The sequence below is a fragment of the Streptomyces sp. NPDC107538 genome (genome assembly GCF_055657445.1).
In genome coordinates, this window is the sequence record NZ_JBVKAY010000001.1 from 285,522 (window position 1) to 510,456 (window position 224,935).

General features: G+C 71.1%; 205 protein-coding genes and 9 pseudogenes (2 of these 214 only partly in view). 108 read left to right on the top strand and 106 right to left on the bottom strand.

The features are described 5' to 3' along the window. The 16 genes and pseudogenes from ACZ7MG_RS01200 to ACZ7MG_RS01275 all read left to right on the top strand — a co-directional run. Window positions 1-326 carry the 3' portion of a DUF4913 domain-containing protein gene (locus ACZ7MG_RS01200; RefSeq protein ID WP_471386482.1) on the top strand. Its footprint begins 232 nt before the window's first position, so the window shows 326 of its 558 coding nt (coding positions 233-558); the start codon falls outside the window, past its left edge; it ends in the stop codon at window positions 324-326. Then, the gene (locus tag ACZ7MG_RS01205; protein ID WP_471386163.1) at window positions 323-802 is read left to right on the top strand and encodes a hypothetical protein; all 480 of its coding nucleotides are present in this window, start codon (window positions 323-325) and stop codon (window positions 800-802) included. Before ACZ7MG_RS01200 ends, ACZ7MG_RS01205 begins: the two co-directional genes overlap by 4 nt. 20 nt (window positions 803-822) lie before the next feature. Further along, window positions 823-1,521, top strand: a complete 699-nt coding sequence (locus tag ACZ7MG_RS01210) for a hypothetical protein (protein ID WP_471386160.1) — start codon at window positions 823-825, stop codon at window positions 1,519-1,521. A gap of 26 nt (window positions 1,522-1,547) precedes the next feature. Beyond that, window positions 1,548-2,303, top strand: coding sequence for a hypothetical protein (locus ACZ7MG_RS01215; RefSeq protein ID WP_471386159.1), 756 nt, complete (start codon window positions 1,548-1,550; stop codon window positions 2,301-2,303). 299 nt (window positions 2,304-2,602) lie between these two features. Further along, complete coding sequence (locus ACZ7MG_RS01220; protein ID WP_471386157.1) at window positions 2,603-3,067, top strand: hypothetical protein; 465 nt, start codon at window positions 2,603-2,605, stop codon at window positions 3,065-3,067. Then, complete coding sequence (locus tag ACZ7MG_RS01225) at window positions 3,064-3,513, top strand: hypothetical protein (RefSeq protein WP_471386155.1); 450 nt, start codon at window positions 3,064-3,066, stop codon at window positions 3,511-3,513. Before ACZ7MG_RS01220 ends, ACZ7MG_RS01225 begins: the two co-directional genes overlap by 4 nt. A 13-nt stretch (window positions 3,514-3,526) precedes the next feature. After that, on the top strand, window positions 3,527-3,937 hold the full coding sequence (locus tag ACZ7MG_RS01230) for a hypothetical protein (protein WP_471386152.1): 411 nt from the start codon (window positions 3,527-3,529) through the stop codon (window positions 3,935-3,937). Window positions 3,938-3,980: 43 nt separating this feature from the next. Next, complete coding sequence (locus ACZ7MG_RS01235) at window positions 3,981-4,838, top strand: winged helix-turn-helix transcriptional regulator (protein WP_471386149.1); 858 nt, start codon at window positions 3,981-3,983, stop codon at window positions 4,836-4,838. Then, window positions 4,835-5,314: a hypothetical protein gene (locus tag ACZ7MG_RS01240; protein ID WP_471386147.1), complete on the top strand. Its 480-nt coding sequence runs from the start codon at window positions 4,835-4,837 to the stop codon at window positions 5,312-5,314. The genes ACZ7MG_RS01235 and ACZ7MG_RS01240 overlap by 4 nt, the downstream gene beginning before the upstream one ends. Before the next feature lie 83 nt (window positions 5,315-5,397). After that, window positions 5,398-6,537: an MFS transporter gene (locus tag ACZ7MG_RS01245; RefSeq protein ID WP_471386479.1), complete on the top strand. Its 1,140-nt coding sequence runs from the start codon at window positions 5,398-5,400 to the stop codon at window positions 6,535-6,537. 129 nt (window positions 6,538-6,666) lie between these two features. Beyond that, window positions 6,667-7,749, top strand: coding sequence for an MFS transporter (locus tag ACZ7MG_RS01250; RefSeq protein WP_471386476.1), 1,083 nt, complete (start codon window positions 6,667-6,669; stop codon window positions 7,747-7,749). Beyond that, window positions 7,746-8,381 carry an HAD family hydrolase gene (locus ACZ7MG_RS01255; protein ID WP_471386144.1) on the top strand — a complete coding sequence of 212 codons (636 nt, stop codon included), beginning with the start codon at window positions 7,746-7,748 and terminating at the stop codon, window positions 8,379-8,381. Before ACZ7MG_RS01250 ends, ACZ7MG_RS01255 begins: the two co-directional genes overlap by 4 nt. A gap of 37 nt (window positions 8,382-8,418) precedes the next feature. Continuing rightward, window positions 8,419-9,264 carry an SPDY domain-containing protein gene (locus ACZ7MG_RS01260; protein ID WP_471386142.1) on the top strand — a complete coding sequence of 282 codons (846 nt, stop codon included), beginning with the start codon at window positions 8,419-8,421 and terminating at the stop codon, window positions 9,262-9,264. Between the two features lie 165 nt (window positions 9,265-9,429). Then, complete coding sequence (locus ACZ7MG_RS01265; protein WP_471386139.1) at window positions 9,430-10,164, top strand: hypothetical protein; 735 nt, start codon at window positions 9,430-9,432, stop codon at window positions 10,162-10,164. A 186-nt stretch (window positions 10,165-10,350) separates the two neighbouring features. After that, window positions 10,351-10,542: pseudogene (locus ACZ7MG_RS01270) on the top strand (hypothetical protein); the annotation flags it as partial. 92 nt (window positions 10,543-10,634) lie between these two features. Next, complete coding sequence (locus tag ACZ7MG_RS01275; RefSeq protein WP_471386137.1) at window positions 10,635-11,675, top strand: SpaA isopeptide-forming pilin-related protein; 1,041 nt, start codon at window positions 10,635-10,637, stop codon at window positions 11,673-11,675. A gap of 167 nt (window positions 11,676-11,842) precedes the next feature. On the opposite strand, the gene ACZ7MG_RS01280 is transcribed toward ACZ7MG_RS01275, so the two are convergent. Further along, window positions 11,843-12,064, bottom strand: coding sequence for a hypothetical protein (locus ACZ7MG_RS01280; RefSeq protein ID WP_471386473.1), 222 nt, complete (start codon window positions 12,062-12,064; stop codon window positions 11,843-11,845). 137 nt (window positions 12,065-12,201) lie between these two features. Between ACZ7MG_RS01280 and ACZ7MG_RS01285 the strand changes: the two genes are divergently transcribed. From ACZ7MG_RS01285 to ACZ7MG_RS01300, 4 genes are all read left to right on the top strand, one after another. Further along, window positions 12,202-12,771 carry an ATP-dependent DNA ligase gene (locus ACZ7MG_RS01285; RefSeq protein WP_471386135.1) on the top strand — a complete coding sequence of 190 codons (570 nt, stop codon included), beginning with the start codon at window positions 12,202-12,204 and terminating at the stop codon, window positions 12,769-12,771. A gap of 625 nt (window positions 12,772-13,396) precedes the next feature. Continuing rightward, window positions 13,397-13,885 carry a hypothetical protein gene (locus ACZ7MG_RS01290; RefSeq protein ID WP_471386133.1) on the top strand — a complete coding sequence of 163 codons (489 nt, stop codon included), beginning with the start codon at window positions 13,397-13,399 and terminating at the stop codon, window positions 13,883-13,885. After that, window positions 13,882-14,970 carry an AAA family ATPase gene (locus ACZ7MG_RS01295; protein WP_471386131.1) on the top strand — a complete coding sequence of 363 codons (1,089 nt, stop codon included), beginning with the start codon at window positions 13,882-13,884 and terminating at the stop codon, window positions 14,968-14,970. Before ACZ7MG_RS01290 ends, ACZ7MG_RS01295 begins: the two co-directional genes overlap by 4 nt. Then, a complete protein-coding gene (locus ACZ7MG_RS01300; protein WP_471386130.1) occupies window positions 14,967-16,301 on the top strand; it encodes a tetratricopeptide repeat protein in 1,335 nt (444 codons plus the stop codon). The genes ACZ7MG_RS01295 and ACZ7MG_RS01300 overlap by 4 nt, the downstream gene beginning before the upstream one ends. A gap of 176 nt (window positions 16,302-16,477) precedes the next feature. On the opposite strand, the pseudogene ACZ7MG_RS01305 reads toward ACZ7MG_RS01300, so the two are convergent. The 5 genes and pseudogenes from ACZ7MG_RS01305 to ACZ7MG_RS01325 form a co-directional block, all read right to left on the bottom strand. Continuing rightward, window positions 16,478-16,846 (bottom strand): annotated as a pseudogene (locus ACZ7MG_RS01305) (IS110 family transposase); the annotation flags it as partial. Window positions 16,847-17,082: 236 nt separating this feature from the next. Beyond that, on the bottom strand, window positions 17,083-17,715 hold the full coding sequence (locus tag ACZ7MG_RS01310; RefSeq protein WP_471386128.1) for a DUF2461 family protein: 633 nt from the start codon (window positions 17,713-17,715) through the stop codon (window positions 17,083-17,085). A gap of 14 nt (window positions 17,716-17,729) precedes the next feature. Next, a complete protein-coding gene (locus ACZ7MG_RS01315) occupies window positions 17,730-17,882 on the bottom strand; it encodes a hypothetical protein (RefSeq protein ID WP_471386126.1) in 153 nt (50 codons plus the stop codon). Window positions 17,883-18,163: 281 nt separating this feature from the next. Beyond that, on the bottom strand, window positions 18,164-19,792 hold the full coding sequence (locus tag ACZ7MG_RS01320; protein ID WP_471386125.1) for a hypothetical protein: 1,629 nt from the start codon (window positions 19,790-19,792) through the stop codon (window positions 18,164-18,166). Window positions 19,793-19,921: 129 nt separating this feature from the next. Next, window positions 19,922-20,431 (bottom strand): hypothetical protein, encoded by a 510-nt coding sequence (locus tag ACZ7MG_RS01325; RefSeq protein WP_471386123.1) that lies wholly within the window; start codon window positions 20,429-20,431, stop codon window positions 19,922-19,924. 170 nt (window positions 20,432-20,601) lie between these two features. On the opposite strand from ACZ7MG_RS01325, the gene ACZ7MG_RS01330 reads away from it, so the two are divergent. Together ACZ7MG_RS01330 and ACZ7MG_RS01335 are read left to right on the top strand one after the other, a co-directional pair. Beyond that, entirely contained in the window at window positions 20,602-21,126 is a 525-nt protein-coding gene (locus tag ACZ7MG_RS01330; protein ID WP_471386121.1) for a hypothetical protein, read from the top strand. A 72-nt stretch (window positions 21,127-21,198) separates the two neighbouring features. Continuing rightward, window positions 21,199-22,737 (top strand): ISKra4 family transposase, encoded by a 1,539-nt coding sequence (locus ACZ7MG_RS01335; RefSeq protein WP_471386120.1) that lies wholly within the window; start codon window positions 21,199-21,201, stop codon window positions 22,735-22,737. A 9-nt stretch (window positions 22,738-22,746) separates the two neighbouring features. On the opposite strand, the gene ACZ7MG_RS01340 is transcribed toward ACZ7MG_RS01335, so the two are convergent. Next, window positions 22,747-23,154 (bottom strand): hypothetical protein, encoded by a 408-nt coding sequence (locus ACZ7MG_RS01340; protein ID WP_471386118.1) that lies wholly within the window; start codon window positions 23,152-23,154, stop codon window positions 22,747-22,749. A 1,158-nt stretch (window positions 23,155-24,312) separates the two neighbouring features. On the opposite strand from ACZ7MG_RS01340, the gene ACZ7MG_RS01345 reads away from it, so the two are divergent. Beyond that, window positions 24,313-24,603: a hypothetical protein gene (locus tag ACZ7MG_RS01345; protein ID WP_471386117.1), complete on the top strand. Its 291-nt coding sequence runs from the start codon at window positions 24,313-24,315 to the stop codon at window positions 24,601-24,603. A gap of 17 nt (window positions 24,604-24,620) precedes the next feature. Then, window positions 24,621-25,439, top strand: coding sequence for an SPDY domain-containing protein (locus ACZ7MG_RS01350; RefSeq protein ID WP_471386115.1), 819 nt, complete (start codon window positions 24,621-24,623; stop codon window positions 25,437-25,439). A 614-nt stretch (window positions 25,440-26,053) separates the two neighbouring features. Here ACZ7MG_RS01350 and ACZ7MG_RS01355 read toward each other — a convergent pair. The 10 genes from ACZ7MG_RS01355 to ACZ7MG_RS01400 form a co-directional block, all read right to left on the bottom strand. Then, on the bottom strand, window positions 26,054-26,734 hold the full coding sequence (locus ACZ7MG_RS01355) for a hypothetical protein (RefSeq protein ID WP_471386113.1): 681 nt from the start codon (window positions 26,732-26,734) through the stop codon (window positions 26,054-26,056). Between the two features lie 77 nt (window positions 26,735-26,811). Continuing rightward, a complete protein-coding gene (locus ACZ7MG_RS01360; protein WP_471386111.1) occupies window positions 26,812-27,255 on the bottom strand; it encodes a hypothetical protein in 444 nt (147 codons plus the stop codon). A 177-nt stretch (window positions 27,256-27,432) separates the two neighbouring features. Beyond that, on the bottom strand, window positions 27,433-29,169 hold the full coding sequence (locus ACZ7MG_RS01365) for a relaxase/mobilization nuclease domain-containing protein (RefSeq protein ID WP_471386109.1): 1,737 nt from the start codon (window positions 29,167-29,169) through the stop codon (window positions 27,433-27,435). Further along, the gene (locus ACZ7MG_RS01370) at window positions 29,166-29,474 is read right to left on the bottom strand and encodes a mobilization protein (protein WP_471386107.1); all 309 of its coding nucleotides are present in this window, start codon (window positions 29,472-29,474) and stop codon (window positions 29,166-29,168) included. Before ACZ7MG_RS01370 ends, ACZ7MG_RS01365 begins: the two co-directional genes overlap by 4 nt. Window positions 29,475-29,788: 314 nt before the next feature. Then, a complete protein-coding gene (locus ACZ7MG_RS01375; protein ID WP_471386105.1) occupies window positions 29,789-30,025 on the bottom strand; it encodes a hypothetical protein in 237 nt (78 codons plus the stop codon). Between the two features lie 84 nt (window positions 30,026-30,109). Further along, window positions 30,110-30,301, bottom strand: a complete 192-nt coding sequence (locus ACZ7MG_RS01380; RefSeq protein WP_471386104.1) for a hypothetical protein — start codon at window positions 30,299-30,301, stop codon at window positions 30,110-30,112. Then, on the bottom strand, window positions 30,298-31,938 hold the full coding sequence (locus tag ACZ7MG_RS01385; RefSeq protein WP_471386102.1) for a hypothetical protein: 1,641 nt from the start codon (window positions 31,936-31,938) through the stop codon (window positions 30,298-30,300). Before ACZ7MG_RS01385 ends, ACZ7MG_RS01380 begins: the two co-directional genes overlap by 4 nt. After that, window positions 31,935-32,576: a WhiB family transcriptional regulator gene (locus ACZ7MG_RS01390; RefSeq protein ID WP_471386100.1), complete on the bottom strand. Its 642-nt coding sequence runs from the start codon at window positions 32,574-32,576 to the stop codon at window positions 31,935-31,937. The genes ACZ7MG_RS01385 and ACZ7MG_RS01390 overlap by 4 nt, the downstream gene beginning before the upstream one ends. A gap of 175 nt (window positions 32,577-32,751) precedes the next feature. Next, window positions 32,752-33,468 (bottom strand): zinc finger domain-containing protein, encoded by a 717-nt coding sequence (locus tag ACZ7MG_RS01395; RefSeq protein WP_471386098.1) that lies wholly within the window; start codon window positions 33,466-33,468, stop codon window positions 32,752-32,754. A 2-nt stretch (window positions 33,469-33,470) separates the two neighbouring features. After that, the gene (locus tag ACZ7MG_RS01400) at window positions 33,471-34,352 is read right to left on the bottom strand and encodes a helix-turn-helix domain-containing protein (protein ID WP_471386096.1); all 882 of its coding nucleotides are present in this window, start codon (window positions 34,350-34,352) and stop codon (window positions 33,471-33,473) included. A gap of 938 nt (window positions 34,353-35,290) precedes the next feature. Here ACZ7MG_RS01400 and ACZ7MG_RS01405 point away from each other — a divergent pair. The 4 genes from ACZ7MG_RS01405 to ACZ7MG_RS01420 all read left to right on the top strand — a co-directional run bounded on the left by ACZ7MG_RS01405 (window position 35,291) and on the right by ACZ7MG_RS01420 (window position 38,893). Then, window positions 35,291-35,728: a helix-turn-helix domain-containing protein gene (locus tag ACZ7MG_RS01405; protein ID WP_471386094.1), complete on the top strand. Its 438-nt coding sequence runs from the start codon at window positions 35,291-35,293 to the stop codon at window positions 35,726-35,728. A 131-nt stretch (window positions 35,729-35,859) separates the two neighbouring features. Next, window positions 35,860-36,288 carry a secondary metabolite protein gene (locus tag ACZ7MG_RS01410; protein WP_471386092.1) on the top strand — a complete coding sequence of 143 codons (429 nt, stop codon included), beginning with the start codon at window positions 35,860-35,862 and terminating at the stop codon, window positions 36,286-36,288. After that, complete coding sequence (locus ACZ7MG_RS01415; RefSeq protein WP_471386090.1) at window positions 36,285-37,484, top strand: MAB_1171c family putative transporter; 1,200 nt, start codon at window positions 36,285-36,287, stop codon at window positions 37,482-37,484. Before ACZ7MG_RS01410 ends, ACZ7MG_RS01415 begins: the two co-directional genes overlap by 4 nt. Next, entirely contained in the window at window positions 37,481-38,893 is a 1,413-nt protein-coding gene (locus ACZ7MG_RS01420) for an amidase family protein (protein ID WP_471386089.1), read from the top strand. Before ACZ7MG_RS01415 ends, ACZ7MG_RS01420 begins: the two co-directional genes overlap by 4 nt. Here ACZ7MG_RS01420 and ACZ7MG_RS01425 read toward each other — a convergent pair. Then, window positions 38,890-39,363: a hypothetical protein gene (locus ACZ7MG_RS01425; protein WP_471386087.1), complete on the bottom strand. Its 474-nt coding sequence runs from the start codon at window positions 39,361-39,363 to the stop codon at window positions 38,890-38,892. The genes ACZ7MG_RS01420 and ACZ7MG_RS01425 overlap by 4 nt on opposite strands. A 117-nt stretch (window positions 39,364-39,480) precedes the next feature. On the opposite strand from ACZ7MG_RS01425, the gene ACZ7MG_RS01430 reads away from it, so the two are divergent. Continuing rightward, window positions 39,481-40,437, top strand: a complete 957-nt coding sequence (locus tag ACZ7MG_RS01430) for an IS481 family transposase (RefSeq protein ID WP_471386085.1) — start codon at window positions 39,481-39,483, stop codon at window positions 40,435-40,437. Here the strand turns inward: ACZ7MG_RS01430 and ACZ7MG_RS01435 are convergent. Both ACZ7MG_RS01435 and ACZ7MG_RS01440 read right to left on the bottom strand, forming a co-directional pair. Then, complete coding sequence (locus ACZ7MG_RS01435) at window positions 40,398-40,712, bottom strand: hypothetical protein (protein ID WP_471386084.1); 315 nt, start codon at window positions 40,710-40,712, stop codon at window positions 40,398-40,400. The genes ACZ7MG_RS01430 and ACZ7MG_RS01435 overlap by 40 nt on opposite strands. Before the next feature lie 441 nt (window positions 40,713-41,153). Beyond that, a complete protein-coding gene (locus tag ACZ7MG_RS01440; RefSeq protein ID WP_471386083.1) occupies window positions 41,154-42,443 on the bottom strand; it encodes a helix-turn-helix domain-containing protein in 1,290 nt (429 codons plus the stop codon). Between the two features lie 365 nt (window positions 42,444-42,808). Here ACZ7MG_RS01440 and ACZ7MG_RS01445 point away from each other — a divergent pair, with 365 nt between their 5' ends. The 3 genes from ACZ7MG_RS01445 to ACZ7MG_RS01455 all read left to right on the top strand — a co-directional run bounded on the left by ACZ7MG_RS01445 (window position 42,809) and on the right by ACZ7MG_RS01455 (window position 44,801). Continuing rightward, on the top strand, window positions 42,809-43,672 hold the full coding sequence (locus ACZ7MG_RS01445; protein WP_471386082.1) for a hypothetical protein: 864 nt from the start codon (window positions 42,809-42,811) through the stop codon (window positions 43,670-43,672). Window positions 43,673-43,769: 97 nt separating this feature from the next. Beyond that, window positions 43,770-44,177: a beta/gamma crystallin domain-containing protein gene (locus ACZ7MG_RS01450; protein ID WP_471386081.1), complete on the top strand. Its 408-nt coding sequence runs from the start codon at window positions 43,770-43,772 to the stop codon at window positions 44,175-44,177. Window positions 44,178-44,417: 240 nt separating this feature from the next. After that, window positions 44,418-44,801 (top strand): beta/gamma crystallin domain-containing protein, encoded by a 384-nt coding sequence (locus ACZ7MG_RS01455; protein WP_471386080.1) that lies wholly within the window; start codon window positions 44,418-44,420, stop codon window positions 44,799-44,801. Between the two features lie 213 nt (window positions 44,802-45,014). Here the strand turns inward: ACZ7MG_RS01455 and ACZ7MG_RS01460 are convergent, their stop codons facing one another. The 3 genes and pseudogenes from ACZ7MG_RS01460 to ACZ7MG_RS01470 form a co-directional block, all read right to left on the bottom strand. Continuing rightward, window positions 45,015-45,695, bottom strand: coding sequence for an endonuclease/exonuclease/phosphatase family protein (locus ACZ7MG_RS01460; protein WP_471386079.1), 681 nt, complete (start codon window positions 45,693-45,695; stop codon window positions 45,015-45,017). Between the two features lie 45 nt (window positions 45,696-45,740). After that, on the bottom strand, window positions 45,741-46,493 hold the full coding sequence (locus ACZ7MG_RS01465; protein WP_471386077.1) for a class I SAM-dependent methyltransferase: 753 nt from the start codon (window positions 46,491-46,493) through the stop codon (window positions 45,741-45,743). A 167-nt stretch (window positions 46,494-46,660) separates the two neighbouring features. Further along, window positions 46,661-48,410, bottom strand: a pseudogene (locus ACZ7MG_RS01470) (ATP-binding cassette domain-containing protein). Window positions 48,411-49,279: 869 nt separating this feature from the next. Here ACZ7MG_RS01470 and ACZ7MG_RS01475 point away from each other — a divergent pair. Continuing rightward, entirely contained in the window at window positions 49,280-50,302 is a 1,023-nt protein-coding gene (locus tag ACZ7MG_RS01475; RefSeq protein ID WP_471386076.1) for a S66 peptidase family protein, read from the top strand. Between the two features lie 153 nt (window positions 50,303-50,455). Continuing rightward, on the top strand, window positions 50,456-50,755 hold the full coding sequence (locus tag ACZ7MG_RS01480) for a hypothetical protein (RefSeq protein WP_471386074.1): 300 nt from the start codon (window positions 50,456-50,458) through the stop codon (window positions 50,753-50,755). A 295-nt stretch (window positions 50,756-51,050) separates the two neighbouring features. Here the strand turns inward: ACZ7MG_RS01480 and ACZ7MG_RS01485 are convergent, their stop codons facing one another. The 20 genes and pseudogenes from ACZ7MG_RS01485 to ACZ7MG_RS01580 all read right to left on the bottom strand — a co-directional run bounded on the left by ACZ7MG_RS01485 (window position 51,051) and on the right by ACZ7MG_RS01580 (window position 72,430). Next, window positions 51,051-52,061, bottom strand: a complete 1,011-nt coding sequence (locus ACZ7MG_RS01485; protein WP_471386073.1) for a hypothetical protein — start codon at window positions 52,059-52,061, stop codon at window positions 51,051-51,053. Window positions 52,062-52,357: 296 nt separating this feature from the next. Beyond that, window positions 52,358-52,819 (bottom strand): LexA family protein, encoded by a 462-nt coding sequence (locus ACZ7MG_RS01490; RefSeq protein WP_471386071.1) that lies wholly within the window; start codon window positions 52,817-52,819, stop codon window positions 52,358-52,360. Window positions 52,820-52,953: 134 nt separating this feature from the next. Continuing rightward, entirely contained in the window at window positions 52,954-53,892 is a 939-nt protein-coding gene (locus tag ACZ7MG_RS01495; protein WP_471386070.1) for a hypothetical protein, read from the bottom strand. A 348-nt stretch (window positions 53,893-54,240) separates the two neighbouring features. Next, window positions 54,241-55,221, bottom strand: coding sequence for a hypothetical protein (locus ACZ7MG_RS01500; protein ID WP_471386068.1), 981 nt, complete (start codon window positions 55,219-55,221; stop codon window positions 54,241-54,243). 128 nt (window positions 55,222-55,349) lie between these two features. Beyond that, window positions 55,350-56,413: pseudogene (locus ACZ7MG_RS01505) on the bottom strand (SAM-dependent methyltransferase). Window positions 56,414-56,435: 22 nt separating this feature from the next. Continuing rightward, a complete protein-coding gene (locus ACZ7MG_RS01510; protein WP_471386066.1) occupies window positions 56,436-56,885 on the bottom strand; it encodes a hypothetical protein in 450 nt (149 codons plus the stop codon). Between the two features lie 68 nt (window positions 56,886-56,953). Further along, a complete protein-coding gene (locus tag ACZ7MG_RS01515; RefSeq protein WP_471386064.1) occupies window positions 56,954-58,219 on the bottom strand; it encodes a cytochrome P450 family protein in 1,266 nt (421 codons plus the stop codon). Next, window positions 58,120-59,436: a cytochrome P450 gene (locus ACZ7MG_RS01520; protein ID WP_471386062.1), complete on the bottom strand. Its 1,317-nt coding sequence runs from the start codon at window positions 59,434-59,436 to the stop codon at window positions 58,120-58,122. The genes ACZ7MG_RS01515 and ACZ7MG_RS01520 overlap by 100 nt, the downstream gene beginning before the upstream one ends. Then, window positions 59,433-60,059 carry a GTP-binding protein gene (locus ACZ7MG_RS01525; RefSeq protein WP_471386061.1) on the bottom strand — a complete coding sequence of 209 codons (627 nt, stop codon included), beginning with the start codon at window positions 60,057-60,059 and terminating at the stop codon, window positions 59,433-59,435. Before ACZ7MG_RS01525 ends, ACZ7MG_RS01520 begins: the two co-directional genes overlap by 4 nt. Next, entirely contained in the window at window positions 60,031-60,330 is a 300-nt protein-coding gene (locus ACZ7MG_RS01530) for a DUF742 domain-containing protein (RefSeq protein ID WP_471386059.1), read from the bottom strand. The genes ACZ7MG_RS01525 and ACZ7MG_RS01530 overlap by 29 nt, the downstream gene beginning before the upstream one ends. Window positions 60,331-60,389: 59 nt before the next feature. Beyond that, window positions 60,390-60,806, bottom strand: coding sequence for a roadblock/LC7 domain-containing protein (locus tag ACZ7MG_RS01535; RefSeq protein WP_471386057.1), 417 nt, complete (start codon window positions 60,804-60,806; stop codon window positions 60,390-60,392). Beyond that, the gene (locus ACZ7MG_RS01540) at window positions 60,803-62,128 is read right to left on the bottom strand and encodes a histidine kinase (protein WP_471386055.1); all 1,326 of its coding nucleotides are present in this window, start codon (window positions 62,126-62,128) and stop codon (window positions 60,803-60,805) included. The genes ACZ7MG_RS01535 and ACZ7MG_RS01540 overlap by 4 nt, the downstream gene beginning before the upstream one ends. A gap of 510 nt (window positions 62,129-62,638) precedes the next feature. After that, entirely contained in the window at window positions 62,639-63,811 is a 1,173-nt protein-coding gene (locus ACZ7MG_RS01545; protein ID WP_471386054.1) for a hypothetical protein, read from the bottom strand. After that, a complete protein-coding gene (locus ACZ7MG_RS01550; protein WP_471386052.1) occupies window positions 63,795-64,628 on the bottom strand; it encodes a thiopeptide-type bacteriocin biosynthesis protein in 834 nt (277 codons plus the stop codon). The genes ACZ7MG_RS01545 and ACZ7MG_RS01550 overlap by 17 nt, the downstream gene beginning before the upstream one ends. Window positions 64,629-64,644: 16 nt before the next feature. Then, window positions 64,645-65,889 (bottom strand): lanthionine synthetase C family protein, encoded by a 1,245-nt coding sequence (locus ACZ7MG_RS01555; protein WP_471386050.1) that lies wholly within the window; start codon window positions 65,887-65,889, stop codon window positions 64,645-64,647. Further along, entirely contained in the window at window positions 65,886-68,789 is a 2,904-nt protein-coding gene (locus ACZ7MG_RS01560; RefSeq protein ID WP_471386048.1) for a lantibiotic dehydratase, read from the bottom strand. The genes ACZ7MG_RS01555 and ACZ7MG_RS01560 overlap by 4 nt, the downstream gene beginning before the upstream one ends. Before the next feature lie 84 nt (window positions 68,790-68,873). Beyond that, on the bottom strand, window positions 68,874-69,056 hold the full coding sequence (locus ACZ7MG_RS01565) for an FxLD family lanthipeptide (protein WP_471386047.1): 183 nt from the start codon (window positions 69,054-69,056) through the stop codon (window positions 68,874-68,876). 61 nt (window positions 69,057-69,117) lie between these two features. Continuing rightward, the gene (gene fxlM, locus ACZ7MG_RS01570; protein WP_471386045.1) at window positions 69,118-70,326 is read right to left on the bottom strand and encodes a methyltransferase, FxLD system; all 1,209 of its coding nucleotides are present in this window, start codon (window positions 70,324-70,326) and stop codon (window positions 69,118-69,120) included. Between the two features lie 224 nt (window positions 70,327-70,550). Continuing rightward, window positions 70,551-71,807 carry a protein-L-isoaspartate O-methyltransferase family protein gene (locus tag ACZ7MG_RS01575; RefSeq protein WP_471386043.1) on the bottom strand — a complete coding sequence of 419 codons (1,257 nt, stop codon included), beginning with the start codon at window positions 71,805-71,807 and terminating at the stop codon, window positions 70,551-70,553. A 125-nt stretch (window positions 71,808-71,932) separates the two neighbouring features. Next, window positions 71,933-72,430, bottom strand: coding sequence for an ATP-binding protein (locus ACZ7MG_RS01580; protein WP_471386042.1), 498 nt, complete (start codon window positions 72,428-72,430; stop codon window positions 71,933-71,935). 161 nt (window positions 72,431-72,591) lie between these two features. On the opposite strand from ACZ7MG_RS01580, the gene ACZ7MG_RS01585 reads away from it, so the two are divergent. The 5 genes and pseudogenes from ACZ7MG_RS01585 (at window position 72,592) to ACZ7MG_RS01605 (ending at window position 77,792) form a co-directional block, all read left to right on the top strand. Further along, on the top strand, window positions 72,592-73,992 hold the full coding sequence (locus ACZ7MG_RS01585; protein ID WP_471386040.1) for a helix-turn-helix domain-containing protein: 1,401 nt from the start codon (window positions 72,592-72,594) through the stop codon (window positions 73,990-73,992). Then, window positions 73,989-74,870 carry an aminoglycoside phosphotransferase family protein gene (locus ACZ7MG_RS01590; protein ID WP_471386038.1) on the top strand — a complete coding sequence of 294 codons (882 nt, stop codon included), beginning with the start codon at window positions 73,989-73,991 and terminating at the stop codon, window positions 74,868-74,870. Before ACZ7MG_RS01585 ends, ACZ7MG_RS01590 begins: the two co-directional genes overlap by 4 nt. 100 nt (window positions 74,871-74,970) lie before the next feature. Next, window positions 74,971-75,279 carry a DUF7677 family protein gene (locus ACZ7MG_RS01595; protein ID WP_471386036.1) on the top strand — a complete coding sequence of 103 codons (309 nt, stop codon included), beginning with the start codon at window positions 74,971-74,973 and terminating at the stop codon, window positions 75,277-75,279. A gap of 457 nt (window positions 75,280-75,736) precedes the next feature. Further along, window positions 75,737-76,387, top strand: a complete 651-nt coding sequence (locus ACZ7MG_RS01600) for a peptidase (protein ID WP_471386035.1) — start codon at window positions 75,737-75,739, stop codon at window positions 76,385-76,387. Between the two features lie 14 nt (window positions 76,388-76,401). Continuing rightward, window positions 76,402-77,792: pseudogene (locus ACZ7MG_RS01605) on the top strand (UDP-N-acetylmuramoyl-tripeptide--D-alanyl-D-alanine ligase). Here the strand turns inward: ACZ7MG_RS01605 and ACZ7MG_RS01610 are convergent. Beyond that, entirely contained in the window at window positions 77,789-77,974 is a 186-nt protein-coding gene (locus ACZ7MG_RS01610) for a hypothetical protein (RefSeq protein ID WP_471386033.1), read from the bottom strand. The pseudogene ACZ7MG_RS01605 and the gene ACZ7MG_RS01610 sit on opposite strands and share 4 nt — an antisense overlap. Window positions 77,975-78,698: 724 nt before the next feature. Here ACZ7MG_RS01610 and ACZ7MG_RS01615 point away from each other — a divergent pair. From ACZ7MG_RS01615 to ACZ7MG_RS01635, 5 genes are all read left to right on the top strand, one after another. Next, window positions 78,699-79,019 carry a helix-turn-helix transcriptional regulator gene (locus ACZ7MG_RS01615; RefSeq protein WP_471386031.1) on the top strand — a complete coding sequence of 107 codons (321 nt, stop codon included), beginning with the start codon at window positions 78,699-78,701 and terminating at the stop codon, window positions 79,017-79,019. A 244-nt stretch (window positions 79,020-79,263) separates the two neighbouring features. Then, window positions 79,264-80,289, top strand: a complete 1,026-nt coding sequence (locus ACZ7MG_RS01620) for a tyrosine-type recombinase/integrase (protein ID WP_471386029.1) — start codon at window positions 79,264-79,266, stop codon at window positions 80,287-80,289. 246 nt (window positions 80,290-80,535) lie between these two features. Beyond that, window positions 80,536-82,227, top strand: a complete 1,692-nt coding sequence (locus ACZ7MG_RS01625; protein WP_471386028.1) for an MFS transporter — start codon at window positions 80,536-80,538, stop codon at window positions 82,225-82,227. A gap of 23 nt (window positions 82,228-82,250) precedes the next feature. After that, a complete protein-coding gene (locus ACZ7MG_RS01630) occupies window positions 82,251-82,775 on the top strand; it encodes a hypothetical protein (RefSeq protein WP_471386471.1) in 525 nt (174 codons plus the stop codon). A gap of 142 nt (window positions 82,776-82,917) precedes the next feature. Further along, entirely contained in the window at window positions 82,918-83,115 is a 198-nt protein-coding gene (locus ACZ7MG_RS01635; RefSeq protein WP_471386026.1) for a hypothetical protein, read from the top strand. A 42-nt stretch (window positions 83,116-83,157) separates the two neighbouring features. On the opposite strand, the gene ACZ7MG_RS01640 is transcribed toward ACZ7MG_RS01635, so the two are convergent. Then, the gene (locus ACZ7MG_RS01640) at window positions 83,158-84,573 is read right to left on the bottom strand and encodes a DUF2252 domain-containing protein (protein WP_471386024.1); all 1,416 of its coding nucleotides are present in this window, start codon (window positions 84,571-84,573) and stop codon (window positions 83,158-83,160) included. 218 nt (window positions 84,574-84,791) lie between these two features. Between ACZ7MG_RS01640 and ACZ7MG_RS01645 the strand changes: the two genes are divergently transcribed. From ACZ7MG_RS01645 to ACZ7MG_RS01660, 4 genes are all read left to right on the top strand, one after another. Continuing rightward, window positions 84,792-85,520 (top strand): HdeD family acid-resistance protein, encoded by a 729-nt coding sequence (locus ACZ7MG_RS01645; RefSeq protein ID WP_471386022.1) that lies wholly within the window; start codon window positions 84,792-84,794, stop codon window positions 85,518-85,520. A 669-nt stretch (window positions 85,521-86,189) separates the two neighbouring features. Beyond that, the gene (locus tag ACZ7MG_RS01650; protein WP_471946113.1) at window positions 86,190-87,446 is read left to right on the top strand and encodes a hypothetical protein; all 1,257 of its coding nucleotides are present in this window, start codon (window positions 86,190-86,192) and stop codon (window positions 87,444-87,446) included. 112 nt (window positions 87,447-87,558) lie between these two features. Further along, a complete protein-coding gene (locus tag ACZ7MG_RS01655) occupies window positions 87,559-88,008 on the top strand; it encodes an SHOCT domain-containing protein (protein WP_471386019.1) in 450 nt (149 codons plus the stop codon). Window positions 88,009-88,012: 4 nt separating this feature from the next. Continuing rightward, window positions 88,013-88,447, top strand: coding sequence for a DUF7144 family membrane protein (locus ACZ7MG_RS01660; protein WP_471386017.1), 435 nt, complete (start codon window positions 88,013-88,015; stop codon window positions 88,445-88,447). Here ACZ7MG_RS01660 and ACZ7MG_RS01665 read toward each other — a convergent pair. Both ACZ7MG_RS01665 and ACZ7MG_RS01670 read right to left on the bottom strand, forming a co-directional pair. Then, a complete protein-coding gene (locus ACZ7MG_RS01665) occupies window positions 88,413-89,090 on the bottom strand; it encodes a hypothetical protein (RefSeq protein WP_471386015.1) in 678 nt (225 codons plus the stop codon). The two genes, ACZ7MG_RS01660 and ACZ7MG_RS01665, sit on opposite strands and share 35 nt — an antisense overlap. Window positions 89,091-89,099: 9 nt before the next feature. Continuing rightward, entirely contained in the window at window positions 89,100-89,675 is a 576-nt protein-coding gene (locus tag ACZ7MG_RS01670; RefSeq protein ID WP_471386014.1) for a TerD family protein, read from the bottom strand. 164 nt (window positions 89,676-89,839) lie between these two features. Here ACZ7MG_RS01670 and ACZ7MG_RS01675 point away from each other — a divergent pair, with 164 nt between their 5' ends. The 3 genes from ACZ7MG_RS01675 to ACZ7MG_RS01685 all read left to right on the top strand — a co-directional run bounded on the left by ACZ7MG_RS01675 (window position 89,840) and on the right by ACZ7MG_RS01685 (window position 92,738). Further along, on the top strand, window positions 89,840-90,226 hold the full coding sequence (locus tag ACZ7MG_RS01675; RefSeq protein WP_471386012.1) for a BlaI/MecI/CopY family transcriptional regulator: 387 nt from the start codon (window positions 89,840-89,842) through the stop codon (window positions 90,224-90,226). Between the two features lie 6 nt (window positions 90,227-90,232). Next, on the top strand, window positions 90,233-91,177 hold the full coding sequence (locus ACZ7MG_RS01680) for a M56 family metallopeptidase (protein ID WP_471386010.1): 945 nt from the start codon (window positions 90,233-90,235) through the stop codon (window positions 91,175-91,177). 175 nt (window positions 91,178-91,352) lie between these two features. Beyond that, complete coding sequence (locus ACZ7MG_RS01685) at window positions 91,353-92,738, top strand: LCP family protein (RefSeq protein WP_471386008.1); 1,386 nt, start codon at window positions 91,353-91,355, stop codon at window positions 92,736-92,738. 64 nt (window positions 92,739-92,802) lie between these two features. On the opposite strand, the gene ACZ7MG_RS01690 is transcribed toward ACZ7MG_RS01685, so the two are convergent. Then, window positions 92,803-93,801, bottom strand: coding sequence for a sporulation protein (locus ACZ7MG_RS01690; protein WP_471386006.1), 999 nt, complete (start codon window positions 93,799-93,801; stop codon window positions 92,803-92,805). A gap of 157 nt (window positions 93,802-93,958) precedes the next feature. Further along, window positions 93,959-94,822, bottom strand: a complete 864-nt coding sequence (locus ACZ7MG_RS01695; protein WP_471386004.1) for a DUF4394 domain-containing protein — start codon at window positions 94,820-94,822, stop codon at window positions 93,959-93,961. Between the two features lie 324 nt (window positions 94,823-95,146). Between ACZ7MG_RS01695 and ACZ7MG_RS01700 the strand changes: the two genes are divergently transcribed. The 3 genes from ACZ7MG_RS01700 to ACZ7MG_RS01710 all read left to right on the top strand — a co-directional run bounded on the left by ACZ7MG_RS01700 (window position 95,147) and on the right by ACZ7MG_RS01710 (window position 98,696). Further along, window positions 95,147-96,421: a PucR family transcriptional regulator gene (locus ACZ7MG_RS01700; RefSeq protein WP_471386003.1), complete on the top strand. Its 1,275-nt coding sequence runs from the start codon at window positions 95,147-95,149 to the stop codon at window positions 96,419-96,421. A 49-nt stretch (window positions 96,422-96,470) separates the two neighbouring features. Continuing rightward, window positions 96,471-97,109, top strand: a complete 639-nt coding sequence (locus ACZ7MG_RS01705; protein ID WP_471386468.1) for a phosphoribosylanthranilate isomerase — start codon at window positions 96,471-96,473, stop codon at window positions 97,107-97,109. 162 nt (window positions 97,110-97,271) lie between these two features. Beyond that, entirely contained in the window at window positions 97,272-98,696 is a 1,425-nt protein-coding gene (locus tag ACZ7MG_RS01710; protein ID WP_471386001.1) for a cytochrome P450 family protein, read from the top strand. 14 nt (window positions 98,697-98,710) lie between these two features. On the opposite strand, the gene ACZ7MG_RS01715 is transcribed toward ACZ7MG_RS01710, so the two are convergent. Next, window positions 98,711-99,616 (bottom strand): amidohydrolase family protein, encoded by a 906-nt coding sequence (locus ACZ7MG_RS01715; protein WP_471385999.1) that lies wholly within the window; start codon window positions 99,614-99,616, stop codon window positions 98,711-98,713. Continuing rightward, window positions 99,613-101,160 carry an aromatic amino acid lyase gene (locus tag ACZ7MG_RS01720; RefSeq protein WP_471385997.1) on the bottom strand — a complete coding sequence of 516 codons (1,548 nt, stop codon included), beginning with the start codon at window positions 101,158-101,160 and terminating at the stop codon, window positions 99,613-99,615. The genes ACZ7MG_RS01715 and ACZ7MG_RS01720 overlap by 4 nt, the downstream gene beginning before the upstream one ends. A gap of 197 nt (window positions 101,161-101,357) precedes the next feature. Here ACZ7MG_RS01720 and ACZ7MG_RS01725 point away from each other — a divergent pair, with 197 nt between their 5' ends. The 5 genes from ACZ7MG_RS01725 to ACZ7MG_RS01745 all read left to right on the top strand — a co-directional run bounded on the left by ACZ7MG_RS01725 (window position 101,358) and on the right by ACZ7MG_RS01745 (window position 105,769). Next, window positions 101,358-102,479: an ABC transporter ATP-binding protein gene (locus tag ACZ7MG_RS01725; RefSeq protein WP_471385995.1), complete on the top strand. Its 1,122-nt coding sequence runs from the start codon at window positions 101,358-101,360 to the stop codon at window positions 102,477-102,479. Further along, entirely contained in the window at window positions 102,476-103,141 is a 666-nt protein-coding gene (locus tag ACZ7MG_RS01730) for an ABC transporter permease (protein ID WP_471385993.1), read from the top strand. The genes ACZ7MG_RS01725 and ACZ7MG_RS01730 overlap by 4 nt, the downstream gene beginning before the upstream one ends. Continuing rightward, a complete protein-coding gene (locus tag ACZ7MG_RS01735) occupies window positions 103,138-103,827 on the top strand; it encodes an ABC transporter permease (RefSeq protein ID WP_471385991.1) in 690 nt (229 codons plus the stop codon). The genes ACZ7MG_RS01730 and ACZ7MG_RS01735 overlap by 4 nt, the downstream gene beginning before the upstream one ends. A 29-nt stretch (window positions 103,828-103,856) precedes the next feature. Continuing rightward, window positions 103,857-104,780 (top strand): ABC transporter substrate-binding protein, encoded by a 924-nt coding sequence (locus tag ACZ7MG_RS01740; RefSeq protein WP_471386466.1) that lies wholly within the window; start codon window positions 103,857-103,859, stop codon window positions 104,778-104,780. A gap of 140 nt (window positions 104,781-104,920) precedes the next feature. Further along, on the top strand, window positions 104,921-105,769 hold the full coding sequence (locus tag ACZ7MG_RS01745; RefSeq protein WP_471385989.1) for a MurR/RpiR family transcriptional regulator: 849 nt from the start codon (window positions 104,921-104,923) through the stop codon (window positions 105,767-105,769). Window positions 105,770-105,807: 38 nt separating this feature from the next. Here the strand turns inward: ACZ7MG_RS01745 and ACZ7MG_RS01750 are convergent, their stop codons facing one another. Further along, the gene (locus tag ACZ7MG_RS01750) at window positions 105,808-107,601 is read right to left on the bottom strand and encodes a protein kinase domain-containing protein (protein WP_471385988.1); all 1,794 of its coding nucleotides are present in this window, start codon (window positions 107,599-107,601) and stop codon (window positions 105,808-105,810) included. A gap of 131 nt (window positions 107,602-107,732) precedes the next feature. Then, window positions 107,733-110,945 (bottom strand): family 78 glycoside hydrolase catalytic domain, encoded by a 3,213-nt coding sequence (locus tag ACZ7MG_RS01755; RefSeq protein WP_471385986.1) that lies wholly within the window; start codon window positions 110,943-110,945, stop codon window positions 107,733-107,735. A gap of 257 nt (window positions 110,946-111,202) precedes the next feature. Here ACZ7MG_RS01755 and ACZ7MG_RS01760 point away from each other — a divergent pair. The 3 genes and pseudogenes from ACZ7MG_RS01760 to ACZ7MG_RS01770 form a co-directional block, all read left to right on the top strand. Then, window positions 111,203-111,481 (top strand): annotated as a pseudogene (locus tag ACZ7MG_RS01760) (protein kinase domain-containing protein); the annotation flags it as partial. Between the two features lie 271 nt (window positions 111,482-111,752). After that, window positions 111,753-113,189 carry a serine/threonine-protein kinase gene (locus ACZ7MG_RS01765; RefSeq protein ID WP_471385984.1) on the top strand — a complete coding sequence of 479 codons (1,437 nt, stop codon included), beginning with the start codon at window positions 111,753-111,755 and terminating at the stop codon, window positions 113,187-113,189. 249 nt (window positions 113,190-113,438) lie between these two features. Beyond that, on the top strand, window positions 113,439-116,813 hold the full coding sequence (locus ACZ7MG_RS01770) for a pyruvate carboxylase (protein ID WP_471385982.1): 3,375 nt from the start codon (window positions 113,439-113,441) through the stop codon (window positions 116,811-116,813). A gap of 12 nt (window positions 116,814-116,825) precedes the next feature. Here the strand turns inward: ACZ7MG_RS01770 and ACZ7MG_RS01775 are convergent, their stop codons facing one another. The 15 genes from ACZ7MG_RS01775 to ACZ7MG_RS01845 form a co-directional block, all read right to left on the bottom strand. Continuing rightward, entirely contained in the window at window positions 116,826-118,016 is a 1,191-nt protein-coding gene (locus ACZ7MG_RS01775) for a C45 family autoproteolytic acyltransferase/hydolase (RefSeq protein WP_471385980.1), read from the bottom strand. 35 nt (window positions 118,017-118,051) lie between these two features. Next, a complete protein-coding gene (locus ACZ7MG_RS01780) occupies window positions 118,052-118,606 on the bottom strand; it encodes a hypothetical protein (protein WP_471385978.1) in 555 nt (184 codons plus the stop codon). Window positions 118,607-118,681: 75 nt separating this feature from the next. Beyond that, the gene (locus ACZ7MG_RS01785; RefSeq protein WP_471385977.1) at window positions 118,682-120,718 is read right to left on the bottom strand and encodes an ABC transporter ATP-binding protein; all 2,037 of its coding nucleotides are present in this window, start codon (window positions 120,716-120,718) and stop codon (window positions 118,682-118,684) included. After that, window positions 120,715-121,641, bottom strand: a complete 927-nt coding sequence (locus tag ACZ7MG_RS01790) for an ABC transporter permease (RefSeq protein WP_471385975.1) — start codon at window positions 121,639-121,641, stop codon at window positions 120,715-120,717. The genes ACZ7MG_RS01785 and ACZ7MG_RS01790 overlap by 4 nt, the downstream gene beginning before the upstream one ends. Next, window positions 121,638-122,597: an ABC transporter permease gene (locus ACZ7MG_RS01795; RefSeq protein ID WP_471385973.1), complete on the bottom strand. Its 960-nt coding sequence runs from the start codon at window positions 122,595-122,597 to the stop codon at window positions 121,638-121,640. Before ACZ7MG_RS01795 ends, ACZ7MG_RS01790 begins: the two co-directional genes overlap by 4 nt. Next, window positions 122,594-124,186, bottom strand: a complete 1,593-nt coding sequence (locus ACZ7MG_RS01800) for an ABC transporter substrate-binding protein (protein WP_471385971.1) — start codon at window positions 124,184-124,186, stop codon at window positions 122,594-122,596. The genes ACZ7MG_RS01795 and ACZ7MG_RS01800 overlap by 4 nt, the downstream gene beginning before the upstream one ends. 35 nt (window positions 124,187-124,221) lie before the next feature. Continuing rightward, on the bottom strand, window positions 124,222-125,013 hold the full coding sequence (locus ACZ7MG_RS01805) for a class I SAM-dependent DNA methyltransferase (protein ID WP_471385969.1): 792 nt from the start codon (window positions 125,011-125,013) through the stop codon (window positions 124,222-124,224). Continuing rightward, a complete protein-coding gene (locus ACZ7MG_RS01810) occupies window positions 125,010-126,281 on the bottom strand; it encodes an MFS transporter (protein WP_471385968.1) in 1,272 nt (423 codons plus the stop codon). The genes ACZ7MG_RS01805 and ACZ7MG_RS01810 overlap by 4 nt, the downstream gene beginning before the upstream one ends. Continuing rightward, window positions 126,265-127,395, bottom strand: coding sequence for a mandelate racemase/muconate lactonizing enzyme family protein (locus ACZ7MG_RS01815; protein WP_471385966.1), 1,131 nt, complete (start codon window positions 127,393-127,395; stop codon window positions 126,265-126,267). Before ACZ7MG_RS01815 ends, ACZ7MG_RS01810 begins: the two co-directional genes overlap by 17 nt. Beyond that, on the bottom strand, window positions 127,392-128,504 hold the full coding sequence (locus tag ACZ7MG_RS01820) for a PLP-dependent cysteine synthase family protein (protein ID WP_471385964.1): 1,113 nt from the start codon (window positions 128,502-128,504) through the stop codon (window positions 127,392-127,394). Before ACZ7MG_RS01820 ends, ACZ7MG_RS01815 begins: the two co-directional genes overlap by 4 nt. Further along, window positions 128,501-129,376, bottom strand: a complete 876-nt coding sequence (locus ACZ7MG_RS01825; protein WP_471385962.1) for a Rossmann-like domain-containing protein — start codon at window positions 129,374-129,376, stop codon at window positions 128,501-128,503. The genes ACZ7MG_RS01820 and ACZ7MG_RS01825 overlap by 4 nt, the downstream gene beginning before the upstream one ends. Further along, window positions 129,373-130,629, bottom strand: a complete 1,257-nt coding sequence (locus ACZ7MG_RS01830; protein WP_471385961.1) for an ATP-grasp domain-containing protein — start codon at window positions 130,627-130,629, stop codon at window positions 129,373-129,375. Before ACZ7MG_RS01830 ends, ACZ7MG_RS01825 begins: the two co-directional genes overlap by 4 nt. A gap of 182 nt (window positions 130,630-130,811) precedes the next feature. Then, the gene (locus ACZ7MG_RS01835; RefSeq protein ID WP_471385959.1) at window positions 130,812-132,209 is read right to left on the bottom strand and encodes a vWA domain-containing protein; all 1,398 of its coding nucleotides are present in this window, start codon (window positions 132,207-132,209) and stop codon (window positions 130,812-130,814) included. Continuing rightward, window positions 132,206-133,495: an AAA family ATPase gene (locus ACZ7MG_RS01840; protein ID WP_471385957.1), complete on the bottom strand. Its 1,290-nt coding sequence runs from the start codon at window positions 133,493-133,495 to the stop codon at window positions 132,206-132,208. Before ACZ7MG_RS01840 ends, ACZ7MG_RS01835 begins: the two co-directional genes overlap by 4 nt. Window positions 133,496-133,550: 55 nt before the next feature. Then, window positions 133,551-135,152: a hypothetical protein gene (locus ACZ7MG_RS01845; RefSeq protein WP_471385956.1), complete on the bottom strand. Its 1,602-nt coding sequence runs from the start codon at window positions 135,150-135,152 to the stop codon at window positions 133,551-133,553. A gap of 188 nt (window positions 135,153-135,340) precedes the next feature. On the opposite strand from ACZ7MG_RS01845, the gene ACZ7MG_RS01850 reads away from it, so the two are divergent. The 3 genes from ACZ7MG_RS01850 (at window position 135,341) to ACZ7MG_RS01860 (ending at window position 139,464) form a co-directional block, all read left to right on the top strand. Then, a complete protein-coding gene (locus ACZ7MG_RS01850) occupies window positions 135,341-136,126 on the top strand; it encodes a cyclase family protein (protein ID WP_471385954.1) in 786 nt (261 codons plus the stop codon). Beyond that, window positions 136,123-137,781: a thiamine pyrophosphate-binding protein gene (locus ACZ7MG_RS01855; RefSeq protein ID WP_471385952.1), complete on the top strand. Its 1,659-nt coding sequence runs from the start codon at window positions 136,123-136,125 to the stop codon at window positions 137,779-137,781. Before ACZ7MG_RS01850 ends, ACZ7MG_RS01855 begins: the two co-directional genes overlap by 4 nt. Before the next feature lie 198 nt (window positions 137,782-137,979). Continuing rightward, on the top strand, window positions 137,980-139,464 hold the full coding sequence (locus tag ACZ7MG_RS01860) for an MFS transporter (RefSeq protein ID WP_471385950.1): 1,485 nt from the start codon (window positions 137,980-137,982) through the stop codon (window positions 139,462-139,464). 19 nt (window positions 139,465-139,483) lie between these two features. Here the strand turns inward: ACZ7MG_RS01860 and ACZ7MG_RS01865 are convergent, their stop codons facing one another. Further along, complete coding sequence (locus ACZ7MG_RS01865; protein WP_471385948.1) at window positions 139,484-140,065, bottom strand: TetR/AcrR family transcriptional regulator; 582 nt, start codon at window positions 140,063-140,065, stop codon at window positions 139,484-139,486. Between the two features lie 210 nt (window positions 140,066-140,275). Here ACZ7MG_RS01865 and ACZ7MG_RS01870 point away from each other — a divergent pair, with 210 nt between their 5' ends. The 5 genes from ACZ7MG_RS01870 to ACZ7MG_RS01890 all read left to right on the top strand — a co-directional run bounded on the left by ACZ7MG_RS01870 (window position 140,276) and on the right by ACZ7MG_RS01890 (window position 145,636). Further along, entirely contained in the window at window positions 140,276-140,842 is a 567-nt protein-coding gene (locus ACZ7MG_RS01870) for a (2Fe-2S)-binding protein (protein ID WP_471385946.1), read from the top strand. Continuing rightward, window positions 140,839-141,885 (top strand): FAD binding domain-containing protein, encoded by a 1,047-nt coding sequence (locus ACZ7MG_RS01875; RefSeq protein WP_471385944.1) that lies wholly within the window; start codon window positions 140,839-140,841, stop codon window positions 141,883-141,885. Before ACZ7MG_RS01870 ends, ACZ7MG_RS01875 begins: the two co-directional genes overlap by 4 nt. After that, window positions 141,882-144,002: a xanthine dehydrogenase family protein molybdopterin-binding subunit gene (locus ACZ7MG_RS01880; protein ID WP_471385942.1), complete on the top strand. Its 2,121-nt coding sequence runs from the start codon at window positions 141,882-141,884 to the stop codon at window positions 144,000-144,002. The genes ACZ7MG_RS01875 and ACZ7MG_RS01880 overlap by 4 nt, the downstream gene beginning before the upstream one ends. Further along, window positions 143,995-145,212, top strand: coding sequence for an XdhC family protein (locus ACZ7MG_RS01885; RefSeq protein WP_471385940.1), 1,218 nt, complete (start codon window positions 143,995-143,997; stop codon window positions 145,210-145,212). Before ACZ7MG_RS01880 ends, ACZ7MG_RS01885 begins: the two co-directional genes overlap by 8 nt. A 70-nt stretch (window positions 145,213-145,282) precedes the next feature. Further along, a complete protein-coding gene (locus ACZ7MG_RS01890) occupies window positions 145,283-145,636 on the top strand; it encodes a hypothetical protein (RefSeq protein ID WP_471385938.1) in 354 nt (117 codons plus the stop codon). On the opposite strand, the gene ACZ7MG_RS01895 is transcribed toward ACZ7MG_RS01890, so the two are convergent. After that, window positions 145,580-146,965: an RICIN domain-containing protein gene (locus tag ACZ7MG_RS01895; protein WP_471385936.1), complete on the bottom strand. Its 1,386-nt coding sequence runs from the start codon at window positions 146,963-146,965 to the stop codon at window positions 145,580-145,582. The genes ACZ7MG_RS01890 and ACZ7MG_RS01895 overlap by 57 nt on opposite strands. A 231-nt stretch (window positions 146,966-147,196) precedes the next feature. On the opposite strand from ACZ7MG_RS01895, the gene ACZ7MG_RS01900 reads away from it, so the two are divergent. After that, a complete protein-coding gene (locus tag ACZ7MG_RS01900) occupies window positions 147,197-148,135 on the top strand; it encodes a peptidoglycan-binding domain-containing protein (RefSeq protein WP_471385934.1) in 939 nt (312 codons plus the stop codon). A 13-nt stretch (window positions 148,136-148,148) separates the two neighbouring features. Here the strand turns inward: ACZ7MG_RS01900 and ACZ7MG_RS01905 are convergent, their stop codons facing one another. The 7 genes from ACZ7MG_RS01905 to ACZ7MG_RS01935 form a co-directional block, all read right to left on the bottom strand. Continuing rightward, complete coding sequence (locus ACZ7MG_RS01905) at window positions 148,149-149,213, bottom strand: family 2 encapsulin nanocompartment cargo protein terpene cyclase (protein ID WP_471385933.1); 1,065 nt, start codon at window positions 149,211-149,213, stop codon at window positions 148,149-148,151. Further along, window positions 149,210-150,637 carry a family 2B encapsulin nanocompartment shell protein gene (locus ACZ7MG_RS01910; RefSeq protein WP_471385931.1) on the bottom strand — a complete coding sequence of 476 codons (1,428 nt, stop codon included), beginning with the start codon at window positions 150,635-150,637 and terminating at the stop codon, window positions 149,210-149,212. The genes ACZ7MG_RS01905 and ACZ7MG_RS01910 overlap by 4 nt, the downstream gene beginning before the upstream one ends. Before the next feature lie 444 nt (window positions 150,638-151,081). After that, window positions 151,082-152,362, bottom strand: a complete 1,281-nt coding sequence (locus ACZ7MG_RS01915) for a glucarate dehydratase family protein (protein WP_471385929.1) — start codon at window positions 152,360-152,362, stop codon at window positions 151,082-151,084. Continuing rightward, on the bottom strand, window positions 152,359-153,267 hold the full coding sequence (locus tag ACZ7MG_RS01920; RefSeq protein WP_471385927.1) for a 5-dehydro-4-deoxyglucarate dehydratase: 909 nt from the start codon (window positions 153,265-153,267) through the stop codon (window positions 152,359-152,361). Before ACZ7MG_RS01920 ends, ACZ7MG_RS01915 begins: the two co-directional genes overlap by 4 nt. 29 nt (window positions 153,268-153,296) lie before the next feature. Beyond that, window positions 153,297-154,262: a carbohydrate ABC transporter permease gene (locus ACZ7MG_RS01925; RefSeq protein WP_471385926.1), complete on the bottom strand. Its 966-nt coding sequence runs from the start codon at window positions 154,260-154,262 to the stop codon at window positions 153,297-153,299. Next, a complete protein-coding gene (locus tag ACZ7MG_RS01930) occupies window positions 154,259-155,197 on the bottom strand; it encodes a carbohydrate ABC transporter permease (RefSeq protein WP_471385924.1) in 939 nt (312 codons plus the stop codon). Before ACZ7MG_RS01930 ends, ACZ7MG_RS01925 begins: the two co-directional genes overlap by 4 nt. Beyond that, window positions 155,194-156,519, bottom strand: a complete 1,326-nt coding sequence (locus ACZ7MG_RS01935; RefSeq protein WP_471385922.1) for an ABC transporter substrate-binding protein — start codon at window positions 156,517-156,519, stop codon at window positions 155,194-155,196. The genes ACZ7MG_RS01930 and ACZ7MG_RS01935 overlap by 4 nt, the downstream gene beginning before the upstream one ends. A 226-nt stretch (window positions 156,520-156,745) precedes the next feature. On the opposite strand from ACZ7MG_RS01935, the gene ACZ7MG_RS01940 reads away from it, so the two are divergent. Beyond that, entirely contained in the window at window positions 156,746-157,609 is an 864-nt protein-coding gene (locus tag ACZ7MG_RS01940; RefSeq protein WP_471385920.1) for a fructosamine kinase family protein, read from the top strand. A 115-nt stretch (window positions 157,610-157,724) separates the two neighbouring features. On the opposite strand, the gene ACZ7MG_RS01945 is transcribed toward ACZ7MG_RS01940, so the two are convergent. Then, entirely contained in the window at window positions 157,725-159,896 is a 2,172-nt protein-coding gene (locus ACZ7MG_RS01945) for a TerD family protein (protein WP_471385918.1), read from the bottom strand. 60 nt (window positions 159,897-159,956) lie between these two features. Then, window positions 159,957-160,574 (bottom strand): TetR/AcrR family transcriptional regulator C-terminal domain-containing protein, encoded by a 618-nt coding sequence (locus ACZ7MG_RS01950; RefSeq protein WP_471385916.1) that lies wholly within the window; start codon window positions 160,572-160,574, stop codon window positions 159,957-159,959. 144 nt (window positions 160,575-160,718) lie between these two features. Here ACZ7MG_RS01950 and ACZ7MG_RS01955 point away from each other — a divergent pair, with 144 nt between their 5' ends. Both ACZ7MG_RS01955 and ACZ7MG_RS01960 read left to right on the top strand, forming a co-directional pair. Continuing rightward, entirely contained in the window at window positions 160,719-162,200 is a 1,482-nt protein-coding gene (locus ACZ7MG_RS01955) for an APC family permease (protein ID WP_471385913.1), read from the top strand. Between the two features lie 95 nt (window positions 162,201-162,295). After that, a complete protein-coding gene (locus tag ACZ7MG_RS01960; RefSeq protein WP_471385911.1) occupies window positions 162,296-163,867 on the top strand; it encodes an amidohydrolase in 1,572 nt (523 codons plus the stop codon). Between the two features lie 122 nt (window positions 163,868-163,989). Here ACZ7MG_RS01960 and paaK read toward each other — a convergent pair whose 3' ends face one another. Continuing rightward, window positions 163,990-165,309, bottom strand: coding sequence for a phenylacetate--CoA ligase PaaK (gene paaK / locus ACZ7MG_RS01965; RefSeq protein ID WP_471385910.1), 1,320 nt, complete (start codon window positions 165,307-165,309; stop codon window positions 163,990-163,992). Between the two features lie 213 nt (window positions 165,310-165,522). Between paaK and paaA the strand changes: the two genes are divergently transcribed. Genes paaA through paaE form a run of 5 tightly spaced genes read left to right on the top strand, consistent with a single transcriptional unit; the run spans window position 165,523 to window position 169,498 of the window. Then, window positions 165,523-166,527, top strand: coding sequence for a 1,2-phenylacetyl-CoA epoxidase subunit PaaA (paaA, locus tag ACZ7MG_RS01970; RefSeq protein ID WP_471385908.1), 1,005 nt, complete (start codon window positions 165,523-165,525; stop codon window positions 166,525-166,527). Beyond that, window positions 166,524-166,820 (top strand): 1,2-phenylacetyl-CoA epoxidase subunit PaaB, encoded by a 297-nt coding sequence (gene paaB, locus ACZ7MG_RS01975; RefSeq protein WP_086785833.1) that lies wholly within the window; start codon window positions 166,524-166,526, stop codon window positions 166,818-166,820. The genes paaA and paaB overlap by 4 nt, the downstream gene beginning before the upstream one ends. 55 nt (window positions 166,821-166,875) lie before the next feature. After that, entirely contained in the window at window positions 166,876-167,703 is an 828-nt protein-coding gene (gene paaC, locus ACZ7MG_RS01980; protein WP_471385906.1) for a 1,2-phenylacetyl-CoA epoxidase subunit PaaC, read from the top strand. Continuing rightward, window positions 167,697-168,212 carry a 1,2-phenylacetyl-CoA epoxidase subunit PaaD gene (gene paaD / locus ACZ7MG_RS01985; RefSeq protein WP_471385904.1) on the top strand — a complete coding sequence of 172 codons (516 nt, stop codon included), beginning with the start codon at window positions 167,697-167,699 and terminating at the stop codon, window positions 168,210-168,212. The genes paaC and paaD overlap by 7 nt, the downstream gene beginning before the upstream one ends. After that, window positions 168,212-169,498: a 1,2-phenylacetyl-CoA epoxidase subunit PaaE gene (gene paaE, locus ACZ7MG_RS01990; RefSeq protein ID WP_471385902.1), complete on the top strand. Its 1,287-nt coding sequence runs from the start codon at window positions 168,212-168,214 to the stop codon at window positions 169,496-169,498. The genes paaD and paaE overlap by 1 nt, the downstream gene beginning before the upstream one ends. Before the next feature lie 194 nt (window positions 169,499-169,692). On the opposite strand, the gene ACZ7MG_RS01995 is transcribed toward paaE, so the two are convergent. Next, complete coding sequence (locus tag ACZ7MG_RS01995; RefSeq protein ID WP_471385900.1) at window positions 169,693-170,751, bottom strand: heme/hemin ABC transporter substrate-binding protein; 1,059 nt, start codon at window positions 170,749-170,751, stop codon at window positions 169,693-169,695. A 93-nt stretch (window positions 170,752-170,844) separates the two neighbouring features. Here ACZ7MG_RS01995 and ACZ7MG_RS02000 point away from each other — a divergent pair, with 93 nt between their 5' ends. The 4 genes from ACZ7MG_RS02000 to ACZ7MG_RS02015 all read left to right on the top strand — a co-directional run bounded on the left by ACZ7MG_RS02000 (window position 170,845) and on the right by ACZ7MG_RS02015 (window position 176,161). Then, entirely contained in the window at window positions 170,845-171,642 is a 798-nt protein-coding gene (locus ACZ7MG_RS02000; RefSeq protein ID WP_471385898.1) for an LPXTG cell wall anchor domain-containing protein, read from the top strand. A 106-nt stretch (window positions 171,643-171,748) separates the two neighbouring features. After that, window positions 171,749-172,741 (top strand): HtaA domain-containing protein, encoded by a 993-nt coding sequence (locus ACZ7MG_RS02005; RefSeq protein ID WP_471385896.1) that lies wholly within the window; start codon window positions 171,749-171,751, stop codon window positions 172,739-172,741. Window positions 172,742-172,865: 124 nt separating this feature from the next. After that, the gene (locus tag ACZ7MG_RS02010) at window positions 172,866-173,405 is read left to right on the top strand and encodes a hypothetical protein (RefSeq protein WP_471385895.1); all 540 of its coding nucleotides are present in this window, start codon (window positions 172,866-172,868) and stop codon (window positions 173,403-173,405) included. A gap of 89 nt (window positions 173,406-173,494) precedes the next feature. Then, window positions 173,495-176,161: an immunoglobulin I-set domain protein gene (locus ACZ7MG_RS02015; RefSeq protein WP_471385894.1), complete on the top strand. Its 2,667-nt coding sequence runs from the start codon at window positions 173,495-173,497 to the stop codon at window positions 176,159-176,161. 79 nt (window positions 176,162-176,240) lie between these two features. Here ACZ7MG_RS02015 and ACZ7MG_RS02020 read toward each other — a convergent pair whose 3' ends face one another. Further along, window positions 176,241-176,927 (bottom strand): HAD family hydrolase, encoded by a 687-nt coding sequence (locus ACZ7MG_RS02020; RefSeq protein WP_471385893.1) that lies wholly within the window; start codon window positions 176,925-176,927, stop codon window positions 176,241-176,243. Between the two features lie 88 nt (window positions 176,928-177,015). Next, a complete protein-coding gene (locus ACZ7MG_RS02025) occupies window positions 177,016-177,504 on the bottom strand; it encodes an Lrp/AsnC family transcriptional regulator (protein ID WP_471385892.1) in 489 nt (162 codons plus the stop codon). A 284-nt stretch (window positions 177,505-177,788) separates the two neighbouring features. Here ACZ7MG_RS02025 and ACZ7MG_RS02030 point away from each other — a divergent pair, with 284 nt between their 5' ends. Both ACZ7MG_RS02030 and ACZ7MG_RS02035 read left to right on the top strand, forming a co-directional pair. Then, a complete protein-coding gene (locus ACZ7MG_RS02030) occupies window positions 177,789-179,756 on the top strand; it encodes an FUSC family protein (protein ID WP_471385890.1) in 1,968 nt (655 codons plus the stop codon). A 168-nt stretch (window positions 179,757-179,924) separates the two neighbouring features. Further along, window positions 179,925-181,031, top strand: coding sequence for a lactonase family protein (locus ACZ7MG_RS02035; protein WP_471385888.1), 1,107 nt, complete (start codon window positions 179,925-179,927; stop codon window positions 181,029-181,031). A 118-nt stretch (window positions 181,032-181,149) separates the two neighbouring features. Here ACZ7MG_RS02035 and ACZ7MG_RS02040 read toward each other — a convergent pair whose 3' ends face one another. The 3 genes and pseudogenes from ACZ7MG_RS02040 to ACZ7MG_RS02050 form a co-directional block, all read right to left on the bottom strand. Further along, window positions 181,150-182,073, bottom strand: a complete 924-nt coding sequence (locus ACZ7MG_RS02040) for a sirohydrochlorin chelatase (RefSeq protein WP_471385886.1) — start codon at window positions 182,071-182,073, stop codon at window positions 181,150-181,152. 207 nt (window positions 182,074-182,280) lie between these two features. Further along, window positions 182,281-183,261, bottom strand: a complete 981-nt coding sequence (locus ACZ7MG_RS02045) for an N-acetylglucosamine kinase (RefSeq protein WP_471385884.1) — start codon at window positions 183,259-183,261, stop codon at window positions 182,281-182,283. Further along, window positions 183,258-183,662 (bottom strand): annotated as a pseudogene (locus tag ACZ7MG_RS02050) (uracil-DNA glycosylase); the annotation flags it as partial. The gene ACZ7MG_RS02045 and the pseudogene ACZ7MG_RS02050, both read right to left, overlap by 4 nt. A gap of 231 nt (window positions 183,663-183,893) precedes the next feature. Here ACZ7MG_RS02050 and ACZ7MG_RS02055 point away from each other — a divergent pair. Continuing rightward, on the top strand, window positions 183,894-184,571 hold the full coding sequence (locus ACZ7MG_RS02055; protein WP_471385882.1) for a uracil-DNA glycosylase: 678 nt from the start codon (window positions 183,894-183,896) through the stop codon (window positions 184,569-184,571). A 693-nt stretch (window positions 184,572-185,264) separates the two neighbouring features. On the opposite strand, the gene ACZ7MG_RS02060 is transcribed toward ACZ7MG_RS02055, so the two are convergent. Continuing rightward, window positions 185,265-188,096 (bottom strand): FtsX-like permease family protein, encoded by a 2,832-nt coding sequence (locus ACZ7MG_RS02060; RefSeq protein WP_471386465.1) that lies wholly within the window; start codon window positions 188,094-188,096, stop codon window positions 185,265-185,267. Further along, complete coding sequence (locus tag ACZ7MG_RS02065; protein ID WP_037672308.1) at window positions 188,096-188,800, bottom strand: ABC transporter ATP-binding protein; 705 nt, start codon at window positions 188,798-188,800, stop codon at window positions 188,096-188,098. Before ACZ7MG_RS02065 ends, ACZ7MG_RS02060 begins: the two co-directional genes overlap by 1 nt. Window positions 188,801-188,896: 96 nt before the next feature. Here ACZ7MG_RS02065 and ACZ7MG_RS02070 point away from each other — a divergent pair, with 96 nt between their 5' ends. From ACZ7MG_RS02070 to ACZ7MG_RS02085, 4 genes are all read left to right on the top strand, one after another. Beyond that, the gene (locus ACZ7MG_RS02070; RefSeq protein WP_471385880.1) at window positions 188,897-189,502 is read left to right on the top strand and encodes a helix-turn-helix transcriptional regulator; all 606 of its coding nucleotides are present in this window, start codon (window positions 188,897-188,899) and stop codon (window positions 189,500-189,502) included. A 37-nt stretch (window positions 189,503-189,539) separates the two neighbouring features. Then, window positions 189,540-189,836 carry a hypothetical protein gene (locus tag ACZ7MG_RS02075; protein ID WP_471385878.1) on the top strand — a complete coding sequence of 99 codons (297 nt, stop codon included), beginning with the start codon at window positions 189,540-189,542 and terminating at the stop codon, window positions 189,834-189,836. Further along, window positions 189,833-190,174, top strand: coding sequence for a DUF6262 family protein (locus tag ACZ7MG_RS02080; protein WP_471385876.1), 342 nt, complete (start codon window positions 189,833-189,835; stop codon window positions 190,172-190,174). The genes ACZ7MG_RS02075 and ACZ7MG_RS02080 overlap by 4 nt, the downstream gene beginning before the upstream one ends. 248 nt (window positions 190,175-190,422) lie before the next feature. Next, the gene (locus tag ACZ7MG_RS02085; protein WP_471385874.1) at window positions 190,423-191,370 is read left to right on the top strand and encodes an SMI1/KNR4 family protein; all 948 of its coding nucleotides are present in this window, start codon (window positions 190,423-190,425) and stop codon (window positions 191,368-191,370) included. Between the two features lie 63 nt (window positions 191,371-191,433). On the opposite strand, the gene ACZ7MG_RS02090 is transcribed toward ACZ7MG_RS02085, so the two are convergent. The 3 genes and pseudogenes from ACZ7MG_RS02090 to ACZ7MG_RS02100 form a co-directional block, all read right to left on the bottom strand. Beyond that, on the bottom strand, window positions 191,434-191,718 hold the full coding sequence (locus ACZ7MG_RS02090; RefSeq protein WP_471386515.1) for a hypothetical protein: 285 nt from the start codon (window positions 191,716-191,718) through the stop codon (window positions 191,434-191,436). Window positions 191,719-191,879: 161 nt separating this feature from the next. After that, a pseudogene (locus ACZ7MG_RS02095) lies at window positions 191,880-192,092 on the bottom strand (uracil-DNA glycosylase); the annotation flags it as partial. A 188-nt stretch (window positions 192,093-192,280) separates the two neighbouring features. Continuing rightward, a complete protein-coding gene (locus tag ACZ7MG_RS02100) occupies window positions 192,281-193,366 on the bottom strand; it encodes a WD40/YVTN/BNR-like repeat-containing protein (protein ID WP_471385872.1) in 1,086 nt (361 codons plus the stop codon). A gap of 239 nt (window positions 193,367-193,605) precedes the next feature. Here ACZ7MG_RS02100 and ACZ7MG_RS02105 point away from each other — a divergent pair, with 239 nt between their 5' ends. Then, a complete protein-coding gene (locus ACZ7MG_RS02105; RefSeq protein ID WP_471385870.1) occupies window positions 193,606-194,187 on the top strand; it encodes an Rv1733c family protein in 582 nt (193 codons plus the stop codon). A 120-nt stretch (window positions 194,188-194,307) separates the two neighbouring features. Here ACZ7MG_RS02105 and ACZ7MG_RS02110 read toward each other — a convergent pair whose 3' ends face one another. Next, window positions 194,308-195,090 (bottom strand): pectate lyase, encoded by a 783-nt coding sequence (locus tag ACZ7MG_RS02110; protein WP_471385868.1) that lies wholly within the window; start codon window positions 195,088-195,090, stop codon window positions 194,308-194,310. Between the two features lie 55 nt (window positions 195,091-195,145). Then, a complete protein-coding gene (locus ACZ7MG_RS02115; RefSeq protein WP_471385866.1) occupies window positions 195,146-196,123 on the bottom strand; it encodes a pectate lyase family protein in 978 nt (325 codons plus the stop codon). A gap of 353 nt (window positions 196,124-196,476) precedes the next feature. Here ACZ7MG_RS02115 and ACZ7MG_RS02120 point away from each other — a divergent pair, with 353 nt between their 5' ends. Continuing rightward, complete coding sequence (locus ACZ7MG_RS02120; RefSeq protein WP_471385864.1) at window positions 196,477-197,802, top strand: extracellular catalytic domain type 1 short-chain-length polyhydroxyalkanoate depolymerase; 1,326 nt, start codon at window positions 196,477-196,479, stop codon at window positions 197,800-197,802. A 324-nt stretch (window positions 197,803-198,126) separates the two neighbouring features. Continuing rightward, on the top strand, window positions 198,127-199,434 hold the full coding sequence (locus ACZ7MG_RS02125) for an SGNH/GDSL hydrolase family protein (protein ID WP_471386463.1): 1,308 nt from the start codon (window positions 198,127-198,129) through the stop codon (window positions 199,432-199,434). 101 nt (window positions 199,435-199,535) lie between these two features. Here ACZ7MG_RS02125 and ACZ7MG_RS02130 read toward each other — a convergent pair. Further along, a pseudogene (locus ACZ7MG_RS02130) lies at window positions 199,536-199,669 on the bottom strand (NADP oxidoreductase); the annotation flags it as partial. 280 nt (window positions 199,670-199,949) lie between these two features. Between ACZ7MG_RS02130 and ACZ7MG_RS02135 the strand changes: the two are divergent. Continuing rightward, a complete protein-coding gene (locus tag ACZ7MG_RS02135; protein WP_471386460.1) occupies window positions 199,950-200,426 on the top strand; it encodes a DUF6214 family protein in 477 nt (158 codons plus the stop codon). Between the two features lie 7 nt (window positions 200,427-200,433). Here the strand turns inward: ACZ7MG_RS02135 and ACZ7MG_RS02140 are convergent, their stop codons facing one another. Further along, entirely contained in the window at window positions 200,434-201,099 is a 666-nt protein-coding gene (locus ACZ7MG_RS02140; RefSeq protein ID WP_471385862.1) for a DUF305 domain-containing protein, read from the bottom strand. Between the two features lie 194 nt (window positions 201,100-201,293). Between ACZ7MG_RS02140 and ACZ7MG_RS02145 the strand changes: the two genes are divergently transcribed. Then, the gene (locus tag ACZ7MG_RS02145) at window positions 201,294-202,799 is read left to right on the top strand and encodes an LVIVD repeat-containing protein (protein ID WP_471385860.1); all 1,506 of its coding nucleotides are present in this window, start codon (window positions 201,294-201,296) and stop codon (window positions 202,797-202,799) included. A gap of 369 nt (window positions 202,800-203,168) precedes the next feature. On the opposite strand, the gene ACZ7MG_RS02150 is transcribed toward ACZ7MG_RS02145, so the two are convergent. From ACZ7MG_RS02150 to ACZ7MG_RS02165, 4 genes are all read right to left on the bottom strand, one after another. Next, window positions 203,169-203,867, bottom strand: coding sequence for an HAD family hydrolase (locus ACZ7MG_RS02150; RefSeq protein ID WP_471385858.1), 699 nt, complete (start codon window positions 203,865-203,867; stop codon window positions 203,169-203,171). 32 nt (window positions 203,868-203,899) lie between these two features. Further along, entirely contained in the window at window positions 203,900-204,583 is a 684-nt protein-coding gene (locus ACZ7MG_RS02155) for a phosphatase PAP2 family protein (protein ID WP_471385856.1), read from the bottom strand. A gap of 134 nt (window positions 204,584-204,717) precedes the next feature. Next, a complete protein-coding gene (locus ACZ7MG_RS02160) occupies window positions 204,718-205,659 on the bottom strand; it encodes a M56 family metallopeptidase (protein WP_471385854.1) in 942 nt (313 codons plus the stop codon). Between the two features lie 174 nt (window positions 205,660-205,833). Then, window positions 205,834-206,388, bottom strand: a complete 555-nt coding sequence (locus ACZ7MG_RS02165; protein ID WP_471385852.1) for a DUF5134 domain-containing protein — start codon at window positions 206,386-206,388, stop codon at window positions 205,834-205,836. 200 nt (window positions 206,389-206,588) lie between these two features. Between ACZ7MG_RS02165 and ACZ7MG_RS02170 the strand changes: the two genes are divergently transcribed. Continuing rightward, window positions 206,589-208,268, top strand: coding sequence for an FUSC family protein (locus ACZ7MG_RS02170; RefSeq protein ID WP_471385850.1), 1,680 nt, complete (start codon window positions 206,589-206,591; stop codon window positions 208,266-208,268). After that, a complete protein-coding gene (locus ACZ7MG_RS02175; RefSeq protein WP_471385848.1) occupies window positions 208,265-208,810 on the top strand; it encodes a MarR family winged helix-turn-helix transcriptional regulator in 546 nt (181 codons plus the stop codon). Before ACZ7MG_RS02170 ends, ACZ7MG_RS02175 begins: the two co-directional genes overlap by 4 nt. On the opposite strand, the gene ACZ7MG_RS02180 is transcribed toward ACZ7MG_RS02175, so the two are convergent. From ACZ7MG_RS02180 to ACZ7MG_RS02190, 3 genes are all read right to left on the bottom strand, one after another. Next, window positions 208,807-209,874 (bottom strand): aldo/keto reductase, encoded by a 1,068-nt coding sequence (locus tag ACZ7MG_RS02180; RefSeq protein ID WP_471385846.1) that lies wholly within the window; start codon window positions 209,872-209,874, stop codon window positions 208,807-208,809. The genes ACZ7MG_RS02175 and ACZ7MG_RS02180 overlap by 4 nt on opposite strands. Window positions 209,875-209,963: 89 nt before the next feature. Then, the gene (locus ACZ7MG_RS02185) at window positions 209,964-210,728 is read right to left on the bottom strand and encodes a VOC family protein (RefSeq protein WP_471385844.1); all 765 of its coding nucleotides are present in this window, start codon (window positions 210,726-210,728) and stop codon (window positions 209,964-209,966) included. 116 nt (window positions 210,729-210,844) lie between these two features. Continuing rightward, window positions 210,845-211,237 (bottom strand): VOC family protein, encoded by a 393-nt coding sequence (locus tag ACZ7MG_RS02190; protein WP_471385842.1) that lies wholly within the window; start codon window positions 211,235-211,237, stop codon window positions 210,845-210,847. Window positions 211,238-211,316: 79 nt separating this feature from the next. Between ACZ7MG_RS02190 and ACZ7MG_RS02195 the strand changes: the two genes are divergently transcribed. Then, entirely contained in the window at window positions 211,317-211,853 is a 537-nt protein-coding gene (locus tag ACZ7MG_RS02195; protein WP_471385840.1) for a GNAT family N-acetyltransferase, read from the top strand. A 3-nt stretch (window positions 211,854-211,856) separates the two neighbouring features. On the opposite strand, the gene ACZ7MG_RS02200 is transcribed toward ACZ7MG_RS02195, so the two are convergent. After that, the gene (locus ACZ7MG_RS02200; protein ID WP_471385838.1) at window positions 211,857-212,540 is read right to left on the bottom strand and encodes a glycerophosphodiester phosphodiesterase; all 684 of its coding nucleotides are present in this window, start codon (window positions 212,538-212,540) and stop codon (window positions 211,857-211,859) included. A gap of 424 nt (window positions 212,541-212,964) precedes the next feature. Between ACZ7MG_RS02200 and ACZ7MG_RS02205 the strand changes: the two genes are divergently transcribed. The 4 genes from ACZ7MG_RS02205 (at window position 212,965) to ACZ7MG_RS02220 (ending at window position 216,918) form a co-directional block, all read left to right on the top strand. Beyond that, complete coding sequence (locus ACZ7MG_RS02205) at window positions 212,965-214,362, top strand: DUF6421 family protein (protein ID WP_471385836.1); 1,398 nt, start codon at window positions 212,965-212,967, stop codon at window positions 214,360-214,362. Between the two features lie 47 nt (window positions 214,363-214,409). Beyond that, window positions 214,410-215,162, top strand: coding sequence for an SDR family NAD(P)-dependent oxidoreductase (locus ACZ7MG_RS02210; RefSeq protein WP_471385834.1), 753 nt, complete (start codon window positions 214,410-214,412; stop codon window positions 215,160-215,162). Further along, window positions 215,159-216,229, top strand: coding sequence for a threonine aldolase family protein (locus ACZ7MG_RS02215; RefSeq protein WP_471385832.1), 1,071 nt, complete (start codon window positions 215,159-215,161; stop codon window positions 216,227-216,229). The genes ACZ7MG_RS02210 and ACZ7MG_RS02215 overlap by 4 nt, the downstream gene beginning before the upstream one ends. 95 nt (window positions 216,230-216,324) lie before the next feature. Continuing rightward, window positions 216,325-216,918 (top strand): transglutaminase-like domain-containing protein, encoded by a 594-nt coding sequence (locus ACZ7MG_RS02220; protein ID WP_471385830.1) that lies wholly within the window; start codon window positions 216,325-216,327, stop codon window positions 216,916-216,918. A gap of 145 nt (window positions 216,919-217,063) precedes the next feature. Here ACZ7MG_RS02220 and ACZ7MG_RS02225 read toward each other — a convergent pair whose 3' ends face one another. After that, entirely contained in the window at window positions 217,064-217,792 is a 729-nt protein-coding gene (locus tag ACZ7MG_RS02225) for a lysophospholipid acyltransferase family protein (RefSeq protein ID WP_471385828.1), read from the bottom strand. Window positions 217,793-217,981: 189 nt separating this feature from the next. After that, entirely contained in the window at window positions 217,982-218,395 is a 414-nt protein-coding gene (locus ACZ7MG_RS02230) for a DUF4395 domain-containing protein (RefSeq protein WP_471385827.1), read from the bottom strand. Between the two features lie 76 nt (window positions 218,396-218,471). On the opposite strand from ACZ7MG_RS02230, the gene ACZ7MG_RS02235 reads away from it, so the two are divergent. From ACZ7MG_RS02235 to ACZ7MG_RS02250, 4 genes are all read left to right on the top strand, one after another. After that, entirely contained in the window at window positions 218,472-218,885 is a 414-nt protein-coding gene (locus ACZ7MG_RS02235; RefSeq protein ID WP_471385825.1) for a TlpA family protein disulfide reductase, read from the top strand. Between the two features lie 182 nt (window positions 218,886-219,067). Continuing rightward, window positions 219,068-219,577, top strand: a complete 510-nt coding sequence (locus tag ACZ7MG_RS02240; RefSeq protein ID WP_471385823.1) for a flavin reductase family protein — start codon at window positions 219,068-219,070, stop codon at window positions 219,575-219,577. A gap of 204 nt (window positions 219,578-219,781) precedes the next feature. Beyond that, window positions 219,782-220,567 carry an electron transfer flavoprotein subunit beta/FixA family protein gene (locus ACZ7MG_RS02245; RefSeq protein ID WP_471385821.1) on the top strand — a complete coding sequence of 262 codons (786 nt, stop codon included), beginning with the start codon at window positions 219,782-219,784 and terminating at the stop codon, window positions 220,565-220,567. 90 nt (window positions 220,568-220,657) lie between these two features. Continuing rightward, window positions 220,658-221,620 (top strand): electron transfer flavoprotein subunit alpha/FixB family protein, encoded by a 963-nt coding sequence (locus ACZ7MG_RS02250; protein ID WP_471385819.1) that lies wholly within the window; start codon window positions 220,658-220,660, stop codon window positions 221,618-221,620. Window positions 221,621-221,679: 59 nt separating this feature from the next. Here the strand turns inward: ACZ7MG_RS02250 and ACZ7MG_RS02255 are convergent, their stop codons facing one another. Then, window positions 221,680-222,585, bottom strand: a complete 906-nt coding sequence (locus ACZ7MG_RS02255; RefSeq protein ID WP_471385817.1) for an endonuclease/exonuclease/phosphatase family protein — start codon at window positions 222,583-222,585, stop codon at window positions 221,680-221,682. Window positions 222,586-222,777: 192 nt separating this feature from the next. On the opposite strand from ACZ7MG_RS02255, the gene ACZ7MG_RS02260 reads away from it, so the two are divergent. Both ACZ7MG_RS02260 and ACZ7MG_RS02265 read left to right on the top strand, forming a co-directional pair. Then, window positions 222,778-224,082 carry a DUF6986 family protein gene (locus ACZ7MG_RS02260; protein WP_471385815.1) on the top strand — a complete coding sequence of 435 codons (1,305 nt, stop codon included), beginning with the start codon at window positions 222,778-222,780 and terminating at the stop codon, window positions 224,080-224,082. A 133-nt stretch (window positions 224,083-224,215) separates the two neighbouring features. Beyond that, window positions 224,216-224,935, top strand: the beginning of a protein-coding gene (locus tag ACZ7MG_RS02265) for a serine/threonine-protein kinase (RefSeq protein WP_471385813.1). It continues 1,182 nt past the right edge of the window; 720 of the gene's 1,902 nt are visible here — the first part of the coding sequence; its start codon is at window positions 224,216-224,218; its stop codon lies beyond the right edge, outside the window.

The following is a 224,935-nucleotide window of genomic DNA, read 5'->3' on the forward strand; positions in this document are numbered from 1 at the left end:
TCACCACGGCGGCCCCCTGGTGTCTGCGCTGGCAGGAACACGACGACGTCGTGGCCTGGCTGCATGCGCTGTGGCTCTCCTACCAGCAGCACAAGGATCCCGAAGCCGGCCTGAGCGGTCTGCTCGTCTGGCACCGGGACTTCCTCACCCACGCGATCACCGCGATCCGGGCTCCCGGTGGTCCGCTGTCGGCGTGCATGAACTCCCCGGAACGGCCCGCGCACCGGCTCCTGCCCGGCCCGCCGCCCTCGGCCCGTACCGACAGGACGGTCACTGCCGACACCGGGACGTCGGGTTCCGGTGAGCCGGGCGAGCCGACGCCGTGAGCGCGGGGCAGCCGGCCTTCGGCCTCAGCTTCGATCCCCGGGCCCTGACCGACCTTCTCCAGGCGCCCGGTGACATCCGCGACCTGGCGCTCGGGTACCTGCAGGACGTGGTGAACGCGGAGCGGTTCGGGACCAGGCTGACCGGTGACCTGGAGGGTTACCGCAAGCTGGTCGTGGACTCCCGCAAGGAATGGCGCGTCGTCTATGCCACGCGTCCGGCACCACCAGCGTCGGCGTACCGCAGCGAGATCCACGTCGTGGCCGTCCGGCCCCGCGCCCGCAACGACGTGTACGACACCGTGGGGCAACGCCTGGGGCTGACCCGCCGGCCCCTGAGCGCCCGCACTCATGCCGCCCGCGCCCGGTCCCCGCAGCTCACGGCCCGCGAGCCCGTGCCGAAGCCGGGGCCGCTGCCCTCCACACGGCCGGGCCCGCGCCGCCCGGCCCACGCTTCCCCGCAGCACCGCACCCGCTGACACGAGGGAGCACCCCGTCCATGCCCCCCGATCCCACGCCGGGAACAGACCGTGTTCTGTCCCCGCTCGACCGTCGCGTCGAAACCGTAACCGGCCACGATCTCGGCACCCTCCGCGCCTACCGCGATCGCGGCGTCCTCGGTGAGCCGCACGCACGGTTGGTGGACCGGCACCGCGAGCTGGCCAAGGCCGAGGCCGGCGTGAGCTTCCACCGAACCCTCCTCAACCGGCTCACCGGCGGCGAGTACCCCGTCGACTCCGCCCTGCTCACGCGGATCGAACGCACGCTGCGCGAGCTGAAGTCGGCTGCCGCTGAACACGCTGCTGCCGCGGCCCGCGTGATCGCCGCCCTGGAACCCATCGAGTCGGCAGCCCGCCGGGCGCCGGGGGACGGTCGCGCACCTCTTGAGGCAGCCGACCACGCAGCACTCCTGGCCATCGCCGGCGGCGCCAAGCTCCACGAACACCTCATGACACGTCGCCTGTCCGTGGTCACCGCCTCCGGTACCCGGATCCCCCACACCCATCTGCAGCGGCTCGAATCGGCCGGACTGATCTGCCGGGACACAAGCCACCCGCTCCACGCCGGGCAGCCGGTCGCACTGACCGCTGCCGGCCGGGCCGCCCTGGCCGGCAGCCGACGTCCGGACCCGATGGCAGGCCCAGCCAGTGCCGCCCCCGGTGCCTGGCCGGGCACCTCCTCCAGAAACCGCCGCTGACCCCCGCCCACCTACCGAAAGGCCCTATGCCCCCCGACCCGGACTCGCCCGAGCTGGACTCCCCGGAAGTGGACTTTCGGCTGGACGGCTTCGAGGCCGTCGACGAGTGGACCGAGGAAGCGTTCCGATATGCGATCGCCGAAGAGCAGGGCACGCTCACCGTGCTCGCCGAGCACCACACCCCAGACGGGGCCGAGAGTCACTACGTTCTGCACAACGGCGCCGTCACCTGGGGCATCCCCGGCGAAGCGCAACTCCTCGCCCTCCACCTGCAGCGGGACATGACGCAACGCACCTTCCGCTTCGACCATGCCGCACTGCCCCTGCCCGCGATGGCGCAGTCCTGGCTCATCCACCGAGGCTGCCCGCCAGATGCCATCGGCCTGCCGCCCGGCACCGGGACCGTACCGGCGGACGAGACGACCCGCGCACTGGAGCAGCGGCTCATGGGCGACGGGGACCCGCGCCGTTTCGCCCTGCTGCACAGCTACACCCGCGACGACCCGGACGACGTGACCACCGTCGTGGTCCTGCGCGCCCTCGACGAGCACAGCCCCGCGCCGTTTCGTGTACTGCACGAGGAGGTGGACACCGACACCTGGACCCACACCCTGCGCGAGGGCGGCTTTCCCACCGCCGCCGATGCCGTCCAGTGGTGCACAGACCGTCTGGACGGAGAAACCGCGCGCTTGCCGCCCGTCCGGCTCACCGCCCGTTCCAACGGGCTCCCGGGCACGGTGCCGGCAGCCCTCGGACAGCGCCCACCGGGCCGAAAGCGCTGACCCGCACAATTCGCGTCGGCGGGCCGGAACATAGCCGACGATCGCCGGTTGGCCAAACCGGCGAATCCGTGGACTCTTGTCCAGCTGCCCGTGAAGAAATTCCCGGGCCTCCTCACCCGGTATCCCCATTTCCCTGCACGGAGGTTCCTTCCGCATGCCCTCGAACCGAACGCGCCTGTACGTGTCTCGCTGAAACAGCGCCCGCAACAGCACCAGTCAATGGGCGAGTTGACCATTCCTCTCGCACTCACCCCTATGAATGCCGGAACTTTCCGGTGCCTTTCTGAAAGGAGTTGTCTGTGTCCGATGACATAGAGGATGTCGTCAGCGTGCTCACCGAAAAGATCGAGCACCGCTTCGCAATGAGCATGGCGGAACTGACCGCCGCAGTTGCCGCGGCGCCGGCGGCGAACCCCGAAGCCACCGACATCGTCAAGTGGCACGGACTGCTCACCGAGGCCCAGACGGCACTCTCCCGTGCTGAGGACGATCTCCTGGCTGCGCTGGAGACACAGCCCAGCGAAGTCGACGGCCCGACGCTGGACCTTGCCTACCGCGTCAACGCGGCCGTGACCGCCCGTGACGGGCGGGCCCTGGTCGTGCGCTGGTTCCTCGACCCCGATGCACCGGGGAAGAAGGACCTCGCCGCCGAACATCTGGCCCGCTTCAACCGCGGACTCAGACACGGTCCGGCCGTGCCCACCAGCGCGCCGGCTGCCCGGCCCGCTACAGCGCCCCCGGCCGGTCGGGGAGTACTGCGGTGAACGTCCGAGGCAAGCCCTGCACTCAAGACGCCCGGCTCCGGGAGGTCTTCGGCGCCCCGGTCGCCGACCTGTACGGGAGGGCCTCCGGTCCGGATGCCTCCGCGGCGCTGACCCGTGCGCTGGAGGTGCGCTCGTTCCTGGCCCTGGCCGAGGAACAGGTCACCCGGATCCGCGACCCTGTGCATGAGGCGATGGAGCCGGGGCGCGACATGGACGAACTGTCCGCGGACCAGCTGCGGATAGACGCGCAGTGGCTGGAGGCGGCACTCGGTGCCCGCGACGGCTACCGCACCGCCCTGGACAACCTGCTGCGCACCATGCCGCCTCCCGGAGTATCAAGCCGCCCGGTCCGCACGGCCCAGCAGACGATCACGACCACCCTGCCCCCGGGCAGCGCCGCCCCGGCACCCCGGTCTGCCGGGGCGGCCCGACAGCGCCGACCGTGAAAGCCCTAGCCGCTTGCCCCACCCCACCTCCGTTCAGATCGCCGCACGGATCGAGGAGTTGTACAGCGCTTCGCTGAACGATCTCCGATCCCGCGCCCGGGGCCGGCCGCCGGGCATGCTCGCCGCCCTCCTCGCCGGCCACCACACCCTCGCCCTGGCCGAGCAGAGCATCACCGTCCACCGCGAACGCCTTGGACAACTCGTCCTCCCCGAGCGGCAGATCGGCACCTGCGAGGTGCCGCACATCCTCGACTGCGCGCGCCGTCTCGCCGAAGCCGTCGCCGTCCGCGACACCCAGGCCGCCACCACCCAGGCAGTCCTGGACAGCCTCGGCCGCACCGACGCCCCCCAGCCGCCTGCCATCACCGCGAGCGCCGCTGTTCCCGCTGCGCCCCGCCGGGCCGCCGACGCCCCGAGCCGCTGACCCATCGGGCACCTGCCCCTTTTGCACCCAGGAGTTCCCCCCTTTGGCCACCACCGGTCTGCCGCCCGCCGCCGATGCCGACATCGCCCGGGTCACCGAAGCACTCCACATGATCACCCCGCGCTGGAACGTGCGGATCCTGCTCGCGCTGAACGAGCCGCCGCAGCGCTACACGCAGATCGCGGCCAAACTGCCGTATCTCCACAGCGGCCAACTGCACCCCAAGATCCGCTCGCTGTGCGACGTCGGCCTGGCCGAGCGCACCGAGCACTCCGCCCACCACGTCACCTACGGCCTCACCCGGCGCGGCCGACAGCTCCTGCCGGTGCTGGCGGCGATCGCCGCCTGGGCCAAGGAACATCTGGAGCAGCCGACGGAGCCGTTGTCCGCGGTCGAGCAGATCGAGGACTGCCTCACCCTCCTGTCCGGCCGACGAGCCCCGGCGATCCTGTGGGTGCTCAAGGCCCGCCAGGAGGCCAGCGCCCGGGCCCTGGCGCGCCTGGTCATCCCCGACGGTTACTGGACCGGCATCTACCCGCCGCTGCGCCAGCTCATCGACGACGGCCTGGTGGTGACCGAGGGCAACGGCCGGCCCTACCGCCTCGCCCCGTCCGGCGAGGGGCTCGGCCACGTCTTCGGCGCGCTGTCGATGTGGGCCTGCGGGCGACCGGTGGACCACGCGCCGGGGCACCCGCTCTGGGGCAGGGCCGCTCCCGGTTCCGCCGCTCCAGGGGTGTGGGTCAGCCATCCATCCCGGCCCGCGGCCCCATCCGCCCGGCCGGCACACGCGCTGCAGACCCAGCCCGCGCGCCGCCCGGCCTGGCACAACGGCGATCTGTTCTCCCACCCCGCACCGTCCCGCCCGACTCCCGCCGCGCCGGCCGCAGGAGTCCGCCGATGATGCCCGTCTTCTCCCACCAGCAGTTCCAGGCCGTGTGCGCGGAGCTGTCTTCGGCCGGCCTGATTCGTCTGGTCAGCGAGATCGACGACCACGGGGTCATACCGTCCCGCGCGCTGGCCTGCACCCTCACGGACCTCGACCGGGACCGGATCCGGCAGGCCGTCAAGCACGCAGACGCTCTCGGACTCCTCGACCGCACGGGCTGCGGCCTCGGCCTCACCCCTGCCGGAGGCGACCTCGCCGACGTCTACGACGCTGCTGCCCGCTGGGCCCGGCGTCACCACCACCCCGAGCCGATCTGCACGTTCACCAAACGGATCCAGCACGTCTTCGCCCTGCTGAGCGCAAGCAAAGCCCTGGAGGCCGGGGGAGGGGAGGCTGAGACCGAACTCGGGCGTGTCCACCGGCTACTGGCCGAGTTCATCCACACCCACCTGTCCCCGCCGATCCGCAGGACCGACGGCGTCGCCGCGTGAGCCCCCACGCGGCGGCGTACTCCACGGCGGGCTTGAAGCGCACGGTCTATCTGCCGCGCGGGGCGGACGCCGCCGCGTTCGCGATGACCACCTACGGCATCCCCTTGCTCGTCCTGGCCACCACGGGCTCGGCTGCCCTGACGGGGCTGGCCTTCGCGCTGGAGTGGATCCCCAGGATCGGTGCGTTCACCGTTGCCGGCACCCTCGTCGACCGCTACGGCCCCCCGCGCGTCTTCCGTGCCGCCTGTCTCGCGCGGGCCCTGGTCGCGGTCGCCGCCGCCGTGGTTCTCACTGTCCTCGAAGCCGGCGCTCCGGCTGCGACGGTCACGGTGATGCTGCTGGCCGCCTCGACGGGCGTGCTCACCGAGTTCAGCTTCGTCGCGGCCGAAACGGTCGGCAGCCAGGCGAGCCGGAAGGCCGGCCTCCGGGCGCACCGGGTGCAGTCCGTCCTGCTGGGGATCGACCAGACAGCCACCCTGGCCGGTCCCGCGGTCTGCGGCCTCCTCCTGGAGCGCGGCGGCCCCGCCCTCATGCTCGGTGCCCTCGCCGGCGTGTCCCTTCTCGCCGCCGTCCTCGGCCCCCGCGGGCGTACGACGCCGAGCGATGCGGATTTGGCGAAGCGCGGGCTGCGGGCGGGCTGGGCAACACTGTGTTCGCTGCCCGCCCTCGCCTGGCTCGTGGGCGGCCTGGTCCTCTCCAACGTCGCACTCTCCGTCCTACAGGCCGCCGTCCCCGTCGTCATCGTCACCGAACTGGACCGCTCCAGCACGGACGCCGGACTCATCTGGTCCGCCGCGGCCGTCGCCTCCCTCCTCGCCATCACCGCGTCCCGCGCCGCGATCGACCGCTGGGGCCTGTGGCCGGTGGGCGCCGTGGCCGCCACCGTCGCGGCGGCAGCGACGTTCGCCGTCGCCCAGGCCGACACCTACCGCGGCTACCTCCTGCTGATCGCCGTGGTGATGGCCGGCGAAGGCAGCCTCACGGTCGTCCTGCGCACTCTGCGCTCCCGCCTGATCCCGCCCGACGTGTTCGGCAGCACCCTCGCCGTGACCGTCCTGCTGCTCCTGCTGCCCTTCCCCGCCGCCGGTCTGCTCGTCGCAGCCGTGCCACCCGCCCAGCTCGGCCACGCCATCACCGCCGCCGCCGTCCTGCAGGCCATCGGCTTCACGGCCGCCTTCACCCGCCTGCGCACCCTGCCCACCCCGCGAACAACGCCGTCCTGAGGCGCGGTTCGACACTCTTCGAGGAGCATCTCCTTGTCCGACCGTCCTGCTGCCCTGGTCGTGACCGCGGCAGACGTCCGCCGCAGCCGTGGCCTGCTGACCGGCTACTTCGCCGGTCTCGGCGTGGTGATGGCCATCTGGGGCGCCCGCATGCCGGCCGTACAGCAGGCCGCCCAACTGAGCACCGCGCAACTGGCATTGGTGCTGCTGGCCGCCGCCCTCGGCATGGTCGCAGGACTGCAGGCCGCGGGACGCCTCGTCCGCCCGGCACGCCTTCCCGCCCTGCTCACCTCCGGCGCCGTCGGCCTCGGCCTCTGTCTCGCCCTGATCGGGCAGAGCCACAGCCTGCCGGCCCTGCTCGTGGCCGCCGTGGTGTTCGGTATCACGCACGGTGTGATGGACGTCGCCGCCAACTCCGCGGCCGTGCGCTGCCAGAACGCCGCCGGCAGACCCATCATGTCGTCCCTGCACGCCGCGTACTCCATCGGCGCCCTCGCGGGAGCCGCCCTGGCTGCCGTCACCGCCCACACCGAGCACAGCGTCCTCTTCTTCACCGCCGGCCTGACCCTCACCACAGCGGCACTCGCGGCCCTGCCCGCAACCCGTACCCTGACTGGTACTGATCAACTGCCCGCATCCGCAGGCGCCGGACACGGCGCGCACCGGCCAGCCCTGCCGTCCGCGAAGCTGTGGCTGCTGGGCGCACTCGCCGCTTCCTGCCTGCTGGGGGAGGGAGCGGCAGCCGACTGGGCCGCTGTCCACCTGCACAGCCTCCACGCCCCGGCCGCCGTGAGCGCCGCCGCGTTCGCCCTCTACAGCGCGGCCATGGCCGCCGGCCGGCTCACCGGAGACCGGCTCACCTCCGCCTTCGGCGCCGCACGCGTCGTACGGGCCGGCGCGATCCTCGCCGCCACCGGACTCGCCACCGGTGCCATCGCCTCCAGTACGCCGCTGGCCCTCGCAGGCTGGGCGATCTTCGGGCTCGGCCTGTCCACCACCGTTCCCTGCCTGATCACCGCTGCCGGAGCCGGGGGACCACGGGCCGTGGCCACGGTCTCCGTCACCGGCTACCTCGGCCTGCTCGCCGGCCCCGCCCTCATCGGCGCGATCGCCTCACTCACCACCGTCGGCACCGCTCTGTTGCTGCCCGCCCTGCTCGCAGCCGCCGTCGCCGTCCTCGCCCACCGAGCCCTGGAGAAAACCACCCCTTGACCACCACCCACACGACCACCGGCCTTGACGCCGTGATCCTCGACTACAACGGCGTCCTCGGCCTCCAGCCCGGCACCGCCATGTGGACCCGCCTCGCCGACCTCGCCGAATGGCCCGACCGGCACCTCCCCTCCTTCCAGACCGCGTTCTGGGCTCCCCGCAACGCCTACGACGCCGGGGAGCTGAGCGACCTCGCCTACTGGGCGAAGGTCCTCGGCCACCACCCCAGCCCACGCTGGCTGCGCACCCTGCGCGCCGCCGACACCGCCATGTGGACCCGCACCGATCCACACGTCCTCGACACCCTCTACCGCACCCGGGCCACAGGGCTGCCCATGGTGCTGCTCTCCAATGCCCCCGCCCACCTCAGCAACGTCCTGGATGCCACCGACTGGCGGCGCGACCTGATGACCCACGCCCTGTACTCGGCCCGTCTGGGCCTGTGCAAACCTGATCCGGCCGCCTACGAACACGCGCTGGTGGCCACCGGCGTCGCCGATCCGGGGCGGGTGCTGTTCGTCGACGACCGCGCCGACAACTGCCGGGCCGCAGCCGAGCTGGGCCTGCGCACCCTCCACTTCACCGGCCAGATCACCGACCTCGAAGCCGCCCTCGCGGCCACCGCCGCCTGACCAGCCCTTTCGAACTCCCTCACTCTTCAGGACTTTTGTGCCCTCGAACGACGATTCCTTCGGCGGCGGGGACGTCTACGTCTCGCCCCGCTACCTTGCCGGGCTGCCCGGACACGCCGACCCCAGCTTCGCCCCGGTGGCCCACTGGCCCCACCACCACCTCGATGTCGGGCCGTGCCAGCTGGTCATCACTTCGCCGGACCACCGCATCCGCATCGGCTGGTTCGGCGACGACTACGACACATGGCTGATCAGCGCGGCCGGGGACTCCGTCTCCGCCCCGCGATGGACGGCGCGCATCAACCACAACACCCCACCCGAGATCGTCGAAGGACTCACCCGAGCCCTCGCCGCCGAGTGGGACGAAGACAGTGACTCCTTCCTCACCTCCCGGTCGATGTACTGGACGGATTCGGTGCAGCCACTGCTCGACGCGGGCTGGGAGCGCAAGCCCCCGGCACGCGGCATGGTGGAGATCGTGTCCCCGGACGGGCTGGCCGGAGCGAACATCGACATCGTCAGTACCAGCATTTACGCCGAGACCGTGACGTTGTGGGCCGGACCACCGGGCTGGCGAACCCGCGCTAAGGCGACCTTCACCGCACGCACTCCCAACCATCTGATCGCTGCCACCGCCGCCGCCCTCGCCGATCCCACCCCCGTCCTGCGCTACAAGGACGCCCTGGATCCGCGGCTCGCTCGCCTGGCCCGGCTCACCCCCGTCTCCCCGCCCCGGCCGACCACACCGACGCCGCTGGATCTCCGACGCACCGCCGCAGCCCGACAGCCTGCCGCCCTGCCGGCCCGCAGTGTGCGCCGATGGACCACCAGCACACCCCCGCCCGAACCGGCGGTCGGCTCCCGCCCCGCACTGCGCCGCTGACCCACCCGACCGTCCCCCGAAAGAAGTTGCGTCATCCCACTGCACGCCGAGCAGTTCTTCACCCACCAGCTCGCCCTCACCGACGGCACCGTCATCGGCGACACCTACTACGCCACCCCGCAGCCGGGCTCCCCGCTACGCCTGCGGATTGACTTCTCCCGCACGATGCGCGTCGGCGAGTACGACGGACTGCGGCTGCAGATCCTCCACACCGCCCAGGGCGGCGTCCTGGACACCGTGATCCTCACATTCGCCGACCACGACACCTTCCACAGTCGCGACGTAGCCATCGGTCGCGCCCCGGGTCGCGACGGCTACGCAAAAATGCGTGACTGGCGCCAGCGCGACGAGCCGCCGTGGCAGGGAGCCGCGACCACGAAGCTCCGTAGCGCGATCGAGGAGTTCACCCGGCTGTGGTTCCCCCAGCCGACGACGAGAGCCCGGACAAGCACGCCACCGGGACAACGAACCCTGTCCGGCCGTCCACCGGCACCGGAACCGAACGGATTCTGGCTGACCGATCCCGACTTCCGCAGCCGACTGCAGTCGGCCACACACCTGCTGCTCGACATCCTCGCCGACTGCCTCGGCGATGGCATCAGCCTCCTGCCAGCCCTCGACGGCGCCCGCCACCACGCCAGTGAACTCCTCGGGATTCCAGCCGAGTTCGGCGTACTGGTCGAAGCCGAGACCGCGGCCAAGATCGTCGGACTCGGGTCCGGATCTCCCCACGACCCGGCCGTCGCCCGGGGCCTGGTCCTGCTGGACCAGCGCCCGATCGAGGAACAGCAACGCGCCGTCCAGGCCGCCCTGCGCCGCTGCGCCGGCACCACACCCTCCCACCAAGGGCCCGTCCCCGCACCGGTGCCGCCGTCCCCAGCAGCCCACCGCACCCGCTGACCCCAGCTCACGCCCATCCTCCCGCCCGGCCCGTCGATCCCGACGTCCCTCGTTGTCCGGCGCATTGCCTCTCGCCGCCCGGCCGCGCTCCCCGCCGCCCGGGTCCCGCGCTGGAGCACCACTAGCCGGCCAGTGCTGCCCGCCCCTCGCCGTCAACACCAGCTCGATCTCGACCGGAGCTCCTTCTTGTCGCTGCAGGCCCCCGAATTCTTCGCCGACCTGTGCCTCCCCTTCCACGACCACGCCGTCGTGGGCAACACCTACTTCGCCGCCCCCGTCCCGGGTGCACCGCCGCGACTGCGGATCGACTTCACCGAAACCATCCACGCGGACACCTACGACGGGCTGCGCCTCGCCCTCGTCCACCCGGACCACGGACCCCCGCCAGCTGCCCCGCCCCCTGCGAGCCGCGGCCGAAGCCGCTGACCTTGCCTCTCCTCCACCACCTGATCAAGGAGCCCACCTTTCCCGTGCACGCCCGTACCGTCCGCAGACTCCTCCTGCCGGCCGCCCTCGCCGGCGCCGTGACCGGCACTCTCGCCGGTGCCCCGGCCGCCTCCGCCCAGCCGGCCGAGCCGACCCCTGCCACGAAGACCACCTCGACCGCCGACGCGGTGGGCAGCGTCGCGATCACCAAGAAGGACCTGGCGGGCGACGTCATGCGCGGCGCCTCGTTCCTGCTGCTCGACGCCACCGGTCAGGAGGCCGGACGCGGGAAGACCGACGCACAGGGGAAGGTGACCTTCCCCGACCTTGCTCCCGGCGTCTACCGGCTTAAGGAGACAGCCTCCGGTAGCCCCCTGCACGACATCGCGGCCGATCAGGACGTCATCGTCACCCCCGGCGCCATCGCCCGGGTGACGATCGTCGACCCGTTCAAGCCCGCCCACGTCACCCTCAGGGCCAGGGACAACAAGACCGGCAGGCTGCTGCCCGGCTCCACGGTGAACATCGGCAGCGGCGACACGACCCTGCTCACCCTCACCACCGGCCCCAAGGGAACCGCGACCGGCGACCTCCCCGTGCCCAGCCGCTGGGCCGAATTCTGGGTCAAGCAGGTCACGGCTCCCGCGGGCTACGACCTCTACACACCGGCCAAGACCTTCACCGCCGGGCCCGGGTCTCCGGTCACCGTCACGGTCACCAACGCCAAAACCGCCACCAAGCCGCAGCCCACCGAGACCGAGCAGCCCACCGGCGACGACCCGACGGACACCTCCTCCACGCCCACGGACACGCCGGACCAGGACACCTCCGGCGGGCCGAAGCCCAAGACGACCGCCACCGGCACGCCGGACAGCGCGTCCTCGCCCACCCGGTTCACGGACGGGGCGCAGTCAGCGTCGCCGTCGGCCCCGGTCGGCTCCCTCGCCCGGACGGGAGCCGACGCCACACCGTGGCTGATCGGTGGCGCCAGCCTCCTGCTCGTCGCCGGCATCGCCGCAGTGGTCGCCACATGCCGCCGCACAGACTCTCAGCCCCAGCGGGACGAGAGCACCGACACCAACTGACCAGCCCTTCCACCCCCTTCGCCAGGCCCCCGAGACACGCCAGTCTCGGGGGTCTGGCACTTATCCGGGCACCGGATCCTGCTCACAACGGGGACTGGCGAACGTCGCCTTCGCAGCATGGGTATGCGCAGGTGAAGACGCGCAAGGCGGGGGTAGCGCTGCAGTGTTCAGCCAGCCCATCCCAGTTCGTACACGTCGATTCCGTCGCTGTACGCGGTGAACGCCACCCACGACCGGGCTGCGAACCGCACGTCCCATCCGCCGACCGCGGGCCAGGACTCCCTCCGGACCAGGACCGCGGCGATCATCTCCAACACCTCGCGCCGGCCTTCCTCGGGAAGCTCGGCCAGCGCATCCTCCACCCGGACCGCCAGATCCACCCTGTACATCATCGGCTGCCCCGTCCTCATGATCGGCTGGAGCAACACGGTAGAGACCGCCGCCGGTCCTCGCTGACGCCTGTGGATAACTCCTGACCGGGCCAGCTCAAGTCGCGCCTCCGGCGGCGGGACCGTAGACCGGACGTATGGTGCTGCGACCGCCGGTGGAACCGATGCTGGCCCGCGCCTACGCCCGCGACCAGCTGCCCACGCCAGGCAATCAGCCCGCTGACCTGGTCATTCAGCCGAAGTTCGACGGCTACCGGGCGCTGGTCTTCACCCCGTTCCCGGGGCCCGGACCCGTGCTGATCCAGTCCCGCCGAGGCAGCCTCATCCAGTCCCGTTTCCCCGACCTGGCCCGAGCCGCCGATCAGCTGCCTGACGGTCTGGTCCTCGATGGCGAGTTGGTCGTATGGTCCGGCGACCAGCTGTCGTTCGAGGCGCTGCAACGCCGGGCCGCCTCCAGCGGACGGACAGCCCAGCGGCTGGCCGAGGAGCTGCCCGCACACTTCATCGCCTTCGACGTCTTCCAGATCGACGGCACCGAGCTGCTCCGCGAACCGTACGCCCTCCGGCGCACGGCTCTGGAGGAGCTCTTCACCCAACACCGGCTGACCGCGCCGTGGACGCTCTGCCCCCAGACCAGCAAGGTGGAAACCGCTCAGGAGTGGCTGACATCATGGACCGAGGTGTCCGGCCTGGAAGGGATCTTGTAGCTATGGTTTCGGGCTGACCGGTTGACCGTGCGTACCGACGGGCGAGCGGCTTGACGGCCAAACCCTTGCGGATGCCCTCCGAGATCACCAGGACTCGACATCGGCCGAACCGCGCCTACTTGGCCCTGTGCTCCCGAAGCTGCCGCGAAGTGACAAGTAGCTTTTAGTGGTCGATATGACGACCTTTTGTACCGGTTTTCAACGTTCTGACCCTGCCTCTGTTGTGCTCGCATCACCTTGGTCGCGTTGTGGTGATCGAGGAGAGGAGCCGGGTGTGCGTCGGGAGTGGCAACCGGAGGACCTGATCGAGGTCTGGACGCTGCTGGAAGAGGACCAGGACCGGCTCCGGAACAAGTCGGGAGCGAACCGGCTGTGACCTTGCCGCCGCCGGCCGGGACGGTGCCGGTCCCCGCCTGCCCCGGTCGGCCGCAACGCCCCACCGGCACCCGCCGGTGGCGCGGAACGGTGCCGCGCTCCCGGGGAGCCGGTCGCGGTCGACTCCGGCCGCGGGACGGTTCCGTTGCGCCCGGCCAACGGGTGTGCGGGCGCGCGAATCGTTCGCTGTACGAGCGCTCATGCACTGTGCCAGCATGGTGCGCGCAGGCGAGCAACAGGGGTGGTCTCGTTGGGTCGGGGAACGCGTTGGCTGCTGGCGTGCGGGGTCACGATCGTGGCGTTCGCCGTGCCGACGGTGGTGTGCGGGACGTGGGTGTTCGTGCCGCTCGTGGAGGACGTGGGCGCCCGGTGGGGCGCCGCCTCGGCGTCGGGCGCCGCCGTGGCCGCTCTTGCGGTGCTCTGGGGCCAGGGTTTCGCCACCTCGGACGGCACCGCGGGCGACGCGACGCCACGCCCGCCCCGCGTCGAGGCGTCGGGGGAGCGGGCGGTCGCGGTCGCCGGACCGGTGAAGGGAAACATCTTCACCGGGGACAGCGGTTCGCCCCGTGCCGCCCCACCGCCCACGGCTCCGCGTCCGGCGCCCGGACCGCGGCCCGCCGACGAGCCGCCCGCGCCCGGCTCCGTGACGGCCTCCGGGGAGAGGTCGGTCGCCGTGAACGGCGGGGTTGAGGGCCACATCACCACCGGCGACCGGCCCGAGGAGGTGCCACGGGCGTGAGGTGGCCGTTCACTCGCAGGACCCGCGCCGCCCGGCCGGGCGATCCCCCCGTCACCGCCGACGCCACGGCATCCGGTGAACGGGCGATCGCGATCAGCACCCAGGGCGGCGCCTTCCTGGGCGTGGCGAGCACCGGCGACCACACCACGATCGTGCATGTACCGCCGGAGGAACTGCGCCCGCCCGCCCACGTCGGCGCCCCGCCGGGGTTGCTCAGCCTGCCCGCACGGCGCGCGGCGTTTGTCGGGAGGGACCGCGAACTGGCCCTGCTGGACGGCACGTCAGAACGGACGGACCCGCTCGTGGTGCAGGCGCTGCACGGACTGGGCGGGGTCGGCAAGAGCGCCCTCGCGGCCCACTGGGCCGCCACCCGCGCCGACGCCGACAACCCGGTCTGGTGGATCACCGCCGACACCCCGACCGCCCTCTCCGCAGGACTCGCGGCGCTGGCCGCTGCTCTGCAACCCGCCCTCGCCCAGCTCCCGCCGGACCAGCTGACCGAGCGGGCCGCGCAGTGGCTGACCACCCATCAGGGCTGGCTGCTGGTCCTGGACAACGTCACCGACCCGGCCCACGTCCAGCCCCTCCTCGCCCGTGTCCGTTCCGGCCGGATCCTGATCACCAGCCGCCGCGCGTCCGGCTGGCACGACGTCGCCGTCCCCGTGCCCCTGGACACCCTGACCGCCGAGGAGTCGCACGCCCTCCTGACCCGTGTCCTGGTCCAGGGCGCCGGTCACTCCACGGCACCTCTCGACGGCGCGGCCGAACTCTGCGCCGAACTGGGCCACCTGCCCCTGGCGATCGAGCAGGCGGCCGGTTACGTTGCCGAGACCGGCATCAGCCCCCGCACCTACCTGGGCCTGCTCGCAGCCCACCCCGCCGACATGTACCACCAGGGCGGCGAGGGGCAACACGGCGAGCGCACCATGTCCCGGATCTGGAACGTCACCCTGGACCGCCTCTCCGACACGCCGCTGGCGGGCCGGATCCTGCGCGTCCTCGCCTGGTACGCCCCGGACGCGATCCCCCGGTACCTGCTGGACGGTCTCACAAGGCCCTGGGACGTCTGGCCGCCTACAGCATGATCACCCTCGACGGCGACACCGTGAAGGTCCACCGTCTGGTCCAGGCCCTCGCCCGGACACCTGATCCCAGGGCCCCCCACCACCGGCCCCAGGACATCGCCGCCGCGTTCCGGCAGGCTGGCGCGCTTCTGTACGAAGCCCTGCCGGCGGGTGCGAACGACCGCCGCGATTGGCCCGCCTGGCGCGCCCTGCTGCCCCACCTCGACGCCCTCACCGAGCAGGCTCCTTCCGACACTGACACCGACACCCGCGCCACCTCCACCGCGCTGAACCTGGCCGGGGTCTTCGCCTACAGCCAGGGCCAGCCCCGTCGAGCCGTCGCCTATCTCGACCGGGCCGCCAGCGGCTCGGCGCTGGTGCTGGGCGAGCATCATCCGGACACACTCAAGGCCCGCAGCAACCTCGCCAGCGCCTTGCAGGCGGTGGGGGATCCCGCACGGTCCGTCCCCCTGCACGCGGAGGTCCTGCACACCATGACGCGGGTCCTGGGCCAGGACCATCCGGACACCCTCAACGCCATGAACAACCTGGCCGTCGCCCACCGCGAGGCCGGTGACGCAGGCCGGGCCGTCGCACTGCACGAGGAGAGCCTCGACCCCACGCGGCGGGTGATGGGCGAGGACCACCCGCGCACGCTGGCCGCCTGGAACAACCTCGCTCTCGCTCATCAGGAGACGGGGGACCTGGCCCGTGCCATCCCATTGTTCTCGCGGAGCCTGGACGCCATGATGCGGGTGATGGGCGAGTACCACCCGCAGACCCTCAGCGCCCTGCACAGCCTCGCCATGGCCCACCACGCGGCGGGAGATCCCGACCGCGCCATACCGCTGCACGAACGGGCGCTGGCCGGCCGGGCGGAGGTGCTGGGCGAGCACCATCCGCACACGCTCCAGGCTCGCAGCAACCTCGCCCACGCCTGTCAGGCGACTGGGGACCTGAGCCGGGCCGTCCCGCTGTTCGCGGAGAGCCTGGAGGCGATGGAGCGGGTCCTGGGCGAGGACCACACCTACACGCGCGCTGCCCGCAACAACCTCGCCAGTACCTACCAGCAGGCGGGCGAGCTCGACCGGGCCGTCCCCCTGCACGAGGAGGCCGTGAGGGCCACGGTCCGGGTCCAAGGCGAACACCACCCGGACACGCTCCTCTACCGTCATAACCTTGCTCACGCCTATCAGGCGGCGGGGCAACTCAACCTGGCCGTCGACCAGTTCCAGCAGGTCCTCGCGGGCCGCTCACGCGTGCTGGGCGAGGACCATCCCGGCACCCGGGCCGCCGCGACCGCTCTGGCCGCGGCCCTCAAGGCACGGCGTGCCGCGGGCGGGAACTTCTAGCGTCGCGACCCGGAGATCATCTGGGAGACGGCCCTGTCCTCCCGAAGCTGCCGCGAAGTGACAAACAGCTCTCCGGTCAAGGTGCTGGACGGCATCGCCGCCGGCGAGCACACCGAACGCTCGCTCATCCTCGACCTGGCCCTCGCCCTTGCCGAGGACCGGCGCCGCGACATCGTGACCGGCCGCAGCTGGTCGCGGTCGATGCGGACCATGTCGGCGAGCGCGTGCGCGTCGCCCTTGTCGCTCTTGGCGCCGGAGGTGGCGTACCGCTCCTTGAAGCGGGCGGCCTGCCTGGGGTTGATCGCGTAGACCTGGTAGCCGGAGGCGATCAGGGCTTGCACCCACGAGCCCCGGTCGGTCTCGATCCCCACCACCACCCCGGCCGGATCCAGGTCCTCGCCGCCGTGTTTCGCGAGGAGCTCATGCAGCTTCGCGATCCCCTGCACGCCCTCGGACAGTCTCGCCACAGCGAGTTTCCGGCCCGCCTCGTCCTGGACCTCGACATCATGATGGTCTTCGGCCCAGTCATCGCCGATCAGCAGCAACTTTCCCTCCTTGCAAGGCACTTCGCTTCCTGCAGCCCGCGGAAGGCGGCGCGCGGCCTAATGGATCCAGTGCTCACGCCCCACTGCCCGGCGGGCACGCCACCCCATCAGCGGTCTGGCCTCCCGGCCGACCAGCAGGGGCACGGTCTGACACCAGAACTCAACTGCTTCCGGCGGCGAAAGTGCTCACCTACTGGCGGCTACGGCACCGAGTCTCTCCGACCCAGCTGGCCCCATTAGGCGGCGCGCTTCACGTGGCGGACCAGCCACATCAGCAGGGCGTCCAGGTCGGCGGCGGCCGAGAGGACCCGGTCGACCGCCTCGGGTGTGTGCAGCCACTCCTCGCAGCCGAGGGGACGGGCGGCAATCAGCGAACGGTGGCGCAGCAGGTTCGTACGGGAGTGGTCCGTCGGATAGCCGCGCGGGAGGCGTTTCATCACGTCCCCGGAGATGTCGTAGCCCTTCTTCCGCAGGTCCTCGACGATGGCGGACAGTTCGCGGCCGCTCCCCTCGGAGGCCACGGCTTTGCGGAACATGTCCACCTGGCCGGGATCGGGGTACCACCAGGCGCCCTGGATCCGCAGGCCGTCCAGGTCGAACCGGAGATTGATCTCGATCTTGCGGCCGAGTCGGATCACCGCGCCCTGGTGCTGCCACCACCAGGAGTCGGTGCGGTAGTGCCAGACGGAGAAGTCCTCGTACCGGGGGTCGGTGTCCGCGACCTCGTTGAGCAGGGCGATCATCGGCTGCCGGACCAGGCGTTCGCGGTCCGCGCGGTAGCGCTCGCGGGTCGCGTGGGTCGGTTCGCCCTGGAGCTGCCACAACACGTCCATGGCCTGCTCCGGCCAGCCGGTGAACTGTCCGCGCATGCGCGCAGGGTAGCTCACCGATGATCCGCGCGCGCCGAGAGTGAGACGGGCAGGGAGGCGTAACCCCAGACAAGGCGGGAGGTGCCGCGGCGGGGCTCGCCGGTCAGTTCGATGTGCCGTGCGCGGTGGGCGAGTTCGTCGAGAAGCACGGAGAGTGCAGTCGACATGCAGCGGGCGGTGAGAGTATGCAGCCGAACTTGAGATCCCACAGCTGTTGTAGGTTCTCGCCGCTCGCGACACACGGCGACGCTGTGACCTGTCACTTCTCGTGGCGTCTCACACCGTTTCCAGCCACTCAGTCTCACGACCATGTCCGAATCCTTCGGGCATGTACATCGTCGGGCAGGTTCGACGGCTGCGGGGTGTCAGGCGTGGCCGTCTGGTGACCATCTATTTCGTTGGATACGGTATTTCAGGCACTGCAGGAGGGCTTTTTCGCGCACCGGGCCTAGTTTCTCGGGGATGGTGAATAGGTGCTCCGATGCCGAGCGTGCGGCAGCAGAGGCAGTCCGGCGAGGTGGTTCTGGAGGCGGGCGTGCCTGAATTGGTACGCAGGTCCGGCCTGGCGCAGGATGCCGAGACGGTGAGCTTCTTCGAGGAAGCTCTGGAGCCGCCACGGCAGTCGGCCGCGGAGAGCGAGTAGGAGGCGTGCGGCTGAGTAGTGGGGCCAGGCGTAGGCCACGCAGGCGAGCATCATGCTGCTGATGCCGACGATGGGCAGCTCGGCTGCTGAGGACGAGATCGGCTCGTAGATACGGTGGGCGGGACTGGGCATGATGATGCGGTCGATCACGTCCATAGCGAAGTCAGCCAAGACGATGAGAAACCCAGCAACTGCACCGCTGACCAGTGCGACCAGCCGGTCGCTGCGTACGGAATCCCGGACGGTGGTGGGGGCGTGCGCGCCATTGGTGCCTTTCACCCATTGCAACGCGGCTGGTCCTGTACCGAGCAGTGCTCCTAGGAGAGGGCCGTAGGTCCAGGCGATGGCGGAGAAGGAGAGCTGCTGTGTGTGAACGATGACGTAGACGTTCAAGCCCCCAGTGGCGAGCGCGGCAGTGCCAACGATGGTGGTCATCGCCCGAAGCAGGAGGCGGCGCCAGTGCCGTGGGATGAGGCTGCCACGGCGTGGCCCGGCGGCAGGCACCGGCAGTCCCGCACTGTGGACTACGATGAGGAACATGAATGTGACGGTGCTTGCGTAGACGAGGAAGCGGGCAACAGCGGTAGCACCGGTTCCAACGGCCACTGCTCCCGTCAGTACCGCCAGCGTGGCGAAGGCCAGTGCTCCGCCGGCTGCAGTCAGGACGCGCGCACCGCCCGGACGGCGCCGCAGTCGAGGTCTGCCTCTCGCCCAAGTGCCGATTTGCTGCATGGAGAACGTCGCCGCAGCCATCAAGCCGGTGAGGGTCAGTGCGTCCTGTGCACTCCATGCGAGGTCTTGGATGAATACGCGCTGCACCCCGTCAGCCACCAGTCCCAGAGCAGCGGTCGCGAGGCTCCAAAGCGCGGCGCGTGGTGCCGATCGGTCCAAAACCGGCAACCAGTGCGGCAGTTGCCACCAGACAAGATCGTAGGAGGCATGGTGGTGAAGTCTGTTAGCCAAGTAGGTGAGGTAGCCATGGGCACGTCGCGGGTCCCAGTTCCGCCGGACAGACGACCGGCGCCCTTGCGCGCGGCTATAGAGGGCTGGGATGAGAGCGTCGAGTAGGTGGTGCTCGATGACGGCCTGGGTCGGAAAGCGGCCTTGGTCGGTCAGTTCGGAGGGATCACCGGGCGCGTCGGCGTATACCGACCGGGTCAGGGCGACCATCAGCGGGTTGGCCAGTACCTGGGCTGCAGGACCATTCGGGTACTGGGCCACATGTTGTGTCAGCGTTCGCCACGCCTCCTGGCGCGAGCCAGGAGGCGTGGCCAAGCGCAGCACTGTCAGGGAATCCTCAGGTCGAAGAGGGGAGGGCTCGATCGCAACGCTGCCGGCGAGAATGCCGCAGGTCGCTGCCGCACGGCGGTAATTAGCGGTCCGGCAAGTCAAGATGAGCGGGACTCGTGGGTCGAGGCTGTCGTTGAGCGCCATGAGTACAGCGGTGGCCGCAGATGGGGACAGCTCATCCAGGCCATCCAAGACTGGCAGGACCCTACCCTCGGCCACCAGGTCCTCGATCGCGCTTGGGTGCGGATCCTTTGAAGGGATGCTCGACTCGGGTCAGTGACCGCCTTCGTGCTGTGGTCGTTTGCTCAGCAGCTGGCGGGCAGCCTCGACCGCTTCTCGGTTGAGCTGTTCACGTGAGACGCCCCAGTTCTCTTCCCAGCCGTCCAGATTGTGTGCGCAGTGGACGAGTGGCTCCAAGTCGCCTGGATAACCGAGGTCGTAGGCGATGTCTGCCCAGATGAGGTGTGTGCCGGTGGCGGGATCGAGAGACCCGTCCGCGATCTGGCCGGCGATCCAATAGGCCATCGCCCACTTCGCAGCCCGGGGGTTGGCAGGCGGGTGAAAGGCCAGCCCCAGCTCCTCCAGCACCTGGTCGAAGAGAGCAGGTGCTTCGGGTTCCTCGCTACGCAGAAGCCCCGCGAGCATGGCGAGGGACGGGGCCTCGACTCCGGCGATCAGGGCGTCCACCCCGGCCTGAATGAGGCGGTCAGATCCGACGTGCCTTCCGAATGCCCTCTCACGCGCAATGTGGCTGAACCGCCTGAGTGCCTCGTCGGGCGTCATCTGGGCCTTTTCTATCGGAGTCTGGAGACGGCAGCCTCGCATCTGGGGCGCATCAGCGCGAACGGGTTCCGGTGTACTTCCTACTCGGGGCGGTTGGCCTGGGAAGACGCTGATTGGCGTGTGGTCGGCGCCGTCATACTTCTACCGTGGCGGGGTGGAGGTGGGGCGCCATGGTGTCTTTGCCGGAAGAACTTCAGGTGCGGGAGGCCGCCGCTCGACAGCGAGTGGAGGAACTCCAGGCCGAGGCTGCGGAGTTGGTCGTTCGGCTGGAGAAGGCGCGGGAGAATCTTTCGCGGCTGGAGATCACGCGGGAGACCGTCGCGCAGGTGTTGGCGGAGCTCTCGGCTGCAGAGGCCGAACCAGAGGTTCCGGCCAGGGATGCACCAGAACCGAACGAGACAACGGCACCTCACGGCGTCGGGGTGATGATGGTGCCGCCATGGCGGGAGGGCCTGGTCGTGGCGGTGCTGCCGGATGTGTACCGGGACATCGTGGAGATCATCGCTGACGCGCCGGGACCATTGCAGGCCAAGCAGATCGTGCCGCGGATCGGGCTGCCGACGACGACCGGGAAGATCGAAGGGACCCGAGGCAAGCTGAAGCGGCTGGTGGAGCGGGGCTGGCTGGACGAGGACGTGCCGGGACAGTTCACCCTCGCCCGCCGAGGCCCGGGGCGGGACCGGGCCAACTCCTAGTGACCAAGGGGCTCTTCTCCGTAGATTCGAAGGTGCCAACCAGAACGAATCACTGCCGAAGAAGAGCCCTCGATGGAACCGTACGACGCCTTATCCCAGCCTGACCCGTACTCCACCTCCCGTGATGCCTTCGAACACCTCATTTCGACGCTGGCCGGCGCCCCGGCGGCGGAAATGCCCCACGACGAACTGGAAGCTCAGCTCGAACAGCTGGGACGCGAGCTGCTCCGGCAGCTGATGCAGGACCACCTTGATCTGCGAGCCAGGAAGGAGGAAGACGCCGTGCGTGCGGACGGAGGGCAGCCCGTGGTTCTCGGGCCGGAAGGACTGCCGCGGGCCTGGCGGGAGAGGGGGCACCGTCGCTGGCTGACCTGCGTGTTCGGGCCGGTGCGAGTGACCCGGATCGCCTACCGCGGCCGAGGCGTGCCCAACGTGCACCCGGCGGACGCAGCATTGTCGTTGCCCGCGGGCCGGCACTCACGGGGTCTGGTCCGGCTCGCGGTCCTGGAAGCGGTGCGCGGCTCGTTCGACCAAGCCACCGCCGCGATCGAGCGACGGTGCGGGAAGGTCCTGGGCAAGCGCCGCCTCAAAGAACTGGTGGTCGCCGCTGCCGTCGACACCGCCGCCTACTACGCGGTGAAGATCCCCACCCCGTGCACCCGCGAGATGCCGCTGGTCATCCAGATCGACGGGAAGGGCGTGGTGATGCGGCCCGAAGCCCTGCGCGAAGCCACCCGCCAGGCCGCGGCCAAGACCGCGGCGGCCGGGCGGCGCGGACGCCTGGCCCCGGGAGAGAAACCCAACCGCAAACGCATGGCGACGGTGGCCTGCGTCTTCGATACCGCTCCCGCCCCGCGTCGGCCGCACGACATCATCCACCCGCCCGGCGGCCGCAGCGAGATACGGCCGCCGCGGCCGGGCCCGAAAGCACAGCAGAAATGGTGCACCGCCTCGGTGATCCGTCCTCCGGAACAGGTCGTCGCCGACGCCTTCGCCCAGGCCGAGGCCCGCGACCCGCAGCATCTGCGCGACTGGATCGTGCTCGTCGACGGCGCCCGCCACCAACTCGACCTGATCCACACCGAAGCCGCCCGCCGCGACATCCGCCCCCACGTCCTGCTCGACTTCGTTCACGTCGCCGAGTACTGCTGGACGGCCGCGCACGCCTTCCACCCGCCCGGCAGCCGCGAGGCCGAAACCTGGGCCGCGGACAAACTCACCGCAATCCTCGCAGGACACGCTGACCGCGCCGCCACCGAGATGACCGCCCAGGCCGCAGCCGAACAGCTTCCCGCCGCCCGCCGCGAGGCAGTGATCACCTGCCACCGCTACCTCACCGGCCATCTCGACCAACTGCGCTACGACACCGCCCTCGCGGCCGGCTGGCCGATTGCCACCGGCGCCGTCGAAGGCGCCTGCCGCCACCTGATCGCTGACCGCCTCGACATCACCGGGGCCCGCTGGGGCCTCGACGGCGCCGAAGCCGTCCTCCAACTCCGCGCGCTGATCACGAATGGAGACTTCGAGAACTACTGGATCTTCCATGCGGCTCGCGAGCATCAACGCCTCTACCCCAGCCCTGACCAGCAGGACTACAGCCTCACGGCTTGATCCCGACCGTCACTTCAGAGGATCCGCACCCATCGCGCTTTGCCCGAAGGTCTGGGTGTCAGTCAGTGTCGGGTAACCAGTGGCGATCTGCCGAACCAGCCACCGCTGCAGGTTCTCCCTGGCGGGATCGAAAGAGGTAACCGAGCACAGCACTGGGATCGCATCTTCGGTGCGGCGGTCGCGCAGTAGGGCGAGCGTGAGTAATACAACGAATGTGGTCTTGCCAGACCCCGCAGAGCCCAGCACCACGAGGCGATGGCGCGGCAGACCCCGGAAGGCAGTCGCCAACTCGTGTGAGTCATCCACTCGACAGGCGAAAGGCCCACCAGTCAGCTCCTGGTGATCGGATAAATCCGGCAGCGAGCAGTTGATCCATGCCACGGGAAGGGGAGCTGGGTCGAACAACTGTCGCAGCATGGCCTCCTCCTCCCATTCCTTCCGGACCAGCCGAGCCAACACTTCCAGGGCATCAGTGAGTTGCCCGCAGCTGGAGCTTCCGCGTGGCTGACGTCCCGTCCACACAGCCAGTACCCCTAGCAGCCCCACTGACGTGGCCAAGATCGAACTGACTCTTTCGGCGTATTGGCCATCCTGCATCTTCCACAGCAGAAGCAGCCCGCCCATCAGTGCGGCGCAAGCTGCCCACATTGCGATCCACCGCGACCGCATTCCGCCCCCCGTCCCACTGCACAAGCCGTCATCACGGTGTTCAACGAGGCGCCGGGCTCACCGGTCACCAGACGCGCACAGGTCGACGTCAGCGTGTTGTCGAGAAATGTCTGACGACCACCAGTGGCGAGCTCGGCCGTCCCGTTCTCGGAAAGCCCATCTCCTCCTCGGGCGGCCCGGATAGGACCCGGCCATGAGGGGTCCGCGTCACGTCCGACTCACCCCAAAGAGTGAACAGGCTGACCAGTCAGTCTCAGATTCGTGGCCACTCGGCCGCCGAGTGGCCATCAGTCGTGAGATTTGGCCACGTCGTCTGAGATCCCACAGCTGTCAACGGACACAAGTTCGCCGGGGGCAGACAGGAAAGAGTGCGGAAAGACTGGCCAGCGCGGGCGAGGGCATGTCAACGTAGACGACCTTGCAAGAAACGCCAGGTCAGAGAGGTGATTGCCGGTGACTGTAGCTCCCGTGAGCCCCTACGGTTTCAGCACCGTAGGGCCCTCGACTCTGTGAGTGGCAGCTTGGGCCCTGTGGCTGGCCACGCTCGTCACGGACCAGTTGTCTGCGGAGGACTCCACCTCATCGTGGGCGACCGAGCCTGCCGTGACGTTGCTCGAAGGACGGCCGCTTCTGCATCGGCTGGTTTCCGAGGTGCTGCCCCGGTATCGACGGCGAGGGTTGGACGATCGCCGTCACCGGTATGGCGAAGGCGCCCAGCACTCACCTGTCGTTTGGCACCGAGGAGATGCTGGCCGACATCCTTGCTTCCGTTTTGGCGTGTGTACCAGACCCCCGCGCCGCGCATGACTGTGCAGATCTCCATTCCTATTACTCGGCGGTCTGGCCCACGGCCGACCCCGGCCCGTTTCTCTGCTCCCGTTGTCCCCTCACGCCAGGAGGCTGTTCGTGACGTCCCCGGAGATGACCGTCGGCGATCTCATCGATCTGTTGTCCGTCTGCGACCGGAGCGCTCCGGTTCGCCAGGCCATGAACCCCTTCTTCCCGATGGCGCACCGCCTCGCGCAGGTCGTGCAGTCCGTGGACGAGACCGGCCGGACCGTCGTCTACCTCGCGGAAGGACGGGATCCGGACGCACAGCTCGGACACCTGCCGCCCGAGGTCGCCATCGCCTTGACCTGGCAGGGCCCCGTTCAGGCGCCCCCGCGCCGCCCCCGCCGCGCTGCCAGCGGCAACTAGAGACCCGCACCGAGCCCTTGGAGGCGCCCCTGTACCCCGACTTCCCGCTCGATGCGTCCACTCCGGACGGCGGACAGCCCGCGTTCTGGGTCGGTCCCCGTCATCTGGCCGGTGACGATGGGCGCCTCTACGACGCCGTCGCCGATGCACTTACTGGCCTGGGCTGGACGAGCCTGACGACCGTCCGCGGACGGCACGAGCCGGACGAGGCACCGGAGGACCGTCAGGTCCTGCGCAGCACCGTCTTGCACATCAGCCCCGAGGCCCTGCGCTGGGCGCAGTGGGGTCTGGCGGACGAGCCGTTCCACTTGGGCGGCCTGCCGATCGCCTGGCAGATCTCGGCCCGGGCGGACACGAGCAGTCCGCTCGCGTCGTGGTCGTCGTACTTCACGACCGACGTCCCCGGCGAGGCGGTGACTGACTTCCTCGTCGCGCTCGATGCTCGGGACGAGCCGGCCGTGCCGCTCGCCGACCCCGAGGTGGTTCTCGACGCCGTTGCCGCACATGGCTGGCTCCGCGACATCGACCAGCCGCAGGTGGCAGCGGCGGACCCGACCTTCACTTCGCACATCAGCCTCGGGGAGGCGCTGCCTCTCATCCAGGACGCCGATCCGCGTGCCCTGACGACCGAGGCCGATGAGGAGGGGCCGGCCGGATGGCAGGCATGGGCGGAGCCCGCGCTCGGCTCACCCTGTCTGTGGGCGGCCTCGTTCGGTTCCAGCGTGCCGCACGACCTCGTGGCCGCGTTCGCCGCCTCCGTCAGCTCGACGGCTCCGGTCCTGCGCAGGGTGCTTCCTGTGGCTACACGGGAGCGCCTGCTGCGGGCGCCGGCCTAGCGGTCGACAGCACCCCTCAGCCCGATAGAAGAAGCCCGGTACTCCCGAACGGAGGCCGGGCTTCTGTCATCTCGTCTCTGTTCGGGGCAGTAGCCGAGCCGGAGGAAGACAGCTGGGGTGCGGGGCCGACGACGCGTCGGAGCTGCCTGGCTCAGCGGCCTGGAAGTGGGGTGAAGTGGGGGGCGGCTCGGGGTAGCGGTCAGGATTTCGCACGTGGTATCGCCAGCGCACAAAGTGGGGGAAAGTGGCAGTGCTTTGGCGTAGTGGTGCCCCTCAACTTGTGGTAATCACAGGCCGGTTGAAGTGGGGTGAAGTGGCAGACGAATGGCGTAGCGATGCCACGTTCCTGTGCGGCTGAATAGCCGTATGTCTCGAAGCGAAGAGAAGCAGCAGCCCGCCCTTGAGCTCCGTCTCGGTGGAGTGCACGTCGTCGTTCAACGTATCTCGCCCTGGCTGGTGGCGGCCGTCGTCACAACCCTCGTCATGACCGCGGGGAGTTCACTCGCCGCATGGGTCACATCCCCTTGAGAGCCTGCCGAGCCGTGCAGCGGAACGGGCTGTACAGCACTGCTGCCCCGACCAAGACGGTCGGGGCAGCAGTGCGTCGGGGTCGGTCAGCCGGCTGTCGTGGCCTTGGTGAGGGCCTTGTCGAGGTGGCGGTCGACGAGGGCCGGGGAGCCGGAGAGGATCAGCAGCAGGCTGTCGTCACGGACCGCCGTCTGCTTCACCACGGTGCTCCGTCCTCCGGTGGAGAACGTCAGGAGCTGGCTCCACTGCTCGTCACCGGCACCGTGGGGCGCGGGCAGCTTCTGCGGGGCCACGTCGATCGGGGTCCCGCCCGTGACGACTTGATAGGTCGGGCAGCTGGACATGGCGTCGAAGATCTGCCCGATGCCTGTGGACAGCCTGTCCGCGCTGTCGCTGTACAGCTCCTCGGCGATCTCGGAGTTGCTGCCGCTGTAGGTGAAGGCCGCTTTCGCCTTGTGCGGGAAGGCGAGCGTGGCGCCGGTCACGGGGGCGTCGCCCAGCTCGCTCAGGGCCGGGCAGCCGATGACGGCGACGTCGTCGTGGTGGGCGGGACGCTGCTGTTTGCGCAGGTAGCCGGTGCCGAGGTCACTCTCGTCGAGCAGGCGGGTCTCCAGCGCGGCCGACGAGAGCACGGGGCCCCTTTGGTCTGTGTTGGCCGGCTTCCCGCTGCGGGTGGCGGTGTCGGGTTTGATGCCGGTGGAGCAGGCGGGTGCGGTGAGGAGGATGCCGGTGAGGCCGAGGGCGGTGGTGGCGACGCGAACGCGCATGACGGAACTGACCCCTTGATTAGGCGACGGGTGGTCAGTGCGGGCCCGCGGGCCCGGTGGGGTCGTAGTGGTGGTGGTCAGTGCCCGAGGTGGCGCAGGCAGCCCTCGAAGGTGGCGTAGGTCGCGTCCGCAGGCCCGGAGTTCCGGTTGTACCAGGCGGTGTCGAGGCGGGGCTCCAGCCACTGGTGGCCTGCCCGGCACCGCAGCCAGACCTGGCTGCGGGTGGAGAGGATCAGCCAGTCCCGGTACGTTCCGCACTCGGCGCAGACGGCCATCTCACCGTCGAGAACCAGCGGCTGTGTCCACGGCATCATCCTGCCGTCGAGCTGGTCGTGGCCGGGTACCCGCAGCTCTGGCGGAAGGAAGTCGTCCACCATCGCGGTCGGCTCGGCGTGCTCCGGCTCGACCTGTGCCACCCCGAAACCGGGCGGCACCTGGTCCTGCAGCCGCGCATGCAACGCGGCGAACTCGCGCTGAGCCTCGCTGGGCTGCTTGGCCCGGCGGCGTATTCGATGAAACACCGTGGCTTCCTCCTCTGCCTCGTCCTGATCGCCTCAAGATCGTCTCCTACGCCCCTGGCGGTTGCAATTCACAAAGTCCACAGTCCCTTCGCGCAGGTCACAAGGTCGGGGCCGGGCGACACGTCACTCCCTCCGGTCGTTCGCTGCGGCGGTAAGCCCGCCCGCACTCGGCCGGATTCACCGGGTCTTGGCCGGGGCCTCGTCCCCGCCGCGGCGCCGGTCGGGTGCGTTGGGACGAGTCGCCGTTGTGCGGGTAGCGGGCGTGCGCCCTGTGGTGCCGCTCACGGTGTGCAGCGAGGCATCGGCCGGCAGATCGGCCGTCCGCCGCAGCCGCCACACCAGCACATCGCTCACGGACTCGGCGGTGTCGAGTTCGCGATGCTCTGCCGCGTCGGACAGAAGGGCGCCCGGGGCGTGGCCGGCGGCTTCGGCTTCCGCGATGGTCGCCGCGAGGGCGTACCAGCCGGGCTCGGCGAGGATCTGCTCGGCCAGCTGCGGCAGCGCCTCGCGCAGCAGCACGGTCTGTCGCTGGAGCATGGGGCGGCTCAGCCGTCGGCCGCGTTGATAGAGCACGCCGAGGGGCTGGGCGGAGGCGGTCTGGTATGCGGTGCGCAGGTGCTCGGCGGCCCGGGCGGCGGCTTCGGCCTGCTGGGCGTGGCCCTTTCTCGCGTGCCAGTGGGCGGCGGTGGTGATGAGGAAGAACAGCATGTCGATCGCCATCGCGGTGGTGGCACCGTCCTCTCCGCGGCCGAGGGCGGGCCCTGCGTGGACGAGGTCGCGGGCGGCCTGCCGCAGCGCGCGGTCGTGCCCGCGTACGGCGCGTACGTGGGAGCGGGAGGCGCGTTCGAACGCTGTTGCGGCGTCTTGCAGTTCGCGGCGGGTGTGGGCGGCGGAGGTCTTCGCGAGCGCGTCCAGGACCTCGCCGGCGGCGGCGATGTGGGCGGCGGCGACCGCGTCGTCGCCGTGCTCGACGATGAGCATGGCCTGCCACGCGGCCGATGCCGTCCCGCGGCGGGCGGATGCCGGCATGCCGGGCCCCGTACGGACCGTGTCCTGCTGCCGGGGAGTCGGATCGGTCCCGGTGCCGGCGGACCAGCGCTCCCGGATGCGGGGCAGCGACAGGTCGGGGGCCAGGCGCGCGCCGGGGTAGAACACCGGCTCGCCGTCCTTGTTCAGGTCGCCGGGCAGGGCGACCTTGTATCCGAGGAGGTCTCCGGAGGGAGCGGCGCGCTTTCGGATCAGGAGGCCGGCGGCGGCGAGCCGGTCGAAGAACTCCTCGTCACTCCCCGCACCGGCCACCGCCCGCCGTACGGTTTCGCGCAGTTCCTCGCGGGCGGTGCGCTCGCGACCCTGCCGCTCGGCTTTGTGGCGTTCGGCGCTGGTGGGCCGCTGGGCGGCGGTGCCGTCGCCGGGGGCGACCTGATAGAGGCCAAGTTCCTTCTCGATGAGCCGGGCTTCGGCCTGGGCGCGGGCGCCGGAGCGGAAGTCGTCGGGACGGTGGCCGTCCTCGGTGACGAGGGTGGCGACGATATGGATGTGGTCATCGGCGTGGCGTACGGCTGCCCAGCGGCAGCCGGGCTGTCCGTCGCCGGGGTCGATGCCAGTGGCGGCGACGATACGGCGGGCGATCTCACCCCATTCCTCGTCGGACAGGATCCGGTCGCCGGGGTCGGCGCGTACGGAGGTGTGCCACACGTGCTTGGCCGGGCGGGCGTGCTTCGGCAGGGCCATCATGGGCTGGTCGAGGAGCTGCTGGAGGTCTGTGAGGGTTGCGTCGCGGCCGGGGTCGGGGGACATGCCGTCGAAGGAGGCCACGAGATGGGGGTCGGTGTGATCCTCGTACTTGCCGGTGTCGTAGAGGTAGTAGAGGAGACCTCTGGTGTCCGACCCGGACGGGTTGACGCTGGGGATCATGAGCCGTGGTGCTCGATCAGCCGTGTGGCGGCTTCGTGGGCGGTGTCGGCGGCACGCCGTACGGCGGCGACGGCCGCGTCGAGATGAGGAACGTCTGCACCGGAGTTGAGCGCCTTGACTGCCTGATTGAGGTTGCTGCCGGCCCAGCCGAGCCGACGCCGGCTGTCGAACAGGGCCGTGATGACTTCGCGTTCGTCTGCGATCTGGGCGCTGGTGCGGTCGAGGTCGCGGGCGGCGGCGAGCGCGGAGCGGGCGAGGAACCCGGCGACGGACAGACTGCACTGCGCGGCGGCGGACTTGATCACAGCGAACTCATCGTCATTGAAACGTGTGTTGGGCTGGTGCAGGCGCTTGTTCTCGGGCGACTGGCGCGGACGCTGGCGGGCGCGAGGAACGCGCTGTCGGCGTACACGCGGCTCAGTCTGCTTCTCCGCCTGTCCTGGCTTCGATCCGCCCTCGGTCGAAGCCTGACGGACCTGCGCCCCCCGGTGCAGGTCCTCCCCGTCCCCCTTGGGGGCGGGGTTGGCGGAAGCTACGCTTCCGCCCCAACTTGCTCGCCCCGAGACCGAGTTGGAGTCGGGATCACGTTCCGGGGTGGTGCCGTTCGAGGGTGCGTTCGTCATCGGGATTCGGGCCTCGCGGAGCGGGTGTGGTGCTGGAGCATCGCGGCCAGCGCGAGGACATGGGCCGGGCCCGCGAGGACGCGCACGGGCCCGTCAGGGTGGTCCTGGACGAGCCACTGCCCGGTCGGCGTAGGGACGACGGCGTGGAGGAGTTGCCGACGGACCAGAACGTCCGCCCAGGCATCAGCCTCGGCGACGGTGGGCTCGGACGAGCGCGGTGGACGAGGGATCACGACATACCTCCTGAGCGGGACGGGGCCCGGCGCGGATCCGGGCCCCAACTGCGGATATGGGGTTTGAGCTGGGGTTTTACCTGTTCAGCCGCACTCGGGGCAGCGCCCGACGTGGCTGCTGAGCGCGCGGGCCATCCGCTGCTTCGCCGAGGCCGCCTGCTTCGCGCTGGACTTCGCCGCCGGCCTGCCCGCGTGCCGTTCGGAGTGGGCGAGCATGAAACGGATCTCTCGCTCGTACTGCGTGCGGAAGGTGTCGAACCGGCGGCATGTCTTCATCGGGCGGTGCTCCTTGTCTTTGTGGTGTCGTCGCTCCGCAGTTCCTGGAGGACGAGGCTCAGCCGGTCGTTCCGGCCGCCTTTCAGGCCCTCGCGGCGGAGGATCTCCCGCAGCTGGACCCGGGTGACGGACTCGTTGCCGTCCCGTTCGAGCAGGGCGGGGACGTGGGGGCGGACCTGCTGGACGAGCTGCTCCACCGACTGCTCCAACTCGCGTGGCGGGCGCTGTGTCTGCGGGGTGCGGGGCCGACCGCGCTTCCCCTTGTTCTTCGTCCTGGCCCTCGTGGTCGTCTTCCGCCGGAGGGGGACCTTGTGTCCCCGGTCCCCGGTGGGTTCGGTCCCCGTGTCGGTGTCGGTCGGTCCCCGGTCCCCGGTGGGTTCGGTCCCCGTGTCGGTGTCGGTCGGTCCCCGGTCCCCGGTGGGTTCGGTCCCCGACTCGGCGGCGTTCGGTCCCCGCCGCGAATCATGGCCCTGAGCAGGCGCTTCTCGCGTTAGACGTTCGGCCCCCACGCCTCCAGCGTCCCCCTTTGACGCTTCCGGATTGACGGGACCGGTCCCCGGGACCGCGCCTGCTTCCGGGACCTCGGTCCCCACCCCGGTCCCCGCGTTCTGGCCTTCGGTCCCCATGCCTGCCGACGCCTTCGAGTCCGCGGTCTTGGGGACCGGTCCCCTCGGGGTACTCGGTCCCGGGTCCCCGTCCGACTCGGCGGGAGTGTGGGGACCGGCTACGGGGACCGGCGCCTTCGAGGCCGACCGTGAGGGGACCGTTGCTGCCGTTGCGGTGCTCTGCACCGGGGACCAGGGCGAGGGCAGCGGGACCGTGGCGAGCGCGAGTGCGTGCCGGCGGGCGGCGAGCTGGTCGAGCAGCTGCGCGCGCTGAAGGGGATCGGTGCCGACCGAGGCTCTGCCGACCGCCTTCGACAGGCGCCGCGTGAGCCGCCGGCCCCGACGGTTTCGTTGCTGGTCGGGTGTGCGCTCGGCGAGGCGGGCGGCGAGGGTGACCGCGCGAGCGGTGGCCCGGTCCCGGGTGATCTGCGCGGCGTCGCGGTCTCGCGCGGCGATGCCCAGGCGTGACAGGAGACGCTCGCGAGCCTCTCGGCCCAGGACGGCGATCAGCCCGTGGGAGGCGGCGCCCGGGGTGCGCAGGCGCAACTCGATCCCCATCGCGAGGTGCCACAGCATCGCCGCCATGACCGGCCCGACGAAGGCCCTGACCGTGCCGCCGACGGGGCCGCTCTCGGCGTAGGCGGGGATCACCTGCACCGTGGTGATCACCCAGACCAGCGTGCCCGGCAGCCCGGGGGCGCCCTGGACGGCCAGGTTCTGCCGTGCCATCAGAGCGGTCGCGAACAGGGCGAGTTCAGCGGCAGCGAACATCGCGGCGCGCTCGGCGGTGCCGGCCATGTCGAGATAGTCGGCGGCGAACCGCCAGCTCGTGTCCGCGCTGTACGCCGTGCAGCCCAGGGCGGCGACGGCGGCGACCTTGACCGCCGGTCCGCCGGGACGTTTCTGCGTTCGGGTTCCCCGGCGCCGGATGGCCCAGGCGGTCAGTACGAGCGCGAGGGCGGCGGGCACGACGGCGGCCAGGAGGAGGGAGAGGTCCGAAGTGGCACCGAAGGCGAGTACGGGGTGGGTCATGCTGCCTTTCCGAGAAGGGCGGGCGCCGGGTCCGACGCTGCCGGGCGGCCTGCCGGCTGCTGAGTGCCGGGAGCCGCGGTCGCGGGGGTGCCCTTGGTCCTGGGGGCCTTCTTCCGCTTCTTCTTGGGCCGCGGCACGCCGTACATGCGGTCGCGGTCGAAGACCTTGTTGGCGGCCTGCCGGAGCAGGTCCCGGGCGTGCTTGTGGCTGATCTGCAGGGCGCCGGCGAGCCGGTCGGGCCGCCAGCCCCGGACGTAGGCGTGGTCGATGACGACCTGCCGCTCGGCCTCTGTCAGGTGCACGTTGCGTCCCTGGAAGAAGGCGGTCACGCGCCGGTAGTCGAGGCGCTTGTGCAGTCCGTCGTGCAAGGGGCGCCGCTCGGCTTCGGTGAGGCCGCCCCAGACGCCCTCCTTGAGGACGTTCTCCAGGGCGAAGTCCAGGCACGCGCGGCGGACGGGGCACCAGCCGCACAGCTCCTTCGCCTCCGCGATCTCTTCGTGGTCCCGGGGCCCGGGGAAGAACACGGCGTCGGCGTCCTCGACGTCCATGCCGTGGCACGTCCCGCGGGTGTGCCAGCTGGTGTCTGCGATGCCGCGCAGGCCGGTGGCCGGTGCGTCGTGGGTGGTGATGTGGCGCAAGGCGGGTCTCCGATGTGCTGCCGCGTCGGCCGGGGCGGGGCGGGGCGGGGCGGGGCGGTGCCGGGCGGGCGCGGCGTCGGGTGCCGGCTGCGGCGCGCGGGCGTGCGCCGCAGCCGGGGCGGTGATGGGGGGAGGAGGTGGTGCACCGCCGGGGTGCACGCGCTGGATGCGCCGGTCAGGCCATCGCGGGTTGTTGGGCCTGGTCGGTGGGGTGGGCCTGCTGGGCGGCGGCGAGGTCCTCGCGGCCGGGGTGCGGGGTGGCGCGCGGGGCGGTTGCGCGTACTCCGTCGTCGGGGCCGATCCGTCGGCGGCGACAGGGCTCGCCGGGCTGGGCCTTGCACCACTCGCAGCGCACGCTCAGAGCGTCAGGGCCTCCCCGGGCGACGGCCATTTCGCGGGCTGCCCGCGCGGGCCGGTAGGGCGCGAGGGCAGCTCGGGCAGCGGGCGGGATGCAGGAGCCGACCTGTTCCAGCATCGCCTCCAGCCTCGGGTCGCTCCCGTCGCGGCCACTGGTGATCGCCCGGGCCTGTGCGGGCTCCGCGATCCCGGCGGCGACGGCGCGGCGGGTGCCGACCAGCTCGGCGGTCCAGGCGGCCTGGTCGTCCGGATCGGCGGACGGCGTCGGGTCGGAGTGCCGGGCCAGGCGGTCGCGCCGGTAGCTCTCCCAGGGCCGGACCACGTCCGCCGGCAGGATCTGGTACGGCGAGGTGCGGATGTGCTCGCGCGCGGTGACGCGGGCGTCCCAGCCGTGCGGGGTGGCCATCGGCACGTCGCCGAGCAGATCGTGCCACTGGGCGAGCTGGTCACGCGCCTCGCCGGTGTCCGTGCGGATGGTGCGGGGGTCGAGTCGGCCGATGTAGGCCAGCAGCGCGGCGGTTTCGCGGCGGTCCACGGTCAGCCCTCCGATCCGGTCGGCTCGTCGAGAGCGGCGAGAAGCGCGGCGGTGTGGGCCTCCGTCCGCGTCATGCCCCCCGGTGCGGTGGAGTTCTTGCCGGGCCCGGCGTAGAGGTTCGGGCGGCTGGGAGCGTGCTCCCGGACGATCCAGGAGCGCCAGTCGGCAGCCCAGGCTTCCGCCGGCCTCGGTGTGTGGCCCGCCCGGTGGGCACGCCACTTCGCGTCCGCAGCCTGCAGGCCCTGCTCGCCGAGGCGGTCGAGGTGTCCCTGCTGGCGGGCCCAGGTGTGGGTGGCTGGGTCGACCTGCCACTCGGCAGCCGGGAGGACGGCGGCACCACTGCTGTACCTACGGTTCAAATCCGGTTCACTACGGTTCTGTGTGCCGGTTTCCGGTACACCACTGTGCCGGTTTCCGGCACGTCGGGGTGCCGGTTTCCGCCTCGACCTGCCGGATTCCGGTACTGCCGGTTTCCGGACCCTCGCGGCGGATTCCGGCACCTCACGCGGCCGGATTCCGCACCGCCGCAGGGCAGAGATCTTGAGCGCCGGGGCACCCTCGGGCCCCTCCGCCGACGTCTGGTCGGCGTCCTCCTCTGCCGTCCGTGCCACGGCCCGGGCGGCGAGGGGGAGACGGTAGACGGTGCTGCGCTGCGGACCGGTGAGGTCGTCGAGCGGCTCCAGCTCGCCGGCGTGGACCAGGCGCTCGATGGCCTCGCGCACGGTGGAGACGGAGGCGCCGGTGCGCTTGGCCAGGCTGGAGAGCGAGGCCCAGGAGACACACTGCTCGTCGGACACCCGGTCGGCGATCGACAGCAGGACCAGACGCGCGGTTCCCCGGCTGGAACTGTGCTCCCACACCCACTCACGGGCTTCGCTGCTCATCGGCCGCTCCCGATGAGCAGGCGGGATCCCCGGCCCGTGGGGGCAGGGATGGTGGGGTCCGGCTCGGGGCACTGAGGCGCCGAGGCGGAGGTGGCTGCCGCGCAGGCCAGGCGGAAGGGCCTTTTGCGCAGGGCAGGAGGCATGCGAGACTCCCTCTTGCAGTGTTGCCACGCTGGCGCGCCCCTTGGAAGGACTCAGCGTGGTGATGGTGGGCAATCTCCGCCCTTGCCGGGGCGGGTATGCCGCTTAGCGTTCGGCGTCCGTGAGTTACCGCTCTCGGGCGCCGTCGCTGTATTACGGGACCTTCCTGGTCCCATCCCGTCCGTGCTTGCTGGCTCCGTCCGTCACCGCGGGCGGGCTGCCCGGGGACGACGAACATACGCACGGCTCCGCGTCAAGATCCAGAGTTGGTTCTCAAACTCTGTACTAGTTGCAGAGCGTGACGCTTGACGGGGTCCTGTGATCTCCGCCGAGCGCGGCCGTCGCCGCGCCGATCCGAACGGCAGCAGTTGCAGCCGCAGTCGCCCGGAGCGCTTGGAATGCGGTAAAGCACCAGGCTCTCGGCAGACTTGCGCAAGCGTTGCTGTGCAGCGGATCCGGCACCTCCGTCTTCCGTCGGTCCCCTCGGAAACGGAGCCTGCTCTCGTTGCCGTGCCGAAAATCGTTCCTGGAACGAATCGGGCTTGAGCATCGCCAGAGGTTTCGAGGGGGAAAGCTCGTGTATGAAGAGGGCGTGCAATGTGCTGCGAGTGCGTCGAGCGTCGCGCCATTGAGCCGATTGCGCATGTGAATACATGACCCATGAGAAAGCTTCCTGAACCAACCGAGGGGGTGCTGGTGGTGGAGAACTTGTCATATCCAGGCCGTGCCAGTCAACACCAGTCAAGAGTGGCGTACTGTGGTGGAGTCGCAAGGATCAGATATAGGGGAAGTTGATCATGGGTGACTCGTTGGGAACCGCCTCCGTCGATGACGGAGCCATGTTCCGTGAGCAGCTGAACTGGCTGTTCAAGCACGTTCACCCCCCGCGCCGGGGGGCCTACAGCAACAAGGAAGTGGCTGCGCGAATTGCCGGATTCGGAGGCTCGATCTCCGACTCCTATATCTCGCTGCTGCGCGCCGGGAAGCGCGTCAACCCGTCAGCTGAGACCAAGGAGTTGCTGGCTCAAGCCTTCGGGTTCCCGCTCCGCTTCTTCGATGATGAGGAACTGGCTGCTGAAGCGGTCCGTCAGTTTGCTGAGGTCAAGTCAAAACAAGCGGGCGTCGAGAGTGTCTTCTACCGGATGATCGGTCTGTCCGCAGACGGATTTGCCGCTGTACTCAAGGAAGTTGACCGAGTGAGGGAACTCGAAGGGCTCCCTCCGGCGCCTGAATGACGCCATGTCATATACGAGCAGAAGAACGGGAAACTGAGAGAACTATGTGGTCGTCTCCGCGCCAACAGCCCAGTCTGCTGGCGGAATTGAAAATCCCTCAGGTCGCCAGTATTCGCGACCTTCGCCATGAGGTGACCCGCCGTACGGGGCGCACGGTGCACATCAAGGCGGCGGAGACGACTCCGGAACGGCGCTGTGGGGTCACCTATGTCACCGTGAGTGCCTTCCACATCTTCTACGACCCGCTGACCAGCCGTGCCCACCAGGACCATGTCATCGGTCACGAGATAGCCCATCTGCTGCTGGGCCACCATGAACGCCGCCGGCCCTCCGAGGTGTCCCCGCAGGAGCTTGCGCCGCTCCTCGACCCGGACATGGTGGAGATGATGCTCGCACGCAGCAGCTACGAGGAGACCGAGGAGCACGACGCCGAGCTCCTCGCCTCCTATCTGTCCGGGCGGGTCATCGAGCACCGACTGCACAGCGGGCCCTCGACAGGAGACGACATCCAAGAGCGGATCGCGCACACCCTGCTCAGCCGCAGAGGAGCCGGCCGGTGAAGGACATCCTGCATCCGATCAGCCTGACCGTGGCGCTCATCGGCCTCGCCTGCCTGCTGAGAGATCTTCCCGTCCGGCGGCGGGACACCGCCTGGGCGGCACTGACCGCGGTCTACCTGCTCTCGGCGCTCAGCTTCCTGTTCTCGATCAGCTCGGTGTGGCGGGCCGTCGACGATGCTCTCGGTACGAGGAATCTGGCCGTCCCGCTCTCCATGAGTTGCGTGGTGGCGCTGCTGGCCGGCCAGCAGATCGTCCTGAGCCACTGGAGCTCATCCGCCGAGCGAGCCCGGCGGATGTCCCGGTTCTGGCTCGCCTCCGGCGCCGCCGTCATCAGTACCTTGTTCGTGCTGTTCTTCCTGCTGACGCCCGCCGTCCAGCGGCCGACCGACTTCACCCTCTACTACGCGCACGACAACATCTATGCCGCCTACCTGACCGTCTACATCAGCGCCTACACCCTTGCCGAGGGGTACCTGGCGGTTGCCTCCTGGCGCCTGGCCGGGCGCAGTGCGCGCATGGCCGTACGCGTCGGTCTGCGCACCGTCGCGGTCGGCGCGACCGTGACCCTCGGATACAGCGCCGTGCGTATCGGGAACGTGATCGCTGCGGCCCTGGGCACGACCTTGACCGGTTGGGAGGACTTCGCCTGGATCTGCGGCGACCTTGGAACGATTCTCACCCTGGTCGGCTGGCTCATCCCCACCCTCACCGCCCAAACACGGCGCACCACCTACCGGTGGGGCCTCCACTGCGCTCACCGCCAGCTCCATCCGCTGTGGCTCGCCTTCCACCGAGCCGTCCCCGAGATCGCCCTCACCCCCAACGACTCCACACCGGACGACCGGTCACACACGCGCGGCATCCCCTTCAAGGTGTACCGCCGCGTCGTGGAAATCCGCGACGGCCAGATCGCGGTCCGCCCCTACCTCGACCTCCACGTCCGGCAGGCCAGCGAACAACGGCACCAAGCCGCTGGCCTCACCGGAGACGAACTCCACGCAGCGGTCACCGCCGACCAGATCCACGCCGCCCTCACCGCCCACACCCAGCGCATACTGCCTGCCCAGCCCACCGACTTCGCCGACCAGAACATCGTCTCCCGGCACCCCATCGAGGACCTCCCCGCCCTGCGCGCCACCGCACGGCACTTCGCCCGGCACGATCACCGAGCAGCCCCTGAGGCCGTCAGCACATGAGCACCGACTACCCCGACCTCCCGGCCCACGCCCAGCTCGACGCGCTCCGGCAAGGTGCCGTCTCCAGCCGGACCCTGCTCGATCTCTACCTCGAACGAATCCAGGCCAGTACCCTCAACGCCGTCATCACCCTCGACATCGAAGCCGCCCAACGGGCTGCCGACGCCTCCGACGCACGCCGGGCCCGCGGCGCATCCGTCGGCGTGCTCGACGGACTGCCACTCACGGTCAAGGACTCCTTCGAAACCGCTGGCCTGCGCACCACCTGCGGAGCCGAAGACCTCCGCGACCACATCCCCGAGCGCGACGCCGACGCCGTCGCACGGCTCCGCCACGCCGGCGCCGTGATCATGGGCAAGACCAACGTCCCCGCCTACTGTCAGGACCTCCACACCAGCAACACCCTCTTCGGGACCACCCACAACCCCCACGACCACACCCGCACCGCGGGCGGCTCCTCCGGCGGATCCGCGGCAGCCGTCGCCGCCGGGCTGACCCCCCTCGAACTCGGCAGTGACCTCGCCGGATCCCTCCGCCTGCCAGCCCACTACTGCGGCGTATACGCCCTGCGCCCCACCCACGGCCTCGTCCCCGCCCGAGGACACATCCCACGGCCACCGGGATGGCTCACCACCAGTGACATGATCACCCCGGGCCCCCTGGCCCGCCACCCCCGAGACCTCGACCTGCTGCTCAGCGCGCTGACCACCCCGGCATCAGCCGAGAGCACTCCGTGGCGCGTGGATCTGCCGACGGCCAGCCCGAGCGTGGAACAGCTGCGCATCGCGATCTGGGCCGAGGACCTGAACTGCCCCGTCGACCAGGAAACCGCCCAGGCCCTCAACACCTTTGAGGAAGCACTGACCGCAACCGGAGCCCAGGTCCGCCACACCCCCGGACCTGTTCGCTTCGCCGACTCCACCCGACTCTTCGAACAGCTCCTGCACGCCACCGCCACGGCCACCGCCAGCGACGAAGCCGCTGCCGCTGAACTCACTGCCGCGCGACGAGTGCAGGACGACGACTCCAGCCCCCGCGCGACCTTCCTCCGCCACCGGACCCAGACCCACCGCTCCTGGCTGCGCGCGAACGAAGAACGTGCCCGGCTCCGGTCCGATTGGCAACGGTTCTTCACGCAACACGACATCCTCGTCACACCAGCCGCACCCACCGCCGCCATCCCGGCAGGCAGTCGCACTCTCACAGCTGACGGCCAGGAGCGGAACTTCTTCGACCAGACCGGCTGGGCCAACCTCACCAGCCACATCGGCCTGCCCAGTCTTGTCGTACCAGTGACCACGACCGCCCAGGGACTGCCCATCGGCGTCCAGATCATCGGCTGGCCGTACGCAGACCGCGTTCTGCTCGATGTAGCGGAGCGGCTCGCGACGCTGCGTCGTGCGGCTTAGGAGTTGTGATTCGAGTCTTCCGCGGCGTACCAGAACGGATCGATGCGTCCGGAGTCCTGGTGGTCATAACCGAGATCGACCAGACGGAACAGGGCCCCACGGGTCTGGTAGGTGTCGTACGAGAGCCATGTGTGCTGACGCCGGATGTGGAAGGAGGCGACGTGGAGCGCGCCGGTGCACCAGCGGTCCCACTCCTCGGCAGTACAGTTCTCCAGCCGTGCGACATCGGTCAGCCGCAGTCGCCCGCCCCGGACTTTGGCGCCGGCCGGGCGAAGGGATCGCAACAGCTCCCGCTCGTTCACGCTCTGAGCCGGGTTCTCGCCCCGCCCGAGCAGGTCCAGGACGTCGGGCAGAGGCACGTCATCGATCGAGCGGACTTGGTTGCGCCAGACGGCCTCATGCAGGGCCAGTCCCAATGCCACGCTGATCATGTGGGTGTCGAGGGCGGACTCGTTACGTGGGCTGAACACCGCGTCGAAGAGTCAGCCTTCATGCATCAGCGCCCGGATCAGCAGATTGCGGGAGTTGTGGTCTAAAACTGACGATCATCGTTGACACCTGGGTCTCCGATCACTACGGAGATCCACATGCCGAAGCCCAACGTCACCCCGCCGCTTGACCGTGAGGCCAAGCGGCGCCTGGCCGTCATACGCCACGTCGAAGAGGTCACCGGGAACGTCGCTATGTCCTGCCGGTACTTCGGGATCAGCCGGCAGGCGTACTACACCTGGTACCGCCGCTACCAGGCCGACGGCGTCGAGGGCCTGCGCACCCGCTCCAAGGCCCCGAAGACGTCGCCGAACGCGACGCACGTCGAGGTGGTCGGGAAGATCATCTATCTCCGGCAGAACTACCACTTCGGCCCGGAGAAGATCGCTATGTACCTCAAGCGGTACCACGACGTCACCATCAGCAAGTCCGGCGTCTGGCGCATCCTCAACCGCCTGGACATGGGCCGCCTGCCGGCCTCCCAGCGCTACAAGCGCCACGACCGCAGATGGAAGCGGTACGAGAAGCAACTGCCCGGCCACCGGGTGCAGATCGACGTCAAGTTCATCGAATCCCTCGCCTCGATGCCCCAGGGCCGCCGCGGCGGACGCAACAAGTACTTCCAGTTCACCGCGATCGACGACTGCACCCGCCTGCGCGTCCTACGCATCTACCCGACGCTGAACCAGGCCACCGCCATCCAGTTCCTGGACTACGTCATCCAACGCCTGCCGTTCCAGGTCGAGGTCATCCAGACCGACAACGGCGCCGAGTTCCAGTCCGCCTTCCACTGGCACGTCCTCGACAAGGGCATCGCTCACACCTACATCAAGCCCCGCACCCCGCGGCTGAACGGCAAGGTCGAACGCTCCCACCGCATCGACGCCGAGGAGTTCTACCGGCTCCTCGACGGCGTCATCATCGACGACGCCGAGGTCTTCAACGACAAGCTGCGCGAGTGGGAGGACTACTACAACTACCATCGCCCCCACGGCGGCCTCGGCGGCCAGACCCCCTACGAACGCCTCAAGCAGAAGACCACGACCCAGGCGTAATCGTTGATCATCAGTCGCACATCACACCAGTCCATCGCCATGTCGAACGGCGCCAGCGAGCTCATCGTGTGCCCGATCGACCAGCAGACCTGTTCCCTGGCCTCGTCGTCAGTATCGGCGGAGTGCTCGACGATGCTGCGGTCCTCGTCGAACGGAAGCGGGGCGATCGGGCCCAACTGCCCCACGCGCAGGGGATCGAGATCCAGGGGGCCGTCTGTCGGCGGCCACTTCCCGATGGCCGCTGTCAGCCGTGCCGCGCGAGCGGCCCTCGCCATCGCGGCGAGACAGTACGAGACCCCGGGCATCTGAGGCCCGGGGGTCTCTCTGTGCTCTGGGATGTCCGGCCGGTTCAACGACCCGCCGAGGGAGCGTCACGCCCACTCCACGCCCAGCTCCCGCAGGGCGGCCAGCTGGGCCTGGGCGAGCGCTTCACAGTCACCGGCTCCGCCTCGCCGTCGACCGCGATCTCTTTGTTGTGGGCCCTTGGCACCGGCCGGTCCGCGCCTTCCCGTTCCACCCAGTGCGCGAGCGCCGCCAGGTCCCGCTGGAACACTGCGACGCTTTGTCGCAACCTTGGCGGCCGGTGCGGGAGACGGCGTCTCAGCGGCCGTGACGCCCAGTTGGGACAGCAGCTCCTGCTGCTCGGACAGGAGACGCGTCCAGATGGCAGGGCTGAGTCTGCTGCTGGAGCCACTTGCCGATGTCGTCGCCGTCCATCAGTTCCAGCTGTCGGTCACGTCGGTCCAGTCGGTGTCGCCATTCAGGTACTCGTAGACGGGGCGGCCTTTGCTGCCGCTGGTGCGGAAGGGTTTTCCGTGGTCGTCGATCCGTATCGTTCCCTGGCGGCCGCCGCTGGACCACTGCAGTTCCACGTACCAGGTCACATCGTGGGCGCTGGCTCGTGCGGTGATGTACAGCACCTCGGGATCGGACCGGCTGACCTTGTAGGGGATACCGCGCTGGCCGTTCTTCGGCACGAGGAAGGGGCGGGCTGCGTCGAGGTCCGTGTCGAAGGATCTCGTTTCCACGTTTCCGCCGCAGCCCGATGACCCCCGGTATGTGTTCCAGGCCGGGGGCGCGCTCAAGTTGGCGACACGGACGTGCAGGGAATCGATGACGACGGCTGCGTCCCCGGTGCCCTGGACGGTCAGGGCAACGCGCTGCCGGTTGGCGGCGATGGCGCGGTGCGCCTTCACCCAGCCCAGCACGTCTTGGCCCATCAAGGGCTGCGAGACGTCTGTGGGAGGCCGGTTGATCAGGTAGTTCGCCTCGCACTGCGGGTCTTCCCAGGCATGGGTGCGGGTGGTCACCGTCAGTGGGACCTTGTGGCTGTCCTGGGTGCTGACTGGGGCAGCGGTCTGCGGCGGCTTCTTGGCGTCGGGCGCCGTTGGGGAGGCCAGGGCGCCGGTCGGCCGGCCGCTCGGTGCCGTGTCATTCTCCTTTGGCTTCGGGGTAGCCGTGATCGCGGTAAACAGCACGGCGACCACGGCGGCGGTGCCCGCCCCGATCAGGCCCCACCGCTTGCGTGCGCTCCAGATACGCGCAGGCGTGCCGTTCGCGACGGCGACCGTCTTTGGCGACGGTTCGGCGAGCACCGCAGGATCCTCGGGCGCGAGCGGAGGCGGGGCGTCCGGCGCCGCCTCCGGCTGGGTTTCTTCTCCGGTGCGCGCCCATGGCTCCGCCGCAGAGCCGGATATGGACGTGCCGGCCCCGTCCACGGCGGTTGCGGCCGTGTCCGCCGTCCGCCGCGCACGTTCCCGTGCGGCGTCCGCCAGGGCCCAGCGCCGGTGTAACTCCTTCACTTCCTCGTCAGTTGCCTTGCACACCCGGGCGAAGCGGGCGACGGCAGCGTTGTCAGCCGGCACCCCTTCCCCTTTGCAGTACCGGTGCAGTGTCGAGGTGCTCATGCGCGCCCGCTTCGCCAGGGACTCGTAACTCAGCCCGGAGCGCTGCTTCAACTCGCGTAACAGCGCGGCGAAATCAGCTGTCTCTTCAGGTGCTTCCATCAGTTCCTCATCCCATTCGGCGTCCCACGATGGCCGCGTTTCTCCAGGCCAGTGCCAGTTCGATCATCCCAGCATGCCGAAAACTTCCGATGGAATGGCGGATGGGACGCAGCACGGCACAGGCTTGGGCCATCCAAGCACGGCGCTTTTCCGGACACGGTGACAGACCCCTCTCACGCTTTCAGGGGCCCGCACTTCCGTGCCACGTGCACACCGTGCACACCACAAGCACGCCGCGCCCAGATGATGTTCGGGTCGGCTCCCTCCCGGGGCCAGGACCTCAACCACCTGTTCCCGGGAAGGTAAAACCCAGCATGGCAGCAGCCCGACGCACACCCGCCGTCAGCCACGGCAGGCGCCCCGGCATGAGCAAGACATGTGTCGCGGTGCTCGCCGCTGGCCTGCTCGCAACCGGCTGTTCCACGGGCCTCACCCCTAGCCCCTCGGTCGTGAAGACCACCTCGCCGGCCATCGCGGCCACACCGACAGCACCCCTCACGGGGTACGACGGGCTGATAGGGCTGCCGCTGTCCGCCTATGGCACGTCCGAGCAGGATGACGTCCTGCTGCACGACACGAACGAGGCGCTGGTTGCCCGCTGCATGAAAAGCCGGGGGTACGCGAGCTATGCAGACAAGAAGAAGCCCCAGAGAGCCCCGAAGACGCAGGCGGAGAAAGAAGCCATTCGCCCGGCAGGCGCCTGGGGCTACATCGGCGGTGGCACCGCGAAGCGCGTCGGTTTCCATGTCGCGATCACTCCTCCGGTCTCCAAAGGCCCGGCCGGCCGGGAACTGAAGGACTACAACGTTTGCTGGGACAAGGCGGACAAGCAGGTGCCGTCTCTCGCCGGCAGCAAGGGCTGGAAGCTGACCCAGGATCTGTTCGGCCAGTCGTTCCAGCAGGCGGCCTCGGACAGCCGGGTTCTCGCCGCGCGCAAAAACTGGTCGGCCTGCATGAGCGAGGCGGGACACCCGGCCGACGATCCCGAGAAGCTGGCCCAGGGCTTCCTGAGCGCCAAGAAGACAACCGCTAAGGAGATCGCCACGGCCACCGCCGACGAGTCCTGCACACGGTCGTCGAACCTGGCCGGCGTCTACTTCGCGGTCCTCACCGGATACCAGCAGCAGCTCATAGCCGCAAACACCAAAGTCCTGACCAGCTACAAGAAGCAGGTCGAAGCACAAGTCGACCGGGCAGCGCACCTCCTGACCGTGTCTGACACGGCCTGAACCACACCCTCACCCCTCGACTCCGGACGCCACGGTGCCAGACCGCACCGCCGTCCGGTCCTCCGAACACGCCTAGAAAAAGGGAGATGGAACCTTCATGAATCGACGAGCCAAGCGGGTAGTCCTGTCCGCGCTGACTTCCGTCATGGCGGCGGCCTCACTCACCGTCGTCGCCGCGCCGCAGGCGTCCGCGATCAACCGAGTCAACTGCGACAGGACCGACTACCTCACCGTATGGGGCCATGAGGGGTACGTCCCCGGCAGCGCCACCGCGTCCTGGCAGTTCTGCTTTGCCAACGCCGGGACAGACGAGCAAGGGGTAGGAGTTTCCAGCTGGGCGTTTGGAACGTACCACTGGGTCGACAAGATCAGCACCGGCAACAACCGGGTCCAGTGGCAGGGCGACGGAAGGTGGCAGCCGGGCACCGCGATCAACAAGTGGACCGTTTTCACCTGGCCGAACCACCCCAACGGGGTCCGCATCACCGGAATCAGGATCCACTGACCCACCGTGATGGCGCGAGGACGGCGGTCCAGCCCGATCGCCGTCCTCGATTCGCGGGGCCACTCGCCAAGACGACTCAAGGATCTGTGCACCGCAGTGCCGCCGACTTGCTCGGCGAAGAACCGCACCGCGCCTGACCCGACCTGAGCCGAACCCTCACCCCTCACCTCCGGACGGCGGCACGGTGCCAGACCGCACCGCCGTCCGGCCTTCCAGCACGAGAAAAAGAGGAGAAGTTCAATGAATCAACGAGCCAAGCGATTGGTCCTGTCCGCGCTGGCAAGCGTCGTGGCGGCCGCCTCGCTCACCGTCGGCACCGCGTCGCAGGCATCCGCGATCAATCAAGTCTCCTGCGACAGGCCTGATTTTCTCGCGGTAAAGGGGCACAGCGGGCACAGCCCCTCGGACAACCAATGGTTTGTGTGCTGGGCCAACGCCGGAGAAACGGTTGTTGACATCTATGGAGGGGAGGAGTGGGTCCAGCGAATCGATACCGGCAATAATCGGGCCCAGTGGCACGGGGACGGACAGTGGCAGCCGGGTACCGCGATCAACAAGTGGACCACCTTCACCTGGCCGAACCACCCCAACGGGGTCCGCATAGACAGGATCAGGATCCTCTGAACCCGGATCCACCGGCCTGATGCCTGTGGATAGTTCATCCGGAAACGAAGAAGTGCCTCGTGACCTGCGGTGATGGGGTTTCTCCAGCCTCGATCGTTCATGAGTCCTCGTCGGTTTGCTGACGGGGACTCTGCGTTTGTGTGGTGCGGTCCCTTCGGTACTGGGGCAGCGCGAGGGCCCGGCTCTCGCGTGGGATGGGCGCCGGGTTCCACTTCACCGGTGTGCTGTACGCCAGGGCCATCGGCGCGGTCTCGCTGTCCAGAACGCCGGGTCGTGGTCCTGCTCGGCGTACGGCTCGCCGTCGTAGTAGACAGGCGACCCGTCCGGGCCGGGCACTTGGGCAGCAGACAGGCCGTTGAAGTCGCCGACGACCAGGGCGGGTGCCACCCCTCCGGTGCGACGCAGAAGACCCTTAATGCGCAGGGCCTCCTCCGCGCGCCAATCCGGGCGGAAAGGGTCCCCATGGTAGGGGACGACGGTGAGGAACTTCCCGCCGCCGATGTCGAAGGTAGCGGTGGTCAGCCCGTGCCAGAAGTCGGGTGCGCCCAGGGGTCGGTAGCTGCCCGGGATGAAGGACACCGTGTCGGGGTTCCACAGGATGGCGGTGTACCAGGCGCGGTGTGTGTTGGCGGCCATCACCGCCCCTTGAGGCCGTCCGGGGGTGGCGGAGATCGTGGTGGTCAGACCGCAGTCCGCGGCGAACGCGGTGATCGTTTCGGCGGCCTGGACATCCCACTGGTCATGAGGCGTAGCTGACTCGTCGACCACGACTTCCTGAAAGCCGAGCAAGTCGGGTGCCAGCTCGCGGACCGCAGCGACGCGTGCGTTCCAGGCGGCGGTGCCGCGGGCGTCGAGGCGGAGTTTGCAGGCGTTGTAGTTGCCTATCGTCAGCAACGTGAATGTCCTTTCCCAGAGGGAGCGTTGACCTGGGCAGGGGAGTCAAGAAGCAGGTGGTCGCGGCGGGATCGGAAAGCCGTCGTTCAGCACCACCGCGCCGTCGGCGGCGCGTACGGGGCGGCGGACCTGGAAGAGCCGGTAGGAGGCGTGGTTGCCCGCTTCCGGGGCGTCGAGGACGGTGATGCTCTCCACTCGGAGCCCGTAATGGACCAGCAGGTCCTCCCACAGTTCGGGCGTGAGGACCCACATCTGGACGGTCAGTTCCGGGCCGTCGGCCAGCCGCAGGGTCTCCGGCCGCGGGACGAGCGAGGTGGAGGGTCCCTCGCCGTGGGAGTTGGTGTGCAGGACGGTGAAGCACAACTTGCCGCCGGGCTTGAGCGCCGCGCTCAGGGCGGGCAGCAGCCGGTGGGGGTCGATGTAGGGGACGGAGTGGACGGAATAGATCACGTCGTACGGGGCGGCGGCGCGAAGGTGTTCGACGGCGTCAGCGAGTACCACGTTCAGACCGGGCAGCTGGTCGTAGCGGGTGCGGGCGCGTTCGATCTGCGTGGGTGAGGAGTCCACGGCGTCTACGAGCGCGCCGTGGTCGCGGGCGAGGTGGGCGGCGTGCCGGGTGAGCCCGCAGCCCAGGTCCAGGACCCGTCGGCCGTCAAGGTCGCCGAGGATCGCATCCCCCGGACCGGTGGTGCCGGGGCCCCAGTCGATCCGTTCGACTTCTGGCAGGGGGGTGCCTCGCCGGAGGTGGTGGTGGCCGTAGGCGGTCCACGCCGCGGTGTTGATCTCCTCGGGCTTCATCGCGCAGTCCTCCCGGCCGGGGTCGACCAGGCGAAGGCCGGCTGTGGCTGCCGGGCGTCTTGCTCGTGTCGTTTGGTCGTCATCTAGGTCCTTCGGGAAGGCGGGAATCCGGGATGGGGACGAAGGCGGGTGCCGCCCCGGCATATGACGGGGCGGCACCCGGTCGGTCAGCGGTCTTGTGACAGGGCTAGCAGGCGTGCGAAGGTTCCGCCGCCGGAGGCGAGGTCCTCGTAGGTGCCGTGTTCGGTGACCCGGCCTTCCTCCATCACCACGATCTCGTCAGCGATCTTGGTGTTCTCCAGTTGGTGGGTGACGACGAGGGTGATGCAGCCGCTGCCGGTCGCCTTGATCCGTTCGAGGATGATGTGTTCGCCGCGGGCGTCGAGGGCGGCGGTCGGTTCGTCCAGGATCAGCAGGCCCGCGCCCCGGTAGAGGGCTCGGGCGCAGGCCAGGCGCTGCCATTGCCCGCCGGAGAGTTCCGTTCCGCCCCAGAGTTCGCGGGCCAGCAGTGTGTCCAGGCCGCTGGGGAGTTCCTCGATGGCGGTTCGCAGGCCGACGGCGTTAAGGGCCTGCCACACGAGGTCGTCCCCGGTGTCGCGGGGCTGGCCGAGGGTGACGTTGTCCCGGACGGTCAGCGGCCATTGTGCGAAGTTCTGCGGTACGAGGCCGGAGACGTCCCACAGTTGGTGCGGGTCGAGGTCGGCGACGTCGTGGCCGTTCCAGCGGACGGTGCCCTTGTCGGTGAGGAAGACGGCGGTGAGCAGTCGGGTGTGGGTTGATTTTCCGGAGCCGTTCTCGCCAACCACGGCGAGGATCTCGCCGCGTCGCACGGTCAGCGACACCCCGGCGACCGCGGGCTTCTCCTTGCCCGGGTAGCGGTAGACCGCCTCCTCGACGGTGACGGTCTCCAGCGCGCTGGTGAGCCCGGCCGTTCCGCGGTCGGGGGCGCGCTGGGCGGCGTAGGTGAGGAAGGTGTCCATGTCGGCGAGGTAGAGGGAGCTGTGGAACATCGCCGCGCCGTAGATGACGAGCTGGCTCAGGGCGGCCAGGGTGGTCTGGACGCCGACGACGGCGGTCGCGGCGATCGCCGCCTCGATGCGTCCGGTGGCCGCAAGCCAGGCCAGCGCGGCCCAGGTGAGGAGGAGGAAGAGGCCGCCGATGCCTGAGCTGACCAGGGTGATCCGCAGCATCCTGGGGGCGGCGGCCAGGGTGCGGGCGTCGATGCGTTCGGAGATGGTTCGGTACCAGAACACCAGGTAGCCGGTCATGCCGTTGGCGCGGATCTCGTGGGTGTACTTCAGGGACGTCGCCCAGCCGCGCATGTTCGCCCGGACGTTGCGGTCGCCCACGTTGGAGTAGTGGGTTTCGTAGGTAACCTTCGCGTGGAGCACCGCGCCGACCCCGGCGGGAACGACCGCGAGGAGCATCAGCGGGTGCAGCACCGTCAGGACCCCGCTCGCGGTGGCCATCCGGATCGCGGCGGCCGTGAGCCGGGTGGCGTCCTGCACCACGAGTCGGCTGCGGACCACCCCCATCTCGGCGGCCTCCTCCCGGTCCGAACAGCCGTCCTCCGCGCGGGCGGCGGCCTCCATCCGGCACACTGCCGCCACGAGACCGCTGTCCGCCTCGGTCGTCAGCGGCGGAGTGATGCGCCCGTCCGCGTACGAGGACAGAGCCGTCGCCATCCGCCCTGCCCCCGCCGCGAGCGCGATGACCACCAGCGGCCTCGCGCAGCCGGTCGGCGACCTGCCCCTCGCCCAGCACGGACTGCATCGCATCAGCGGTCGCCACCAGCTGGTACCCGGCGCTGATGTCGATGGCCAGCTGACAGACGGCCAGCAGCAGCACTGCACGCCGGTCGATCGCCCACGCCATGTGTGCCGTCTGCTTCAGCACCGACGGCAACCGCCGGCACATCGCCCAGAACGACACCTGCGCCAGCGGGTTCTTGCTGTACTGGCCCCCGTACCGCAACTCGGCCGGCGGCGGAGGAGGCAACCGTCGCGGCGTCACCGCGGCGGTCGGCGATGCTGGCTCCGCGCTCACTGGACCACTCCCCGCGGCCCGTGATCGAACGGGGTGACAAACCCTTCTGCCCGTAGGGGTGTCGGGGGATCGGTTGGGCCTGCTCGGACGACAGACAACGGGGCACCTCCAGCGCTGACTTGGGCGGACAGGGTAGCGATGACCGGAACAACGACGTGCTGTCCGTCATCGAACACACGTGTTTGAGCCGTATCCCCAGCTGCCTGATCGCGAGGTCGCAGGCCGACGGCCGTTGGCACAGCCGAGGTGCCGAGACCTCGGCTGTGGCCGAAACGCCGATGCCGATACGGACGCGGCAGATGAGATGGGAGGGAGAGATGAAGGCACATACAGCTAATGCCCGGACGGGCAGCGCTGTTTTCTGGGACGTCACGTGGTCCTGGTCCCCAGCGGCAACACGGCGACGGGTTCCCCGGCCATCTCCCGCCGGTCACCGCCGTCTGGGGCGGCGTGGGCAGGCTTTGCCGAGGACAAGGAACAACGCATGCCGGTGAGTTCCGGCGGCGGCTCCTGCTCGGCGAGCCCGAGGATGTCAGTGCGTTTTGACACCTCTTCGGGGCGCTGTGGCCTCTCCTCGGTGCCGTGGTGGTGACCGTCCTCCGGCTCTGTGGGCGCTCACGTGATGTTTCCGGGGCGGCTCCGTATTGGGACCAGCTGGTGGCCTGTGCGGGCTCGGCCTGCTGGGCGGTTGATCGGTAAATACGTAGCGTGTTGCTGAAGGCGTCGGGGATGCTGCCTCGGTGCCCCGCATCGATCTGCCTCAACTGCTTCGGCCTCGTGCTCTGAGGCCGGGAGATCTCGTCGTCATCGCATCGCTGTCCGGGCCCCTCCATGCCGCTTACGAGCCCGACTTGGAGCAGGCGGTAGTCGTGCTCCAGCGGATGGGATTCCGCGTGCGTCGGGCACCGCTGCTCGAAGCAGGGCGGCACCGCTGGTGGAGCGCAGCTACGCCGGCGGAGATCGCCAGGGAATTCAATGGTCTTCTGCGTGATCCTGAGGTGCGCGCGATCATCGCGCATGATGGCGGCCAGACGGCGTTCGGCTACCTCGACATGATCGACGTCGAGGCGATCACGGCCGATCCCAAGCCGATCCTCGGCTACAGCGACATCTCGCTGCTGCATCTGGTGCTCTATGCGCGCACAGGTCTGGTCGGGTTCCACGCCGACGTGGCCACCCCTGGACTCGGCGGGCACTGGCAGGCCGCGCCCGCGGCGCGCCAGGTGGTGCTGGAGAAGCTCTACTCGACGCTGCTGACTGGTACGGAGCCGATCGGTGCGCTGCCAGCCAGCCCGTCGTGGGAGTGCTGGCGTGCCGGTCACGCCGAGGGGCGGTTGATCGGCGGGGTGATCAATCGCATCGTGCTGAACCAGGCGACGTGTTACGCGCTGCCGCTCGAATGGTTCGACGGCGCGGTGCTGTTCTGGGAGGAGTTGGGCGGCCAAGCATCGTATGTGTGGAGCTATCTGCAGGTACTGCGGCACGCTGGCATCCTCGATCGAATCGCCGGCATGGTCGTGGGCATCCCGACCGCGATCGACGGACTCGATTCGCCCGACGCGTCCCCGACCCTGCGAGAGATAGTTCTCGAGGTCCTCGGCGACCGTGACATCCCGGTCCTGGGTAACGTCGAGGTCGGACACGCCGGCCCGAATCTGCCGATGCCGGTCGGTATCCGCGTCGCCCTCGACACGCAGCAGCGGACGTTGGCGCTGCTCGAACCGGCGGTACGCCCGCTGATGGTGACCGGGCCGGTCGGCTGAGCAACGCGAATCGATCGGCGAATCGGCGCCTGTCGAGGAAGAGCCCGCTGTGATCGTCAGCCAGCGGCCTCGGCCTTGGCCTGGGTCTGGGCGAGGCGGAAGGAGTCGGTGCCGGTCCCGATGATGTTCTCGCCGAAGGTAAGGCGGTGGAGCATGCTGCTTGTCGGCGACGTGGCCCAGAGCCAGGTCGCCGACAAGAACAACGAGATCCCCGCCTTCCAGCCCCTGCTGGACACCACCGACCTGACCGGCACGGTCATCACCGCCGATGCGCTGCACACTCAGCCCGCCCACGGTACCTACTTCCGCACCCGTGGCGCCCACTTCATCGCCCAGGCCAGGGCCAACCATCCCGGCTTGTTCGACCGCGTCCGCCGCCTGCCCTGGCGCGAGATCACGCTCGACCACCACGACCGCGCCGAGCTCACCAACGCCTGGAGATCCGGCGGCTGAAGACCGTCGCCTTCACCCCCTCGACTACCCTGACGCACGCCCGGCCCTACAAGTCGTGCGCTGGAGAGCAGACTTCTCCAGTGGCACGCTCACCATGGAACCCGTCCACCTGATCACCAGTCAGCCACCCGGCACAGCGACCGGCCCTCAGCTCGCGGACTGGATCAGAGGCCCGCCACGGCCGCAGATCCCTGACCGCCCTCGGCCTCACCGGATGAATCCGGACAGATCTTGATCACGTAAGGGACCTGCGTCTATAAGGATGCTGGCCCGAACCGTCCCGCATCCTCACTGGTCAGTGCGCTACCGGAGGCGAGGGGGTGTCGAGGTCGGCCAGAAGGCGATCGAAGAACGTGCTCACCGTGTCCTCGGCTCCGGACTGCATCAGCTCGTAGCCGCCGAACCGGTAGACCTCGTAGCCCTTGAGCCGCAAGGCGCGATCCTCCGCGACCATGTGGGAGTAGAGGTCCGGCGCCGCCGTCCATTTTTCCTGCCCCGCCGGCGGGGCTTGCGGACGGGCGTAGTGGTGCTTTCCGTCGACCTCGATGACGATCCGGACGCGGTTGGGGAGCAGGAGCAGGAAGTCCATGCGCTCGCGGTTCAACGGTCCTCGCCCGCCCCGCTCGCGCCGTGTGTAGGGGTCGTAGTGCAGGTGCACTTCGGGAAGGAGTGCCGGCTGGTCAGGACCGTCCGGCCGCCCGCAGCGGGAGCAATAGGTCTTGAACAGCATCTGGGCGGGAGGCGAGGTGGCAGGGACGGAGGCGAAGAGACGCTTGTAGAGGGTGCGGCCCGGCGCGGCCGGATCGCTTGCGTCCACCTCACTCGCGATGCTGGCGAAGGCGCTGGTGGTCGGCCACCAGTCGAGCATGTTCCGCCACGCCAGGCCCTGGTTGGTGAGGGGCCGGTCGTAGAAGAGCCAGTGCTCGGCATGCGCCGTGATCTCCAGGTAGTTGCCCACCGAGTCGTCGAGCACCATCTCCGGCTTGGGGCCAGTCCCGGCGAAGATGAGGTTGCGGAACTCTCCGGAGGCCCCGCGGGGCCCCAACTGCGCCAGCTCCTCCTCCAGCCGTTCGCTGCCGAGTTGTTCGGCGACCCTCCGAGCCAGATCAACCAGCTCGGCGAGCCCATAGTCCTCCAGGAGCGCCCGTACATACTTGGCTTTGCCGCCGCCGTTCCAGTCCTTGGCGTCGGGGGCCTCCAGGCCGAGCCGACGGCATACCCCGGGCAGTGTGTGCCAACTGGTGCCGGTCTCCAGCACGTCGGTGATCAGGCCGCGCAGCTGTTCCGGCCGGAGCGGGGAGTTCATCCGGTCGCCTTGAAGAGTTCCGGGCCACCCGCCGTCGCTCGGAAGGCAGTCACGACCTTCAGCAAGCTCAACTCCCCTACCTTTCCGTCTCATTGAGGGCATGTTCGGTCCTCCGCATGACGCTACCCACGGGGCAATCTGCCTATGCGGGCAGGATGAGGGCGCAGGTCCGGGGGTCTGCCTCATGGACTGCCTTCGGCACAGCACGCAGGTGAGCCCTCGGCGACTTGTGCGCGTAGGCGCTCGATCTCGTCGTGCTGGGCGGCCAGCCCGGGAGGAGTTCAGACGACGGGATGCTAGAGGGGGTGGGTGAGGCCGACGACGCGGCCGAGGAGGGTGGCGTTGTCCACGGACGGGGTGCCGGGGTCGTTGTCGTGTTGCTGTGCCACGGTCAGTTGGGCGCCGTTGAGGAGTGCGTGTCCCAGTTCGGGGCCGAGCATGATCTGCAGGACGTACACCTTTCCGGACGCCTCCTCGGGCTGGTTGGGAGTGAGTACGGGGCACACGGGAGCGGCCGGGGGCGGGGGTTCGGAGTGGGTCACGACTCGGTAGGTGCGCGGGCGTGCCGGGTCGCGTGTGAGGAATCCCTGCTCTTCCAGGACTTTCAGGTGGTATTCGACGGAGGATGTGCTGCTGAGCCCGACCGCGTTGCCGATCTCGCGCAGGGTGGGCGGGTATCCGTGGCTGGCGGCCCATGCGGAGATGAAGGTGAGGATCTGCTTCTGGCGCAGACTCATCTGGGATTCGGTTTTCTTCATGATCCTTGACGTTCGGACGGGTGCCTTGGCGAGGCGACGTGGGACGTGATGGGGCGGGGCGTGAGGATCGGCGGGAGCGGCTGGACCGCGTCCAGCGAGGAGAACCCAGCAGGACGGAAGCTGGTTGATGGGGGTCAGGCCACGGACGCGAGGCGCTCGCGGTGGATGTCGACGATCGTGTCGCGGTCGAAGGTGACCATGACCGTGTGATGGTCGGAGAGCCCCTTCATGTCGATGACTTCGGCGTTGGTCACGGCGGGCAGGAGTATGCGGCTGGTGTAGATGCGGTCGACGCGGTGGGCCGGTCCGTGGCTCGGGGAGGCGTCCACGGTCGGTGCAACCGCCCGCAGGCCCGGTCCGCCGGGCAGGAGCGCGGCGTGCCGGGCGGCGTCCTCAAGTTCCGCGGTCAGCAGGGTCCGGTCCGGAAGAGAGTCCATCACCCGCCGGTCGGGGGCGATCTCGTAGCTGCGGTGCGCCCGGTGCTGCGGATCGATGATCTGGTCCAGTTCCGGCACGGGATTCTCGCCGGGAACGAGCCGCGAGGGATCGGCGTAGCTGTTGCCGTCCTGACCGATCGCGAGGACGGGCAGCTTCCGCTGCACAGGCCCGACGTCGGTCTGGTAGGTCTCGACGCGGTCGGCGAAGCGCGTGACGTCCTGTGCCTGGATGGCCCGCAGAGACGGCGAGTTGTAGGACAGGTGGCTGCAGGCCGCGACCACGTCGGTGTTCTCGGTGCCGCGCAGCCGCAGGGTCATCGCGACGGGGTGTAGCAGCCAGGCCGGCCACTGGGTGTTCCATACGGTGATCTGCTGGAAGAACTCCGGGTCGTAGTACAGGGCGGTGGCTCCGAGCCCGGGGCCGAGTTCGCCGCTGAGGCCGAGGATGCGCTGGGACTCGTTGAAGAGGGTGCGCTCGGCTCCGCAACGACCGTGGCCGGGATTCTCCTGGCGGCACAGAACGGCCGGCCGTAACGAGGCCAGCCGCTGGTGCATGGTCAGCCACGTGTCGTAGTCACCGGCGCCGTTGCGTTCGAAATTGCAGCTCGCAACCCGGATGATCCGGCTCTTCCTCATAATTTTCCCCTTCCTCCGCGGACAGGTCTGGACGGCGGGCCGCGCCGGATCTCCGGAAGGGCAGCAGGCTCTGTCCGGCGGGACGGCAACCGAGTCTCTGACTTGCGTTCAGTTGAGCGTCGTTGATCTGCGCCCTCTTCTACGAGAGCGCAAGCTCATTTTGGATTCCTGCAGAATGTCAGCCTGCTTTGTATTTCTTCTTCATGTCGGCTGCGACCCATTTCCGAACGTCGCCCACCGTCCGGGACCTTGGCACGATTTCCGAAATAGTCCAGCGGCTGTCTGTTCTACTGCTGACGTTTCTGCGTTTTCTGGATGGCGCGGTCTGGGCCGGGAGTTCGACTTCGATCACGCGGCCGCTTCTGCTTTACCGGCCCGGCGGGGTATGGATCCGTGGACAGCCGCGAATGCGAGTGCCATGCCGATCGATGCCGTAATGCGGTGCGGGGCGACCCAGAAGAGCAGGACGGAGAGGTTGAAGACGAGGTGGGCGACGGCCAGGGGGAGGAAGCTTTCGTATCGGCGGTACAGCCAGATGCGGCCGGCGGCCAGGACGGCGAAGACGAGGGCGGGGATGCCCAGGTAGGAGTGAAGGGCAACCTCGATGGGGCAGATGACGGTGTAGATGAGCCAGGTGGGCCGTTGGGCCTTGGCCAGCAGGGTGGCTGTGGCGGCCACGATCACCACGTCCTCGATGGCCGCCGTGGCGATGAAGACGAGCACGCCTTCGGCCGGACCGTTGAGTTCGAGGGCAGAGCGCTGGTCGAGTCCCGCGATCGGAGCGTCGTCGAAACCGGCGGCACTCAGGAGACGGCCGCCCATGGTGACGAGGAAGCCCCCGGCGACGCACATCAAGTAGGCCCAGGAGGTGATCCTCCAGGTACGGAGGCGCTGTTCACGGCCGGTGAGGTCGAACCCGCTGCGCAGGGGAGCACTGTTGGCCCGGCACACTTCGATGGCGAGCCACGCCAGGACGACTCCGTACACGGCCGTTCCCAGGTGCCGGGCCAACGGGCTGGAGGCTGGCGTCGCGGTGTAGAGCCAGATCAGACTGCACGCGGCCACCGTGCAGCGCTGGATGAGTCGCCTTCGCCGTGTGCCTCCTTCGTGGTCGGCGGTGCGGGCGGCGAGCATGGCGGCGAGCAGTGATGAGGCGGTCAGCGCCGCGCCGAACTGGACCCAGTCGGCGAAGCCGCCGGGCAGCCAGCTCGCACCGTCGTGTGCGTCGAGTCGCGATGCCGCCCTGGCGAGGGAGGGCAGACTCGCGAGCATCAGCAGGACCGCCGCCCACGCGAGGAGGCGGTTGTGGCTGACGGCACACCGTTTCATAGGTGGTTCTTCCTTCTGAACGAGGAGGGCAGTACACGGCGCCCGGCTGTGACGAACCAGTGCTTCGGCGCCGTCCGAGCAGGCTCCGGCTGAGCACAGGCGGGCCGGGCGCGGGCATGAGGAGACGATCAGATGTGGTTCAGGCAGGTACCGGTCCAAAGCCGTCGGATTCGGCTTTGGCCGTGGGGTGTTGCCCATTCGTGCGGGCTGCAGGGCGATGGGCGGGGGCCGGCTGTGGTGTGGTGAGGATGGCGGCGTAGGCGTGGGAGTGTTCCCCGGAGGGCATTCGGCGGATGCCGTCGGCTCGCCACAAGGCGGTCGGGACGAAGTCCCCGGGTGCTGGGTTCCACGCGGTCAGCACGGCCTGGATCTGCTCCCGTGACCGTGGTTGGTAGGCGATGCCGGCGTCGGCGTACCTGGCGCGCAGGGATCCACATCGTTGCGGGCTCCATGTCCGCGGTGGCGTGGGTGACGGACAGGGCGCTGCCCGCGGGGAGCCACTCGTGCAGAGCGGTCATGGTCCGGGTCGCGGCAGTGGTGCTCAGCCAGGGCAGGACGTCGTGGACCAGCACGGCGATCGGCTGACTGGGGTCGAGGAGGCTGAGTCCCGGGTGGTCGAGGACCTGGTCGATCCGGCGGAGGTCGGCTTGGACCACGCCGGTCTCGCTGCTGCTGTGAGAGCGATGCGGGTGTAGCCGCAGACCATGGGGTCGTTGTCGAGGTAGACGATCCGGGCGTCGGCGTGGACGGCTTTCGCGGCTTCGTGGGTCAGCGCGGGGTCGTGGCGGCCGTGCTCCCGGCTCCAGCTGGAGGGCAGCCCGCAGCCCAGGTCCAGGAACTGGGCGATGCCTAGGTCCTGCGCGAGGGCGGTTACGGCGTGGTGGCGATGCCGTTTGTTGATCGTCACCATGTCGGCAAGCCACGGCGCCGCGTCCAGGAGGCCAGCCGCGAGTTCACGGTCGGCCTCGTAGTGGTCATGGCCGCCCGTGAGGGCGTTGTCGATCCTGGCGGTGGACGGGTGCGTGAACCACGGGGAGGTCCCGGCCCCGCCCGCGTGAGTGTGCGTGGTCAGCGTGCTCGGGCTGGGGGGCGGTGCTGGCACGACGGTCAAGATTCCTTCCTGAACGGACGGGCCCGGACGAACAGGCCGTGCCGGTTCCATTGGAAGGGCAAGGCCTGTCCGGCGGGGCATGGCCGTGGGTTGAGGGCGCGCGTCAGTCGGTGAGGGCTTCGAGGACAAGGCGGAGCAGGAGCGGGGAGGTGAACTCCCTTCCGGGGCTGCCGTGTTGGATCCAGCCAAGGCTGTATCCGGCGGCACGGGTGTGCTCCGGGGGCGGAACGACGATGAAGCTGCCGGTGCTCAGGTAGCGGGTGGTTGGGGGCCAGGGAGTTTCGTCGAAGTGGGGCGGGATGAAGAACCACCACACGGCGCCGTCGGCGAGGACTGCGCCGACGGGCAGGCGGGTGAACTTACACAGCCGGTTCAGAACCAGTTGGCCGTGGTGCTGGGCGACGCGTACGGCGTCAAACGTGTCTCCGGCCGGCAGGACGGCTGGCCTGGGCTGCCGTGCCCATGCGTTCTTGAAGACCCTGCTGGTCAGCGGGAGTTCAGCAGAGGCGGGATCGGCGGCAGTCGGGGGAGGAGGCGAGATGAGGATGCTCATGGGTCGGTCCGAACGGGCAGAGGGGCAGGGACGGGGCGGGCGGCGATGGCCCTTCGCCGGTCGGGTTTCTACGCGGCGCCGGGGAAGGCCGAGGCGGGGGTGAGCAGGGCGGGGAGCGATGAGTGGCCGTGGGAGATGAAGGATGGATAGGGCATCAACTCGACTGCTGGTGTGGCGAGGTGGAGGTCGGGGAAGCGCGTGAACAGGGCGGGGAGCGCGATGATGGCTTCGGCGCGGGCGAGGGGCGCTCCGAGACAGTGGTGGACTCCGTGGCCGAAGGCGAGGTGTCTGCTGGGCTGGCGCGTGATGTCGAAGCGGTGGGCGTGTGGGCCGTGGGTGTCGGGGTCCCAGCCGGCGGTGCCGAAGGTGGTGAGGATGGCTTCGCCCTGTGTGATCGTCTCCTCGCCGAGTTCGATGTCCTCGGCGGCGAAGCGCAGCGGCAGGGAGGTGATGGGCGGTGCCCAGCGCAGGACTTCCTCGACGGCGTGCTTCCAGGCGACGGCGCCGTTGAGCAGGAGTTCGAGTTGGTCGGGATGGTCGAGGAGGGCGGCGATCGCGTTGCCGATCAGGTTGACGGTGGTCTCGAAGCCGGCGCCCAGGGTGAGGATGTGGGTGTCGACGAGTTCCTGTTCGCCGAGTTGGTCGTCCTGGTCGCGGGCGGCGATCAGCGCGCTGGTCAGGTCATCACCGGGTTGGGTTCGCTTGCGTGCGATCAGCCGGGCCATCACCTGGCGGGTGTGGTCCAGGACGTGGCCTGCGGCCTCGGGCGGCGTGGTGGTGTCCAGGATCATGTCGACGAAGTGGGATGCCTCGGCGCGCTCGTCGTTGGTCAGGTCGAACAGCTCGGAGATCACCCGGAGGGGTAGCGGATAGGCGAATTGGGCGCGCAGATCTACCGGACGGTGGGGTGCGGTGTCGGCGTGAGCGGCCAGGGCGTCGAGGAGGCCGGTGGTGATCTGCTCGATCCGAGGGATCATGTCGATGGTGCGGCGGCCGGTGAAGGCGGGGGCGACGAGGTTGCGCAACCGACGGTGGTCCGGGCCGTAGGCGGTGAACATGTTGGTGACGCCGGTCCAGTTGTAGATCCAGTGGGCCTCGGGGTTGGCCTCGATCCATCCCGACGTCCACAGGTTCCAGTGCCGGCGGGGGTCCTTGCTGACCCGGTCGTCCAGGAGCAGTTCCTTGAGCACCGTGTGGCGGGTGATCGCCCAGGCCGGTATGCCACCGGGCAGCTCTACTCGGACCAGCGGGCCGAGGGCGCGCAGGCGGGCGGCTTCGCCGGCGATGTCGCGGCCGGCGGGGTCGATGACGTACGGAACGGGTTGCCGGGCCATGCTCGGTCTCCTCTTGTGGGAAGGGCGGTCACGGGGGTGAACGTTGCGGGGATGTGGCGGTAGGCGGTGTGGAACGGTCCGATGCGCCGCTGGAGGTCCTCGCGGCGGCCGTCGAGTTCCAGGTCGGGCAGGCGGCGGGTGATCTCCTCGATCGCGGTCATGGCGATCAGGACCGCCGGGTCCTTGACCGGGCAGGCGTGCGGGCCGGCGGACCAGGCGAGGTGGGCGCCGCCGCCCGACAGCGGGGCGCCGGCGCCGTGGGGGTCGGCGTTGGCTGCGGCGAAGGAGACCATGACCAAGCAGTGGGCGGGGATGCTCAGGTGCTGGATCCGCACATTGCGGCGGGGGTAGTGCGCCGCGTAGTTCGCCATCGGCGGCTCCTCGCGCAGAACACGCTGGACCGCGTGGAGCGGGGTGAGCGCGCCGTTGGTGACGCTGGAGTAGTACCGGTCGTCGGACAGCATGATCGCTAGGGCGTTCGCGATCAGGTTGGTGGTGGGTTCCTGCCCGGCGCCCACCGTGAGCACCACGTGGTGCAGCACTTCCTCCGGGCTCAGCCCTGCGGGGTGATCCAGCATCCAGGAGGTGAGGTCGTGACCGCGCTGGGCCGTCTTCCGTGCGAGGAGTTGGCCCATGTACGTCTCGAACTCCGCGTTGGCCTCGGCGGCTCCGTCGCCGCCCTCGATGAGGCCGGCCAGGGCGGTCACCAGCCGGGGAGCGGTGTTGTCGGGCTGCCCGAACAGCCGGTTCATCACGTAGGAAGGGATGGGCCGGGCGAACTCGGTGATGAGATCGGCCCTCCCCTTGCCTGCGAAGCGGCCGATCAGATGGCCGGCGATCTCGCGGACGAGGTCGCGCAGATGGTGGGGTTCGATCCGGCTGAAGGAGTCGGTGATGACCTGCCGGTAGCCGGCGTGCCGGGCGCCGTCGGCGAAGAGCGGGTTCGGCCGGGGGCCCAGCATGCCCAGGATCGGGGAGTCCTGCGGCAAATGACTCGCCCACACGGTGGAGTCCTTGGACCACAGCTCGGTGTCGTGCAGCAACTGCAGCGCCGTCCGGTAACCGATGACCAGGTACCCGAACACCCCGGGACTGATCTCGACCGGCGCGACATCGCCGAAGTGGGTGCGCATGTGCGCGTAGTAGGCGTGCGGGTCCTGGGCGAAGCCGGGCTCGTACAGGCGATAGGCGTGGGGCAGATACGGGGACGCGGTCATGAGGCGGGGTCCAGGCGGGCTCGGGTCAGCGAGTGAGCGACCAGGGCGATCAGGGCGTCGAGGGCGGAGTCGCGGTCCAGGGCGTTGCAGAACACCAGCGGTGTTGCCTCCGCGAGATCCAGGACGTCTCGCAGGTCCCGCTCGGCGATCGTGGGGGTGTCGGGGAAGAGGTTGACCGCCACCACGTACGGCAGCCCGGCCCGCTCGATCAGATCGAGGAAGGGATGGGAGTCCGCTAATCGGCGCAGGTCGACCAGGACCAGCACACCCTGGGCGCGGTGGGAGAGTCCGGGCCACAGCGGGGTGATGAAGCGGGACTGCCCCGGGGCACCGAAGAGGTACAGGATCGTCTCGTCGTCGATGGTGCGCCGTCCGAAGTCCAACGCCACCGTGGTGGTCGACTTCTGCAGCGTGAGCGCGAGACTGTCCGTGGCGGCACCGGAAGCAGTCATCACCGCCTCCGTACTGCGCGCCGTGATCTCCGACACCGTCCGGATCAGCGTGGTCTTCCCCACGCCCAGCCCACCGGCCACGACGAACTTCACCAGGAAGCGCACCCGGTCTTCCACGTACGCCGGACTGCCGGGCAGCCCTTCAGCTGAACCTGTCCCTCTGGAGTCCAACGAGCACCCTCTCCAACAGCGTGATATCGACTTCTTCCGCCTCCGGGATGGGGGCGCGGGCCTCTACCAGGCCCTCGTTCACCAGACTGGAGGCCACCACGCACACGGCGTGGACGGTCAGCCGCAGGTGTGCGGAGACCTCGACGACGGTCAGCGATCCGCCGGCGAGCAGCTGGAGCAGATGCGTCTGCGGCGGGTCCAGTCCGGCGGGCTCGTAGCCGCCGCACCGCTTGAGACGGGTCAGCTGCCCGAACGTGTTACGGCGCGGCATGCTGTGACGGCTGGTCGCCACATACGCGGGTACAGTCCGCGGCCCGCGCCGGGACTGCGTCATCGCCCCTCCCGGGCCGGGGCGTCGAAGGCTTTCTCGCCGAGGCGACCGATGAGGTTGACCATCTCGAAGGCGACGTTGCCGATGTCCGCCTTCGGTTCGGTCCACACGGCCAGATTGGTGTGGTTCCCGGCCGCCATCACGATCAGGAACTGACCGGCGACCTCCACCGTGATCTGCGACAGAGGGACAGTGGCCTCGTCCGGCTGCCCGGTGACCGCCCGCACGGTGGCCAGTGCGGTGCTGAGCAGGCCGCTGCCCATCGCGGCGGTGCCCGCCTGAGCGGCACTGGGCAGGTTGGACGAACCACCGGCCGACAGCCCGTCGTCGGTGAAGAATAAGGCCGAACGCACACCGGGGACGCCCAGCAGCCGTTCCGCCCAGCCGCTCTGATCCTTCTGCACCGATGCCTTCATCGGGTGGTCCCTTCTTCTGTCGTGGTCGTGGTCGGAGCGGACTTGGTCCGTCCCCGAGCGGTGCCGCGCTGCAGGCTCGCGTAGCGGCTTCTGGTCTCCTCGGCATCACGCGCTGCCGTCGGGCCCTCCTCGGGCGAGGAACTGGAGGGGCGGAGGCGGTCCGGCTGCTGTCGGCGTCGCCGAGGCAGCTCCGCTGCAGTGGTCGGGGCGGAGCTGCCCGTCACCGCTTCCGGGGTCAGCTCCGACACCGTTCGGCGGCCCACTGGGATCGGGGAGATCACCGACGGGCGCGCGGCCGGGCCCATGGCGACCAACAGGTCTCTGCCGATGTCGAGTACGGCCCGGACCCCGCCGTACTGAGACACCGCGAACGTGACCCGCAGCGGGTATTCCTCGACGAGCCGGCCGACGGCGGCCAGGCCCAGCCGGACCGGGTCTCCCAGCTCGGTCAGCAGCACAGTGCGGCCCGATAGCATCCGCTCCGCGAATCGCCGGTCGTCCTCGTGCAGACCCACGCCGGCATCGTCGATGATCACCGCCGCACCCGAGGGCGTCTCGTGGATCTCGACATGGACCGGGACGGTGCCGGATGAGTAGAACGACGCGTTCGCGTGCAGCTCGGCCAGGACGATGATGACCGGCTCCGCCGCCGCGCCCGTGATCCCGAAATCACGCTCCGGAGCGAAGCAGTTGACGGTCTCGATGAGCTCGAAGCCCTCGACCCGCGACTGCGCCGCCTTCACGATGTCCGACAGATGTGTGTCCTGGCGGGTCAGTCCCGGAGTGTCACCGCACACGATGCCCGCGGCCTGCCAGCGCCGCCGCGTGAACTCGTTCAACCTGTCCAACGCGAGGACACGTTGCTGCACGTCAGGGTCGTGGACCAGCTGCTGCAACTCCTCCAGCAGCTCCTGCATCCGGATCGAATGCGCCCGAGCAGACTGCGCCGTCCACCGGATCACGCTCTGGGCCGCGAGATCGACCCGTATCCGCTCCTCGTACACAGCCGAGGACACCAGATCCAGAACCTTCCGGTGCAGTCCGTCCAGCTCCGTTCCACGGAACACGTCCTGAGCCAACGACGGGACCGGCACATGGGGATGAGTCAGATGTGTGACCAGACCCGGCAACCGGGCTGTCACCAGATGACGCATCTCCGCGAAAACCGACCGCACCTGTCGCTCATGAACAGCGAACGCCGTCCGCTGGGTCTCCTCCGCCCGCACGGCCCGCCGGCGGACGCACACCAACCATGGCACCGTCACCACGGCCGTGGACGCTCCTGTGGCCAGGGCTGCTGCCAACAGGTCAGGAATCAGCATGCGTTGCTCCGTAGATCAGGTCAGGTGCATGTCACTGCGGTCGGGGTGATGGAGTCGTTGCGAGAGGGAAAAGGGGCAGCGGGCACCCACAGGCCCCAGAGGTATAGACCCTTGCGGATTCTTAATCGGAGACGGTGGGGAAATCTCTTATTGTGTCGCGTTCTAGTGGCAGCGCTGACGGAGGTCGCAGAACCCGAAAAGTCCGAACCTTAACCGAAATACGTCACTGGACAGGTGCCTGCGGCTCGAAGAGCGGGGCTGATTCTGTGCCAGCGGAAATGGAAACGGGTGGGCAAGATGACCTCCGGGGACGTGATGACGTCGGCCTGCGTCATTTCCGCGACGCCCGGGTGCCCGTTTCCGGTCGTGACCCATTGTATAGGTGATCGGGCGGTGAATGTGCGGTTCGGGGAGGGGATTCTGTGAAATGAGTTTGGCAGGGTGAGGAGTTGGATTCGTCGCATTGCGGCGGCGTTGCCGAGAGAGCGGTAAGGGTTCGTGTAGCGGTATTCACGCCTGCTTGCTGCTGTGACGGACCGCCAACCGAATGCCCGGTTCTTTCCTATTGCTGTCGGATGGGGCGGGGCGGTTCACATTCTGGCGAATGACGCGATCGCTCGCGCTGAGCGCGGCGGCCAGTTGGTCGGCCAGCTCGGTAGGGAGAGTCCCTGCGCCGAGTGCGCAGGACCGGAGGAGAGCGCGGCAGTCTGACGTCTGCTGGTCGGTGGCCAGAGCCGTGAACAAGGGGTGGGTCAGGGCTTCCCGGGCGGCGTAGCCGCTCGTTGTCTTCATCATCCGACGGTGCAGATCGGCAACCACGAGGCGGCCCAAGGGGTCCTGGGCTGAAGCGATCACGTCCAGTACAGCGAGGCCGAGCCTTGTGTCGAAGACAGTCATATCGTCCCGGTTCGGGCGTTCGAGGCAGGCGGCCACCAAGTCGTGCAGAGGGCGCCGCCAGGGGCGTACCGATGCACGCCGGCAGAGCAGGGTGAGGCAGGCCGTGACGTTGGCTTCCCATTTCTGTCCTGGAAAGGTGTGGGCTAGGAGGCTGCTAGCTCCACGGCTGTTTCCGCTCGTGAGGGCGGTGAGGACGGCGACTTGACGGCCGTCGAGCATGCGCTTTCCGACGCCGCCGTGTTTTTCGACGTGGGCGAGTGCCTCGGTCCAGCGACCGGCGGTGGTCAACGCGCGAGTGCCGTCGGCGATGAGGACTCGCCACAGCCAGGCGCGGACTTCGCGGCGGTCGGCGGAGTTCGCGACGAGGTCCGCGGGTACGGCGATGTTCTCGATCAGCACCGGGCTTGCGGAGGTGACGGCGTCGAACAGTGTTACGAGGCGTCGGTGGCCGTCGTCGGTCTGCCCGGCCCGGAGTTGAAGGCGCGCGAGGTTGACGACGGGTTCGAGAGCGCGGATTGCCGCTCCGGCAGTCAGGGGGGCGGCGTACAGATAGGCGTTGGCGTGTTGAATGCACATCGTGCGGGCGGTGGCTGGGGTGCCGATGTCGGAGGCGATCAGCGCGGCCTGGTTGTAGACCGCGGAGGCGGTGCTCGGATTGCTCGTCTTCACTGAGGTTTCGGCGAGTTCGGCCAACGCGTGTACGCGTTCACGCAGGGGGCGGCAGGCGGGGCGGGGGCGGGCGACGAGCGGGAAGCGCTGGGCCAGGGAGTCAGGGAGTTTCCACACGGTGCCCGGTGCTCCTCTCGGTGGCCGGGTCGGGGCCGAAGACGACGGTTCTCGCGGCGGCGGCGAGAGTGGCCTGGGTGTTGTGGGACAGGCCGATCCGGTTCCAGGCGAAGATCACGTGGTGGGCCAGGACGTCACGCAGCCCCCGATGAAGCTGTCCGGAGTTCGCGAGGCGGGCCAGTTCTCGTCCGGCGTCGACGTAGGCGCCGGCCCACGCGGCGACGTGGGCCAGCGGTGCACCCGTGCTCATCATGCGCTCTGCGTGCACGGAGATCAGCCGCTCCACAGCGGTGTGCAGCCCATCTCGGCTGCCAGAGTCGCCGCCGACGGGCTGTGCACGGTGGGCACCCACCCGTGCCCAGACGTCGCCCTGCTCGTACCAGTCGAGTCCGGCGGAGCGCATCATGAGGCTGCACAGCACAAGGGATATCTCGCTTCGGTGCCCGTCGGCGTTGTCTCGGAGAAGCTCGACGACGTGGCGGCTGTCGTGGTGGAAGAGGCGGTGCGCGCCAGCCATCGCTACTTCGCCGCCGAAGGCGTGGACCTCGGGTTCGTAGATCATCTCTGTCCACGTTGCGATGGCTCTCTCGGCGGCCAATGCGTCGAGCCCGCGACCCAAAGGGTTCTGCTGCCCGTGGACGGCAGGCAGGTAGCGAACCCGCCAGCAGGGGCGTTTGCGGATGAAGAACCATGAGGTGAGTGCCCCTTCGACCTCTGCGGCGTAGAGGAGCGGGGCGAGCTGGGCCACGGCGGTGGTCTCGGCGTGCGGCCAGTCCGGGAAGGTCACATTGGCCTGGTGCCAGGAGGGTGGGTTCATGAGGCGGGTCTCCGTGTCAGGCCAGGGCGAGGAAGGTGTCCCAGTGCGGTGCGGGCGCGCTGCCGGTGGCGTAGGTGTGCAGGGCGAGGGCCGCTCCGGCGGCTCCGTCGAGGAGTTCCGGGTCAGGTGAATCCTGATCGAGTGCGGTGATCAGGCGGTCGGTCAGACGCGGCAGCTCCGCGGTGATCTCGGTGCTGCCTGTCTCGTCGGCCATCCGCCACGCGGCGTGCAACAGTCCGGCCATCCCGTGGCACAGTCCGGTCTGGGGGAGCCGGTTCTGTAGCAGTGGGTCGCGAAGGGCCGCGAGGATCGCGTTCTCGGCGGCCCGCACGCGTGCTGGCTCACGGAGAGCGAGTCCTGCCAACTGCTGGGCGCGGGCGGTGCCGCTGACCCCGTAGCACCAGGAGGGACGAGGCCGCAGCGAGCTGTGGATGTGGTTGTCGGTCGCTTGCTGCACCGAGATGTAGCCCGGCCACCAAGGGGCCGCCAGGTCACCCTGACGCCAGAGGTCGGTCCAGGCGCAGATCCGTTCGACCGCTTCGACTGCGCCGGACACGTCCAGGCCGCGCAGTAGGGCCAGGGACAGCACGGAAAGGGTGGAGCCGATGCCGTGGGCGAGCCCGAAGTTCCCGTGTCCGCCCGGGTAGTCGGTATGCGGTGATCCGCTGGGGGAGACATCCATCCACCAGGCCGGCAGTCCGGCCGAGCCGGGCAGGGGTTCGGTCAGACGGGCGAGATAGGACAGGACATCGCGGGTGATCTCATGGCCGGGGTGGCGGCTTAGATGGTAGGCACCGAGTCCGGTCAGGCCCTGGATCAGGTCGAATTCCTTCATGGGCGGCCGCTCAGTGCGGTCGATGCGCTGGTGGGCCTCGGCGAGACGGCTGCGGGTGACCGTGACGGTCGCCGTGTCCAGATGATCCAGGGCCCGTCGGTAGCGGTTGGATGTCCCGATCGCGCGGTGCGTGACGAACGCGAGGGCAGGGGCGCCCAGGAACAGGTTCGCGTTGGCCGCGGCACTGATGTCGCCGGCCACGGCTTCCGACAGCCAGGTGTGCACGGTGTTCCAGTCTCCGTGGCCGGTCCGGGCACGCTCTATGTGCAGCAGAGCTATGCCGGCTGCTCCTCCGCCGAGCGACTGTGGCCAGGCGCGAACCCCGTCGGGCCGGCGCCCGCGCCAGACCGTGTGCGGGTCGGACAGTTCGTAGGCCAGCTTCTCGGCGGTCGACAGAGCGGCAGGGACGGGGCTTGTGGTGGTCAAGGAGTCCTCCGTGCTCGTGCCGTCCAGCTCAGGGCGGCGGCTCGGGCCAGGTGCAGATGCAGGCGTTCCTCGGCAAGGCTCGTACCGTGCACCCGGATGTGGTGAAGGTGCAGCAGGTCCGGCAACAGACTCTGCGGGTTCACGACGGCGTCCGTGAGTGCGCGGGCGTAGTCGGCCAGTGCCGCTCGGCGTGCGGACCACGTCGGGACGATGCGCTCGTTCACGTCCTGCGGGCCGACGCGCACGAGGTCGACGGCCTGGTGGTAGACGGCGCGGGGTGGAGCGGCCGGGGCGGTGCGGGTGTGCTTGATGAGCCAGCGCATAGCCGTGTCGTCGTCGCCGAGCAGACCGATGGCGATGTCTACCATGCTCGCGGCTGTCAACGCGCGGCTGTCCAGGCCGGCCTTTCCGGTACGGATGGCGAGTTGGGCCAGCACGGCTGCGGAGTCGGCGCCGAAGTACTGCTCGGCCGCGTCGATCGCGCCGGGGCCGCCGAACCGCGTTGTCTCCGGATGGTAGGTCTCCAGACTGGCGTGCGTGATCAGGCCGTTGTGCCGGAGCTGTTGCGTCCACTCGCCGACGTGCACGATCGACGATCCGAGAGTGCCGGGTGCACACGTCATGCGCAGCCGTAGATGGTCGTCGGAGCCCGTGTAGCGGATGAACCACGAGCGAGGGGCGCCCAGTTCCTCCAGCAGGAACGGCAGATGCCGGGTCAGGATCGCGTCCTGCCGGTCACGATGTCCGTGGAGCTGGAGGTAGATGTGATCGTCGCAGCCGGGCAGGTGGCCGTGGTCACGGTTGACGAACAGGTTCGTGCTACTCGGGACGGGGGGCATTTTCTGATCTGCGATGAAGGGGATCACTACCTCGTGGGCGTGACCTCCGGTCCAGCCCAGGCTCTCGGATGTCGGTGCCAGGCGCAGGGTGACCGAGCCGTCGCGGTCGAGGTGGGTACGCAGGAGCGCTCGGTGCGAGGGCACGGTCAGATCCAGAGTCATACGCTGGTCGGCCTCGCTCAGGGACACCCGCTTGGGCAGATGCATGGTGCGTGACCACTGAGTCAGGGCTTCGTCCCACTGCGGCCAGGGGGCCGACGGAGTGGGAAGGTCGTCCCGGGAGAGAATCCAGCGGGCCGGTGACAGGATCGCGCGCCCGTACCGCAGCGCGGGCAGGAACGGCAGGTGCCCAGCGGCGGTGCCCCACACGAATCCGGTACACGGGACGGTCAGCGCGACGGGCGCCTCGGCAAGGAAACGGGCGAGCGGATGGGCGTGGGAGTGCAGGTTGAGAGCGCTCAGCAGCAGCGTGTGCACCGGGCGCCGCCGGGAGAGGGACACTAGGTGCAGCCGTGTGGCATCGGCGGTCACCGCGAGGTCGGTCAAGGGAAGCAGGACGTCACAACCGTGATAGTCGCCCAGTGAGATCACCAGCTCGGCCGCCTGAGGAGCACGCGCGACGTAGTCAGCCCGTGCGGACAGCGGTGCGGAGCTGATCTGCGCGACGAGCGCTCCTTCGTGCACCCCCGGCAGCCCGGCGTACACGGCGGTCATGCGGCGGCGGTCCTCGTCGTCCAGGAGGTCCAGGAAGCGGCCGGTGGTCGTTCCGGCGGAACGTGCCACCCCCTCGACGTGGAGGGTGAACTCGCCCTGCCCCAGGGCCTCAACGCTTGCGGCGGCGATGCGGACGGTGACCTCCGTGCTCGGCTGCACGGGGTGATGGGGATCGGTGGTGGCTAGTTCCTCGATCGCGGCGTCGTCGAGTTCGACTTCCAGACGGCCCTGCATCCCGGCGACTTGGGCGAGCCTGACGAGCCGCTCGTCCCGGTCGGGCAGCGGCACGGGCTCCGGTGGGTGAGGGGACCCGAGGTAGCCGTGCGGGTATCCGAGCGCGTCGATGGCCTTCATGACGGGCACGACTGCTCTCGGCCCGTACCGTTCCAGGAACCGCCTGTGCCATCCGGTCCACCCGGGCAGCGCTCCATCGGGAGCCAGTCGGGTGAGCGCCCGGGCTGCCGCTGCCGCCTGCTCGGCCACGGTCTCCGGTACGACCAGACGCCAGTCCGCCCGCAGGTCGAGCACCGGCTCGTCGACCTCGCGCAATTCCGCCGTCTCATCGGGCGGGAGAAGTCGGGCATGTGCGCGGACAGCAGCGAGCGGGTCGGTCGCCGTCATGGCCGGCCGGATACTGGTCACCAAGAATCGCTGCTTGACCAGGCCCGCCAGTAGCTTTTCGACCGCGGCGGACGAGGCGGTCGGGAAACCGGCCGACACCTTCTCGGCGAGGTCGCCCCACAAGATCGGAGTCCGCGCCCCGTCCAGGGCTGTGCGGACCGGCCCTGTCAGCCGTAGCTGCACCTGCTCGGAAGCAGCGTCACGTGTGCCGCAGGGCCGGTGCTCGACCAGCGCATGGCCATCGCGCTCGACGACGAGGCTGGAAGTGATCAGCATCAGATGCGGCCGGACAGCGCTGTGTTCCTCGAACTGGTCAACCAAGGCCATGGCCCGGGCCGTGTCGGGACGGGCAGTCACATGGTGGTCGGTTCCTCGGCGCAACACGGGAACCGGCCCTACGTGCGCCGGAGCGACCCCGGCGAACAGACCGAACGGAGTGGCGCGTGAGCGGGCGCGCAACAGGTAGCGCAACACGGAAACCACCGTGCGGCGGACCGCAGCGTCTGACATGGGCCGGCCGACGCAGACCTCGTGCACTCGGCTCGCCAGGGCCGGGCTCGCGGCTGCGACGGCAGCTGCGAAGTCGGCTGTCTGCCAGGCCTGTTCCAACCATGCCCGCCATGACTCGGCGCTCGCGGACGGACCGGTCAGCTCCGGCCAGAGTGCCGGAGCATCGGAACTCAGCACAGCCGCTCGTACGACAACTGCGTCAACGTAGCGGTACATCCACCTCTCCTGTGGCCATGCGGTGCCCGACCACGCCCACGAGACGGGCGCGGCCGGGCAACGAGATCAACCGGTCTGGTGCTGCTACGGGCAGCTCGTGCACGCGGACTGGCACGACTGGCCACAGCCGTCATCCGTCAGTCGGATGAGGTGGTCGGCGTTGGGCCCGCCTTCGACGATGGTGATGTCCAGTTCGAAGGGGTCCAGCTCGGGTGTCGTCTCGTCGGTGACCGGGGGAGGAGAGACGTGCTCCAGTTGAACGGTCATGCATGCCTCCTTGGCATTGAGATGGTGCAGGTCCCGGAGCCCAGGAGTGGGCCCCGGAGGCTTAGTGCCAGGTCGCCACCAGGACGCCGTGGCGCTTGCGCACGGCATTCCGCGGCGACGCGGACGGGGCGGGCCCCGGCTGGTACCTGATCGCTGCCGCGCCCCGGCGCCGGTGATTACGCGCCCAGTCCCGCAGCAGTTCCGTGTACTGCTCCGCCAGGACTTCGGCCTGCGGGCCGTGCGCCACCACACCGCTCTCGAAGCCCTCGGTGTCCTCGTTCACCCGGCGCGTGCGGTAGGCGATGCTGTCCTCGCTGACCAGCGCTGCCACACCCAGCCGGGCCGAGGGCTCCAGGAGTCCGCTCTCGACGATCTCCTCGGACGCGTGCAGACGCGCCACGCTCGGCAGATTGAGCGTGAGGTACAGATCCAGCTCATCGGGGAGGTCGAAGGCAGCGCCCGACCAGCGCGTGAACCTGGGAGCGTCCAGGGCTTCGTTCAGCGCTTCCGGAACAAGCGCTACGTGCTCCTCGTCGGTCTTCAGCGCCACGCCGTCCCGGAGCAACACCTTCCGTTCCTCTGTGGCGGCACCCTCGCCCTGCATGGGCACGAAGTGCGCCAGACGATAGGAGTCGCTGACCAGACCGGCGCCGTCACGGTCGAACGCGATAGAGCGGGTCGTACCGTGCACGGCCAGCGGAACGACGAGTCGGCCCTTCTCCGTGAGCAGGCTGATCCACGAGGGCGGGATGTCCCAAGCGGCAACGGTGACGATGATCCGGTCGTATGGGGCGCGGTCAGGGACACCGTCCTCGCCGTCGGCGAGGACCGTCTGCACCTGGCTGTACCCGGCGTTGTCCAGGCACCGACGCGCTCGGTCGACGACATCGCGGTCGATGTCGACGGTCGTGACTGCTCCGTCGCCACCTACGAGTTCCTGGAGGAGCGCGGCGTTGTAGCCACCCGAGCCGATCTCCAGAACCTTCATACCGGGGCGGACATCGGCCTGCTCCAGCATCACGCCCTGCAGGTGGGCGGCGGACATGACGCTGAGGTTGAAGCCGCTCTGGTCCTTCTTGACCGGCACGATGCCGTGGAGGTCGTAGGAGAGGTCCAGAGGGGCTTCGGGGGCGAACAGGTGCCGCGGCACCGCGCTGAAAGCGGCGACGACGGGCTCGGACGCGATCGCGTTCTGATCAAGGAGCGCACGGACCATGTCCGCGCGGAGCGCCTCAGGATTGCGAACAACCGAGCCATCAGGAGGAGTCATCCGATTACCTACTTCTGTTGGGAACTTGGTTCTTGCGGTGCGGCCACGGCATCCGGCTGACAGCCAAGATGCCGTGCGACATACAGGTGAACGGCTGATCAAGGACTGGGTACTTGTCGCCCCGAATTCACCCCTCGTGAGCGTTCGGAGCGTTCGGACCAGGAGGGGGGCCTGCACGGCGTCGGCTCGGACACCGGCCGCGGAACGCGCTGGCAGGGGGGTGGTCAGATCGCATGATGCGGCGTCCCGACAGAGGGAATGTGGATGTCCGGCAGTTCCCAAGACGGGCCGTCGGGCGCGCCCACCCATAGCCTGTGTTCGGTTTCTGTGACCGTCAGGCCGAGTTGCTGCGGCTCCGGCTCCCCCGCCGCCTGCCATCGAGCGAGCGCATCGAACAGAACGGTGCCGAGATCACGCGGCCCCCACTCGTAGACACTCCCAGGACCGCAGAGGAAGACCACCGCCCGCGATGTCTGACCGTCATGAACTCGGAGACGGTCGGCTACCTCGCCTTCCAACTGCGCGGCGCCACGAACCGACTGCATCCGAAGGTCGGGATAGAGGAGGCCGGCGAAGAGCTGCGCCGCCGGCCGCAGAAGCGTACGCGTCGAGCCTGAGGCCCCCGAGGTCCGCGGAGGCTCATGAGGCTCGACGGTCACTACCGCGTCGGGGCGTTGGCCTCGCAGCCACACTGCCCGCGTTGCCGGTCCGGCCACGAAACGGCCACTGGCTGACCGGCCGTTACCTGCCACTCGCAGGGTGAGCAGCGTGCTGGCGCCTTCAAGGCCGGTACGAAGCGGTAGGCACAGACAGCCGCCTGGGCGAACACGGCGGACCCAGTCCCACGGAACACGCTGGACTGCACGATGGGAGAGGAGGCGGTCGAACGATCTGGCAGGCCCCAGAGCCCGGTCCGCCAACGTGTTCACTATCTGCACCCTCGGATAGCGGTCCAGTGGCTGCCGCGCCGCGTTGGCGAGGCGCTCGGTGTCCGCGACCGTGACCACCCAGCCGTTCTGCAGGTGATGGTCCAAGAGCGCTGCCGTCCAACCGTTGTCCGAGCCGATCTCGACGACGGTCATCCCGGGGGCCAGGCCAAGAGCGGAGAGACGCCCGACAGCGTCCTGCGCTGAAGGGATCACGCCTGTAGCGATACCCGGCCCACCCTCCTCACCGTGATCGATGTCGAAGACGAGCAGTTCGGCGCGATGCGCGAACTTCCCCCACTCACCAGCGTTCTTACGCCGATCCACCTTGCGCCAACGACCACCACGACGAATGCGGAGCACGTCGGGAACGAAGTCCTGGCGGCGGTCACACCTGAGTGCGTCGCCCAAGTGACGGTGGGCGGTCCCTCGCCTCTCGCGGGCAGTGCCGACAGGCGGAGGCAGCGGGGGAAGGCGCTCTTCCTCGGCGGCTCCTGCAGCGGAGCCGCCGAGGAAGGCCGAGCCGCCACTCGCCGACAAGGGCGGTTCGTCCATGGGCGACATGGTGGTGTACGCCGGGAGCGCCTCATCCCGACAACGCGAAGGCACCGGCACCACGGGAGGGGGCGTCGTCGGTCCGGTCGGTCTGCTAGTGGGCTCTTCAGCCGAGTCTGACCTTCTCATGACGCCTTCAATGCTGGGTTCGCAGCGCCGTCGGAGTTCGTGATGAAGAACGTCGCCCATACGTCCTTACCGACCTTGATCGGGGAGTAGCCGAAGTCATCGGCGAACGCCATGACCAGAGGCAGGCCCCGACCGTGCTCGGCCTCATCGGCGGCGTGACCAGGCTTCGGCAGTACGGGATCGCAGTCCCGCACGCAGATGTTCAGTGCGCCGGGCAGACACGTGACCGTCAGCTGAGCGTTTCTCACCCCGGTGGGCAAGGCGGGACGTACGTGGCGTAGGACGTTGGTGAGCAGTTCCGTGACCACGAAGGTCGCGTCGTCGGTCACATCGTCCAGGCCCCAAAGCTTCAAGTGGGCGCGTACGACGGTCCTGACGAAGGGCACTGCCTGCTCGGTCACATCGAGGTCCATTGCCAGATGTCCATGGGCACTTCGCGTTGTGGCGCGTATGTCGGCGGCTGGCACGGCGGATACTTCCAAGAGGTCGGCCATCACTGGTCCACTTCGGTCTGGCGAGAACCTCGGCCACGAGGTTCGACTGCGGTGTGTACTGGTGCGGAACCTGTCAGCCACCATTCAGTCAGGTCGCGAGACCCTCGTGCAGATCCGGATGCGGAGACCTGAGATATCCGCATCACGACCCAGGGACGCTTATGCCGCAGCCAGAGAAAGAGCTGAATCCAGACGCCTCGCCGCAGGACTGGTTCGGCGCGGAACTGCGCTACTGGCGCAAGCGTCGTACCGGTCTTCGGGCTGCTCAGCTAGGGCCGATGGTGCAGGTCAGCCCGGATGTGATCACCAAGATGGAGAAGGGGCAGTACCGGTGCCGACGCGACCTTGCCGAGCGCCTGGACGCCGTTCTGGAGACCGGCGGTGTGCTCACTCGCGCCTGGGGCATGGTCTTCGGCGATGCGGATAAAAGGAAGCGTGAAGCGGATAATGTCCGCTCCGGCCCCGATGAGGGGGCCGTTCAGTTGCACACAGGACGCATCCTGGGCAGAGACAGCTCTGTCCCACTACCTGGGAGCCTTCCGCCAGTGGACCGACGTGCCTTCCTGGCCTACACCAGTCTCGCCGCCGTGACTCCGATAGACCTCGCTCGACTGGTGGCACCCACCGCGCCACCGGAACTGCCCAAGCGGATTCGCCCCACAGAACTTGAACAACTGCGCCTTGTCGCCGACGGCATCCACCGCTGGGACAACGCCCAGGGCGGCGGCGGCTTGGTCGGCGACTTCGCCAGCCGTTCCCTGGAGTGGGCCGTACGACTGCTCTCCACTGACTGCCCCTCAGGTCTCCGCTCGGAACTCCTCGGCAGCGTCGCGCGGTTGGGTGTTGTCGTTGGTGCCACGCACTTCGATGCCTACGCCCACGACGAGGCCCGGGTCGCCTTCAAGATCGCGTCCGAATGTGCGGAGGAGGCTGGGGACTGGTGGCTCCGCGCCAAGACGTTCTCCTTCCTGGCTCGCCAGGCCATCTGGCTCGGTGATCCGGACGACGGTCTGACCTACGCGGAAAAGGGGCTGGTCCGCTCCGACCGGCTCACGCCGACCATCCGGGCCATGCTGCACAGCGCCCGTGCTCGTGCTTTCGGAAAGATGCGCGATGTACAGGGGACGATGGCCGCGGTCGGCGCGGCCGACGACGCGTTCGACCACTCGAACCCGGCTGAGGATCCACTGTGGATGGCGTACTACGACGAGGCCCAGCACCACGGAGATACGGCTCACGCTCTGTGGGATCTCGCCATCTACGCCGACCAGGACCCGGGCCGGGCGGGCGCACGGTTCACCTCGGCGGTCGCCGGACACGGTGACGACTACGCTCGCTCGCGTGGCATCTCCCGTACGAAGCTGGCGTCCCTCGTCATGGTCAAGGGGGATCCGTTGCAGGCGATCGCCATCGGGCACCAGGCGCTCGACGACGTTGGCCGACTCACCTCGCGCCGGGCGGCCGACGATCTGAGGGAACTCCGCCGCTTCGCGGCGGAGCACCGGGGGCTGGAGGAGGCGGCGCACCTTCGACGCCGTATCACGACTACCTTGCAGGCATGACGATCTCGGCCGCGCCCGACCGTTCCGTGTTGGAAGAAGCGTGTTTCCTCGGTGGCTTCGACCCGGGCGGCGCCGAGCCACTTCGCCTCGCCGAGAACGAGATCTGGCGTCTTCCCGGAGCGGTCATCGTGCGTATCGCGCGCGTCGGCCAGTGGAAGGCATCCGTGCGTGAGGTCCGGGTTGCCCGATGGCTGGCCGACTACGAGGTGCCGGCGGTCCGCGCGCTGCCGATCGAGCAGCCGGTCGAAGCCATGGGCCGTCCCGTGACGTTCTGGGCCGAAGTTCCCCACCACGAGATCGGCACCGTCAGGGAAGTCGTCACACTACTCAAGATGCTCCACGCTCTGCCCGAACCGGACTTCCCGCTCGACCGGCTCGACCCCTGCGTACGGATCGCTGAACGGATTGACGGGGCCACATCCCTGTCCGAGAGCGACCGGGAGTGGCTCCGCCATCGGTATGCGGAACTTCGCGAGATGTGGCAGCACAGACCACCAGGTCTGCCCGAATGCGTGGTGCATGGCGACGCGTGGGTCGGCAACGTCCTGCGCACCACGACCGGTCCCGTACTGATGGACTTCGAGCGAGTCTCCGTCGGACCACCGGAGTGGGACCTCGTCTCTACCGCGGTCAAGATGACGACCACCGGCACAGTCACCGCAGCCGAGTACGCGGAGTTCTGCGAGATCTACGGAACCGACGTCACCGAGTGGGAGGGATATGACCTCCTGGCCGGCACCCGAGAACTGCGCATGACCACCTACGCCGCCCAGCACGCGGCCACGCGCCCCGAGTGGCAGGCGGAGGCTCAGTACCGCGTCGACTGCCTACGCGGCAGGGCAGGAGCGTCTCCTTGGCATTGGAAAGGGATCATGTAAGGGGTGTCCCGAACGATCGCCGCCACCTCCGGAGAGTCCGTTGCTTCCTGCGGTGGGATGTCGACGATCGATCTGGGAAGGGTGGGGCTGGATTCTTCGCATGCCTTCGCATCTCAGCCATGGTGCTTCCGGAGCCCTTCGATGCTTCGCTGGATGGCTCGCCCGGGGGTCGGTGGGCCACCCGATGCTGGAAGGGGTCGACTACTGGGAGGAGTTGCGCGAGTCGCCCTCCCAGATGGAGATCTGCGTCGCGATCTTCGCCAACGTCCTCGAACTGGATGAGCAGGGAGAACCGGTCAACGAGAAGCACGCGGAGAGCAGGGCCGCAGCTTGGCTCTACCGCTACTGCACCGGGGAGCTGCCTCTGGGGGAGCCGGATATCGAGCCGTGGGAATGCCAACTTCATTGACCGTTGACGTGTGACGCCATCGGAGTATGGCAGCCACGCCGTCGCTCCGCGTCACCGCATTGCAGCGTGCATCTTGAAGTTGCAGGTCATGGCTCTGGGCTGTGGATCAGAGGCCGCTCAGTATCCGTCGGGATGTGTAACTCCTGAACGTTCGCTTGCACTGCACCCCCCGATGGGCGGCAAGACCCGCGTATTCGACACGCCTCCTTTGGTTGCGTCGGCGTTCGCCTCCTACTACCTGGCCGATCCCGCTGCCGAGGTTGCACTGCCCTGGGGCGGGCCGGAGCCCGATTGGGGACGAAGAAGTTGCTGCTCATCCTCACAACGGCGTACGGCAACGGTATCCAGGCGAACATCTTCAACTTACGAACGGGAGGCAACAGCGATGCGGCCGCGTCCGTGCTGCGCTGACGACGACACACAGGACCGGCCTTCGGTCCACGCCCCGGTCCCGGCCGTGACCCAGTACGCCTCCGCCCACCTGATCACCCGCATCGCCTACGAGGGCCACGACCCGGCTGACGACCCCAACTGGCCGCTGTCCGGCGCCCCTTCCCAAGAGGTGTACGGCCGGTGGTGCCGCCACATCTGCGGCATGGCCTGCCTGCGTATGGCCCTGCTGCACCGCTTCGATGACGCGCCGAGCCTGTTCACGCTCCTGTCCGGAGCCCGGTGCTACGGCGCCTATGTTCAGCGGGACAACGAGATCAAGGGGTTGATCTACGCCCCGTTCGCCCGGTACGTCGAGGACACCCACCAACTGGGCGCCACTGTGCACGGCACCCTCAACCCGGCCGGGCTCGTCGCACTGCTGGACGAGGGACGGATGGTGATGGCGTCGGTGTCCAAAGAGATCCGCCGGCCCGGGATCGACCCGGAACGACGCGGCGGACACCTCGTGCTGGCGATCGGCCACGACAACGGGCGGATCCACTACCACAACCCCAGCGGCCACACCCCGGAGACACGACAGGCCAGCCTTCCTGCCGACCGGTTCGCCGACTTCTTCGGCCGCCGGGGCATCAGCCTCGACCTGCGCCGCACGGGACGTGGCCAGTCTGCCCCGACCACCGAAACCCGGCCGGTAGCTTCCCCTTCATCCACCTGACCAGGGAGAAAAACGTGCACCCCATGTCCTTGTCGGCGATCGCCGACGTCGTCGGCGGCCGCCTTACCGACGTCCTCGTCACCGCGCCCGCGGTCTTCGACTCCCGCGACGCCGTCCCCGGTTCCCTTTTCATAGCCCTGGCCGGGGAGCACGCCGACGGCCACGCGTACGCCGAGGCCGCCGTCAACAAGGGAGCCGTCGCGGCCCTGGTCACCCGTCCGGTCGGCGCCCCCGCGATCCTCGTCGAGGACGACGTACTGGCTGCGTTCGGACGGTTGGGACGTCACCTCGTCCACGGCGCCCTCGACCGGGCGACGGTCGTGGCGATCACCGGCTCTGCCGGGAAGACCAGCACGAAGGACTTCATCGCTCAGGTCCTGCCGCCGCCGGCAGTGTCGTCGCCACCCCGCAGTCCTTCAACAACGAGATCGGACTGCCGCTGACGATCACCCTTGCCGATGCCGCCACGAAGTTCCTCGTCCTGGAGATGGGCGCCCGCGGCATCGGCCACATCCGCAGCCTCACCGACATCGCCCCGCCCGACATCAGCGTCGTCACCAACGTCGGCACCGCGCACGTCGGCGAGTTCGGCGGCCGGGACAACATCGCCCTGGCCAAGGGCGAACTCATCGAGGCACTCCCGGACGACGGCCTCGCCGTCCTCAACGCCGACGACCCGCGCGTCCGCGCCATGGCCGAGCGCACCAACGCACGCGTGATCACCTACGGCCTCGACGCGCAGGCCGTCACCCGCGCCACCGGGGTGACCGTCAACGACCTCGGCCAGCCCGGCTACACCTTGCACACCCCCGAAGGCACTGCCCACGTCCAGCTCGGGCTGGTCGGCGAGGTGCAGATCCACAACAGCCTGGCCGCGGCAGCCGTCGGCCGCGAAGCGGGCCTCGACGTCGAGGAGGTCGCCGCACTGCTGTCGTCCGCCACCGGGCAGTCCCGGTGGCGGATGGAGACCCACACCCGGCCCGACGGCGTCACCATCGTCAACGACGCCTACAACGCCAACCCCCACTCGATGCGCTCCTCCCTGACCGCGCTCGCCACGATGGCCCGCGGCCACGACCAGCGAGCCATCGCCGTCCTCGGCCAGATGAACGAACTCGGCGACGCCGCCCGCACCGCACACGAGGACATCGGACGGCACGCCGCAGCTCTCGTCCTGGACCAGGTCATCGTCGTGGGAGAGGAGGAGGCGGGGTGGATCCAGACGGCCGCGAGCGCTGCCGGCGCCCCGGCCATCCATCTGCCCGACCAGGAGGCGGCCCTACGGTTGCTGCACTCGATCCTCCGGCCCGGCGACGTCGTCCTGGTCAAGGCCTCCCGCGGGGTCCGGCTGGAACAGCTCGCCGACGCGCTGCTCCAGCCGAACCCCAGCCTCGGCGAGGCCTAGGAGGCCCGGAGACCCGGTTCCGCCAGCATCGCCCGCAGCAGCGGGCCCTGGCCGACCAGGTCACCGGTCCCCATCAGCACGACATCGCTGTCGACCACACCCGCGTCGGGCGGTGGATCCGTCGTGGTGAACGGCCCCGTGCCCCCATCCCGGAGCTGCTCGCGGAGTTGTTGGGTGAACATCTCGGTCAGTCCTGCACACCCGAATCCCTCGGACTCGTACGGGCGTCCAAGCTGCGTATCGATCTGGAGCCCACGGAGTTCGCGACTCTGCTCGATCGGGCGGAGGAGGCCAGCCTGAGCCCCCAGGCGTTCGCGCGTGACCTCATCAGTGCCGCCTTGGCAGGGCGGGGAGTTGAGGAGAGGGGCGTCATTCGATGGCACGGCTGTGAAGGTATCCCTTTTCTGGAAACAGCGTTCGAGGCCAGCCTTGTAGCAGCTGGTCCGCGCGATTTGGGTGGACAGGATCTCGTCCGAGAGGATCCGTGACTTCAGCTCAGCGCAGACAAGAAAGAACCCTAACGGACTGGAACCTTCTCCGGGAGCATGTCAACGTACAACGACCGGGAGAAAACCAGGTCATGAAGGTCGGACTGGCCTCTCCACTGAATCGGAGTATGAGTCGGGGACCAGTTCACGTTGTGCAGGTTGATGTCCATCGCGGGCGGAACATATACGACGATCGCCGGTTAGCCAAACCGCTGATCGTGAGGACCATCAAGAGTGTTCCCGGCGGCTGCGTCAGGTGATTGAGCCGTCGCGAACGCAGTAGGCGGTGAAACCTACGTCGTGCTGACGTGAGTTCCCCTTGCTTGCTGCTTCTACACCGTCAACAGCGCCGAGTGGTGGGAGGCGTGGATTGCCCCCCCAAGCGCTGGTCCTGCCCGTAGCTCACAGAGAACTTGGCATGCCCGCAGAACAGTTGAATTCCCCTGTCGCCAATCCCGCCCACGGAGGTGCCATCCGTGGAGCCTTCCTGACTGTGAAGGATGCAGCGGATTATCTCGGCCTGTCGCCTCACACCCTCTACGTCTGGCGGCATCGGCGGCAGGGACCGCCGAGCTTCCGCATGGGTCTCCGAGGCCGCGTCATGTACCGGCTGGAAGCCCTCGACTCCTGGATCCGCGAACAGGAGCAGGCGGACTCCAGGTCGAATCCCGAGCTCAACCCTCTGAACGCAACTCCGCAGTATCGGTCCGGCCGTCTCAAGGCACCTGTCGAGCCGTAGGTCGTTGAGCCGCGCTTGCATCCCTCTCAAAGGAATAGTTCTGGCAGGCTACATAGAAGACCGCTGGCTCAAGAAGACGAAGGACCCGGTCACCGGGAAAAGGGAGCGGACCACCCGCTACGGCAAGGGGAAGCGATACAGGGTCGCCAACATACCCGGCGTCCGAAACCGCTCCTTTGCTGTCCTGGAGGACGCCAAGGCATGGCTTCGCCGGACAGCCACGGACGAGGAACGGGGCGAGTTCGTGGATCCGCGCGACGGATCCATCACGCTGGCCGACTACATCGATCAACACTGGGCGCCGGGCATCGTGGGTGTGCCGAAGACTCAGGACAACCTGGAGCGCAGAGCGCGTCTTCACATCGTTCCGTATCTGGGCCGGCTTCCGCTCAGGCACATCACGGCGACGGATCTGCGTGCGTACATAGCCCAGTTGGGTGCCACTGCCCTCTCCGTCGATTACCAGCGAGGCATTCTGTCTGAGTTGTCCTCCATTCTGGAGGCGGCTGTCGATGACAAGCGGCTCACCGCGAACCCCATGCACGCGAAGTCCGTGCGCTGGCCCAAACCGACACAGGAGCGTCGCGATGCTTGGCCGTTGGACACGGCGTTGCGCGTCCGCGACGCCATCAGCCCGCGATACCGGATAGCCGTCGTGCTCGGCCTGGGCTGCGGGCTCCGTCAGGGCGAGGTCTTCGGGCTGAGCCCGGAGGACATCGACTACGCGAAAGGCGTGGTTCACGTCCGCCGCCAAGTGCAGTCGCACAAGGGTCGGCTGTACTTCACGCTCCCGAAGGGAGGGAAGACCCGAATTGTCGACATGCCCTCCTCGGTTGCCGACGAGCTGAAGCGGCATGCAGAAACGTTTCCTTCCCTTGAGGTGGAGCTGCCGTGGGAAAAGCCGGAGGGGCGGCGCAGGAAGTACTCCCTGGTGCTCACCACGCAATTCGGCAACGCCATCGCGGTGGTCGGGTGGAACACCAACACCTGGAAGCCTGCGCTGGCCGCGGCCGGAGTCATCCCGCCGCGCCCTCCGGGAGCGAAGCCATGGCAGTGGCAGGCGGCGCCGAGAGACGGCTTCCACGTACTGCGGCACACCTTCGCCTCGATGATGTTGGAGGCGGGGGAGTCCGTGGTGACCGTGGCCCGCTGTCTCGGGCACTCATCGCCGACAGTGACCCTCCGTTACTACGCCCACTTCATCCCGGAAGCAGGCAGGAAGGGACGCGCCGTCATCGATGGATGGCTGGGGAGTCCGACGACCGATTGATTCTCCCCAGATTCTCCCCAGGCCCGATCGCGGTCGTATGCGAGGCGGTGCGCAGGGCGCGTGAGATGCCGCTGCCGCGACCGGCTCGCGGCTCCGGCGGACCGTGGTCGCGGGGTGAGAAGTGGTTGCCTCGCCCGTGGCGGGTGAGGCGCCGACAGGGCTTCTGAGCTGCGATGGAGAGTGCAGAACGGTCGCCGGTAGGGCGGCGGCGGTGGTGTTGCGGGCGTACTCGGTGAGGTGGGCGTCGTGAAGCACTGGCGGGCTCTGATCGTTCTCGGGACGGCCCAGTTCCTGATGGTTTTGGATACGTCCGTCATGAATGTCTCGATCAGCCAGCTGGTGGAGGACTTCGACACCGAGGTCACCGCCATCCAGGCCGTCATCACGCTGTACGCGCTGGTCATGGCCGCCTTCATGATCATCGGGGGGAGGGTGGGCGACATCTTCGGGCGCCGTCGGCTCTTCTTCCTCGGTCTCGTGGTGTACGGCATCGGCTCGGCCCTGACCGCCGCGGCGCCCACCCTGTGGGTGCTCGCGCTGGGCTGGTCGGTCATCGAGGGCCTCGGCGCCGCGATGGTGCTGCCGGCCATGGCCGCCCTCGTCGCCGAGTCCTACCGGGGCCGGGACCGGGCCGTCGCCTACGGCGTCATCGGCGGACTGGCGGGGGCCGGGATCGCGGTCGGCCCGCTGCTGGGCGGCTGGGTGACCACGTATCTCACCTGGCGGCTGGTCTTCATCGGCGAGGTGGTCGTGGTCCTCGCCGTGCTCTGCTTCCGCCGGGTGATCAGCGAGACTCCCCGGGCCGGGCCCCGGCCCACCATGGACGGCGTCGGCGCCGCGCTGTCGGCCGTAGGTCTCGGGCTGGGTGTGCTCGGTGTCCTGCAGAGCGGCACCTGGGGCTGGGTGCAGCCCCGCAATCCGCCCTTCACCGTCATGGGCTTCGCCCCGACCCTCTTCGTCATCGGCGCCGGAGCACTCGTCCTCGCCTGCTTCGCGCACTGGGAGCACCGGCGGGCCGCCCACGGCACCGACCCCCTCGTCCACCTGCCCCTGCTGCACCGGCCCGCCCTGCGCTCGGGCCTGTCGGCGCTGCTCTGCCAGAACCTCATCCTGCTCGGGCTGTTCTTCACCATTCCGCTCTATCTGCAGGTCGTCCAGGGCTTCGACGCCTTCGAGACCGGACTGCGGCTGCTCCCGGTCTCCGTCACCATGCTCGCCGCCTCGCTGGTCGCCTCCCGGCTCGGCCGGCTGGCGGGACCGCGCCGGGTGGTGCGGCTGGCCCTGGCGACCCTGGCCGCGGCCATCGTGTGGCTGCTGGCCACCATCGACCCCGTCATCGACGACACCCAGTTCGCCCTCGCCATGGGCCTGCTCGGCGTGGGCATGGGGCTGCTCGCCTCACAACTGGGCAACGTCGTGCAGTCCAGCGTGGGCGAGGAGGAACGCAGTGAGGTCGGCGGGCTGCAGTTCACGGCCCAGAACCTCGGCTCCGCCCTCGGCACCGCGCTCATCGGCTCGCTGCTCATCGGCTCCCTCGCCCATGCCTTCACCTCGCAGGTCGAGGACGACCCGAGGCTGTCCCAGGAGGCCAGGCAGCAGACGAGTGTCGCGCTCCAGGCCGGGATCAGCTTCGTCCCCACCGATCAGGTGCGTACGGCGGCCGAACGCGCCGGGCTGCCCCCGTCCGAGGCCGACGCGCTCGCCGACTCCTACGCCTCGGCCCAGCTGGACGGCCTCAAGGCGGCGATCCTCGCCACCGGCGGCATCACCCTCGCCGCCTTCCTGGTCACCCCACGGCTGCCGAGCGGACGGGCCGACAGGGCCGGTACCTCGGCGGACGGACCCGGAACGGGCCCTCCCCAGCCCGGGCCGCCCGGCTCGGCCGACGCGCCCGGCGGCCCGGCCACCCCGGCCGGGGCACCCCGCTCGCGGCACTGACGCACGAGGAGGCCGAGGAGATGATGTCCAGGAGCGGGCCTGCCACGGCACCCGCCGAGCGCGGTGCCGGCGCGCGTCGCGCCCGCGCCGACTACACCGGTGGGGTCTACGGGTCCATGCTCGCCTCCTCCGTGATCATCGGCGTGGGGACCCTCGGATCCTCTCCCCGTCTGGAACTCGTCCTCCTGCTGCTGCTCACCGGCCTGGTGTTCTGGATCGCGCATGTGCACGCCCAGCTCTTCGGGGCCCGGCTCGCGCAGCGGGGGCTGGACCGCCGGGTCGTGCTGGAGGTGTGCCGCGAGGAGTGGCCGATCGTCAACGCGGCCGTCCCGCCGGCCGTCGCCGTCGCGGTGAGCCCCCTCCTCGGCCTCGATCTGCCGGGCGCCCTCTGGCTGGCGCTCTCGGTGGCCGTGGCGGGTCAGGTGGGCTGGTCGGTGGCCGCCGCCCGCCGGGCCGACGCCCCCTGGGGACTGGTCGCCGTCACCGCCTCGGTGAACCTGCTGCTCGGCCTCCTGATCATCGGCTTCAAGCTCTATCTGACCCACTGACCACCCACTGACCCACTGCCTCGCCGGCCCTCTGACTCACCTTCCCGGGGTGAGGCCCGGCCGGTGCTCCGGGGCGGACCATCCCAGAGAGGGATCGCAGACAACCCGCCCGTCCGTACCCGGCCATGGGGGAACACCGCTCATGCGCTACGAGATCCGCGTCGAAGGACAGCTGTCGAAGACGCTCACCGGTGCCTTCCCCGAGCTGGACCATGTGCTGATGTCCGGCCACACGGTCCTGTTCGGGCAGGTGATCGACGAGGCGCATCTGTACGGGCTGCTGGCCCGCTGCCAGTCCCTGGGCCTACGCGTACTGGAGATGCGCCAGCTGCCGGAGTGACGGCATGACCGGAGTGACCGGAGTGGCTGATCGGAGCGTCGCTCAGAGGCTCTCGGCCCGGACCCTGCCCGTGTGCGCCGCCACGCCCAGCGCCTCGAAGTCACGTTTGTTGCGGTCGGCGTAGGCCTGGGCGAACTCGGTGAGCGCGCGGTCGAAACGGTCGCTGCCGCCGAGGTAGGCGGCGATGGCGACGGGGTCGCCGGAACGGGCGTGGGCCCGCGCCAGGCTGGCACCGCACAGCCGCGCGAAGAGCCGCAGCAGGGCGGGTTCCATGGTCTCCGGCCGGGCGATGCCCTTCCAGTCGCGCAACTGCCGTACGTAGAAGTCGCGTTCACGGCCGTCCAGCCCGACGACATGGGTGTAGCCCAGGAAGATGTCACTGGTGGTCTGGATCAGCCGCTGCCCCGACACCACCCGGCGGCCCTGGTTGTCCCAGCGGTCGCCGCCGAGTTGGGCGGAGAGGACGGACTCCTGCGCCTCCTTGGCCTGGAGGAGCAGGGGGTCGGTGTCGTCACGGCCCAGCAGGAGGATGATCCAGCAGCGGGTTCCGACGCTGCCGACGCCGACCACCTTCCGGGCCATGTCGGCGATGTGGTAGTGGCGCAGCAGGTGCCGGCGCTCGGACGACAGGGTGCGTACGTACTGCTCCAGGACGTTGTGGAGCTCCTTCTCCTGGCCCTCGGCGGAGGGGTCCGCCAGCAGGTCGCGGAGCGGGGTGATCAGGGGCGGGTCGGGGGCGATCAGCCGGCCCTCGGCCGTGACCCGGGTGAGTTTCTCGAAGGCCTGGAGATGGGTGCGCGTACGGGCCTTCGCGGTCGCCTGGGCGGTACGGCGCCGGCTCTCCTTGTCCATCGAGGAGGCCATCAGCTCCCGCAGTCGGTCGACGTCGTCCTGTGCGTACCAGATGTCCAGGGTGGGCATGCCGGAGAACTCGCGCATCCGCCGCCGGTACGCCTTCACGCAGGTCCGGGCGGCGTCGTTCTGTTCGGCGGTCGAGAAGCCGTTGGCGCGGGCCGCGATGACGAAGCTGGCCGCGAGCCGTTTCACATCCCATTCGAACGGGCCGGCCAGGGTCTCGTCGAAGTCGTTGATGTCGAAGACGAGATGGCGTTCGGGCGAGGCCAGCAGGCGGAAGTTGAGCAGGTGGGCGTCGCCGCAGAGTTGTACGGTCAGGCCGGTGCTGGGGAGCGGGCCGAGGTCGGAGGCCATGATCGCCGCCGCGCCGCGGTAGAAGCGGAACGGGGATTCGAGCATGCGGCCGTAGCGGATCGGGACCAGGTCCTGGAGCCGGGTGGCCGACTGCCGCTCGATCACCTCGATCGGGTCGGTGCGGCCGGCGTCCGCGCCCGCCTCGAACCAGCCGTGGCAGGACCGCGAGGCGCGTTTGCGCGCGTCGCGGCCGTGGGCCGCCCTCTCGGACACGGACAGCGACACCGTCGATGCGCTCGCTACGGTCATGACACCTACCTCCTCAACCGCCTCGACCGCCGGCCGGGCGTACCCCCACCTCACCGCGGGCCGGGCGCGCGCCGGATCACCCGCCGGGGGTGATCCGCCGGGCGAGGGGCGGCGGGACGCTGGCGGCGTGAGGTGACCGCACGCCGTCCTACCGGCACACCGCCGCACGCCGGTGGTGCGGTGCGGAAGCGGTCCGCCCAGCCGTGTGAGGAGGAGCCATGACCGAGTCCGGCGGCCCGCGATCACGTACCGGTCCCGACGACGCATCCGGCGCCACGGACGCCGGATCCGGTGCCACGGACGCCGGGCGCGGTGGGACGGGTGCCATCTCGCGTGGGGTGGCGTCCGGAGCCCTGGGCGATCCGGCGGAGGCGTTGGCGCGGGTGGGGCGGTCCTGGACGTGGATGCTCGGCTCGGCCGTGGCCACGTTGGTGCCGGGTGTCATCGTCCTGGTCTGGCCGGACGGGACCCTGCATGTCCTCGCGGTGCTCATCGGTCTGTATCTGCTCGCGATGGGTGCCTTCCGGTTCGTCGACGTGTTCGCCCGACAGGAACCGGGGGAGCGGCTGTCCGGGCTGCTCCTCGCGCTGCTGTACGTGCTGGCGGGTGTGCTCTGTCTGCGGAACCCGCTGCAGACGATCGCCGCGCTGTCGCTGATCGTCGGGATCGTCTGGCTGGCGACCGGCATCCTCACCCTCCACACCGCCCTGGCCGCCAAGGACCTGCCCCACCGCGGCTTCGTGCTGGGCGCCGCGGTGCTCGGGATCGTCGCGGGGATCGTGGTGCTGGCCCTGCCCACCGAGTCGGCCACGGCGCTCACCCGGCTGCTCGGCCTGTGGCTCGTCCTGCTCGGCCTCGGCGAGGCGGCGGTGGCCCTCGCCTGGCGCGCCGCCCTGCACCGGGCGGGCCTCACGGGTTCCAGGGAGCCGACCACCGGCTCCCGCTGAGCCCCGTCCGCCCAAGGAGGAGCCATGGCCACGGACAAGGACCCCGTACCGCCCGACGCGGGCTCGGGCCCGCCTGACTCCGACGAGGGCCGGCCGAACTCCGACGCGGGTCCACGCACCCCTGACTCGGGCCCGTCCGAACCCGTATCGGGCCCGCAGGACTCCGACGAGGGCTCGCCGGACTCCGATGAGGGCCTGCCGAACGTCGGCGCGGGCCCGGCTGAACCCGTATCGGGCCCGCAGGACTCCGACGAGGGCCCGCAGGACTCCGACGAGGGCTCGCCGGACTCCGATGAGGGCCTGCCGAACGCCGACGCGGGCCCGCCCGAACCCGTACCGGGCCCGCCCGAACCCGCATCGGGCCCGCCCGAACCCGTATCGGGCCCGCAGGACTCCGACGAGGGCTCGCCGGACTCCGATGAGGGCCTGCCGTACTCCGGCGCGGGTCCACGCAGCCCCGACTCGGGCCCGTCCGAACCCGTATCAGGCCCGCCGAACCCCGACGCGGGCCCGCCCGAACCCGGCCCGGGACCGGCCCACCCCCGCTCAGGCCCGCCGGACCCCACCTCACCCCCACCCCACCCCGGCGCCGGTCGAGCAAGCGACCAGGGCCCGGCGGCAGCCGCGTCGCATGCGCTCAGCGCTGAGGAGCGGGCTGAGTACGAGCGGTTGCGGCGGCACGCGGGGGTGCGGCATCGGCGGCTGCGTAAGGCGGGGGCCGCAGTTCTGCTGGTGGTGACGCTGCTGCTCGCGCCCCTCGCGGTCGTCGCTGCCTGGGTGCAGGAGACGGTCGCCGACACCGACCGGTACGTCGAGACGGTGGCCCCGCTGGCCTCCGACCCGGCCGTCCAGCAGGTCGTGATCAACCGGCTGACCGACGAGGTCGTCAAGAACGTGGACGTCAAGGCGGTGACGGACGCCCTCACCAAGGTGCTCGCGGACAACGGTGCTCCGCCGGCCGTCGTGGCGGGCGCGGGGGCCCTCGACGGCCCGCTGCGCTCCGTGGTCCGGACGGTGGTGGACCGTACCGTCACCCGGGTCGTCACCAGCGAGGTGTTCCGGCAGACCTGGGAGGGCGCGAACGAACGGGCGCACGCCGCGGTGGTGCACATGCTCACCGGTGAGCGGGAGGGCGCCCTGCGCGCCACCGGCGACACCATTCAGCTCGACCTCGGCACCGTCGTCGACGAGGTACGGGAACGCCTCGTCGACGCGGGCTTCGACAAGGCCGCCGCCATTCCCGACACCGACCGGACGGTCACCGTGTTCCACACCGACGAACTGGGCAAGGCCCAGGACGCCATGCGGCTCCTGAACATCCTCGGCGTCTGGCTGCCCGTGATCACCCTCGTGCTCGCCGCCCTCGCCGTGTGGACCGCGCCGGGGCACCGGGTGATGCTGCTCATCACGTCCCTCGGCATCAGCGTGATGATGGCCCTGTTGCTCGTCGCGCTGGCCGTCGTCCGCCGCGTCTACCTGGACGCCGTACCGGCCGCGACACTGCCGCCGGACGCCGCCGGGGCGATCTTCGACACCTTCCTGCGCTTCCTGCGCGACAGCACCCGCACCCTCCTCGTCGTCTTCCTGGCCACGGCCCTCGCCGCCTATCTGTACGGCCCCGGTCGGGCGGCCCGCTGGGTGCGGCGCCTGGCCCGGCGCGGCACCACGGCGGCCGGGCGGGCGCTGCGGAGCGCCGGGTTGTCCACCGGACGGGCCGGCCGCCTGCCGGCGGCGCACCCCCGGTGGACCAACGGCATCGTCCTCGGGGCGGGCGCCCTGGCGCTCATCCTGTGGAACCACCCCACGGTCGGTGTGGTCGCCCTCGTCGCCGTCCTGGTCGTCGTCGTCCTCGCGCTCGTGGCCGTGACCGCCGCCGCGGCGGAACCCGCCCCGGAGGAGGGGTCCGGTCTCACCCGCCCGGGGTGAGGCACCGGCACCTGGCCGTGCGCAGGCTGGGAACGGCGCCGGTCACGGCGCCATGGGCGCGCCGAGGACGGCAGGACGCCTGCCGGGCGAACGTCCGGAACGGAGGAGAGACATGAGTGGTCAGACGTACCTCGCGTACGACTACCCGCTGCTGAGCGTCTTCTGGTCGATGCTCTTGCTGTTCCTGTGGATCATGTGGTTCGTGCTGCTCTTCCGGGTCGTGGTCGACATCTTCCGCGACGACGACATGAGCGGCTGGGCCAAGGCGGGCTGGCTGGTCTTCACGATCCTGCTGCCGTTCCTGGGCGTGTTCGTCTACGTGATCGCCCGAGGCAAGAACATGGGCCGCCGCGAGGTGGCGCAGGCACGGGCCCAGCAGGCCCAGTTCGACGACTACATCCGGCAGACGGCCAAGGGCGGCGGCGGACAGCCCAGCAGCGTCGACGAACTCGCCAAGCTGTCCGAGATCCGCTCGCGCGGCGACATCTCCGACGACGAGTTCCGCCGCGCCAAGGAACTCGTCCTCAGCGGCCACGGAACGCACCACACCGAATCGAGGTAGCGGTATGACAGCCACACACAGCGGGCATGTGCGTTCGACCAAGCACGCGCATCCCGTCGCCGAGGGGCTGACGGTCTTCGCGGCCATCATGCTCATGATCGCGGGCATCCTCGCCGTCTGCCGGGGCATCATGGCGATCGCCGAGGACGAGGTCTTCGTCAGCACCCGCGACTACGTCTTCCAGTTCGACCTCACCGGCTGGGGCTGGGTCCATCTCATCCTCGGAGCCGTGGCCGTCCTCGTCAGCCTGGGGCTGTTCCAGGCGTCGCTGTGGGCGCGGGTGGCCGGCGTCGCCATCGCCGGCCTGATCATCATCGCCAACTTCCTGTCCCTGCCGTACTACCCCGTCTGGTCCATCGTGATGATCGCCTTCTCGGCCTTCATCATCTGGGCCCTGTGCGTGGTCAAGCGGGACGGTTCCGGGGACTCGGTCCGCTGAGGGACGGGTCCTCGTGGAGGCAGCGGCGCAGATGGGGGAGCATGCCCCGCTGCAACAGCGCCTGCCGCCACACGAGTCGGGCCTGTTCCGGTCCGCCGGGACGCTCCGGCCCGCCGTGTCCGCGCAGCGCCGTACGGAGCAGCGCGGCGAACGCCGGCAGGGCGCTCACGGCCGCGAAGAAGGTGAGCGTCCAGCCGGCGGCGATCAGCGAACCGGGCAACGTGCCCCGCACACCGGCCAGTCGGAGGAGAAGGCCGAGCACGAACACGGCGGCGGCGGAGGACGCGGCCAGGGACGGCGTGAGCACCGCCACGAGCGGCAGCAACTCGGCGTCGGTGGCCCGGCGCGACGCCCGTCCCCCGTCGTCCTCGGCCACCGGCACGTCCCGCTCCCCGCCGGTGTGCGCGGCCCCGACGGCGGACGCGAGCGCGGCGCGATACGCGCCGTACTCGCGGTCCGCCGCCGCCAGGATGGTGTCCGCGTCCGCCGCCACCCGGAACCGCAGCCGCCGTACGGCCAGACCGCCGGCGTCGGCGCGCAGGGCGTCCCGGATGTCCGGGGTGTCCAACGCCTGCCGCAGTACGGCCTCGAAGTCGGCCCGGTCCTCGGGGCGCGGGCCGGTCGGGCGAGACCGCCCCTTCACCCCGCCTCCTCAGACGTTGACGCCGAAGTCGGCGGCGATCCCGGCCAGCCCGGAGGCGTAACCCTGCCCGACGGCACGGAACTTCCACTCGGCGCCGTTGCGGTACAGCTCGCCGAAGACCATCGCCGTCTCCGTGGAGGCGTCCTCGGACAGGTCGTAGCGGGCGATCTCGGTGCCGCCGGCCTGGTTGACGACGCGGATGAAGGCGTTGCGGACCTGGCCGAAGCTCTGGCCCCGGCTCGCGGCGTCGTGGATCGAGACCGGGAAGACGATCCGGTCGACCTCGGCGGGCACGGCCGCCAGGTTCACCTTGACCGACTCGTCGTCGCCCTCGCCCTCGCCGGTGAGGTTGTCGCCGGTGTGCTCGACCGAACCGTCCGGGCTGGTCAGGTTGTTGTAGAAGACGAAGTGCCGGTCCGACAGGACCTTCCCGGCGGTGTCGAGCAGCAGCGCCGAGGCATCGAGGTCGTAGTCGGTGCCGGTGGTCGTCCGTACGTCCCAGCCCAGTCCGATCAGGACGGCCGTCAGACCCGGTGCCGCCTTGCTGAGCGAGACGTTGCCGCCCTTGGACAGGGAAACTCCCACGGCGTACTCCTTCTTGACGTTGTAGGTGTGGTTCTCGGTGTCGTGGATTCCTGAGAAATCTACAGCACTGTAGAAGATGAGGAGGGTTCTTCGGCAACTCTCCTTCTACAATTCTGTAGATCACGAGGACAGTGACGGGTGACGGTGACGGAAGGGGACGGGGCGTGACGGACCGGCAGCGCTCCCGGCGGCGGGGCCAAGGTGAGTTGGAGGCCCTCGTCCTGTCCGCGCTGCGCGAGGCGGACGGCCCCGAGAGCGCGGGGTGGGTGCAGGAACGCCTCGGCGGGGACCTCGCCTATACGACGGTGATCACCATCCTGACCCGGCTGCTGGCCAAGGGCGCGGTGAGCCGGGAGCGTTCCGGCCGCTCCTTCGTGTGGACCCCGGCCTCGGACCAGGCGGGCCTGGCCGCGCACCGGATGCGCCGCGTCCTCGACGGCGAGAGCGACCGTGAGGCGGTGCTGGCCAGCTTCGTCACCTCCCTGGAGCCGGACGACGAACGGCTGTTGCGCGAGCTGCTGGGGCGGGCGAGGGGCGAAGGGGACGACTGAAGCCTCATGGGGGTGTTCGTCTTTCTGCCGCTGGTCCTGCCGCTCACCGCGTGGCCCATCGCACGCCTCGCCGAGCAACGGCTGCATCCACGCACCGCCACCCGGCTGCTGACCGGTGTCGCCGTGGTGATGGCGGTGTGCAGCACGGTCTGCCTCGGCCTGTTGATGGTGGTCGGCACGGCCCAACTGCCCGGCAATCCGCTGCCCGACGGCTGGTCCGACCCCGAGGTGCGCGCGGCCGTCCCGTACGACGAGGTCGCCGGACGCCTCGCCATCCCGGCGCTGCTCGCCGTGCTGCTCGCCTGCGGCCGGACCCTGCGGCGGCACGGCCGGGTACGCCGCCGCGCCCACCGGGCCCTGGCCGGGCTGCCCGGCACCGAGGTGGCCGTCCTGCCCGACGAGGCGCCGTACGCGTACGCGCTGCCCGGCGGCCGGCGTGACCGGATCGTGGTGAGCACGGCTCTGCTGGCCTGTCTGGAACCGGCCGAGCGGCGGGCGCTGTTCGCCCATGAGCGGGCCCATCTCGCCGCCCGACACCACCGGTTGCTGCTGGCCGTCCGACTGGCCGCGCGCGCCAACCCGTTCCTGCGGCCCCTGGGCACGGCCGTGGCGTACACGGCGGAGCGGTGGGCGGACGAGGACGCGGCGCACACGGTCGGCAGCCGCCGGGTGGTGGCGCGCGCGATCGGCAAGGCGGCGCTGGTGTCCGCCGGTTCACCGGAGGCGACGCTCGCCGGGTTCGCCGCGACCCGGCCCGCTGTGGGCCCGGTGCCCCGCCGGGTGGCGGCCCTGCTCGGTCCGGCGCCCGCGGTGCGCAGCTGGCCCTCGGTGTTCACCACGGTGGGACTGGCCACGTGGGGAGCGGCCGTCGGCGCGGCCCTCTCGGCGATGTCGTCGGCGAACTCGGCCGTGACGATGGCCCTCATTCTGTACGCTGCGACGCCTCTGTGACGTTCGCTCACGAGGGGCGTGAACGACGTCGTGAACACGGGGCGTGGTGAGACGTGTACGGCACCGAACCGTATATCTACATGCATGTAGAGTCCTGCGGGTTCGGTGATCACGAGCACCGGACGTCCAGGGGGCAGTCGACCGGCCGGGTGCGGCCGAGGCGGGGGCAGGGCCGGTGAGCGGTACGGGACGGCGGCGCGCGGGCGCCGGAGGCGGGGGCACGCGGCTGACACGGCGGGGCCGGACGGTGAGCTGGCTCGCCGGGACCACGGCCGTGCTCGTCCTCGGGGTCGGCGGTGTCGGTGCCTGGGTCTACCAGGACCTGAACAACAACATCAAGGGCGCCGACGTCGACGGCAAACTCGGCGGGGACCGCCCGGTCAACCTCAGCCCGGGGTCGAAGAACATCATGGTCGTCGGCTCGGACAGCCGGGACGGGGCCAACGCCAAGTACGGCAAGGACCTGACCACCATGCAGTCGGACACGCTGATGGTGCTGCACATCCCCGCGAACCGGGAGTGGGCCACGGTCGTGTCGTTCCCGCGCGACTCCTGGGTGGAGATATCCGCCTGCGAGAAGGGCGACGGCACCACGTCCGGCCCACATCTGGCGAAGATCAACGAGGCGTTCGCGATCGGCGGTTCGACCGGCGAGGTCGCCGGGGCCGCCGCCTGCTCGATCCGGACGGTCGAGGCCAACACCGGGCTGCGCATCGACAGCTTCATGTCCGTCGACTTCCAGGGATTCAAGGGCATGGTCGACGCCCTGGAGGGCATCGAGGTCTGCCCCGAGCAGGCCATCAAGGACGACAACGCCCACCTCGACATCGAAGCCGGATGCCAGACCGTCCAGGGCGAGCAGGCCCTCGGCTACGTACGGACCCGCTACGCGGTGGGCGACGGCTCCGACATCGGACGCATCGGCCGCCAGCAGGAGTTCATGGAGGCCCTGGCCGCCAAGGCCAAGTCCAAGCTGACCAGCCCCACGTCGCTCTACGACTTCCTGCAGTCCGCCACCAAGTCCCTGACCACGGACGAGGATCTCGCCGGGATCGACCCGCTGTACGACCTCGCCTCCGAGCTGAAGGGCATCCCGAGCGACCGGCTGACCTTCCTCACCGTCCCCAACTACCCGCGTGAGGCCGACGTCCCCACCGACAAGGCCAACATCGTCTGGCAGTACCCGCAGGCCGCCGATCTGTTCACCTCGCTGGCCGGCGACAAGGAGGTGGACAAGAAGAAGCTCCAGGCGCGGGCCAAGAAGGACCTGATCTACGCGTCCACCGTGCGCGTCCAGGTCCTCAACGGCACCGGGGTCACCGGGCGCGCCGCCGCCGTCGCCGAGAAGCTGCGCGAGGCCGGCTTCACGGTCGTCGGCACGGGCAACGCGCCCGAGACCACCGACACCACCACGGTCTCCTACCCGGACGACCTCACCCAGCACGCCAAGGTCCTCGCCTCACGGCTGCCCGACGCCAAGGCCGCGCGGTCCGCGGACGCCGCCGCGGGGGTGGTGACCCTGGTCGTCGGATCGGACCTCGACCTGGAGAAGATGCGCTGACCCGGCGGGCCGCTCCCGGCCCGCCGGACCGTACGTCGGCCCTCCCTTGCGGCTCCTCCGCCGTCTACTCCTCCTCGGCCTCCTCCTCCTCCGCCTCCTCTTCCTCCTCCTCGCCCTCGAAGAAGTCCCCGACCTCGTCCACGACTTCGGCGGCGACCATGCCGCCGACCACCCCCACGGCGAGCCCGGCCGCGCCCGCGGCGACGGCGGTGCCGATGCCGGGGCCGGAGCGGTGGCCGTCGTCGCCGTGCGAACCCTGGTGGGCGTAGAGGGAGTTGGCCGCGTACGCGGAGCGGTGCTCGGCCAACTGCCGGATCCAGCCGTCGACCAGGGCGTTCCAGTCCTGGTGGGCGACCTCGTCGTGGGAGACGGTGAAGCGGGTGAGGGCGTCGTGGCCCTCGGTGTACGCGCCGCCGCGCTTGTCGGCCTCCAGAACGACCTCCACGCCGCCGGGACCGGCGAGGAAGGTCAGCTCGATCTCGTTGATCCGGTCGGCGTATTGGGGGGCGGGGGTCAGCTCGATCTCCTGGTAGAAGGGGAGTCGCTGACCGGTGCCGTGGATCCGCCCGTGTTCGAGGTCGGCGGACCGGAAGCCGAAGCCGAGTTGGCCGAAGGCTTCGAGGATCGCCTCCTGCACGGGCAGCGGGGTGACGTTCAACTGGTCGAGGTCGCCCTTGTCCCGGGCGTCGGCCACGGCCAGTTCGGTGCGGACGCCGAGCACGATGCCGAGCGCCTGGCCGTACAGCTCGGTGATCGGGGTCTCCCACGGCAGGGCGAGGGTGAACGGGACCTCGTGCGCCTCGCCCGCCGCCAGCCGGAAGCCGCCGCCGACGGTGGTCCGGTCGAAGACGGCCACGCCCTCGCTCTCGCCCTCCTCGTGCTCGGCCTCGACCCGCGCCACCAGCTCCAGGGTGAGGTGCTCGATCTCGAAGTCGGCGTCACCGCCCTTGAGATGGACCCGGCCGCTCAGCGTGGCGCCGGGGCGGACCGCGCCGGGGTCGAGCACCGTGTCGACCGTGGGGCCGCCCACACCGAGCGAACCGAGCAGTCGTTTGAACACCATCGTGGCGTCCACTCCTTAACGTGCGTACGTACGAAGGCTGTTGAGAGCCATGTCCCTCTACAGACGTGTAGAAGCATAGGGGAGGTACGTACGCCGACTCGCCGCGGTCCGGAGAGGTCCGGGCCGCGGCGAGGGTGGAGCGGTGGGGCGGTGGTGGTCAGCTGCCGGTGAGGGAGACGGCCAGATCCGTGATGTTCAGGGGGAACTTGGACTTGGCGGCGTCGTTCACGAGGGTGGCCTGCCCGGTGAAGACGTTGACCGTGTAGAGGGAGGGCGTGCTCGCGCCGTAGGCGGTGAGGGTGGCGAAGGCGGTGTTGTCGACCGTCTTGCCGCCGCTCAGGGTGGAGTAGATGTCCATGCCGGCGTTGATCTGGGCGTCGAGGCCGAGGTTGCCGGTCGGGGCGAGGGTGCCGTTGTTCGCCGGGGACTGGATGACGACCTGGTCCGTGGTCGTGTTGATGTCGAACAGCGTGGTCGCGGTGGTCCCGTCGAGGTCGTTGTTGGTGTAGGCGGCGGCGGAGACGCCCTTGGTGGTGCCCTCGATCGGCGGGGTGGTGAGGTTCAGGTCCTGGATGGTCGTGTGGTCGTTCAGGTTGTGCCGCAGGTTCTGGCCGTTGTCGCTGATCACACGCAGTCGGTCGGCCGCCGGGTTGAAGTCGACGCCGAAGTTCGTGCCGACCAGCGCGTACTGCAGCTGGGACACCTTGGAGACCACGACGTCCTGGCTGCCCGTCGGGATCGTGATCGTGTAGATGCCGCCCTTGTTGCCGACGCCGTACAGCACGCCGTTCTGCACCCGGAAGTCGATGCCGATCAGGCCCGTGTCACCGCTGAGACCGGTGACGGCCCTGACCCAGTTGAGCACGTCCGCCCGGTCGGTCCAGAACGCGGCCATCAGGGTGCCGTCGCCGGTGATCCCGTAGGCGCGCAGGCTGGGAGCGGCGGCGGGGGCGGCCGACGAGGTGCCCGGGGTGCCGAGCATGAGCGCCGTCGAGGTGACGACTACCGCCGTCGCCGCCATGATTCTCTTTCGTACGCCTGCTTTCATCGGAGTTTCCCTCCCGTATGGGCGTGCGCCATTGCGTGGCGCCTGGCCGAGGAATTGCGTACCTGTGCCCGTACTGATTTCGCGTGTTCCCCCACGGGCGTGTACGGCGGTTCTCATTAAGGCCGCTTTACGACTCCTCCACAAGCGGAACAGGTGACGGGAACGCCCCGATCCGGGAATTTTGCGCATGGTGACAAAAACCCTGTCGGCCCGCTTGCCGCCGATTTATGCGAAGTGATGAACGCCGTCCGGATCTCGTCTGTCGGCCCGTTCGTCCGGAATGACATGCTCGCGTCCATGGGGAGCCTCTTCGCCGAACTGGCCCGTCAGGCGTCGACCAACGCCCGCCGGGAGGTCGAGACCTACACGCGCGAGATACCGGAGTTCGGGTTCCTGGACAAGGATGTGCGGGCCCGTGCCCAGACACTGGAGCACGCAGTGTGGCTCCGGCATCGGACAGTCGAACTCTCGCCGGACAACAGCGAGTTGACCGAAGATGATCTCGGCTACATCGGGTCCATGGGGGAGCTGCGGGCCGCCGCCGGGATGTCGCTCGACGCACGGCAGGGGGTGCTGCGCGTGCACACCGCGCTCATGCTGCGCGAGATCAACGAGGCGACCGACGCGCAGCGCGGCGGCGGTGTCGACGAACTGATGCGGATGATGACCTGGTTCGCCCCGCAGGGTGAGCGGGGGATCGGCGCCTACCGGCAGGGATTCGTCCGTGTGCTGCGCCGCCGAATGCCGTACACCGAGCAGGTCGCGCTGCTGGCCCGGTCAATGCTGAAGGGTGATCCGATATCCGCGGAACTCGCCGCCGCGGTCGACATGGAACTGCCGGAGCACTGCGCGGTGACGGTGTTCCGGCTGCCGGAACCGCCCGCCGTCGACCGATTCCTGGAAAACGAGATCGAGACACTGGTGAAGGCCCACCAGACGCCGGTCATGTGGGGCCCGGAGGACGCCGAAGGGGGCGCGGAACTGATCGCCCTGGTGCCGCTGCTTCCCGGCGCCACGACAGCGGAGAACGCGCCGCCGCACACCGCTCCGCCACACACCGCGCCGCCGCACACCGCCCCCGACCTCCTGCCCGACCTCGTTCCCGGCCATCTCCCGGATCTCGTACGGGACTTCGCCCGCGCCCTCGGCCGGCCCTGTGCCGTGGGCACCGCCACCGCGCCGCTGCCGGAGCTGGCCGAGGCGCTGGACCGGGCCCGGCGGATCGGCCGGGCGGCCCCGCTGCGCCGGGCCTCCGGCCGGCTGCGACCGCATGCCCTGGCCGACGTCTTCGTGGAACTCGCGGTCGCGGACGTGCCGTTCGTCGACGCATGGCTGCGTTCGCTGGCCCGCGCGCTGGACTCCGGCCCGGACCTACTGCTCACCCTCGACGCCTACTACCGCCACGACATGCAGCGCGGCCCCACGGCCACCGCCCTCAACGTCCACACCCGCACCCTCGACTACCGGCTGCGCCGCGTCCGCGAACTCACCGGCATCGACCCCGGCTCCACCCAGGGCGTCCGCACCCTCACCGCGGTCGTCACCCGCCATCTGTCGGGAGCGTGGCAGTGACCGGGGCCGGGGCCGGGGCCGGGTGGTCGCTGTCCCCGTCGCGGCGCCGATGCGGCAGGCTGGGGGTGTGAGCAACTCCAGTGAGTCCCTCTTCATCAAGATCTGCGGTCTGAAGACCGAGCAGGACGTCGACACGGCGGTCGAGGCGGGGGCCGATGCCATCGGCTTCGTCTTCTCGGCCAGTCCGCGGCGGATCGACGCCGCCCTCGCCGCCCGGCTGGGCCGTCGGGTGCCGGAGCATGTGCTGACGGTCGGGGTGTTCCGCGAGGAACCCCTGGACGACGTACGGGCCGCGGCCGCCGCGTCGGGGATCCGGGCGATCCAGCTGCACGGCCCCGACGACCGCGCCTACTACGACGAGCTGGCGGCCGACGGCCGGACCCTGATCCGCGCCGCCGCCTTCGGCGACTCGGTGCCCCGCTGCGGCGAGTTCGGCGAGGACATGCTGCTCCTCGACGCACCCGTCCCCGGCTCGGGCATCGCCTGGGACTGGGCGAGCAAGCCGCTGGCCGCCTCCGGGGAGAAGTGGCTCCTCGCGGGCGGCCTCACCCCGGAGAACGTACGGGACGCCGTCGCCGCCACCCAGCCCTGGGGCGTGGACGTCTCCAGCGGCGTGGAACAGCGCCGGGGCGTCAAGGACCCCGGTCTGATCAGGGAGTTCGTCAAGGCGGCCCGCGCCGGGAGGTGACGCCCGGCCCGCCCGCAGCCCGGCGCGCGGCTGTGCGTCACCCGGCCGGAGCTGTGCGTGGTGATGCCCGGCGTTCCCCCGTAAGTGACTCTGGGGTAGGGTCCCCACGGTTCCGGCTACCGGCTGAAGGTGCGCCGGTACGGGGAGTGTCGGAGGGGCGGCATGGTGAGGGAAACCCAGTCGGGTGAGGGTGTGTCCGTGGAGCTGGACGGCGCGGGGTTGGAGGAGTTGTCTCCCGAACCGCTGCTGACCCGGGACTACGAGACGCGCCCCTCGCTGGTGTACGAGCGGCTGCGGCAGCGCCACGGCGCGGTGGCCCCGGTCGACCTGCTGGGCGTCCCCGCCTGGCTGGTGCTGGGCTACCGCGAGTCGCTCCAGGTGCTCCAGGACGACGCGGGCTGGCCCAAGGGCCTGGAGAACTGGCGGGCCCGCACCGAGGGCAGGGTCCCGGCCGACTGGCCGCTCGGGCCCTCCCTGGAGGTCAACCACGTACTGATCCAGGGCGGCCCCGGCTACCCGTCGCTGCGGTCGGCGTGGGACCAGGCGCTCAAGCCGTTCCAGGACCCGCGCAACCCGCAGGCCAAGCGGCTCAAGACGGCCGTCACCGCCTACGCCGACGAACTGATCACCCTGATGGGACAGGCGGGCGGCACCGGGCTGGCGGACGTGTCCGCGCAGTTCTCCCGCCCCCTGCCGCTGATGGTGGCCAGCCATCTGCTGGGCTTCCCCGGCTCCCAGGGCGACGACGCCCTGATGGACATGTGGCGGGTCCTGGACGCGGGGCCCGACGCGGGGCCCGCCCTCGACCGGCTGCTCGGCGCGCTCACGGAACTGGGAGAGCTGAAGCTGAAGACACCGGGCGAGGACTTCCCCTCCTATCTGCTGGCGGCCCACCCCGACCTGTCGCTCGACGCGCTGGCCCGCGAGCTGTTCATGCTGCTCGGCATGACCTCCGACCACGTCGGCATCCTCATCTCCAACACGGTCGTCGAGGTCCTGTCGGGCGAGGACAGCGTGCGGGCCAGCCTCTCCGCCGGCATGGTCCGGGAGGCCATGAACCGGGTCGTCATGCGCAAGCCGCCGCTGGTGAACTTCGTCCCGAGGTTCGCCGCGAAGGACACCCCGCTCGGCGCCTACACGATCCGCGAGGGCGACCCGGTCTGGGTCTCCGCCGCCGCCGCGCACGCCGACCCGCTCTTCGCCGACCACGTGGCCGTCGGCACCACGGTCAGCACCCGGGCCCATCTGTCCTGGGGCGCGGGCCCGCGCCAGTGCCCGGCCCGTGAACTCGCCTCGACGGTCGCGGCCGTCGGAGTGGGCCGGCTGTTCGAGCGGTTCGCCCACCTCGACCTCGCCCTCCCCGTCGACCAACTGCCCTGGCGCTCCTCGCCGTTCATGCGCGGACTGCGCTCGCTGCCCGTCCGCTACGAACTCGCGCCGGGCGCCGAACCACCGCCGCCGGACCCGGCGGGCGCGACCGACGCGGGGGCCACGGACGAGGCGGGGGCGGTGACACCGGACGTGTCCGCCCGGCAGCGCTCCTCGCTGTGGCGCTACCTCACGGGACTGATCCGCTCCGGCCGCTGACGCCCCCTCCGCCCTCAGCGGTCCGTGCCGGTGAGCAGCCGTCGTGGGTTGGCGATGCGGAAGGCGTACGCCGCCGCCCCGCCCAGGCCGAAGCCGGGCCGCTGCGGGGGTTCGGCGTAGGGGCGGTCGGAGCCCTGGACGACCGAGTCCACGCCGAGGGCGCGGACCACGGCCTCGACGGCCGTGGGGCCGTAGGAGGACGTCTCCACGAAGACGCCCGGGTCCACCGCGGCGTGGTCGCCGCCGCCGCGGGCGGCGAACCGCTCCCCGTGCAGCGGGGCGAGTCCGGCGAGCAGGGCGAAGCAGACCCGCAGCCGGGGGTGGCGGGGGCGGCCGAAGGCGCGGAAGGCGAACCAGGCGGAGTGCATCTGCTGGACGTAGGGGACCATCGCGGGCCACCAGCCGGGCCCCTCGGCTCCGCCCGGCGCGGGCCCCGGGTGCACGAACAGCGGCAGGTCCCGCTCTTCGAGGAGGTCCAGGAGCGGGGCGCAGCGGTCGTAACCGGCCGCGTCGGTGAGGGCGTCCGCCGGGAGCTGGAGGCCGACGAAGCCCTGGTCGAGGTCCTCGGCGGTCGCCTTGGCGTCGACGTCCCGGACACAGGCGGCGGCCCAGGCACCGAACGGTTCGGGGAGCGCGGCCGCGCCCTCGTGGTAGGCGTCGAGCAGGGGGCGGGCCTCGGTCGCGGGCAGCCACTCCACCCCGATCGGGGAGGAGAGCGAGACGAGGGCCCGGCCGAGGCCGTCGGCGCCGGCGAGTTCCGTACGGCGGGCGATGTCGTGGTCGGCGGGCGGCAGCTCGAACGGCGGCTCGCCGTCGAGGTACAGGGTCCAGCCGTCCAGGAACGGTGGTTCGCGGCGTGAGCGCAATGCCGTCACCAGCGAAGGGGTCCACAGATGCTGGTGCACGTCGCAGTTGGTCATGACGCTCCTCCCACGAAGGCCGACGCTTCCCCGGTCAGGGCGCGCAGAGTGCTCCGGACGCCGTCCGACTCCAGGATGTCGCGGCGCACCCGCTCCACGTCCACCCCGCACGGCCGGTCGTCGTCCAGGCGGGGAACAACTTCCCTGATCGCACGCCGCAGGAACTCCGGCCCGCCCCCCAATGCGGCCGGTGCCGCCAGATCCACCGCCTGCGCGGCGACCACGGCCTCCACGGCGAGCAGCTGCCGCAGCCGGGTCAGCAGCGTCGTCAGCCGCCGGGCGCCCAGAGAGGCGTTGGTCGAGTCGTCCTCCACGGCCGCCGCGCCGTGCCGGGGGTCGGTGGAGACCGGGACGGACAGCATGCGGATCTCGGCGGTCAGCGCCTGCGCCGTCTTGGTCAGCGGCGCGAAACCCGAGCGCTCCGGACCGTACGGCGACAGGTTCGCCGGCAGTCCGCTGACGGCGGGGTCGAGCAGCCGGTTCGTGCGCTCGGCGGAGACCGACGCGGTCTGGGTCAGTGCCAGCGCGAGGGTGTCGAGGGCGAGCGCCAGGGCCGGGGTGTGGAAGTTGCCGGAGGAGAGGATCTCACCGCCGTCGGCCAGCACCACCGGGTTGTCGCCGCAGCCGTTCAGCTCGGGGTCCAGCGCGGCGGTGGCGAAGTCCAGCGCCGCGTACGCGGCGCCGTGCACCTGGGCCGTGCACCGGAGGCTGACCGGGTCCTGGACGCGGCGCGCGTGGCCCGGACCGGTCAGTTCACCGCCCGCCAGCAGGGCGAGCAGGCCGGCCGCCGCACGGGACTGACCGGGGGCCGGGCGCAGCGCCAGCACCCGTGCGTCGAGCGGGCTGGTGTTCGCCCGGAACCCCTCGTACGTGAGGGCTGTGACCGCCTGCGCCAGCGCGAGGACGGCGGCCGTCTCGTGCAGGACGAGCGCGCCCTGCCCGGCCGCCAGCGGGCTCGCCCCGCACAGCACATGCCCGTCCCTGGGCCCCAGTTCGACCGGGGCGAGCCCGGCCCGCCGCAGGGCCGTGGCGCCGTCGAGGACCTCGCCGCCGTACTCGGCCTCGCCCTCCCCGATGACGACCAGCCCCACATGGGCCAGCTGGCACAGATCGGAGGCCCCGATCGACCCGACCTCCGGGATCACCGGGTGCACCCGTGCGTTCAGCAGGTCCACCAGCAGCCGCGGCACCTCCGCTCGTACGCCGCTGCCGCCGCCCGCGATGCCGTTGACCCGGGCGAGGAGCGCGGCGCGGACGACGGGCACCGGCAGCGGGTCGCCGACCGCGTGGGCCCGTCCGCGGACCGTGCGCACGCTGAAGGCCTCCAGCTCCTCGCGCGGCAGCGCGTACGACGAGCGGGCGCCGAGGCCCGTCGTCAGGCCGTACGTCGGCACCCGGCGGTCGACGACGTCCTCGACCACGGCCCGGTCGCGGGCCAGCCGGGGGAGCACCTCGTCGGCGAGGGCGACCGGGGCGCCGTACCGGGCGACGGCCACCACCTCGTCGTACGTCAGCGTCCGCCCGTCGACGACGACCTCTCGCATGCGATGTCTCCCTCCGTCGTCCACCCGCGCCCGAGCCGCCCCATTATGAAAGAGGACATGGAGTGGATAAATGTGCAATCCGGGCATTTCTGGCGCGACTTGGTGTGAACGTAACGTGCCGTTCACGGAATTCCATTGACTGTCATTCACTCACCGACGACCCTGAATGGCCATATGCAGTCGGGTAAGGGGCAGTCTTGATCAGATTCGACGCGGTGAGAAAAAGTTATCCCAACGGCACGACAGCGGTGGACAACCTGTCGCTGGAGCTGGCCGAGGGTGGCATCACGGTCCTGGTCGGTCCTTCCGGCTGCGGCAAGACCACCACCCTGCGCATGATCAACCGCATGGTGGAGCCGACCTCCGGCACCGTCAGCCTGCGCGGCCGGGACATCCGGGAGGTCAACGCGCCCGAGCTGCGCCGCGGCATCGGCTATGTGATCCAGCACGCGGGACTCTTCCCGCACCGCACCATCCTGGACAACATAGCCACCGTTCCGCTGCTGCTGGGCTGGGGCAAGAAGAAGGCGCGGGCCCGGGCGGCGGAACTGCTCGAACTGGTGGGCCTGCCCGCCGAGATGGCCAAGCGCTACCCGAACCAGCTCTCCGGCGGGCAGCAGCAGCGGGTCGGGGTGGCGAGGGCGCTGGGCGCCGACCCGCCGGTGCTGTTGATGGACGAGCCGTTCAGCGCGGTCGACCCGATCGTGCGGGCGGAACTGCAGGACGAGTTCATCCGGCTGCAGAAGGAACTGCACAAGACGATCGTGTTCGTCACCCATGACATCGACGAGGCGATCAAACTCGGCGACAACATCGCCGTGTTCCGGACCGGCGGCAGGCTCGCCCAGTTCGACACGCCCGAGCGGCTGCTCGCCGGACCCGCCGACGACTTCGTGGCCGACTTCGTGGGACACGACCGGGGCATCCGCCGGCTCTCCTTCGTCGACGCGGCCGAACTCCCGCTGCGGGACGGCCCGGTGCTACCGGCCACGTCCGCCGTCACCGAGGCACGGGCGGTCGACGCGCCCTGGGTGCTCGTGGTCGACGCGGCCCGACGGCCGCTCGGCTGGGTCGCCACCGCCGGACTCCCGGACGGCGGCACCCTCGCGGACGTGCCCCTGACCCCCCTCGGCCACACCTTCAGCCTGGTCGGCGACTCCGCACGCGCCGCCCTCGACTCGGCCCTGCTGTCCCCCGCCCGCCTCGCCGTCGCCGTCGACGCGCAGGGCGCGGTCGCCGGAGTCGCCGACGCGCACGAGCTGTCCACGGCCGTGGACAAGGTGGCCGCCGTCGAGACCCCGGGCGGCGGTGAACGATGAGCGACGACGAACCGCTGATCCGGTGGCAGTGGATAGCCGATCACACGGCCGAACTCGCCGAGTACACCGGCATCCATCTCCGACTCGGTCTGCTGCCGGTGCTGTTCGGCCTGATCATCTCCGTACCGCTCGGCATCCTCTGCCACCGCTGGCGCTGGCTCTACCCGCCCGTGCTGACCGTGTCGAACATCCTGTACTCGATCCCGTCGCTCGCCCTGTTCATGATCTTCGTCCGCTACACCGGACTGACCGAACAGACGGTGATGATCCCGCTGACCCTCTACACCCTCTCGGTGCTGGTGCCCAACGTCGTCGACGGTCTCGCCTCGGTCCCCGAACCGGTCCGGCTCGCGGCCACCGCGATGGGTTTCGGCGCCGTACGCCGCGTCGTGCAGGTCGAGCTGCCGATCGCCGTCCCCGTCGTCATCGCCGGCGTACGCGTCGCCGCCGTGTCGTCCATCAGCCTCGTCGCCGTGGGACAGCTGATCGGGCAGGGCGGCCTCGGCTACTACATCACCCGCGGCCTCCAACTCGACTTCCCCACCCCGATCTTCACCGCGATCGTCCTGATCATGCTGCTCGCGCTCACCACCGACGCGTTGCTGGTCCTGGCGCAGCGGCTGCTCACCCCGTGGTCCCGGAACAAGGTGAGATCGGCATGAACGACTTCCTGAACCAGATGCGGCTCGTGGGCGACTGGCTGACCGCCTCGGCACAGTGGCACGGGGACGAGGGCATCCCGAGCCGGCTGGTGGAGCATCTCACCTACAGTGGACTGTCGTTGCTGTTCGCGGCCCTGATCGGGCTGGCGTTCGGGCTGCTCGTGGGGCACACCGGCCGGGGCGCGTTCGCCGTGGCCAGCGTGGCGAACCTCGCCCGCGCGATCCCCACCTTCGGCCTGGTCGTCCTCGTCGTCACCCTCGCCGGGCTCAGCACCGCGCCCGTCCTGGTGGCCCTGGTCGCGCTCGCGGTACCGCCGATCCTCATCAACACCTTCGAGGGCGTACGGGGCGTGGACCCCGCCACCCGGGACGCGGCGCGTGGCGTCGGCATGACCGAGTGGGAGGTCCTGATCCGGGTCGAGGTGCCGATGGCGCTGCCGCTGATCCTCCTGGGGCTGCGGGTCGCCGCGATCCAGGTCGTGGCCACCGCGACCGTCGCCGCCTACCCCGGTCTCGGCGGCCTCGGCCGCTACATCGTCGACGGACTCTCCCGCAACGACTACGAGTTGGTCATCGGCGGCTCCACGGTCGTCGTCGCCCTCGCCCTCGTCGTCCAGCTCGTGTTCACCGCGCTGCGCCGCGTCGTCGTCTCGCCGGGCCTCAGGGTCTCGGCGTCGAAGTCCTGACATCAGAGAGGAACCATTCCATGCGAGGCATGTACCGAGGCGCCGCGTTCGGCCTCATCACCGCGCTCACGCTGACCGCCTGCGGCGGTGGCGGTGACAGCGACGACAACCCGCTGACCGGCGGCGGCGACAGCGGCGGCGGCAAGAACATCGTCGTCGGCTCCGCGAACTTCCCCGAGAACCAGCTGCTCGCCGAGATCTACTCGCAGGCCCTGGAGAGCAAGGGCCTGAAGGTGACCCGGAAGTTCGACATCGGGGCCCGCGAGGTCTACTACGACCAGGTCGTCAAGGGCGGCATCGGCGTCTTCCCCGAGTACAACGGCGCCCTGCTGTCGGTGGCGGTCGACAAGAACAGCACCGCGACCAGCACCGCGGACATCAACGCCGAACTGAAGGAGAAGCTCCCCTCCTCGGTGGAGATCCTCGACTCCGCCGCGGCCGAGGACAAGGACTCGGTGACGGTCACCTCCGAGATCGCCGCCAAGTACAACCTCAAGACCCTCGCCGACCTCAAGCCGGTCGCGGGCGACCTGACGCTCGGCGCCGGGTCGGAGTTCAAGACCCGTACCCAGGGCGGCGTCGGACTGGAGAAGGTCTACGGCGTCAAGTTCGGCAAGTTCCAGCCGCTCGACGCGGGCGCCCAGACCACCCTGGTGAAGCTGCTCAAGGACGACAAGGTGCAGGCCGCCAACCTGTACACCACCGACCCCGCCATCGTCGCGGACAAGCTGGTGGTCCTGGAGGACCCGAAGAACCTGTTCTCCTCGCAGAACGTCACGCCCCTCGTCTACAAGGACGCGGTGAACGACAAGGCGAAGGAGGCGCTCAACGCCGTCTCCGCCAAGCTCACCACCGAGGACCTGCTGGAGATGATGAAGAAGCTCGTCAACGACAAGGAGGACGCCGACATCGTCGCCAAGGACTGGCTGTCGTCGGCCGGCCTCGTGAGCTGACCCGCCAGGGCCCCACGGCCCACGGCCCGCGGGCCACGCCATCACCGTCCGCCCCCGCTCCTGCCCGGCACCGCGCACCGAACACGCGCACCGCCGGGCGGGGGGAGGGGACCGAGCACGACGACCGGCTGGGGGACCAGATGACGGACGCCGTCGGCGCCGCCGCACGGCTGCAGCAGCTCTTCGAGGGGCGCCGGCTCACCCCGACCCAGCGCCGTATCGCGCACTGCCTGGTACGGCAGGCCGCGGACGTGCCCTATCTGTCGAGCGTGGAACTGGCCCGGCTGGCCGGGGTCAGCCAGCCGTCCGTGACCCGCTTCGCGGTCGCCCTCGGCTTCGACGGCTATCCGGCCCTGCGCGACCGGCTGCGCGCGGTCGCACCCACCGGGCACGAGCACGGCACCGGCGGCCGGCCGGCCAACCCGTACCAGCGGGCCGTGCGGGCCGAGATCGAGCATCTGACGCAGCTGGCGTCCCTGCTGACGAACCCCGAACCCGTCGAACGCGCGGGCCGGCTGCTCGCCGCCTCCCGGCCGCTGCCGGTGCTCGGGCTGCGCGCCTCCGCCGCCCCGGCCCGCGGCTTCGCCTACTTCGCGGCGAAGGTCCACAGCGACGTACGGCTGCTCGACGAGGGCGGCTCCCTGCTCGCCGACCGCATCGACAGCGCCCGGCACGCCGGTGCGAGCGCGCTGCTGTGCTTCGCGCTGCCCCGTCATCCACGCGAACTCCTCGACGCGCTCGCCCACGCCCGCTCCGCCGGACTCACGGTGGTGACCGTCGCCGACGGCACCTTCGCCCCGGTCGCCGCCCACAGCGATCTGCTGCTGCCCGCCGCCGTGGGCACCGACCTGGTCTTCGACACCGTCAGCGCCCCCATGCTGCTGGGGCAGGTGCTGCTGGAGGCGATGTGCGACGCCCTCCCGGACGCCCAGGCCCGTCTGGAGGAGTTCGACGCGCGGGCCGCCGCGCGCGGGCTGTTCGTCGACTGATCGTCGCCTGACGGCCCCGGCCGCGCGGACCGCCCGGCTCACTCCGCGGAGCGCAACGCCTTCCAGACCCGGGGACGTACGACACCGTCCGTGACCAGCAGCCCCTTGTCCTGCTGGAAGCTCTGGACCGCGGCCTGCGTCCCGGAGTCGAACTCGCCGTCCACACCGCCGTCCCCGAGGCCGTAGCCGCGCTTGGACAGCATGCACTGCACTTGGAGGACGCGTTTGCCGGTGTCGCCCAGGCGGGTGCGTCCGTTGCCGTAGTAGTACGCGCAGTCCGTGAGCCAGGCCGGATTGGCGGGTTCGGTGGACGGGGCGTCGGGTGTCGGTGTGGTCTCCGGGGGCGCGCTGGTCCCGGGGGCGGGCGCGGAGGAGTCGGTGTGCGGGTCGTCGTCGGTGGTGCCGGGGGCGGACGGGTCCGGGTGCGGGGTGTCGTCGCCGGTGGCGGTGGGCCGGTCGTCCTCGCCGGAGACCTCCGAGGTCCCCGATCCGCCGTCCGGGGCGGCGTCCGCGCCGTGCGAGCTCGCGGACGCCGACACCGAGGGGGTGGCACCCGGCAGTGCGTCGGCGGACGTCGCCGTGTCCCGCTGCGGTGAGGCCGTGGTGGTGGCGGGGCTCAGCAGGGTGAGGAGGACGCCACCGGCGGCCGCGAGGCAGAGCGCCAGACCGGCGGCCCCGATCACCACCCGCCTGCGCCGGTTCCGGGCACCGGGCGGAGCCGGCGGCGACGGCCGGTCCGACCCGTCGGCGGACCCATCGGCGGAGGCACTGGCCGACGTGCCGTCCGCGCCCGCGCCTGCGACCGGGGCCTTCACCAGCGGCCCCGGGCCGGGCTGTTCGAGCGGCAGCCGGCACAGCGTCTCGTACGCCCGCTGGCGGGCGAGCACCCGGCCGGCGAGCGGTTCGGGCCACCCGAAGGTGTCGGACGTCCCGGGTGTCCCGGACACGGTGGCCGGTGAGCCGGCCGAGGGGCCCTCGATCAGCTGGGCCGGGGTGGGCCGCCGGTCGGGCTCCTTGGCCAGGCAGGCGGTCAGCAGCTCGGCGAGCGGGGCGTCGGTCGCCGCGATCTCGGCGAGCACCTTCGGGTTGGGCTCCTCGAAGGCCACCCGGTGCATGACGTCCACGCCGGTGCCGTCGCCGAACGGGGCGCTGCCGGTCGCCGCGTAGACCAGGGTGCAGGCCAGCGAGAACACGTCCGACGCGGTGTCGCACGCGCCCGTCCGCAGATACTCGGGCGACATGTAGGCCGGGGTGCCGACCCGGTTCCCCGTGCCGGTGATCGCGCTGGCGTCGGCGGCCTTGGCGATACCGAAGTCGATGACGTGCGCGCCCCGGGCGGACAGCAGCACGTTGGACGGCTTCAGGTCCCGGTGCACGATCCCCGCGGCGGACAGATCGGCCAGCGCCCGCCCCAGCTCCGCCACCAGCCGCCGTACGGCGACGGCCGGCAGCGGTCCGTCCTCGTGCACGGCCGCCGCGAGGTCGAGCCCCGGCAGATACTCGGTGGCCATCCACAGCAGCTCGTCCCGGAAGCCCGTACCGGCCAGCCGCGGCATGCGCGGGGTGCGGACCTTGGCGTGGACCGCCGCCTCCTGCTCGAACCGGCGGCGGAACCGGACGTCCTCCGCGTACTCGGGCCTGATCACCTTCACGGCGACGAGGTCGGGCCCGCCGTCCGCGGGGCGCGCCAGATAGACGCGCCCCATCCCACCGCTGCCGAGCAGCCCCAGCGACACATAGGGACCGATACGGTCCGGGTCGCCGAGGCGCGGGGGCAGGGCCCCCGCCTGTCGCAGCGCCCGAGTCCTGTCCGCCGATGACGATGGCGGCACCGGCCGCTGGTCTGACACAACACCCCCGAAGTGACTTTTGGCGTACGTCAGTTCGCCCCCGGAATGTTGAGGCTAGCTCAGCGTGGGCCCCGCGTTACGGGTTATCGGTCACTTCCGTGTGAGGGAAGGGCTCAAGTGGTCTTGCGTCGCACCTCCGTGGTACCGGAACCGATCGGGCCGATCCGCAGCACCGTGCCCGTGAGGTCGGTGAACGACTCGACCTTCGCGCTTCCCTCCCCGCGCGGCGTGGCCGCCGTCACCCGGTACGCCTTCGGGGAGGCGTCCCCGATCTCCACCTCCAGCACGGCACGGGAGTTGGGCGGCAGGGTCACCAGGGTGGTGTGCGTGTCGGCCGAGCGGCGCACGGTGACCGAGACCGGCCCCCGCAGCGAGGGCACCGTCCCGTCGACCTCGGTCAGCGACCCGGTCCTGGGCCGGATCCGGAACCCGGCCGCGCCGGGCTCGCTGACCTGGACGCCGAGGATGTGCCGGGCCACCGCGTTGGCGGGCGCGGACGCCCAGGCGTGCGAGAGCGTCATGTTGGACTTCAGCGCGGGGTCCCACGCCTCCGTGACGATGGTCGCCTTCAGCGCGTCCAGCATGTGCAGCCACGAGTTGGTGGCCGTGGAGGTCAGCAGGGCGAGGGCGGCGTCCGAGCGGCCCAGCCGGAACAGCGCGTCCAGCAGGAACTGCGACCCGTACACACTCACCTTCATGCCGCCCGCCGCCAGGGTGTCGCCCAGCCGGGCCCGCACCTCCTCGTCCAGCGCGTCCGCGACACCGAGCGCCACCGGGAAGGCGGTGGCGTGCTGGGCGCTGTGCGTGGTGCCGACGCCGTCGAGGAACCGCCCGCCCGCACTGTCCAGGACGGCGGCGCGCAGCGCGGTGGCGAGGGTGTCGGCCCGGCCGCGCAGGGCGGTCGCGTCCGCGTCCTTGCCGAGGGCGGCGGCACACGAGGCGAGCGCCTGGAACGCCGCGTACTGGAAGGCGTTGACGACGGTGTTGACGTTGGTGAAGACATAGCCGTCCCGGCTGGCGGCGGGCCAGTCGACCAGATCGCCCAGGTCCTGGCTGGTGTTGCCGGGCGCCTTGCGGACCAGCCCGGCGGAGTCCAGGTACGCGGTGAGGTTCTTCGCCGTCAACAGGTCGTAGTCCTTGGCGAGTTGCCGGTCGTCGCCGGTGGCGAGATAGTCCTCCCACGCGGAGATCGCGCACATCAGCCGGTACTCGGTGGGCCAGGTCCCCTTGCGGACCAGATAGTCGTTGGACCAGCGGGCGAGGGCGTAGGAGCGCTGGACGCCGTACTCCGAGAGCTGGTTGATCAGGGCGTCGCCCTCGTACGGGCCGCGTTCCCGGGTGGGGGTGTCCGTGTAGAGGTCGCCGCGGGTGGCCTCGATGGAGTAGCGGCACAGCTCCCACACACGGTCGAGGTCGGCGTCCGAGCTGCGGAACGAGGCGTGCGCGTCGTCCCAGTCGAGCTTCCAGGCGCGGCCGGTGACGACGGCCTTCGACAGGTCGAGCGTGGTGCGCAGTTCGGCCCAGCGGAAGCCGCGGTAGCCCCAGTGCTCGAAGCGCTGCTCGCCGTCGCGCAGGGTCCACACCTCGCGGTAGGTGTTGGTGGCGCGCAGCTGGTACTTGACGGTGCCGTCCGTGTTCAGTTCCTCGCCGAGCCGCACCTCGACCGTGTCGCCCGCACTGCCGGTGATCTCCAGTGCCAGCCCGCCGACGATCTCCCGGCCGAGGTCGACCAGCCAGCGTCCGTCGGCGACCTTGACGAAGGAGGCGGGGGTGACGTCGTGCGGCCGTATCGTCTCGATCAGCGCGGGCACCAGCCCGTCGATCGCCGTACGGACCACCGGCTTCAGCCAGTCGCCGTCGTCGAAGCCGGGCCTCGTCCAGCCCACGGGCTCGCGGCACAGGTCCCAGTACTCCTGCGGGACGGTGAAGTAGCTGCTGCCCGCACTGCCCTTCGACGGCAGCAACCCCGCCTGGCGGCGCGCCGTCCAGTGGTCCCCGGAGGCGACCGTGGACCGGCTGCCGTCGGTGTACGTGATCTCCAGCTGGGCCAGGAACTTCTGCTGCGCGGTGGTCCAGCACAGCGCGGCCAGCGCGTTGGGCTTCCCGTCGGCCCGCAGGGTGGAGGTCACGTCGAAGGCCTGGTAGGCGGTTCCGGTGCCGGAGCGGACGGAGGCGTAGCCGACCGTCGTGCCGTTGCTCCACACCTTCGCGACGTACTGCCGGGCCGGATCGGGCGAGGTGGCCGCGACGTAGAGGACCGCCGCGGCTATCTCCTTGCCGGGCTTCGTGTCGTACTCGTGGCGCAGCAGCGCCCAGGTGTCGTCGGCGCCGTAGGAGGAGAGCGAGGAGGCGCCGGTCGGGAAGGTGAGGACGCCGCCGGAGACCGTGCCGGTGGCGAAGGTGCCCTTGTCGGAGGCGAAGTCGTCGTCGAGCAGGACCGTGCCGTCGGCGGCCGTGAAGGTGACCCGGTCGTAGGTCTGGGACTCGGTGGCGCCGTTGCGCAGCCCGATGTTGCCGGAGGCGTAGCGGCTGTCGGTGGTGGTGTCGACGACGGTGCCGTTCACGGTGGTGGTGAAGGTCGAACCGGTCATGGTGACGCTCAGGTCCACCCACTCCCCGGCGGTGACCGCGAACGGCAGCCGGACCTCGGCGAGCACGGTGTACGTACCGTTCACGCAGACGTGCTTGCGCAGTACCCCGGTGGTGCCCGCGCGCAGCTGCCACATGTAGTTGTTGGCGGTGTTCGTGGCCCGGAACCACACCCCGGCCGCCACGGCCGTGATCTTCACACGGACGGTGAGGGTGCCGTCGGTCATCACGGGCCCTGCGGGCACCCAGATCGGCTTCGCCTCCCACTCGTCCTCCACCGACGTGGCCAGGAGGACGGGTTCCGACCATTGCGAACGCTTGTTGCACCAGTTCCGGACCCGCCACCAGTAGGCGGTACGGGGCCGCAGCGCCGGTCCGCCGTACGGTACGGCCGTGGAGTCGGCGGAGTCCCGCTTGCCGGAGTCCCACAGCAGCAGCTCGTCGTCCTCGAAACCGACCGGGGCGGTCGCCACCTGGAGCTGGTAGGCGCGCTGCACCGTGCCCTCGCGGAAGTCCGGCACCTGCCAGCTGAAACGGGGGTTCCGCCCGGCCTCGGTGGCGAGCGCCCGCGGGAGCAGATCCGTGAGCATCCCGGTCGGCACGAGCGCCCCCTCCGCGGTCGCGGCCGTAGCGGCCGAGCCGGGGGCGGCGAAGGCCCGGGGCCCGGACAGGACGACGGAGGCCGTCGCGATACCGCTGAACTGGAGGAGTCTTCGCCGTGAGAAGTCCCGTGCCATGGTGCACCTTCGGATCGAGGGGAGGGATGCGGTGGAAGAGCTGTGGAAGAGCTGTGGTGAGAGCCGTGGTGAAAGGTTTCAATTCGATTGCCCGGAGGTTAGGGTTCCGCGTCGAATCCGGTCAATAGGTCGGATGCGATGGAGTCCAGCGGAAATGAAACGATTTAACAGGCGGTAGTGTCATCGGGCTCGGCTAGTCTCGCCTCACCTCGGCCGGACATCCTGACCGGGGCTGTGCGCTGGGGGTACGGCAGATCATGGGGCCCGAAAGAACGGAACTGCCCGGTTACGAGATCCAGGAAGTCCTGGGTCAGGGCGGATTCGCCACCGTGTACCGGGCGCGGCAGCTGGCCGTGAGCCGCGAGGTCGCGCTCAAGGTGGACAGCAGGGTGCTCTCCACTCCCCGCGACCGCCAGCGCTTCCTGCGCGAGGTCACGGCCGCCGGGCAGCTCTCCGGACATCCGCACGTGGTCCCGGTGTACGACGCCGGGGTCCTCGCCGACAACCGGCCCTACATGGTGCTGGAGCTGTGCCCCGGCGGCTCCCTCGGCGACCGGCTGCACCGGCAGGGCGCGCTCCCGGCCAAGGAGGCGCGCGACATCGGGGTGGGCCCAGGGCCTGTCGGCACATTCCCGTCTGCCTCGCGACGCCTGGCACGCTCCCCCACTCTCGGCTTCGCTCGAGCGGGAGGGGCCCCCACCGCCGCACCGGGCGAAGACCCAAGTACGTCCAGTACGAGGGCCTTCGCCCGGCACGCCGAGAGCACGCACCAGACGCCGCGAGGCCGCCCTCCGGGCGACGGCGGGAATGTGCCGACAGGCCCTGGCCGACGCGGTGGCCGCCGCCCACGCCGCCGGGGTGCTGCACCGCGACATCAAGCCCGGCAACGTCATGGTCAACCGGTACGGCGGCATCGCCCTCACCGACTTCGGTCTCGCCGCGATGCCCCGGCCGGGCCGCGAACTCTCCGTGACCCGGGAGGCGTTGACCCCCGCGTACGCGCCGCCCGAGGCCTTCCACATGGCCGACCCCACCCCGGCCGGTGACGTGTACTCCCTCGCCGCGACCGTCTACGCCCTGCTGTGCGGACGCCCGCCGCACTACCCGGAGGACGGCACCCAGCTCAGCCTCGCCGAGCTGATCGTCCGCCACACCTGGCCCTACGCCGACCTCCCCGGACTGCCGCCCGCCCTCAACTCCGCGCTCCGGCACGCCCTCGCCGCCGATCCCGCGCACCGGCTGTCGGACGCGGGCGCGTTCCGCGACGCCCTCGCCGCGGTCGACCTCGACACGGTGGACCTGGGCGGCGGCGGTGGGGTGGGTGGTGGCGGTGGCGGTTTCGGCGGTGGCTTCGGGCCGCCGCCGAGCATGACGACGGCCCCCGGGTACCGGGGCGGCCCGGCCACCACCATGCCGCCGCCGTACGGGGGCGTGCCGCCCACGACGATGCCGCCGCCGTACGGGGACATGCCGCCCACGACCATGCCACCGCCGTACCGGGACGCGCCGACGGACGGGGGCACGGGCGGGGGCGCGGGCGGTACGACCGTTGTCCCCGGGCCGGGCGGACCAGGTGGGGCGGGCGGTGCGACCGTCGTTCCCGGGCGGGGCGGCGACGGTGACGGTGGGCGGAAGGGCGGCCGGTCGCGGCGTCCGCTGGTCATCGGGCTGGCGGCGGTGGCCGTGTCCGTGAGCCTGTCGGTCTCCGTGGTGGTCTACCAGGGCGACGGGGACGACGACGGAGGAGGGAACTCCCTGCCCTCCGCCGGGACCACCGCCACCGCCGACGAGGCCAAGGACGGCGCCTCGGACTTCGGGGTGACGACCACGACCGAGGACTGCGCCGCGACGAGCGTCGACGGTGTGGGCGGCCGCTGCGTCGAGACCCCCGAGTGCTGGAGCGGGATCGTCGACATCTCCGGCATCATCACGGTCAGCCGCGCCGACTGCCAGGCCAAGCATGTGTGGGAGACCTTCGCCATCGCCCCGCTGCCGAAGGACGGCCAGACCAACAACGCCCGCGACCTGATCAAGCACCCCGACGTGAAGGCACTCTGCTCCCAGAAGGTCATGGCCGCGTCGATGACCCCCGAGGGGCGCCGGGTCGCCGAGGAGTGGAGCGTCGACATCATTCCGCCGAGCGCGGCCGAGTGGGCCGACGGACTCCGGGTCTTCCGCTGTGTCGCGGCGGCGCGGACCGACGACGGCGAGAAGACGGGCAGCCAGTTCGCGGTGGGGAGTTGACGGGAGGGAGCGGTGGAAGACCGTTGTGGAGAGGGCGGTTCGCGTGGCACTGAGGGTCACCTGCGCCCGGGGGGTCCGTGAGGGCGCGACCGGACACGGGCGCGTCGACCGGGTGGAATGTCCCACGGTCGTCCAGTCTGGCTCGTGAAGTGACTGGGCTCACATGGCACTGAGTGACACGATTCTGGTGATGCGACGGCATCATGGCCGGGACCATGGTGTCCTCATGGCAGCTCGAAGGGATCAGGGATGCTCCGCAAGGTACTGGTCGCCAACCGTGGCGAGATCGCGATCCGCGCGTTCCGCGCAGGCTATGAAGTGGGCGCGCGGACGGTCGCCGTCTTCCCCCACGAGGACCGCAACTCGCTGCACCGGCTCAAGGCCGACGAGGCCTACGAGATCGGTGAACCCGGCCATCCCGTGCGGGCCTATCTCTCCGTCGAGGAGATCATGCGTGCCGCCCGGCTGGCGGGCGCCGACGCCGTCTACCCGGGCTACGGGTTCCTCTCCGAGAACCCCGAGCTGGCCCGCGCGTGCGAGGAGGCCGGCATCACCTTCGTCGGCCCCAGCGCCCACATCCTGGAGCTGACCGGCAACAAGGCCCGCGCGGTGGCCGCCGCCCGCGCCGCCGGCGTCCCCGTCCTCGGCTCCTCCGAGCCGTCCACGGACGTCGACGCGCTGGTCCGCGCCGCCGACGACATCGGCTTCCCCGTCTTCGTGAAGGCCGTCGCCGGTGGTGGCGGGCGCGGCATGCGCCGCGTCGAGGACCCCGCCGCGCTGCGCGAGTCCATCGAGGCCGCGTCCCGCGAGGCCGCCTCCGCCTTCGGCGACCCGACCGTCTTCCTGGAGAAGGCCGTCGTCGAGCCCCGCCACATCGAGGTGCAGATCCTCGCCGACGGCCACGGCGACGTCATCCACCTCTTCGAACGCGACTGTTCGGTCCAGCGCCGCCACCAGAAGGTCATCGAGCTGGCCCCCGCGCCCAACCTCGACCCGGCCCTGCGCGACCGCATCTGCGCCGACGCCGTCCGCTTCGCCCGCGAGATCGGCTACCGCAACGCGGGCACCGTCGAGTTCCTCCTCGACCGCGACGGCAACCACGTCTTCATCGAGATGAACCCCCGCATCCAGGTCGAACACACGGTCACCGAGGAGGTCACCGACGTCGACCTAGTCCAGTCCCAGCTGCGCATCGCCGCCGGGGCCTCCCTCGCCGACCTCGGGCTCTCCCAGGACACCGTCACCCTGCGCGGCGCCGCCCTGCAGTGCCGGATCACCACCGAGGACCCGGCGAACGGCTTCCGCCCCGACACCGGCCGCATCAGCGCCTACCGCTCGCCCGGCGGCTCCGGCATCCGGCTCGACGGCGGCACCACCCACGCCGGTACGGAGATCAGCGCCCACTTCGACTCCATGCTGGTCAAACTGACCTGCCGGGGCCGGGACTTCACCACCGCCGTCAACCGGGCCCGGCGCGCGGTCGCCGAGTTCCGTATCCGGGGCGTCTCCACGAACATCCCGTTCCTCCAGGCCGTCCTGGACGACCCGGACTTCCAGTCGGGCAACGTCACCACGTCGTTCATCGAGCAGCGCCCGCACCTGCTGACCTCCCGGCACTCCGCCGACCGGGGCACCAAGCTGCTCACCTATCTGGCCGACGTGACGGTGAACAAGCCGAACGGCCCGCGTCCCGACCTGATCGACCCGTCCTCCAAGCTGCCGAGGCCCTCCGTCACCGAACCCCCGGCGGGCTCGAAGCAGAAGCTCGTCGAACTGGGCCCCGAGGGCTTCGCCCGCTGGCTGCGCGAGTCCCCGACCATCGGCGTCACCGACACCACCTTCCGCGACGCCCACCAGTCGCTGCTCGCCACCCGGGTCCGCACCAAGGACATGCTCGCCGTCGCCCCGGTGGTCGCCCGGACCCTGCCGCAGCTGCTCTCCCTGGAGTGCTGGGGCGGCGCCACCTACGACGTCGCCCTGCGCTTCCTCGCCGAGGACCCCTGGGAGCGGCTGGCCGCCTTCCGGGCCGCCGCGCCCAACATCTGCCTCCAGATGCTGCTGCGCGGCCGCAACACCGTCGGGTACACGCCGTACCCGACCGAGGTGACCGACGCCTTCGTCCAGGAGGCCACCGAGACCGGCATCGACATCTTCCGGATCTTCGACGCCCTCAACGACGTCGGCCAGATGCGGCCCGCCATCGACGCCGTACGCGCCACCGGGACGGCCGTCGCCGAGGTCGCCCTCTGCTACACCTCGGACCTCTCCAACCCGGCCGAGCAGCTCTACACGCTCGACTACTACCTCCGGCTGGCCGAACAGATCGTCGAGGCGGGCGCCCACGTCCTGGCCGTCAAGGACATGGCGGGCCTGCTGCGCGCCCCCGCCGCCACCAAGCTGGTGACGGCGCTGCGCCGCGAGTTCGACCTGCCGGTGCACATCCACACCCACGACACGGCGGGCGGCCAGCTCGCCACCTACCTCGCGGCGATCCAGGCCGGCGCCGACGCCGTCGACGGGGCCGTGGCCTCCATGGCGGGCACCACCTCACAGCCGTCGCTGTCGGCGATCGTGGCCGCGACGGACTACTCCGACCGGCCCACGGGACTCGACCTCCAGGCCGTGGGTGACCTGGAGCCCTACTGGGAGAGCGTCCGCCGCATCTACGCCCCCTTCGAGGCGGGCCTCGCGTCCCCGACCGGCCGCGTCTACGACCACGAGATCCCCGGCGGCCAGCTCTCCAACCTGCGCACCCAGGCCGTCGCGCTCGGCCTCGGCGACCGGTTCGAGGACATCGAGGCGATGTACACCGCCGCCGACCGCATCCTCGGCCACCTGGTCAAGGTCACCCCGTCGTCCAAGGTGGTCGGCGACCTCGCCCTGCACCTCGTCGGCGCCGGAGTGACCCCCGCCGACTTCGAGGCCACGCCCGACCGGTTCGACATCCCCGACTCCGTCATCGGCTTCCTGCGCGGCGAGTTGGGCACCCCGCCCGGCGGCTGGCCCGAGCCGTTCCGCAGCAAGGCCCTCCAGGGCCGCGCCGACGCCAAGCCCGTCACGGACCTGACCGCCGAGGACCGCTCCGGACTGGAGAAGGACCGCCGCGCCACCCTCAACCGGCTCCTCTTCCCCGGCCCGACCCGCGAGTTCGAGACCCACCGCCAGACCTACGGCGACACCAGCGTCCTCGACAGCAAGGACTTCTTCTACGGCCTCGGCCCCGGCAAGGAGTACGCCGTCGACCTGGAGCCCGGTGTGCGGCTCCTCATCGGTCTGGAGGCGGTCGGCGAGGCCGACGAACGCGGCATGCGCACGGTCATGTCCACCCTGAACGGGCAGCTCCGCCCCATCCAGATCCGCGACAAGGCCGCCTCCTCCGACCTTCCCGTCACCGAGAAGGCCGACCGTTCCAACACCGGCCATGTCGCCGCCCCGTTCGCCGGTGTGGTCACCCTCGCGGTCGCCGAGGGCGACGAGGTCGCGGCCGGTGCCACCGTCGCCACCATCGAGGCCATGAAGATGGAGGCCACCATCACCGTCTCCAAGGCCGGCCGGGTCTCCCGGCTCGCCATCAACAAGATCCAGCAGGTGGAGGGCGGCGACCTGCTCGTCGAGATCGTCTGACGCGCGCGGGGATCAGGCGCGGGGCGCGGGGAGCGCGGGCCCCGCGGCCTGTTCGGCAGGCTCGGGTGCGATGCCGCGAACGAAGTCGGACAGCGGCAGTTCGGCGGCGTCGCCCCGGGCGCCGCGCACGAGGACACGGTCGGCGGTCAGGTCGGCGACGACCGTGCCCAGGGTCATCAGCGGGTCGCCGCCGGCGGCCGTGCGATGGACGCCGTGGGGGAGCGGGGCGCCGGTGAGGGCGTCCAGGAACCAAGGGGCCGCAGGCTCCTCCCGGCCTTCGGTGCCCAGGGGTCCCTCGGTACGCAGGGGCCTTTCGGCGCGCAGGGACTCCAGCGCGCGGCCCCGGGCGAGGCTCTCCTCGTGCCGGCCGAGGGAGTCGGCGGAGGAGGCGCCACCCTCCTCCGGCGTGTCGGGCAGATGGCGCAGATGGTTCGTGTGCCAGTGCAGCGGCTCCGCGGGGGTGGCCTCGACGACGGCCGTCCGGCCGCCCGCCGCTTCCGCGACCACGACCCGGCCGGTGGCGCACTCCCCGAGCGCGTAGGAGAAACCGCCCGCGCCGGGGTGGGTGCGCAGATGCTCCAGGGCCGCGTCCAGGGTCGGCGCCTGCTGCATGGCGCGGGCGACGAAATGGCGTCCGGCGCCGCCGGCCACCGGGCGGGCCACCTGAAGGTGGTTGATGCCCCAGACCAGGCCGTGCCCGGTGGCCGTGAAGGCGTTCGCGGGCACGAATCCGGGATACCACTGGACCGTCACCGGCGTGAGGCCGTCGAGGAGGAGGGTGAGCAGCGTCAGCCTGCCGTCGAGCGTGGGCGCGCCGTCCTCGTTGTGGGCGACGACGGAGTGGTCGCCCCGCCAGATCAGGTCGGAGCAGCCCGTTCCGTCGTCGGTGCCGAGGTCGCCCCGGAGGTTGGCGAGGAGCAGGTCCTCGAAGGGGACGCCCGCGCCCTCGGCCAGCGCTTCCAGCTCTGCCAGTTCCCGGGGATGCCGCTCGCGCGTGGCCCGCAGCACCCGCTCCAGCCGGGCGGCGCCCTCCCCCGTACCGACCCGGCGGCGCAGCGCCTCCCGCTCCGGCATCGTCTCCCGTACGGCCCGGATGTCCGCCCGCGCGGTCTCGCCGAGCGCCCGGAACGCCTCCCGTCCGGGCCCGGACACCACGAGCCAGCGCAACCCGGCCAGCCGCTGTTCCCGTACGACGACGCCCATCCGCCCTGCCTCCCGCGCACTCGGCACCCGGGCACTCAGGCGCGGGGGAAGAACTCCAGCACCGCCGTGCCGCCTTCGAGGGACTTTACGCGGAAGCCGAGGCCGTTCAGGCCGCCGGTGCCGCCCTCGCCGATCGAGGAGCTGAGGAAGGTTCCGGCGCCGGAGGACTGGAGCACCACGGTGTCGTCGGTGACCTTCGTGACACGCAGCTCCCCGACCCCGAACCGGCTGTCCACGTCGATGGATACGGGCTCGGACACGGTGATGACGCACCGCCCGTCGAAACAGGCTTCGGTGTCGGTGTCGGTATCGGTGTCCGGCTGGGTGGGGGTGGGGGTGGGGGAGGTCTTGGGCGAAGTCTTGGGCGAGGTGGTCCGCTCCGTCTCCGACGGTTGGGCCTGCCTGCCGTCGCTTCCGTCCTTGCCTGTTCCCTTCGTACCGGAGGGTGCGCGGGTCGCGGACGACGGTTCCGTCCTCGCCTTCGCGTCGTCGTCCTGATCGCCGTCACCGCCGCCCCCGCCGCAGCCGGTCAGTACCACCGTCAGGGCCGCCGCCACCGCGACGCCGAACCGCCCCCTGCTCGTGCCCATAGGCCAACCCCTCACGCTCAACTCGTGCGTCCACACTGCCCGTTGCCTCTGGTGGGCGGGGCATGTCCTCTTAACCTACGAGCGTTCGGTGAAGTTACTGCGTGCGGCGACGAGCGAGGCGGTGAAGGCGTGCCGTGGGGTGGTGAGGAGCTGCCGGGCGGGTCCCTGTTCGACGATCTCGCCCGCGTCCATGACCGCGATGCGATCGGCGACGGCGGCGGTCTCCAGGTCGTGTGTGATCAGCAGGAGCGCCGGGCCGGGGTCCGTGTCGTCGCCGAGCAGGCCCATGAGGACGTCGAGGATGCCGTGCCGGGTGACCGTGTCCAGGCCCGAGGTGATCTCGTCGCAGATCAGGACGCGGGGGTGGGCGAGGAGGGCGCGGGCCAGGGCGGCGCGCTGGAGTTCGCCGCCGGAGAGCCGGGCCGGGCGGCGGCTCACCACGTCCGACGGAAGGCCCAGGCGGGTCAGGGTGGTCAGGGCCTCGGCCTCGGCGGCACCCGGGCCGACGCCGCGCAGCCGGACCGCGGTGCGGGCGACCTGGTGCAGCACCGGGCGGTGCTCGTCGAACGCGGCGCGGGCGTCCTGGAAGACGTACTGCACCGCCGCCAACTGCCCTCGGCTCCGGTCCCGCAGGCTGAGCGGCAGGGGAGTGCCGTCGAGGAGGATCTCGCCGTCGTGGTCGCGGTGAAGCCCGGCGAGACAACGGGCGAGCGTCGTCTTGCCGCTGCCCGAGCGGCCGACTAGCGCCAGCGACTCACCGGAGCGGAGGGTGAGTTCGGGAGCGTGGACGGCCACGCTCGTGCCGCGCGATCCGTCGCGGTGGCGGGCGGTGAGATCCCGCACGCGCAGCACGCGCAGCACGCGCAGCACGGGCGGCACGGGCGGCGCCGGTGGCGCCAGCAGCTCGGGCAACTCCGACGGCACCTGCGGCGCCAGCAGCTCGGGCTTCTCCGGCGGCTTGGGAGGCTCGGGCGCCTCCAGCGCCTCCAGCGGCTCGGGCGGCACGGGCATCACCTGTGGCGCCAGCTCGGGCTTCTCCGGCAACTCCGACGGCTCGGGCGCCTTCAGCAGCTCGGGCGGCTCGGGCAGCTCCGGGGGCATCAGCAGCTCGGGCAACTTCGGCGGCTCCAGCGCCTCGGGCAACTTCGGCGGCTCAGGTGGCTCTGCCGACTCCGACAGCTCGGGTGCCACCGGCTGCGCCGACACGACCGGCTGCGCCGAAGCCATGGGCCGTACCGAATCCACCGACCGTACCGAAGCCACCGGCACCACCCGCCGCGCCGGCCGTCCGGCGTGGTCGGGCGCCGTTGCGGGACGGGGGTCCCCGTTCGGCTTGGGGAGGGTGAGGAGTCGGCGGGTCCACTCGTGACGGGGGGTCGACCACACCCGTTCCGCCGGTCCTGACTCCACGATCCGTCCCGCGCGCATGACATGGACCTCGTCGGCGAGGGCGCGGACGACGTCGAGGTCGTGGCTGAGCAGGACGACGGCGATGCCGCGCGCCGCGACCGCCGCCAGCTGTTCGACGACGCGGCTCTTGGTCAACGCGTCCTGGCCGGTGGTGGGTTCGTCGGCGACCACGACGCGGGCGCCGAGCAGCAGGGCCTGGGCGAGGACCACGCGCTGCTGCTGGCCGCCGGAGAGCTGATGCGGGTAGCGGCGCAACAGGGGCTCCGCGGCCGGGAGTTGGGCGTCGGCCAGAGCCCGGAGGACGTGTGCGCGGGTGGCCGCCCGGCGCTCGCCGCGCGGCAGGCGGCGTACGCGCGTGCGGGCGATGTCCGTCAGCAGGGCGCTGATTCTGCGGGCCGGGTTGAGGACGGCCGCCGGATGCTGTGGCACATAGCCGACGAGGCCGTCCGCCGGCACCCGGACCTCCCCGGTGACGCGCGCGCCCGCCGGGAACTCGCCGAGCAGGGCCAGCCCGGTGGTCGTCTTCCCGCTGCCCGAGGCACCGATCAGCGCGGTGACCCTGCCGGGCGGCACCCGCAGACTCACTTCGTCGACGATCGCCCGCCCACCGACCTCGACCCGCAGACCGGCGATCTCGGCGAGGGGCGCCGGAGTTGCCGGCGGTGCTGGGGTCGGCCTGGTCCGGTCGTCATGGCGTGTCATGGCCGTGCTTCCTTCCGTATCCGGCATCCGGCGCCCTCGGTGCGGCGTCGGCCGTTCCCGGCGTGCTCGTCGGCAGGTCTCTCCAGTGCCGCGTCGAAGAGGAGATTCGTGCCCGTGGTCAGTGCCACGATCAGCAGGGCGGGCACCACCACGGCCCATGGCTGCACGAACAGGCCCGTGCGGTTGCGGTCGACCATCACTGCCCAGTCGGCGGCGTCCGGGGTCACGCCGACACCGAGGAACGCGGCTGTGGCGACCAGATACAACACCCCGGTCAGCCGGGTGCCGGCGTCCGCGCCGAGGGTGCGCAGGATGGCGCGGCCGACACAGCCGACGGCCGTACGCCACCAGCTCTCGCCCTGCAGCCGCAGCGCCTCGACGACCGGCCGGGCGGCGGCCTCCGTGGCGGCGGCCCGTACGAGGCGGGCCGCGTCCGGCACATTGACCAGCGCGACGAGGAGGGCGAGGCCGAGAGGCCCGGGCGTGAGCACGGAGGCGACCAGCAGGATCAGCAGCAGCGAGGGGATCGCGATCAGGACGTCCAGGGGCCGCATCAGCAGCTCCTCCAGCCAGCGCCGGTGGGTCAGCGCGGCCACCAGACCGACCGGCAGCGCGACGAGATACGCCAGCGCCCCGGCGCCGAGCGCGGTCAGCACCACCGGCCGGCCGCCGTGCAGCACCTGCTGCCACACGTCCCGGCCCACGAAGTCCGTACCGAGCCAGTGCCCGTCGCCGAGCGCGAACGACGCGGCCCGCGCCGCCGGCTCCCCGGCGAACACCGGCCCCAGCAGGGCCAGCAGGAGGGGTACGGCGATGATCGCGGCGCCGAGCGCGAAGCGGCCCGTACGACGGCGGATCCTCGGCGCGGCGGCGGAAGCGGCGGCCCGAGCGGCGGTGGAGGTGGTGGTCGTCTCCGCCGTCATGCCGCGGCCCCCGCCCGGGGCGCCAGCCGCCGGGCGACCACGTCCGCGCCCAGGTTGAGGACGACGGTCAGGACGCCGAAGACGACGGCGAGGCCCTGGACCACGGGGACATCGCGTTCGGCGACGGCGTTGAGGAGGACGGTGCCGAGTCCGGGGATCACGAAGAGGGCCTCCACGACGATGACACCGCACAGCAACCAGTCGACGGTACGGGCGAGTTGCTGGGCGGCGGGGGCGAGGGCGTTGGGGAGGGCGTGGGCGTAGCGGACCCGGGCGCCGGGGACGCCGTACCGGCGGGCGTGGGCGGCGTACGGGGAGGCGAGGGCGTCGACCATGCCGGCGCGGACCAGCCGGACCAGGGAGCAGACCGGCCGGGAGAGCAGGACGAGGACGGGCAGCACGAGGACGGACGGGTGGGCGAGCAGGTCGGTGCCGTGGCCGAGCGCGGTCGGCGGCAACCAGGCCAGCTTCAGCGCGAACACGGTGACCAGCAGCACCCCGAGGGCGAACTCGGGGACCGCGTACACGGCGAGGGTCAGGGAGCTGATCAGCCGGTCGACCGGGCCGCCCTCGTGCCGGGCGGCCAGCACCCCGAGGCCGAAGCCGATCGGTACGAGCAGGGCCACGGTGAGCGCGGCGAGCAGCAGGGTCGGGCCGAAGCCGTCGGCGAGGTATCCGGCGACCGGGCGGCCGGAGGTCAGCGAGGTCCCGAAGTCGCCGTGCGCCAGGCCGAGCGCCCAGTCGGCCAGCCGCTCGTGCACCGGCCGGTCGAGGTGCATCGCCTCGCGGATGGCGGCGATCCTCGCCGGGTCCGGCTGGTCGCCGGCCAGGGCGACCGCCGCGTCGCCCGGCAGCGCCTCGGTGAGCGCGAAGACCAGCAGCACGACGGCCACGGTCTGCCCGACACCGAGGAGCAGCCGCCGGGCGACGAAGGAGCGCAATCCGCCTCCGCTCACCCGAGCCACACCTTGTCGAAGCGGGCCCAGTCGAGCGTGTTGGCGGGGGCCTTGGTCGCAACGCCCTTGACCCTCTTGGCCGTTCCGATGATCCAGTCGGCGAACCCCCAGATCAGGAAGCCGCCCTCGGCGTACAGCCGGCGCTGCATGCGCTCGTAGACGGCCCCCCGCTCCGCCTTGTCGCGGGTGGACTGCGCCTGCTGGTACAGGGCGTCGAAGTCCTTGTGCCGCCAGTGGGTGGCGTTGGTGGTGGAGTCGGTGAGCAGCCGCTGCGAGAGGTGTGCCTCGATGGGCATGGCGCCGGAGCGGTAGCAGGCGAGGGTGCCGGAGTCGAGGATGTCGCTCCAGTACGAGTCCTTGCTGCCCATGCGCACATCGATCGTGACGCCCGCCTTCGCGGCCTGGTCCTTGAAGATGCTGGCGGCCTCGGTGAACCCGGCGGCCACGGCGGAGGTGTCCAGCGTGACCTCCAGCTTCTCGGCGCCGGCCTGCTTCAGCAGGGTCCGGGCCCGGTCGAGGTCCTGCTCGCGCTGCGGGAGGTCGGCGGCGTAGTACTCGTATCCCTTGCCGAACAGGTCGTTGCCGACGACGCCCGCCCCGGAGAGCGCCCCGTCGACGAGTTCCTGCCGGTCGGCGATGAGGAAGAACGCCTCCCGGACCCGCTTGTCGTCGAAGGGCGCCCGGTCGGTCTTCATGCAGAACGCCTGCATGGCACTGTTGCGCAGCCGGACGATCTCGATCTGTCCCTTGCCCTCGTGGGCGCGGGCGGTGGTGGGGTTGAGTTCGTGGGCGTACTCGACCTGGCCGCCGAGAAGGGCGTTGACGCGGGCCGACTCCTCGTTGGCGACGACGAGTTCGAGCTCGTCCAGGTGCGCGGCGCCCTCCCAGTAGGCGTCGTAGCGCCGGAAGACGGCGGAGCGACCGGGGGAGAAGGACACGAACCGGAAGGGCCCGGAGCCGACCGGCTTCGTGTCGAAGTCGGTCGTGTCGCGCCCCGCGTTCTCCGGCACGATGTACGCGCCGAACGCGGCCAGCACATTGGGGAATTCGGCCGTGGGCCGCTTCAGGACGAACTCGATGCCCCGTTCGCCGGTGGCCCGGCTCGCGTCGAGGTCGATGGGTTCCAGGGACGCCTTCGCCCGGAACGCCTTCTCCGGGTCGGCGATCCGGCGGTAGCTGTACAGCACGTCCTCGGCGGTGACCGGGCTGCCGTCGTGGAAGGTGGCCTCGCGCAGGGTGACCTGCCAGCGGTCCAGGGCCTTGTTCGACTCCCACTTCGCGGCGAGACGCGGCTCGGCGGACAGGTCGGCGCCGTAGTCGGCGAGCTTGTCGTACAGCGCCTTGGCCCGGGCGACGTCCGCGAACAGGCTGGCCAGATGCGGGTCGAGGGTCTCGCTGGCGCCGCCGCCCGCGAACGCGGCCCGCAGCCGCCCGCCCCGCTTCGGCGTTCCGTCGTCGTCACCGCTCGTTTCGGAGTCGGTTCCGCTTCCACCGCCGCACGCCGTCAGGGCGAGGGCGCCGAGGGTGGCGGCGCCCGTGGCGGCGAGGAATCCGCGTCGGCGCAGCCCGGGGAAGAGTTCTTCGTGCATGAGGGGTCCTTGGATGGATGGGGATGAGGGGTGGGTCAGCGGGCCGAGGTGAGTCGTGCGACGACGTGCAGCCGGTCCGCGTCCGTCGTGTCGCCGGGCAACCGCCCTTCCTCCCACGGTGGTTCGGTTCGCGGGCCGGGCCCGTCGTGCAGCTCCAGCACCTCGAAGCCGTGCGTGGTGAGGACGTGCCGCAGCTCCTGCGGGAACAACAGCCGCCAGGCGGACCGCTGTTCGACGGGCGGTGCGCCGTCGTCGTAGGTCCAGAGCCGTGTACGGCGCAGGAGTTGGGCCGTGCGGTCCACGGTGAGGATGGTGGTGGACCGGTGGGTGGTGCCCCGCCAGACGAAGGTGTGGACGGCCGGGGTGTCGAGCAGGTCCGTACGGCCCAGGAAATAGGCGCCGTTGCGAATCTCCGCCACCAACAGCCCACCGGGTGGCAGGGCTTGGCGGCAGGAGGCGAGGAAACCGTCGAGCTGGGCGTTGGTGTGGCAGTACAGCAGGGAGCTGTCCAGGCAGACGACCGCGTCGAACGCCGCCCGGCCCAGGTCGAAGCCGTGCAGGTCCGCCCGTACGTACGACGGGCCGGGGTGCCGGACCTGTGCGTGGGCGAGCATCGCCGCGGAGAGGTCGGCCCCCGTCACGGTACGGCCGGCGCCGTGCAGATGGGCGGCGTCGCGTCCGGTGCCGCAGCCCATGTCCAGGACCCGGGGTCCGGCCCCGTGGCGCCGCAGACAGTCCTCGGCCCAGCGCCCGGCCAGCCGCTCGGTGTCGGGGAAGCGGGCCTCGTACAGCTCGGGGTTGTCGGTGAGGAGGTTGGCGTTCGTCATGCGCCGCTCTTCTCGGCGGGGGTGGCGGGAGTGGCGGGGACGGCGGCCGTCGGGTCCGAGGGCAGCGCGCCCCGCCGGTGGAGCCGGCCGATGCCCGCGGCCGAGAGCAGCCCGACCAGGGCGCAGCACACCCAGGGCAGCCAGGCGTGCCCGCCGCGCTCCCCGGCGTCCATGGCCCACCCGACAAGGGTGTTGCCGAGGGCCGCGGCGACGCCCGAGACGACGTAGAAGATGCCGAAGTAGGTGCCGGTCAGCTCGGGGCGGCCGAAGCGGGGGATCAGCTCCATCACGAACGGTGACGCGATCATGAGGCCCAGGTAGAGGAGCAGCGCGCCGAGCAGGACGGGAACGGCGGCGAGCGGGCCGGAGGCGCCGAACCCCGCCCCCAGGGCCGGGGGCAGGAACGCCAGAGCCGTCACGGCGAGGCCCAGTGCGATCCAACGGGCCCTGTGGCCGCGCGACTTGAGCGCCTTGGTGATACGGAGCTGGAGCGCGAGGTTGGCGAGGGTGCCGACGAGGAAGACGAGACCGGCGGCGCCGTCCCAGCCGGTGGCCTCCCGGGCCCCGGCCGGCAGCAGCAGATAGAGCTGGTTCTCCAGGGTGAACATGCCGACCATGGCGAGCGCGAACGCGAGGAAGGCCCGGTTCCCGAGCACCTCACGCCAGTCCCCGAGGACCCCGCCGCCGCTCGGCTCGACCGTCCGCGCGGGCAGGACGAGGGCCTGGGCGACGGTGAGGACCGCGAAGATCCCGGCGGCGGTGAGCGCCGAGGTCCGGAAGTCCACGAGCAGCAGGACACTGCCCAGCAGCGGCCCGATCAGCGCACCCGTCGTCGCGAAGACGTTGAACAGCGCGAACGCCTCCGCCTTGCGTTCCCCGGACTCCTGCGCCAGATACGCCCGCACCGCCGGGTTGAACAGCGCCCCGGCGAGCCCGCTGAGCACCGACGCGGCCAGCAGCACCGGCAGCCCGTCGCCGAGCGCGAACAGGGCGAACCCGAGGGTCCGCAGCGCACACCCGGCGATGATCACGCCCCGTGCGCCGAGCCGGTCCGAGGCGGAGCCGCCGATGATGAACAGGCCCTGCTGACTGAGGTTGCGGACGCCCAGGACGATGCCGACGACGGCCGCCGACATGCCCAGGTTCTCGGTGAGATGGGTCGCGAGGTAGGGGATCAGGAGGTAGAAGCCGATGTTGACGCCGAGCTGATTGACCAGCAGGAGGCGGACGGCGAACGGGAAGCGGCGTATCTCATGCCACGTCTGCACGGCTTGTCTCCCCCGGTGCGTCATCGGTCGGCTGGCCCGTCCCATGGCCCGTCCCATGGCCCGTCCGGTGGGCCGTGCGGAGCCGAACTCCCAGTCCTGGCAGGTCGGTTGTCCTGACGAACCCGTCCGTGCCGCCGATCCCGGTCCATGGGTCGTCGGCGAGCAGGAGGTGGCCGTCGAGGTCGACCCAGCGGGCCCGGTCGGCGAGATGGACGGCCGGGGCGAGACCGAGGCTGCTGGCGGTGAGGCAGCCGAGCATCAGGTCGGTGCCGCTGCCCTCGATCGCCTCGGCGATCCGCAGGGCCGCACGGACACCGCCGCACTTGGCGAGCTTGACGTTCACCCCGTGCACCCGGCCCGCCAGCCGCCGTACGTCCTCCAGGTCCACCGCGTCCTCGTCGGCGACGACCGGCAGCGGCGAGCGTGCGGCGAGCACGGCCAGCGCCTCCGGATCACCCGGCGCGAGGGGCTGCTCCACGGCCTCCACACCCAGCTCCGCGAAGCGCGGCAGCAGGGCCTGCGCCTGTGGCGGGGCCCAGGCGCCGTTGGGGTCGAGGAGCAGCCGGACCCCGGGTGCGGCGTCCCGGACGGCCCGGACGCGCTCCACGTCGTCCTCCGGGTCGGGCGTCCCGGCCTTGACCTTGACGATCTCGAAGCCGCTCGCGGCGAGACGGCGGGCCTCCGCCGCCGCACGCGCCGGGGAGGTGATGCCGATGGTCCGGGCGGTCGCCGCCACCGGAGCCGCCGGGGCGCCCAGCAGCCGGTGGACGGGACTGTCCGCCCGTTTGCCGACGAGATCGAGCAGCGCGGCGCCGACGGCGGCCGTCACGGCCGGTGGTGTCTCGGGGGCACCGAGCGGATCGCCCTCCCGCAGCGCCTCCGCGGCGCTCTCCGGATCACGGAAGCGTCCGAGGTCCCGGGCCACGTCCGCGAACTGCCGCCCGAGGGTGTCGGTGTCGAGCCCGTAGTAGACGCTGGTGACGGCCTCGCCGTGACCGGTGAGCCCGTCGTGCTCGACGGTCAGCCACACCGCGTCGCGCGCGGACATGGTGGAGCGGGAGATGCGCAACGGCTCGGCGAGTTCGAGCCGTACGGTGCGCAGGGTGACCTTCACAGTCTCTCTTCCGGAGCGGGAACCTGGTGGGGGGCGGGGCGGGGCACCGTGAGCGGGTCGGCGACCCTGCCGCAGCGCACCCAGCCGACGGCCTCGGCCGCCCCGGGATGCGGGATCTCCACGGGCCGGGCGGCGGCGGAGGCCGGGTCGAGGCCGTGGGCGGCGGCGAAGTCGTCGTCGTAGACGCTGCCGAGATAGCGGTGCGGGCCGTCGGGGAAGACGGTGGCGACGACGGCGCCCGGGTGGACACGGGCCGCCCAGGCGGCGACCAGCGCGACCGCGCCGGTGCTCCAGCCGCCGCTGACGAAGCTGCCCCGCGCCAGACGCCGACAGCTGTCGACGGCCTCCGCCGGGCCGACCCAGTGGACCTCGTCGAAGGCGTCGTAGGCCACGTTGCGCGGATGGATGCTGCTGCCCAGGCCGCGCATCAGCCGTGGCCGGGCCGGCTGGCCGAAGATCGTCGAGCCGGTGGAGTCGACACCGATCAGCCGCAGCGCCGGCCAGTGTCGCCGCAGCGGGCCGATGACGCCCGCGCTGTGACCGCCGGTGCCGACACTGCACACCAGGATGTCCAAGTGGTCCAGCTGGACGGCGAGTTCGGCCGCGAGCGAGGCGTAACCGGCGGTGTTGTCCGGGTTGTTGTACTGGTCGGGCCAGTACGCCCCCGGCAGCACGGCCAGCAGCTCCCGCAGCCGCGCGAGCCGTGCCGCCTGCCAGCCGCCCCGGGGCGCCGGACGGTCCACCAGCTCCAGCCGTACGCCGTGGGAGCGCAGCAACTGCCGCATGGACGGCTCCAGTTCGCTGTCGCCGACCAGCACGACGGGATGGCCGAGGGCCTGTCCCGCGAACGCCAGGCCGATGCCCAGCGTGCCGGACGTCGACTCCACCACCGGGGCTCCGGGCCGCAGTTCACCCCGCTCCCGGGCCCCCAGCAGCATGGACACGGCGGCCCGCGCCTTCATCCCACCCGCCGCGAGCCCCTCCAGCTTGGCCCAGAACCCCGGCTGCGGACCGGGCAGATCGGCGGTGATGCGCGCGAGCGGCGTCCGTCCGACCAGGGACAGCAACTCCGGCCGGGCGACAGGCCGCACGACGGTCGACGAGGTCACCGGCTACCACCCGACACACGGCCGTCCGGGTGGTAGCGATGCAGCGTGCCCGCGCCCGCGTCCAGCCAGAAGAAAGGGTACGGTTCCGCGCACACCGCGCTCACCCCGTGCCCGAGGAACCGGGGCAGCACCGCGCTGCCCGTCTGCGCGAACATCACCAACTGCCTGCCGTGCGCCAGCGCGTGCCGCCGCAACGGCTCGAAGCTGCCGTTGCCCAGCGTCATCCCGGAGACCAGCAGCGCGTCACAGCGGTCGGCCGCCGAGAGCGCGTCGGTGACGATCTCCTCGCCCCACTCCGTGACCCCGCCCTTGAGATCACAGGGCACATAGCGCAAGCCCCGCGAACGCAGCGCCTCCAGCAGGGAGTTGACGATTCCGACCACGAGGACGGTCGCGCCCGTGGGCAGGTCGAGCAGTTCGACGACGGCCCGCGCCCGCGCCCGGGACTTCTCCAGCGAGGTACCGGCCGGCAGCGGGAAGGGCTGTGCCCCGTGCTCCGGTGTGTGCGGGGCGACATGCATCAGATAGGCGTCCAGTGCGGCCACCCGCACCGGGAGCAGCGGATGCTCCAGGAGCCGGGCGACATCGGCGCCCACACAGTCGTCGATCGCCGCGTCCGGCAGGGCACCTGGCTCCACCGCGCAGGACCCCACGGCACCGGCGAGACGCAGACTCAGCACCTCGTTGCGATAGCCGGTGCCCCGCCCGTCGTGCCGTACGGCCTGCCGGGTCACGAACGCCACCGCGATCCGCAACGTTCCTGGATCCGGACCGAGTTCCCCCGCCCGGACGCGCTCCACCAGTTCCGCGTACGAGAGTTCCCCGTACGGGGTGGTGGCCGCCGTACGGTCCACCGGGGCGACGGCGGTCACCGGATCACCAGCCCGGAGCGCAGCCCGGCCACCAGCGTCTCGACCCGCTCACGCGCGCCCGGTCCGGCCGGGTCGCCCACCATGACATGGCCGAGATACTCGTTGTTGCTGCCCGCCGACCTGACGGACCGTCCGGGCTCGGCGAACTGTACCTCCAACACGCCCTCTTCATCGGCGAGTCGGCCACCGTCCAGCGCTTCGAGGGTGCCCGATGTCTCCGGTACGAGGAAGCCCACGGCGGCGCTGCGCAGCCCGGTCTCCCGGCGCCGCAGATCGGGTTCCCGGCCGAGGGCGACCTCGACGGCCGCCGCGGCGAGATCGATACCCGTGACATGGCGGACCAGTTCGGTGATGCGGTTCCCGGCGGGCCGGGGGTTCACCTCGACCACCCGCGGACCGGCCGGGGTCAGCTTGATCTCGGTGTGCGCCACGACGCCGTCGGTCAGCCCGAGCGCCTTGAGCGCGCCCAGCGCGGTCTGCTCGGCGGCCTCCGCGTCGGCGGCCGACAGGGCGGCGGGGAACATGTGCCCGGTCTCGATGAACGCGGGTGCCCCGCCGACGCTCTTGTCGGTCACGCCCACGACCCGCACGGCTCCCGCGTACGACACGGTCTCGACGCTCACCTCGGGCCCGGTCAGCAGCTCTTCGAGGAGCACGGCGGGCACCCGGCGCTGCCCCCGCGCGTTCAGCGGGAAATCAGCCAACGCCCGTACGGAGGCGGCGAGTTCGGTCTCGTCGTCCACGCGCCGGACATACATGCCCGCGCACAGGTCGACGGGCTTCACCACCAGCGGATAGCCGATCTCCCGGGCGGCCCGGGCGAGGTCGGCCCACTCCTCGTGGAGGGCGAAACGGGGGCCGGGCACATCGGCGTCGGCGAGGACACGACGGGTGGCGTCCTTGCGGCAGGCGTCCGCCACGGCCTCCGGCCCGGGCCCGGGGAGCCCGAGGTGCCCGGCGATCCGGGCCACGGTGGGGAGGTAGTAGTCGCAGGACGAGATCACCCCGTCGAAGCCGAACACCGAGTGCAGGCGCTCCACCTCTGGCAGGAGGGTGTCCACGTCGTTGGTGTCGGCCGTGACGACGTTCCGCGCGCCGAGCAGCGGGTGGGCCGTGCCCTCGGGGGCCGCGCGCAGATAGTGGTGCAGGTCGCGGGTGAGGAACGTGAACTCGTGACCGCCCTCCCGGATGGCCCGTGGGAGCAGTCTGCTCATCGATCCGACCCAGCTCTCGACCACCAACAGATGAGCCACGGCTCCCCTTTTCGTGCGGTGCGTTCAGGCGTCAGGGCAGCCCGACGACACCTCGACAAGGAGGTGCCCGGGTTGACATGTGCACCTTATCGATAATCGTTTTCATTGTCATGGGGGAGGGGTGGGTGAGGTGAGAGAGCGATGAGAGCGGTGTAATCGGTGGGATCGGAGGCGAGGGCGGCCTACCCGATCTGCACCACACGAGCCCAGTCGGGCGGGTAGTCCGGTACGTAGTCAGGGTCGTCCTCGTCCCAGGTGGAGCGCTCGTGGTGCCGGGGGAACAGGCCCACCACGGTCCGGCACGGCGGCCGGTAGCTGGGCCAAGGGGTCTGGCCGTCCGTGAGGGCGACGATGACATCGGGCCGGGGGTGGCTGCGCAGCGCCTTGGCGAAGCCGGCGCGGAGGTTCGTACCGCCGCCGCCCAGCAGCGGGATGCCCTCGGCCCGGCACAGCGGATGGGCGATCCGGGCCGCCGCGTCGCACGGGACGACGGTGACGAGGTCACGCCTGCCGCCCACGGCACGGGAGATCGCCGCGACCTCCAGCAGCGCGCTGCCCAGCTCCGCGTCACTCACCGACCCGGAGGTGTCGATGATCACGGAGACATGCGGGGGCCGGCGCCGCAGGCTCGGCAGCACCGCACCCGGCACACCGGCCGAGCGCCGCGACGGCCGGCCGTAGCTGTAGTCCTCGCCCGCGCCGGGCGCGGAGGCCGCCGACCGGACCGCCGCGCCGAGCAGCGCCCGCCACGGCTGCGGCGGATGGAACGCCTCCTCCGCCCAGCGCTGCCAGCCCTCGGGAGCGGACCCCGGGCGGCCGGTGATGCCCTGCGCCACCCGGAACCGCACCGCGTCCCGCTCCTGCTCGCTCAGCCCGTGCGCCCCGTCCGGCCCCAACTCCCAGTCACGCTCCAGGCCGTCGGCGCCACTGCCGCAGTCCAGCCACGCCAACTCGGCTGTCTGCCACCCCAGTTGGAACTGCCGCAGATAGCTCTCCATCAACTGTCCCGTGGGCAGGCTCAGGGTCGCCGGTTCCACGACCCCCTCCGGCTTGACCAGTCCCTCGCCGTACACGTCGTCGTTGATCTCGCAGTCGGCGGCGATGTTCATCCGCAGCCGCTCGCCGGGGCCGGTCAGCCCGCGTTCCTTGGCGACCCGGTCGCTGCGCCCGTGATGGTCGCGCAGCAGATGCGACACCTCGTGCACCCACACCCCGGCCAGCTCCTCCACCGGCGTACGGTCCACGAAGCCGGGGGAGACATAGCACCGCCAGTAGCGGTCCACTCCCATGGTGGGCACCTGCCGGGACTCGACGGGGTGCAGCGCGAACAACGCCGTCGCGAGATAGGGGCGGACCCGCGCGGCCTGCAGCCGGGCGGCGAAGAGCTTGTCGTAGTCGAGGGTCGGCGTGCCCGGGGTGTCGGGCACGCCCGGGGTGCCCGGGGCGCCGGGCGTGTTCGACGTGTCCGCCGCTCCGGGGCCGAGGCCCGCGTTCACCTTCCCGTCCGTGCCGGCGCCCACCTCCGTGCTCGTACTCGTGTCGGCGCTCGCCTTCGCGCTCGTATCCGTGTCGGTGCTCATCGGCGGGACCTCGTCTTCGTCGCTGTCTTGGCGCGGGCCGCCGCCTCGTCCGCGCGGCGGGACAGGGTGACGACTCCGGCGAGGTTCTCGATCGCCGCCGGCACGTCCCAGTCGTCGCGGCGCAGCGAGGCGAGCGTCGTCGCGGGGACGACCACCAGGTCCGGGGCGCCGGTCTCCAGCGCCCGGACCAGCAGGGCCCATGCCGCGTCCCAGCGTTCCCTCTCCGGGCGCGCCCGGACCGCCGCGACCACGCCGTCGAGCACCGCCTGCCGCAGATCCCCGCGCTGGGGCAGCTCGGCCGCCCCGGGGTCGGCGAGCAGCACCTCGGGATCCGGGAGGTCCAGCCGGTCCAGACTCGCCAGCAGCTCAAGGCCCGGACCGTCGCCCACGGTGCCCCTGACCAGCAGGGACAGCACATCGCGCGAGACACCGGAGGCGGTCGCGAAGGCGATCAGATGCAGCGACATCTCCCAGCTCCGGGGCGACGGCCAGGGGCCGCCCCGCCGGGTCTCGCTGTTGGGCAGCTGATGCACGAGCTTGGGGCGCGCGGCCAGCAGCGTGCACACCGCCCGCCGGGCGAAGTCCACCGCCTCCGACAGCCGATCCGGCGCGAGCCGCGGCAGGGTGGCCCGCGGCCAGGTCCCGCCGAGACCCCGTACGACGACCTCGTGGTCGTGGGTCCACTGCAGGTGTACGAACCGGTTGGCCAGCGGCGGGCTCAGCTCCCAGCCGTCGGCCGCCGAGGAGCGCGGGTTGGCGGCGGCCACGATCCTTACGCCGGGCGGCAGTTGGAGCGAGCCGATCCTGCGCTCCAGCACGAGCCGCAGCAGCGCGGCCTGGACGGCGGGCGGTGCCGTCGACAGCTCGTCCAGGAACAGCAGCCCCCGGCCCGCCCGCACCAGCCGCACCGCCCAGTCCGGCGGAGCCATCGGCACTCCTTGCTCGGCCGGGTCGTCGCCCACGATCGGCAGCCCCGAGAAGTCGGACGGCTCGTGCACGCTGGCGATCACGGTCGTCAGCGGAAGGTCCAGGGCGGCGGCGAGCTGGGTCAGCGCGGCGGTCTTGCCGATCCCCGGCTCACCCCACAGCAGTACGGGCAGATCCGCGGCGACGGCGAGCGTCAGCGCCTCCAGCTGGATGTCGGGGCGCGGTTCGGTGGTCGTGGTGCGCAGCAGGGTCAACAGGGCGCCCGCTGTGTCGAGTTGGGAGGCGGGGCCGGCCGGGCCGACGGGGCTGTCGGCTTCGGTGAAGGTGGTGGGCAGGGCGAACGGTGTGCATGTGGGCATGGGTGATCACCTTGGGGTGTGTAGTGGGCGCGTAAGTGAGTGAGTGAGGGTGCGGTCAGAAGAAGGTCGCGACGCGGGGGCGGCGCTGACGGGACGGGCGGCGTCCCACGTTGGCGCGGACCCGGTCGCGGGTGAGATCGGTGAGACCGGCCCGGTACAGGCCGTAGGCGATCCGCCGGTGAGCCGCCGACTCCAACTCGTCCCGCAGCGCGCCGTCCCGCAGGACCGCCTCGGGGCCGAGGAGCCCTTCGACGACGGCCAGCGCACCGGCGATGTCCCCGTGGTCCAGGCGTTCGCGTACGCCGGAGAGACAGTCCGGGCGACGGTGTGCCTCGTCGATGGCCCGCAGACAGGGGAGCGGCGTACCGGTCAGCTCGACCAGCAGTTCCTCGCGCCGGAGTTGGGCCGGGTCATGGTCCAGGGCGACGAGGACGCCGTCGACCAGGCCGATCCGGTGCCGCTCTCCCCGGCACTCCACGAGCCGCGGCTGCCCGGCCCGGTCCGGCGGCTCGGCCGGGCCCGACCGCACCTGGTCCGGCACCAGCGCCGACGCGACCAGCGGATGCAGCCGGCCGACATCGATCGCCCCGGCCCGGATCAGCTCCAGGTCGGGCAGCAGCCAGGTCGCGGCGTCGGGCAGCACGGGCAGCGAGCCGAGTGCACCGTTGTCACCGGTAACGGGCGTGATGCGCAAGGGGGTTGGGGCGGTGCCGGTGCCGGTGCCGGTGCCGGTGGTGCCGGTGGTGGCGGTGCGGCCGGGGTCGCGGCTGCCGTCTCCGTTGCCGCCGCCGAGGTCGATGTCGGCGTCGGTGTCCGCGTCCGCGCCGAGGTCCAGCAGGAGCCGGCGTCGGGTGCCGTACCGTACGAGAACGGTCCCGGTGGACCGTCCCTCGGCGCGCAGCACGAGCGCGGCCTCGTCCGCCCACCGTGCGACGGCGCACCCATGCTCGGCGGCCACCAGAGCCGGATCGTCGGACTCCGGCCGATCCGCCCCGGCGTCGTACGACCGCGGCGAGCCCGGCCCCGGCCGGAGTACCTCCGGTTCGCCCGCCCCTGACCCGCCCGCCCCCGGCGCCCACAGGCCAGGCGGCCGGTCCGCCCCGGAACGAACGCGCAGCTCATCCGTCCTGCGCGCATCCCACAGATGCCGATGCAGATCGAGCCGGTACCGGCGGCTGGGGCGAGGGTGGGGATGCCCGCGGGCCCCGGTCGCGGCGTGGGACCCGTCGCGGGACCCGTCCCACAGCGCGAGGCCGATCCGCTGGCCGGCGTCGGCCCAGGCGGGCGGGGTCCGGGCCACGAGGTGCACGGGATACGGACCGGCGCGCCCCGCCGCCCGATACCGGGCCAGCGTGAGGGTGAGCCCCGGACGCAGCAGCCCGTCGGGAGCGATCCTCGGCATGTGCCAGCGCAGCAGATCCGGGGCCAAGTGCCGGAGGTCGTCCCGGACTTGGGCCGCCAGCTCACGGCCGTGACCGCTCGACACGGTACGCAGGTCGAGATCGATGTCGATACCCGCGGCGGCGCACGCCCCGGCCCAGTCGCCGACGGCACGGCGGGCGGTCGCGGTCTCGATCATGGAGGGTGGCACGGCGAACTCGCGCACGCGCACCCAGAAGGAAAGCCGGAAGTCCTCGTTCGCCTGATCAGTGAGCATCAGCACTCACCTTGCGCGGACGAGACCCCCGATCTGGCAAGGGAAGGAGTAGTCATCGCGGTGATCGTAACGCCGCCCGCGCCGACCGCGCATCCCTATTTCGATCTGGTGCGCGTGCGCACCCGGTGACACCCTGGACGGGCCCGTAGAGGTACGTCCGCGTCGATCGTCCGTCCCCGGAGGCCGCCATGAGCCAGCCGTCCGTCCTCGCAGCCCTGGTCTCCGGGATGCGCAGCGGCGCGATCGAGGTCGTGGACCTCACCTCGCCGCTGTCGTCGGCGACGCCCGTGATCCAACTGCCGCCCGAGTTCGGCCAGACGCAGGTGTTCGAACTGGAGGAGATCAGCCGGTACGACGACCGGGGCCCGGCCTGGTACTGGAACAACTTCCGCAGCGGCGAGCACACCGGCACCCACTTCGACGCCCCCGTCCACTGGGTCACCGGAAAGGATCTCGATGACGTGGCGTCCGTACCGGCGCGACGGCTGATCGCCCCCGTGGCCGTGCTCGACTTCGCCGAACAGTCGGCCGCGGACCCGGACTTCCTCGTCGAGGTGGACCACATCAAGGCCTGGGAGGCGGCCAACGGCCCGCTGCCCGACGGCGGTTGGCTGTTCCTGCGCACCGGCTGGGACGCCCGCGGCCACTCCCAGGAGACGTTCCTCAACGCGGACGACGGTGGCCCGCACACCCCCGGTCTGGCACCGGAGTGCGCGCGCTGGGTGGCCGAGGAGACCCCGGTGATCGGGCTCGGCGTGGAGACGGTCGGCACCGACGCCGGACGCGCGCACTCCTTCGACCCGGCGTTCCCCTGCCACTCGTACTTCCTCGGCAACGACAAGTACGGCCTGACCCAGCTCCGCAACCTGGACGCACTGCCCCCGACCGGCGCCGTCGTCATCGCCGGGCCCCTGCCGATCGTGGCGGGATCGGGGGCGCCCGCGCGGGTGCTCGCCCTGGTGGAGCGCCCGTGAAGGTCGCCGAGGCCGTCGGCCGGGCCCTGTACGCGTCCGGTGTCGACCATGTCTTCGGCGTGGTCGGCTCCGGCAACTTCCATCTGACCAACGCGCTGGTGGCGGCCGGCGCCCGCTTCGTCGCCGCGCGCCACGAGGGCGGCGCGGCGACGATGGCCGACGCCTACGCCCGTACGACCGGGGGTATCGCCGGTCTCAGCGTCCACCAGGGCCCCGGCCTGACCAACGCTGTCACCGGCATCGCCGAGGCCGCCAAGAGCCGCACCCCGCTGCTCGTCCTGGCCGCCGAGGTCACCCAGCCGCGCTCCAACTTCCACATCGACCAGGACGCGCTGGCACGGGCGGTGGGCGCGGAGACGGCCCGGGTGACGTCGGCGGAGACAGCGGTGGGGGAGGCCTGCGAGGTCGTACGCCGCGCACTGCACGACCGGCGGACGGTCCTCCTCAACCTGCCCCTGGAGGTGCAGGCCCTGGAGATCCCCGAAGCCGGTCCGGCGTCCGCCGTCGCTCCGCCGCCCGCACGCGTGCCGGTCGCTCCTGACCCTGCCGAAGTGGCCGCTGTGGCAAGGGAGTTGGAGAAGTCTCGACGCCCGGTGTTCGTGGCCGGCCGGGGCGCCCGTACCCCCGGTGCCCGCGACGCGCTCACCGCCCTCGCCGACCGGCACGGTGCCCTGCTCGCCACCTCGGCCGTCGCCCACGGCCTCTTCCACGACAGCCCCTGGTCCCTCGGTATCTCCGGCGGCTTCGCCTCTCCCCTGACCACCGAACTCATCCGGGGCGCCGACCTGATCGTCGGCTGGGGCTGCGCCTTGAACATGTGGACGACGCGTCACGGCACCCTCGTCGCCCCCGACACCACCGTCGTCCAGATCGACGACGACCCCACCGCGGCGGGCCGCCACCGCCCGGTCCACCTGGCCGTCACGGGAGACGTGGAACTGACGGCCCGCGGCGCCCTCGCGGCCACCGCCGGCGGTACGACCGAAGTACTCGCCCGGGGCTACCGCACCCCCACCACCGAAGCCGCCCTCGCCGCCCGCGCCCGGTGGCGGGACGTGCCGTACGACGACGAGGGTGACGGGGAGCGGATCGACCCGCGCACCCTGAGCATCGCCCTCGACGACCTGCTCCCCGCGGAGCGGGTGGTCGGCGTGGACTCGGGGAACTTCATGGGGCACCCCAGCGCCTACCTCTCGGTCCCGGACCACCAGGGCTTCTGCTTCACCCAGGCCTTCCAGTCCATCGGCCTCGGCCTCGCCACCACCATCGGCGCGGCCCTCGCCCGGCCCGACCGCCTGCCCGTGGCGGCCCTCGGCGACGGCGGCTTCCTGATGAGCGCCGTCGAACTCGACACCGTACGACGCCTCGGCCTGCCCATGGTGATCGTCGTCTACGACGACGAGTCCTACGGCGCCGAGGTCCACCACTTCGGCCCCGCCGGCCACCCCCTCGACACGGTGACCTTCCCCCCGACCGACCTCGCCGCCCTGGCCCGCGGCTACGGCCTCGACGCCGCCACCGTCCGCACCCCCGCCGACCTCGAACCCCTCCGCCACTGGCTCACCGGCCCCCGCACCACCGCCCTCCTCCTCGACGCCAAGGTCACCCGTGCCCATGGCTCCTGGTGGCTGGAGGAGGCGTTCCGCGGGCACTGACCAGGTCACGCATGGTGTACGGGCGGCACCGGCGCCCAAGTGGTGACGCCCAGGGCACCGGCGTACGGTCGAACAGTGAACGCGGCGGTGGACGGGACCGTTCACCGGAATCTGCCTTTGCGATACGCCATGAGCAATCCGCAGCCGACTTCCTCAGTGCGCACCACCACCTCGGAATCAGGTGGTGGTGGGAGTGCGATGGCGCTGTTCGTCATCGCGTCCTGTCAGTTGATGGTGGTGCTGGACATCACCATCGTGAACATCGCGCTGCCGGACATCCAGCAGTCGCTGGACTTCTCGACGACGAGCCTGGCGTGGGTGGTCAACGCGTACACGCTGACGTTCGGCGGGCTGTTGCTGCTGGGCGGGCGGGCCGGGGACATCCTCGGCCGGCGGCGGGTGTTCATCTTCGGTGTGCTGCTGTTCGTGCTGGCCTCGCTGCTCGGCGGTCTCGCCCAGAACGCGGGCCAACTCCTCGCCGCCCGGGCCCTCCAGGGCGTCGGCGGCGCCATCGCGTCCCCGACGTCCCTCGCGCTGATCAGTACGACGTTCCGCGAAGGGCCCGAGCGCAACCGGGCGTTCGGGGTGTTCGCGGCGGTCTCGGCGGGCGGCGGCGCGATCGGGCTGCTCGCCGGCGGTGTCCTCGTGGAGTGGCTGAACTGGCGCTGGGTGCTGTTCGTCAACGTGCCGATCGGACTGCTGATCGTGCTGGCCACCCCCCGCTGGATCAGGGAGTCCGAACGCCACCCGGGCCACTTCGACATCACCGGCGCGCTGACCTCCACCCTCGGCATGGTGCTCCTGGTGTACGGCTTCATCCGGGCCGCGCAGGAAGGCTGGCGGGACGGGCTGACGCTGGCCTCGTTCGCCGGGGCCGTCGCCTTCCTCGCCCTGTTCGTCCTGGTCGAACGGCGGTCCAAGCAGCCGATCACGCCGCTGCACATGTTCCGTGACCGCAACCGGGCGGGCACCTACGGCATCATGCTGTGCCTCGCCGCCGCGATCTTCGGCATGTTCTTCTTCCTGACCCTGTTCGTGCAGAACGTGCTGGACTTCAGCCCGCTGCAGGCCGGACTCGCCTTCCTGCCGGTCAGCGCGGTGATCGCGGTCGGCGCCGGACTGGCCTCGAAGTTCCTGCCCACCTACGGGCCCAAACCCTTCATGGTGGTGGGCGCGATCCTGTCCGCGGCCGGGCTCGCCTGGCTGACGCTGACCGACATCCACTCCACCTACGCCGGCAGCGTCCTCGGCCCGATGCTCGTCTTCAGCCTCGGTATGGGCATGGAGTTCGTGGCGCTGACCCTGATGGCGCTCTCCAACGTCCCCACCCCGGAGACCGGCGCGGCCTCCGGCCTCCTCAACGCCACCCAGCAGGTGGGCGGTTCGCTCGGCCTCTCCATCCTCGTCACGATGTACGGCACGGCCAGCACCAACGAGGCGGAGGACCAGGTCCCGGACTTCCTGTCCCAGGCGACCCCCGCCGAGCGCCTGGAGTTCGAACGCACCGGGCAGCTTCCGCCGCCCTGGTCCCACGAGGTCCTCACCGCGGGCGTCTCGGCCGCCTTCGTGATGGCCGCCATCTTCACCGTCGTCGCCGCCCTGATCGCCGTACTGGCCATCCAGGTCCGCCCCTCGGACCTGGAGCGGCTGAAGGGCGACGGCGCCGGCCCGGGCCCGGGCTGACGTCGGCGGGCCGGCGGTGTCACTTCGCCGTGGGCGGCGGCCCGGCCCGCAGGCCGGCCATGACGAGGTCGAGGAGGCGGGTGGCGCGGGGCCGCCAGTCCTGGGGGTCGAGCTGCCAGAGGCCGGCGATGGCGAGGAAGAAGTCGTCCGTGGTGACGCCGGGGCGGATGGTTCCGGCCTTCTCGCCCGCGCGGAGCAGGAGTTCGGCGGCCTCGGTCACCGGGGCGTGCCCCGGCCTGTCGGGGCTGTCGGAGCCACAGGTGGCCTGGCGGATCGCGTCCGCGAGGCCCGCCTTGGTGATGGCGAACCGGGCGAGGTCGTCCATCCACGCGCGCAGCGCCCGGTCCGGCTCATGGCCGGCGAGCAACTCGGCGGCGGAGTCGGCGACCTGCCGCGTCTCGTGCCGGTAGAGCTCCAGGACGAGGGCCTCCCGGGTGGGGAAGTGGCGGTAGAACGTGCCCTGTCCGACGCACGCCTTCCTGGCGATCCGGCTCAGGGGGACGTCCGCGCGGCGCGTCAGCTCGACCAGGGCGACCTCCAGGATGCGCGCGCGGTTCCGCTGTGCGTCCGAGCGCAGCTCGGCGCTTTTCCTCTGCCGCACACGGCCTCCTCCCGGGTCCTGGCCGAAACCCGCACTTGCTAAGCGGACAACTGTCCAATACGTTTTCCCGGAGAGGACAGCTGTCCGGTTGTTTCATCGTAGCCTCGGCGCGCCCGGCGCCGGCACCCCCGGCTGTCCCCGTTCCCGACTCGACCGCCTGCCGGAGCGGGTCCCTTCGACATGCCCCGGATACGCGAAAGAAGGCTGATCATGTCCCCAGCCACCTCCTCGACGTACAGCGCCATCACCCTGACCATCAACGGCGAGAAGCACACGCTCTCCGTCGACCACCGCACCACCCTGCTCGACGCCCTGCGCGAGCGGCTCGACATGACCGGCACCAAGAAGGGCTGCGACCAGGGGCAGTGCGGTGCCTGCACCGTCCTCGTCGACGGCCGTCGCCACGTGTCCTGCCTCCAACTGGCCGTGGCGGCCGAGGGGCGGGACATCACCACCATCGAGGGCGTCGCCGACGGGGACGAACTCCACCCGGTGCAGCAGGCGTTCCTCGATCTGGACGGCTTCCAGTGCGGCTACTGCACACCGGGGCAGATCTGCTCGGCGATCGCCGTGATCGAGGAGCACGCTGCGGGCTGGCCCAGCGCCGTCACCGGCGACGTCCGTCCCCAGGCGGCGCCGCCACCGCTGAGCGCCGAGGAGATCCGGGAGCGGATGAGCGGCAACCTGTGCCGCTGCGGCGCCTATGTGTCGATCGTCGAGGCCGTCGCCCGCGCCGCCGCTGACAGCACCGCGAAGGCCAAGGAGGCCGTGGCGTGAGGGAGTTCGACTACCAGCGGGCCCACGACGTCTCCGGCGCGGTCGCCCTGCTCGGCGCCGACCCCGAGGCCCGCTTCCTCGGCGGCGGCACCAACCTCGTCGACCTGATGAAGACCGGCGTCGAACGGCCCGCCCGGCTCGTCGACGTCCGTGAACTCCCGCTCGACGGGATCGAGCCGACCGCGGACGGCGGCCTGCGGATCGGCGCGACCGTCACCAACAGCGATCTCGCCGCCCACCCCGAAGTCCGGCGCCGCTACCCGGCGTTGACCCAGGCGGTCCTGGCCGGCGCCTCCGGGCAGCTGCGCAACATGGCCACCGTCGGCGGCAACCTCCTCCAGCGCACCCGCTGCGGCTACTTCGCCGATGTCACCAAGCCCTGCAACAAGCGGGCCCCCGGCAGCGGTTGCCCCGCGATCGAGGGCGAGCACCACAACCACGCGATCCTGGGTGCCTCCGGGCACTGTGTGGCCACCCACCCCTCCGACATGGGCGTGGCGCTGGCGGCCTTCGACGCCGTCGTGTCGTACGAGACGGCCGACGGGCCGGGCGAGCTGCCCTTCGCCGACTTCTACCTCCCGGTCGGCGACACCCCGCACATCGAGACGGCCCTGCCGCCGGGCGCCCTGATCACCGGCGTCACCCTGCCGCCCGCGCCGGTCGCCGCGCACTCCCGCTACCGCAAGGTCCGCGAGCGCGCCTCGTACGCCTTCGCCATCGGCTCGATCGCCGCCGCGCTCGACGTCCGCGACGACGTCGTCCGCGAGGCGCGGCTCGCCTTCGGGGCGGTCGCCTCCCGGCCGTGGCGGGCCTACGCCGCCGAACGCGTGCTGACCGGCGCCCCGGCCGACGCCGGGACCTTCGCGGCCGCCGCCGACGCCGAACTGGCGGACGCGAAGCCGCTGCCGCACAACGCCTACAAGGTGACTCTCCTGCGCAACCTCGTGGTGGCCGTCCTGTCCGAACTCACCGCCGACCCCACCTCCGAAACCTCGGAATCCGCGTCCGAACCCACCTCCGACCCCGGGGAGGCCACCCGATGACCACCGCCCCCACGGCGCACCAGCAGGCCGTCGGCACCGCGCACACCCGTGTCGAGGGCCGTGACAAGGTCACCGGAGCCGCCCGCTACGCCGGCGAGATCCCCTTCACCGGACTCGTCCACGGCTGGCTGGCGCTCTCCACCGTGGCACGCGGCCGGATCCGCGCCATCGAGACCGCCGACGCGCTCGGGATGCCGGGCGTGCTCGCCGTGCTGACCCATGAGAACGCCCCGCGCGTGGAGACCGACTACACGGGCCTCATGGGCATGAAACCCGACCCGACCACCGCCGTCTTCCAGCACGACCGGGTGCCGCACCTGGGCTGGCCGGTCGCCCTGGTCGTCGCCGAGACCTCCGAACAGGCCCGGGAGGCCGCCGAGGCCCTGGTCGTGCACTACGAACAGGAGCCGCACGACGTCGCGTTCACCGCCGGGCACCCGGACGCGTACCCCGCGGGCGCCTTCGGTCCGGCGGCGATCGAGCAGGGTGACCTGGAGGCCGAACTCGCCGCGTCCGCCGCCGTCGTGGACGCCGAGTACACCACCCCCGAGGAACACCACAACCCCATGGAGCCGCACGCCGTGACGGTCCGCTGGGACGGGGGCCGGCTCGACGTCTTCGACTCCAACCAGAGCACCATGTGGGTCGCCGGTGAACTCGCCAACCTGTTCTCCCTCGACCCCGCCTCCGTACGGGTGCGCTCCGAGCATGTCGGCGGCGGGTTCGGCAGCAAGGGCGTCCGCGCCCACCAGGTCGCCGCCGTCATGGCCGCGACCGTCCTCCAGCGCCCGGTCCGGGTCGTCATGACCCGGCGTCAGATGTTCTCCCTGGCCGGCTACCGCAGCCCCACCACCCAGCGGGTCCGCCTCGGCGCCGGCCCCGACGGACGGCTCCGCGCCCTGGAGCACACCTCCCAGAGCCTCACCTCCACCGTCCACGAGTTCGTCGAGTCCGGCGCCGGACCGGCCCGGGTGATGTACGGCGCCGACGCCCACCACACGGTCAACAAGGTCGTACGGCTGGACGTACCGACCCCGACGTTCATGCGGGCGCCGGGCGAGGCGCCGGGCTCGTTCGCCCTGGAGTCGGCGGTCGACGAACTCGCCGAGAAACTGGGCCTCGACCCGATCGAGCTGCGGGTCCGCAACGAACCCGAACGGGGACCCGTCTCCGGCCTGGAGTTCGCCGGCCGCAATCTGCGCGCCTGCTTCCGCGAGGGCGCCCGCCGCTTCGGCTGGGCCGACCGCGACCCGCGCCCCGGAGTACGCCGCGACGGCCGCTGGCTGCTCGGCACCGGCACGGCCGCCGCCTCCTTCGGCGCGGGCGCCGGACCGTCCACGGCGGCCGTGACCGCCGAGGCCGACGGCACCTTCACCGTGGGGATCAACGCCGCCGACATCGGGACCGGCGCCCGTACCGCGCTCACCCTGGTCGCCGCCGACGCCCTGGAGGTCGTACCGGACCGGATCCGGGTACGGCTCGGGGACAGCGACCTCGGCCCGGCCATGATCGCCGGCGGCTCCATGGGCACCCGCTCCTGGGCCTGGGCGGTCACCCTCGCGGCCGGTGAACTGCGGCAGCGCCTCGCCCCCGGCGAGGACGTCCCGCCGGGGGGCCTCACCGTCCGCTCGGACACCACCGCCGCCCTCGGCGCCCTCGCCCAGAAGGAACGCCACTCCTACGGCGCCCAGTTCGCCGAGGTCGCCGTGGACCCCGCCACCGGCGAGGTACGCGTACGCCGCATGCTCGGCGTCTTCGCGGCGGGCCGGATCGTCAACCCGCTCACCGCCCGCAACCAGCTCGTCGGCGGCATGATCTGGGGCATCTCCATGGCCCTGCACGAGGAGGCGGTACGCGACCGGGCGTCCGGCGGCCACTACGGCGCCGACCTCGCCGGCTACCACGTGGCCGCGCACGCCGACGTGCCCGTGGTCGAGGCGGACTGGGTGGACGATCCCGACCCGGACGACCCCGTGGGCATCAAGGGCATCGGCGAGATCGGCATCGTGGGCGCGGCGGCGGCCGTCGCCAACGCGGTCTGGCACGCCACCGGCGTCCGCCACCGCCGGCTGCCGATCCGCCCCGACCGCGTGCTGACGGCGGGCCGGGATGCTTGACCTGGCCGCCGAACTGAGCGTGTGGGCGCGGGAAGGCCGGGACTTCGCCGTCGCCACCGTCGTCGCGGTGAGCGGCAGCGCCCCGCGCGGCCCCGGCGCGGCCCTCGCCGTCTCCCGTGAGGGTACGGCGATCGGTTCGGTCTCCGGCGGGTGCGTCGAGGGCGCGGTGTACGAGCTGTGCCGGCAGGCCCTGGAGGACGGCGAGACCGTCCTGCAGCGCTTCGGCTACAGCGACGAGGACGCGTTCGCCGTCGGTCTGACCTGCGGCGGTGTCATCGACATCCTGGTCACGCCCGTCACCGCCGGATCACCGGCCGGGGCGGTCCTGGGCGCCGCGCTCGCGGCCGCCGCCGAGGGTGAGCCGACGGCCGTCGCCCGGGTCGTCCGGGGCCCGGCCGAACTCCTCGGGCACGCCCTGCTCGTACGGGCCGAAGACGACCGTCCGCGAGAGCCGGCGGGCGCCTCCGCGTACGAGGGCGGTCTCGGCGGACACCCCGGGCTGGACCGGACGGCCGCCGCCGAGGCGCGGGCCATGCTGGACGGCGGCCGCACGGGCACGGTCGAGCTGTCCGCGGACGGGGCGCACTGCCCCGGCGGGGTCACCCTCCTCGTGGAGACGAGGGTGCCGCCGCCCCGCATGATCGTGTTCGGGGCGATCGACTTCGCGGCGGCCCTGGTGCGCGCGGGCAGGTTCCTCGGCTACCACGTCACCGTGTGCGACGCGCGCCCGGTCTTCGCCACCCGGGCCCGCTTCCCGGACGCCGACGAACTGGTCGTGGACTGGCCCCACCGCTATCTCCGCCGGACCGCGACCGACACCCGCACGGTGCTCTGCGTGCTCACCCACGACGCCAAGTTCGACATCCCGCTGCTGACGGCGGCGCTGCGGACGCCGGTCGCGTTCGTGGGGGCGATGGGCTCCCGCCGCACCCACGCCGACCGCGACCGGCGGCTGCGCGAAGCCGGCCTCACCGACCGGGAGCTGGCCCGCCTCAGGTCCCCGATCGGGCTCGACCTCGGCGCCCGTACGCCCGAGGAGACCGCCCTGTCGATCGCGGCGGAGATCGTCGCGGCCCGGCGCGGCGGCACGGGCGTCCCGCTGACCGGATCGGGGACACCGATCCACCGGGACGCGGGGGAGCCGGCGGAAGGGGAGCCGGAGCCTGGGGTGTTGGAGTCGGGGGAGCGCGGGGCCGTGGTGGCGGCCTGAGTACGTCGGCCGGGGCGGCTGAGTACGCGGCCGGATGCCCGGTGCCGGGCGCCGCTGGTGCACTGTCGTCATGGACACGCACCCCTCGCGCCCGCGCCCCCGCCGCAATGTCACCGCCACGGCCACCGCCACCGGTTCGGCCCTCGCGGTGGCGCTCCTGCCGCTGGTGGTCGGCGCGCTGGTGGCCCGGTCGGCCGGCGCCGACCCGATGGCGTCGGTCAACGCGCTGATCGCGGGCGGCGGGGAGCGCGCGAAGCTCTCCCGGAGCCAGCTGCCCGTCCTGCGGAGCATCCGTACAGCGCCCCGCAGGGCGGTCGGGCATCTCGCCCGGCGGTCGTCGGCGCACGGCCGCCGGGCGGGGCTTCGGCTACTGGCCGGGCGTGAGGACGTACGTGTTGAGGCTGCTCACGGTGGTGAGCGGTGACGGCGAGCCCAGCTCGTAGCGGTCCACGGCGAGGTAGTTGGGCTTCTTGCGCGCGGCCGGGGTGCAGAAGTTCTGCGCGCGGTTGCCCAGCTTGGCGTTGTCCGTCTCGGCCGTGCCACTGATCGTGTAGTCGCGGAAGTGGTTCATCACGAACAGCGGGTGGAAGGCGGCCGAGTCCGTGGTGAGCGGGCGGCTCGTGCCCCAACGGCTGTAGCAGGACCAGTCGGAGCCGCCGAGCCCGCCGCCCATCGACCAGTAGTTCTCCACCGTCCACTCGCGCTGGTACATCACCCCGAAGGTGTTGCGGGTGGCGTAGCCGGCGGAGACGTCGCTCGCGCGGGTGCGGTCGCTGAAGACCAGCAACTGCTTGCCCCGGGCGGCGAGATCCGCCATCGTCGGCCAGCCGCTCGTCGCCACGCCCTCCTGGTCCGGCCGGTACAGCACGTCCGACAGCCCGCTCACGGACGCCAGCGACGACTTCAGCACGTCGGAGGCGGTGTAGTCCTCCAGGAAGACGGTGACGAACTGACCGGGGTTGGCCTTGAGGAAGTCGACCATGCGCTTGAGGTCGGTGGCGAGCGGAACCGGGCTGCTCACCCCGTCACAGCTGTTGTGGCAGAGCACGGCCTGCCCCGACACGGTGTAGGCGTCCAGCATGAAGCCCCGTACGCCGTCCGTGAGTTGTTGACTCACCCCGCGCGCCTGGTTGGGGAAGAGACTGACCGGGAACGAGGCGAAGTTGCCGTCGACACCGTTGGCGTAGGCGTTGTGCGAGGTGAGGAAGGCGACCTGGTCGAGGGTGCGGGTGTCGGCGGACGGCATGGCCGACGTGGCGTAACCGACCGGCGTGAGGTACCAGCGGGCGTAGTCACCGCTCGACCCGAGCTGTACGAGCGCGGAGTCGGAGGACGAGCCCGTCAGATACTGCGAGGTCCCGGGCACCTCGATGGTGTAGGTGCTGTTCGCGGCCTCGGTGATCGTCCACGTGGTGCCGTCCGCGCCGCAGGTCGTGGTCACCGCCGAGGTGCCGCTGCGCCCCAGACAGATCCCCGACTCGTCGAGGTTGCGCAGCTGGTGGCCGCCGCCGACGGCGACCGGCGTCCACTGCTGGTGGTCCTCGTTGCCCTTGGGGTTGTGCGCGGCGACCGTACCGCCGCTGTCCGCCGCGTTGAGGCCGGTGACGGAGTTCTGCAGATAGACCGAGTACGTCGGGACCGCCGCGGCGGCGGGGCCGGACAGCGCGAGGGGTGCGCCGAGGGCGAGCGCGGTGACCGTGCACAGGGCGCGGGTACGGCGGCGGGTACGGGGTCGGGGACGGGTCAGGCTCACGGGGGTCCTTCCACTCCGGCGCGCCGGGGCACGGCGGCGGGTTGATGTCAGAGGCATGACACACCGCGCACCGGGTCGCGCACCAGCCCCGGCACATGAAGACCTTGTGAGCCGAACTCGTCGTCACCGAACCGGACTTGGCCGAGAACGGTTTGAGATTCAAGCAAGTCTTGGGGATTCTGTGCAGAAGATCTGATTAAACTCTGGAATCCGTTCGAAGAGAGACCGCACGTGAGTGAACCGACAGCCCCCGTCTGCCCGCAGTGCGGCACGCCCCGGGCGACGGACGGCACCCCCGCCTGCGCCTGCGGGCGCCTCGCGTCGGACGCTCACCGGGACGACCGCACGGCCCAGGCCGAGGCCGCGGAGGACTTCGATCCGGTCCGCATCCGCCCCTTCGTAAAGGTCGGTGGCGAGACCGCTCCGGCCGACAGCCTGGAGGAGCCCGAGGACGAGCCGGACGTGGCGACAGCGGCGCCCGTCGCCACGGCCCGCGCCCTCGACGAGCGGTTCGCGGCCGACGAACAGCTTCTGGGCGACGCACCACATGCGGCCGACCGCGCCGACGGCGGCCGTCGGCACGGTCGAGCCGCGCTGGCCGCCGGGGCGGGCGTCGCCCTGGCGGCTGTCCTGGTGATCGGAGGGGTCACCGGCGGATTCTTCTCGTACGAGGCGCCCACACGGGACGGTTCGGGCCCCGGCGACATCCGGGCGGACCTCCCCGAGGCGGCGGCCGGAGCGCGGACGGCGTCGTCGACGGTGACCCCCTCCTCCTCCACCACCACCTCATCGGCCTCGCCGTCGCGGACCGCGTCCCCCTCGCCGGAGGCGACCCCGACCGAGAGCCGGGCCACCCCCACCCGCTCCACCACCCCGACCAGGACCCCGTCCGACAGCGACGCCACGGCCACGGCGGCCCCCGCGCCGACCCAGTCCGCCGGACGGCCCCCCGTCCTGGACCTCGGCGACCAGGGCGCCGAGGTCACCGAACTCCAGCTCCGCCTGGCCCAGATCGGCTTCTACAACGGCGAGGCCGACGGCGACTACGACCGCGAGGTCCAGAGCGCCGTCCGCGGCTACCAGCTGACCCGCGTCCTCCTGGAGGACGAGTCCGGCGTCTACGGCGAAGCCACCCGCGCCTCGCTCGAAGCCGAGACGTCGGAGCCCTGACGCCCGCCCGGCGTCACCAGTAGTCGGGCAGGCTGTAGCGCTCGGTGTGGGTGGCGTGCCACTCGTGGTTGCCGGCCACCCAGGCGGCGAGCCCGGTGGCGTAGCGCCCGGTGAGCGGGCAGGTGGCGGACAGGGCCGTGGACTCCTCCTCGAACGCGTCCATGATCCGGTTGTGGATCTCCACGGCCTGCAGATAGGCGGCCTTCAGCCCGCACCGCTCGTTGGCGGCGATCACCTTGGGCAGGTTGAGGTGGTCGGGGTCGTTCGCCATCTCCCTGGCGAAGGAGTACAGGTCGTTGACGATCGTGGCCGCGTTCCCGGCCAGCGCGGTGATCCGCTGGACCTCGGGCCGGGCGTAGAGGGCCTCCGGCAGCTCCCAGCCGTCCACGGCGTCGACGACCGCCAGACAGGGCCGGAAGTTGTTGAACTGCCGCATCACCAGGTACTCCCACACCTGTGGCAGGTGACCGGCCTCGGCCCAGGCGGCCTCGCCGAGATACCCCAGATGCAGCCGGGCGAGATCGTGCACGAGCCGGTCGACCTGGCTGGGGGTGGCGAGGGCGGCGTAGTCGCGCAGCGCGTGGTGGTACGACCGCAGCGGACCGTCGGCCCGTACGCCGTGGCCCCAGCGCTCCTCCGTCGCGGGGGTGCTGTGCAGCGGGTCGAGCGCCGACTGGGCCATCAGCAGCCGGGCCCCGAGACCGCGCGGCGAACCGCCCTTGCCCTCGTCGACCTCGCAGTAGAGGTTGTCGACCAGATGCTCGGCGAGCAGCAACTTCCCGGCGGCGGTGAGGTGTTCGAGGCCGACGCCGCCCGGATGCGCCAGTACGATCGCCCGGCCCAGCCCGAAGCGCGCGAACTGCCCGCTCCACTCCCGGGGGAACAGCTCCAGCCGCTCCGCCCACTCCTCCAGCCTCCGGTCGACCTCCGCGACCTTCGCCGGGTCGGCGGGCACGGCGGGCCGGTGGCGCAGCCCGGGGACCGCGCCACCGCGCCGGTCCCGCCGGGTACGGGCGAGGCCGGGCGGCCCCGGCAGCCGGGTCCGGGGCGGCGCGTCGGCCACCGACGGCTCGCTCATTCCGGCATCCAGCCGATCTGTACGTTCTCCAGGATTCCGGCGGCGTCGGGCACCAGCACGGCCATCGAGTAGTAGGCGGTGACCAGATAGCTCATGATCGCGGTGGTGTCGATGCCCATGAACCGCACGTTCAGCGACGGCTCGAACTCCTCGGGGATGCCCGTCTGGCGCAGCCCCACGACGCCCTGGTCCTTCTCGCCGGTGCGCAGCGCGATGATGCTGGTGGTGTGCTGCGGGGTGATCGGGATCTTGCTGCACGGGAAGAGCGGCACCCCGCGCCACGCGGGCATCTCGTGCCCGTCGACGTTCACCGTGCCGGGCACCAGACCGCGCCGGTTGCACTGCCGGAAGAACGCAGCGATCGCCTTCGGATGGGCCAGGTACAGGCGGGTCTTGCGGCGCATGGAGAGGAGTTCGTCCATGTCGTCCGGGGTCGGCGGCCCGGAGAAGGTGCTGATGCGCTGCCCGTAGTCGATGTTGTGCAGCAGCCCGAACTCGCGGTTGTTGACCAGCTCCCACTCCTGGCGTTCGCGGATCTCCTCGATGGTCAGCCGGAGTTGCTGCTCCGTCTGGTTCATCGGGTGGTTGTAGAGGTCCGCGACCCGGGTGTGGACACGCAACACCGTCTGGGTGAGGGAGAGTTCGTACTCGCGCGGCGCGAGGTCGTAGTCGACGAAGCCACCGGGCAGCGTCAACTCGCCCACGTGCCCCGCCTCCAGGGGAACATCGGCCTCGCCCTTGCGGTTCATCGGCTTGCGCTGCCGCTCGACGAACGCCTCGAACTGCGCCGCGAGGGACGGTGTGCGCTCCACGAACGCCATCAGCACGTCCCAGTTGAGCGCCAGCACCACCCCGGCCGTGTCGGCCCGCACCGAGCTGAGCCACAGCGGGTCGGCGTGCCCGATGGCCTCGTCGCCCAGCCCGTCACCGTCGCTGATGACGCCGAGGACCTCTTCCTCGCCGTACTTGCCGGTGGTGTACCGCGTGAACCGGCCGTGGACCACGAGATACGCCTCGGTCACCGGCTGCCCGGCGTCCACCAGCACCTGGCCGGCGCGCACCTCCCGCACCCGGAACTTCGCGGAGATCTCCCTGAGGGCCGCGAGGTCGGCGTAGCCGCGCAGCGCCGGCAGTTCGGTGAGCGTCTGCGGGATGACCTTGACGTCGTCGGCGCCGTTCTGGTCGAACTGCACCCGGCCCCGGCCGATCCGCAGTTGGAGCCGGCGGTTGACCCGGTAGGTTCCGCCCTTGACGTCCACCCACGGGAGCGTCTTCAGCAGCCACCGTGAGGTGATGGCCTGCATCTGCGGTTCGGACTTGGTGGTCGTCGCGAGCTGCCGCGCGGCCTGGGTGCTGAGGCTGGTGAACTGCGGTTCGTCGGCTGGTTCCGGTGCGCTTTCGGCGGAGTTGACGGGGGCGGTCACATTCCCTCCCGATCGGTGGGCGCGGATGCGCGGACATGCGGGGACGCGTCCGGAGACGGACGTCGTCCACTGCGGGGGCGCGGAACTCGGGTGGCGCGCTTACGACGTGGTCGTGGGCGGATTCCGAGGCGACGGCCGCCGGAAGGCGGCTGTGGGGCGACATGTGCGGATGGGCGGAACGTGTCGCAGACACAGCCAAACAGGCGGGGCGGCCGGTCGGGCACCGCGTGAAAGGGGCGACTTCGCGTCCCAAGGATGCGGAAACCACCGAACGAGGCAGACCTGCGGCCGCCGTGTGCCCGCGCGCCCCGCGTTCGCCTCCCGCGACCGGCGCGGAAAGCGCGGAGGGCGCGGAAGGCGCACGGTGGGCCACGCACGCCGAAGGGGCCGCCCGGAGGCGGCCCCTGATCAGCGGTGATTCACCGGCCGGCGGTCACCCGTGGCTCACCAGCGCGGCAGCCGCAGCTCGTACCCCGGCTGGATCCGGCGCATGTACCCGGTGTCGTCCCGGGACCGCATCCCCGAGTCGACGTACAGCCTGTGCAGCCGTTCGAGGGCGTCGTGGTCCAGCTCCACGCCCAGCCCGGGTCCGGTCGGCACCGCGACCGCCCCGTCCCGGATCTCCAGCACGCCCGGCACGATCACGTCGTCCGCCGAGTTCCACGGGTAGTGCGTGTCGCAGGAGTGGTCGAGGTTGGGGATGGCCGACGCCACATGGGTCATCGCGGCCAGACTGATGCCCAGGTGCGAGTTGGAGTGCATGGACAGCGCCAGCCCGAACGCCTCGCAGACGGCGGCCAGTTCACGGGTGCGGCGCAGCCCGCCCCAGTAGTGGTGGTCGGTCAGCAGCACCTGGATCGCGTCCTGCTCGACCGCCGGCCTCAGATGCTCCCAGGCGACCACGCACATATTGGTGGCGAGCGGCATCGGCGACTCCTTCGCCACCTCCGCCATCCCGGGGATGGTCGCGGTCGGATCCTCCAAGTACTCCAGTACGCCGTCCAGTTGGCGGGCCACATACGTCGAGGTCTCCACCGTCCAGGCGGTGTTGGGGTCCAGTCGCAGCGGCTGCCCGGGGAAGGCCTCCGCCAGTGCCCGGATCGCGGCGATCTCCTCGTCCGGCGGGAAGACACCGCCCTTCAGCTTGAACGACCGGAATCCGTACCGCTGTTGCATCAGCCGCGCCTGTTCGACGACGCCGGCCGGGTCCAGGGCCTCGCCCCAGTCGTCCCGGACCGCAGGGCGGCCGTCGAGCGCGGGGTGTTCGGCCCACTTGTAGAAGAGGTACGCGGCGAAGGGCACGGTGTCGCGGACCCGGCCGCCGAGCAGATCGCTGACCGGGCGGCCGAGGAGCTTGCCCTGCGCGTCGAGGCAGGCGACCTCGACCGCCGAGGTGGTCCAGCCGCGCTCGTGGGAACTGGGCACGGTCGGCCGCAGCACGGTGTCGATCGCGGCCGTGACGGCGGTGGTGTCGAAGACGTCCAGTCCGACCACGGCCTTCGCGGCGGCGTCGAGCCGCTCCAGCCGGACGGTGCCGCCGGTCGACTCGCCGAGCCCCACCGTGCCGTCCTCCAGGACGAGTTGGAGGATCGTCCGCAGGGCGAGGGGCTCGTGGACGCCGTTGGAGTTGAGCAGCGGCGGGTCGCGGAAGGCGATCGGGGTGACGATCAGCTCCCGGATCCGGGTGCCGTGGGTGCCCGGGTTGCCGGTGCCGTTCGGGGTCACGCGCCCACCACCTCCAGACCGTGGCCGATCAGCGTGGCGAGCCGGGCCACATGCTCCGGCGTCGGGTCGACGAGCGGGGCCCGTACGCCGCCGACGTCCAGGCCGCGCAGGGTCACCCCGGCCTTGACCAGCGCCACCGCGTACCCGGGGACCTCGTCGCGCAGGGCGACCAGCGGGCCGTAGAACTCGTCGAGCAGTGTGGCCACCAGACCTTCGTCGCCCTCGGCGAGCGCCCGGTGGAAGGCGAGGGCGATCTCGGGGGCGAAGGCGAACACGGCGGAGGAGTACAGGCCGACGCCGATGCCCTGGTAGGCGGGCGCGGTCATCTCGGCGGTGGGCAGCCCGTTGAAGAACTGGAAGTCGTCCGTGCCCGGCACGGCCCGTACCGCGCGGACGACGCGGTGCATCCGCTCGATGTCCCCGATGCCGTCCTTGAGGCCGACGACCCCGGGCAGGGCGGCGATCTCGGCGGCGGTGTCGGCGGTGAGCCGGGCCGTGCCGCGCTGGTAGAAGACCACCGGCAGCGCGGTGGCCCCGGTGACCTCCTCGACGTACCGCACCAGGCCCCGCTGCGGTGCGCTCACCAGATAGGGCGGCAGCAGCAGGATGCCGTCGGCGCCGGCGCGTTCGATCCGGGCGGCCTGGTCGCGGGCGACCGGGGCCGGGCCTCCGGCGGCGGCCAGCACGGGCACCCGCCCGGCCGTCACCGCCACGGCGACCCGGGTGGCCCGCTCGATCTCCTCGGTCGTCAGCGCGTGGAACTCACCGGTGCCGCAGGCGACGAACACGCCCCCGGCACCGGCCGCGACCCCGGCCTCGATGTGCTGTGCGAGCCGTTCCTCGTCCAGTGAACCGTCCGCGGCGAACGGTGTGACCGGAAAGAACAGCACTCCTTGGAACTTCATGTCTCCCTCGATTACGGGGTTGGTGGGGGTCAGCCCTTCGTGGCCCCGGCGGCGATGCCGGCGACCAGCGAGCGCTGGAGGAGCAGATAGACGAGGAGGCTGGGCACGAGCGCGATGACCGCGCCCGCGAGGACGACGCCCGAGCCGACCTCGGGGTCGGTGCGCAGGATGGAGAGAGCCACGGTGACCGTGTAGTCGGTGGGGTCCTTCGCGGCGATCAGCGGCAGCAGGTACTGGTCCCAGATCATGATGAAGCCGAGGACCCCGGCCACCCCGAGCGCGGGCTTGCACAGCGGCAGGACGACCTGCCACAGCATCCGCAGCTCACCGACACCGTCGAGGCGCGCGGCCTCCTCGATCTCGGTCGGGATGTCCTTCATGAACTCGGTCAGCAGCATCACCGAGAAGCCCCAGGCGCCGAGCGGCAGGATGACGCCCCACACGGTGCCCTTCAGATCGATGCCGACCACCGGGACATGGCCGAGGACCAGGGACAGCGGGATGGCGATGACCTCCTCGGGGAGCATCATCGTCAGCATGAACAGGGTCATGATCAGCGCCTGGCCCCGGAACCGGTGCCGGGCCAGCGCGTACGCGGCGAGCACGCACACCGTGAGCTGGAGCAGCAGTCCGCCGCCCGCGATGACCAGCGAGTTGGTGAAGTAGTCCCAGATACCGCGCTCCCCGGCCACCCGGAAGTTCATCAGGGTGCTGTCGTGCGGGAGGAACGTGAGCGACGAGCCGCTGGGGTGGGTGCTCAGGGCGCCGGAGAGGATGGTCAGGAAGGGCACGGCGAAGACGCCGAGCGCGATCGCGCAGAGCACGATCCGCAGCACCCAGGAGGCACCGGGCCGGTCGTTCCAGCCGAGCGCGGTGTCGAACCGGGCGGGGGTCGTACGGGCCTGCCTTCCGGTTCTCGCGTTCGATGTGCTCGATGTGACGGCCTCGTCGGACGACGACGGCGTCCGGACCGGGCCGAGGGCCGGTGCGCTCATCGCACGTCCCCCCTCTTGCGGAAGTAGTTGACGGAGACGGTGAGCAGCAGCGTCACCGCGAGCAGGACGACGGAGGCCGCCGACGCGCCGCCGATGTCGTTGCGGGTGAAGCCGAGGGTGTAGGCGCGGGTCATCCACACCTCGGTGGACCCGGCGGGACCGCCGCCCGTGAGGACGTACACCTCGGTGAAGACCCGCAGACCGCGGATGGCGGCCAGGGTGAGGACGATGCCGATGGCCGGCCGGATCGCCGGCAGGGTCACGTACCGCAGCCGCTGCCACAGCGAGACGCCATCCATCGCGGCGGCCTCGTACAACGTGCGGTCCACGCCCGCGAGTCCGGCGAGGATGATCACCATGTTGTAGGGGGCGGTCATCCAGATGCCCATCACCATCGTGGCCCAGAGCGCGGTGTCCGGGTTGTCGAGGAACGGGGTCGGGCCGAGGCCGAGGAAGCCGAGGGCGCTGTTCACCAGGCCGTCGGAGGTCGGGTAGTACATCAGCCGCCACAGCTCGCCGACGACGGCGGTCGCGGTGACGACCGGCAGGAAGACGGCCGTGCGCATGATCTTCAGCGAGCGGGCCTGGCCCTCCAGGAGCAGGGCCAGGAAGAAGCCGACGGCGATCGCGCCGAGCGACTGGCCTATGCCGAGGAGCAGGGTGTGGCCGACCGCGTCCTGGAAGCGGTGGTCGGTCAGGACCCGGGTGTAGTTGTCGAGGCCGACCCACTTGTCCCCGAGGAAGGGCCGTACGTCGAAGAAGCTGAGCCAGATGCCCTTGCCCATCGGCAGGAACTTGAAGACGAGGGCGAGCAGCAGGCCGGGGGCCAGGAACAGCCAGGGCAGGACGGCCTTCTTGCCGAAGACCCGCCTGAGGAGCGCTCTGCGCCGGTCGGGCGCGAGGGCGGACGCGGTGGTCGCGGTGGTGGCGGTCATTTCAACAGGTCCTGGTCCTTGAGGTCACCGGCGAGGGTGTCGTTGAGTTCCTTGAGACTGGAGCGCACGTCGCCGCCGCAGTACGTGAAGACCGCGTTGAGGGCGTCGGCGGTGTCCTGCTTGATCGGCGCGAAGTCGGGCGCGTTGGGGAACTGCTCGGAGGCGTCCTCGTAGGCCTTCTGTACGACGCTCCAGCGCGGGTCGTCCCGTACCTGGGCCGCGTCGAGCGTCGCGTTGACGGGGATGCGGACCACGGGCTGGTTCTTGCCCGTCATGGCGAGCTTCTGGCCCTCGGGGGAGATCAGGAAGGCGGCGAGGGCCTGCTCCTGCTTCGTCTTGCCGGTCTTCGCGCCGAAGTAGATGTTCTCGCCGTCGGCCAGCACCGTGGACCCGGCCGGGCCCGCCGGGAAGGGGACCACCTCGTACGTGTCCTTGCCGGGCGTGGTGTCGTAGGTGGCGATGTTGTACGGGCCGGTGAGGTACATCCCGGCGTTGCCGTCCTGGAAGTTGGTGGCGGTGCCGGTGATGGCGCTGACGGCGCCGGGCTGGATGACACCGTTGTCACCGCAGAAGAGGTTGTCCTTCATCCAGCTGACGGTGCGCACGGCGGCGGCCGAGTCCATGGCGGGGCGGTAGCCGGTGCCGTCCTTCTCGATGATCTTGGCGCCGCCGGACCAGAGGAAGCTGGCGCCCCACCAGGCGGCGTAGCCGTTCTGGGCGCTGCCGGGGACGACCATGCCGTAGGTGTCCTTCTTGCCGTCGCCGTCCGGGTCGCGCTCGGCGAAGGCCTTCGCGACGCTGAGCATCTCCGCCCAGGTCGTCGGCGCCTTCAGGCCCAGCTTCTTCAGCCAGTCCGTGCGGATCATCAGGGTCTGGGCCTGACGGGAGTACGGGATGCCGTAGTGCTCGCCGTCGACGCCCACGGTGGAGGCCCAGGTCTTGGCGGTGATCTGGTCGTGGCCCTCGATGGAGTCCGGCTCGATCGGCTTGAGCAGGCCCTGGCTCTGGTAACTGCCCATCAGTGCCGTGTCGTTGATCATCACGTCGGGGAGGTCCTTGGTGGACGCCCGGCTCTGGAGCTGCTGGTCGAAGTTGATGACCGGCTGGTAGTCGATCTTGATGCCGGTCTTCTCGGTGAAGGCGGCGAACACCCGCTCGTACGTGGCGGCCGGGTCCGGATTGCTCCGGGTCCAGACCTCCAGCGTGTTCGGGTCACCGCTTCCGGCGCTGTCGGACCCCGATCCGCAGGCCGCCGCACCGAACGCGAGTCCCGCGACGGTGATCATGGCGGCCAGGCGGCGACTTCGTCGGCGAACGCCCATGGGCACACTCCGTTGTTCTCCCGGGCCGTCCGCCCGGCTGTTCATATCCGTGAACTCACTTCACGAATCTAAATGATCGGCCAAGCTACGGAGCGTTTCGTTCGCATGTCAAGACATGCGGCGGAGATTTCACGGGCGTCACACCCGACCCCTGCGGGATCCTGTGAGGCGTCCGAGGGCAGGAGACGGGAAGCCCGCGGCGCACGACATCGGGAGGTGGTCCGCCGTGACCGACCGCACGGCACCGAGTGCCCTGGCCGCCCGGCTCACCGGCCGCACGGCGACCGGCGAACGCCGACGCTCCGGGACCCTGACCGAGGTCGCCCTCGACGACGGCCGGACGGTCCTGGTCAAGCTGGGCGACGGCCCCGGCGCCGCCCGGGCGGAGGCGGCGGGGCTGCGCTGGCTCGCCGCGACGGACACGGTCCCCGTGCCCACGGTGTACGGCCATGACGCCGACCGTCTGGTGATCGCCCTGGTGCGGCAGGGGGCACCGAGTGCCGAGGCCGCCGTCCGACTCGGCGCCGACCTGGCCGCCCTGCACGGCGCGGGCGCGCCCGCCTTCGGCGCCCCGCCGCCCGGCGGCCCACGGGAGGCGTACATCGGACGCGCGCCCATGCAGAACATCCCGGGCCCCGACTGGCCGGCCTGGTACGCCGAGCACCGCGTCCTGCCGTATCTGCGCGCCGCGGTCGACGGCGGTACGGTCCGCCCGGCCGAGGCGGCGGTCTTCGAGGAGGTCTGCGCCCGGCTGCCCGACCTGGCGGGCCCCGCCGAGCCGCCCGCCCGGCTGCACGGCGACCTCTGGAACGGCAACGTCCTGTGGGGCGCCGACGGCCGTGCCCGGCTCATCGACCCGGCCGCGCACGGCGGCCACCGCGAGACCGACCTCGCGATGCTGGCCCTCTTCGGCTGCCCCCACCTCGACGCGGTGCTCCGGGGCTACGAGCAGGCCGCGCCCCTCGCCGACGGCCGGCGGGACCGCGTGGGCCTCCACCAGCTCTTCCCGCTGCTGGTGCACACCGTGCTCTTCGGCCGGGGCTACGCGGAACAGGCCCTTCGAACGGCTCAGGCGGCGCTCGCGCGATGAGCGCGGGCGCCGCCCGGAGCGACGTAGGCGGCGAGGAGAGCGAAGGAACTCGGTTTCATTTGGAGTGAATGAGAAGGAAGCCCCTTCATGGCCTCGCCGCCGGCCACGCTAGCACTCAGTGCGGGATCAGGTCGCGCAGATTTTCGAGGGTGATGACCCGGGAGTCCGGGTGCAGCCCCTCGGGGCGTTCGAGACCGATGTACGTCACGGGCTCGTCCGGCACCGCCCCGCCGTCCCACAGCTCCATGATCGTGGTGTCACGGCACATCAGGTCGGCCAGGAAGCCCACCGTCAGCTGCTCCCGCTCCACGAGGGCCCGCACCAGCTTCGACACCGACGCCTGGTTCTCCTCGACCCGGTTGGCCGACGAGAGGCCCTTCAGATACAGGTGCAGCCACTTCGCCCGCCACCGGCCGTCGTCCCCGCGCCGGAACGCCAGCGGCAGCGCCACCCTGCCCACTCCGCGCAGGTCGGACTTCATCCGTACCGTGCGCGGTTCGAACGGCCGGCCCTTCTGCTCGCCGTCGCGCAGCATGAACCCGAAGAACGACTCCTCGACCTCCTCGAAGCCCTCGCCCGCGTAGATGTTGACCTGCGGCACGATGAACGTGCTGCGCACCCGCTCCAGCGTCAGGTCGATGAACTCCGAGGCCCCCTCGGGCGCCTCGGTGACATCGCCCGAGTGCCGGCCGCCGACCGCCGTGAGGGAGGTGTAGGACAGCCAGGAGTCGGTGCTGTAGTCGGAGTGCAGGAGCAGCGCCGACAGGTCGTAGTCGGTGCGGTGCTCGGTCTCCTTCCAGTACACGAAGAAGCGCAGGCGCTCGCCGTCGACCTCGGAGACCGAACCGCGCGGCAGCACACCGAGCCCGGCCGCGGTCGCCCGGCCGCTCAGCGGCAGCGCCACGTCCAGCACGTCGGGGTCGAGCAGCAGCCGGTCCGGCACCGGGAGCCGGCCGCGCAGCTCGGCGTCGAGGGCGGCGATCAGCCGGTCGCGGTCCGCGTCCGGCACCGACGGCCGGAAGTCGGGGGTCACCCAGGCACGGCCCCGGCGGTTGACGAAGACCCGGAGTTCACCGCTCTCCCGCACCCGGTTGTGGAAGTGCTCGCGCACCGCGAGCACGACCCGGCCGGAGACCTGCGGCGCGGCCTCCACCGCCGCGGCCACCACCGCGTCCCGCTCCGCCTGGTCGGCGGCGATGCGCAGCAGCAGGTCCAGGGCACGGAACAGCTTGCCGGGAGCGGACGTCAGCAGGGTCGCCGCCCCGACGACGTCGAACGCGTCGAGCAGCTGCTCGACCCGGCTGTCGAAGGACCGCGCCTCCTGCTCGCCCCGGGCGACGGCGAACACCTCGGCGGCGTGCGGCCAGCGCGGGTACTCGTGCGGGTGCAGCCGCTCACCGAGCCGCTTGAACGGCTCCCGGTGCGCGTGCACATCGGCGAGCTTCGCCGGGTTCGCCGCGACCACGGCGTCGAGGCCCGCGAGCAGCCCCCGGCGCACCGGCCGCGACAGCTTCCGGAACCGGGTCGGCTCCTGGAGGGTCACATCACCGCCGGACAGCGCGCAGGCCAGCCGCAGCACATCGGTGACGGTGTCCAGGAGCAGGTCCGCGCCCACGCCGAGCCGGGCCTCGTTGACGACCGCCCGGTTCTCCCGCACCGGGATCCGCTCCGGCTGCGGACCGAGCGCGCACCGCCCGGCGAGCACCTTGAGGTCCCCGAGGTGCTCCTCGCCCAGCGGGGTCGTGCTGCCCGCCAGGGCCAGATACAGGGCGGTCAGCTCGTCGTCCAGCTCGCGGCCGAGGTGCAGCACGGTCACCCGGTCGCCGGCCGAGGCGATCAGCTCGTCGTGGGCGGCCAGCATGTCGTCGTACGTGTGCTGGTACCTGCCGTACCTCGGGAGGGTGAGCAGGTCCACCACGCCCCGCACCACCTGGGCGATCGTGGCGGCCCGGGTCGTGTCGTCGCTCAGCGCCTGGGCGACGCACCGCATCCAGAACTCCTCCGTCTCCGGCACATTGGCCGGGAAGTCGATGAAGTAGGAGTTGTGCCGGACGTGGTCGCCCACCATCTCGCGCACGGTGCGCAGCGTCCGCGTGGCGGTGTGCACGACCGCGGCCTCGGACAGCCCCGACAGGCGCGCCAGCAGATCCGTCGACAGCTTGAAGCCCACCGACATCAGCGCGGTGTCGAACTGCCGCGCCACGGTGGCACCTTCCCCCGCCGACCCCCTGGGGGCGGGAAGACGATGAGTGTGCCGGAGGACCAGCGATTCGGGATTCTGCGCCATTCCGGGATGATCGCAGAGGTGTGCGATGCGACGCACAGGGGTTTTCCGCTCCCCCCGCGCCTACACCTGTACGTGCGCCTCCAGCCCGCGCCGCGCATGCGCGAGGAACCCGGCGAGGGCGACCTCGAAGGCCGCGTCCGCGCGCCCGGCGCCCACCGCGTCCAGCGCCCGGGCCAGCCGGGGTGTCGCCGACTCGTCGGTGATCTCCCACATCGCCACGGGGGCGGCGAGGTCCAGAGCCGAGCCCAGGACGACGTTCTCCAGGGCGACCAGTACCGGCATCACGTCCGGGAGGGGGAAGCCCGCGTCGAGGAGCAGGGTGACGGCCCGCTCGTACTGTTCGAGGACGCGCGGGGCCCGTACCGGGGAGGTCATCAGCAGCGGGATGGCCCGGGGGTGGGCGGCGAAGGCGGCGCGGTAGGAGCGGGCCCAGGCCTCCAGGGCCTCGTCCCAGGGGCGCAGATCGAGGGCCGAGACGTCGATGCCCGCCGCCACCCGCTCCCGCAGCAGCTCCACGATGCCGTCCCGGCCGTCCACATGGTGGTACACCGAGCCGGTCTGCACCCCGAGCCGCCGGGCGATCTGCGGAACGCTGAACTCGCCCTGCTCATCGAGGAGTTCCAGCGCTGTGGTGGTGATGCGCTCCCTGTCGAGCAGGGGGGTGCGCGGCCGTCCCATGGTGTCCGTCCCCTCCGGGGTCTTCCCAGTAGTCCAGGTGAAGGCTACATTGCGAAAACCGAAAGCCTTTAGGTTTACGGGCTCAGGTCACCCCGCACGGCCCGGTATCCTCGTCCCTGCCCGCAGCCAGAAGGGCTTTCCCTCATGACTGTCACCCCCGACGCGACCGCCGCCGGCCCGGCCCGGAACGCGGCCTCCCCGGCCCCGTCCCTGCGCACCGGCACGCTCGGCACCACCGACATCGCCTTCTTCGTCGTCTCCGCCGCCGCCCCGCTCACCGTGATGGCCGGCGTCGCCCCGCTCGCGATCCTGATGGGCGGCATCGGCGCCCCCGTCGGCTATCTCCTCGCCGGGCTCACACTCGCCGTCTTCGCCGTCGGCTTCACCACCATGAGCCGCCATGTCCGCAGCGCCGGCGCCTTCTACGCGTACATCACCCGCGGCCTCGGCCGCCGGGCCGGCATCGGCGCCGCGCTCCTCGCGCTCATCGGCTACAACGGCATGGAGATCGGCGTCTACGGCCTCCTCGGCACCGCCGCCCGCGACACCGCCGGCGCCCTGTTCGGCACGGACATCCCCTGGCTGCCCGTCTCCCTCGTCGGCCTGCTGCTCATCGGCTGGGCGGGCTACCGGTCCATCGACTTCGGCGCCAAACTCCTCGGCGTCCTGCTCGTCGCCGAGACCGGCATCCTCGTCCTGCTCGCCGGGGGAGTGCTGATCAAGGGCGGCGCCGACGGCCTCTCCCTCGCCTCCTTCGCCCCCGGCAACGTCATGGTCTCCGGCATGGTCGCCGTCCTGGCCTTCGCGTTCGCCGCGTTCACCGGCTTCGAGTCGACCGTCATCTACCGCCGCGAGGCCCGCGACCCGGCCCGTACGGTGCCCCGCGCCACCTACCTCGCCATCGGCTTCCTCGGCCTGTTCTACGCCTTCATCGTGTGGACCGTGATCCAGGCCTTCGGCGACGCCCAGGTCATCGCGGCGGCCGGCGCCAACCCCGCCGACCTGTTCTTCTCCGCCATCACCACGTTCGTGGGCCCCTGGGCGGCCGACCTGATGCGCATCCTCATCGTCACCAGCGTCCTCGCCTCCCTGCTCGCCTTCCACAACGCCATCAACCGCTACGGCCTCGCCCTCGCGGAGGAGGGGATCCTCCCCAAGGCCCTGGCCCGCGTCCACCCCCGCCACCGCTCCCCGTACGTCGCCGGCCTCGCCCAGACCGTCCTCGGCGCGATCGTCGTCCTCGCCTTCGCCGCGGCCGGCGCCGACCCGTACATGCAGCTGCTGCTGTGGGTGAACACCCCCGGCATGCTCGCCCTGATGCTGCTGCAACTGCTCGCCGCGCTCGCCGTGCCCTTCTACTTCCGGCGCGTCACCCACACCGAGGGCGCCCTGCGCACGGTCGCCGCCCCCGTCGTCGCGGCGGTACTCCTGACCGGCGCCATCGCCCTGGTCGTCACCCACCTCGACCAGTTCACCGGCGCCTCCACGACCGTCAACACCTTCCTCGCCGCCCTCGTCCCGGCCGTCCTCGTCATCGGTCTCGTCCTCGCGTGGTGGCTGCGCCGGGCCCGGCCCGAGGTGTACGCGAACTTCGCCGCCGAACCGCCGGCCGACCCCGGCGACTGACGCCGTCCCCGGGCGCCGATCACCCTCGGCCCCCGGCCGACGAGCGCCCCTCGGCCGACCGCCGCCCCCGCCTCACCACCGGAGGAGACCTCTCCATGCCCACCGCCGACCTCGTCATCACCGGCGCCCACGTCCGCACCCTCGACCCGGAGCGGCCGTACGCCACCGCGGTCGCCGTCCGCGACGGTCTGATCGCCGCCGTGGGGGAGACGGCGGACGTACGGGACTGGCGCGGGCCCGGCACCGAGGTCGTGGACCTGGGCGGCGGCCGGCTGGTGCCCGGCCTGGTGGACAGCCACAGCCACCCCGTGTGGGGCCTGGACATGGCCACCGGCATCGACCTCACCGCCGTGACCGACCTTCCCGGACTGCGCGCCGCGCTCACCTCGGGCGCGCGGATCGACGGCTGGGTCATCGGCTACGGCCTCGACCACAACGTCTTCGCCGGGCGCCCCATCGACCGCGCCCTCGTCGAGGACGTCCTCGACGGCGCCCCCGCCTTCCTGCGCCTGTACGACGGCCACTCCGCCCTCGCCAGCGGCGCCGCGCTCAAGGCCGCCGGCATCACCGGCCCCCGCGCCTTCGCCCAGCGCTCACACCTCGCCGTCGACCCCGACGGACGGCTCACCGGCCATCTCGTCGAGCACGCCGCGATGGGGCTGCTGGAACCCGTCATGCCCCGGCCGTCCTACGCCGAACGCCGCGCCCGGCTGGGCGAGTTGCTCCGCGAGATGGCCGCCACCGGACTCACCGGCGCCCATGTCATGGACCTCGGCGACCCCGACCTGGTGGGCGCGGTCGCCGAGGAGTCGGTGCTGCCGCTGCGCCTGCGCTTCGCGCCCTGGTGCATGCCCGGCGCCGACGCGGACGACCTCGCGGAACTCGTCGCCCTGCAGAGCCGGGGCGGGCGGCACTGGCGGGTGGGCGGGGTGAAGTTCTTCATGGACGGCACGGTCGAGGGCGGCACCGCCTGGCTCGACCACCCCGACTGCCACGGCCAGGGCACCGACGCGTTCTGGCCCGACCCGGCCGCGTACAGCGACGCCGTACGGCGGCTGCACCGGGCCGGGGTGCGTACGGTGACCCACGCGATCGGGGACGCCGCCGTGCGCCATGTCCTCGACACGGTCGCCTCGCTGGGGCCCGGGGGGCGGCTCGCGCACCGGGTCGAGCACATCGAGTCGGTGCCGGACGAGCTGGTGGCGCGGTTCTCGGAGGTGGGGGTGATCGCCTCCCTGCAGCCGCCGCACACGGACTTCACCCGGGCCGACCTGTCCGACGAGTGGTCGACTCGGCTGGGCAAGGAGCGTGCGGAGCGGGCCTGGCGGTTGCGGGATCTGCGCGACGCGGGTGCGGTCGTCGCCCTCGGGTCGGACTGGCCCATCGCCCCCTACGACGCGCGGGGCGTGCTGGCGACGGCCAGGGAGCCGAGGGGGGCGGCGGCGTCGGGGCCCGGGCTCACGGGGTTGCAGGCGCTGGAGGGCTGTACGACACATGCGGCGCTGGCCGCCGGTGAGAGCGATGTCGCCGGTCGTGTCGCCCCGGGGCTGCGGGCCGATCTGACGGCCTTGGCGGTCGACCCCGTGGAGGCGCCCGCGGACGAGGTCGCCGACGCGGCGGTGCTGCTCACGGTGACCGGGGGCCATGTGGTGCACCGGGGGCTCTGAGGGAGACCGGGGGCTCTGAGGGAGATGGAGGGCTTGCGGTCAGGTCTTGGCCGCAGGCCGTCCGTGGCTGGTCGCGCAGCTCCGCGCCCCTGACGGGGCGCGTCGCCGCCGGCCCGGAGTCGTCAGGCCCCGGCGTCGCGGAGGTCCTTGACCCGCTTCAGCTTGCCCACTGAGCGCTCCAGGGTCTCCGGGTCCACGATCGTCACCTCCACCGTGACGCCCACCCCGTCCTTGACCGCCTGGGTGAGGGCCGAGGCGGCCGACGTCCGCTGCTCCGGGCCGGTGTCCGGCCGTGCTTCGACCCGGACGGTCATATGGTCCAGGCGGCCCCGGCGGGTCAGCTGGATCTGGAAGTGCGGGGCCACGGCCGGGGTCCGGAGCACGATCTCCTCGATCTGGCTGGGGAAGACGTTCACCCCGCGCAGGATGATCATGTCGTCGCAGCGGCCGGTGACCTTCCGCATCCGGCGGAAGGCGGGCCGTGCGGTGCCGGGGAGCAGCCGGGTCAGGTCGCGCGTGCGGTAGCGGATGACCGGCAGGGCCTCCTTGGTGAGGGAGGTGAAGACGATCTCGCCCTCCTCGCCCTCGGGCAGGACGGCGTCCGTGACCGGGTCGACGATCTCCGGAAAGAAATGATCTTCCCAGATGTGGAGGCCGTCCTTGGTCTCCACGCACTCCTGCGCGACACCCGGGCCGATCACCTCCGACAGACCGTATATGTCGACCGCGTGCAGACCCGCCCGCTCCTCGATCTCCCGGCGCATCTCCTCGGTCCACGGCTCGGCCCCGAAGATGCCCACCTTCAGCGAGCTGGTGCGGGGGTCGATGTTCTGCTTCTCGAACTCGTCGAGCAGGGTGAGCATGTACGACGGGGTGACCATGATGATCTCGGGGCGGAAGTCCTGGATGAGCTGGACCTGCCGGGCGGTCATGCCACCGGAGGCCGGGATCACCGTGCAGCCGGCGCGCTCGGCCCCGTAGTGCGCGCCGAGGCCGCCGGTGAACAGGCCGTACCCGTAGGAGATGTGCACCTTGTGCCCGGGGCGCCCGCCGGCGGCCCGGATCGAGCGGGCGACCACGTCCGCCCACAGGGAGAGGTCGTTCTCGGTGTAGCCGACGACCGTGGGGCGGCCGGTCGTGCCGCTGGAGGCGTGCACCCGGCGTACGTCCGCCATGGGCACGGCGAACATGCCGAAGGGGTACGTGTCCCGCAGATCTGCCTTGGTGGTGAACGGGAACCGGGCCAGATCGTCGAGGGAGCGGCAGTCGTCGGGGCGCACCCCGGCCGCGTCGAACTTCTTCCGGTACAGCTCCACGTGGTCGTACGCGTGGCGCAAGGTGGCACGCAGCCGGTCGAGCTGGAGTTCCCGCAGCTGCTCGGGGGCGAGGCGCTCGCCGTCGTCGAGCAGGTCGTGGGGGAGGGGTTCGCCCAGGGCGCTCATCGTGCTCCTTCGTGCCCACCGCACCGTGAGCCGACCGACCATTCGGTTGCCGTGCGTCACCGTCATGTAATCGAGGGGGCTCGGCGCCTGTCAAGAAGGCGCTGATCGCGTACGGGGGGCGTGCGGGTCTTGCCCGGCCGCTCGAATCGCGTCACACTGGTACCGAACGAATGGTCGGTTGGTAGGTCGGTTCGGGTTGGGAAGCTGGTATCGATGAGGACGACAGACTCCGCCGGGGCGCCGTCGCGGGCCGACGAGGGGCCTCCGGACGCCGAGGACGCTCTCCGGGAGCACTTCGAGGCGACGATCGCGCGGGATCAGCGGATCGAGCCGCGCGACTGGATGCCCGAGGGCTACCGGAAGACGCTCGTGCGTCAGATCGCGCAGCACGCGCACTCGGAGATCATCGGCATGCAGCCCGAGGGCGAGTGGATCACCAAGGCGCCCTCGCTGCGCCGCAAGGCGATCCTCTTCGCCAAGGTCCAGGACGAGGCCGGCCACGGGCTCTACCTCTACTCGGCGGCCGAGACCCTGGGCGCGGACCGCGCGGACCTGACGCGGCGGCTGATCGAGGGCCGCCAGAAGTACTCGTCGATCTTCAACTACCCGACGGCGAGCTTCGCCGACGTGGGCGTCATCGGCTGGTTCGTGGACGGCGCGGCGATCTGCAACCAGGTGCCGCTGTGCCGGAGTTCGTACGGGCCCTACGCGCGCGCGATGGTGCGGATCTGCAAGGAGGAGTCGTTCCATCAGCGGCAGGGCTATGAGCTGCTGCTGACGATGATGCGCGGCACCGAGGCGCAGCGCGCGATGGTCCAGGACGCGGTGGACCGCTGGTGGTGGCCGTCGCTGATGATGTTCGGCCCGCCCGACGACGCCTCGCCCAACTCGGCGCAGTCCATGGCCTGGAAGATCAAGCGGCACAGCAACGACGAGCTGCGGCAGCGCTTCGTCGACATGACCGTCCCACAGGCCGACAAGCTCGGCGTCACCCTCCCCGACCCGGAGCTGCGCTGGAACGCGGAGCGCGGCCGGCACGACTTCGGCACCCCCGACTGGGCCGAGCTGAAGCGCGTGATCACCGGCGACGGACCCTGCAACGACCAGCGGATGGAACGCCGGCGCACCGCCCACGAGGAGGGCGCCTGGGTGCGCGAGGCGGCCACCGCCCACGCGGCGAAGCGCGGCGAGCGAGCCCGGAAGGGGACGGCGGCATGACCGGCACGAACAAGGGCGACTGGCCGCTGTACGAGGTGTTCGTACGCGGCAAGCGCGGGCTGAACCACGTCCATGTGGGCTCGCTGCACGCCGCCGACGACCAGATGGCCCTCACCCACGCCCGCGACCTCTACACCCGCCGCAACGAGGGCGTCTCCCTCTGGGTGGTGCGCTCCGAGCACATCGCCGCCTCCACCCGCGACGAGAAGGACCCGTTCTTCGAGCCCAGCGCCGACAAGGTGTACCGCCACCCCACCTTCTACGACATCCCCGACGATGTCCCGCACATCTGAGGAGCAGGGTATGGAGGGGCAGGGCATGGCGGAGCAGGGCAGGGAGGAACAGGGTATGAGTGACGACCACGTCTACCTGACCCTCGCCGAGGGACACGAGGACGACGCCCGCTGGGCCTACGGCACGGGCTTCGAGGACCCGCTGCACGGCGTCGACACGACCGTGCCGGAGGGCGTGGACTTCGCCGAACTGGCCGCCGACTGCGTGGCGTTGGCCGACGACGCCCTGGTCTCCGCCCAGCGGCTCGCCGAGTGGACCACCCGCGCGCCCGAGCTGGAGGAGGAGGTCGCCCTCGCCAACATCGGCCTCGACCTCCTCGGCCAGGCCCGGCTGCTGTACTCCCGCGCCGGGCAGGTCGACGGCACCGGGCGCGACGAGGACGCGTACGCCTACTTCCGGGACGCCGGCGACTTCCGCAACGTCCGCCTCGCCGAACTCCCGTGCGGGGACTTCGCGTTCTCGATCGTCCGGCTGCTCGTCCTGTCCAGCTGGCGCCTCGCCCACTTCGAGCGGCTCACCGGTCACCCGGACCCGGTGCTCGCGGCGATCGCGGCGAAAGGCGTCAAGGAGCTGACGTACCACCGGCAGTACGCCGCCGAGTGGGCCGTGCGGCTGGGGGACGGCACGGACGAGTCGCACCGCCGGATCCGCAAGGCGATGGAGCAAGTCGCCCCGTACTTCGGTGAGTTGTTCACCGCCTGCGACGTACGGGACGAGGTCGCCGCCGTGCTCCGCCAGGTCACCGAGGCGGCCGGGCTGCCGATGCCGGTGTACCGGCCCCTGTCGGGCGCGGGCCGCACCGGCGACCACACCGAACATCTGGCGCCGCTGCTCGCCGAGTTGCAGAGCGTGGCCCGCGCGCATCCGGAGGCGACATGGTGACCACGCCGACCGAGGCCCGCTCCGCCCGGCGCGCCCGGCACATCGCCGAGCAGGTGCCGGACCCCGAACTGCCCATGCTGACCCTCGCCGAACTGGGCGTCCTGCGGGACGTGGAACTGACCGACGACGGCACCGTGGTCGCGAGCCTGACCCCCACCTACTCCGGGTGCCCGGCGATGGCGGAGATGCGCGCGGACGTGGCGGCACGCCTGCGCGCCGCCGGGTACGAACGGGTGGAGATCCGCACGGCCCTGCACCCGCCCTGGACCACCGACTGGATCACCGAGGCCGGCCGCCGCAAGCTCACCGAGCACGGCATCGCCCCGCCCGGCGCGGCCCCCCGAGGCCCGGTCCCCCTCCTCCTGTCCGCCACCCGGCGGTCGGTCGCCTGCCCCCGCTGCGGCTCGGCCGACACCGAGGAGACCTCCCGCTTCGCCGCCACCTCCTGCAAGTCCCTGTGGCGCTGCCACAGCTGCCGCGAGCCGTTCGAGCACGTCAAGGAGATCTGATGGAAGGCCTTCAGGAAGAACCGACGGGAGGCCTGCGGGTGGGGACGCGAGGGCCGATGGGTGCCGCCGAGCCGGCTGCGGCCGCTTCGGACGCGCCCGCGTCGGACGCGGCGGGACGGCCTGCCTCGGGGGTCTTCGGTGTTTTGGAGGTGGCTTCTTCGGGTGACTCCGGGCAGCCCGGGCCGGTCGCCTCCGCCGCCCCCGCGGTGGGCTCGCGCGCCCGCCGCCGCCCGGCCTTCCACGCCCTGCGGGTGGCCTCCGTGCAGCCGCTCTGCGAGGACGCCGTCGCCGTCGGATTCGAGATCCCGGCGGAGCTGGCGGAGGAGTTCGCGTTCGCGCCGGGGCAGTCGCTGACCCTGCGGCGGGAGATCGACGGACGCGACGAACGCCGCTCGTACTCGATCTGCTCGCCGGCCGGTACGGCGCCGCGCATCGGGGTGCGGGTGGTGCAGGGCGGGCTGTTCTCGTCGTGGCTCGTCGGTGACGTACGCCCCGGCGACACCGTCGAGGTGATGGGCCCGACCGGATTCTTCACCCCGGACCTCACCGCCCCCGGCCATCATGTGCTGATCGCGGCCGGCTCCGGCATCACCCCCATGGTCTCGATCGCCGAGTCGGTGCTCGCCGCCGACCCGCGTTCGACGGTGACCCTCTTCTACGGCAACCGCCGCACCGGCACGGTGATGTTCGCCGACGAGCTGGCCGACCTCAAGGACCTGTACCCGGCCCGGTTCCACCTCGCCCATGTGCTGTCCCGTGAACCCCGCGAGGCCGAGATGCTCTCCGGCCGCCTCGACGCCGAGCGGCTCTCGGCGCTGATCGGCTCCCTCGTCGACGTCGGCACGGCGGACCACTGGTGGTTGTGCGGCCCGCACGGCATGGTCCGCGACGCCCAGTCGGTCCTGACCGCCCTCGGCGTCCCCGCCGACCGCGTCCACCAGGAGTTGTTCTACGCCGACGACGAGCCCGTCCGGGAGGCCCGGCACGAGGAGGCTGTCGCCGAAGGCCCGGTCAGCGAGGTCACCGTCACGCTCGACGGCCGCACGACCACGGCCGCGGTGCCGCGCGACCGCAGCGTCCTCGACGGTGCCCAACGCACCCGCCCCGACCTGCCCTTCGCCTGCAAGGGCGGTGTCTGCGGGACCTGCCGGGCGCTGGTCACGACCGGCAAGGTGGACATGCGGCGCAACTTCGCGCTGGAGCCGGCGGAGGTTGCCTCCGGCTATGTCCTGACGTGTCAGTCGTACCCGGTGTCGGAGACGTTGACGGTGGACTTCGATACGTGAGGGTTGGGGGCTGGGTGTCGGGTGCGGCCCGGCGGGGCTTCTCGCGCAGTTCCCCGCGCCCCTAAAAGCCCAGGCCCCTGCGGGCCTGAAAAGCGTCGGGCGCAGCCCATGCTTTTCAGGGGCGCGGGGAACTGCGCGAGAAGCCCCACCGGGCCCGCACCCGACAACGAACCCCACCGCCCCCTCCCCCCGGCTCACCCCTGATGCAGCCGCTCCACCAAGATGTCGATCACAAGCGGCGTACGCGGCCCGAAGCTGAGCAGCACCCCGTCCTCAAGGTCCACCACCCGCCGATCCATCCCCGCCGGCGTCTCCGCGATCCCGGGAATCTTCACCAGCCCGTCAACCCCACCCACCGACTCAAGCCCCTTGCTCATCATGAGGATCACATCGGGCTGAGCCTTGACGAGGGCCTCACTGGTGATCGGAGTGAACGGCTTGTCCAGCCCGGCCCCCACCCCCGCATCCTCCGCCCCGGCCGCGTCGATGAGCGAGTCCGCCCCCGACCCCTTCCCACCGATCAGATACACCGCGGCCGACCCCCGCATGTACAGGAACGCCACCTTCGGCCGGCTCCCCTCCGGCACCGCCGCCCGCGCCGCCTTCAACTCGCCCGCGAACCGCTCGTTGAGCGCCTTCCCGGCGGCGGGGACACCCAGCGCCTCCGCCACCCGAGTCGTCCGCGTGGTCACATCGGAGAGTTCGTTGGCCGGATCGAGGACGACCACGGGAATCCCGGCGTCCCGGATCTGGTCGACGGCCTCACCGGGCCCGGTGTCGGTGTCGGCGAGCACCACGGTCGGTTCCAGCGAGAGCACGCTCTCCGCGCTCACATCGTGCGCCTTGGTCACCTGCGGAAGGCCTTTGGCCTCCTCGAACGTCGCGGTGATGTCCCGGCCGACCACTTTGTCCCCGAGGCCCAGCGTGAACACGATCTCCGCGATGCCCCCGTTGAGCGGAAGAATCCGTGAGGCGTCCTCGACGGTGACCTTCCGGCCGTCGGAGGAGTCGACGGTGACGGGCAGCTTCGGCGTCGGCGCCGCACCCTCCAGCGGGACGAGGGAATTCGTCTTGAGCAGTTTCTGGGCCGCGGCCGCCCGGGCGCTCGCGGACGACGGCGACGGCTTCGCCCCCTTGTCTTCGCTGCCCCCGTCGCCGCCTGCGCATCCGGCCGCCAGCATCGCGAAAGCAACGGCAAGTGCGGCAACTCCCCTTCGGACGATGGTGAGTTGAGGTCTTCCGGACCTACGCATCGGACCGCCTTCCATGTCTACCGCTCCAACCGGGTGTTCGTTTACTTTAGGTTAGCCTTACCTGAGTTTCCTATGGTGGGAGTGCTGACACCGATGCACAGATGTGGCCTACGAGCCCTGCGCGCGGCCCCGGCGGCCGTCGCCGTCGCGAGTGCCCTGATCCTCTTCCCGGCCCCCTCGGCGGTGGCCGCCGGCGGCTCCGCGACCGGCCCCGAGGACCAGAAACTCACCGTCTCCAAATCCGCCGGACTCGACCCGGACGGCGAGACGGTCACCGTGTCCGGCACCGGTTACAACACCGAGAAGGGCATCTACGTCGCCTTCTGCGTGGACAACGGCGCCGGCAAGACCCCCACGCCCTGCATCGGCGGCGTCGACATGTCCGGCGACTCCGGTGCCTCGGTGTGGATCTCCTCCAACCCGCCTTCGTACGGGGAGGGGTTGGCCAAGCCCTACAAGGGCAGCGGGCACAAGGGCACGTTCTCCGTGTCGCTCAAGGTGCGGGCCAAGGACGCCAACACGGACTGCGCCAAGTCCGGTGTGACCTGCTCCGTGATCACCCGCAACGACCACACCCGGGGCGGCGACCAGAGCCAGACGGTCCGTATCCCGGTGACCTTCGCCGGTGCCGACGACGGCGGCAGCGGCGGCGACTCCGGCGCCGACAGCACCGCGACCCCGTCGGCGAGCGCGAGCACGACGACCACCGGCGGTACCGGCACCACCGGCGGCACATCGGGCGACACGACCACGTCGGACGACCCGCTGGCCAGCACCGGCAGCGCCGCCGTCCCGCTCGGCATCACCGCGGCCGGGCTGGTCGCGGCGGGCGGCGCGGCCTGGGTGTGGGCGCGCCGACGCCGTACCGCCGACGCGTCCGGCGCGAGCTGACGGCATGTCGACGACGGACGGCAGCCGTCCACATGACAGTCGACGCCCCCGATGCGGGGCGTTCCGTCGGCCGCTCGGCCGACGTTCCAGGGAGGACTTCGAGTTGATGAACAGACCTGGTGCCGCGGTGACGGCGGCGGGCGTGCTGCTCGCCCTGCTCTGCCAGGGCACGGCGACGGCGCAGGACGCGCCCGGCGCGCCCCGTGAGGTGTCCGGCGGATTCGCGAGCTGGGCGCCGACGTTCGGGGCGGTCGGCGGTGCCGGCGTGACGGTGACGGCCGGGGCGCCCGCCGTGCGCGGCTCCGGCGGCCGTACCTGGTTCCCGGTCGACGGCGGCAGCACGACCCCGAAGGCCGGGGACGCCGACGTCGGCTTCGACGGCTCGATCCGGCTGGCCGGCACCGGCACGGACACCCTGACCCTCAGCGAACTGCGCCTGCGGCTCGACGGCGGCACCGGCGCCCTCCGGGTGCGGGCCGAACGGGCGGGGGAGAGCGGCGACTTGACGCTGGCCGAGGTCGATACGGGTTCCGCCCCGCCGACCGTGCGCGGCGGCGGTGCGACCTGGTCGGGCCTCAGTGTGTCACTGACGGCCGAGGGCGCCGCGCTGCTCGCCGAGTGGAGCGGTCAGGCGTACACGGCGGGGGACGAACTCGCCCCGCTCGACGTGACCGTGGGCACCGGCGCCTCCGGGGCCGGGCAGTCGGAGGACCCGCCGGGCGACGCGTCCGGCGACGACGCATCCGCGCCCGGTCCGGACGCTGACACGGACACGGACACGGACGGTACGACGGCACCCGGCTCCGAGGGGGCCGCAGCGGACACCCTCTCCGCGGCCGTGAAGTTCACGAGCCTCGCCGCGGGCGCCGGACAGCAGGTCACCGGCGCGGGGTTCGCACCGGGTGAGGTCGTGCTGGTCGCGATCGACGACGACACCCGCTACCAGGCCGTGGCCGACGACTCGGGTGAAGTCGCCCGCGATTTCCCGGTGTACGACACCGCCACCGAGGGCGTGCACACCGTACGGCTGTACTCCGTGACCGGAGGCCGTGAGGCGGCAGCGGAGTTCACCGTGCTCGCCGCCGAAACCCCGTCCTGAGCAACGTAGTTGTGGCGCCCTTTGCTTTCTGTTGACAAAGAGATCAAGAGCAAGGTTAGGTAAGCCTTACCTAAGTGTTGACGGGTGTGTCCCGCCAACCGTTGACGAGAAAGGTCCTCTCCCGATGAGAGTCGTTCCTTCCACCCGTACCGCCGCCCGTGCCGGCCTCGCCGCCGTCGCCGCCTCCGCCCTGACCCTGGGCCTCGCCACCTCGGCCTCCGCCGCCACCGCGACCCGCACCATCGTCGACGGCAGCACCACCTACAACCTGTCCGTGACCGCGCCGAACTCGGCCGCCGCGTCCGGCCAGGTCGTCACCGTCTCCGGCTCCGGCTTCAACACCGGCCAGGGCATCTACGTCGGACTCTGCGTGGTCGACGGCGCGCAGGGCGCCAACAAGCCCACCCCGTGCCTCGGCGGCCAGGACGAGACCGGCGCCACCGGCGCCTCGCACTGGATCAACAACACCTTCGGCGGCCTCTTCGCCAACAGCTCCAAGTTCGGCACCGGCGGCACCTTCAGCGTGAACATCTTCGTCAAGGCCACCCTCGACGACGGCAGCGTCTGCGGCGAGGACGTCACCTGCGCCGTGGTCACCCGCGCCGACCACTTCGACACCAACGACCGCAAGTACGACGTCCACGTCCCCATCAGCTTCTCGTAACCACCCCACCGGCCGGGCCCCTTCGACGGGGGCCCGGCCCTCGGCGTCCCCCGGGTGCGTGGCGGGCGCACCAGACGAATGAGGAACCCATGAGAGACGACACGACGGACCGGCGAGGGCCGGGCCGGGGCGGCCGGCTGTGGCTGAGACGTCCCGCGGCGCTGCTCGGAGCCGCCGCGCTGGTGGCCGCCGCGGTCACCGCCGTCACGGTGAGCACCGCCGCCCAGGCCGCCGACACCCCGAAGACCGGTCTCGGCGCGAACGGTCAGAAACTGACCGTCTCCGCCTCCGCCGACCTCGACCCGGACGGCGAGAAGCTGCGGGTCACCGGCTCCGGCTACGACACGAAGAAGGCCATCTACGTCGCCCTGTGCAAGGACAACGGCGACGGCAAGATCCCCTCCCCGTGCATCGGCGGCGCCGACCAGAGCGGCACCGGCAGCTCCTCCCACTGGATCGTCCCCAAGGGCGACCCCTACGAGGGCAGCCTCGCCATCGCCTGGGGCGACGGCGGCACCTTCGACGTCGAGATCGACATCAAGGCCGAGGACAACGGCGTCGACTGCACCCAGGTCGTCTGCTCCGTCGTCACCCGCGTCGACCACCGCAACTCCGGCGACCGCTCCCAGGACGTCCGTGTCCCGGTCGGCTTCGAGGGCCAGGACACCGGCGGCGGGGACGGCGGCGAGGGCGAGGACGTGCCCGCGGGCACGGTCACCTATGTCGAGTCCGCCGCGTTCACCGCGGCCGGCAAGGTCAACGACCTGATGCTGCACCCCACGACCGGGAAGCTGTACGCCGGTTCGGACAACTTCGCCGCCTCCGGCACGGTCGACGAGCGCGGCCTGCACATCCTCGACCCGGTGGACGGCAAGAGCCTCGGCCACGTCGCCCAGGCCCCGGGCACCACCGGCACGCTCGCACCCCGTGCCGTCGTGCGCATCGCCGCCCCGCTCGCCGGTGACGGCGCCGTCTTCCAGTTCGCGCTGCGCGGCATCGGCACCGCCAAGACCGGTGACACGGCGGCCACCGGCAAGTGGATCGCGGGCGCCAACGTCACCGGGATCGGCCCCGGCACCAAGGACTCCACCGTCCTGGTCGCCCAGGGCGCCACCCTCTCCGAGGTGGACACCGCCACCGCCGTCCCGCTGGAGAACCGCGTCCTCACCCTGGAGGGCGGCTCCCTGCTCGGCGTCGACAAGGCCCACAAGGCGGCCTGGTCCGCGGGCACCGCCGGCGGCACCCTGCGCCGCGTCGACACCGACTCCTTCACCGTGACCGCCTCGGCCGAACTCTCCGCCGACGTCCAGTTCATCGAGGCGGACCCGGCCACCGGCAACGCCTGGGTGGGCAGCGACAACACGGTGCGCGTCTACGACAAGGACGCCAAACTCCTGAAGACCATCGACGCCCCGACGGGGGCCGAGGCGGACCAGGCCGCCGACCTCGCCTTCGACACCGCCACCGGCCGGGCCTTCGTTGTCTGGCAGGACAACGGCGACTCCGGCAACGGCGGCGACCGCACCAGCCACCTCGCCGTGTACGACACCACCGGCTACACCCAGGCCGTGGCGCCCGTGAAGCTGGCGGACAACGAGTCCCAGAACGGCGCGGCCTCGGTCGCGGTCGCCCCGGGCGGCACCACCGTCTACGTCGGCAGCCCCTCCGAGGGCGAGATCACCAAGCTCGACCGCCAGATGTCCCCGAAGGTCACCCAGACCCCGACCGACCGGACCGTGGCACCCGGCGACGAGGTCTCCTTCGTCGCGGCCGCCGACGGCACGCCCGAACCCACCGTGACCTGGGAGGTCAGCGCCGACGGCGCCCAGACCTGGGCCGCGATCAAGGGCGCGACGGCGAACACGTACACCTTCAAGGCACGCGCGGCGCAGGACGGTTACGAGTACCGCGCGGTGTTCAAGAACTCCGTGGGCACCACCCGCACCACCCCCTTCACCCTCACCGTCACCGAGGCCGACGACACCACCGGCGGCGGCGGCGACGGAGACGGCGACGGGGACGGCGACGGGGACGGGGAGGACGACGAGCCGTCCGGCACGAAGACCGTCACCGGTTCCGACGGCCAGAAGCTCACCGTCACCCCGGTCAACAACCTCGCCACCGAGCAGCAGACCCTGAAGGTCACCGGCTCCGGCTACGACGAGAAGAAGGGCATCTACGTCGCCCTCTGCGTCGACAACGGCGCCGGCGAACTGCCCACCCCGTGCATCGGCGGCGTCGACATGACGGGCGGGTCGCACTCCTCCGCGTGGATCTCCTCCAACCCGCCGGACTACGGCGAGGAGTTGGCGATCCCGTACGAGGACGGCGGCACGTTCGAGGTCGAGCTGACCATCGACGCCAAGGACGAGTACACCGACTGCTTCAAGGCCACCTGCGTCCTCGCCACCCGCGCCGACCACACCCTGTCCGGCGACCGCTCGCAGGACGTCAAGGTGCCGGTCGCGTTCGTCGGCCAGGACCCGGTGGACACCGACGACGGCGACGGCGGTACGACGAGCACCGGCGGCGGAGACACCGCCGGCGGCACGTCCACCTCCGGTGGCTCCAGCGGCGGTTCGACCTCCTCCGGCGGCACGAGCACGGGCGGCACCACGACCACCGGGGGCGGCGGCAGCCTCGCCTCCACCGGTATGACCGTGCTCGGCGTGGCCGCCTCGGCCGCCGCGCTCACCGTGACGGGCTGGCTCCTGCACCGGCGCGCCCGCAAGGCGGGACACGGCACGGCCGTCTGATCCCGACGCCACGGCACGGGCGGAGCCCGGTCCACCGACACCCTCGGCGGACCGGGCTCCGCGCGTCCTGCCCCGCTCCTCAACCCGACGCCAGGATCCAGTCGTACGCCTCCCGCGCCGTGAACTCCTCCTGTCCGCCCCGCACCAGCAGCCCCGCCGTCGCGAACGCCGGATCGTCGGCCTGGCCGGCGAGATAGGGGACCGCCACGCACCGCATCCCGGCCGCGTGCGCGGCGGCGACTCCCGGCACCGCGTCCTCCAGCACGACACAGTCGGCCGGGACGACCCCGAGCCGACGGGCGGCCTCCAGGAACACATCGGGCGCCGGCTTGCCGCGGTCGACCTCCTCCGCCGACACGACGGTCTTCACATACGTGCCGAGGCCCGTGCCGCCGAGGATCACCTCGATCGCCTCACGCGAGGACCCCGAGGCCACGGCCATGGGCACCCCCTCGGCCGCGAGCAGTTCCACGAACTTCCGCATCTCCGGGTAGACCCGGGTGCCGGTGCGGGCCAGCTCCAGATAGTGGCGGTTCTTGGCGGCGACGATCGCCTCGGCCGGGGCGACGAGACCGTACCGTTCCCGCCAGTCCGCGACCGTCTCCTGGATGCTGATGCCGACGTACCGTTCGTGGTCCGCCCAGGTGAAGCCGGTGACGCCGTGCTCGGCGAGGATGCGCAGACTCGCCTCGTAGTAGTTCGGTTCGCTGTCCACGAGCGTTCCGTCGAGATCGAAGATGACCGAAGTGCTGCGGATAGTGCTCATGAAATCCAGGGTGCCAGGAGGGTTCAAGGGCCCAAGGGCCCAAGGGCCCAAGGGGCCTGGGGGCCCCGGGGTCCCGGGACCCCGCGGGTCAGTTCCCCACCGGCCGTCCCGCCGCCGAGCCGATCGACTCGACCAGCGGCGACAGCCGGTACGGCACCCGCTCCCGCAGCGCCACCTCGGTGCGCGTGCGCACCACACCCGGCAGGCTGATCAGCGCCTGGATGACGTCCTCCAGATGCGCGTTGTCCCGGGCCACGACCCGGGTCAGGAGATCGCCGCCGCCCGTGATCGAGAACGCCTCGACGATCTCCGGTACGGCCGCCAGCGCGTCCCCCACGTCGTCGAGATGCCCCTGGGTCACCTCGATGTGCACGAAGGCCAGCACCGGGTGGCCGAGCGCGGCGGGGGAGAGCGAGGGACCCGTGCCGGTGATCACCCCGTCGCGCTCCAGCCGGTCCAGCCGGGCCTGGAGCGTGCCCCGGGCGACACCGAGGATCCGGGCGTACTCCCGCACACTGGTGCGCGGCTGGTCCAGCAGCAGCCGCAGGATCCGGGTGTCCAGTTCGTCCACGGCCATGGTCCGCCGCCTCCCTCTGTTCCGTAAGCTGTTCCGTTGGCCTACCAGATGCCGACGATCTGACCCCAAGACTGTACCAATGGATCACTCGCGCGAGCCTGTGTTGAGCCAATGGGGTGGGAGGTGGTACCTCTGCCCTATTCACGTAACTCACGGCGCCGCGCGGTGCCGGACGGCGACGAGGCCGGTCCGGAGCGCGGCGCCTTCGCCGTGCCCGCGGCCCACCGGAGACCCCGGCCGGCCGCGGACGGGGCGGGCACCACGGCAAGGGGCGGCACACGGTCATGAAGAGGATGTTCACAGCTCCCGATCCGGGGCTGCTACGCCTGCGGAACGCGCTCCGCGCCGTCCTCGGGGTGGGCGCCGCCGTGGCCGTGTCCGAACTCTGCGGCCTCTCCCTCCCCGCCTCCATCACCGCGGGACTCGCGGCCCTGCTCGCCCTGTTCACCGTCACCGACGCGACCGTCCCCGCCCAGCGGCTCACCACCGCCCTGCTGCCGGTGGCCGGATTCCCCGTGCTCGCCCTGGCCGCCGCCCTGCACGACAGCACCGCCGCCCGTGACCTCGCGTTCGTGGCCACCGTCTTCTGCGGGGTCTACGCCCGCCGCTGGGGGCCGCGCGGCCAGGCACTCGGGATCTTCGCGTTCATGAGCTTCTTCGTCACGCAGTTCCTCCACGCCGTCCCCGCGCACCTGCCCGAGCTGTACGCGGCCATGACCCTCGCCCTGCTGGTGGCGGGCGCGGTGCGGTTCGTACTGTGGCCGATCGAGCGCTCACTGCGGCCCGTCGCGCTCCCCGCCGGGCCGCCCGGGACGGGGCTGGCGCGGCCCACCACCCGGCAGGCCTGCCAGGCCGCGGTCGCCTGCGGCGTCGCGCTGCTCGTCGGCCAGGCGCTCTCCGAGGACCGCTGGTACTGGGCCGTCGGCACCGCCTGGTGGATCTTCGTCAACACCGCGTCCCGCGGCGAGACCCTGGTCCGCGGTTTCCGCCGGGTCCTGGGCACCGTGATCGGTGTCGCCGTCGGACTGTTCGTCGCCGTCCCGCTCGACGGGGCGCCCGCGCCGTCGGCCGCGCTGGTCGCGGTCTGCGTCTTCGGCATCTTCTACACGGCGGCGCTCTCGTACTCCTGGATGATGCTGGCGGTCACCGTCATGGCCAGCCTCCTCTACGGCCTGCTGGGCGTCCTGGACCCCGGCCTGCTGGCGCTCCGCCTCGTCGAGACGGGGGTGGGCGCGGTCTGCGCCATGCTGGCCGTGGTCCTCGTCCTGCCGGTCACCACACACGCCACCAACGACGCCTGGATCCAGCGGGCGCTGCACTGTGTGCACGCCGCCGCGACCGCCACGGCCGCCCGGCTGGAGGGCGTCCCCGGCGCCGACCCGAGCCCGCACGCCGCCGAGCTTGAACTGCTGTTCGGCAGGGCGCGGATGGCCCTCGCCCCACTGGTCCACCCCCTGAACCCCCACCGGGCCCGCAAGGCCCGCGCCCGCGAGGCCATCCGCCTCCTAGACCACTGCGTCGGCGAGGTGCGCGCCCTGGTCTCCGCCACAGCCGACCCGGCCGGATCACGCGAGGCCGCCCTGATAGCCGCCTGCCGACAGGTGAAAACCGCCGTGGAGACCCTGACAGAGCCGGACGCCCAAACACCCACCACGATCCGGGCGACGCCCTCCCGGACGCCGCCTTCCCGGACACCGGCTTTCCGGACGACGGCTTTCCGGACACCGGCTTTCCGGGCGCGGGCTTCCCGGACGACGGCTTCGCGGACGGTCATTTCCTCGACCATGGCCGCCCGGACCGAGGTTTCCCGGCCGGAGGCCTCGCGAGTAGAGGCCGTCCGGCCGGAGGCCTTGCGGACGGAGGCCGTCCGGCCAGAGGCCCTGCGGTCAGAGGTCGTCCGGACCGAGGTTTCCCGGCCGGAGGTCCTGCGGACGGAGGTCGTCCGGACCGAGGTTTCCCGGCCGGAGGCCCCGCAGGCAGAGGCCGTCCGGTCGGAGACCCTGCGGCCAGAGGCCCTGCGGGCAGAGGCCGTCCGGACTGAGGTTTCCCGGCCGGAGGCCCCGCGGGAAAAAGCCGTCCGGTCAGAGGCCCTGCGGGCACAGGCATCCTGGTCAGAGACCGCGCGCACAGATTCCTCCCGGCTCGAAAGCGGCTGCGCCCTGACGCACCTGCGCAATCTGGAGACGGCGCTGGCGGAGCTGGCGAGGCCCCTCGGTGCGGCCGCCCCGGGCTCGCGGGCCGCCGGTTCGTAGGCCGACACCCGCCGGGCGCCCCCGGCGCGCGCCCTGGGCGCCGCGTGCGGTGGAGCCGGAGGCGTGCGCGGGGCGTACGGAACCCGGTCCGCGCCCCTGCCCCGGGGCTTTGGTCTAGACCTCCTGCTACTGTCCTCCCGCACACCAGGCGAGCGGGAGGGGACGGCAATGACAGCGGATGCGGATGCGGACGTGGAAAGGGACGTGGACGCGGCGGGCGGACCGCGGCGACGACGGGCGTACATCGGCTCGTTCACGTCGACGGGAGGGCTCGGCGTCCTCGTCGCCGCCGTCGACGAGAAGACCGGCGCGCTCACCGTCCTGGGCGGCGCGGACGACGTCCCCGACCCGTCCTACCTCGCCCTCTCTCCGGACGGGGCCACCCTCTACGCGGTCAGCGAGCGGCCCCGGGGAGCCGTGGCCGCCTACCGGGTGACGGGCGACAAGCCCGAGTTGACCGGCCCCCCGGTGGCGGTCGGCGCCGGCCCCACCCACCTCACCGTGCACGCCGGCCACGTCCTCACCGCCGACCACGGCTCCGGCAGCGTCACCGCCGTCCCCGTACGCCCCGACGGCACCCTCGCGGCACCCGCGTCCGGCACGCTCTGGCACACCGGATCGGGGCCCGACCCCCGCCACCAGCAGGAGCCGCACGCCCACCAGGTGCTGCCCGACCCGAGCGGCCACCGCTTCCTCGGCGTCGACCTCGGCACGGACTCGGTACGGGTCTGCGCCCTGGAGGACGGCGTCCCCGTCGCGCACCACGAGACGGCCCTGCGACCGGGCTCGGGCCCACGCCACCTCGCCTTCCACCCAGGCAACGCGGACGGCGACCGGGACCGCGAACCGGCCGGATCGTACGTCTATGTGCTGAACGAACTCGCCCCCACGGTCACCGTGTGCCGCTGGAACGCCCCTGACGGCCCACTGGAGGCGCTGGGAGAGACTCCGGTGCTTCCCGAAGCCCCGGAGGGCGACGCGTACCCCTCGACCGTCGTCGTGTCCCCCGACGGCCGCTTCGTGTGGACGGCCACCCGCGGCACGGACGTCCTGTCCGTGCTCGCCGTCGAGGGCGACGGACTGCGCCTGGTCACCACCGTGCCCTGCGGCGGCCGCTGGCCCCGCGACCTCACCTACGCCGCCGGGACGCTGTACGTGGCCAACCAGCACTCCGGCGACATCACCTGGTTCACCGTCGACCCGGACACGGGCGTCCCGGCACGGGCCGGCTCGATCGAGGCCCCCGCGGCTTCCTGCGTCGTCCTGGACGTCTGATCCCGGCCCCTGGGACAGCACGCGGCACGCGTACGGCCGAGGGCCCGCTCCTGCGAGAGGAGCGGGCCCTCGGCCGTACGGGCCGTACGGTGCACGGTCCGGGGCGGAGCGCCGGGACTCAGCGGACCGGCATGCCCTGCGGCTGCTGCGGCGCGATGCCGAGCGCGGTCGTGTACTTGCCGAGCGCCAGCTTGCCGATCGCCGGGTAGGGGCCGAGCGCCTCGGCGGCGGAGCAGCCCGCCTCCGACGCGGCCGCCTCGATCAGACCGGCGTCGATCTCCGGCCCTATCAGGTACGGCGCGAGCGCCAACTGCTGGGAGCCGGAGGAGCGCAGCTGCTCGGCGATGGAGGTGATCGAGCCCTCCTGGTCGAGGGCGGCGGCCATCACCGGCACGGCGAGCCGCGCGGCCAGCAGCATGCCCGTGATCCCGGCGGCCTGCACGGCCTCCTCGCCGCCCACGGTGGCCAGCACGATGCCGTCCGCGGCGGTGGCGACGGTGAACAGCCGGGCCCGGTCGGCACGCGCCAGACCGGCCTCCGACAGACGCACGTGCAGCGCCTCGGCGAGCAGCGGGTGCGGACCGAGGACATCGGTCAGCTCGGCCGCGATCCGGCTCTCCATGACGGCCTGGCGGACCTGGCGCAGCGTGGCGCTGTCCGGACCGGCCAGCAGGGGCACGACCACGGCGACGGGGCCGTCCGGCTCCTTGACGTCGTGACCGGCGGCGCGCGCCTGCTCGTAGCGGGCGGTGCGCTCCTCGGCGGCGTGCGTGAGCACCGACTGCAGCGTGGGGAACTCGTCGGCGCCACCGTCGACGTAGCCGATGCGGGCGTCGAGGCCGGGCAGCTCGGAGCGGGCGATGCTCACGACCTCCTCGGCGAGGCCGCGCGTGGCGGCGCTGGGCGTGCCGGGCACCGCGAGGACGAGCGCGGGCGCGCCCTCGGGAGCCGCCAGGGGCTCCGGGCGGCGGTGCCGCCCGGGCTGGCGGGGTCGCGGCATTCGTACTGGCAGGCCGGACGCGGGCCCAGTGGGGGAGCTCATGGCGCCGCATGTTACTGGCTTCTTGGGCTCCCCTGTTCGGGGAGGGTGCAGGTGAGCGGTATCCGTCCTGTTTTGTCTGATGAGTTACGGGGTGATCAGGGCCGATCGATACCGCATTTATCTGCAGAGCGGTGCACTTGGGTGACCACGGTGCAGCTTGTCCGACAGGCTGGATTACTCCCTGTTTCAGGTACTATTTTTCGGCCATCACGTATCCGTCACGTACAACATCCGCTCGTCGTACGGCAACCCGAGCCCGCCGGCCGCCAGCGCTGCCGCGATCCGCACGGCTCCCGTCAGCGGATCCCCCTCCGCCGACACCCGTCGCGCGTACGGCAGCCGGTGTGCCAACTCGGCCTCCAGCGGGCCGAGCAGCGGGTCGCCCAGCTTGAACAGACCGCCGGTCAGGGCCACTCGGGGCTCACCTGAGGTCGGGGCCGGGCAGACGGCCGCCGCCGCGTCGGCCAGGTGCCGGGCCGCCTCGCGCAGTACGCCCGCCGCCACCGGGTCGTCCCCGGCGCAGGCGGCCACCTCGGGCGCGAAGGACGCGAGGACCGCCGGGCGGTCGGGCCTCGGGTACAACCGGCCGGGCAGCCCCTCCATCGGGCCGAACATGTCCTCGGCGCGCGCCAGCAGCGGGGCCGAACCGCCGGTCCGCCCGTCGTGCGCCCGAAGCGCCGCCTCCAGCCCCGCCCGCCCGATCCACGCGCCGCCGCCGCAGTCCCCGAGCAGATGGCCCCAGCCGTCCGCCCGGCGCCAGCCCGTCAGGTCCGTGCCGATCGCGATCAGGCCCGTACCGGCGGCGATCACCACACCCGGCCGGGCACCGAGGGCGCCGGTGTACGCGGTGACCGCGTCGGCCGCCAGCGCGACCCGGCGCACCCCCAGCTCGTGTGTCAGCGCCCCCGGCAACTCGGCACGCAGCTGCTCGCCGAGCGTCGCGAACCCGGCGGCCCCGACGGCCACCGCCGCCGGACGGTCGCATCCGGCGGCGTCGAGCAACCGCCGTGCGAGGGGCAGCAGCCGCTCCAGGAACTCCCCGGCGTCGATCCCGCGCGCACCGGTCCGTACCGCCTCCCCGGAGAGCGCCGGCTCGCCGAGGACCTCGGTGCCCCGGGCCAGCACCGCGCGGAGCCCCGAGCCGCCGGAGTCCACGGCGAGGACGACGGGGGGCTCGCCGCCGGTCACGGCAGGCGCCAGTCCACGGGAGCGCCGCCCTGCTGGCTCAGCAGCTCGTTGGCCCGGCTGAAGGGACGGGAGCCGAAGAAGCCCCGGTCGGCGGACATGGGGGAGGGGTGGGCGGACTCGATGGACGGCAGGTCGCCGAGGAGCGGGCGCAGATTGCGGGCGTCGCGGCCCCAGAGGATGGAGACCAGGGGTCGCCCGCGCGCGGCCAGTTTGCGCGGGGCCGTGGTGAGCGCCCTGTTGAGCAGCACCCCCTGCTGGGTCCAGGGCGTCAGATCGCCGTTGGACGGCCGGCCGACGCCCAGGTCGGTATTCAGCTCCCGGTAGATGTTGAGCAGACTGCCCGGCAGCGGCCGTACCTCCTGCGCGACCGAGAAGGACAGCCCCACCGCGTGTGCGGGAGTTCCGGGATCCGTGTATCTGCGAGGAGAGGTCGGCGAGGCGTCATGACCGTGACGGAGTGGGTTGATCACTGGTTGCAACAGGCTCCCCTCCTTCCCGGTGACCGGCTACGAGAGTTGCTGGACCGGCTCGATGACCTTGCTGAGGAGGAAGAGTAGCGGTGTACGCGGCGTCTGTGTGCGGTGGCTTCTGGGTGTGCGAGGTCTCCGCGTGTGCCACTAGGGTGACGCCCTGTGGCACGACGACCGTTGCATGAACTTGTGGAAGCGGGCTGGGCTAAGGCTCTGGACCCTGTGGCTGAACGCATCGCGGTGATGGGGGACTTCCTGCGGGCCGAGATAGCGGCCGGCCGGACGTACCTTCCGTCCGGGGCGAATGTCCTGCGGGCGTTCCAGCAGCCCTTTGATGACGTGCGCGTCTTGATCGTGGGTCAGGATCCCTACCCGACGCCGGGGATGGCGATCGGCTTGAGTTTTGCTGTTTCGCCTGAGGTGCGGTCGCTGCCGGGCAGCCTGGAGAACATCTTCCGGGAGATGCACTCCGACCTCGGACTGCCCAGGCCGTCGAACGGCGATCTGACTCCGTGGACCCAGCAGGGGGTGCTGCTGCTCAACAGGGCGCTCACCACGGCACCGCGCAAACCGGCCGCGCACCGGGGCAAGGGCTGGGAGGAGGTCACCGAGCAGGCGATCCGGGCCCTGGCCGCGCGCGGGCGCCCCCTGGTCTCCATCCTGTGGGGCCGCGACGCCCGCAATCTGCGGCCGTTGCTGGGCGATCTCCCGGCGATCGAGTCCGCGCACCCGTCGCCGATGTCGGCGGACAGGGGCTTTTTCGGTTCCCGCCCGTTCAGCCGGGCCAACGATCTGCTGCTGCGGCAGGGTGCCCAGCCGGTGGACTGGCAACTGCCGTAGTGCGTATGGCGCGGTGATGGCTTATTGGAGAGCGGTGGCCTACTGCCGGGGCTGCCGGACTCTCGCTGGTTGAGCTTCTGGTTGGGCGAGAGTCTTCACCGCCGAGCTTCAGAGGGACGTCGACATGTTCTCGATGACCTCGCACGTGGAGTGCGTGGCGATCCTTGAGCCTACCGCGAAAGGGGCTCTGACCTGCGGTTCCGATCATCGCCGACGCTTGACCTGATGGGGCGCCAGGTTGCGTATGTGTCCTGATCTGGCGCCCACTCACGCTGACTCCAGCAGCGCGGCGCGGCGATGGGTATCTGCAGTCACGTGGCTCGGTCCGTGTCCAGGAGACGAGGCGCCGCCTCTGGGATGAGGTCCTGAGGCTCAGTCATGCCCGAGGCGCACCTTCCCTCGGGGACGGCCTGCCGGCCCGGCCGGTACGAGCGGTGGGGACGGACACCACCGGGGGGCGCCACCTGTTCCCGGAGCGGAGCGAGGACCAGTACAGACACCAGCCGCAAAGTAGGTCGCGGATAGCGGGTGGGTCCGTTTGACGCCGGATCGGTGCAGCGGTAGAGGTGGTTGGCGCTCAATCTGATGTGCCGGGGAAACTGCTGCACATCGACAGCGGAAGACCCCGGCCCGTGAACACGGCTGGGGTCTTCCGCTGTGCGAAGCCGCCGCCGGCGGTGGCGGCGGCTCGGCTCAGTCGGCGGCGAGCAGGTGGGCGGGGGCGATCCGGGACAGCCCCCGGATCGGCACCGTCAGGGCCGCCACCACCAGGGCGGTCGCCGCGAGCGTGGCCAGCAGCGCGGCGCCGGCGACCGGGAACAGGTGACCGTGCAGTACGCCCCGGCCGAGGGTCAGCACCCCGGCCAGACCGGCCACCGCACCGGACAGGCCGCCCAGCAGGGCCAGTCCGATTCCCTCGTAGAGGGTCAGCTTCGCCAGCTCGCGGTTGGTCCAGCCGGTCGCCCGCAGCACCGCGAGATCGGCGGCGCGTTCGCGCTGCGAGATGACCAGGACGTCGATGGCGCCGGCGGCGCCCAGCAGCAGGGAGAGGGCGACGCTGAGGTAGTCGGCCTCGCGCGCCTGCGCCACCACGGCACTGCCGAGCAGCGACCCGGCCACCTCGCCCCGGAAGGCCAGCGTCAGGGCGAGCAGCACAGTGAAGGCGGCCACTCCCAGCGCCAGCCCTGCCGCACCCAGCAGCGTGCGGCCCCGCACCCGCAGCAGGTTGAGCATGGCCAGTCCGGCCACCGAACGCACCGGGTGCGCGCGGCGGGCCGCCGTCACCGGGGGCCGGACGGCTTCCATCGGTCCCAGCCGGGTGGCGAGCCAGGCGGGGATCAGGCCCGCCGCCGTGGCCAGGAGGAGCGCCACCGGGAGCACGAGGAGTGACTTGGCGCCGGCTTCGGGCTGGCCCAGTACCCGGCCCAGCACGTACGCGAGCACCGTGCCCACGGCTCCGGCGGCGAGGCCGATCAGCGCCAGTTCGGCGAGGACCAGGCGGAGCACTTCGCCACCGCTCCAGCCTAGGCAGCGCAGCGTGCCGATCTCGGTGCGACGTGAGCGCACCGAGGCCAGCGCGGCCTGGCCGAGGAAGAGTGCGCACACGACGAGGACCAGCACGAAGAGCACCGCGCTCTTGGTGTCCACCGCCCGGAGAATGCGCAGTGCCACGCCCTTGGCGACCCAACGCTCCGTCACCTGTGCCGAGTCGCCCAGTGCCACCGTCTGCGGTGCAGGCGAGCTGCCGACGGTGACGTCGACCTGGAGCCGGGGGTAGGCGGCCCGGATCGCCCCGGCCACGGCGTTCACCCGCGCCCGGGAGGCGGTGTCGACGCCGGTCACTCCGGCCACCCGGATCCTGATCGCGCTGACCGGTGCCTTGTCCTGGAGACTCGGGACCCGACGGCTCTTGGTGAGCGCGGTGATGGAGTCCATCGTCGTCAGCATGGTGGGCGGCGGGCTGACGTAGCCGCCCAGGTTGCGGTCGGGCTGCAGCGGCTTGCCGTGGAGCTTCGCTCGGGTCGCGCTGTCCGCGCCGGTGACCTGTGGCGTCTGGTAGGTCTCCAACGGGGTGTCGGACAGGGGTGAGAAGCCGGGCAGTCTGCCGGTGTCGTAGCGGCCGACCAGGCGGACGAAGGGATTGGGCAGGCGTCCGGAGTCCACGCCGTCGCAAGTGCCCAGTCCGATGCAGTTCGTGGCGGCGTGACTGGTCACCTTCCGGTACTGGGTGCCCTGGTGGTTCTCCTCGGGGACGTTGGTGAACGGCTGCTGGTCGAAGTTGGTGATCCACAGACTGGGCTTCTGCGGCGGCTGCGGCTGCGCGGCGAGGTCGCCGTCGGAGGTCCGGCGGTAGGTGACCGGGCCGACCGTCCAGTAGCTGCCGGTGTCGAACGAGTCCTCGGTCAGTGCCTTCCGGTAGCCCTTGCTCAGGTCGACGCTGGTCGTGCCCACCGTGGTGCCGTGCAGGTTTCGGACGAAGCTGGCGGCTGTCGGGTTGCCCAGTTTCGAGGGCAGCTCGGCCGGGTCGCCGACGTCGAGCCGCTCGACCGTGGCGTCGAGCGTGCCGGTGGTCAGCGGGGTGTCGCTGAGCAGCGCCGGGATGTAGGAGTCGCGCTGTCCGTGGACGCTCTTGGCGCCCGACACCCTCCACGGCTTGTCCTGCTCGGTGAGCATCCGGCCCGAGGCGATGGTGTCGCCCAGCGCCACCAGCCGGTCCTCGGCCACCGGGTCGATGGCGGACAGCAGCACGGGGTAACTGACCGGAACGTCGATGGTGGCCTTGTCCTGGCCGGACTGGCAGTTCATCCGCGAACTCAGGTCCGGGTCGAACGGTGACCTGTCCCTGAGGTCCTCGGCGATGATGTTCGGCTTCAACGGCAGATCCAGGTTGAACTCGGTCTGCTCGGTCTTGTCCCGGTTGAAGTAGAAGCAGACGTCGTACTTCCCCTTGATCCGATACCGCTGGGTGCTCTTGTCAGCCGCACCCGTCTCCAGGGTGTCGGACTCGAAGAGGCCGTCCGACTCCGATGCCGACGTCAGGGGGGAGCGGGTGAGGTAGACGTACTCGTCCGAGGTGCGGTAGCTGCCCAGTCCGGAGGTGAGCGTAGGGCGGATGCGCAGGATCTGCCGGGACGCCTTGCCGTCCAGGAAGCGGGACACGTCCACCGAGACGGTGCTCGCCACCATGAGGTAGCCGATGTTGGCGACCGGCGCGGCCACGTCGACCCCGGCCAAGCCGCGGATGCGCCGGTACTGGTCGATGGTGATGCCGCCGAACGTGCCGGACAGGAAGTTCGGCGTGACCAGACCGCTCCGCCGCTCCACGTCCGTCTGCGAGTCGGGCGGCCGTACCAGGACGTCGTACGCGGAGCGTGCGTTCTTCCGTACCGTGCCCACGGTGGTCGCCTGGCTCGTGCTCACCGTCGCGGTCAGCAGGGTGAAACTGGTCGCCGCCACCAGGATTCCGGCGGCCAGGGCCAACGCGCGCCCGCGCCGCCGCCGTAGCTGGTCGAGAATCATCGCCATCACGGGCGCAGGCCCCCCAGCCGGTGCAGCACGTCTCCGGACGGTGTGATCCGCTGGTCCGAGGTGATCCTGCCGTCCTGCAGCCGCACCACCCGGTCGCCGCCCGCGGCGACCTCAGCGTCGTGCGTGGCGATCAGCATCGTCATCCCGTAGCGCTCGCGCAGCGACATCAGCAGGTCGATGATCTCCCGCCCGATGACGCTGTCCAGGTTGCCCGTGGGCTCGTCGGCCAGTAACAGTCCCGGCCGGTTGATCAACGCGCGTGCGACGGCGACGCGTTGCTGCTGGCCGCCCGACAACTGCGAGGGCAGGGCGTCGGCCCGCTGGTCCAGGCCGACGGCTTCGAGCAGCTCCATGCCGCGCGCACGCCGGTCGAAGTCCACTCTGCGCGGCAGGACGGGGGCGAGCACATTGTCCAGCGCGGTCAGCGCGGGCAGCAGGTGGAAGCGCTGGAAGACGAAGCCGACACGCCGCCGGTGACGGTCCAGGTCCCGGGGTATCAGTTGTGTGCCGTCGATCTCGACGTGCCCCTCGTCGGGCTGGTCCATGCCGCCCGTCACATGCAGGACGGTGGACTTGCCGGCACCGGACGGCCCGGTCAGCATCACCACCTCGCCGGCCGCGACCTCCAGGTCGATCTCGTCCAGAGCGGTCAGCCCGGGATACCGGCGGCTCACCCCGCGCAACGTCACGCTCACAGCCATTGATGCAGCCTCGCCCTCGTACATCGCGGCACGTACATCGCGCCCCTGCATTGCGACAATTCAGGGGTATGTTGTCACAATGTAGAAGGGACGTGTATGCCGCTCCACCACGCCGTGCTCGCGCTGCTGACCCGGCGACCGAATCACGGATACGAACTCAAGGCCCGGTTCGAGGAGGCCGTCGGCCCGCAGTGGGGCGGCCTGAACATCGGTCACCTCTACCAGATCCTCGAACGGCTGGTCCGTGACGGCTATGTCTCGCGCTCGCAGGTCACGCAGACCGACCGGCCCGACAAGAACCTCTACACACTCACCGAAGCGGGCGAGGCCGAGCTGCGCTCGTGGGCGACCACCGCCTGGGTGCGTGTCGGCGGCTTCCGCGACGAGCTGTTCCTGAAGCTCCTCGGCGCTGTCGCGCTGGGCCCGGAGGCCCTGGCCACACTGATCGAGTCACAGCGGCAGACGTACCTGTCGGAGCTTGCGGGCCTGGCGCAGCAGCGCCGCGCCCACGCCGACGAGCCGTTGGTCGCCGTCCTGATCGACGCCGCCATCGCGCACACCAAGGCCGACCTCGGACTGCTGGACAGCGCCGCACAACATCTGGGCCCGCTCGCCACGGCACAGGGCGCGCAGGCACCGGAGCACTCACCCTCACAGGTGCGGAATGACACCGGCGAGGCTCCGAGGGGCAGGGCGGGATGAGAGAGCCGAGGGCGGGTTCTGCACCTTCCAACCCGTCGTGAACGGCGGCGCCTGCCCCTTCAACCTCGACTGCCACAACTGCGACAAGTTCGTCCTCTCGGGCGCCGACCTCCTCTACTGGCGCCGCAAGCGCGAGCAGTGGCGGCTGCTGGCCGAGGGCGCCCCCGACGACGCCCTCGCCCTGGACCTGCGCAAACCCCAGGACTACTTCCACCGCGTGTGGTCCACAGCCTTCCGCGCCGCCGACCTCGCCGACGCAGGCACCGAGGAGGACAGCGAGTGCAGCGATACGTGCACAACCGAGGACACCGACCCCGAACAGGGCATCGCATGAACACCGTCCCCGAACCCTGCACCGCCGCTGCCCTGGCAGCCCGCCGCAGCAAGACCGAAACCGCCCTCCTGCGGGTCCGCGAGTCAGTCGCCCGGCTCCAGCGCGAGAAGGCCCAGGTCAGCTTCGCCGCCGTCGCCCGGCGGGCAAACGTCTCACGCACCTTCCTCTATGCCGACCCCGAGGCCCGGGCAGCCATCGCCACCGCGATGGCCGAGGCCAGTGAACGGCGGTCCCGGAAGCCCGCCGAACAAGACGACGAGGCTGCCCAGGCCGAGATCCTCGCCCAGCGCACCCGCATCGGTGAACTCCTCGGCCAGATCCGGAACTTGGACAGCTGACCGCCGACAATCGCACCCTCGACGAGCGGCTCAAGGCCGCCCGCTCCCACCACCGCTTCCAAGACCGCCGCATCGCCGACCTAGAAGCCCAGATCGCCGCCCCGGGATCAGCGCCGTCCGAAGGAAACCCACAACCGCCTGACCCGCCCCGCACGGCAGGACTCGCGCGCAGCACCCGCCGGTGACCGCCGACGTCCTACTTTGTGAGGGGCACCGTCCTCCATCCAACAAACAAGGAGCACCAGGCTGTGAAGGTCGAAATCCAGCCGGACGTACGCGACATCGCCGCTCGGTTAGGAGCAGGCGTTCCCTACGCGCTGAAGGTCCTGGTCGGCCGGCTGGCTGACGACCCTGACATGGGCCGGCCCTCGAATCTGCCCGGCATCCTGAACGTGACCGTTGACGGCGCCATGTTCGAGGATTGCCCCGACCTGTCCGTCGGCTACATCCGCGAGCCGGACCGGATCGAGATCCGGTTTCTGAGAGCGGCACCCTTCCCCGAGCCCTCCACGGACGCGTACGACCAGGAGCAGGGCCGAGACCAGGACCAGCCTGCCGACCCTGCCATCGCCGCGGTCACCGTACGGGAGGTCGCCGATGCCTGGCGGCGCATCACCGGCTGGCTGAAGCACCACGCCCCCGACTCCTACGCCGCACTCCGCGCCGGCGCCAGTCCCACCGCCATCGCTGCCCTGGAAGGCGACCTCGGCATCCGGATACCCGTCGAACTGCACGTCCTGTGGCTGCTGACCTCGGGCGACGACGGGGGCAATGGCTGGGGATGCCTTCCGGGTAATAGGGCTCTGATGACCCTGGACGCTGTGGCCGCCACCTACCGGCTGAAGATGGACGCCCAGGCCCACGAGGACACCTCCCATACCGGCCGCCCCGAGGACGAGCGGATCACCGTGTGGAAGGCAACCCGGATTCCGGTTGTCGCTTTGGGCCCCGCTGACAGCACCTCGGGCCTGTACCTGGACGCCGAGACCGGTTACCTGGGCCGGTGGTCCCGATACAACGAAGGCCCCGGTGAAGTACTCGACACCCTGGTCACCTACCTTGAAGAGGCTGCCGACATGCTCGAAACGCCGGCCCTGGCCACGGGGGACAAGCCCGGTCTGATCGGCGGGGCGCTGGTGTGGCTCAGCAGTATCGACCCGGCACAGGAAGACCGGTGGCGGCCCTGGACCGGCTGACCACTTACGAGAAGGGGGCAGCCCTGCGGGCCGGCCCCCCTTCCAGCTTTCACATGCTGGTGCTCAGGCTACGTCAGCCGATTTTTTCCAGGTGCAGGTAGTCGCAGTTGACGTGCAGTGCTCGAATCCGGGAAGGGTTACGAAGAACCCGTCACCGTCCAGCAGCCGCCACGCCGGAGCCGGGAACCCGCTGAACGCCTGCTGATTCTGCTGTGCGGGTGTCCGCGAGGATGCCGAAGTTCGCCGAGCCTCGCCCATCTTGTCGGTGAACAACTGGGCGCACTTGGTGCCCGACGTCACCAGGTTGACGCTCTTGGGGTAGCCGCCGGACTCGTGCGTCGAAGCCATCGCGTACTCGTCGACCGCCGGTGCTGGTCTTGACCGGGGTGTCCGGGCCCAGGTAGTGCATCAGCGAGTCCCATCGCCTGGAGCCGGCGTGATCGGGCATCACCTGCTGCATGTACCAGTAGTACGCCCCCGCGGCCGGGTACAGGTTGGTGTCCAGCTTTCGCGTGCCCCGGGGTCGGACAGGGGTCCTGCCCGACGATGAGGACGCGGGCGTCGACGAAGGGCTGCTGGAAGGCCCGCAGGACGTGGGATCCGGTGGGGAGACAGGTGCGTCCGGCGGCGATCTCCGCGCGCAGGAAGTCGCCCATCTCGGCGATTCTCCCGGCCACGGGTTCGAGGGCCTTCGCCCAGCCGGGTTCGACGATCTCATGCAACGGTCGTGGTGCCGCGACGTCACCCTACTGCCGTAACGGCCATGACGATCAACCGGTGGCCGACAGGTGATCGAATGTGATCGCTCCTATGCCTAACACGACCCATTCCAGGCCGACTTGACGAACCGTTCACCCCTCAGCCCTGCCCACCCCTCAGCCCTGCCCACCCCTCGGCTCCTGTCCCTCCCTCAGCCCACGACCGCCGCGCGGACGCACAGCACGTCCGGCAGGTGCGAGAGCAGCTGGCGCCAGCTGTCGCCGTCGTCGGCCGACGCGTACACCTCGCCGTTGCGGTTGCCGAAGTACACGCCCGCCGGGTCCGCGTCGTCCGTGCACATCGCGTCGCGCAGCACCGTGCCGTAGTGGTCCTCCGCCGGCAGCCCCGCCGACAGCGGCTCCCAGCTGCGGCCCGCGTCCGCCGTACGGAACACCCGGCAGCGGTGGTCGGCCGGGACCCGGTCCGCGTCGGCGGTGATCGGGAAGACATAGGCGGTGTCCCCGCGGTGCGGGTGGGCGACCGCGGCGAACCCGAACGTGGACGGCAGATCCGCGCCGATGTCCTCCCAGTGCGCGCCCGCGTCGTCGCTGCGGTACACCCCCCAGTGGTTCTGCAGATAGAGCCGGTCGGGGGTCGCCGCGTCCCGCGCCACCTTGTGCACGCACTGCCCGAACTCCGGGTTCGGGTCCGGCAGGAACACGGCGGAGACACCGGAGTTGGAAGGCGACCAGCTCTGCCCGCCGTCCTCCGTGCGGAACACCCCGGCGGCGGAGACGGCCACGGTCACCGCCCGGGGGTCGCGCCGGTCGGTGAGGATCGTGTGCAGCCCCTCGCCGCCGCCACCCGGCTCCCACCTGTCCCGGGTCGGGTGCTCCCACAGCGGCCGGACCAGCTCGAAGGTCTCGCCCCGGTCCGCCGAGCGGTACAGCGCGGCCGGTTCCGTGCCCGCGAACACCACGTCCGGCTCGGCGGCCGACGGGTGCAGTTGCCACACCCGCTCCAGCGAGGCCCCGGTGTCCTTGGGGAACTTCACCGCCGGCTGCGCGGGCTCGGTCCAGGTGCGGCCGAGGTCGTCGGAGTGGAACACGGAGGGGCCCCAGTGGGCGCTGTCGCCGCCGACCAGCAGCCGGGGGGCGTCCGTACGGGTGTCGATGGCGACCGCGTACACCGCCTGCGCGTTGAAGTACGGCGTCTCGTCGAACTCCCAGGCGCCTCCGCGCCGTCGCCCGATGAACAGCCCCTTGCGTGTGCCCACCGTGAGCAGTACGTCAGCCATCCCGGCCACCTCCCGGACATCGTCGTCCCAGTCACCGGCCAGTCTGCACCCCACCACTGACAGTCACCCCTCGGGAGCCCTCCGCCGCAGGTCAGCGGGTGTGCCGGCGGGATAGCGAGGCGGCCGGGGGCCGTCCGGGTCCGGTGGGGTGACCCACGTCGCATGAGCAGGGGCGCGACGGCCGCCGTATGGGAGGGCGGTCCGGCAGTCCTGCGCGCGTGTGAGGGAGGGTGCCTCCGATGGTGGCATTCCGTGGTCCGAAGGTCTGGTTGTGGCGATGGCGGCGCAACCCGCTCAGACGGCGCAGCGACCGGCTGGAGTCCTGGGTCGTGCTGATCGCCTGGGCGCTGACGCTGTTCGGCGGTGTGGCGACCGGCCTCATGGCCGCGGACTCCGTCGAGTCGGGCCTCGCCCGGCAGCGCGCCGAGTGGCGCCCGGTCGGTGCCGTCCTCACCGAGGACGCGCCCGAGCCGTCCGGCGCGAGCGGTACGGCCACGGAGAAGGTGTGGGCGAAGGTCCGCTGGACGGCGCCGGACGGCTCCGCCCATGAGGGCCAGGCCCGCGTCGACCCGGCCAGTCTCCTGGGTGCCCGGGTCACCGTCTGGACGGACGCCGAGGGCCTGCTGGTCACCAAGCCGGCCAGTGCGTCGCAGGCCCGGTTGCGCGCCACGCTCGTCGGCGCTCTCGCGGGCCTGTTCGTGGCCGCCGTGCCCTTCGTGGGCGGTCGGCTGGTGCGCGGCCGGATGGAGCGGCGGCGGATGGACCGGTGGGACGAGGAGTGGGCGCTGATCGGCCCGCTCTGGGAGCGCAAGGCCTGGTGAGGCCGGGCGGGGCGGAAACGTGACGGTGACCGCCCCGCGCGCGGCCGACGGCCGGACGAGGCCCGTGGGGGAAGGCTCCGTCCGGCCGCCGGGGGACTCACCGGTGGGTGACGAGCGGGTTCACCTGTAGGTGATGTCCGAGGTGGCGTACTTGCAGTTGGTGCTGTCGGGGCCCGTACCGACAGCGGTGTTGTTGTTGTACTTCTGGCACGGGATGACCTTGCGGCCGGCGTCGTTGAGGATCGTGATGCCCCGCAGGGTCGCCACGTCGCCCCGGTTGACGTTGATGCCGACCAGCCGCGCGGTGGAGCCCGTTCCGGTCACCTCGATGTTGCTGAGGTTGACCTTGCGGGTGTACTGCGTGGAGCAGTCGCCGCAGGAGCGGTACAGCGTCTTGAAGTCGCTGACCGCGAAGTTGGAGATGTTCAGGGTGCCGGGCCCGTTGTGCTGGAAGACCTTGTCGGCCGCCTTCCTGGCGCCGCCGCCGGTCACCGTGTAGGTGGACCCGCCGCGGAAGGTCGCCGCGTCCTCGCCGACGTCCTCCCACCACACGTTCTGCAGCGTGCAGTTGCCCTCGCAGTGGATGCCGTCGGCGCCGGGCGCGCCGATGATGACGTTCTTCAGCGTCGCGCCGGCCGCGAGCTTGAAGATCGGGTCCTGGCCCTCCTCCTGGCCGTCACCGGCCAGGGCGCCGCTGCCGTAGTAGCGGACCATGCCGCCGTCCCGGGTGCCGGAGACCGAGATGGTGGAGGACACCGGCTGGCTGCCGTTGGCGGAGGGCCAGGTGGCGGCGTTCGCCGGAGTGGCCCCGCTAGTCATGATCATGCCAAACGAGAGGCTGAACGCGGCGAGCGTGCCGGTCAGCGCGCGCGTGCGGGCACGCGGACGTACCGCAGAAGTCATGTCCCGATTCCTTCTGTTGTCCGAGCGGATGGGGGGTTGGAGGGTTGGCGGGTTCTCAGAGCTTTCCGGCGCCCGCGCCCGACGTCACCGAGGCGACGACCGAGGAGGCGGGCTCGGCGGTGTAGCCGTACGGCGGGGCGGTGAAGCTCCCCGTCCGGGAGATCTCGGTGGCGGCCCCACCGAGGTCGTTGCCGCGCAGATTCGCGTAACCGTCCACGTCACTGCTGCGGTTCGTGGTGACCGCGACTCCGGTGTTCCGGAAGACGTTGTTCTCCACGAGCATCTGGGCGCCCATGCGCGAGTGGCAGGCGGTCTCGGCGCCGTCCACGTAGTTGTTGTAGAAGTGCCCCGTACCGAAGCGCAGGCTGGGGACGCGCGAGTACACGTTACTGAACCGGTTGTGGTGGTACGTCACCTTCAAGTGACCGGTGTCCTCGGCGGCGTTGTTGTCGCTGTGGCCGACGAGCGAGCCCTTGAAGTGTTCCTCGAAGGTGTTCCAGGACACCGTCACATGGTCCGAGCCGTGGTTGATGTCCAGCAGACCGTCGTAGTGGTCCTTGTCGTGGGTGCGGTCCGCGGAGAAGGAGTTGTGGTCGATCCACACCTTCGTGGACTCCTGGACCGTGATGCCGTCGGCGGGCGCGACCGGCTTGCTGATGTTCAGGTTCCGGACGACGACATTGGTCTCCTCCTTGATCCGCAGGCCGCCGCCGGTGAACCCGGACGACGAACCCACGCCGAGGACCGTCGTGTTGGAGCCGAGATCCACCTGACCGCTCAGCTGGATCAGGCCGTTCACCCGGACGACCTTGGCCGCGTTGCCGGTGACGGCGCTCTGGAACGCGGCGAGCGTCGAGACCGTGACGGCGGAGGCGCTGCCGCCGCCGGTGGTCCCGGCGCCGAAGCCGATGGGCGCGGTCTCCGCCGCGCCCGCCGCCTGCGGCAGGGCGAGCACGGCGGTCGTCGCCAGCGCGGCAGCGGCGGCCACCAGGGCCGATCTTTGCGCGTGTGTACGTGGGGGGACGGTACGCATGCGGGTGCGTCCCTTCAGGGGAGAGCTGATGGGCCATGTACGTGAATGGCATTCACTGTTCTGATCGCCGCACACGAGTGGGGGGAGTGCGGCGCAAAGCCGGTTCACATCGCTGAACGGAACGTAGAGGGCAAGCGCTTTCTGGTCAACGCTTTGCGCAAAAGACATTGCGCCGGACCACGGTCGCGCCTGGTCGGGGCGGTCGGCCGCGCCCGGCGGGTGTCGCCCGTCCGCCCCAAGGGCCCCGGCGGACCGGGGCGAGCGAATTCTTTCGACATGTGGGAGCGCTTCCATGGCCGCCATGCCCATGTCACGATGCCTTTCCCGCCGACCTCACAGGAAGGCCCCACGACGTGACCCCCACCCCCCACGACGGCCCGCGCGGACCACGGCGTCCGGTGCTCGTCGCGCTGCTGGGAGCGCTGGTGGCGCTGCTCGCCGCCACGCTCCTGACCGCCCCCGCGGCGGCCGCCGCGGACACACGGACCGAGGCCGCCCCCCGGGCCGCGCTCACCGAGATCACCGGTTTCGGCACCAACCCCAGCAACCTGCAGATGTACCTGTACGTGCCGGACAGCGTCACCGCGAACCCCGCGATCCTGGTGGCCGTGCACTACTGCACCGGCTCGGGACCGGCGATGTACAACGGCACCGAGTACGCCCAACTGGCCGACCGGTACGGGTTCATCGTGGTGTACCCGTCCGTCACCCGCAGCAGCAAGTGCTTCGACGTCTCCTCCCCGCAGGCGCTGACCCGCGGCGGCGGCAGCGACCCCGTGGGCATCAAGTCCATGGTCGACTGGACCGTCCGCACCTACGGCGCCGACACCGGCCGGATCTTCGCCACCGGCATCTCCTCCGGCGCGATGATGACCAACGTCCTCCTCGGCGACTACCCCGACGTGTTCGCCGCCGGCGCCGCCTTCGCGGGTGTGCCCTTCGCCTGCTTCGCCACCACCAACGGCTCGGAGTGGAACAGCGACTGCGCCAACGGCACCATCACCCGCACCCCGCAGGCCTGGGGCGACCTCGTCCGCGGTGCCTACCCGGGGTACACCGGCACCCGGCCCCGGATGCAGTTGTGGCACGGCACCACCGACGACGTCCTGCGGTACCCCAACTTCGGCGAGGAGATCAAGCAGTGGACCAATGTGCACGGGGTGAGCCAGACACCGGCCGCCACCGACACACCCCAGACCAACTGGACCCGCACCCGCTACGGCGGCACCGGTGACCGCGCCCCCGTCGAGGCCATCAGCCTCCAGGGCACCGGCCACAACCTCTACGCCTGGGGCATGGGCGAGCGCGTCCTCACCTTCTTCGGCCTCAACGGCTCCGGCCCCGCGCCCCAGCCCCCGGCCGGCCCCTGCAAGGTGACCGTCACCACCAATGCCTGGAGCACGGGCCTGACCGCGTCCGTGACCCTCACCAACACCGGTACGACGGCGGTCAACGGCTGGAAACTCGGCTTCACCCTGCCCTCCGGACAGACCGTCACCAACGGCTGGGGCGCCACGTACAGCCCGACGAGCGGCGCGGTGACGGCGACCAACGCCACGTACAACGCGGCGATCGCCCCCGGCGCGAGCGTCAGCATCGGCTACCAGGCCAACCACACCGGGAACAGCGCCGCCCCCTCGGCGTACACGCTCAACGGGACGGCTTGCACGACGGGTTGACGTGGCCCGTACGAGGCGACGGCCTCCGGTGCAGACCGGCCCTCCGGCTCCGGGCGTGCGCCGACGCGGCGCGCGCCCGGTCCCCGTTCGTACGTCTCCTGCGCCCGGTCCTCGTTCCTCCCGCTCCTGCCCCCGACCCCGTGCTTCCCCGCCCCTGCACCCGCACCCGCGCCCGCTCCCGCTCTCCGTCCCGTACCCACCGCCGGTATCCGCAGAAAGGCACCGCCCTTGCACCCGCACCCGCACTTGCCCTCGCGTCAGCCCGAACATCCGCTCGGCAGCCCCCGGCCCGCCGAGCCGTCGAGGCGGGGCCCGCTCGCGGCCGTGATCGCCGGCTGCGTCCTCGCCCTGGCCCTCGTGGTGGCCTCGTCGGCCGTGGTCGCCCTGGTCGGGAGTCCGCAGCGGACGGGCGGGGCCGGTAACGGCGACGGCAGGGAGACGTCCGCCCGGCACTGGGTGAACACCTGGTCCGCGATGCCCCAGCTCACCGAGCCGGGCAATATGCCGCCGGCGCCATTCACGGGGGACCGGGCCGTCCTGGTCGACACCACCCTGCGGCAGACCGTGCGCGTCACCACCGGCGGCGATCGCCTCCGGCTGCGCTTCTCCAACGCCTTCGGCGGCACCGCGCTGCCGCTGACGGCCGTGACGGTGGCCCTTCCGCTGGGCGGGCGGGCCGGGGTCGGGGAGGTCGAACCCGGTACCTCCCGAGCGGTGACCTTCAGCGGACGGCAGTCCACGACCGTGCCGGTCGGCGCCCAAGTGGTCTCGGATCCCCTGGACTTCACGCTGCGGCCGGGCACCAACCTGACCGTGACGGCGTACCTGGCCGAGGGGCAGGCCTCCCTCGCCCTCACCTCGCACCCCGGCTCCCGCACCACCTCGTATCTGCTGCGCGGCGACCACACCGAGGACGCGGACCTCCCCGGCGCGACGCCGACGAACCACTGGTATCTGCTCAGCGACGTCGAGGTGCTGTCCCGGGCCGCGACGACCGCCGTCGCCGTCCTCGGGGACTCGCTCACCGACGGCCGGGGCTCCACCACCAACGGCAACAACCGCTGGCCCGACCAGCTCTTCGACCGACTCCAGCAGCGGCCCGGCACCCGGCACATCGCCGTGGTGAACCAGGCGGCCGGCGGCAACCGCGTTCTCAACGACGGCCTCGGGCCCAACGCCCTCGCCCGCCTGGACCGTGACGTCCTGTCCCACAGCGCCGTCGAGCAACTGATCGTCTTCGAGGGCGTCAACGACCTGGGCACCGCCGAGGCCACGCCCGCCGCCCAGCAGCGCGTCGCCGCCGACCTGATCGCCGCCTACGAGCAGATCATCGTCCGCGCCCACGCCCAGGGCATCCGCGTCTACGGCGCCACCCTGCTGCCCTTCGGCGGCAACACCCCGTACGACGACACCGCCGGACACCGCGAGGCGGCGCGGCAGACCGTCAACGCCTGGATCCGCGGCAGCGGCCGGTTCGACGCCGTCCTCGACTTCGACCGCGCGGTCCGCGACCCGGGGAACCCCGGCCGCCTCCTCCCCGGCCTCCACGACGGCGACTGGCTGCACCTCAACCCCGAGGGCTACCGCATCCTGGCCGAGGCGGTCCCGGCCCGCCTGCTCCGGCGGGGGTGACCGGAGCGGTCTGCGCCCGGACCGGTGACCCCGATCCGCGACCCGGGACGTGTCGCCATGAGGGACTCCCAGTCGGGGAGCTTCACCACGCCTCTGCCCGCCCGCAGAGTGTTCTGCAGCGACTTGATCTTCTCGTGGTCCGGCGCCACCCGAGCACGTCCGGATCCTGCTGGACGAGGGTCTGGGCGGTGTAGCACCCGCTCGGCCCCGAACCGACGACGGCGACACACAGCACGGCGGAACTCCTTACGCGAGGAGATCGCTGATGCCTCAAGGATCCCACCGCCGGGCCGACTGGGGGAGGGCCGCGGAGGCGGGGGAGGGGCCGCGGAGGCCGGGGGCGGAGGCGGGGGACGGGCCGCCGCGGCGAGTGGCGGGGGTGCTGCGCCGTCGGGGTGCCGTGCGCCCCCGGGCTGCGTGGCTGTGCGCAGTGAATGTGATCATGCGCTTACGTTGCGTGGGTGCTGGAAACATCCTTTCTTAATCTTTCCGACCGCCACTGGCAGGACGGGGCGGTGACCGTGCGGCCCGCGTGGGAGGTGCAGGAGCAGAGCGGCGCCACGGCCTGGTTCAGCGCCGTACTGTCCTTCCCGGACGGCGCCGGGGTCGAGATGCTCGCCGTGGTCTGCGAGGGCCGCCTGTCCCTGGAGGACGTCCGCGCTCAGCCGCCGCTGTCCCTGGACGACCTGGCGGAGCTGGCCGACTGGATCGAGGGCCCCCTGTTCGAGGCGTGCGGCACCACGCCCGAGGTCCTGGAGGAAGAGCTGTCCGGGCCCCCGTACGGATCCGGCCGCCGGGCCAGACCCGCGTGGCCGCGCGGGGTGGAGGGGCGGCGGCTGGTGGCCGAGGAGTACCTCGCGGCCCAGCGGTCCGGCTACGACCCGGTCCTCGCCGTGATGTGCGCGACCGGGCACAGCCGCCGCAAGTCCCTCCGGATGATCGCCGGGGCACGCGACGAGGGCCTGCTCGGACCTCGTCACGCGCGACGCTGAGCCCGGACTACTCCGTCAGGTCGCGCATCCGGCTGATCTCGGTCGCCTGCTGGGCGATCACGTCGTCGGCCATCTCCTCGACCAGGATGTTGTTCCCCTGCGCCTTCACGTCCGTGGCCATGGTGATCGCCCCCTCGTGATGAGTGATCATCAGCTTCAGGAAGAGCGCGTCGAACTTCTCCCCTTCCAGCGTGGCGAGTTCCTTCAGCTGGGCCTCGGTCGCCATGCCGGGCATCGCCTCGTGGTCGTGCGAAGTCTCCCGCTCGTCACCGTCGTTGTTCTTCAGCCAGCCCTCCATGGCCGCGATCTCGGGCTTCTGGGCGGCGGCGATCCGCTCGGCGATCCGCTTCACCGGGGTCGACTTCGCACGCTCGGGGGCGAGTTCGGTCATCTCCAGGGCCTGGGTGTGATGCTGGATCATCATGCGCGCGTAGTCGAAGTCCGCGGAATTCGGAGAGTCGTCCTCCGCTCGCTGTTCCGCAACTTCCTCCGGCGAAAGGGTTTGAGCCGCCTCACCGGGTTTTCCGGGCGCGATCACCGCCGGTCCGCTCGACTTCGCGGAGCCGCCGTCGGGGGCCGCCTCCGACCCCGAGTCGCAGCCCGCGAGCGCCAGCAGAACGGCCGTCAGCGAGGCCGTGACCAGCGATGCGCGGGATGTGCGGCGAACGAGCACAGTGACCTCCTGGGACACGGCAACGGGCGTACACCTCGTGAGTGTTGACGAACGTTCCTAACACGCTTTCACGGGCCGTTGATCAAATTTGTTCGTTACAAATACATTGCTGTCTGTTGATCTGTGCATGATGAAGACGATACTTCGGAGGTGCCTGAACCGTTCACCTGCGAACGGCCATACGGGAGGACACAGTGACCCTGTTGAACAACCTACGGACCCGGCGCAGACGTCTGGGAGTCGCCGCCACTGCGGCCGGACTGCTGGCCGCGCTGCTCACCGCCGGACCGGCGGCGGCGACACCCGACCCCGGGGACTCGCCCGCCGCGCGAGAGAAGGTCTCCAAGAGCGACGCCGCCGAGGCGCGGGCGGCGATAGCCGCCGGCGAGATACCCGGCAAGGACGAGATCGTCCACTCCGCCAACATCCAGCATCTGACCAACATCCCGAAGGACGCGCTGCCGGGCACCAACTCGGACCTCGCCTTCCAGGGGAAGTACGCCTACGCCGGCAACTACGACGGCTTCCGGGTCCTGGACATCAGCGACCCGAAGGCCCCGAAGACGGTCGCCCAGGTGCTCTGCCCGGGCTCGCAGAACGACATCTCCGTCTCCGGGGACCTGCTGTTCCTGTCCACGGACTCCTCGCGCAGCGACAACTCCTGCAACAGCACCACGCAGCCCGCGAGCGAGAAGTCGTCGTGGGAGGGCATGAAGATCTTCGACATCAGCGACCCGAAGGCCCCGAAGTACGTCGCCGCCGTGGAGACGGCCTGCGGCTCGCACACCCACACGCTGGTGCCCGACGGCAAGAACGTCTACGTCTACGTCTCCTCGTACTCGCCGAGCGCCTCGTTCCCCGACTGCCAGCCCCCGCACGACGGCATCTCGGTCATCAAGGTGTCCCGCAAGCACCCCGAGCGGGCGAAGGTGGTGGGCTTCCCGGTCCTGTTCCCCGGTGAGGGCCCCGACGGCGGCGGCAACCCGGGTTCGCCCACGAACCCCGGTGTCTCCAAGACCACCGGCTGCCACGACATCACGGTGCTGCCGTCGAAGGACCTGGCCGCGGGCGCGTGCATGGGTGACGGCATCCTGTTCTCCATCAAGAACCCCAAGAAGCCGAAGGTCATCGACCGGGTCCAGGACAACGTGAACTTCGCGTTCTGGCACTCGGCCACCTTCAACCAGGACGCGAACAAGGTCGTCTTCACCGACGAGTTGGGCGGCGGCGGTGCGGCCACCTGCAACGCGGCGATCGGGCCGAACCGCGGGGCCGACGGCATCTACGAGATCGTCGGCAAGGGCGACAAGCGCAAGCTCGTCTTCAAGAGCTACTACAAGATCCCCCGCCACCAGGCGGACACCGAGAACTGCGTCGCCCACAACGGCTCGCTGATCCCGGTGAAGGGCAAGGACATCATGGTCCAGGCCTGGTACCAGGGCGGTGTCTCCGTCTGGGACTTCACCGACTCCACCAAGCCCCAGGAGATCGCCTACTTCGAGCGCGGCCCGATCTCCACCGACACCCTCGTCGGCGGCGGTACGTGGTCGGCGTACTACTACAACGGCTACATCTACTCGAACGACATGGTGAAGGGCTTCGACGTCCTGAAGATCGACGACCGGCGCACGGACCCGGCGGCTTCCGTCCGTCTGAATGAGCTGAACGTGCAGACGCAGCCGGACTACTTCGACCGGTAGAAGCACCGCGGCGGATTCGAGTCACCCGTCCCGCCGGCCCCCTCGGGGACCGGCGGGACACCCGGCTCCCGGCGTTCTCGTCGGCCGGAGCGGCGCGCGTTCATCGACCGGGGCGCCGGGCGAGAACATCCCGTAAGACCCGCGTCGACTCGCCGTCGGCGAACTATACTCAGCGCTTCCGGGTGGCGACCCTACGTGCTCCCGCCCGGCCGTTGTTCGTCCCGGGCCGCACGGGGGACGGTCCGGGACGGACGTCCAGCGGTGCCGAACAGCCGGGCGAACAGCCGGTCGCCGGACGGGAGTCGGACACCCGGCCCGCCGCGCGCGACGGCGCCCCGGCCGCCGCGAGGGGCGGCGGCCGACGGCTTCTCAGCCCACCAGATCCAGTACCTTCCGCAGCCCGTCCGGCCGTTCGGCGACGGGCAGATGGTCGACGAAGTGCACCCCGCACCCGAGAGCCGCCGCACCACCGTCGGCCCGCCGGTCGTCACCGACCATCAGCGTCTCCCGCGGGTCGACCCCCAACGCCTCACAGGCGAGCGCGAACAGCCGCGGGTCCGGCTTCTGGATGCCGTGCTCGTACGACAGCATGTACGCGCCGACGTACGGGTCGAGCCCGTGCGCGCGGAACACCGGCCGCAGATCCCACCCGATGTTGCTCACCACACCGACGGCCACCCCGCGCTCCCGCAGGGCGGCCAGGACCTCGGCGGCGTCCGGGTAGGGGCTCCACGCCGGCGGCGTCATATGGCGGTCGTACAGCGCGTCGTGGAGCGCCGCGTCGGGCAGCGTCACCCGGCGGGAAACGCCCGTGTAGGCGGCCCGGTGATGCTCGGCGCTCCGGTCCCGCACCGCCCACGGAGCGGCCAGGTCGCCCGCCGGCGGCTCCGCCGGGAGCGACCCGCCCGGCAGCGCGCCCGCCCGCTCCAGCGCCACGGCCGCCCGGACCAACTCCGGCTCGGGCAGCGTGAGACCGGCGTCCGCCAGGACCGCGCGGAGCCACGACTCGGTGGGCTCCGCGCGGAACAGGGTTCCGGAGAAGTCGAACAGCACCCCTTTGATCGTCATGCCGTCGATCCTTCGGGCCCGCCCGAACCCGGTCAAGTACGCATCGGGCCACGCCACTTCTCGTACGTCAGCACCGCCAGCGCGATCGTCAGGCCGCCCAGCAGCCAGCCGGCCAGCACGTCCGACATCCAGTGCACGCCCAGCCAGATCCGGGTCAGCCCGACGCCGACCACGGAGACGGCGGCCACCGCCACCGCCGTCCGCATGACGGTGCCGCCGACGCCGTACCGGCGCATCAGCCAGATCAGCAGACCGAGGACGACCGTGGCCGTCATGGCGTGGCCCGACGGGTACGCGGCGTAGTGGGCGGAGTCGACGGGGTCGGGCCACGCGGGCCGCTCCCGGCCGACCGCCGCCTTCAGGCCCTGCTGCAGCGCCGTACCCACCGCGCAGGTGACCGCCAGCCAGAGGGCGAGCCACCACTCCCGGTGGCGCCACACCAGCCAGCCCGCGGCGGCCGCGGCCAGCAGACGCATCGTCACCGGGTCCCAGACCCAGTCCGTCAGGATGCGGAACGCGTGGGTGATGCCCGGGCTGTCGACGGCCCATCTGTGGGTGGTGTTCGCGATGCCCTCGTCCAGCGACATGAGCGGCGTCCAGGAGAGCGCCACCAGGACGAGCAGCAGGACGGAGGGCACCGCGAAGGCCGCGGCGGCGCGGACGGTACGGGTGGTCGACGGCCGGTGGGGCGGCGCGTCGACGGTGGGGGTGTGCATACAGCGATCCTGGCCGACTCCCGTGGCTTCGGGCCAATGCCGGGGCGTGAGATCACTGTCACGCGCGGCGACCGGAGCAAAGCCGTCGCGTCGCACGTTGTCCTTGGGCTGCTCTTTGTCCCTTCTTTGCCCTGTCACGACCTGCCGAGTGCCCGCAAAGCGGGAACGAACGCCACCAACACGGGCACGGCAGGTACGAGGGCGGCGCACGCGGTCAGCCGCAGCCGGTGCGCCGGGGTGAGGCGCTGCGGGGGAGCGAGCAACCGGTGCACCCGCCGCGGCACATGGTCCTCCGGGGTCGGGCAGGGCCCGAACACACCCCGGTCCTCGTTGAGGCCCACGAGCGCCAGGGCGATGGTGAGGCGGCCGTGGCGGCGGGAGGCGGAGTCGTCGGCGGCGAGTTCGACCAGCCGGTCCATCTCGTCGCGGAACGCGGCGAACACCGGCACCCGGGGGAAGCCGCCGGCCAGCGCAGCCGAGCAGTGCAGCAGCCAGTGGTGCCGGGCCCGCGCGTGCCCCTGCTCATGGGCGACCACCGCGTCCACCTGCCGCCCCTTCAGCCGGCGCAACGCGGCGGTGGTGATGACCAGTCGGGGCGTGGGGCCGGGCAGCCACCAGGCGTCGGGCCGCTCGCCCTCCACCACGACCAGCCGCTCGCCGTCTGGCTCCTCGCCGGGCAACAGCGGGGCGCGCAGCCGGAGTTCGGCGTGGCGTCTTTGGTGCTCCCGCCGGGCCCGGACGACCTCGCGGACCAGCATCGCCCCGGTCCACAGCCCGCCGCAGGCGAGCGCCACGGCCGTGGCCACGGCCCAGGAACCCCCGCGGTCCAGCGCGTACGCCTCCACGACCCCGTCCGGCGCGGGCGCGAACACCCGCCCGCGCACCACGGCCCAGGCCGCCGCCGCGCTCAACGCCATCGACAGCGCGCAGCACAGCAGGACGGCCGCCACCACGCACTGCCACACCCACAGCGCGACCACCGGTTCACGGTCCGGCCAGTCGGCACGGGCCAGCAGCCGCGGGGCGACGACGGCGGTCAGGGCGCCGAGCAGCAACAACGCCGCGGGGACCATCATGAGCCGCAGCCTACGAGCGCGCCGCCGCCCGACGACACGGGCCGCCCCACCGAAGTGACACAGACCACGATCGAGTACGGCGGCGATGCCGCGCTCGGCGGTCACCCCGCGCTCGGCGGCCACCCCGCCCCCGGCGGCCACCCCGCGCCCGGCAGCGCCCGGCCGGCCCGTCGCTCAGACCGTCAGCAGCATGGCGAACATGCCGATGCCCATGGACAGCCGGCAGGCCCGCGCCAGCTCCGGCCGGTCCCCCCACCCGGGCGCCGAGACCGCCGCGCTCCCCGCGCCCGTCCCCGCCGGTACGGGTATGAGCCGGACGCCCGCCCACAGCACGTACCCGGCGAAGTAGACCAGCAGCACCCCCGTCACCAGGGGTGGCCCCGCGCCGCCGTGACCCCCGCCCGGCGAGGCGACCATCACCGCGGCCATGTAGACCATCGCCAGCGCCCCCACCAGGTGGTGCAGATGGTGCGCGCTCGTGCGCGCCGACCACAGCGCCCGCACGGCCGCCGCGCCGAACACCACCGCGTAGGCGAGCCAGGCCCAGCGCGGCGGGGCCACGGCCGCGGCGGGCACCGCCATCGCGGCCATGCCGAAGCCCATCAGCGCCTCCCCGCCCGCGGCGAGCCGCTGCTCCTCGACGGCGCTGCGCATCCGCAGCAGGCAGTAGCCCCCGGTCACCGCGCACAGCGCGACCAGCAGCCAGCCGGCCGCAACCGGTCCGTGCACCGCGCACCTCCATCGGTGGTCGGGCAGTCGGGTAGTCGGTCAGGGCATGCCCGGGCCCGATGGCGCGCATACGAGCGCAAGGGTGTACGCGGGGGAGCGCGCGGGAGTGCGGAACAACGGTGCGCGCCGGAGACGCATCCCACAGCGCGCCACAGCCCCGACGTATGTTTCACGAGTAAAACACCCGCTAAGGTTATGGCATGCGCAGCGCCCGCCCCTCCCGACCTCCCCGTGCCCACCGGCTCCCGCTCTCCGCCGCCCTCCGGCTGAACCGCCCCTCCGAGATCTGGTTCAAGCCCGCGCTCAGCGTCGTCGTCGCGACCGCCCCGCCGAACCTGACGCTGCTGGCCCTCGACCGCCTCGACCTGGCGATGTACACGATGGCCGGATCCCTGTGCGCGCTGTACGCCCACCACCGCCCGTACGCCGCCCGCGCCCGCACCCTCGCCCTGGTCGTGCTCGGCATGGTCGCCGGCCTCGCGGTCGCCCTGGTCACCGCCGCCCTCACCACGAACGCGGTGCTCCTGGTCACCGTCGGCGCACTCCTGGCCGCCGCGCAGAAGGCGCTGTGCGACGCGAGCCGGATCGGGCCGCCCGCCCATGTCATCTTCACCTTCGTCACCTCGGCGGCCCTCTTCCTGCCCCAGACCCTCGCCCAGGCCCCCGGTCACCTCGCCGCCTCCGCCGTCGCGGGCGCCTGGGCCTGGCTCGTCTGCATGGCCCCCGGCCTCCCGCGCCCCCACGGCCCGGAGCGCCGCGCCACCGCCCAGGCCCTGCGCGCGGTCGCCGCCCACGTCGAGGCGCCCGAGCGGCCCGGGTCCCGCACGGTCGCCGCGACCGCCGTGCACATCGCCTGGCAGACCCTGCTCACCGCCGGCGCCCGCACCGAACCTCGGCGCGCCCTCGAAGCGCTCCTGGTCCGCGCCGAGGTCGCCCTCGCCGCGCCCGCCGACGCCGACCCCGGCCGGCTGCGCGCCCTGGCCCGGGACCTGCGCGGCGCCCGGCCCCTCCCTCGAACCACCGCTCCGGCGGCGACGGCCGACGGGATGCGTGACGAGATGCGTGACGGGACGCGTGAGGAGAGGCATGCCGCGGAGCGCGAACTCGCGGGCGGGCGGACCCCGTTGTGGAGCAGGCTGGGCCCGGTCACCCCCCTCGCCGTCCGCACCGCCGTCGGCTGTGCCCTCGCCGGCTACGCCTCCCTCGCGATCGGGGTCGGCCGCCCCTACTGGGCCCTCGTCACCGCCGCCGCCCTCTACCAGGCCAACCTGACCCTCACCTGGAGCCGGGTCGTCCAGCGCGTCGTCGGCAACCTCGCCGGAGTGCTGGCCTTCGCCGCCCTGGTCCCGCTCGCCCACCTCGGCCCGGCCGCGCTCGTCCTGTGCTGCCTCGCGCTGAGCTTCGGAGCCGAGGCCCTGATCAGCCGCAACTACTGGCTCGGCACCGTCTGCGTCACCCCCATGGCCCTCCTCGTCACCGAGTTCGTCCGCTTCCAGAACCCCGGCGAACTGATCACCGACCGGCTCCTGGACACCGTCGTCGGCGCCCTGGTCGGCTTCCTCGCGGCGGTCGCCGTCACCAACCGGCGCGCCGGGGACCGCGTCGCGCACGCCCTCACCACCGTGGAACGCGCCCGCGCGCACACGCTCCGCACGGCCGCCGACCCGCACTCCCCGCCCGGCGCGCTGCCCGCCGCCCGCCGCGCCCTCGCCGGGGCCCTCGTCGAACTGCGTGCCGTCACGGACACCGCGAGCGGCGAATGGTGGCAACGCGCCTGGCCGTCGGAGCGGGTGACACACGCCGAACAGGCCGGACACCGTACGCTCGCGGCGACGGTACGACAGCACGGATTCCAGGCATCGGAGGGCGCACGGGCATGACGGCAGGCAACGGGCGGGCGGCGGGGAACGGAGCGGCGCTGGGGGACACGGTCGCCAAGGTGGTGCGCCAGTGGCAGACGGTGCACCCCGGTATCGACACCGCGCCGATGGAGATCATCGGCCGGGTCAACCGCTGCGCCGCCCTCCTCCAACAGGCCGAGGACGCGCCCCTGCGCCGCGCCGGTCTCACCCGCCCCGAGTTCGACGTCCTCGGCACCCTGCGGCGCACCGGCCACGAGCTGACCCCCAGCGAGATCGCCCGCGAGACCTTCGCCTCCGGCGCCGCCGTCACCAAACGCCTGAAGCTGCTCACCGAACGCGAACTCGTCGAGCGACGCGGCGACGACCGTGACCGCCGCGTCGCCCACGTCCGCCTCACCGACGCCGGCCGCGACCTCGTCGACAGCGTCATGCCGGAGCAACTGGCCTACGAGGAGGCCGTCCTCTCCGGCGTCGACACCGACGACCGCCGCGAACTCGCCGTACTCCTCGGCGAGCTGCTCATCCAACTGGAAGGCCGCCTGGGCCTGCCACGCGCCTAGGGCCTGTCTGACGGTCGGTCGCGCGTCCCTCGGGCGCGGGCCTGGTGCGCGGGCGTGCGCGGGTCGCGGATGTCGCCCCAGCGGGGTCCGTACACGTTCCGCCGGATGACGGGCTCGCGCAGGAAGTCGTGCGGGAAGCCCAGCGTGGGCGCGCTCACCTCGTCGAGCCGGGCGACCGCGTCCGCGTCGAGCCGCACCTCCACGCTCGCCAGGTTGTCCGCGAGCTGACGCGGTCCGGTGGCGCCGATGATCGGCACGACGTTGCCGGGGCGGCCGAGGAGCCAGGCGAGGGCCACCTGCGCCGGGAGCAGACCGCTCCGCTCGGCGATCTCCAGCACGGCGTCGATCACGGCGTCCTCGCGGGCGTCCGCGTCCGCCCCGCCGTCGCCGAGCCGCCCCGACTCGCCCCGCCGGTACTTGCCGGTCAGCTTCCCGGCCGCCAGCGGCGCCCACGCGAACACGGCCATGCCGAACCCCCGTGCCTGCGGCAGCAGTTCACGTTCCGGGGTGCGCTCCAGCAGGCTGTAGCGCAGCTGCGAGCCCGCGAACGCGGTCCAACCCCGCAGCTCCGCCAGGGTGTTGGCCTGGGCGATCTCCCACGCCGGCCAGTCCGACACCCCGACATACAGCACCTTCCCGGACCGTACGAGATCGTCGAGCGCCCGCATCACCTCGTCGACCGGGGTGAACTCGTCCCGGGCGTGCACCCAGAGCACGTCGAGCCGGTCGGTGCGCAGCCGCCGCAGGCTCGCCTCCACCGAGTCGACGAGGCTCTTGCGGTGGTTGCCCGCGGAGTTCACGTCGTCCTCGCGCGTCACGCAGGTGTACTTGCTGGCCAGGACGAAGCGGTCGCGGCGCCCGTCGAGGAGTGCGCCGACGATGCTCTCCGAGGCGCCCTCGGAGTAGTTGTTCGCCGTGTCGACGAAGTTGCCGCCCGCGTCCGCGTAGGCGTCCAGGAGCGGACGGCTCGCTTCGAGATCCACGGCACCCCAGCCGAACGTCATGGCCCCGAGGGCCAGTTCGCTCACCCGCAGACCGGTCCTGCCGAACAGTGTGTAACGCACGATGCATCCCTCCGAGCGGTTCGTGGACACGACGCTAGGAGGTGGAGAGCGCTCCAACGCAAACCGCGCGCGGGAGCGGGCCGGCCCTCTCAGCCCTCCGCGCCCGCCAGGTAGACGCCGAACATGGCCCCTTGGGGATCCCGCAGCACCGCGATACGCGGCCCGTCCGGCACCGTGGTGGGCTCCATCAGGAGGGTGCCGCCCGCTTCGGCGGCGACGCGGGCCGAGTCGTCGACGTCCTCCACCGCGAAGTACGGCAGCCAGTGCGAGGGGACCTCGGGCGGGAACTTCTCGTCCATCGTGATCATGCCGCCGAAGTCGGCGCCGTCGATGCCCCACTGCGTGTAGTGCCCGCCGGCGCTCACGCTCCAGCCGAACAGGGTCGTGTAGAAGGCCTTGGCGCGCTCCGGAGCGCGCGTCAGCAGCTCGACCCAGCCGAGCGCGCCGGGCGCGTTGAACAGCCCGGCGCCGGGGAAGGACCGCGCCTGCCACAGCTGGAAGGCCGCGCCGCCCGGGTCGAGTGCCACCGCGAACCGTCCGATGTCGAAGACGTCCATGGGCTCCAGCACGACGGCCCCGCCCGCCGCCCGTACCGACTCGGCCGCCGCGTCCGCGTCGGTCACGGCGAACGATACGTTCCAGGCCACCGGCTGCGACTCCTGGTACAGCGGGGAGAGCGCGGCGACCGCCGCGTCCCCGAGGTGCGCGACGCAGTAGCCGCCGGCCTCCTGGCGTGGATCGGTCTCCGGCCGCCAGCCGAACAGCTCGGCGTAGAACCGTTTCGCCGCCGCCAGATCGCTGGTCCCCAGCTCGGTCCAGCAGGGCCCGCCGGTCACCGGCTCGTCGAGCTTCATGGCGTTCCTCCCGGGACGGGGCGGCCCCCTTCCAGCACGCTATGCCCGTGCCCCCGCCCCGGCCACCGGGGTACGACCCGCCCGGCGCCCCCGGCCGGGAGGAGCGGCCGGGGCCGTCAGATCCCCGGCCGGTAGCGCAGCGGATGGTCCGCCGGGATCTCCACCAGCACGATCTCGGTGCCGTCCGGGTCGGCGATCCACATCTCGATCAGTCCCCACGGCTCCTTCACCGGAGGCCGCCGCACCTCCACCCCGGCCGCCACCAGCTCCTCGTGCGCCGCCGTCACGTCCGCGACCTGGAGCCACAGCTTCAGCGCGGGCGACGGCGGGGTCTCCGAGCGGCCGGCGACCTCCAGGAAACCGCCGCCGAGGAAGTACACGACGCCCCGGTGCTCGCCCGTACCGAACTCGCGGTACACGGGGAGCCCGAGCTGCTCGCCGTAGAAGGCGCGGGAGCGTTCGGGGTCGGTGGGGCGGAGGAGGGTGCGGCTGCTGAGTACGTGGATCATGTGGTCGAGGGTAGGCGCTCCACCTACCGCTACCCTCTTGGCTGTTCGAGCCGCACCACGAGCCGTCAGGAGCGCACCCATGGACACCGCCACCGGCCTGACCTTCCGCGATGCCACGGACGCCGACGTGGACGTCCTCGTCGCGCTGATCGAGTCGGCGTACCGCGGGGACTCCAGCCGGGCCGGGTGGACCACGGAGGCGGACATCCTCGAAGGGCAGCGGACCGACCCCGACGGTGTCCTCCAGGTCGTCAAGTCGCCCGACAGCCGGCTGCTCACCGTCGAGCGGGACGGCGCCGTCGTCGCCTGCTGCCAGCTCGAACACCGTGGTGAGCACGCCTACTTCGGGATGTTCGCGGTGAGCCCGGCCCTCCAGGGCGGCGGTCTCGGCAAGGTGATCATCGCCGAGGCGGAGCGGCTCGTGCGCGAGACCTGGGGCGCCCGGGAGATGCACATGACGGTGATCTCCGTACGGGACGACCTCATCGCCTGGTACGAGCGGCGCGGCTACCGCCGTACGGGACGGACGACCCCGTTCCCGTACGGCGACGAGCGCTTCGGCATCCCGCTCCGCGACGACCTGCGGTTCGAGCTGCTGGTGAAGCGGCTCGGGTGAGCGTCAGGCCGTGAAGCGGCCCGTGCGTTTGATGTCGGGGTAGTCGGTGGTCGCGCCGTCCAGCTGGAGGGCGCGGACCAGGCGCAGGTGGTCCTGGGTGTTGACCACCCAGCCGATGATCCGCAGGTTGGCCTTGCGGGCCTTCTCCACAACCTCCAGGGTCAGCCGCCGGATGTTCAGCACGAGGGTGGCGGCGCCCACCGCCACCGCGCGGTCCACGACGTCGGGGCCGTAGCGGCTGGCGACCAGCGCGGTGCGTACGCCGGGCACGAGACGGGCGATCTCGGCGACCGCCTCGTCGTGGAAGGACAGCACCTCGACCCGTCCCACCAGGTCGCGCCGGTGCAGGACCTCGGCGAGCGCGCGGGCCGCCGCCGTGTCCTTGATCTCGGCCTGGAGCGGTGCCCGTACCGCGTCCAGGACCTCCTCGAAGGTGGGAATCCGCTCGCCGCGGCCCGCGTCCAGGGCGCGCAGCTCGGCGAGGGTCTTGTCGGCGATGGGGCCCGTGCCGTCCGTCGTCCGGTCCACGTCCGCGTCGTGCATGACGACGAGCGCGCCGTCCTTGCTCAGATGCAGATCGAGTTCGATGACGTCGAGGCCCGCGCGATCGGCGGCCACGAAGGAACGGAGGGTGTTCTCGGGTTCGACACCCATGACTCCGCGATGACCGATGGTGAGGAAGTTCAAGGTTGACTCGCTTCCGTCGACGGCGGCTCGGCCCGCGTGACCGGGGGAGGGGCGGCACGCGGCTGGGGCGCAGCGTAGTCCTCCCGCCGTGCGATGCATCCGCATGTGCACGAGGCCTTTCGGGTCGTGTCACGCCGCGTGGGGCCCTGCCACGTCGGAGAACAGGACCGTTTCCGCACCCGTCCGGCACGGATCGGGTCATCCCTGAGTGGGCGAGTCCGGTGTGCGTTGACTCCGCCGGCCTCCGCGCGGAACCCGCCACGCACAAACTGTGACGCATGACGCGTGTGGCAGGAGATTCAGCGGTTAGGTACTGGGGGTGGCGGGAAGATTTCCGGCGGGATCGCTCATGATCGGTCTTGCGGTGGGGGGCCCTCGCTACGTACGGTGTCCTTACGAAAGTTTATCCCGTGGAGGATGGGTCATGACGGAAATTCTTGCGCAGTTGGGTGCGGAGGGCGGAGTTCCTTCGGTGTCCCGGGTGGTGGAACACCCGGCCTGGCCCCTGCTCAAGGACGCCGTGGAGCGGATCCGGCCATGGCAGTCCAAGGACGGCTCGATCGACTTCGCCGCCGAGCACGCCCCCGGCCCGGCCGCCGCCGAGCGCGCCGTACGGGATGTCGTCGAGGCCGTCGAGGCGCTGTCCCCGCTGCTGCCGCACGACGCCGCCTACCACGAGGCCCTCGTCAAGGACCTGCGGCGCTGGGCCGACGACGGCTTCGAGGTGCCCGACTTCCTGGACTCGCTGCTGGCCTTCCAGCCCGCCGCGAGCCGCGCGGACGGCCTCCAGCACCTGGTCGTCTTCCCGATGTACACACAGAACGGCAACCCGGACCGCAACCTCGAAGCGCTCGTGCTGCGCATGGTCTGGCCCGACTGGCTGGCCGAGCTGGAGCGCACCCGCTACGACAACCCGCTGTTCTGCGGCATCACCTTCGAGGACTTCACGGCCGGCTACGACACCAACTCGGCCGTCCTCTTCCCGGAGACCATCGCCGTGCGCGAGGCCCCGGCCCGCTTCTCCTGGGGCGGTATCTTCTGCGACCGCGAGGCCGCCCGCTTCCGCCGGGTCACCGAGGCCGCCGTCGACATCCTCGGCCTCGAACTGCCCGAGGACGTCGCCGCGATGGTCCACGACCAGAAGCGCTGCGAGGAGGCCTTCGTCCTGTGGGACATGGTCCACGACCGCACCCACAGCCACGGCGACCTGCCCTTCGACCCCTTCATGATCAAGCAGCGCCAGCCGTTCTGGATGTACGGCCTCGAAGAGCTGCGCTGCGACCTCACCGCCTTCAAGGAGGCCGTGAAACTGGAGGCCGACGGCGTCCCGCAGGCCCGTGACGTGCAGTACGCGGTCCTCTTCGACCGCATGTTCCGCTTCCCCGTCACCGGCGAGCGCGTCCGCAACTACGACGGACTCGGCGGCCAGCTCCTCTTCGCCTACCTGCACAAGCACGACGTCGTCCGCTGGACCGACAACAAGCTGCACATCGACTGGCAGCGCGCCCCGCAGGTCACCAACCAGCTCTGCGCCGACATCGAGCAGCTCTACCGCGACGGCATCGACCGCCCGAAGCTCGTCCACTGGTTCGCCGGATACGAGCTGGTCGCGACCTATCTCTCCCCGCACCCCGGCTCCCGCTGGGCCAAGGGCCCGGACGCCCTCGATCTGACGCAGCCGCCGCGGAAACTCGTCGACGACGTGCTTCCGGACGAGTTTCCGCTCAGCATGTTCTATGAGGCGCTCGCCAAGAAGCTGAAGAACGTGATCGCCTCCACCAAGGGCATCACCGCGGCGGACACCGAGCGGGCCGCCGCGTGAGCGCCCCCGTCGCGGACGTCACAGTCGCTGCCCAGGAGGCGAAGACCATGCAGAACGGCAACGGTGCACTGAGCGGCGCGGTGGTCGCGGTGGCGGGCGCGGGCGGACCCGCCGGCCGGGCGGCCCTGCTGCGGCTGGCCGAGGCGGGCGCGATCGTCGTCGGCTCCGACAACGACCCCGAGCGGCTCTCCGAGGCCGTCGACGCGGCCCGCTACGCGCACGGCGGCGCCACCGTCGTAGGCGACACGGTCGACCTGCTCGACCTCCAGTCCACCCGGGACTGGGCCACCCGTATCGAGAAGGACTTCGGCCGGGTCGACGGCCTGGTCCACCTCGTCGGCGGCTGGCGCGGCAGCGAGACCTTCACCCGGACCAGCCTCGACGACTGGGACTTCCTGGAGATGCTGCTGATCCGCACCGTGCAGCACACCTCCCTCGCCTTCCACGAGGCCCTCCAGCGCAGCGAACGCGGCCGGTACGTCCTGATCAGCGCGGCCGGCGCCAGCAAGCCCACCGCCGGCAACGCCGCGTACGCCGCCGCCAAGGCCGCCGCCGAGGCGTGGACGCTCGCCACCGCCGACTACTTCCGCAAGGCGGGCGGCCCCGACGGGCCGACCTCCGCGGCTGCCATCCTGGTGGTGAAGGCGCTGGTGCACGACGCGATGCGCGCCGACCGCCCCAACGCGAAGTTCGCGGGCTTCACCGATGTCACGGAGCTGGCCGAGGCCATCGCCGGGGTCTGGGACAAGTCCGCCGCCGAAGTGAACGGAAACCGTCTGTGGCTGACCGACAAGCCGTGAACCCTCCGAAGACCGACGCACGACGCCATCACGACCCGGAGATCCGCGGCTTCGCCAGCGACAACTACGCGGGGGTCCACCCCGAGGTGCTCGCCGCCCTGGCCCTGGCCAACGGCGGGCACCAGGTCGCGTACGGCGAGGACGAGTACACCGAGAACCTCCAGCGGATCGTGCGCGGCCACTTCGGCGCCACCGCCGAGGCGTTCCCCGTCTTCAACGGCACCGGCGCCAACGTCGTCGCGCTCCAGGCCGTCACCGACCGCTGGGGCGCGGTGATCTGCGCCGAGAGCGCGCACATCCACGTCGACGAGTGCGGGGCGCCCGAGCGGGTCGGCGGACTGAAGCTGCTCACCGTGCCCACTCCCGACGGCAAGCTCACCCCCGAGCTGATCGACCGGCAGGCGTACGGCTGGGACGACGAGCACCGGGCGATGCCGCAGGTCGTCTCGATCACCCAGAGCACCGAACTGGGCACCCTCTACACGCCCGAGGAGATCCGCGCGATCTGCGAGCACGCCCACGCGCACGGCATGAGGGTGCACCTGGACGGCTCCCGGATAGCCAACGCCGCCGCCTCCCTGGACGTTCCGATGCGGACGTTCACCAACGCGGTCGGTGTCGACCTGCTCTCCCTGGGCGGCACCAAGAACGGCGCGATGTTCGGCGAGGCGGTCGTGGTGATCAACCAGGACGCCGTCCGGCACATGAGGCATCTGCGCAAGCTGTCCATGCAGCTCGCCTCCAAGATGCGGTTCGTGTCGGTGCAGTTGGAGGCCCTGCTGTCGCGGGACCTGTGGCTGCGCAACGCCCGCCACTCCAACGAGATGGCCCAGCGGCTCGCGGAGGGCGTCCGCGCGGTCCACGGGGTGGAGATCCTCCACCCCGTGCAGGCCAACGCCGTCTTCGCCCGCCTCCCGCACGACGTGAGCGAACGTCTGCAGAAGCGGCACCGCTTCTACTTCTGGGACGAGGCGGCCGGCGACGTCCGCTGGATGTGCTCCTTCGACACCACCGAGGAGGACGTGGACGGGTTCGTGGCGGCGCTCAAGGAGGAGATGGCCCGCTGACGTCCACGAAGACGACAGTCGACAGACTGCATAGGTATGCGTTCACCTGAAAAGTCATTGACTATCGGGTGATCGTTTTCCTATGCTCTGCGGGCATGGAGCTGATCCAGCAGAACCCCGACCTGTCCGCATACTTGGCCGCCGACGAGGTGATCGACCATGACCATCCCCGGGTGCGGGAGACGGCCGCACGACTCGCCAAGGACGCGACCGACTCGTATGACTATGCGCGAGCGGCGTACGAGTTCGTGCGCGACACCATTCCCCACTCGGCCGACTCCGGTGATCTGCGCGTCACCTGGCGGGCCTCCGACGTCCTGGAGCGGCGGACGGGCATCTGCTACGCCAAGGCCCACGCGCTCACCGCCCTGCTGCGCGCCGAGGACATCCCGACCGCGCTCTGCTACCAGCGGCTGGCGCACGACGACGGCGAAGGACACGTCGTCCACGGCCTGGTCGCCGTGCGCTTCGGCGGGGAGTGGCACCGCCAGGACCCCCGCGGCAACAAACCGGGTGTGAACGCCCGGTTCTCGCTGGCGGGGGAGGAGTTGGCCTGGGTGCCCGACCTCGACGCGGACGAGGTGGACTACCCGGTCCTGTACGCCGCCCCGCACCCGGCGGTGCTCGACACACTCAAGACCGCCACCGACCGTCCGCACCTCTGGCGAACGCTCCCTGCGGAACTCTGACGTGCGGCCGGAGGTGTGGCTTCCGCCATAGGCCGCCGCCGGGTCGAGGTGATCGGTGGTGGGCGCCGTCGACCTCGTCGGGGCGGGCTTCATCGGGTCCCTGTCCGCCTACTGGGACCCGTGAAGCCCGCGCCGGGCGCGGAGGTCAGCGGGCCTCGGCCTCGCGGACCTGTTCCGGGGTCGGGGCCGTGCCCCCGAGGTGGGCCGGCATCCACCAGGTGTCGTCCGGGCCCTTGGGGCGGACCGGGTACGCGCGCTGCGCGGCCTCCAGCAACTCCTGGACGCGCTCGCGCAGTTGACGGGTGATGGCGCCCGCGTACTTGTCCTTGGAGGCCTCTATCGCCTCGCCCACCCGGATGGTGATCGGGATGTGGCTGCGCTTGAAGTTGCGCGGGTGCCCCTTGGTCCACAGCCGCTGGGTGCCCCACACGGCCATCGGGATCAGCGGGACGCCCGCCTCCTGCGCCAGCCGCGCGGCACCCGACTTGAAGCTCTTCAGCGTGAACGACTGCGAGATGGTGGCCTCGGGGAAGACACCGATGATCTCACCGGAGCGCAGCGAGTCCAGCGCGTGCGCGTAGGCCGCCTCACCCTGCTTGCGGTCCACCGGGATGTGCCGCATGTTCCGCATCAGCGGACCGGAGACCTTGTGCCGGAAGACCGACTCCTTGGCCATGAAGCGCACCAGCCGCTTCTGCGGCAGCGCCGCCAGGCCGTCGAAGATGAAGTCCAGGTAGCCGATGTGATTGCTCACCAGCACCGCGCCGCCCGAGCGCGGGATGTGCTCCGACCCCTTGAGGTCGATCTTCAGGTCCCAGACCTTGAACAGGGTTTGGGCGAGACCGATCGCGGGACGGTAGACAAGCTCTGCCATGGGCGGAGTGGACCCTTCTCTCTGCCTGGACGGGGTCTCCGGGCGGGAAGTTACGCAGCCGTAGGTTTACGGCATCTCGCAGATCGTGCCCCAAGAACGCACGGGTGACCAGTCTTGACGCCGGCCGGGAGCGAGATTCTCGTCACGTCGGACACACGATCGACCAGTCCGAAGTTCACGCGGCCGTCACTACGCACGCACGGCCACGCGACGGACGAGCAGATACATCTCGCACCCCAGGCAGTACCCGAACACCGCGTTCAGGAAGGCCGCCGCGAGAGCCGCCCCGGTCGCCGCGAACCCCAGCCACTCGGGCCCCGCCGTGAAGCCGACCAGGCCCGCCGCCGCGAAGACCAGCCCGACCGCCTGCGCGAACCGCGGCGGCTCCGGTGCCTCGAACTCCGTCGGCGGCCCGATGCGGGGCCGTACGAGCGTGCGGAAGACCCAGCCGTACGGCGAGAACCCCACTCCACCCGCCGCGCCCAGCGCGAACACGAACGTCTGCCAGCCCAACAGGCGGCCGCTGCTGGTGATCAGCGCGACCGCCAACACCACGGTCGTCACGGCGGCCCCGAAGCGCGGGCCCCTCACATCGATGTCCATGCGTCAAGCATCCCGCAGGCCGATCTCCGTTCGGGAGTCGGGAATCTTTGCAGTCTCGTGAACGCTTAAGCACGCTGTGACCGGACTTGTGGTGTGTGGACTGGTGCTCGCGGCGGCGAGCGTCTACGGAGTGCTGCAGCGGCGGCGGAGCGGGAGGGTCAGAGTGCGCGGGCGGGACGGCGACAAACTGCTCGGGGCGGCGGAGTTGGGGCACGGGCTCGGCGAACGGGCCACGCTCCTGCAGTTCTCCAGCGCCTTCTGCGCCCCCTGCCGGGCGACCCGCAGGGTGCTCGCCGACGTGGCCGGAATGGTGCCCGGCGTGACCCATGTGGAGATCGACGCCGAGGACCACCTCGACCTCGTACGCCGGCTCGACATCCTCAAGACCCCGACCGTGCTCGTGCTCGACGCCGATGGCCGGATCGTGCGCAGGGCAACCGGGCAGCCGCGCAAGGCGGATGTGATCGCCGCGCTGGGTGAGGCCGTGTGAAGCCGCACACCGGGACGCACTTGACTGCACACCCCAGCTATCGTCAGCCTGACCTTATGCCCCGAGCACTCCTTCTCTTCGAGCGTGTCCATGTGGATCTCGTCCGCACGGCCAGTTCGCGCTGTCCGGGTACCTGAGCGCCCCCGGCCCAGCCCCGTCGACTCCAGCAGAAGGACAACTCCATGACGGCCACTCCCGGCCTCGGCTCGCCCCAGCTCGCCTCCCCCGACCTCCTGCGCTCCGTCTTCCGCCGCCACGCCGCCGGTGTGGCGGTGATCACGGCGCAGGGCGTCACCGGCCCGGTCGGCTTCACCGCCACCTCGCTCAGCTCGGTCTCCGCCGAGCCCCCGCTGCTCTCCTTCGGCATCGGCACCGGCGCCTCCAGCTGGCCCGCGATCTCCGAGGCGGAGCACATCGGCGTCCACATACTCGGCGAGCACCAGCGGGAGCTGGCCGCCACCTTCGCCCGCAGCGGCGCCGACCGGTTCGGGGCGCCCACCGAATGGCGCAGCGGGCCGGAGAGAGTTCCCGTCCTCGACGACGTGCTCGCCTGGCTGGTCTGCCGGGTGGTGGCCCGCGTTCCGGCGGGGGAGCACCGGATCGTCCTGGCCGAGGTGGTCGTCGGCGACCCGTCGGGCGCCGGCCGGCCGCTGCTCTATCACCAGGGCCGCTTCAACGGTCTGCGAGACTGATTCCCGCACGATTACGCAGGGTTGCCTAACTCACAGTTCAAAGCGCTTGCTTAGCGGGCACGGAGTGGGGGAACGTAGGCGTCGTACTGGCGAGTAATATTTCGACCGGAGCGCGGGTCGCCCCGATCGGGATCGGCCGCTCCAGGCGCCTATGCTGCCTGGAAGAAGGCAGCCCAGAAATGACGATGCAGTAGGAGAGCCGGCGTGAGCTTGAGGATCGTTGTCACTGTGAAGTACGTGCCCGACGCCACTGGCGACCGGCACTTCGCCGATGACCTGACCGTCGACCGTGACGACGTGGACGGCCTGCTCTCCGAGCTGGACGAGTACGCGGTCGAGCAGGCGCTGCAGATCGCCGACGAGGCGGACGACGCCGAGATCACCGTGCTGACCGTGGGTCCCGAGGACGCCAAGGACGCGCTGCGCAAGGCGCTGTCGATGGGCGCCGACAAGGCCATCCATGTCGAGGACGACGATGTGCACGGCACCGACGCGATCGGTACCTCCCTGGTGCTGGCCAAGGCGATCGAGAAGGCCGGTTACGACCTGGTGATCTCCGGCATGGCCTCCACCGACGGCACCATGGGCGTCGTCCCCGCGCTGCTGGCCGAGCGTCTGGGTGTCCCGCAGGTCACGCTGCTCTCCGAGGTCTCGGTCGAGGACGGCGTGGTCAAGGGCCGCCGTGACGGCGACGCCGCCTCCGAGCAGCTGGAGGCCTCCCTGCCGGCCGTCGTCTCCGTCACCGACCAGTCGGGCGAGGCCCGTTACCCGTCCTTCAAGGGCATCATGGCGGCGAAGAAGAAGCCGGTTCAGTCCTGGGACCTGTCCGACCTCGACATCGAGGCCGAGGACGTCGGTCTGGAGGGCGCCTGGACGGCCGTGGACTCCGCGGCCGAGCGCCCGGCGCGCACCGCCGGCACGATCGTCAAGGACGAGGGCGAGGGCGGCAAGCAGCTCGCCGAGTTCCTCGCGGGCCAGAAGTTCATCTAAGGCCCTGCGGCCCGCCGCGGCCCCGTGCCCGGCCGAGGCCCACTCCCTCATCGCCCCTCAAGCCTTCGCAATCCGCAGGAGAGCATTCCCATGGCTGAAGTTCTCGTCTACGTCGACCACGTGGACGGCGCCGTCCGCAAGCCCACCCTGGAGCTGCTGACCCTGGCCCGCCGCATCGGCGAGCCCGTCGCCGTCGCGCTCGGCAACGGCGCGGCCGACACCGCCGCCGCGCTCGCCGAGCACGGCGCGGTCAAGGTCCTCACCCACGACGCCGCCGAGTACGCCGACTACCTCGTCGTACCCAAGGTCGACGCGCTGCAGGCCGCCGTCGCCGCCGTCTCCCCGGCCGCCGTGCTGGTCCCGTCCTCCGCCGAGGGCAAGGAGATCGCCGCCCGTCTCGCGGTGCGCATCGGCTCCGGCATCATCACCGACGCCATCGACCTGGAGGCCGGTGACGAGGGCCCGGTCGCCACGCAGTCGGTGTTCGCCGCCTCCTTCACCACCAAGTCCCGTGTCTCCAAGGGCACCCCGGTCATCACGGTCAAGCCCAACTCGGCCGCCGTCGAGGCCGCCCCGGCCGCCGGCGCGGTCGAGGCGCTCGCCGTGACGTTCGGCGCGCTGGCCACCGGCACCAAGGTCACCGGCCGCACCCCGCGGGAGTCGACCGGGCGTCCGGAGCTGACCGAGGCCGCGATCGTCGTCTCCGGCGGCCGTGGCGTCAACGGCACCGAGAACTTCGCGATCATCGAGGCGCTCGCCGACTCCCTCGGCGCGGCCGTCGGCGCCTCCCGCGCCGCCGTCGACGCCGGCTGGTACCCGCACACCAACCAGGTCGGCCAGACCGGCAAGTCGGTCTCGCCGCAGCTGTACATCGCCAACGGCATCTCCGGCGCCATCCAGCACCGCGCCGGCATGCAGACCTCGAAGACCATCGTGGCCGTCAACAAGGACGCCGAGGCCCCGATCTTCGACCTCGTCGACTACGGCGTGGTCGGCGACCTCTTCGACGTCGTCCCGCAGCTCACCGAGGAGGTCAAGGCCCGCAAGGGCTGAGCCCCACCGGTTTCGCCGAGGCCCCCACGACCGTTTCCTACGGTCGCGGGGGCCTCGGCTCATCCCAGGGTCAGCGAGGCCTGCACCGGCAGATGGTCGCTCGGGAAGGTCCCGTCGACGGAGAAGGTGTTCATCGCCGCCCAGTGGGTCGTCACCCCCGGCGAGGTCAGGATCCAGTCGATGCGTCTGCCGCCGGGCTTGAGCGCCCGGTAGCCGTGGTACGTGCCGTACGCCTGGGTGCGCGAGGCCGCCGCGTCCCAGGCGTCCACGAGCCCGCTGTCCAGCATCAGGTCGTACACCCGGTTGTCGTGGGCCGCCGCGTTGAAGTCGCCGGTGACGACGACCGGCGCCGTCGGGTCCCACCCGGCGATCGTCTCGCCGATCAGCCCGGCGGAGCGCTCCCGGGCGTACTGGCTGACGCTGTCCAGGTGAGTGTTGAGGACATAGAACTCCCGTCCCCCGTCGGCGAGATCGGCGAACTTCACCCAGGTCACCATGCGCAGCCAGTCCGCGTCCCAGGTGTTGGAGGCGATCGTGTACGGGGTGTCGGACAGCCAGAAGTGATCGAACTCGATCGGGTCGAGTCTGCGGGTGTCGTAGAAGATCGCCATGAACTCGTCCTTGCTGCCGCCCCCTCGGCCGGTGCCGATCCAGTCGTAGTGGCCGCCGAGATCCTTCTCGATCATGCGCAGCTGCTGGTACAGCCCCTCCTGGGTGCCGATGACATGCGGTCGCTCGCGGCGCAGCAGCTCCCGCATCACCGGACGGCGCACGGACCAGCGCGGTGTCTTGTCGACGACGGTCGCGAAGCGCACGTTGAACGTCATGACGTTCAGGGCGCCCGCGTACTCGCCGGCGGACGCCGGCTGCGACGAGCCCGCCGTGGTCAGCAGCGGTACGGCGATGGCGGCGGCCGCCGCGGACCGGAGCCCTTGGCGACGCGTCACTCCGACCTCTTTCGGCACGCGATCTCCTCCCCTGGGGAGTCAGGATGAACCTTGCCCCAGTCAATACGGAAGCAGCGGCCGTTTCAGCAGTGACCAGCGGGAAAGCATGGGGAATCCCACTCCTGGACAGTGTTGACCGGGGTGGAGAGCGAGGGTTAGCTTCGTCATACGGATTTGTAATTCCGCAGTGTGGAAAATGGAGGGTGTGGAATGGGGCAGGGCCGGCAGGAGAACGTGGCGACGAGTCTCGCGGGCGCCGTCAGCGAGGAGATCAGCGCCTCCCTCGCCCCCGTCGACGCGGAACTGGAGCGCCGCTACCCGGGCGACCCCGGCACCCGCCAGCCCGTGCACACCGTCTACGTCCCCGGTGACGCCTTCGCCGCCGACACCCTGCGCACCTGGGGCGACCGGGCCCTCGCCGCCCTCGACGAACACGCCCCCGACGCCGCCTCCTTCGCCGCCGTCCTCGGCCTCGACGACGACCTCGCCGCACCCGTCTACGACCGCGTCCGCGCAAAGCTGGAGCGCGAGCCGATCGAGGACCTGCGCGTCGACTTCGAGGACGGCTACGGGCCGCGCCCCGACGCCGAGGAGGACGAGACCGCCGCCCGTGCCGCCCGGCTGATCGCCGAGGCGTACGCCCAGGGCACGGCCGCCCCGTACATGGGCATCCGCATGAAGTGCATGGAGGCGCCGGTGCGCGACCGGGGCATCCGCACCCTCGACATCTTCCTCACCGGCCTGCTGGCGGCCGGCGGACTGCCCGACGGACTCGTCCTGACCCTGCCCAAGGTGACGTACGCCGAGCAGGTCACCGCCATGGTCCGGCTCCTGGAGGCCTTCGAGAAGGCGCGCGGCCTGGAGCCCGGCCGGATCGGCTTCGAGATCCAGATCGAGACCAGCCAGGCCGTCCTCGCCGCCGACGGCACCGCCACCGTCGCCCGCATGATCGACGCCGCCGAGGGCCGCGCCACCGGGCTGCACTACGGCACCTTCGACTACAGCGCCTGCCTCGGCGTCTCCGCCGCCCACCAGGCCAGCGACCACCCGGCCGCCGACCACGCCAAGGCGATCATGCAGGTCGCGGCGGCCGGCACCGGCGTACGCGTCTCCGACGGCTCCACCAACGTCCTGCCGGTCGGCCCCACCGCGCAGGTCCACGACGCCTGGCGCCTGCACTACGGCCTCACCCGCCGCGCCCTCGCCCGCGCCTACTACCAGGGCTGGGACATGCACCCCGGCCACCTCCCCACCCGCTACGCCGCCGTCTTCGCCTTCTACCGCGAGGGCTACGCACAGGCCGCCGCCCGCCTCTCCCGGTACGCCAACCGCGCCGGCGGCGACGTGATGGACGAGCCCGCGACCGCCAAGGCCCTCAGCGGCTATCTGCTGCGCGGCCTGGACTGCGGCGCCCTCGACATCGACGAGGTGTCCGTCGCGACCGGCCTCACCCGAGCCGACCTGGAGGGTTTCGCGGCCCCGCGACGGGCGGATCTGACGATTTCCGCCCAGTAGGGGCCAACGAGACGCGGTCCGGCGGCGACACAAGTAGCGGTCCTGTGACAGCCGTTGCCACCGGTCCGGAGCGCCCCCGACCACGGCTTAGGCTGTACGCGATTCATCGGTGTGTCACAGGAACGAGGCGCGGGTGTCTTCGGGGGCGAACGGACAGGCGGGCGGACAGACGGACGGTGTCGGGCGGGTTCTCGCCGGGCGGTACCGGGTCGTGGAGCAGCTCGGGCGTGGCGGCATGGGTGTCGTCTGGCGGGCCGTGGACGAGGTGCTCCACCGCGAGGTCGCCCTCAAGGAGCTGCGCACCTACACCGACGCGGGCGCGCCCGAACTGGCCGACCTGGGGCTGCGGATGCAGCGCGAGGCACGGGCCGCCGCCCGGGTCCGGCATCCCGGGGTCGTCGCCGTGCACGACGTGGCCGAGGTCGACGGACGCCCGCTGATCGTCATGGAACTGGTCGACGGGCCGTCCCTGGACGACGTCCTGAACGACCGGGGCCTGCTCGACCCGCGCGAGGCCGCCGCCATCGGCGCCAAGGTGATGGAAGCCCTCGCCGCCGCCCACTGCGTCGGTGTGCTCCACCGCGACGTCAAGCCCGGCAACATCCTCCTGGACCGCTCGGGCCGCGTCGTCCTCACCGACTTCGGCATCGCCACCATGGAGAACCCGGGCGACGGCTCCGCCACCCACCTCACCCGCAGCGGCGAACTCGTCGGCTCCCTCGACTACCTGGCCCCCGAACGCGCCCAGGGCAACGACCCCGGCCCCGCCTCCGACGTCTGGGCGCTCGGCGCCACCCTGTACGCGGCCGTCGAGGGCTCCTCCCCGTTCCGGCGTACGTCCACCTGGTCCACG

Excerpts from the sequence above, each read along its gene's own strand:
- ACZ7MG_RS01480 (WP_471386074.1), top strand. The coding sequence starts at position 50,456 with ATGCTGCTTGTCGGCGACGTGGCCCAGAGCCAGGTCGCCGACAAGAAC.
- ACZ7MG_RS01950 (WP_471385916.1), bottom strand. The coding sequence starts at position 160,574 with ATGGGACGGCCGCGCACCCCCCTGCTCGACAGGGAGCGCATCACCACC.
- ACZ7MG_RS02170 (WP_471385850.1), top strand. The coding sequence starts at position 206,589 with ATGCGCAGCGCCCGCCCCTCCCGACCTCCCCGTGCCCACCGGCTCCCG.
- ACZ7MG_RS01835 (WP_471385959.1), bottom strand. The coding sequence starts at position 132,209 with ATGAGCACCGACACGGATACGAGCGCGAAGGCGAGCGCCGACACGAGT.
- ACZ7MG_RS01920 (WP_471385927.1), bottom strand. The coding sequence starts at position 153,267 with ATGAAGTTCCAAGGAGTGCTGTTCTTTCCGGTCACACCGTTCGCCGCG.
- ACZ7MG_RS01960 (WP_471385911.1), top strand. The coding sequence starts at position 162,296 with ATGCCCACCGCCGACCTCGTCATCACCGGCGCCCACGTCCGCACCCTC.
- ACZ7MG_RS01575 (WP_471386043.1), bottom strand. The coding sequence starts at position 71,807 with ATGGACGAACCGCCCTTGTCGGCGAGTGGCGGCTCGGCCTTCCTCGGC.
- ACZ7MG_RS01710 (WP_471386001.1), top strand. The coding sequence starts at position 97,272 with ATGGTGAGGGAAACCCAGTCGGGTGAGGGTGTGTCCGTGGAGCTGGAC.
- ACZ7MG_RS01870 (WP_471385946.1), top strand. The coding sequence starts at position 140,276 with ATGTCCCCAGCCACCTCCTCGACGTACAGCGCCATCACCCTGACCATC.
- ACZ7MG_RS01850 (WP_471385954.1), top strand. The coding sequence starts at position 135,341 with ATGAGCCAGCCGTCCGTCCTCGCAGCCCTGGTCTCCGGGATGCGCAGC.
- ACZ7MG_RS01565 (WP_471386047.1), bottom strand. The coding sequence starts at position 69,056 with ATGACCGTTCAACTGGAGCACGTCTCTCCTCCCCCGGTCACCGACGAG.
- ACZ7MG_RS02020 (WP_471385893.1), bottom strand. The coding sequence starts at position 176,927 with ATGAGCACTATCCGCAGCACTTCGGTCATCTTCGATCTCGACGGAACG.
- ACZ7MG_RS01770 (WP_471385982.1), top strand. The coding sequence starts at position 113,439 with ATGCTCCGCAAGGTACTGGTCGCCAACCGTGGCGAGATCGCGATCCGC.
- ACZ7MG_RS01515 (WP_471386064.1), bottom strand. The coding sequence starts at position 58,219 with ATGGCCCGGCAACCCGTTCCGTACGTCATCGACCCCGCCGGCCGCGAC.
- ACZ7MG_RS01690 (WP_471386006.1), bottom strand. The coding sequence starts at position 93,801 with ATGGTGTTCAAACGACTGCTCGGTTCGCTCGGTGTGGGCGGCCCCACG.
- ACZ7MG_RS02210 (WP_471385834.1), top strand. The coding sequence starts at position 214,410 with ATGCAGAACGGCAACGGTGCACTGAGCGGCGCGGTGGTCGCGGTGGCG.
- ACZ7MG_RS01210 (WP_471386160.1), top strand. The coding sequence starts at position 823 with ATGCCCCCCGATCCCACGCCGGGAACAGACCGTGTTCTGTCCCCGCTC.
- paaB (WP_086785833.1), top strand. The coding sequence starts at position 166,524 with ATGACCGGCACGAACAAGGGCGACTGGCCGCTGTACGAGGTGTTCGTA.
- ACZ7MG_RS01590 (WP_471386038.1), top strand. The coding sequence starts at position 73,989 with ATGACGATCTCGGCCGCGCCCGACCGTTCCGTGTTGGAAGAAGCGTGT.
- ACZ7MG_RS01655 (WP_471386019.1), top strand. The coding sequence starts at position 87,559 with ATGAGTGGTCAGACGTACCTCGCGTACGACTACCCGCTGCTGAGCGTC.
- ACZ7MG_RS01885 (WP_471385940.1), top strand. The coding sequence starts at position 143,995 with ATGCTTGACCTGGCCGCCGAACTGAGCGTGTGGGCGCGGGAAGGCCGG.
- ACZ7MG_RS01610 (WP_471386033.1), bottom strand. The coding sequence starts at position 77,974 with ATGTTCACCCAACAACTCCGCGAGCAGCTCCGGGATGGGGGCACGGGG.
- ACZ7MG_RS02065 (WP_037672308.1), bottom strand. The coding sequence starts at position 188,800 with ATGGCTGTGAGCGTGACGTTGCGCGGGGTGAGCCGCCGGTATCCCGGG.
- ACZ7MG_RS01485 (WP_471386073.1), bottom strand. The coding sequence starts at position 52,061 with ATGAACTCCCCGCTCCGGCCGGAACAGCTGCGCGGCCTGATCACCGAC.
- ACZ7MG_RS01540 (WP_471386055.1), bottom strand. The coding sequence starts at position 62,128 with ATGCTGATTCCTGACCTGTTGGCAGCAGCCCTGGCCACAGGAGCGTCC.
- ACZ7MG_RS01495 (WP_471386070.1), bottom strand. The coding sequence starts at position 53,892 with ATGAGGAAGAGCCGGATCATCCGGGTTGCGAGCTGCAATTTCGAACGC.
- ACZ7MG_RS02225 (WP_471385828.1), bottom strand. The coding sequence starts at position 217,792 with ATGGCAGAGCTTGTCTACCGTCCCGCGATCGGTCTCGCCCAAACCCTG.
- ACZ7MG_RS01785 (WP_471385977.1), bottom strand. The coding sequence starts at position 120,718 with ATGACACGCCATGACGACCGGACCAGGCCGACCCCAGCACCGCCGGCA.
- ACZ7MG_RS01400 (WP_471386096.1), bottom strand. The coding sequence starts at position 34,352 with ATGAGCAGCGAAGCCCGTGAGTGGGTGTGGGAGCACAGTTCCAGCCGG.
- ACZ7MG_RS02005 (WP_471385896.1), top strand. The coding sequence starts at position 171,749 with ATGAACAGACCTGGTGCCGCGGTGACGGCGGCGGGCGTGCTGCTCGCC.
- ACZ7MG_RS02260 (WP_471385815.1), top strand. The coding sequence starts at position 222,778 with ATGGGGCAGGGCCGGCAGGAGAACGTGGCGACGAGTCTCGCGGGCGCC.
- ACZ7MG_RS01325 (WP_471386123.1), bottom strand. The coding sequence starts at position 20,431 with ATGACGCCCGACGAGGCACTCAGGCGGTTCAGCCACATTGCGCGTGAG.
- ACZ7MG_RS01700 (WP_471386003.1), top strand. The coding sequence starts at position 95,147 with ATGGGGAGCCTCTTCGCCGAACTGGCCCGTCAGGCGTCGACCAACGCC.
- ACZ7MG_RS01945 (WP_471385918.1), bottom strand. The coding sequence starts at position 159,896 with ATGGCGCAGAATCCCGAATCGCTGGTCCTCCGGCACACTCATCGTCTT.
- ACZ7MG_RS01510 (WP_471386066.1), bottom strand. The coding sequence starts at position 56,885 with ATGAGCATCCTCATCTCGCCTCCTCCCCCGACTGCCGCCGATCCCGCC.
- ACZ7MG_RS01790 (WP_471385975.1), bottom strand. The coding sequence starts at position 121,641 with ATGACGGCGGAGACGACCACCACCTCCACCGCCGCTCGGGCCGCCGCT.
- ACZ7MG_RS01355 (WP_471386113.1), bottom strand. The coding sequence starts at position 26,734 with ATGCGCGTTCGCGTCGCCACCACCGCCCTCGGCCTCACCGGCATCCTC.
- ACZ7MG_RS02025 (WP_471385892.1), bottom strand. The coding sequence starts at position 177,504 with ATGGCCGTGGACGAACTGGACACCCGGATCCTGCGGCTGCTGCTGGAC.
- ACZ7MG_RS01880 (WP_471385942.1), top strand. The coding sequence starts at position 141,882 with ATGACCACCGCCCCCACGGCGCACCAGCAGGCCGTCGGCACCGCGCAC.
- ACZ7MG_RS01490 (WP_471386071.1), bottom strand. The coding sequence starts at position 52,819 with ATGAAGAAAACCGAATCCCAGATGAGTCTGCGCCAGAAGCAGATCCTC.
- ACZ7MG_RS01500 (WP_471386068.1), bottom strand. The coding sequence starts at position 55,221 with ATGAAACGGTGTGCCGTCAGCCACAACCGCCTCCTCGCGTGGGCGGCG.
- ACZ7MG_RS01315 (WP_471386126.1), bottom strand. The coding sequence starts at position 17,882 with ATGTCGACTGCACTCTCCGTGCTTCTCGACGAACTCGCCCACCGCGCA.
- ACZ7MG_RS02195 (WP_471385840.1), top strand. The coding sequence starts at position 211,317 with ATGGACACCGCCACCGGCCTGACCTTCCGCGATGCCACGGACGCCGAC.
- ACZ7MG_RS02175 (WP_471385848.1), top strand. The coding sequence starts at position 208,265 with ATGACGGCAGGCAACGGGCGGGCGGCGGGGAACGGAGCGGCGCTGGGG.
- ACZ7MG_RS02220 (WP_471385830.1), top strand. The coding sequence starts at position 216,325 with ATGGAGCTGATCCAGCAGAACCCCGACCTGTCCGCATACTTGGCCGCC.
- ACZ7MG_RS01550 (WP_471386052.1), bottom strand. The coding sequence starts at position 64,628 with ATGAACCCACCCTCCTGGCACCAGGCCAATGTGACCTTCCCGGACTGG.
- ACZ7MG_RS01720 (WP_471385997.1), bottom strand. The coding sequence starts at position 101,160 with ATGCGAGAGGTCGTCGTCGACGGGCGGACGCTGACGTACGACGAGGTG.
- ACZ7MG_RS02070 (WP_471385880.1), top strand. The coding sequence starts at position 188,897 with ATGCCGCTCCACCACGCCGTGCTCGCGCTGCTGACCCGGCGACCGAAT.
- ACZ7MG_RS01530 (WP_471386059.1), bottom strand. The coding sequence starts at position 60,330 with ATGCCGCGCCGTAACACGTTCGGGCAGCTGACCCGTCTCAAGCGGTGC.
- ACZ7MG_RS01595 (WP_471386036.1), top strand. The coding sequence starts at position 74,971 with ATGCCTTCGCATCTCAGCCATGGTGCTTCCGGAGCCCTTCGATGCTTC.
- ACZ7MG_RS02080 (WP_471385876.1), top strand. The coding sequence starts at position 189,833 with ATGAACACCGTCCCCGAACCCTGCACCGCCGCTGCCCTGGCAGCCCGC.
- ACZ7MG_RS01240 (WP_471386147.1), top strand. The coding sequence starts at position 4,835 with ATGATGCCCGTCTTCTCCCACCAGCAGTTCCAGGCCGTGTGCGCGGAG.
- ACZ7MG_RS01300 (WP_471386130.1), top strand. The coding sequence starts at position 14,967 with ATGATCACCCTCGACGGCGACACCGTGAAGGTCCACCGTCTGGTCCAG.
- ACZ7MG_RS01955 (WP_471385913.1), top strand. The coding sequence starts at position 160,719 with ATGACTGTCACCCCCGACGCGACCGCCGCCGGCCCGGCCCGGAACGCG.
- ACZ7MG_RS02090 (WP_471386515.1), bottom strand. The coding sequence starts at position 191,718 with ATGGCTTCGACGCACGAGTCCGGCGGCTACCCCAAGAGCGTCAACCTG.
- ACZ7MG_RS02160 (WP_471385854.1), bottom strand. The coding sequence starts at position 205,659 with ATGATGGTCCCCGCGGCGTTGTTGCTGCTCGGCGCCCTGACCGCCGTC.
- ACZ7MG_RS01845 (WP_471385956.1), bottom strand. The coding sequence starts at position 135,152 with ATGCTCACTGATCAGGCGAACGAGGACTTCCGGCTTTCCTTCTGGGTG.
- ACZ7MG_RS01640 (WP_471386024.1), bottom strand. The coding sequence starts at position 84,573 with ATGACCGTAGCGAGCGCATCGACGGTGTCGCTGTCCGTGTCCGAGAGG.
- ACZ7MG_RS02190 (WP_471385842.1), bottom strand. The coding sequence starts at position 211,237 with ATGATCCACGTACTCAGCAGCCGCACCCTCCTCCGCCCCACCGACCCC.
- ACZ7MG_RS01340 (WP_471386118.1), bottom strand. The coding sequence starts at position 23,154 with ATGCTGCGACAGTTGTTCGACCCAGCTCCCCTTCCCGTGGCATGGATC.
- paaK (WP_471385910.1), bottom strand. The coding sequence starts at position 165,309 with ATGAGCGCCCTGGGCGAACCCCTCCCCCACGACCTGCTCGACGACGGC.
- ACZ7MG_RS02185 (WP_471385844.1), bottom strand. The coding sequence starts at position 210,728 with ATGAAGCTCGACGAGCCGGTGACCGGCGGGCCCTGCTGGACCGAGCTG.
- ACZ7MG_RS01680 (WP_471386010.1), top strand. The coding sequence starts at position 90,233 with ATGGGGGTGTTCGTCTTTCTGCCGCTGGTCCTGCCGCTCACCGCGTGG.
- ACZ7MG_RS01265 (WP_471386139.1), top strand. The coding sequence starts at position 9,430 with ATGCGCGTCGGCGAGTACGACGGACTGCGGCTGCAGATCCTCCACACC.
- ACZ7MG_RS01285 (WP_471386135.1), top strand. The coding sequence starts at position 12,202 with ATGGTGCTGCGACCGCCGGTGGAACCGATGCTGGCCCGCGCCTACGCC.
- ACZ7MG_RS02230 (WP_471385827.1), bottom strand. The coding sequence starts at position 218,395 with ATGGACATCGATGTGAGGGGCCCGCGCTTCGGGGCCGCCGTGACGACC.
- ACZ7MG_RS01245 (WP_471386479.1), top strand. The coding sequence starts at position 5,398 with ATGACCACCTACGGCATCCCCTTGCTCGTCCTGGCCACCACGGGCTCG.
- ACZ7MG_RS01405 (WP_471386094.1), top strand. The coding sequence starts at position 35,291 with ATGGGTGACTCGTTGGGAACCGCCTCCGTCGATGACGGAGCCATGTTC.
- ACZ7MG_RS02150 (WP_471385858.1), bottom strand. The coding sequence starts at position 203,867 with ATGACGATCAAAGGGGTGCTGTTCGACTTCTCCGGAACCCTGTTCCGC.
- ACZ7MG_RS02105 (WP_471385870.1), top strand. The coding sequence starts at position 193,606 with ATGGTGGCATTCCGTGGTCCGAAGGTCTGGTTGTGGCGATGGCGGCGC.
- ACZ7MG_RS01705 (WP_471386468.1), top strand. The coding sequence starts at position 96,471 with ATGCGGCAGGCTGGGGGTGTGAGCAACTCCAGTGAGTCCCTCTTCATC.
- ACZ7MG_RS01445 (WP_471386082.1), top strand. The coding sequence starts at position 42,809 with ATGAGCAAGACATGTGTCGCGGTGCTCGCCGCTGGCCTGCTCGCAACC.
- ACZ7MG_RS01615 (WP_471386031.1), top strand. The coding sequence starts at position 78,699 with ATGCCCGCAGAACAGTTGAATTCCCCTGTCGCCAATCCCGCCCACGGA.
- ACZ7MG_RS02115 (WP_471385866.1), bottom strand. The coding sequence starts at position 196,123 with ATGCGTACCGTCCCCCCACGTACACACGCGCAAAGATCGGCCCTGGTG.
- ACZ7MG_RS01520 (WP_471386062.1), bottom strand. The coding sequence starts at position 59,436 with ATGACCGCGTCCCCGTATCTGCCCCACGCCTATCGCCTGTACGAGCCC.
- ACZ7MG_RS01645 (WP_471386022.1), top strand. The coding sequence starts at position 84,792 with ATGACCGAGTCCGGCGGCCCGCGATCACGTACCGGTCCCGACGACGCA.
- ACZ7MG_RS01840 (WP_471385957.1), bottom strand. The coding sequence starts at position 133,495 with ATGCCCACATGCACACCGTTCGCCCTGCCCACCACCTTCACCGAAGCC.
- paaD (WP_471385904.1), top strand. The coding sequence starts at position 167,697 with ATGGTGACCACGCCGACCGAGGCCCGCTCCGCCCGGCGCGCCCGGCAC.
- ACZ7MG_RS01740 (WP_471386466.1), top strand. The coding sequence starts at position 103,857 with ATGTACCGAGGCGCCGCGTTCGGCCTCATCACCGCGCTCACGCTGACC.
- ACZ7MG_RS01450 (WP_471386081.1), top strand. The coding sequence starts at position 43,770 with ATGAATCGACGAGCCAAGCGGGTAGTCCTGTCCGCGCTGACTTCCGTC.
- ACZ7MG_RS01580 (WP_471386042.1), bottom strand. The coding sequence starts at position 72,430 with ATGGCCGACCTCTTGGAAGTATCCGCCGTGCCAGCCGCCGACATACGC.
- ACZ7MG_RS01860 (WP_471385950.1), top strand. The coding sequence starts at position 137,980 with ATGGCGCTGTTCGTCATCGCGTCCTGTCAGTTGATGGTGGTGCTGGAC.
- ACZ7MG_RS01380 (WP_471386104.1), bottom strand. The coding sequence starts at position 30,301 with ATGAAGACATGCCGCCGGTTCGACACCTTCCGCACGCAGTACGAGCGA.
- ACZ7MG_RS01930 (WP_471385924.1), bottom strand. The coding sequence starts at position 155,197 with ATGACCGCCACCACCGCGACCACCGCGTCCGCCCTCGCGCCCGACCGG.
- ACZ7MG_RS02100 (WP_471385872.1), bottom strand. The coding sequence starts at position 193,366 with ATGGCTGACGTACTGCTCACGGTGGGCACACGCAAGGGGCTGTTCATC.
- ACZ7MG_RS02035 (WP_471385888.1), top strand. The coding sequence starts at position 179,925 with ATGACAGCGGATGCGGATGCGGACGTGGAAAGGGACGTGGACGCGGCG.
- ACZ7MG_RS02110 (WP_471385868.1), bottom strand. The coding sequence starts at position 195,090 with ATGACTTCTGCGGTACGTCCGCGTGCCCGCACGCGCGCGCTGACCGGC.
- ACZ7MG_RS01755 (WP_471385986.1), bottom strand. The coding sequence starts at position 110,945 with ATGGCACGGGACTTCTCACGGCGAAGACTCCTCCAGTTCAGCGGTATC.
- ACZ7MG_RS01330 (WP_471386121.1), top strand. The coding sequence starts at position 20,602 with ATGGTGTCTTTGCCGGAAGAACTTCAGGTGCGGGAGGCCGCCGCTCGA.
- ACZ7MG_RS01905 (WP_471385933.1), bottom strand. The coding sequence starts at position 149,213 with ATGAGCGAGCCGTCGGTGGCCGACGCGCCGCCCCGGACCCGGCTGCCG.
- ACZ7MG_RS02010 (WP_471385895.1), top strand. The coding sequence starts at position 172,866 with ATGAGAGTCGTTCCTTCCACCCGTACCGCCGCCCGTGCCGGCCTCGCC.
- ACZ7MG_RS01280 (WP_471386473.1), bottom strand. The coding sequence starts at position 12,064 with ATGTACAGGGTGGATCTGGCGGTCCGGGTGGAGGATGCGCTGGCCGAG.
- ACZ7MG_RS01935 (WP_471385922.1), bottom strand. The coding sequence starts at position 156,519 with ATGGGCGTTCGCCGACGAAGTCGCCGCCTGGCCGCCATGATCACCGTC.
- ACZ7MG_RS01800 (WP_471385971.1), bottom strand. The coding sequence starts at position 124,186 with ATGCACGAAGAACTCTTCCCCGGGCTGCGCCGACGCGGATTCCTCGCC.
- ACZ7MG_RS01695 (WP_471386004.1), bottom strand. The coding sequence starts at position 94,822 with ATGGCGGCGACGGCGGTAGTCGTCACCTCGACGGCGCTCATGCTCGGC.
- ACZ7MG_RS02205 (WP_471385836.1), top strand. The coding sequence starts at position 212,965 with ATGACGGAAATTCTTGCGCAGTTGGGTGCGGAGGGCGGAGTTCCTTCG.
- ACZ7MG_RS01635 (WP_471386026.1), top strand. The coding sequence starts at position 82,918 with ATGCGCTACGAGATCCGCGTCGAAGGACAGCTGTCGAAGACGCTCACC.
- ACZ7MG_RS01890 (WP_471385938.1), top strand. The coding sequence starts at position 145,283 with ATGGACACGCACCCCTCGCGCCCGCGCCCCCGCCGCAATGTCACCGCC.
- ACZ7MG_RS01560 (WP_471386048.1), bottom strand. The coding sequence starts at position 68,789 with ATGTACCGCTACGTTGACGCAGTTGTCGTACGAGCGGCTGTGCTGAGT.
- ACZ7MG_RS01735 (WP_471385991.1), top strand. The coding sequence starts at position 103,138 with ATGAACGACTTCCTGAACCAGATGCGGCTCGTGGGCGACTGGCTGACC.
- ACZ7MG_RS02155 (WP_471385856.1), bottom strand. The coding sequence starts at position 204,583 with ATGCACACCCCCACCGTCGACGCGCCGCCCCACCGGCCGTCGACCACC.
- ACZ7MG_RS02030 (WP_471385890.1), top strand. The coding sequence starts at position 177,789 with ATGAAGAGGATGTTCACAGCTCCCGATCCGGGGCTGCTACGCCTGCGG.
- ACZ7MG_RS01585 (WP_471386040.1), top strand. The coding sequence starts at position 72,592 with ATGCCGCAGCCAGAGAAAGAGCTGAATCCAGACGCCTCGCCGCAGGAC.
- ACZ7MG_RS01250 (WP_471386476.1), top strand. The coding sequence starts at position 6,667 with ATGGCCATCTGGGGCGCCCGCATGCCGGCCGTACAGCAGGCCGCCCAA.
- ACZ7MG_RS01420 (WP_471386089.1), top strand. The coding sequence starts at position 37,481 with ATGAGCACCGACTACCCCGACCTCCCGGCCCACGCCCAGCTCGACGCG.
- ACZ7MG_RS02250 (WP_471385819.1), top strand. The coding sequence starts at position 220,658 with ATGGCTGAAGTTCTCGTCTACGTCGACCACGTGGACGGCGCCGTCCGC.
- ACZ7MG_RS01440 (WP_471386083.1), bottom strand. The coding sequence starts at position 42,443 with ATGGAAGCACCTGAAGAGACAGCTGATTTCGCCGCGCTGTTACGCGAG.
- paaA (WP_471385908.1), top strand. The coding sequence starts at position 165,523 with ATGAGGACGACAGACTCCGCCGGGGCGCCGTCGCGGGCCGACGAGGGG.
- ACZ7MG_RS01435 (WP_471386084.1), bottom strand. The coding sequence starts at position 40,712 with ATGGCGAGGGCCGCTCGCGCGGCACGGCTGACAGCGGCCATCGGGAAG.
- ACZ7MG_RS01335 (WP_471386120.1), top strand. The coding sequence starts at position 21,199 with ATGGAACCGTACGACGCCTTATCCCAGCCTGACCCGTACTCCACCTCC.
- ACZ7MG_RS02040 (WP_471385886.1), bottom strand. The coding sequence starts at position 182,073 with ATGAGCTCCCCCACTGGGCCCGCGTCCGGCCTGCCAGTACGAATGCCG.
- ACZ7MG_RS01745 (WP_471385989.1), top strand. The coding sequence starts at position 104,921 with ATGACGGACGCCGTCGGCGCCGCCGCACGGCTGCAGCAGCTCTTCGAG.
- ACZ7MG_RS01535 (WP_471386057.1), bottom strand. The coding sequence starts at position 60,806 with ATGAAGGCATCGGTGCAGAAGGATCAGAGCGGCTGGGCGGAACGGCTG.
- fxlM (WP_471386045.1), bottom strand. The coding sequence starts at position 70,326 with ATGACTCCTCCTGATGGCTCGGTTGTTCGCAATCCTGAGGCGCTCCGC.
- ACZ7MG_RS01995 (WP_471385900.1), bottom strand. The coding sequence starts at position 170,751 with ATGCGTAGGTCCGGAAGACCTCAACTCACCATCGTCCGAAGGGGAGTT.
- paaC (WP_471385906.1), top strand. The coding sequence starts at position 166,876 with ATGAGTGACGACCACGTCTACCTGACCCTCGCCGAGGGACACGAGGAC.
- ACZ7MG_RS01925 (WP_471385926.1), bottom strand. The coding sequence starts at position 154,262 with ATGAGCGCACCGGCCCTCGGCCCGGTCCGGACGCCGTCGTCGTCCGAC.
- ACZ7MG_RS01630 (WP_471386471.1), top strand. The coding sequence starts at position 82,251 with ATGTCCAGGAGCGGGCCTGCCACGGCACCCGCCGAGCGCGGTGCCGGC.
- ACZ7MG_RS02240 (WP_471385823.1), top strand. The coding sequence starts at position 219,068 with ATGACGGCCACTCCCGGCCTCGGCTCGCCCCAGCTCGCCTCCCCCGAC.
- ACZ7MG_RS01775 (WP_471385980.1), bottom strand. The coding sequence starts at position 118,016 with ATGGGCGTCGTCGTACGGGAACAGCGGCTGGCCGGGTTGCGCTGGCTC.
- ACZ7MG_RS01805 (WP_471385969.1), bottom strand. The coding sequence starts at position 125,013 with ATGACGAACGCCAACCTCCTCACCGACAACCCCGAGCTGTACGAGGCC.
- ACZ7MG_RS01385 (WP_471386102.1), bottom strand. The coding sequence starts at position 31,938 with ATGACCCACCCCGTACTCGCCTTCGGTGCCACTTCGGACCTCTCCCTC.
- ACZ7MG_RS02015 (WP_471385894.1), top strand. The coding sequence starts at position 173,495 with ATGAGAGACGACACGACGGACCGGCGAGGGCCGGGCCGGGGCGGCCGG.
- ACZ7MG_RS01660 (WP_471386017.1), top strand. The coding sequence starts at position 88,013 with ATGACAGCCACACACAGCGGGCATGTGCGTTCGACCAAGCACGCGCAT.
- ACZ7MG_RS01365 (WP_471386109.1), bottom strand. The coding sequence starts at position 29,169 with ATGATCCCCAGCGTCAACCCGTCCGGGTCGGACACCAGAGGTCTCCTC.
- ACZ7MG_RS01320 (WP_471386125.1), bottom strand. The coding sequence starts at position 19,792 with ATGGCGCTCAACGACAGCCTCGACCCACGAGTCCCGCTCATCTTGACT.
- ACZ7MG_RS01715 (WP_471385999.1), bottom strand. The coding sequence starts at position 99,616 with ATGACCAACTGCGACGTGCACCAGCATCTGTGGACCCCTTCGCTGGTG.
- ACZ7MG_RS01465 (WP_471386077.1), bottom strand. The coding sequence starts at position 46,493 with ATGAAGCCCGAGGAGATCAACACCGCGGCGTGGACCGCCTACGGCCAC.
- ACZ7MG_RS01430 (WP_471386085.1), top strand. The coding sequence starts at position 39,481 with ATGCCGAAGCCCAACGTCACCCCGCCGCTTGACCGTGAGGCCAAGCGG.
- ACZ7MG_RS01310 (WP_471386128.1), bottom strand. The coding sequence starts at position 17,715 with ATGCGCGGACAGTTCACCGGCTGGCCGGAGCAGGCCATGGACGTGTTG.
- ACZ7MG_RS02000 (WP_471385898.1), top strand. The coding sequence starts at position 170,845 with ATGCACAGATGTGGCCTACGAGCCCTGCGCGCGGCCCCGGCGGCCGTC.
- ACZ7MG_RS01215 (WP_471386159.1), top strand. The coding sequence starts at position 1,548 with ATGCCCCCCGACCCGGACTCGCCCGAGCTGGACTCCCCGGAAGTGGAC.
- ACZ7MG_RS02060 (WP_471386465.1), bottom strand. The coding sequence starts at position 188,096 with ATGGCGATGATTCTCGACCAGCTACGGCGGCGGCGCGGGCGCGCGTTG.
- ACZ7MG_RS01730 (WP_471385993.1), top strand. The coding sequence starts at position 102,476 with ATGAGCGACGACGAACCGCTGATCCGGTGGCAGTGGATAGCCGATCAC.
- ACZ7MG_RS01455 (WP_471386080.1), top strand. The coding sequence starts at position 44,418 with ATGAATCAACGAGCCAAGCGATTGGTCCTGTCCGCGCTGGCAAGCGTC.
- ACZ7MG_RS01765 (WP_471385984.1), top strand. The coding sequence starts at position 111,753 with ATGTGCCGACAGGCCCTGGCCGACGCGGTGGCCGCCGCCCACGCCGCC.
- paaE (WP_471385902.1), top strand. The coding sequence starts at position 168,212 with ATGGAAGGCCTTCAGGAAGAACCGACGGGAGGCCTGCGGGTGGGGACG.
- ACZ7MG_RS01780 (WP_471385978.1), bottom strand. The coding sequence starts at position 118,606 with ATGGGCACGAGCAGGGGGCGGTTCGGCGTCGCGGTGGCGGCGGCCCTG.